Origin of the sequence: Lysinibacillus sp. ACHW1.5 (assembly GCF_022014815.1) — a bacterium.
Lineage (GTDB): Bacteria > Bacillota > Bacilli > Bacillales_A > Planococcaceae > Lysinibacillus > Lysinibacillus capsici.
Genome location: NZ_CP091777.1, coordinates 4,380,977 through 4,555,393 on the forward strand (window position 1 = coordinate 4,380,977; position 174,417 = coordinate 4,555,393).

General features: G+C 36.9%; 166 protein-coding genes, 2 pseudogenes, 1 riboswitch and 2 other annotated features (1 of these 171 running past the window's edge). Of the genes and pseudogenes, 38 read left to right on the top strand and 130 right to left on the bottom strand.

Annotated elements, in window-relative coordinates:
• The 39 genes from rplD to L6W14_RS22290 all read right to left on the bottom strand — a co-directional run.
• On the bottom strand, positions 1–302 hold the 5' end (the start) of the coding sequence (gene rplD, locus L6W14_RS22100) for a 50S ribosomal protein L4 (RefSeq protein WP_004233626.1). 322 nt of this gene lie to the left of the window's left edge; the window shows 302 of its 624 coding nt (coding positions 1–302); the start codon lies at positions 300–302; its stop codon lies beyond the left edge, outside the window.
• 26 nt (positions 303–328) lie between these two features.
• On the bottom strand, positions 329–958 hold the full coding sequence (gene rplC / locus L6W14_RS22105; RefSeq protein WP_004233625.1) for a 50S ribosomal protein L3: 630 nt from the start codon (positions 956–958) through the stop codon (positions 329–331).
• A gap of 45 nt (positions 959–1,003) precedes the next feature.
• Positions 1,004–1,312 carry a 30S ribosomal protein S10 gene (gene rpsJ, locus L6W14_RS22110; RefSeq protein ID WP_004233624.1) on the bottom strand — a complete coding sequence of 103 codons (309 nt, stop codon included), beginning with the start codon at positions 1,310–1,312 and terminating at the stop codon, positions 1,004–1,006.
• A gap of 353 nt (positions 1,313–1,665) precedes the next feature.
• Positions 1,666–2,976: a Na+/H+ antiporter family protein gene (locus tag L6W14_RS22115; protein WP_237898896.1), complete on the bottom strand. Its 1,311-nt coding sequence runs from the start codon at positions 2,974–2,976 to the stop codon at positions 1,666–1,668.
• 157 nt (positions 2,977–3,133) lie between these two features.
• Complete coding sequence (locus L6W14_RS22120) at positions 3,134–5,113, bottom strand: FtsX-like permease family protein (RefSeq protein ID WP_237898898.1); 1,980 nt, start codon at positions 5,111–5,113, stop codon at positions 3,134–3,136.
• Entirely contained in the window at positions 5,103–5,864 is a 762-nt protein-coding gene (locus tag L6W14_RS22125; protein ID WP_048395566.1) for an ABC transporter ATP-binding protein, read from the bottom strand. Before L6W14_RS22125 ends, L6W14_RS22120 begins: the two co-directional genes overlap by 11 nt.
• Positions 5,865–5,960: 96 nt before the next feature.
• Positions 5,961–6,977: a sensor histidine kinase gene (locus L6W14_RS22130; protein WP_237898899.1), complete on the bottom strand. Its 1,017-nt coding sequence runs from the start codon at positions 6,975–6,977 to the stop codon at positions 5,961–5,963.
• 15 nt (positions 6,978–6,992) lie between these two features.
• A complete protein-coding gene (locus L6W14_RS22135; protein WP_048395586.1) occupies positions 6,993–7,667 on the bottom strand; it encodes a response regulator transcription factor in 675 nt (224 codons plus the stop codon).
• 164 nt (positions 7,668–7,831) lie between these two features.
• Positions 7,832–9,019: an elongation factor Tu gene (gene tuf / locus L6W14_RS22140; RefSeq protein ID WP_004233614.1), complete on the bottom strand. Its 1,188-nt coding sequence runs from the start codon at positions 9,017–9,019 to the stop codon at positions 7,832–7,834.
• 136 nt (positions 9,020–9,155) lie between these two features.
• The gene (gene fusA, locus L6W14_RS22145; RefSeq protein ID WP_131521816.1) at positions 9,156–11,234 is read right to left on the bottom strand and encodes an elongation factor G; all 2,079 of its coding nucleotides are present in this window, start codon (positions 11,232–11,234) and stop codon (positions 9,156–9,158) included.
• Between the two features lie 42 nt (positions 11,235–11,276).
• On the bottom strand, positions 11,277–11,747 hold the full coding sequence (gene rpsG / locus L6W14_RS22150; RefSeq protein WP_004233610.1) for a 30S ribosomal protein S7: 471 nt from the start codon (positions 11,745–11,747) through the stop codon (positions 11,277–11,279).
• Positions 11,748–11,791: 44 nt separating this feature from the next.
• Positions 11,792–12,211 (bottom strand): 30S ribosomal protein S12, encoded by a 420-nt coding sequence (rpsL, locus tag L6W14_RS22155; RefSeq protein WP_004233609.1) that lies wholly within the window; start codon positions 12,209–12,211, stop codon positions 11,792–11,794.
• A gap of 99 nt (positions 12,212–12,310) precedes the next feature.
• Positions 12,311–12,559 (bottom strand): ribosomal L7Ae/L30e/S12e/Gadd45 family protein, encoded by a 249-nt coding sequence (locus L6W14_RS22160; protein WP_004233607.1) that lies wholly within the window; start codon positions 12,557–12,559, stop codon positions 12,311–12,313.
• A gap of 138 nt (positions 12,560–12,697) precedes the next feature.
• Positions 12,698–16,381, bottom strand: a complete 3,684-nt coding sequence (gene rpoC / locus L6W14_RS22165; RefSeq protein ID WP_131521815.1) for a DNA-directed RNA polymerase subunit beta' — start codon at positions 16,379–16,381, stop codon at positions 12,698–12,700.
• Positions 16,382–16,583: 202 nt separating this feature from the next.
• Positions 16,584–20,159, bottom strand: coding sequence for a DNA-directed RNA polymerase subunit beta (rpoB, locus tag L6W14_RS22170; RefSeq protein ID WP_176408505.1), 3,576 nt, complete (start codon positions 20,157–20,159; stop codon positions 16,584–16,586).
• Positions 20,160–20,401: 242 nt separating this feature from the next.
• A complete protein-coding gene (locus L6W14_RS22175; protein WP_131521814.1) occupies positions 20,402–21,004 on the bottom strand; it encodes a class I SAM-dependent methyltransferase in 603 nt (200 codons plus the stop codon).
• A 76-nt stretch (positions 21,005–21,080) separates the two neighbouring features.
• Positions 21,081–21,440: a 50S ribosomal protein L7/L12 gene (gene rplL / locus L6W14_RS22180; protein WP_004233598.1), complete on the bottom strand. Its 360-nt coding sequence runs from the start codon at positions 21,438–21,440 to the stop codon at positions 21,081–21,083.
• A gap of 73 nt (positions 21,441–21,513) precedes the next feature.
• The gene (gene rplJ / locus L6W14_RS22185; RefSeq protein WP_004233596.1) at positions 21,514–22,014 is read right to left on the bottom strand and encodes a 50S ribosomal protein L10; all 501 of its coding nucleotides are present in this window, start codon (positions 22,012–22,014) and stop codon (positions 21,514–21,516) included.
• A gap of 32 nt (positions 22,015–22,046) precedes the next feature.
• Positions 22,047–22,192: a sequence feature (ribosomal protein L10 leader region), on the bottom strand.
• Positions 22,193–22,245: 53 nt separating this feature from the next.
• The gene (gene rplA, locus L6W14_RS22190) at positions 22,246–22,944 is read right to left on the bottom strand and encodes a 50S ribosomal protein L1 (RefSeq protein WP_004233594.1); all 699 of its coding nucleotides are present in this window, start codon (positions 22,942–22,944) and stop codon (positions 22,246–22,248) included.
• Between the two features lie 116 nt (positions 22,945–23,060).
• Positions 23,061–23,486 (bottom strand): 50S ribosomal protein L11, encoded by a 426-nt coding sequence (gene rplK / locus L6W14_RS22195; protein ID WP_004233593.1) that lies wholly within the window; start codon positions 23,484–23,486, stop codon positions 23,061–23,063.
• A gap of 229 nt (positions 23,487–23,715) precedes the next feature.
• On the bottom strand, positions 23,716–24,249 hold the full coding sequence (gene nusG / locus L6W14_RS22200; RefSeq protein ID WP_004233590.1) for a transcription termination/antitermination protein NusG: 534 nt from the start codon (positions 24,247–24,249) through the stop codon (positions 23,716–23,718).
• A gap of 355 nt (positions 24,250–24,604) precedes the next feature.
• Positions 24,605–24,790, bottom strand: coding sequence for a preprotein translocase subunit SecE (secE, locus tag L6W14_RS22205; RefSeq protein WP_004233589.1), 186 nt, complete (start codon positions 24,788–24,790; stop codon positions 24,605–24,607).
• A gap of 48 nt (positions 24,791–24,838) precedes the next feature.
• Entirely contained in the window at positions 24,839–24,985 is a 147-nt protein-coding gene (gene rpmG, locus L6W14_RS22210) for a 50S ribosomal protein L33 (RefSeq protein ID WP_004233588.1), read from the bottom strand.
• A 77-nt stretch (positions 24,986–25,062) separates the two neighbouring features.
• Positions 25,063–25,710 (bottom strand): RNA polymerase sporulation sigma factor SigH, encoded by a 648-nt coding sequence (sigH, locus tag L6W14_RS22215; RefSeq protein ID WP_004233587.1) that lies wholly within the window; start codon positions 25,708–25,710, stop codon positions 25,063–25,065.
• Positions 25,711–25,778: 68 nt separating this feature from the next.
• Complete coding sequence (locus L6W14_RS22220; RefSeq protein ID WP_054548958.1) at positions 25,779–26,291, bottom strand: NYN domain-containing protein; 513 nt, start codon at positions 26,289–26,291, stop codon at positions 25,779–25,781.
• Positions 26,292–26,293: 2 nt separating this feature from the next.
• Positions 26,294–27,046 (bottom strand): 23S rRNA (guanosine(2251)-2'-O)-methyltransferase RlmB, encoded by a 753-nt coding sequence (rlmB, locus tag L6W14_RS22225; protein WP_131521813.1) that lies wholly within the window; start codon positions 27,044–27,046, stop codon positions 26,294–26,296.
• Complete coding sequence (locus L6W14_RS22230) at positions 27,046–27,486, bottom strand: Mini-ribonuclease 3 (RefSeq protein WP_175400791.1); 441 nt, start codon at positions 27,484–27,486, stop codon at positions 27,046–27,048. Before L6W14_RS22230 ends, rlmB begins: the two co-directional genes overlap by 1 nt.
• On the bottom strand, positions 27,471–28,871 hold the full coding sequence (cysS, locus tag L6W14_RS22235; protein ID WP_131521812.1) for a cysteine--tRNA ligase: 1,401 nt from the start codon (positions 28,869–28,871) through the stop codon (positions 27,471–27,473). The genes L6W14_RS22230 and cysS overlap by 16 nt, the downstream gene beginning before the upstream one ends.
• A 60-nt stretch (positions 28,872–28,931) precedes the next feature.
• Positions 28,932–29,150 (bottom strand) — a binding site (T-box leader).
• A 50-nt stretch (positions 29,151–29,200) separates the two neighbouring features.
• Complete coding sequence (gltX, locus tag L6W14_RS22240; protein ID WP_131521811.1) at positions 29,201–30,661, bottom strand: glutamate--tRNA ligase; 1,461 nt, start codon at positions 30,659–30,661, stop codon at positions 29,201–29,203.
• A gap of 90 nt (positions 30,662–30,751) precedes the next feature.
• The gene (gene ispF, locus L6W14_RS22245) at positions 30,752–31,228 is read right to left on the bottom strand and encodes a 2-C-methyl-D-erythritol 2,4-cyclodiphosphate synthase (protein WP_131521810.1); all 477 of its coding nucleotides are present in this window, start codon (positions 31,226–31,228) and stop codon (positions 30,752–30,754) included.
• A 141-nt stretch (positions 31,229–31,369) separates the two neighbouring features.
• On the bottom strand, positions 31,370–32,311 hold the full coding sequence (gene epsC / locus L6W14_RS22250; protein ID WP_131521809.1) for a serine O-acetyltransferase EpsC: 942 nt from the start codon (positions 32,309–32,311) through the stop codon (positions 31,370–31,372).
• 302 nt (positions 32,312–32,613) lie between these two features.
• Positions 32,614–33,309 carry a 2-C-methyl-D-erythritol 4-phosphate cytidylyltransferase gene (gene ispD, locus L6W14_RS22255; RefSeq protein WP_131521808.1) on the bottom strand — a complete coding sequence of 232 codons (696 nt, stop codon included), beginning with the start codon at positions 33,307–33,309 and terminating at the stop codon, positions 32,614–32,616.
• A gap of 11 nt (positions 33,310–33,320) precedes the next feature.
• Positions 33,321–34,406, bottom strand: a complete 1,086-nt coding sequence (locus L6W14_RS22260; protein ID WP_131521807.1) for a PIN/TRAM domain-containing protein — start codon at positions 34,404–34,406, stop codon at positions 33,321–33,323.
• A 282-nt stretch (positions 34,407–34,688) separates the two neighbouring features.
• Positions 34,689–36,065, bottom strand: coding sequence for a DNA repair protein RadA (gene radA / locus L6W14_RS22265; RefSeq protein ID WP_004233577.1), 1,377 nt, complete (start codon positions 36,063–36,065; stop codon positions 34,689–34,691).
• A gap of 91 nt (positions 36,066–36,156) precedes the next feature.
• Positions 36,157–38,601: an ATP-dependent Clp protease ATP-binding subunit gene (locus L6W14_RS22270; RefSeq protein WP_016992144.1), complete on the bottom strand. Its 2,445-nt coding sequence runs from the start codon at positions 38,599–38,601 to the stop codon at positions 36,157–36,159.
• The gene (locus L6W14_RS22275; RefSeq protein WP_237898900.1) at positions 38,591–39,700 is read right to left on the bottom strand and encodes a protein-arginine kinase McsB; all 1,110 of its coding nucleotides are present in this window, start codon (positions 39,698–39,700) and stop codon (positions 38,591–38,593) included. The genes L6W14_RS22270 and L6W14_RS22275 overlap by 11 nt, the downstream gene beginning before the upstream one ends.
• Positions 39,697–40,239 carry a UvrB/UvrC motif-containing protein gene (locus L6W14_RS22280; RefSeq protein WP_004233574.1) on the bottom strand — a complete coding sequence of 181 codons (543 nt, stop codon included), beginning with the start codon at positions 40,237–40,239 and terminating at the stop codon, positions 39,697–39,699. Before L6W14_RS22280 ends, L6W14_RS22275 begins: the two co-directional genes overlap by 4 nt.
• A gap of 13 nt (positions 40,240–40,252) precedes the next feature.
• Entirely contained in the window at positions 40,253–40,723 is a 471-nt protein-coding gene (locus tag L6W14_RS22285) for a CtsR family transcriptional regulator (protein WP_004233573.1), read from the bottom strand.
• 267 nt (positions 40,724–40,990) lie between these two features.
• The gene (locus L6W14_RS22290; protein WP_048395538.1) at positions 40,991–41,296 is read right to left on the bottom strand and encodes a DUF4870 domain-containing protein; all 306 of its coding nucleotides are present in this window, start codon (positions 41,294–41,296) and stop codon (positions 40,991–40,993) included.
• Between the two features lie 125 nt (positions 41,297–41,421).
• Here L6W14_RS22290 and L6W14_RS22295 point away from each other — a divergent pair, with 125 nt between their 5' ends.
• Together L6W14_RS22295 and corA are read left to right on the top strand one after the other, a co-directional pair.
• Complete coding sequence (locus tag L6W14_RS22295) at positions 41,422–42,105, top strand: class I SAM-dependent methyltransferase (RefSeq protein ID WP_237898901.1); 684 nt, start codon at positions 41,422–41,424, stop codon at positions 42,103–42,105.
• Positions 42,106–42,138: 33 nt separating this feature from the next.
• A complete protein-coding gene (gene corA, locus L6W14_RS22300) occupies positions 42,139–43,101 on the top strand; it encodes a magnesium/cobalt transporter CorA (RefSeq protein WP_048395530.1) in 963 nt (320 codons plus the stop codon).
• A 44-nt stretch (positions 43,102–43,145) separates the two neighbouring features.
• Here the strand turns inward: corA and L6W14_RS22305 are convergent, their stop codons facing one another.
• A complete protein-coding gene (locus tag L6W14_RS22305) occupies positions 43,146–43,355 on the bottom strand; it encodes a hypothetical protein (RefSeq protein WP_066038316.1) in 210 nt (69 codons plus the stop codon).
• 284 nt (positions 43,356–43,639) lie between these two features.
• Here L6W14_RS22305 and L6W14_RS23230 point away from each other — a divergent pair.
• Together L6W14_RS23230 and L6W14_RS23235 are read left to right on the top strand one after the other, a co-directional pair.
• Positions 43,640–44,185, top strand: a pseudogene (locus tag L6W14_RS23230) (protoglobin domain-containing protein); the annotation flags it as partial.
• A 120-nt stretch (positions 44,186–44,305) separates the two neighbouring features.
• A complete protein-coding gene (locus L6W14_RS23235; RefSeq protein WP_237901022.1) occupies positions 44,306–44,950 on the top strand; it encodes a methyl-accepting chemotaxis protein in 645 nt (214 codons plus the stop codon).
• Positions 44,951–44,987: 37 nt separating this feature from the next.
• Here the strand turns inward: L6W14_RS23235 and L6W14_RS22320 are convergent, their stop codons facing one another.
• The 5 genes from L6W14_RS22320 to adh form a co-directional block, all read right to left on the bottom strand.
• Complete coding sequence (locus tag L6W14_RS22320) at positions 44,988–45,467, bottom strand: acyl-CoA thioesterase (protein WP_004233566.1); 480 nt, start codon at positions 45,465–45,467, stop codon at positions 44,988–44,990.
• Positions 45,468–45,536: 69 nt separating this feature from the next.
• Positions 45,537–46,964 carry an aldehyde dehydrogenase family protein gene (locus L6W14_RS22325; protein ID WP_237898902.1) on the bottom strand — a complete coding sequence of 476 codons (1,428 nt, stop codon included), beginning with the start codon at positions 46,962–46,964 and terminating at the stop codon, positions 45,537–45,539.
• 43 nt (positions 46,965–47,007) lie between these two features.
• Positions 47,008–47,976, bottom strand: coding sequence for a DUF4003 family protein (locus tag L6W14_RS22330; RefSeq protein ID WP_131521801.1), 969 nt, complete (start codon positions 47,974–47,976; stop codon positions 47,008–47,010).
• Positions 47,977–48,413: 437 nt separating this feature from the next.
• Positions 48,414–48,773, bottom strand: a complete 360-nt coding sequence (locus tag L6W14_RS22335; protein WP_237898903.1) for a DUF779 domain-containing protein — start codon at positions 48,771–48,773, stop codon at positions 48,414–48,416.
• A 21-nt stretch (positions 48,774–48,794) separates the two neighbouring features.
• The gene (adh, locus tag L6W14_RS22340; protein ID WP_004233561.1) at positions 48,795–50,315 is read right to left on the bottom strand and encodes an aldehyde dehydrogenase; all 1,521 of its coding nucleotides are present in this window, start codon (positions 50,313–50,315) and stop codon (positions 48,795–48,797) included.
• 241 nt (positions 50,316–50,556) lie between these two features.
• On the opposite strand from adh, the gene rluF reads away from it, so the two are divergent.
• Complete coding sequence (gene rluF / locus L6W14_RS22345; protein ID WP_131521799.1) at positions 50,557–51,258, top strand: 23S rRNA pseudouridine(2604) synthase RluF; 702 nt, start codon at positions 50,557–50,559, stop codon at positions 51,256–51,258.
• 27 nt (positions 51,259–51,285) lie between these two features.
• Positions 51,286–52,005 carry a DUF6904 family protein gene (locus L6W14_RS22350; protein WP_237898904.1) on the top strand — a complete coding sequence of 240 codons (720 nt, stop codon included), beginning with the start codon at positions 51,286–51,288 and terminating at the stop codon, positions 52,003–52,005.
• A gap of 41 nt (positions 52,006–52,046) precedes the next feature.
• On the opposite strand, the gene L6W14_RS22355 is transcribed toward L6W14_RS22350, so the two are convergent.
• From L6W14_RS22355 to L6W14_RS22410, 12 genes are all read right to left on the bottom strand, one after another.
• A complete protein-coding gene (locus tag L6W14_RS22355) occupies positions 52,047–52,544 on the bottom strand; it encodes a cupin domain-containing protein (protein ID WP_131521797.1) in 498 nt (165 codons plus the stop codon).
• 115 nt (positions 52,545–52,659) lie between these two features.
• Positions 52,660–53,367, bottom strand: coding sequence for an ABC transporter ATP-binding protein (locus L6W14_RS22360; protein ID WP_048395515.1), 708 nt, complete (start codon positions 53,365–53,367; stop codon positions 52,660–52,662).
• Positions 53,367–54,146 (bottom strand): ABC transporter ATP-binding protein, encoded by a 780-nt coding sequence (locus tag L6W14_RS22365; RefSeq protein WP_131521796.1) that lies wholly within the window; start codon positions 54,144–54,146, stop codon positions 53,367–53,369. Before L6W14_RS22365 ends, L6W14_RS22360 begins: the two co-directional genes overlap by 1 nt.
• On the bottom strand, positions 54,146–55,081 hold the full coding sequence (locus L6W14_RS22370) for a branched-chain amino acid ABC transporter permease (RefSeq protein WP_016992163.1): 936 nt from the start codon (positions 55,079–55,081) through the stop codon (positions 54,146–54,148). Before L6W14_RS22370 ends, L6W14_RS22365 begins: the two co-directional genes overlap by 1 nt.
• 12 nt (positions 55,082–55,093) lie before the next feature.
• Entirely contained in the window at positions 55,094–55,969 is an 876-nt protein-coding gene (locus tag L6W14_RS22375; RefSeq protein WP_131521795.1) for a branched-chain amino acid ABC transporter permease, read from the bottom strand.
• 146 nt (positions 55,970–56,115) lie between these two features.
• Positions 56,116–57,336, bottom strand: coding sequence for an ABC transporter substrate-binding protein (locus L6W14_RS22380; RefSeq protein ID WP_016992165.1), 1,221 nt, complete (start codon positions 57,334–57,336; stop codon positions 56,116–56,118).
• A 403-nt stretch (positions 57,337–57,739) separates the two neighbouring features.
• A complete protein-coding gene (locus L6W14_RS22385; protein ID WP_237898905.1) occupies positions 57,740–58,342 on the bottom strand; it encodes a class I SAM-dependent methyltransferase in 603 nt (200 codons plus the stop codon).
• Positions 58,343–58,429: 87 nt separating this feature from the next.
• Positions 58,430–60,214, bottom strand: coding sequence for a CotH kinase family protein (locus L6W14_RS22390; protein WP_237898907.1), 1,785 nt, complete (start codon positions 60,212–60,214; stop codon positions 58,430–58,432).
• Between the two features lie 42 nt (positions 60,215–60,256).
• Positions 60,257–60,940: a DUF4956 domain-containing protein gene (locus L6W14_RS22395; RefSeq protein WP_131521792.1), complete on the bottom strand. Its 684-nt coding sequence runs from the start codon at positions 60,938–60,940 to the stop codon at positions 60,257–60,259.
• Positions 60,941–60,959: 19 nt separating this feature from the next.
• The gene (locus L6W14_RS22400) at positions 60,960–61,661 is read right to left on the bottom strand and encodes a polyphosphate polymerase domain-containing protein (protein WP_131521791.1); all 702 of its coding nucleotides are present in this window, start codon (positions 61,659–61,661) and stop codon (positions 60,960–60,962) included.
• Positions 61,662–61,870: 209 nt separating this feature from the next.
• On the bottom strand, positions 61,871–63,286 hold the full coding sequence (locus L6W14_RS22405) for a sensor histidine kinase (protein WP_237898909.1): 1,416 nt from the start codon (positions 63,284–63,286) through the stop codon (positions 61,871–61,873).
• Positions 63,270–63,956 (bottom strand): response regulator transcription factor, encoded by a 687-nt coding sequence (locus L6W14_RS22410; RefSeq protein WP_103119010.1) that lies wholly within the window; start codon positions 63,954–63,956, stop codon positions 63,270–63,272. Before L6W14_RS22410 ends, L6W14_RS22405 begins: the two co-directional genes overlap by 17 nt.
• 219 nt (positions 63,957–64,175) lie before the next feature.
• Here L6W14_RS22410 and L6W14_RS22415 point away from each other — a divergent pair, with 219 nt between their 5' ends.
• Positions 64,176–64,508 carry a heme oxygenase gene (locus tag L6W14_RS22415; RefSeq protein ID WP_048395499.1) on the top strand — a complete coding sequence of 111 codons (333 nt, stop codon included), beginning with the start codon at positions 64,176–64,178 and terminating at the stop codon, positions 64,506–64,508.
• 111 nt (positions 64,509–64,619) lie between these two features.
• Here L6W14_RS22415 and L6W14_RS22420 read toward each other — a convergent pair whose 3' ends face one another.
• A complete protein-coding gene (locus L6W14_RS22420) occupies positions 64,620–65,639 on the bottom strand; it encodes a YeiH family protein (RefSeq protein WP_131521789.1) in 1,020 nt (339 codons plus the stop codon).
• Positions 65,640–65,752: 113 nt separating this feature from the next.
• Between L6W14_RS22420 and L6W14_RS22425 the strand changes: the two genes are divergently transcribed.
• Positions 65,753–66,634, top strand: coding sequence for a LysR family transcriptional regulator (locus tag L6W14_RS22425; RefSeq protein WP_237898910.1), 882 nt, complete (start codon positions 65,753–65,755; stop codon positions 66,632–66,634).
• Between the two features lie 17 nt (positions 66,635–66,651).
• Here the strand turns inward: L6W14_RS22425 and L6W14_RS22430 are convergent, their stop codons facing one another.
• The gene (locus L6W14_RS22430) at positions 66,652–67,569 is read right to left on the bottom strand and encodes a LysR family transcriptional regulator (protein WP_048395493.1); all 918 of its coding nucleotides are present in this window, start codon (positions 67,567–67,569) and stop codon (positions 66,652–66,654) included.
• 122 nt (positions 67,570–67,691) lie between these two features.
• Here L6W14_RS22430 and L6W14_RS22435 point away from each other — a divergent pair, with 122 nt between their 5' ends.
• Complete coding sequence (locus L6W14_RS22435) at positions 67,692–68,882, top strand: coenzyme F420-0:L-glutamate ligase (protein ID WP_054548521.1); 1,191 nt, start codon at positions 67,692–67,694, stop codon at positions 68,880–68,882.
• A 186-nt stretch (positions 68,883–69,068) separates the two neighbouring features.
• Here the strand turns inward: L6W14_RS22435 and L6W14_RS22440 are convergent, their stop codons facing one another.
• Both L6W14_RS22440 and L6W14_RS22445 read right to left on the bottom strand, forming a co-directional pair.
• The gene (locus L6W14_RS22440) at positions 69,069–69,707 is read right to left on the bottom strand and encodes an RNA ligase family protein (RefSeq protein ID WP_237898911.1); all 639 of its coding nucleotides are present in this window, start codon (positions 69,705–69,707) and stop codon (positions 69,069–69,071) included.
• A gap of 24 nt (positions 69,708–69,731) precedes the next feature.
• Positions 69,732–70,688, bottom strand: a complete 957-nt coding sequence (locus L6W14_RS22445) for an AAA family ATPase (protein ID WP_131521787.1) — start codon at positions 70,686–70,688, stop codon at positions 69,732–69,734.
• A 435-nt stretch (positions 70,689–71,123) separates the two neighbouring features.
• Here L6W14_RS22445 and helD point away from each other — a divergent pair, with 435 nt between their 5' ends.
• Entirely contained in the window at positions 71,124–73,427 is a 2,304-nt protein-coding gene (helD, locus tag L6W14_RS22450) for an RNA polymerase recycling motor HelD (protein WP_237898912.1), read from the top strand.
• Positions 73,428–73,841: 414 nt separating this feature from the next.
• On the opposite strand, the gene L6W14_RS22455 is transcribed toward helD, so the two are convergent.
• The 5 genes from L6W14_RS22455 to L6W14_RS22475 form a co-directional block, all read right to left on the bottom strand.
• A complete protein-coding gene (locus L6W14_RS22455; protein WP_237898913.1) occupies positions 73,842–74,597 on the bottom strand; it encodes an amino acid ABC transporter ATP-binding protein in 756 nt (251 codons plus the stop codon).
• A gap of 13 nt (positions 74,598–74,610) precedes the next feature.
• Positions 74,611–75,312 carry an amino acid ABC transporter permease gene (locus tag L6W14_RS22460; RefSeq protein WP_131521784.1) on the bottom strand — a complete coding sequence of 234 codons (702 nt, stop codon included), beginning with the start codon at positions 75,310–75,312 and terminating at the stop codon, positions 74,611–74,613.
• A gap of 12 nt (positions 75,313–75,324) precedes the next feature.
• On the bottom strand, positions 75,325–76,032 hold the full coding sequence (locus tag L6W14_RS22465) for an amino acid ABC transporter permease (protein ID WP_131521783.1): 708 nt from the start codon (positions 76,030–76,032) through the stop codon (positions 75,325–75,327).
• Positions 76,033–76,114: 82 nt separating this feature from the next.
• Positions 76,115–76,978, bottom strand: a complete 864-nt coding sequence (locus L6W14_RS22470) for a transporter substrate-binding domain-containing protein (protein ID WP_004233511.1) — start codon at positions 76,976–76,978, stop codon at positions 76,115–76,117.
• 3 nt (positions 76,979–76,981) lie between these two features.
• Positions 76,982–78,181 carry an acyl-CoA dehydrogenase family protein gene (locus L6W14_RS22475; RefSeq protein WP_237898914.1) on the bottom strand — a complete coding sequence of 400 codons (1,200 nt, stop codon included), beginning with the start codon at positions 78,179–78,181 and terminating at the stop codon, positions 76,982–76,984.
• A gap of 282 nt (positions 78,182–78,463) precedes the next feature.
• Here L6W14_RS22475 and L6W14_RS22480 point away from each other — a divergent pair, with 282 nt between their 5' ends.
• A complete protein-coding gene (locus L6W14_RS22480) occupies positions 78,464–79,210 on the top strand; it encodes a hypothetical protein (RefSeq protein ID WP_131521780.1) in 747 nt (248 codons plus the stop codon).
• 86 nt (positions 79,211–79,296) lie between these two features.
• Here the strand turns inward: L6W14_RS22480 and L6W14_RS22485 are convergent, their stop codons facing one another.
• Entirely contained in the window at positions 79,297–79,677 is a 381-nt protein-coding gene (locus L6W14_RS22485) for a VOC family protein (protein ID WP_131521779.1), read from the bottom strand.
• A 225-nt stretch (positions 79,678–79,902) separates the two neighbouring features.
• On the opposite strand from L6W14_RS22485, the gene L6W14_RS22490 reads away from it, so the two are divergent.
• Positions 79,903–81,852, top strand: coding sequence for a methyl-accepting chemotaxis protein (locus tag L6W14_RS22490; protein WP_237898916.1), 1,950 nt, complete (start codon positions 79,903–79,905; stop codon positions 81,850–81,852).
• A gap of 279 nt (positions 81,853–82,131) precedes the next feature.
• On the top strand, positions 82,132–84,081 hold the full coding sequence (locus L6W14_RS22495; RefSeq protein ID WP_131521777.1) for a methyl-accepting chemotaxis protein: 1,950 nt from the start codon (positions 82,132–82,134) through the stop codon (positions 84,079–84,081).
• A 61-nt stretch (positions 84,082–84,142) separates the two neighbouring features.
• Here L6W14_RS22495 and L6W14_RS22500 read toward each other — a convergent pair whose 3' ends face one another.
• Positions 84,143–84,562: a VOC family protein gene (locus tag L6W14_RS22500; RefSeq protein ID WP_016992246.1), complete on the bottom strand. Its 420-nt coding sequence runs from the start codon at positions 84,560–84,562 to the stop codon at positions 84,143–84,145.
• Positions 84,563–84,797: 235 nt separating this feature from the next.
• Here L6W14_RS22500 and guaC point away from each other — a divergent pair, with 235 nt between their 5' ends.
• Complete coding sequence (gene guaC / locus L6W14_RS22505; protein WP_004233490.1) at positions 84,798–85,781, top strand: GMP reductase; 984 nt, start codon at positions 84,798–84,800, stop codon at positions 85,779–85,781.
• Between the two features lie 194 nt (positions 85,782–85,975).
• The gene (locus L6W14_RS22510) at positions 85,976–87,706 is read left to right on the top strand and encodes a methyl-accepting chemotaxis protein (RefSeq protein WP_237898917.1); all 1,731 of its coding nucleotides are present in this window, start codon (positions 85,976–85,978) and stop codon (positions 87,704–87,706) included.
• A gap of 55 nt (positions 87,707–87,761) precedes the next feature.
• Here the strand turns inward: L6W14_RS22510 and L6W14_RS22515 are convergent, their stop codons facing one another.
• Positions 87,762–87,986 (bottom strand): hypothetical protein, encoded by a 225-nt coding sequence (locus tag L6W14_RS22515; protein ID WP_004233486.1) that lies wholly within the window; start codon positions 87,984–87,986, stop codon positions 87,762–87,764.
• 207 nt (positions 87,987–88,193) lie between these two features.
• Here L6W14_RS22515 and psiE point away from each other — a divergent pair, with 207 nt between their 5' ends.
• Entirely contained in the window at positions 88,194–88,646 is a 453-nt protein-coding gene (psiE, locus tag L6W14_RS22520; protein WP_237898918.1) for a phosphate-starvation-inducible protein PsiE, read from the top strand.
• A gap of 17 nt (positions 88,647–88,663) precedes the next feature.
• Here psiE and eis read toward each other — a convergent pair whose 3' ends face one another.
• Entirely contained in the window at positions 88,664–89,920 is a 1,257-nt protein-coding gene (gene eis, locus L6W14_RS22525) for a GNAT family N-acetyltransferase (RefSeq protein WP_131521774.1), read from the bottom strand.
• 130 nt (positions 89,921–90,050) lie between these two features.
• Between eis and L6W14_RS22530 the strand changes: the two genes are divergently transcribed.
• Positions 90,051–91,058 carry an HAAS signaling domain-containing protein gene (locus tag L6W14_RS22530; RefSeq protein ID WP_237898919.1) on the top strand — a complete coding sequence of 336 codons (1,008 nt, stop codon included), beginning with the start codon at positions 90,051–90,053 and terminating at the stop codon, positions 91,056–91,058.
• A 151-nt stretch (positions 91,059–91,209) separates the two neighbouring features.
• On the top strand, positions 91,210–92,358 hold the full coding sequence (locus L6W14_RS22535; RefSeq protein WP_131521772.1) for a SpoIIE family protein phosphatase: 1,149 nt from the start codon (positions 91,210–91,212) through the stop codon (positions 92,356–92,358).
• Between the two features lie 39 nt (positions 92,359–92,397).
• Here L6W14_RS22535 and L6W14_RS22540 read toward each other — a convergent pair whose 3' ends face one another.
• Together L6W14_RS22540 and L6W14_RS22545 are read right to left on the bottom strand one after the other, a co-directional pair.
• Positions 92,398–93,252, bottom strand: coding sequence for a CheR family methyltransferase (locus tag L6W14_RS22540; RefSeq protein ID WP_237898922.1), 855 nt, complete (start codon positions 93,250–93,252; stop codon positions 92,398–92,400).
• Between the two features lie 5 nt (positions 93,253–93,257).
• On the bottom strand, positions 93,258–95,999 hold the full coding sequence (locus tag L6W14_RS22545) for an ATP-binding protein (RefSeq protein WP_237898926.1): 2,742 nt from the start codon (positions 95,997–95,999) through the stop codon (positions 93,258–93,260).
• A gap of 189 nt (positions 96,000–96,188) precedes the next feature.
• Here L6W14_RS22545 and L6W14_RS22550 point away from each other — a divergent pair, with 189 nt between their 5' ends.
• The 7 genes from L6W14_RS22550 (at position 96,189) to L6W14_RS22580 (ending at position 101,293) form a co-directional block, all read left to right on the top strand.
• A complete protein-coding gene (locus L6W14_RS22550; RefSeq protein WP_131521769.1) occupies positions 96,189–97,379 on the top strand; it encodes a M14 family metallopeptidase in 1,191 nt (396 codons plus the stop codon).
• A gap of 179 nt (positions 97,380–97,558) precedes the next feature.
• A complete protein-coding gene (locus tag L6W14_RS22555) occupies positions 97,559–97,888 on the top strand; it encodes a PadR family transcriptional regulator (protein WP_004233468.1) in 330 nt (109 codons plus the stop codon).
• Complete coding sequence (locus L6W14_RS22560; protein ID WP_048395459.1) at positions 97,885–98,292, top strand: permease prefix domain 1-containing protein; 408 nt, start codon at positions 97,885–97,887, stop codon at positions 98,290–98,292. The genes L6W14_RS22555 and L6W14_RS22560 overlap by 4 nt, the downstream gene beginning before the upstream one ends.
• A gap of 41 nt (positions 98,293–98,333) precedes the next feature.
• Positions 98,334–98,951 (top strand): hypothetical protein, encoded by a 618-nt coding sequence (locus tag L6W14_RS22565; RefSeq protein ID WP_227744974.1) that lies wholly within the window; start codon positions 98,334–98,336, stop codon positions 98,949–98,951.
• A gap of 12 nt (positions 98,952–98,963) precedes the next feature.
• Positions 98,964–99,995 carry an alpha/beta hydrolase gene (locus L6W14_RS22570; RefSeq protein WP_237898927.1) on the top strand — a complete coding sequence of 344 codons (1,032 nt, stop codon included), beginning with the start codon at positions 98,964–98,966 and terminating at the stop codon, positions 99,993–99,995.
• A gap of 87 nt (positions 99,996–100,082) precedes the next feature.
• Positions 100,083–100,490, top strand: coding sequence for a MarR family transcriptional regulator (locus L6W14_RS22575; RefSeq protein ID WP_054548503.1), 408 nt, complete (start codon positions 100,083–100,085; stop codon positions 100,488–100,490).
• 143 nt (positions 100,491–100,633) lie between these two features.
• Positions 100,634–101,293 carry a hypothetical protein gene (locus tag L6W14_RS22580; protein ID WP_237898929.1) on the top strand — a complete coding sequence of 220 codons (660 nt, stop codon included), beginning with the start codon at positions 100,634–100,636 and terminating at the stop codon, positions 101,291–101,293.
• Positions 101,294–101,670: 377 nt separating this feature from the next.
• Here the strand turns inward: L6W14_RS22580 and L6W14_RS22585 are convergent, their stop codons facing one another.
• From L6W14_RS22585 to L6W14_RS22610, 6 genes are all read right to left on the bottom strand, one after another.
• Positions 101,671–102,750, bottom strand: coding sequence for an ankyrin repeat domain-containing protein (locus tag L6W14_RS22585; RefSeq protein WP_237898930.1), 1,080 nt, complete (start codon positions 102,748–102,750; stop codon positions 101,671–101,673).
• Positions 102,751–102,997: 247 nt separating this feature from the next.
• Positions 102,998–104,479: a malate:quinone oxidoreductase gene (locus L6W14_RS22590; protein ID WP_004233452.1), complete on the bottom strand. Its 1,482-nt coding sequence runs from the start codon at positions 104,477–104,479 to the stop codon at positions 102,998–103,000.
• A 390-nt stretch (positions 104,480–104,869) separates the two neighbouring features.
• Positions 104,870–105,637 carry a nucleotidyltransferase domain-containing protein gene (locus L6W14_RS22595; protein WP_237898932.1) on the bottom strand — a complete coding sequence of 256 codons (768 nt, stop codon included), beginning with the start codon at positions 105,635–105,637 and terminating at the stop codon, positions 104,870–104,872.
• A 92-nt stretch (positions 105,638–105,729) separates the two neighbouring features.
• Positions 105,730–106,665, bottom strand: a complete 936-nt coding sequence (locus tag L6W14_RS22600) for a hypothetical protein (protein WP_131521762.1) — start codon at positions 106,663–106,665, stop codon at positions 105,730–105,732.
• A complete protein-coding gene (locus L6W14_RS22605) occupies positions 106,662–107,219 on the bottom strand; it encodes an RNA polymerase sigma factor (protein WP_237898934.1) in 558 nt (185 codons plus the stop codon). Before L6W14_RS22605 ends, L6W14_RS22600 begins: the two co-directional genes overlap by 4 nt.
• Positions 107,220–107,343: 124 nt before the next feature.
• On the bottom strand, positions 107,344–107,493 hold the full coding sequence (locus L6W14_RS22610; protein WP_227744973.1) for a hypothetical protein: 150 nt from the start codon (positions 107,491–107,493) through the stop codon (positions 107,344–107,346).
• Between the two features lie 155 nt (positions 107,494–107,648).
• Here L6W14_RS22610 and L6W14_RS22615 point away from each other — a divergent pair, with 155 nt between their 5' ends.
• Positions 107,649–108,140 carry a hypothetical protein gene (locus tag L6W14_RS22615; protein WP_131521759.1) on the top strand — a complete coding sequence of 164 codons (492 nt, stop codon included), beginning with the start codon at positions 107,649–107,651 and terminating at the stop codon, positions 108,138–108,140.
• Positions 108,141–108,208: 68 nt separating this feature from the next.
• Here the strand turns inward: L6W14_RS22615 and L6W14_RS22620 are convergent, their stop codons facing one another.
• Entirely contained in the window at positions 108,209–108,481 is a 273-nt protein-coding gene (locus L6W14_RS22620; protein ID WP_131521758.1) for a hypothetical protein, read from the bottom strand.
• A gap of 175 nt (positions 108,482–108,656) precedes the next feature.
• Positions 108,657–108,863: a hypothetical protein gene (locus tag L6W14_RS22625; RefSeq protein ID WP_131521757.1), complete on the bottom strand. Its 207-nt coding sequence runs from the start codon at positions 108,861–108,863 to the stop codon at positions 108,657–108,659.
• A 237-nt stretch (positions 108,864–109,100) separates the two neighbouring features.
• On the opposite strand from L6W14_RS22625, the gene L6W14_RS22630 reads away from it, so the two are divergent.
• Genes L6W14_RS22630 through gnd form a run of 4 tightly spaced genes read left to right on the top strand, consistent with a single transcriptional unit; the run spans position 109,101 to position 114,155 of the window.
• Positions 109,101–109,832, top strand: a complete 732-nt coding sequence (locus L6W14_RS22630; protein ID WP_131521756.1) for a GntR family transcriptional regulator — start codon at positions 109,101–109,103, stop codon at positions 109,830–109,832.
• The gene (gene gntK / locus L6W14_RS22635; RefSeq protein WP_131521755.1) at positions 109,825–111,366 is read left to right on the top strand and encodes a gluconokinase; all 1,542 of its coding nucleotides are present in this window, start codon (positions 109,825–109,827) and stop codon (positions 111,364–111,366) included. Before L6W14_RS22630 ends, gntK begins: the two co-directional genes overlap by 8 nt.
• A gap of 15 nt (positions 111,367–111,381) precedes the next feature.
• Complete coding sequence (locus L6W14_RS22640) at positions 111,382–112,728, top strand: GntP family permease (protein ID WP_131521754.1); 1,347 nt, start codon at positions 111,382–111,384, stop codon at positions 112,726–112,728.
• A 26-nt stretch (positions 112,729–112,754) separates the two neighbouring features.
• Positions 112,755–114,155, top strand: a complete 1,401-nt coding sequence (gene gnd, locus L6W14_RS22645) for a decarboxylating NADP(+)-dependent phosphogluconate dehydrogenase (protein WP_131521753.1) — start codon at positions 112,755–112,757, stop codon at positions 114,153–114,155.
• A 53-nt stretch (positions 114,156–114,208) separates the two neighbouring features.
• Here gnd and L6W14_RS22650 read toward each other — a convergent pair whose 3' ends face one another.
• Complete coding sequence (locus L6W14_RS22650) at positions 114,209–115,753, bottom strand: histidine kinase N-terminal 7TM domain-containing diguanylate cyclase (RefSeq protein WP_237898939.1); 1,545 nt, start codon at positions 115,751–115,753, stop codon at positions 114,209–114,211.
• 95 nt (positions 115,754–115,848) lie between these two features.
• Between L6W14_RS22650 and L6W14_RS22655 the strand changes: the two genes are divergently transcribed.
• Complete coding sequence (locus tag L6W14_RS22655) at positions 115,849–116,181, top strand: BRCT domain-containing protein (protein ID WP_131521751.1); 333 nt, start codon at positions 115,849–115,851, stop codon at positions 116,179–116,181.
• 49 nt (positions 116,182–116,230) lie between these two features.
• Here the strand turns inward: L6W14_RS22655 and L6W14_RS22660 are convergent, their stop codons facing one another.
• From L6W14_RS22660 to L6W14_RS22680, 5 genes are all read right to left on the bottom strand, one after another.
• A complete protein-coding gene (locus L6W14_RS22660) occupies positions 116,231–117,319 on the bottom strand; it encodes a DUF4179 domain-containing protein (RefSeq protein ID WP_131521750.1) in 1,089 nt (362 codons plus the stop codon).
• Complete coding sequence (locus L6W14_RS22665) at positions 117,316–117,870, bottom strand: sigma-70 family RNA polymerase sigma factor (RefSeq protein WP_131521749.1); 555 nt, start codon at positions 117,868–117,870, stop codon at positions 117,316–117,318. Before L6W14_RS22665 ends, L6W14_RS22660 begins: the two co-directional genes overlap by 4 nt.
• Before the next feature lie 192 nt (positions 117,871–118,062).
• Positions 118,063–118,737, bottom strand: a complete 675-nt coding sequence (locus L6W14_RS22670) for a peptidylprolyl isomerase (RefSeq protein ID WP_237898940.1) — start codon at positions 118,735–118,737, stop codon at positions 118,063–118,065.
• Between the two features lie 155 nt (positions 118,738–118,892).
• Positions 118,893–120,761 carry a leucine-rich repeat domain-containing protein gene (locus L6W14_RS22675; protein ID WP_237898941.1) on the bottom strand — a complete coding sequence of 623 codons (1,869 nt, stop codon included), beginning with the start codon at positions 120,759–120,761 and terminating at the stop codon, positions 118,893–118,895.
• 160 nt (positions 120,762–120,921) lie between these two features.
• Positions 120,922–121,932, bottom strand: coding sequence for a GNAT family N-acetyltransferase (locus L6W14_RS22680; protein WP_237898947.1), 1,011 nt, complete (start codon positions 121,930–121,932; stop codon positions 120,922–120,924).
• A gap of 224 nt (positions 121,933–122,156) precedes the next feature.
• Between L6W14_RS22680 and L6W14_RS22685 the strand changes: the two genes are divergently transcribed.
• On the top strand, positions 122,157–123,140 hold the full coding sequence (locus L6W14_RS22685) for a tRNA dihydrouridine synthase (protein WP_237898950.1): 984 nt from the start codon (positions 122,157–122,159) through the stop codon (positions 123,138–123,140).
• A gap of 201 nt (positions 123,141–123,341) precedes the next feature.
• Entirely contained in the window at positions 123,342–124,532 is a 1,191-nt protein-coding gene (locus tag L6W14_RS22690; protein ID WP_131521744.1) for an MFS transporter, read from the top strand.
• 105 nt (positions 124,533–124,637) lie between these two features.
• Here the strand turns inward: L6W14_RS22690 and L6W14_RS22695 are convergent, their stop codons facing one another.
• From L6W14_RS22695 to queF, 5 genes are all read right to left on the bottom strand, one after another.
• Positions 124,638–125,177, bottom strand: coding sequence for a VUT family protein (locus tag L6W14_RS22695; RefSeq protein WP_131521743.1), 540 nt, complete (start codon positions 125,175–125,177; stop codon positions 124,638–124,640).
• Positions 125,178–125,218: 41 nt separating this feature from the next.
• Positions 125,219–125,947 (bottom strand): 7-carboxy-7-deazaguanine synthase QueE, encoded by a 729-nt coding sequence (queE, locus tag L6W14_RS22700; protein WP_237898955.1) that lies wholly within the window; start codon positions 125,945–125,947, stop codon positions 125,219–125,221.
• The gene (queD, locus tag L6W14_RS22705; RefSeq protein WP_237898959.1) at positions 125,940–126,410 is read right to left on the bottom strand and encodes a 6-carboxytetrahydropterin synthase QueD; all 471 of its coding nucleotides are present in this window, start codon (positions 126,408–126,410) and stop codon (positions 125,940–125,942) included. The genes queE and queD overlap by 8 nt, the downstream gene beginning before the upstream one ends.
• 3 nt (positions 126,411–126,413) lie before the next feature.
• Positions 126,414–127,073 (bottom strand): 7-cyano-7-deazaguanine synthase QueC, encoded by a 660-nt coding sequence (gene queC, locus L6W14_RS22710; protein WP_054548829.1) that lies wholly within the window; start codon positions 127,071–127,073, stop codon positions 126,414–126,416.
• Positions 127,074–127,177: 104 nt separating this feature from the next.
• The gene (gene queF / locus L6W14_RS22715; protein ID WP_004233404.1) at positions 127,178–127,678 is read right to left on the bottom strand and encodes a preQ(1) synthase; all 501 of its coding nucleotides are present in this window, start codon (positions 127,676–127,678) and stop codon (positions 127,178–127,180) included.
• Positions 127,679–127,804: 126 nt separating this feature from the next.
• A riboswitch (PreQ1 riboswitch) is annotated at positions 127,805–127,851 on the bottom strand.
• Positions 127,852–128,160: 309 nt separating this feature from the next.
• On the opposite strand from queF, the gene L6W14_RS22720 reads away from it, so the two are divergent.
• Positions 128,161–131,940 (top strand): S8 family serine peptidase, encoded by a 3,780-nt coding sequence (locus L6W14_RS22720; protein ID WP_237898961.1) that lies wholly within the window; start codon positions 128,161–128,163, stop codon positions 131,938–131,940.
• A gap of 199 nt (positions 131,941–132,139) precedes the next feature.
• Here the strand turns inward: L6W14_RS22720 and L6W14_RS22725 are convergent, their stop codons facing one another.
• The 4 genes and pseudogenes from L6W14_RS22725 to L6W14_RS22740 form a co-directional block, all read right to left on the bottom strand.
• On the bottom strand, positions 132,140–132,868 hold the full coding sequence (locus tag L6W14_RS22725; protein ID WP_167444822.1) for an amino acid ABC transporter ATP-binding protein: 729 nt from the start codon (positions 132,866–132,868) through the stop codon (positions 132,140–132,142).
• 27 nt (positions 132,869–132,895) lie between these two features.
• A complete protein-coding gene (locus L6W14_RS22730) occupies positions 132,896–133,561 on the bottom strand; it encodes an amino acid ABC transporter permease (protein WP_036077909.1) in 666 nt (221 codons plus the stop codon).
• A gap of 31 nt (positions 133,562–133,592) precedes the next feature.
• The gene (locus L6W14_RS22735; protein WP_131521737.1) at positions 133,593–134,375 is read right to left on the bottom strand and encodes a transporter substrate-binding domain-containing protein; all 783 of its coding nucleotides are present in this window, start codon (positions 134,373–134,375) and stop codon (positions 133,593–133,595) included.
• A 333-nt stretch (positions 134,376–134,708) separates the two neighbouring features.
• Positions 134,709–135,052 (bottom strand): annotated as a pseudogene (locus L6W14_RS22740) (IS4 family transposase); the annotation flags it as partial.
• Positions 135,053–135,228: 176 nt separating this feature from the next.
• On the opposite strand from L6W14_RS22740, the gene L6W14_RS22745 reads away from it, so the two are divergent.
• On the top strand, positions 135,229–135,807 hold the full coding sequence (locus L6W14_RS22745; protein ID WP_237898965.1) for a TetR/AcrR family transcriptional regulator: 579 nt from the start codon (positions 135,229–135,231) through the stop codon (positions 135,805–135,807).
• 98 nt (positions 135,808–135,905) lie between these two features.
• On the opposite strand, the gene L6W14_RS22750 is transcribed toward L6W14_RS22745, so the two are convergent.
• The 10 genes from L6W14_RS22750 to L6W14_RS22795 form a co-directional block, all read right to left on the bottom strand.
• Positions 135,906–137,114 (bottom strand): acyltransferase family protein, encoded by a 1,209-nt coding sequence (locus tag L6W14_RS22750; protein ID WP_237898966.1) that lies wholly within the window; start codon positions 137,112–137,114, stop codon positions 135,906–135,908.
• Positions 137,115–137,693: 579 nt separating this feature from the next.
• The gene (gene rlmH, locus L6W14_RS22755) at positions 137,694–138,173 is read right to left on the bottom strand and encodes a 23S rRNA (pseudouridine(1915)-N(3))-methyltransferase RlmH (RefSeq protein WP_016992305.1); all 480 of its coding nucleotides are present in this window, start codon (positions 138,171–138,173) and stop codon (positions 137,694–137,696) included.
• Between the two features lie 90 nt (positions 138,174–138,263).
• The gene (locus L6W14_RS22760; protein ID WP_004233391.1) at positions 138,264–138,428 is read right to left on the bottom strand and encodes a CxxH/CxxC protein; all 165 of its coding nucleotides are present in this window, start codon (positions 138,426–138,428) and stop codon (positions 138,264–138,266) included.
• 244 nt (positions 138,429–138,672) lie between these two features.
• Positions 138,673–139,968, bottom strand: a complete 1,296-nt coding sequence (locus tag L6W14_RS22765) for a S1C family serine protease (RefSeq protein ID WP_131521735.1) — start codon at positions 139,966–139,968, stop codon at positions 138,673–138,675.
• A gap of 166 nt (positions 139,969–140,134) precedes the next feature.
• Complete coding sequence (locus tag L6W14_RS22770; protein WP_131521734.1) at positions 140,135–140,923, bottom strand: MBL fold metallo-hydrolase; 789 nt, start codon at positions 140,921–140,923, stop codon at positions 140,135–140,137.
• The gene (locus L6W14_RS22775; protein WP_004233387.1) at positions 140,923–141,747 is read right to left on the bottom strand and encodes a two-component system regulatory protein YycI; all 825 of its coding nucleotides are present in this window, start codon (positions 141,745–141,747) and stop codon (positions 140,923–140,925) included. Before L6W14_RS22775 ends, L6W14_RS22770 begins: the two co-directional genes overlap by 1 nt.
• Positions 141,734–143,059, bottom strand: coding sequence for a YycH family regulatory protein (locus L6W14_RS22780; RefSeq protein ID WP_131521733.1), 1,326 nt, complete (start codon positions 143,057–143,059; stop codon positions 141,734–141,736). Before L6W14_RS22780 ends, L6W14_RS22775 begins: the two co-directional genes overlap by 14 nt.
• Positions 143,056–144,921 carry a cell wall metabolism sensor histidine kinase WalK gene (gene walK, locus L6W14_RS22785; protein ID WP_131521732.1) on the bottom strand — a complete coding sequence of 622 codons (1,866 nt, stop codon included), beginning with the start codon at positions 144,919–144,921 and terminating at the stop codon, positions 143,056–143,058. The genes L6W14_RS22780 and walK overlap by 4 nt, the downstream gene beginning before the upstream one ends.
• A gap of 5 nt (positions 144,922–144,926) precedes the next feature.
• The gene (gene yycF, locus L6W14_RS22790; protein ID WP_131521731.1) at positions 144,927–145,640 is read right to left on the bottom strand and encodes a response regulator YycF; all 714 of its coding nucleotides are present in this window, start codon (positions 145,638–145,640) and stop codon (positions 144,927–144,929) included.
• 214 nt (positions 145,641–145,854) lie between these two features.
• Positions 145,855–147,315, bottom strand: a complete 1,461-nt coding sequence (locus L6W14_RS22795; protein WP_131521730.1) for a peptidoglycan DD-metalloendopeptidase family protein — start codon at positions 147,313–147,315, stop codon at positions 145,855–145,857.
• Between the two features lie 322 nt (positions 147,316–147,637).
• Between L6W14_RS22795 and L6W14_RS22800 the strand changes: the two genes are divergently transcribed.
• Positions 147,638–148,555, top strand: a complete 918-nt coding sequence (locus L6W14_RS22800; protein WP_048395239.1) for a YitT family protein — start codon at positions 147,638–147,640, stop codon at positions 148,553–148,555.
• 44 nt (positions 148,556–148,599) lie between these two features.
• Here the strand turns inward: L6W14_RS22800 and L6W14_RS22805 are convergent, their stop codons facing one another.
• The 10 genes from L6W14_RS22805 to rpsF all read right to left on the bottom strand — a co-directional run bounded on the left by L6W14_RS22805 (position 148,600) and on the right by rpsF (position 158,367).
• Positions 148,600–149,889, bottom strand: coding sequence for an adenylosuccinate synthase (locus tag L6W14_RS22805; protein ID WP_004233375.1), 1,290 nt, complete (start codon positions 149,887–149,889; stop codon positions 148,600–148,602).
• A gap of 244 nt (positions 149,890–150,133) precedes the next feature.
• On the bottom strand, positions 150,134–151,495 hold the full coding sequence (dnaB, locus tag L6W14_RS22810; RefSeq protein WP_004233370.1) for a replicative DNA helicase: 1,362 nt from the start codon (positions 151,493–151,495) through the stop codon (positions 150,134–150,136).
• 13 nt (positions 151,496–151,508) lie between these two features.
• The gene (rplI, locus tag L6W14_RS22815; RefSeq protein WP_004233368.1) at positions 151,509–151,955 is read right to left on the bottom strand and encodes a 50S ribosomal protein L9; all 447 of its coding nucleotides are present in this window, start codon (positions 151,953–151,955) and stop codon (positions 151,509–151,511) included.
• Complete coding sequence (locus tag L6W14_RS22820) at positions 151,955–153,925, bottom strand: DHH family phosphoesterase (protein ID WP_004233367.1); 1,971 nt, start codon at positions 153,923–153,925, stop codon at positions 151,955–151,957. Before L6W14_RS22820 ends, rplI begins: the two co-directional genes overlap by 1 nt.
• 13 nt (positions 153,926–153,938) lie before the next feature.
• Complete coding sequence (locus L6W14_RS22825; protein WP_066038355.1) at positions 153,939–154,880, bottom strand: YybS family protein; 942 nt, start codon at positions 154,878–154,880, stop codon at positions 153,939–153,941.
• Between the two features lie 463 nt (positions 154,881–155,343).
• Positions 155,344–156,078, bottom strand: a complete 735-nt coding sequence (locus tag L6W14_RS22830) for a hypothetical protein (protein ID WP_131521728.1) — start codon at positions 156,076–156,078, stop codon at positions 155,344–155,346.
• Positions 156,079–156,081: 3 nt separating this feature from the next.
• On the bottom strand, positions 156,082–156,561 hold the full coding sequence (locus L6W14_RS22835) for an RNA polymerase sigma factor (RefSeq protein ID WP_237898968.1): 480 nt from the start codon (positions 156,559–156,561) through the stop codon (positions 156,082–156,084).
• A gap of 631 nt (positions 156,562–157,192) precedes the next feature.
• Positions 157,193–157,429 carry a 30S ribosomal protein S18 gene (gene rpsR / locus L6W14_RS22840; RefSeq protein WP_012296211.1) on the bottom strand — a complete coding sequence of 79 codons (237 nt, stop codon included), beginning with the start codon at positions 157,427–157,429 and terminating at the stop codon, positions 157,193–157,195.
• Between the two features lie 40 nt (positions 157,430–157,469).
• Complete coding sequence (ssb, locus tag L6W14_RS22845) at positions 157,470–158,036, bottom strand: single-stranded DNA-binding protein (RefSeq protein WP_048395233.1); 567 nt, start codon at positions 158,034–158,036, stop codon at positions 157,470–157,472.
• A 43-nt stretch (positions 158,037–158,079) separates the two neighbouring features.
• Positions 158,080–158,367 carry a 30S ribosomal protein S6 gene (gene rpsF, locus L6W14_RS22850; protein WP_016992320.1) on the bottom strand — a complete coding sequence of 96 codons (288 nt, stop codon included), beginning with the start codon at positions 158,365–158,367 and terminating at the stop codon, positions 158,080–158,082.
• 176 nt (positions 158,368–158,543) lie between these two features.
• Here rpsF and L6W14_RS22855 point away from each other — a divergent pair, with 176 nt between their 5' ends.
• Positions 158,544–159,113, top strand: a complete 570-nt coding sequence (locus tag L6W14_RS22855) for a DUF3267 domain-containing protein (RefSeq protein ID WP_131521726.1) — start codon at positions 158,544–158,546, stop codon at positions 159,111–159,113.
• Between the two features lie 67 nt (positions 159,114–159,180).
• On the opposite strand, the gene L6W14_RS22860 is transcribed toward L6W14_RS22855, so the two are convergent.
• The 4 genes from L6W14_RS22860 to L6W14_RS22875 all read right to left on the bottom strand — a co-directional run bounded on the left by L6W14_RS22860 (position 159,181) and on the right by L6W14_RS22875 (position 162,579).
• On the bottom strand, positions 159,181–160,221 hold the full coding sequence (locus L6W14_RS22860) for an acyl-CoA dehydrogenase family protein (protein ID WP_131521725.1): 1,041 nt from the start codon (positions 160,219–160,221) through the stop codon (positions 159,181–159,183).
• Between the two features lie 85 nt (positions 160,222–160,306).
• On the bottom strand, positions 160,307–161,407 hold the full coding sequence (gene ychF, locus L6W14_RS22865) for a redox-regulated ATPase YchF (RefSeq protein WP_131521724.1): 1,101 nt from the start codon (positions 161,405–161,407) through the stop codon (positions 160,307–160,309).
• 97 nt (positions 161,408–161,504) lie between these two features.
• Positions 161,505–161,705: a DUF951 domain-containing protein gene (locus tag L6W14_RS22870; protein ID WP_048395226.1), complete on the bottom strand. Its 201-nt coding sequence runs from the start codon at positions 161,703–161,705 to the stop codon at positions 161,505–161,507.
• Position 161,706: 1 nt separating this feature from the next.
• Positions 161,707–162,579, bottom strand: a complete 873-nt coding sequence (locus tag L6W14_RS22875; RefSeq protein WP_131521723.1) for a mechanosensitive ion channel family protein — start codon at positions 162,577–162,579, stop codon at positions 161,707–161,709.
• Positions 162,580–162,670: 91 nt separating this feature from the next.
• Between L6W14_RS22875 and yyaC the strand changes: the two genes are divergently transcribed.
• Positions 162,671–163,303 carry a spore protease YyaC gene (gene yyaC, locus L6W14_RS22880; RefSeq protein WP_131521722.1) on the top strand — a complete coding sequence of 211 codons (633 nt, stop codon included), beginning with the start codon at positions 162,671–162,673 and terminating at the stop codon, positions 163,301–163,303.
• Here yyaC and L6W14_RS22885 read toward each other — a convergent pair.
• From L6W14_RS22885 to rpmH, 11 genes are all read right to left on the bottom strand, one after another.
• Positions 163,223–163,936 (bottom strand): DUF554 domain-containing protein, encoded by a 714-nt coding sequence (locus tag L6W14_RS22885; protein ID WP_131521721.1) that lies wholly within the window; start codon positions 163,934–163,936, stop codon positions 163,223–163,225. The two genes, yyaC and L6W14_RS22885, sit on opposite strands and share 81 nt — an antisense overlap.
• Positions 163,937–164,014: 78 nt before the next feature.
• Positions 164,015–164,863 carry a ParB/RepB/Spo0J family partition protein gene (locus tag L6W14_RS22890; protein WP_048395218.1) on the bottom strand — a complete coding sequence of 283 codons (849 nt, stop codon included), beginning with the start codon at positions 164,861–164,863 and terminating at the stop codon, positions 164,015–164,017.
• Entirely contained in the window at positions 164,856–165,617 is a 762-nt protein-coding gene (locus tag L6W14_RS22895) for a ParA family protein (RefSeq protein WP_048395216.1), read from the bottom strand. Before L6W14_RS22895 ends, L6W14_RS22890 begins: the two co-directional genes overlap by 8 nt.
• Positions 165,618–165,840: 223 nt before the next feature.
• On the bottom strand, positions 165,841–166,740 hold the full coding sequence (gene noc, locus L6W14_RS22900) for a nucleoid occlusion protein (RefSeq protein WP_131521720.1): 900 nt from the start codon (positions 166,738–166,740) through the stop codon (positions 165,841–165,843).
• 179 nt (positions 166,741–166,919) lie between these two features.
• Positions 166,920–167,636, bottom strand: a complete 717-nt coding sequence (rsmG, locus tag L6W14_RS22905) for a 16S rRNA (guanine(527)-N(7))-methyltransferase RsmG (RefSeq protein ID WP_066038358.1) — start codon at positions 167,634–167,636, stop codon at positions 166,920–166,922.
• 115 nt (positions 167,637–167,751) lie between these two features.
• Positions 167,752–169,644, bottom strand: coding sequence for a tRNA uridine-5-carboxymethylaminomethyl(34) synthesis enzyme MnmG (gene mnmG, locus L6W14_RS22910; RefSeq protein WP_237898970.1), 1,893 nt, complete (start codon positions 169,642–169,644; stop codon positions 167,752–167,754).
• A 27-nt stretch (positions 169,645–169,671) separates the two neighbouring features.
• Entirely contained in the window at positions 169,672–171,057 is a 1,386-nt protein-coding gene (gene mnmE, locus L6W14_RS22915) for a tRNA uridine-5-carboxymethylaminomethyl(34) synthesis GTPase MnmE (protein WP_131521717.1), read from the bottom strand.
• Positions 171,058–171,302: 245 nt separating this feature from the next.
• A complete protein-coding gene (gene jag, locus L6W14_RS22920) occupies positions 171,303–172,106 on the bottom strand; it encodes an RNA-binding cell elongation regulator Jag/EloR (RefSeq protein ID WP_237898971.1) in 804 nt (267 codons plus the stop codon).
• Positions 172,103–172,873 (bottom strand): membrane protein insertase YidC, encoded by a 771-nt coding sequence (gene yidC / locus L6W14_RS22925; protein ID WP_025115704.1) that lies wholly within the window; start codon positions 172,871–172,873, stop codon positions 172,103–172,105. Before yidC ends, jag begins: the two co-directional genes overlap by 4 nt.
• 373 nt (positions 172,874–173,246) lie before the next feature.
• On the bottom strand, positions 173,247–173,591 hold the full coding sequence (rnpA, locus tag L6W14_RS22930; RefSeq protein ID WP_048395204.1) for a ribonuclease P protein component: 345 nt from the start codon (positions 173,589–173,591) through the stop codon (positions 173,247–173,249).
• A 100-nt stretch (positions 173,592–173,691) separates the two neighbouring features.
• Entirely contained in the window at positions 173,692–173,826 is a 135-nt protein-coding gene (gene rpmH / locus L6W14_RS22935; RefSeq protein ID WP_004233310.1) for a 50S ribosomal protein L34, read from the bottom strand.
• Positions 173,827–174,417: the final 591 nt, after the last annotated feature.

The following is a 174,417-nucleotide window of genomic DNA, read 5'->3' on the forward strand; positions in this document are numbered from 1 at the left end:
AATTTATAAGAATAGCTACGTGGAGTAGGACCGAATACGATACCACCGCCGCGCCATTGTGGAGAACGGATAGAACCTTGACGAGCACGACCAGTTCCTTTTTGACGCCATGGTTTACGACCACCACCAGCAACTTCAGAACGGTTTTTAACCTTGTGATTACCTTGACGAAGAGAAGCGCGTTGAGCAACTACTGCGTCGAATAATACTGCTTCATTTGGCTCGATTCCGAAGATCGCATCGTTTAATTCGATTTCACCAACTGAAGCACCTGTTTGACTAAGTACAGATACTTTTGTCATTCCTGTTTCCTCCTTTCCTTAAGTGATTACTTAGCTTTAATTGCAGTTTTTACTGTAACTAGAGCTTTTTTAGAACCAGGAACATTACCTTTAACAAGTAGTAAGTTACGATCTGTGTCAACTTTCACGATTTCTAAGTTTTGGATTGTAACTACATTGCCACCCATTTGACCAGGTAATTTCTTTTGTTTGAATACGCGGTTCGGAGCAACTGGACCCATTGAACCAGGACGACGGTGGTAACGAGAACCGTGGGCCATAGGACCACGAGATTGTCCGTGGCGTTTGATAACACCTTGGAAACCTTTACCTTTAGTAACTCCTGTTACATCGATTACATCGCCTTCTGCGAAAATTTCTACTTTGACTTCTTGACCAACTTCGTATTCTTCCACGTTCACGTTGCGGAATTCACGAATGAAGCGCTTAGGAGCAGTGTTCGCTTTTGCTACGTGACCTTGTTCTGGTTTGTTAGAAAGCTTAACGCGCTTGTCTTCGAAACCAACTTGAATTGCTTCGTAGCCGTCTGTTTCAACAGTTTTCTTTTGAAGAACTACGTTTGGAGTAGCTTCGATAACTGTTACCGGGATTAAATCGCCGTTTTCAGCGAAAACTTGTGTCATACCAATTTTTCTACCTAAGATTCCTTTAGCCATTTGTCACACCTCCTGTAAGTTTTAAAAGTTATATTGTTTTTACCATTAAAGTTTGATTTCGATATCAACGCCAGATGGTAAATCAAGTTTCATTAACGCGTCAACAGTTTGTGGTGTTGGGTTAACGATATCGATCAGACGTTTATGCGTACGCATTTCGAATTGTTCACGAGAATCTTTGTACTTGTGAACCGCACGAAGAATTGTGTACACAGACTTCTCAGTTGGAAGTGGAATCGGACCTGATACACTTGCACCTGAACGTTTTGCAGTTTCCACAATTTTCTCAGCAGATTGATCTAAAATACGGTGATCATACGCTTTTAAACGAATACGAATCTTTTGTTTTGCCATTATTTTCCCTCCTTCTCGCCTATTTTCTAGACATTCTCCACGAAAATTTTCCCACACACCGCCATGGCAAAGCGGCCGGGTGTGTCGGCAACCTCTCGCTTCATCGCAGTCAAAGACCAACATTCAACATTATATACAATAAAAAAAGAATAAGCAAGTCTTTTCGCTAAATTCTTTTAAATGTTGCAGATATTCTTAGTACTACTATTTCTTCGCTTTATTAAGCCGTTTATTAGTATATAAAATTTCTATACATATTGCAACACTTAAGGTTGTCATATCAACATTTTCGCACATTTCAAATAACTCTAAAAGAAAAGTAGTTTCTATATTAAATAGAAACTACCTCCTTATTATAGAAAGAACACACAGGCAATCCAACCAAACAGGATTAGTGGTATGTTAATGAAAATAAACGTAGGAACACAGGTATCCCAAATATGATGATGCTGGCCGTCAACATTTAGGCCTGCTGTTGGTCCTAATGTAGAATCGGATGCTGGTGAACCTGCGTCTCCTAAAGCACCTGATGTACCGATTAAGCATAATATCGCTAAAGGACTCATATCTAAACCTTGTGCTAGCGGAACAAATAGTGTAGCGATAATAGGCACTGTTGCGAAGGACGAACCAATCCCCATCGTTACAACTAATCCTATGACTAACATGATGAAGACAGCAAGACTTCTATTTCCTTCTAATAAGGTGAGTGAATTAGTAATTAAGCTGTCCACATCACCTGTTGCATTGATTACCGCCGCAAAACCATTTGCCGCAATCATAACAAAGCCAATAAAGGCCATCATCTTCATTCCCTCAGAAAGAATATCATCGGCTTCTTTCCATTTAAGGGCACCTGTAAAATACATAATCATAATACCTGCAAACGACCCTACAATCATTGAATCCGTTAACACTTGAGCGCATAGTGATACTACTAATGCCAGAGCTGTAGAAAACATAATAAATTTGCTGACGTTTACATTTAAAGATTCCGTCTCTACTTCTCTATGCTTATAATGTCTTGGCTTGCGGTATACAGCAAAAGCAATTATCAATCCGATTAGCATTCCTAATACGGGCATACCCATTGCTACAGGGACATCACGAGAAGATACAGCCATTCCTGCCTCTGACACTTGTGTAGCAACGATATCTTGAAAGATTGCTCCAAAACCAGCAGGTACAAAACTATAAGTACCAATTAAGCCTACTGCAATCAACGTTGCGATTATACGTCGGTCGACTTCTAGCATATTTAAAATCTTTAAAATAGGAGGAATTAATAATGGAATGAAGGCAATATGAATAGGAATGACATTTTGAGATAAAATAGACATCACAAAAATAAGGAAGAAAATTAATACCTTCACAAGTCCTTTTCTATTACTTTCACCCTTTAATATTTTTAACACCCCCGCTATCATTAATTCGGGTATTCCTGTTTTGGCAATGGCGATTGCAAAACCACCAAGTAAGCCATAACTTAATGCAATGGTTGCTCCTGCCCCTAATCCTTCCGTAAATGATTGGACTGTTGACTCAATGCCCATCCCACTAGTTAGACCGCCTACAAATGCTCCTAAAACTAACGAGAGAACTACATTGATACGAAGCAAGCTTAATATTAACATAACGGCAACAGCCGCAATTACTGCATTCATTGTCACACTCTACTTTCATACACTAAATTACTAACATGTTAAACTTTATTATTCTGATAATTGAAAGTCAAGGTTTTTTGTAATTTCTATATTTTTGCACTAAAAAACAGTGTAATGATAACCACCACACTGTTTCCGAGTTTCTTCTTATTTAATTTTACAACGATTGACGTACAACCTTTTTATAATAGCCTACCGATAGAATGGCAAAAATCGTATATAAGGCTATATAACAGCACATTGCAATCCACAAGGGGGTTGTTAACTCTGTCCCAAATAAAAACCATCCTGACTTAACAGCAAAGTAGCTATGCAATAAACCAATAACTAATGGAACACCGAAATTAAAGGCCTGTTTCATATAAATACCCTTCATGATATCTTTTTCAGCAAAACCAATCTTTCGTAGGATTGTATAGGAATCACGTTCTTCCTCTGCCTCAGACATTTGTTTAAAGTATAGAATACTACCTGTGGTCATTAAGAACGCAAGCCCTAAAAATGCTGTTGTAAAGATGGTAAGACCCAATGATTCAATATTGTCTTTACGTTTTCCTTCATAGGATGATTGTGTATATTGCTTTGTCTCCCCTTTATCATCTACAGCCGTAATAATACCTGCATTTGATTGAATATATAATTTTTCTGCTGTTGCAATATCTTCTTTCGATTTTAAAGTTATTGTTGTTTGATGATGCCAAGGATAAAGAGCTGCCTGTGTAGTTAAACTTTTAAATATATCATCTGTCACAACAAAGATAGGTCCACCACCCCCAGCCGTTACAATACCACTTATCACACTTTTATCGTGGATATCAACGACATGAAAAGTTTCTTCAAGTTCTCCTGCAGATACTACTAAATCATGATCTTTCTCTAACGGGAACATTTCAGCCATATAACCACCATAGTTTGTTAAGATAACCTCATTTCCTGATAGCTTAGCCTCTGGAACACTCTGCTGATAATCTGAAAGCGGAATGGTATAAATTGTGCCTTCCATTGTATATAAAGGGTTATCCTGCTGTTTTTTAGACATCAATTGACCTACAGCAGCAGTTACTCCCTGAAGACGGTAGTCAATTTTATCATAAGCAATATTATTTTCCTCTAACTTCTCTAAAAACTCCTCCCCTTGCTCTTCAAGCAATATGAAATCACCTGGTACTTGGCTATATGCAGATGCTTCCGAGGAGTAGTAGGCGATATAGGAAAGCGTCGTCACGCCTAGAGAAACGCCTGTTAACACAGTGATTAGCGTTAATGACTTTGCATTGCTCTTCATGCGATGCATGATGGGCGTTAATGCTAATACATCCTTTATGGATAAATGCCCTTTTTTCTTTAGACGAATAGTATTCATAATAAACGCTACAGAGAAACGAAAAACAAGGAATGTTCCACCAATTGTAGTAGCTAAAATAATAATCATATTAATAAATAAATTACCAGCAGATTCGATATCGAACAGCTTTGTCGATGCATAGTAGCCATAAGCAATCAGTATAAGACCCAAAAAGCCAATAACCATCTGGAACGCACTAAAGCGTCTTACACGCTCATCTGCTTGTTTTGCTGCACTAAATAATGATAACAATGACACATGATGAATCATCCAAGCCATCTGTATAAGAACGATGATCAATAAGATAGTAAATACAATCATCGACTGCAGTAAAGCTTGTGTACTAAAAGTCATGGTTACGAGAGCTTCTTTTTCAAGCACACGAAGCAAAATCATTGCAAACACACGAGAGCTAAAGAAGCCTGCCAACATACCTATAATAACGGCTCCAACAAATAAGAGAATGTTTTCAATCGCTAATAAACGCACGATTAGCCCCTTAGTCATGCCAATCAGTTGGTACAAACCTATTTCCTTACTACGACGCTTCATAAATAAATGGTTTGCATACAGAACGAAGAACAAAACGATAAAATAAAGAATATAAGTTGCTGCCTTAAATCCTGCCGTAGCTGTTCCACTCATTTGAACAGCAGCCCACACCTCCGTATTATTTTGCAAGGTGACGAACGAAAAGTATAAGGTAACACTAAAAATAAGTGCAAAGAAATATAGATAGTAGTGCTTCATATTTTTCTTCATACTTCGAAGTACTAACTTACTAAGACTCATACCCGTCACCGCCTAGCACACTTTGTGTATGCATGATTTCTTTGAAAAAGGCCTGCCTTGTTTTATCGCCCTTATAAAGTTCACTATAGATAAGGCCATCCTTTAGAAATAACACACGTGTACAGAAACTTGCGGCTACAGCATCGTGTGTAACCATCATAATTGTCGCTTCTTTTGTTTCATTTATATTTTGTAGATTTTGAAGCAGGGCTGTAGCTGATTTAGAATCTAGTGCCCCAGTGGGCTCGTCTGCAAATACCAATGACGGATTGGTAATAAGTGCACGTGCAGCAGAGGTACGCTGTTTTTGTCCACCTGATATTTCGTTGGGATATTTATTTAAAATTTCCGTGATTCCCAACAAAGAAGTGAGTTCCTTCACTCGACTTTCGGCAACAGCTTTTGGTAACTTACTGATGGCTAACGGTAGAAGAATATTTTCTTTTACTGTCAAGGTATCTAATAAATTATAGTCTTGAAATATAAATCCTAGCTGCTCTCTTCGGAAGTTTGCTAAAGCCTTTTCTTTCATACCACGTAAACTATGACCGTTTATCTCAATAACACCTTCTGTCGCAAAGTCAATTGAGCATAAGACATTTAAAAGCGTTGTTTTACCAGAGCCAGAAGGTCCCATAATACCTACAAATTCTCCTCTATTCACTTCTACATCAATACCCTTTAATACTTCCTGAGCCGTTGATTTTTTTCCATACACTTTCTTTATTTTACGTCCTATTAAAACTGTCACTTCATAACGCCCCTTTCTATAGTTCAAGTGTACCCTGTCAAACCTAAACATTCGTGCGTTTTACATGACAATATAAAAAGGTAGGTGACATTTTCGTCATCTACCTGTTAGTTTCGCATATTCATTTTGTAAGGGGAAACGTAGTGTAAATAGCGAGCCTTCCCCTACTTTAGATTGAACATTAATACGAATACCAATTTTATGGGCTACATTAGATGCTAAATAGAGACCCATACCTGTTGATTGAGAGGATTCCCTTCCCGCTGTTCCTGTATAAGATTTTTGAAAAATTCTAGGTAAATCGTCTAAAGGTATACCCCTACCTATATCTTTAATATGTAGTAATGTAGCACCTGTAGAATCATATTCTGTAAAGATTGTTATCTCAGAATTTATTGGGCTATACTTGATGGCATTCGAAAGAATTTGTCGAATAATAAAAGCTAACCACTTGCCATCTGTCATAACAATCTCTGTCAGTTCACCAATTTCAAAGCCAATGCCTTTTTCAAGACACCAAGCTTGCATCGCTCTGATTTCTTTATAAACAATGGACTTCAGTTCAATCTCATTTAAATAATTATCTTTTTCAATAGCGTATAATCTTGTTTGATGCAGTTGTTGATCAACCAAAAGATGTAGTCTTAGCCATTCATTCTCTAATTTTCGACGTAGCTGTAAATCCTCAATATGTTCAAACATTAAATTAATGGCAGTTAAAGGTGCTTTTACTTCATGGACCCAAGCTAATAGCTCATCAGAATGCTCCTGTATTTGCACTTTGGCTTGATTTAACTCTAAATTCTTTTCAAAGAAGGCATCCTCCATTTTTTGAAAGTATACTTCTTGAAAAGGAGATAAAGCTAAACTATTTCTATGTGCATCATCAAGGTGGCTATCCATATTTCCCAGGAAATCTTTTAATTTCCCAACTTCGATGACATAGCGACACCAAAAAAAGAGTGTAAAACTTACAAGTAAACTAACGTTTACATACCCAATAGAAATTCCATTTAAACCAACATCTAAAGAAAATAGTACATTTAGAATTATTAGAGTAAAAATAAAAAATCCTATCCAAGCAAAGCGTTCTCTAATAAATAATAATAGCAACTTCCCTCACATCCCTCAGCTTACTGCCATATAACCAAGTCCTTTTTTCGTTAGTATTACCTCATGTAAACCAATATCCTCTAGCTTTGCACGTAACCGATTAACGTTTACAGACAAAGTATTATCGTTTACGAAACGTTCGTCATCCCATAGTTTTCTCATTAGCTCGTCTCTTGAAACGATATGATTAGCCTGCTCCACTAATATTCTTAAAATAAAAAGTTCATTTTTTGTTAAAGAAGCAATGGCACCATTATACATAATTTCACTTCTCGCATAATCAATTATGGCATCGTTAAAACGTGTAACATCCATTTTTTCTTCAACGTAATCATAGGTTCTACGTAAAATAGCCTGTGCTTTTGCGAGTAAAACTTCCATATGAAAAGGCTTTTGAATAAAATCATCAGCCCCCATTTGCATAGCCATCACCATATCCATCGGGTGATCTCGGGAAGAAAGAAAAAGGATTGGCACTTTGGATAAATGACGAATTTCACGACACCAATGAAAGCCATCATAGGCAGGCAATTGAATATCAATTAGCACGAGATGGGGCTTCTCCTCTATAAAGTCATCCATCACCTTCTGAAAATTTTTAGGTCCAACCACGTTTAGTGACCACTGCTCAAAACGTTCTTGAATCATGCTAAAAATAGAAGGATCATCTTCAATCAGCAAAATTTTCATGTCCATACTTAGTTCCCCTTTCCCTTTAATTATTTACGCTAGAGGACATGCTTGTTGTTATGTACACATACACTAATTAAAACTCTAATTTCCCTTTATTTTAACACAAAAAACCAATCTGTAGGCGTCCCTACAGATTGGTTAGAAATTAGCGAAAGCTAAAATTATTTTTGGATAGAAGCAACTACGCCAGCGCCTACAGTACGGCCACCCTCACGGATAGAGAATTTAGTACCTTCTTCAAGAGCGATTGGAGCGATAAGTTCAACTGTCATTTCGATGTTATCACCAGGCATTACCATTTCAACGCCTTCTGGTAAGTTACAGATACCTGTTACGTCAGTTGTACGGAAGTAGAACTGAGGACGGTAGTTAGAGAAGAATGGAGTATGACGGCCACCCTCTTCTTTTGATAAAACGTAAACTTCAGCTTTGAAGTTAGTGTGTGGAGTAATTGAACCTGGTTTAGCTAATACTTGACCACGTTGGATTTCTTCACGAGCAACACCACGTAGTAAAGCACCGATGTTGTCACCAGCTTCAGCATAGTCTAATAATTTACGGAACATTTCTACACCAGTTACAGTAGTAGATTTAGCTTCTTCAGCGATACCGATGATTTCAACTACGTCACCAACTTTAACTTGACCACGTTCAACACGGCCAGTTGCAACTGTACCACGACCAGTAATAGAGAATACGTCCTCTACTGGCATCATGAATGGTTTGTCAGTTTGACGTTCTGGAGTTGGGATGTAAGAATCTACAGCGTCCATTAATTCAACGATTTTTTCTTCCCATTCTGGTTCACCTTCAAGAGCTTTAAGAGCAGAACCTTTGATTACAGGAATATCGTCACCTGGGAAGTCATATTCAGATAGTAGGTCACGGATTTCCATTTCTACTAATTCTAATAATTCTTCGTCGTCAACCATATCACATTTGTTCATGAATACTACTAAGTATGGAACACCTACTTGACGAGATAAAAGAATGTGTTCACGAGTTTGTGGCATTGGGCCGTCAGCAGCAGATACTACTAAGATACCGCCGTCCATTTGAGCAGCACCAGTGATCATGTTTTTAACATAGTCAGCGTGTCCTGGGCAGTCAACGTGTGCATAGTGACGAGTTTCAGTTTCGTATTCTACGTGAGAAGTATTGATTGTGATACCACGTTCTTTTTCTTCTGGAGCGTTATCGATATCAGCGTAAGATTTAGCTGTACCACCCATTTTTTTAGAAAGAACTGTAGCGATTGCAGCAGTTAAAGTAGTTTTACCATGGTCAACGTGTCCGATTGTACCAATGTTAGCATGCGTTTTAGAACGGTCAAATTTTTCTTTAGCCATTAGAGATTGCCTCCTCAAAATTGTATGTTTTAGATTTAAAATTTATAGAATGAATGCTGATAGAGAACGGGCCCATCCCCTATCCTGCAATCATAGCTTACAAATTAGTTATACTTTATGCAAGATGAAATTTCAATTATTCACCTTTATTTTTTTTGATGATATCTTCAGAGATTGATTTTGGTACTTCTTCATAATGATCGAATACCATTGAGAATACACCACGACCTTGCGTTGCAGAACGTAAAGTTGTTGCATATCCAAACATTTCTGATAGTGGAACCATCGCACGAACAACTTGAGCGTTACCGCGAGCTTCCATACCTTCTACGCGACCACGGCGAGAAGTGATGTTACCCATGATATCACCAAGATATTCTTCTGGAATTACAACTTCAACTTTCATCATAGGCTCTAAAAGAACTGGACTACATTTTGATGCAGCAGCTTTAAGTGCCATAGATGCAGCGATTTTAAATGCCATTTCGTTTGAGTCAACATCATGGTAAGAACCATCGAATAATTTCGCTTTGATGTCGATTAATGGGTAACCAGCGATTACACCGCGGTCAAGCGAGTCACGAAGACCTGCTTCTACAGCTGGAATATATTCACGTGGTACTACACCACCAACGATAGCATTTTCGAATTCAAAGCCTTTACCCTCTTCATTTGGAGAGAACTCGATCCATACGTCACCGTATTGACCACGACCACCAGATTGACGAGTGAATTTACCTTGAACTTGAGCAGAGCCACGGAATGTTTCACGGTAAGATACCATTGGAGCACCTACGTTAGCTTCTACTTTAAATTCACGGCGCATACGATCAACTAAGATATCAAGGTGAAGCTCACCCATACCTGAGATAATTGTTTGACCAGTTTCTTGGTCTGTATGTGCACGGAATGTTGGATCTTCTTCTTGTAGTTTTTGTAAAGCTTGACCCATTTTATCTTGGTCAGCTTTTGATTTTGGTTCTACAGAAAGAGAGATAACTGGTTCTGGGAACTCCATAGACTCAAGGATAACAAGGTTTTTCTCTTCACAAAGAGTGTCACCAGTTGTTGTATCTTTAAGACCTACAGCAGCTGCGATATCACCAGCAAATACTTTTGAAATCTCTTCACGGCTGTTAGCGTGCATTTGTAGGATACGACCTACACGTTCACGTTTGCCTTTTGAAGAGTTTTGTACGTATGAACCTGATTCAAGAACACCAGAGTACACACGGAAGAACGTTAATTTACCTACGAATGGGTCAGTCATAACTTTAAATGCTAAAGCTGCGAATGGCGCTTCGTCTGATGATGGACGTTCAGTTTCATCACCATCTGGAGTTGTACCTTTAATAGCAGGTACATCAACTGGTGATGGTAAGTAGTCGATAACTGCGTCAAGCATTTTACGAACACCTTTGTGTTTGAATGCTGTACCACAGATTACTGGATAGAATTCTACAGCGATTGTCGCTTTACGGATAGCCGTTTTAAGCTCTTCTTTTGTAATTTCTTCACCAGCAAAGTATTTTTCCATGATTTCTTCGTTAACTTCAGCGATTGCTTCGATTAACTTCTCACGGTATTCTTCAGCTTGCGCTTGGAATTCTTCAGGAATTGGTTGACCTTCACGTAATGCTGTACCTTCTTCGTTATCGTAGTAAGTTACATCCATTTCAACTAGGTCAATAATTGCTTTGAACTCATCTTCCGCACCAATTGGTAATTGGATTGGATGAGCATTTGCTTGTAAACGCTCGTGTAAAGTACCTACAGAATATAGGAAATCTGCACCCATTTTATCCATTTTGTTAATGAATACGATACGTGGTACACCGTAAGTTGTAGCTTGACGCCATACAGTTTCTGTTTGAGGTTCAACACCAGATTGAGCATCAAGTACAGTTACTGCGCCGTCAAGTACACGTAAAGAACGTTCTACTTCTACAGTGAAGTCTACGTGTCCAGGAGTATCGATGATGTTTACGCGGTTGCCTTTCCATTGAGCTGTTGTCGCAGCAGAAGTGATTGTGATACCACGTTCTTGCTCTTGCTCCATCCAGTCCATTTGAGAAGCGCCTTCATGAGTTTCACCGATTTTGTGAATCTTACCTGTGTAATAAAGGATACGCTCAGTTGTTGTTGTTTTACCAGCATCAATGTGAGCCATGATCCCAATATTACGAGTATTCTCTAGTGAGAATTCGCGTTTCATTAGGTATTTCTCCTTCCATATTGGGCTTATGCTATGTTTAGATTACCAACGGTAGTGAGCGAATGCTTTGTTCGCTTCTGCCATTTTGTGCATATCTTCACGTTTCTTAACTGATGCACCAGTGTTGTTAGAAGCATCAAGGATTTCGTTAGCTAAACGCTCTTCCATAGTTTTTTCACCACGAAGACGAGAATAGTTAACTAGGTAACGAAGACCTAAAGTTGTACGACGTTCTGGGCGTACTTCAACTGGTACTTGGTAGTTAGAACCACCAACACGGCGAGCACGTACTTCAAGAACTGGCATTACGTTATTTAGAGCAGCTTCGAATACTTCGATTGGATCTTGACCAGAACGTTCTTTAACTAGTTCGAACGCACCGTATAAAATCTTTTGAGAAGTACCTCTTTTACCATCAATCATCATTTTATTGATTAAACGAGTTACTAGTTTTGAATTATAAATTGGATCTGGTAACACGTCACGTTTGGAAACAGGACCTTTACGAGGCATGTGTTTTCCTCCTTTCATTGAGTAAATATATTGTGGGATTTAAATTATTTTTTTTCTTTAGGGCGTTTTGTACCGTATAAAGAACGTGATTGCATACGACCGTTTACACCAGCAGTATCAAGAGCACCACGAACGATATGGTAACGAACACCCGGTAAGTCTTTTACACGACCGCCACGGATAAGAACAACACTGTGCTCTTGTAAGTTGTGGCCTTCACCAGGAATGTACGCTGTAACCTCGATTTGGTTAGTTAAACGTACACGAGCGTATTTACGTAACGCTGAGTTTGGTTTTTTAGGCGTCATTGTACCTACACGAGTACAAACACCACGTTTTTGTGGAGATTTAACATCAGTTAAAGATTTTTTAAATGAGTTATATCCTTTGTTTAACGCTGGTGAATTTGATTTCGTGATTTTAGATTTACGAGGCTTACGTACCAATTGGTTAATTGTAGGCATCGATTTTTCCTCCCTTCATTCCTTCTTTTTTTAATACCACACATCCAGGTGGTTCATTTTTTGGGTAAAAACAAAGTCTTTGTGCATTTTACACAAAAACTACTCTACAGTAATCGCAACTACCGCAGCTCCAACATGGATTCCACAGGCTTTGCCCAGTTCCTTTTTGGACTCAACAAGAATAACTGGTATACCGATTTCTCTCGCGAAAGATATGGCCGAATCGGTTACCCAATTGTCTGCATCAAGTGCCACAAAAAGTTCTTTCACTGAACCAGCTCGCATTGCTTTTACTGCTTGCTTTGTACCTATGATTGTTTGACTAGCCCTTACTTTATCATAAGACATTTACATATCCTCCGAAGTACAGACAGTTAACTATCAACCTTCAATATATTATCATTACTCATTTACACTGTCAACTAATATCTTGAAAAAGTCCGAAGAGATGATGAAAATATGCATCTCTTCGGCCTAATTTAATGTTTATTCAGCAGAAACGACTTCTGTGTCAAGCTCATCTTTTTCGATGCGGATTTGACGATAACGTTGCATACCAGTACCTGCAGGAACAAGTTTACCAATAATTACGTTCTCTTTTAATCCAAGAAGCTCGTCACGTTTACCCTTAATTGCTGCATCTGTTAACACACGTGTTGTTTCTTGGAACGATGCTGCAGATAAGAATGATTCTGTTTCAAGAGAAGCTTTTGTAATACCAAGGATAACAGGACGACAAGTTGCAGGGTTTTTGCCATTCATCACAGCGTCTACGTTTGCCTCTGTGAATTGGTGGATGTCTAATAATGAGCCAGGTAGTAATTCTGTATCTCCAGCTTCAATTACACGCACTTTACGAAGCATTTGGCGAACCATTACCTCGATGTGTTTATCCCCAATTTCTACACCTTGCATACGGTATACTTTTTGAACTTCTTTTAATAAATATTCTTGAACAGTTGAAACGTCTTTGACTTTTAGCAATTGTTTTGGATCGATAGAACCTTCTGTTAAAACTTGACCACGTTCTACATTATCACCTTCGATAACTTTCAAACGTGCGTTATAAGGTGCTTGATACTTACGAGTTTCTACGTCACCTTGAATTGTAATTTCTTTTAAGCCTTCACGAATTTCTGTGATATCTGAAACCGTACCAGCAATTTCTGAAATAACAGATTGACCTTTTGGATTACGTGCTTCAAAGATCTCTTGGATACGTGGAAGACCTTGTGTAATATCATCACCGGCAACCCCACCTGTATGGAATGTACGCATTGTTAACTGTGTACCTGGTTCACCGATTGATTGAGCCGCAATAATACCAACTGCTTCCCCAACTTCAACCTTCTCACCTGTCGCCAAGTTCATGCCGTAACATTTTTTACAAACGCCGTGTTTTGTATTACATGTAAATGCTGAACGGATTGTCACTTCTTCAATACCAGCCTCGATAATTGCACGAGCGATATCTTGGTCGATTAAACCGTCTTTTGCAAGAATTACTTCACCAGTTTCAGGGTGGAAGATAGTTTTCTTCGTATGACGACCAACAATACGTTCATCTAGAGCTTCAATTAACTCTGTGCCTTCCATTAATGCACCAATCGTTAAGCCACGGTCAGTACCACAGTCATCTTCACGAACGATAACATCTTGTGCAACGTCAACAAGACGACGCGTTAAGTAACCTGAATCGGCAGTTTTTAGGGCTGTATCGGCAAGACCTTTACGAGCACCGTGAGTTGAGATGAAGTACTCTAATACTGTTAAACCTTCACGGAATGAAGATTTGATTGGAAGTTCGATAATACGACCAGCCGGGTTGGCCATCAGACCACGCATACCAGCTAGCTGAGTAAAGTTAGATGCATTACCACGGGCACCTGAATCAGACATCATGAAAATTGGGTTTGTTTTCTCAAGTGACTTCATCAGCTTCGCTTGAATTTCATCTTTTGCAGCACTCCAGCTTGAAATAACGCGATCATAACGCTCATCCTCAGTAATGAAACCACGACGGAATTGCGCTTGAACTTTATCTACTTTCTCTTGAGCTTCTGCTAAAATTTCACCTTTATCAGGTAATACCACGATATCAGATACACCTACAGTAATACCTGCACGTGTTGAATATTTGAAACCTAGGTTTTTCATACGGTCAAGCATTTTAGATGTTTCCGTAATGTGGAAACGTTTAAATACTTCAGCAATGATATTTCCTAAGAATTTCTTACGGAATGGGTTTACAACAGGTACTGATGCAAAGTATTTACGCAATACAGCTGTACGTTGTGCATCAATTTTCCCTTTTTCATCTAAATTATTATAAGCACTATCTGATTCAAGCTCTTTAAGTGTTTCTTCATCAATTGTTAACTTAGCAAAGTATTTTTCTGGTGTTACTTGCTCTAAGTTGAAATCAGTTGGCTCATTAATATAAGGGAATGATTCTGGCAAGATTTCATTAAAGATTACTTTACCGACAGTTGTTAATAAGAACATATTATTTTGTTCTTCAGTGAATGTCGGATTATTTAATGAACTTGCTTTAATTGCGATACGTGTATGCAAGTGTACATGACCTGTATCATAGGCAATTAAAACTTCATTTGGACCATAGAAAACAGTACCTTCACCGCGTGCGCCTTCACGTTCAAGTGTTAAGTAGTAGTTTCCTAATACCATATCTTGAGAAGGTGTTACAACAGGTTTACCGTCTTTTGGATTCAAGATGTTTTGTGCAGCAAGCATTAGAAGACGAGCTTCAGCTTGAGCTTCAGCTGATAATGGTACGTGAACCGCCATTTGGTCACCATCAAAGTCAGCATTATAGGCTGTACATACTAATGGGTGAAGACGAATAGCACGACCTTCAACTAGTGTTGGTTCAAATGCTTGAATTCCAAGACGGTGAAGCGTTGGTGCACGGTTTAATAATACTGGATGCTCACGGATAACATCTTCTAAAACGTCCCATACGTCGTTATTTAAACGCTCGATTTTACGTTTAGCAGATTTAATGTTATGAGCAAGACCACGCTCTACTAATTCTTTCATAACGAATGGCTTGAATAATTCGATAGCCATTTCTTTTGGTAAGCCACATTGGTACATTTTTAAGTTTGGACCTACTACGATAACCGAACGACCAGAGTAGTCAACACGTTTACCAAGTAGATTTTGACGGAAACGACCTTGTTTACCTTTCAACATATGTGAAAGGGATTTTAATGGACGGTTACCAGGACCTGTTACAGGACGTCCACGACGACCATTATCGATTAATGCATCAACAGCTTCTTGTAACATACGTTTTTCATTTTGTACGATGATGCTTGGAGCACCTAAATCTAATAAACGTTTTAAACGGTTATTACGATTAATTACACGACGGTATAAATCGTTTAAATCTGAAGTCGCGAAACGACCACCATCTAATTGCACCATTGGACGAAGCTCTGGTGGAATAACAGGTAGTACATCTAGAATCATCCATTCAGGTGAGTTTCCTGAGTTACGGAAAGATTCAACAACTTCTAGACGTTTAATGGCACGAGTACGTCTTTGACCTTGAGCAGATTTTAACTCCTCTTTTAAAGATTGTGTTTCATCTTCTAGGTCGATTTTACCTAATAATTTTTTGATTGCTTCTGCACCCATTGATGCTTCGAATGTATTACCGAATTTTTCACGGTATGCACGATACTCTTTTTCAGAAAGTAATTGTTTACTTTCTAAATTAGTAGCACCTGCATCGATCACAACGTATGAAGCGAAATAGATAACTTCTTCAAGAGCACGAGGTGACATATCTAAAATTAGACCCATACGGCTAGGAATACCTTTGAAGTACCAGATATGAGAAACTGGTGCTGCTAATTCGATATGTCCCATACGTTCACGACGAACTTTAGCACGTGTTACTTCAACGCCACAGCGATCACAAACTACGCCTTTATAGCGTACACGTTTATATTTCCCACAGTGACACTCCCAGTCCTTAGTTGGACCAAAAATACGCTCACAGAATAAACCATCTTTTTCTGGTTTTAGTGTACGGTAGTTAATTGTTTCAGGTTTTTTAACCTCTCCATATGACCAAGAACGAATCTTGTCAGGTGATGCTAAACCAATTTTCATATATTCAAATTCATTAACGTCTATCAAGGAGCCTACCTCCCTCTAGTATAGGTCTTTATAAAGACTCTTTTACGCAGCTCGATAATCGTTTGCAAAGATTGCCTCTTTGGCAAAGGATTAGAAATAGAATGATTTATTAAAAGAAAAAGCCAGGCAGGGCGTTAAATCCTGCCCGGCTAATTTGAAAAATAAGTTTGACCAGATTCACATTTGTGAATTTGGTTTTCCATTATTCAAAAGACTCTACTGGCTCTTCTTCTGTATCTGGCTGTGGTGCAATGTTAAGTGCATCAGCTGGCTGAAGATCGTCTTCTTCGTCTAAATCGCGAAGCTCTACTTCTTCATCATTAACTGTTAACATCTTAACATCCATACCAAGAGATTGAAGTTCTTTAATCAATACTTTGAATGACTCAGGAACACCTGGCTCTGGTACACTTTCACCTTTAACGATGGCTTCATATGTTTTCACACGACCAACAACGTCATCAGATTTAACCGTTAAGATTTCTTGAAGTGTATACGCAGCACCATAAGCTTCAAGTGCCCATACCTCCATCTCACCAAAACGTTGTCCACCAAATTGCGCTTTACCACCAAGTGGTTGTTGCGTAACAAGTGAGTAAGGACCAGTTGAACGTGCATGAAGTTTATCATCAACCATGTGAGCTAGTTTGATCATATACATGATACCTACTGATACACGGTTATCGAATGGTTCACCAGAACGTCCATCATACAGGATTGTTTTACCGTCACGGTTCATGCCAGCCTCTTCCATTGTTTCCCAAACGTCTTCTTCATTAGCACCATCAAATACTGGTGTTGCCATGTGAACGCCTAGGTAACGAGAAGCCATACCTAAGTGTAACTCTAAAACTTGTCCGATATTCATACGGGAAGGTACACCAAGTGGATTTAACATGATATCAACAGGCGTGCCATCTGGCATGAATGGCATATCTTCTTCTGGTAAGATACGAGAGATAACCCCTTTGTTACCATGACGTCCGGCCATTTTGTCCCCAACACGAATTTTACGTTTTTGAACAATGTAAGCACGAACTAATTGGTTAACACCTGGTGGTAATTCATCGCCATCTTCACGGTTAAATACTTTAACATCAAGAATGATACCGCCAGCACCGTGTGGTACACGTAATGAAGTATCACGAACCTCACGAGCCTTTTCACCGAAGATTGCATGTAATAAACGCTCTTCAGCCGTTAATTCTGTAACCCCTTTAGGCGTTACTTTCCCTACAAGAATATCACCGTCACGTACTTCCGCACCGATACGGATAATACCACGTTCGTCTAGGTTACGAAGTGCATCTTCTCCGACGTTTGGAATATCACGAGTGATTTCTTCTGGTCCAAGCTTTGTATCACGAGATTCTGATTCATATTCTTCAATATGAACAGATGTATAGACATCGTCTTTTACAAGGCGCTCACTCATAATAACAGCATCCTCATAGTTAAAGCCGTTCCAAGTCATGAAGGCAACCAGTACGTTACGTCCAAGAGCTAGTTCGCCTTTTTCCATTGATGGACCATCTGCTAAAATGTCACGAGGTTTCACACGTTCGCCTACTTTTACAAGTGGGCGTTGGTTATATGAAGTACCTTGGTTAGAACGAATGAACTTCTGTAATTTATATTTTGTTAAATCGCCTTTAACCTCTTTGCCGTCTACAACTTCAATGCGGCGTACATGGATAGAGCGAGCTTCAACATGCTCAACAATACCATCATACTTCGCTACTACAGCTGCACCTGAATCACGCGCATCAACATGTTCCATACCAGTACCAACGAATGGTGCTTCTGGGTTAAGTAGTGGAACTGCTTGACGTTGCATGTTGGCACCCATAAGTGCACGGTTCGAGTCATCGTTTTCTAAGAACGGTATACATGCAGTCGCTGCAGAAACAACTTGTTTAGGAGATACATCCATGTAGTCCATTTGTGCTTTATTGAATACCGTGTTATCACCACGGAAACGACCTACTACTTCATCATTTGCAAAAGTACCATCTGGATTTAACGGTGAATTTGCTTGTGCTACATAGTAGTTATCTTCTTCATCAGCTGTTAAATAATCAATTTGCTCCGTTACTCGACCTGTTTCGTGGTCAATACGACGATAAGGTGTCTCAATGAAGCCAAATTTATTTACTTTGGCAAATGAAGATAATGAGTTAATTAACCCAATGTTTGGACCCTCTGGTGTCTCGATTGGACACATACGACCATAGTGAGAGTAGTGAACGTCACGTACTTCGAAGCCAGCGCGCTCACGCGTTAAACCACCAGGACCTAATGCAGATAGACGACGTTTATGCGTTAACTCTGCTAATGGATTTGTTTGGTCCATGAATTGTGATAATTGAGAGCTTCCGAAGAACTCTTTAATGGACGCAATCACTGGACGAATATTGATTAATTGTTGTGGTACGATCGCAGCTGTGTCATTAATTGACATACGCTCGCGTACTACACGTTCCATACGAGACAAACCGATACGGAATTGGTTTTGTAGTAACTCACCAACAGAACGTAGGCGACGGTTACCTAAATGGTCAATATCATCTGTTGCACCTACTTGATAAAGTAAGTTAAAGAAATAGCTTACTGAAGATAAAACATCAGCAGGTGTAATATTCTTCACTTCTTCATCAATGTACGCATTACCAATAATATTGATTTCTTTTTGCGCTTCATCCTTTGGAGCATAAATCTTAATAGATTGGATGGTTACATCATCTTCAAGTACTCCACCGACTTGTGATAAAGTGCGGTAACCAATACCTTTTGATGAATCTTCTAGGTAAGGTAGAATTTTATCTAAAGTACGACGATCTAGTACTGTACCTTTTTCTACTAAAATTTCGCCTGTTTCTGGATCTACAAGCGTTTCAGCAATCGTTTGGTTGAATAAACGATTTTTAATGTGAAGCTTTTTATTCATTTTGTAGCGACCAACATTCGCTAAATCATAGCGTTTAGCGTCGAAGAAACGAGAGTATAATAAACTCTTCGCACTTTCTACTGTTGGTGGCTCACCTGGACGTAAACGTTCGTAGATTTCTAAAAGCGCTTTTTCTGTACTTTCAGAGTTATCTTTTTCTAACGTATTACGTAGATACTCGTTATCACCGATAATATCGATAATTTCTTGATCTGAACCAAAACCTAATGCGCGTAGTAACACTGTTACTGGTAGCTTACGAGTACGATCAATTCGCACATAAACTACGTCTTTCGCATCAGTTTCATACTCTAACCAAGCACCACGGTTTGGAATAACTGTAGCTCCAAAGCCCTTTTTACCGTTTTTATCAGTTTTATCATGGAAATACACACTTGGTGAACGAACTAATTGTGAAACGATAACACGTTCAGCACCGTTGATAATGAACGTACCTGTTTCTGTCATTAACGGGAAATCACCCATGAAGACATCTTGTTCTTTCACTTCGTCTGTTTCTTTGTTGTAAAGACGTACTTTCACACGTAATGGAGCTGCGTAAGTAACATCTCGCTCTTTACACTCATCAACATCATATTTAGGCTCACCTAATGAATAATCGATGAATTCTAATGAAAGATTACCTGTAAAGTCCTCGATCGGCGAAATGTCACGGAACATTTCACGTAAACCTTCTTCAAGGAACCACTCGTAAGACGCCGTTTGAATCTCAATCAGATTTGGAAGCTCAAGCACCTCTTTAATACGCGCAAAGCTTCTACGCTGGCGGTGTTGTCCGTACTGAACTAGTTGACCTGTCAACTCATTCACCCCTCAATAAAGCGATATTAGGTCTTTGCAAAATCATACAAATAGTGTATGATTTCGAAAGACAAAAAGAAAACGAGTCTTCAAAAAGATCTCATTTTCGGTTAACTAAACTTATCTTGGCAAGTATACCCATATTAAAACAATTCTATACAAAAAGGGCATACGACCTCAAAATAATATTTTTGCATTGTATCATATTATCATAGCCGATTTGTCAAGTCAATAAATTATACATATTTCATTTATTTTTTTGCGCGTACTATCCAGTACCCTTTTTTCTTTTCTACTACATCGACTTCTGAAAACTTTTCTTCTAAGTAACTTACTGTCGATGGCGCTCCTTGTTTCTTCTGAATGACTACCCAGAGCTCACCCGAAGACACTAGCCGATCGTAAGCTCCATCGTAAAAGCGGAAAATCGTTTCCTTCCCCGCACGAATTGGTGGATTCGTTAAGATAGCTGCTGCATCTACATCTTTATCAACCATCGATAGGCCGTCACTCACAAATATTCGCACATTTTGAACACCGTTCACTTGCGCATTTTTTTGCGAAAGCGCAACTGCACGTTCATTAATATCCATCATAAAAACGGTACGGTCTGGATTAGCTTTGGCAATCGATAACCCTATCGGCCCGTATCCACAACCTACATCAAAAATCGCACCATCAATATCAGGCATTTGAAAAGCGTCTATTAAAACACGGGATCCAAAATCTACTTCGCTTTTACTAAATACACCAGCATCCGTTTCAAATGAAAACGTATGCCCTAGTAACTTGAATGTCCAGTGACGTGGTTTACTTTCAGTTTGAGGCTTACTTGTATAATAGTGATCTGACATTTTCACGCCTCCTCAGAATGAAGAAAAAAGCTCGCCAAAATGACGAGCTTTCCTTTTGTTAAAAAGTAACGCGAGATTACTTAACTTCTACAGATGCGCCAACTTCTTCAAGTTTAGCTTTGATTTCTTCAGCTTCATCTTTAGAAACGCCTTCTTTAAGAGCTTTAGGAGCGTTATCTACTACTTCTTTAGCTTCTTTAAGACCTAAACCAGTGATTTCACGAACCACTTTGATTACTTTGATTTTTTCTGCACCAGCAGATGCTAATACTACGTCAAATTCTGTTTTTTCTTCAGCTGCAGCAGCACCGCCAGCAACTACTGCTACTGGAGCAGCAGCTGTTACACCGAATTCTTCTTCGATAGCTTTTACTAAATCGTTTAATTCAAGAACTGTCATAGCTTTGATAGCTTCTAAGATTTGCTCTTTATTCATTATAATTTCCTCCTAATTGGATAATGTTTTATTTTTTTGCGATCAGGCCGCAGAAGTATTAGTGCGTACTAAATTACGCGCCTTGTTCTTCTTTTTGTTCTGCAACAGCTTTTGTTGCAAGTGCGAAGTTACGCACTGGAGCTTGAAGTACAGATAAAAGCATAGAAAGTAGACCTTCGCGTGATGGAAGTTCTGCAAGTGCTTTAACATCTTCAACAGAAGAGATAGTACCTTCAATAATACCAGCTTTAATTTCTAAAGCTTCGTTTTTCTTAGCGAACTCGTTGATGATTTTAGCAGGCGCTACAACATCTTCATTTGAGAACGCAATTGCGTTAGGACCAACTAATACGTCGTTGATTCCTTCAAGGCCAGCAGCTTCAGCAGCACGACGAGTTAAAGTGTTTTTGTAAACTTTGAACTCAACGCCAGCTTCACGAAGTTGTTTACGAAGCTCTGTTACTTGTGCAACATTAAGACCACGGTAATCCACAACTACTACAGAAGCAGCGCCTTGGAATTTTTCAGTAATCTCTTGAACTTGTACTTGTTTGTTTTCGATTGCTTTGCTCATGATGACACCTCCTATTAGAATGGGTCATTTATACCGACAAAAGAAAAGCCTCCGAGTCAAATAGACACAGAGGCTGAAAGTCATCATCTTTAAATAAGAATCTGAATTCCGATGTCCTCGGTAGGAACATTAAGTGACAAGTCACTCCTACTGTCTACGGTACAAATGGATAATTCACAACAGCAACTATAGTATCACGTATAGCCACTATCGTCAATACATATATATAAATTATTTTACTACTACGTTAGAAGCGTCAATTTTAACCGCTGGACCCATTGTAGTTGTAACATTTACAGATTTCATGTAAGTACCTTTAGCTGCAGCAGGTTTTGCTTTTTGTACTACATCAAAAACAGCTAAGAAGTTTTCTACTAATTTTTCTGCTGAGAAAGAAACTTTACCGATAGGAGCGTGGATAATACCAGCTTTATCAGCACGGTATTCTACTTTACCAGCTTTGATTTCTTCGATAGCTTTTGTTACATCGAAAGTAACTGTACCAGTTTTAGGGTTTGGCATTAAACCTTTAGGTCCTAATACACGACCAAGTTTACCAACTTCACCCATCATGTCAGGAGTTGCTACGATTACATCGAAGTCAAACCAACCTTGTTGGATTTTTTGGATGTATTCTGCATCGCCTACATAGTCAGCACCAGCTGCTTCAGCTTCTTTAAGTTTTTCACCTTTTGCAAATACTAATACACGTTGAGTTTTACCAGTACCGTTTGGTAGCACTACTGCACCACGGATTTGTTGGTCGTTTTTACGAGTATCAATACCTAAGCGGAAAGCAACTTCTACAGTAGCGTCGAAGTTTACTGTGCTAGTTTTTTGAGCAAGTTCGATTGCTTCTTGTGCAGTGTATAGTGCGTTACGATCAATTAATTTCGCTGCATCTTGCAGTTTTTTACCTTTTTTAGCCATTATATATTTCCTCCTTGATTGTGGTTATAGCGGATTTTACCTCCCACGAATAAAGGTTGCGTGTTCACAAAGAAACTTCGCAACCTTCCAAAAAACAAAACATCAAGTAAATGGGATTAGTCTTCGATAACAATACCCATGCTTCGTGCAGTACCTTCAACCATTAACATAGCAGCTTCTACTGAAGCAGCGTTAAGGTCTGGCATTTTAGTTTCAGCGATTTCGCGAACTTTATCACGTTTAACCGTTGCCACTTTTTTACGGTTTGGTTCACCAGATCCAGATTGGATACCAGCTGCTACTTTAAGTAGAACTGCTGCAGGTGGAGTTTTTGTAATGAAAGTGAAAGAACGATCCTCGAATACTGAAATTTCAACTGGGATAATAAGACCAGCTTGATCAGCAGTACGCGCATTAAATTCTTTACAGAATCCCATGATGTTCACACCCGCTTGACCTAATGCAGGACCAACCGGTGGAGCTGGGTTAGCTTTACCAGCAGGGATTTGAAGTTTAACAACTTTAATAACTTTTTTAGCCACGAGACACACCTCCTTAAGTCCGTGATGTGGTAATTGGGTTGCCCCTCCCACTCAATATCTGTCTGTCAGCTAAGTGCCGATAACATTAAAATTATCATTACAGACGTCAAACAAAAGTATGACAGTCTGACCTATGAAATGATACCACTTTTAATTTTTTTAAGCAAGTAGTAATTAACAAAATCTGCGAAACATCTACCAATTTGCATGTAAAGTTCTATTCTTAGAACTATAATTTTTGAACTTGTTCGAAATCTAGCTCCATAATCGTTTCGCGACCAAACATATCAACCGTCACTTTAATTTTACCTTTTTCTGTGTCAATTTCTTCAACACGCCCTTGGAAATGAGCAAACGGCCCTTCTAATACTTCTACTGCTTCACCAACAGTAATGTCCACTTCAACAACTTTATCAGTCATACCCATTTGTTGCAGTAAACGATCTGCTTCTTCAGGTAATAACGGTGTTGGTTTTGCTCCTCCACCTGATGAACCGATAAAGCCCGTAACACCAGGCGTATTTCGAACTACATACCAAGAGTCATCTGTCATGATTAACTCTACTAACACATAACCAGGGAAAACTTTACGCATCATTGTACGTTTTTTTCCATCTTTCATTTCTGTTTCTTCATGCTCAGGAACAATCACACGGAAGATTTTATCTTGCATTCCCATTGTTTCTACACGTTTCTCTAGGTTTGCTTTTACACGGTTTTCATACCCTGAATACGTATGAACAACATACCAATTTTTCTCCATAACTACTAGGACTCCTCGTCCGTCCCTCCCTTACAAATAAAAGTGAAAATGAATCGCGATACGCTCAATGCATTTTTACTCTTTTCACAAACATCTCATTAGAAAAATATAGCTTTCGCTAATTGCTTGCGAAAGCTCGATGATATATACCGAAACTAGCATAGTCATCTATCGCTACTATCATACTCTCCTAGTAGTATTTATCATAATGAGGAGATTTTACTGCTTTGCGCTTCACTTCACCCATCTCATCGATCCAATTTAGATGGAGTTTTCTGCTGAATGAAGATAAAACAAACGAAAAAACCCGTTATTGCAATGGACGGGCTATTTCAAAAATATGCTATTTACTAAATTATAAATCTAAGTACCAGCGGAATAATGATGAAATACCTAAGTCAACTAACACAAAAAATAAAGCCATAATGACAACAGTTGAAATTACAACGACTGTATACTTCGTCAGTTCTTTACTTTTCGGCCAGCTTGTTTTGCGCATTTCTGACATTACATCGCTGAAAAAGCTTTTGATCTTGCCCATTCTAGCTTAACCTCCGAATCAATCAAATCTGTCTATTTACATATCATTTTATAGCGTTTGTTTATGCATTGTATGTTCATTGCAGTGTGAGCAAAATTTCTTTAATTCGAGACGTACAGTTGAACCTTCTTTAGCTGGGAACGTGTAATTTCTCGAACCACATTTCTCACAATTTAGCACGACTTTTTTTGCCATATAATCACCTTTTTCGGCACTTTGTCTTTTTAAGACTAACACCTATATTTGTCAATGTCAATAAAGGCCTATATAGGCTAAGACATTTCCTCAAGGACTAAATGACGTTCTAATTTACGTTTAACCCGCTGCAATGCATTATCGATAGATTTCACATGACGATTTAATTTGGCGGAAATTTCATGATAAGACTGACCGTCTAGATATAAGGCTAAAACTTGTAGCTCTAATTCACTTAAAATCTCACTCATCTTTTCTTCTAAATATCCAAACTCTTCTCTATGAATCATCAATTCTTCTGGATCATCCATAATAGCACCCGTTAGTACATCCATAAGCGTTCGGTCTGACTCTTCGTCGAATATAGGCTTGTCCAAAGAGATATAGGAATTTAGAGGTATATGCTTTTGCCTAGTAGCTGTTTTAATAGCTGTGATAATCTGTCTTGTAATACATAACTCTGCAAAAGCCCTGAATGATGCAAGCTTATCTCCTTTAAAATCACGAATCGCTTTATATAAGCCTATCATGCCCTCTTGTACGATGTCTTCCTTATCTGCTCCGATTAAAAAATAGGATCTTGCCTTCGCTCTTACTAACAAACGGTATTTCGTAATTAAATAATCCAACGCATCTGTATTACCTTGATGCACCATTTCAATAAGCTCTTCATCATTGAATCGTTCAAAATCTTGTGTCACTTGTACAATGCTATTTTTAAACATGGTATCACCTCAGCCACAACAGATAATTAGAAACAGTATAACGGAATTGGAAAATATGCGTCAATCAATCATTTCAACCCTCGTCGCCATTTTTCAAAGGCGAGCGCAACATCTGGCTTTAATTCTATACGAGAAGGCGGCTTACTTTCTTGCTTCCGCTTCACATCATGGGTAATTTTATGTTGGATAATACTTGTATCAATTTCTAGCTCTCTTGCCGATTTCCTTAAGGCACCATTCCCAAATATAACACTTTGCTCTGCCATATCAGAAGTTGCTACATGAATTTGTACATTTCTTGCCTTTAATTCATGTGTCATTTTTTCAATACGTTCATCTGCTGTTTCATTTTTTCGTGTATAAATGACTTCTACATCATTTTCTATATAAGATTGCTCTACTCCTGGTACAAGATGTGCGTCAAAAACAATAATTACACGCCAACCCATTGCTGCTTTATATTCAGCCATGAGTTCTATCAACCTTCTTCGCGCATCCTCAAAATTCGTATCACGCAATGGTCGCAGCTCTTTCCAAGATCCAATCATATTATAGCCATCAACAAGCAAAATGTTTTTCATTGTTACTCAATCGCTTCTTGACGTTTACGATACACTTCGTACATTAATAAAGCCGCTGCTACTGATGCGTTCAGTGATGTGACATGCCCAACCATCGGTAAGTGATATAAAAAATCGCATTTTTCTTTTAATAAACGCCCCATCCCTTTGCCTTCACTACCGATAATGATAGCTAATGGTAATGTTGCATCCATTTTTCGATAATCTGCAGATCCCTTTGCATCCGTCCCTGCAATCCATATACCGCGTTCTTTTAATTCATCTATTGTTTGAGCAAGATTGTTTACACGTACAACTGGAACATGTTCAATCGCTCCTGTAGATGCCTTAGCCACTACCGCTGTTAAACTCACTGATCGGCGCTTAGGAATAATAATACCATGTGCTCCTATAGCATCAGCCGTTCTCATAATAGACCCTAGATTATGAGGATCCTCTAACTCATCTAAGATTAAGAAAAAAGGATCTTCCTGTTTATGAGCTGCTGCTGCAAATAAATCCTCAAGTTCAGCATACTTATAAGCGGCAACAGAAGCAACGATTCCTTGATGATTAGCACTTGTTAATTGATCAACTTTCTTTTTTGGAACAAATTGAACGATGACACCACGTTCGCGGGCTAGATCTAGCAGTTCATTGACGCCAGACTTTTTTACTCCTTCTGCAATCCATACTTTATTCATATCGCGGCCTGAACGAAGTGCTTCTAACACTGGGTTTTTACCGGCAATAATTTCACCATTCTGTTCTGCCATTATTTAGACACTCCTTTTGATTCCTCGATTATTTGAATAGCATATGCAATGATTTCGTAGACGCGTTCTAGTTCATTCAATAAATATAAACTACCAAGCACCGCCTCAAAGCCTGAGCTATTACGATAGGTTTGGACATCCGTATTTTTTGGTACAGAGCCGGATTTGGCATTGCGTCCACGACGGAACACAGCCAATTCCTCCTCTGTTAAATAATTTTCATCCATCATGCGATGAACGATCATCGATTGCGCTTTTGCTGAGACGTAGCGAGTTGCCTCTCGATGTAGTGTGTTAGGTTTAACACGACCAGAGCGTAGCAAGTATTCTCGGACCTTTTGTTCCAATACGGCATCACCCATATAGGCTAACGCCAGCGCTTTTAATTGTTTAACATCTTCATTGCGAAGTTTATCCAACTTAATTACCCTCGTTTCCATCTAGTTCCTTGTCGTGTATCTTCTAAAATGATACCTTGGGCTTGCAAATGGTCACGAATCTCATCAGATCGAGCAAAATCACGATTTTTACGTGCCTCGACGCGCTCTTGTAGTAATGCTTCAATTTCTTCGTCTAATAGTTCTTCTTCTTTTGCAAATTCAATACCTAAGACGTCACCTAATACTTCAAAGGTTTCAATAAAGGTTTCTAATACCTTTTTGCAAGTATTGGCTTCATTTAAGTAAATATTAGCAATACGAGCTACTTCAAATAATACAGAAATAGCGTTGGCTGTATTAAAATCATCATCCATTGCCTCTTCAAAATGCGCTTTTTGTTCCGCAATTTTGTTCAGCCATTCTTCTGAATGATCACCTAAGCTTACAGTAGTCGTAAGGCGATGCTTCGCATTGTTGTATGCTGTACGAATGCGCTCTAAACCTGACGCAGCAGCTTCTACTAGGTCCTTCGCAAAGTTAATTGGATGACGATAATGGACAGATAACATGAAGAAACGTAATATCTGCGGGTCAATTTGTTTACGGATATCATTCACAAGAATGAAATTCCCAAGAGATTTGGACATCTTTTCATTATCAATATTAATATACCCGTTATGCATCCAATAACGCGCAAATGTTTTATCATTGTGTGCCTCTGATTGAGCAATTTCATTTTCGTGGTGAGGGAAAGTTAAATCCTGCCCACCAGCATGAATATCAATAGTATCTCCTAAATGTTCACGAGCCATTACAGAACACTCAATATGCCACCCTGGACGACCATCTCCCCATGGGCTTTCCCAGAATATCTCACCTGGCTTAGCAGCTTTCCATAAAGCAAAATCTAGCGCATCATCTTTTTTCTCGCCCGCTTCAATACGAGCACCGATTTTTAAATCGTCAACTGATTGGTGTGATAATTTACCGTAGCCATCAAATTTACGAGTACGGTAATACACATCTCCAGCAGACTCATAAGCGTAGCCCTTTTCAATTAGCACTTGAATAAATTGAATGATATCGTTCATATGCTCTGTCACGCGTGGATGAACATCCGCTTTTTTGCATCCCAGTGCTGTAACATCTTCAAAATAGGCTGCAATAAAACGTTCAGTTAATTCATGCACTTCTTCACCTAGCTCGTTTGCTGCTTTAATAATTTTATCGTCTACATCCGTAAAATTGGAAACAAACTTTACATCATAGCCTTTATACTGAAAATAACGACGTACTGTATCATAAACAATTACAGGGCGTGAATTCCCAATATGGATATAGTTATAAACCGTAGGACCGCAGACATACATTTTTACCTTGCCCTCTTCTAGCGGTACAAAGGTTTCTTTTTGTCGTGTTAATGAGTTAAAAATTTGAATACCCATTGTATTTCACTCTCCTTTTCTGTTGAATAAAAAAGCGCCCCTATCACTCCTAAAAGGAATGACAGAGACGCTCGATTTGCGTGGTTCCACTCTGATTGAAGACAAAAAGCCTTCCACTTTGGACATCCATTAACGGGGATGACTCGATAAAGCCTACTCTCGTTCAGCTTTATGCTCAAAGGTGCATTTCAGTTTTGCCTAGGCTCAGACCACTTTCAGCCGATGATGGTCCTCTCTTAAGAGCATGCGCCACTTACTTCTCCTTATCAACGCTTTTTCAATGTAAATACATTTTACAACGAACGAATGAATTGTCAATAAATTTATCTTTATTGTGCAAATTTTTCTACACGGTCAATTGCTTTCTCTTTACCAATTAAACAAATGGCGTTCGGCAACTCTGGCCCATGTGTTTCACCTGTTGTTACAACACGGATTGGCATGAACAGATTTTTACCTTTATGACCAGTTGTCTTTTGTACAGCTTTAATCGCAGCTTTTACTGCATCTGGTGTAAACTCTTCTAGCTCTTCCAATTGTGCTTTAAATGCCGCCATTACTTCAGGTACTTGCTCTCCTGCTAAAACCTCTTTTGCTTCTTCATCATATTCAATATGGTCGTTAAAGAATAGGCTAGATAATTCGACAATTTCTGCACCAAAGCTCATTTGGTCGTGATAAAGCGCGATTAAATCCGTCGCCCAAGCATGTTGCTCTGCAGTAAGCTCTTCAGGTAATAAGCCTGCTTTTTGTAGGTGTGGTAAAGATAATGCTACCACTTCTTCCAAAGACAATTTTTTAATATATTGATTATTCATCCATGTTAGCTTTTGTTTATCAAACATAGATGGTGATTTTGAAAGACGTTTTTCATCAAACATTTTGATAAATTCTTCTTTTGAGAAAATCTCTTCTTCTCCCTCTGGAGACCAACCAAGTAGCGCAAAGAAGTTAAACATCGCTTCAGGAAGATAACCTAAATCTTTATATTGCGTAACAAATTGAATAATCGATTCATCACGCTTAGATAGTTTTTTACGGTTTTCGTTAATAATTAAGGTCATATGACCAAAGCGTGGATATTCCCAACCAAATGCATCAAAAATCATCATTTGCTTTGGTGTATTTGATAAATGCTCCTCACCGCGGAAAACGTGAGAGATTTCCATAAAGTGATCATCTAAAACAACTGCATAGTTATATGTTGGAATACCATTTGCTTTTACAAGTACCCAATCACCAATATCTTTAGACTCAAATGTAACTTGTCCACGAACTAAATCTTCAAATTCATATGTTACATTTTCAGGTACACGCATACGGATTGTGTATGGCTCACCTGCTGCTTCTTTAGCAGTGATTTCATCTGCTGATAAGTGGCGACATGTACCATCATAAGTAGGAGCAGCTACACCTCTTGCTTTTTGTTCTTCACGAGATGCTTCAAGCTTTTCAGAAGAACAGAAACACTTATAGGCTACACCTTGCTCTAATAGTTTTTCAGCGTGTTCTTTATAAATATCAAGACGTTCCATTTGACGATAAGGCGCATAAGGTCCACCAATATCAATGGACTCATCATATTCAATACCTAACCATTTTAGGTTATCTAGCTGAGATGCTTCTCCGCCCTCTACATTACGTTCAATATCCGTATCTTCAATACGTACAATGAATTTACCGTTATGATGTTTTGCATATAAATAATTGAATAATGCTGTACGCGCTCCACCGATATGTAAATAACCTGTTGGAGATGGCGCGTAACGAACGCGAACTTCTTTCGTCATAATTAAAAGCCTCCTAAATTTTCGATCAAAAATTGACTTTGTTCATTTTACCACTCTGTTACAGGAAATAAAAGCGGGGTTCATCCACATTTATTTCTTGATCAATAGAATTGTTGCCATTGCCGCAATACCTTCCTCGCGACCTGTAAAACCTAATCGTTCAGTTGTAGTTGCTTTAACATTTACCTGTGAAGGCTCTGCATGTAATAATTCAGCGATACGTTGTTGCATCTGTCCAATATAGGGGGCCATTTTAGGACGCTGTGCCATAATGGTACAATCGACATTCCCTAGAGAATAACCCTTATCCTCAACAATCTTCCAAATGTACGCTAATAATTTTGCTGAGTCTGCGTCCTTAAATGCAGGGTCTGTATCTGGAAAATGACGGCCAATATCTCCTTCTCCAATTGCTCCTAGAGCTGCATCTGTGACAGTGTGTAAGAGAACATCCGCATCTGAATGTCCTACTAGTCCTTTTTCATGCGGAATGGTAATGCCACCAATAATTAATGGACGACCTTCTTCAAATGCATGTACGTCAAAACCTTGTCCAATTCGAAACATATTCATCTTCCTTTAATTAATATTTAACATTATCATATCAAAATTTGTCCTAGGTTGTTTGAAAAGCGCTTTAATAATTATCCTCCTATAGCAGTAATGGGCAGTTTAGAAAGCTTCACTCTCTAGACTGCCCCACATTCTTTAAATATGATACTCTATATTTTTCATTTGACTGTTGCTAATATTCGGAGATGGCTGTGAATTATAGACACGTGAATAAGGGGGAACAGAGTGTGTTAGCCAAATATTACTCCCTAAGACGGAATCGTGCCCAATCGTCGTCTCGCCCCCTAAAATAGTAGCACCAGCATAAATGACAACATTGTCAGCAATATTTGGATGACGCTTAATGCCCTTAATTGGATTACCATTTTCATCTAATGGGAAGCTTAGTGCCCCTAATGTTACACCTTGATAAATTTTTACATTCTTACCGATAGTACAAGTTTCACCGATAACGACACCTGTTCCGTGGTCAATAAAGAATGATTCTCCTATTGTAGCCCCTGGATGAATATCGATACCCGTTAATCGGTGCGCATATTCTGACATAATTCGAGGCACAATTTGTACGCCCATTTCGTATAATTCATGTGCGATGCGATGAATATAAATAGCCACAATAGATGGATAGCTTAGCAAAATTTCCTCTGTGGAAAGAGCTGCTGGGTCACCATTATACGCCGCTTGAATATCTGTTTGTAGCACTTGGCGAATGGCAGGAAATCGATTAATCAAATTCATAACAATTTTGTCTGCTTGTTCACGGCAATACTTCTCGCAATTGGCAGGATCACTGTCCTCCATATTATAAAATAATACTTTTTCGATAATATCCCGCAAATCTAATGCTGTTTCACGCAGCTTATTACTGCAAACTACGTTCACCCTTGTTTCATCAATAGGTCTTTTCATATAAATGCCAGGAAACAGCACCTCATGGAAATTATCGATTATTTTTATAACCCGATCCCGTCCATCAAAGCCTATTGAGTTGTCAACGTCGATGTACTGTTTATTTATACTAGTTAATGAACCTGTAATTTCTGGAACCTTTTGATTTAACCAATCATTTAATGACACAATAAACACCCCTCACATCTTTTCATCTATTCTATTACCTTATTAATCATATATCCACTATTTCATTTTACACGTAAAACGATCACAAATGGATAAACCCACTTTATTGGAGCTATTCCAACTTTTTATTCTCTTCCTAAGCCTTCGCTTCTAATTCGACTAGCAAAATGTCATTAGTATCATACATATATGGATGAACAGATTTGGCATTGTGACCATACAATTTTCCCCAACCAAAACAAATAAAAAAGACTATCCATTCTCAAAAAACTACGAATGAATAGCCTCATAAATAATATTTCTTAATGATTGTATGAGCCACGCTTACGCAAGATTGCCTCACCAAATACTAAGTCTTCTTGTGTTGTCATTTTTACATTTTCATAACTACTTTCTACGATGTGTACCTGATGTCCGAGACGCTCCATTAGCATTGCCTCATCTGTCCCAAGAAAGCCTACTTTTTCAGCTACGTCCTCTGCTTCCATAATTAATTCAAAACGGAATGCTTGTGGAGTTTGCACCATCCAAAGGCTTTCTCGATCAACCGTTTCCTCTATAATGCCATTCATTGATACTTTTTTCATCGTATCTTTCGCACGAACCCCTGCAATTGCTGCACCGTGATGATGCGCGTTCTGTACAAGCTTTGCAATGATATCATGCGTAATAAACGGGCGAGCTGCGTCATGGACAAGCACAATATCTACCTGTTGCATCTCTTTCATGCACGAATGAACCGAATGCTGTCGCTCAGCACCCCCATCAGGTAAACCCTTCACTTTGGTAATTCTATAGTCTTCTAGCATTTTTTGAATAAATCCACGTTCTTCTGGTTTTACAGCGAGCCAAATACCTGTGCAAGCGGGATCATGTTGAAACACTTCTAGCGTGTGTACCAGAATAGGTTTCTCTAAAAGCTTTAAAAATAATTTATTTTGCCCTGCACCCATACGCTTCCCACTTCCGGCAGCAGGTAGAACCACTTCATATTGCATTTTCCCACATCCTAATCGTCCTTCGGCTTAGCAAATATCATACGACCTGCCGATGTTTGCAGCACACTAGTAACTGTAACTGTAATTGCCTGTCCGATATAACTACGACCACCTTCAACCACAATCATCGTACCATCATCTAAATAGGCAACTCCTTGGTTATGCTCTTTACCATCCTTTATAACCACAACCTGCATATCTTCACCTGGTATAACTACAGGTTTCACTGCATTCGCTAAATCATTGATATTTAACACTTTTACATGATGGAGCTCACAGACTTTATTCAGGTTAAAATCGTTCGTAACAATGCATGTATCATTGCCCATTTTTTTTGCAAGACGAACAAGCTTTAAATCTACCTCTTGTACATCTTCAAAATCCTCGTCCGTAATTTCAACTTTTGTCTTACGCTCATCTTGTAATTTTTTTAAAATATCTAAACCACGCCGACCTCTTGTGCGCTTTAAGGTATCGGAAGAATCAGCTATATGCTGAAGCTCTGTGAGCACAAATTGAGGTACAACTAATATACCTTCAATGAAGCCTGTTTCAGAAATATCAGCAATTCGACCATCGATAATTACACTTGTATCTAGCAGTTTGTAGCTTCCACGAACCTCCTGAGCTTCAGCACCTTCAGCAGCTTTTTTCTTCGTATTGGTACTACGTAATGTAAAAAGCTGTATGAGCTCATCTCTTTTTCTAAAACCTAGACGGAACCCTAAATAGCCTAATACAAATGACAGGATAATAGGGAGGACTTCCGTAATAACAGGGAATTTTACACTATCAATAGCAAAGCCTAAAAAGTAAGCGACAATCAACCCAATTATTAAACCAAACGTTCCAAATAATAAATCTCCGATAGGAACCTTAAACAGAACTTCTTCCATCCAGCTAATGAGCCTTACAAAGTAATCGGAAAATGCAAAAGATAGTGTAAACAGTAAAAGTGCGCCTAGAGCTACTGATACATAAGGATTATCTAGCCAAGGATTAGATGATAAATGAAGCAATTCGTATAATGGCGGTAAGAAAACAAGGCCCAATGCTCCTCCAATCAGTAAAAACGCAATTTGAACAAATTTTTTCACAAGCTGTCACCTCCTAATTGTTAGTTAAGATTATACATAGTTTACGGTAGAAAATCTTTCATGAGCTCAGTCAAAATCTCATTATTTTTGATGTTGTGAAACAAGGATAAGATAGTTAGACAAAATTTTACAAACTTCTATTTTGTTCGTACTAGATGAAATCCTTTATTCATTCATCAGCTATTATTTAGGACGTTTATTCTTTTATATGAGTTTCCGATATTAGCATTAAAAATGAAGGAAAATGCATGTCAGAATAATATCCAACATGCACAACCTCCTTTATAACTCTCTAAAGCATGCATTTAGTGCATCTTTAATCGTTTCTACACCAACAATTTCAATTCCCTGCGGAAATTCCCAACCACCAATATTCGAAGAAGGAATGAAAGCTCTTTTAAATCCAAGCTTCGCCGCTTCAATGACTCGCTGTTCTATACGTGATACCCGACGGACCTCACCTGTCAGTCCGACCTCACCAATAAAGCAATCCGTTGCACGCACTGCCTGATCCTTAAAACTAGATACAATGCTTGTCAACACCGCTAAATCTATTGCTGGCTCATCCAGCTTGACACCACCAGCAACTTTAATATATGCATCCTGAGCTTGTAGCATGAGACCCATACGCTTTTCTAGTACAGCCATTAGCAATTGTACTCGATTTTGATCGACACCTGTGGCCATACGTTTAGGATAGTTAAAGCTTGTAGGCGTAACTAAGGATTGAATTTCAACAAGAATTGGCCTTGTCCCCTCCATTGAGGCTACAATAGTTGACCCCGCCGCACCTTGTGACCGCTCCTGTAAAAATAACTCAGAAGGGTTTAGCACTTCCTTTAACCCACCTTGAAGCATTTCAAATATAGCAATTTCATTTGTAGATCCGAATCGGTTTTTTTGGCTTCTTAAAATACGATGATTATGGTGTCTCTCCCCTTCAAAGTACAGTACAGTATCCACCATATGCTCTAAAATACGTGGCCCTGCAATTTGTCCCTCTTTTGTGACATGTCCTACTAGAAAAATAGCAATGCCTTTTGTTTTAGCGATTCGCATCAGCTCAGCTGTACATTCACGAACCTGTGAGACACTACCTGGGGCGCTTGTTACTTCTGGATGAAAGACGGTTTGTATGGAATCGACAATGACAAATTTAGGTTGTACTTCATCAATAGTTTGGTTTAAAAACTCTAGGTTTGTTTCGGAGTATATGTAAAGCTCTTGAGAAATCACTCCTAAACGCTCTGCTCGTAATTTCGTTTGACGAATAGATTCCTCTCCAGATATATAAAGTACGCGATGCCCTTTATTCGAGAGTAATGCGGAGACCTGTAATAGTAATGTTGATTTCCCTATTCCAGGATCGCCCCCAATTAATACTAGAGAACCAGGTACAATGCCACCGCCTAATACGCGATTGAGTTCGCCCATTTCTGTTGCTACACGCGATTCTTCAGTAGCTTCCACTTGGATAATCGGGATTGCCTTTTGAGTAACTGTAGCAGAATGTTGAAAAGCTCCACGTGGACCTTTAGCAACCATTTCTACTTCTTCCACCATTTTATTCCATTCACCACACCCAGGGCATCTTCCCATCCATTTAGCAGATTCATAGCCACAGCCTGAACATACAAATTTCGTTTTTTTCTTTGCCAAATTGCTTTCACCTCGAATATTTGTTCTTATCCTTAATTGTACAGAAAAAAAGACAGCTTGGCACTTAAAGCCTTACTGTCTTTCCTTGAAATTATTTAGAGATGGATACTCCCTCTTTTTTCTTTACAACAAACTCATCGTTTACGTAATCAATGACAACCTGATTACCCTTTTCTACATTACCTTTTAGTAATTCTTCTGATAATCGATCCTCTACTTGTTTTTGTAATGCACGACGTAGTGGACGAGCACCATATTGAGGGTCATAGCCTTCTTCAGCAATTTTTTCAAGTGCTGCGTCAGTCAGCTCTAACGAAATGTCTTGCTCTTTCAAGCGTTTTGTTAAAGCATTGCCCATCATTGCAATGATTTCTTTTAAGTGCTCTTTTTCTAATGCGTGGAAGACAATCATTTCATCGATACGGTTTAAGAATTCTGGACGGAATGCTTTTTTCAATTCTTCTAACATCGTACCCTTCATGTCTTTATGTTTAGACTCTGCACCGCCTACATTAAAACCAAGGCTCTTTTGGTATTTTAATGCATCCGCACCAACGTTTGAAGTCATAATGACCACTGTATTGCGGAAGTCTACTACACGTCCCTTAGAGTCTGTTAAACGACCATCTTCAAGCACCTGCAATAGAATATTGAATACATCAGGGTGTGCCTTTTCAATTTCATCTAATAAAACGACTGAATATGGCTTACGGCGAACTTTCTCTGTCAGTTGGCCACCATCATCGAAGCCTACATAGCCTGGAGGTGAACCTACCAAACGAGAAGTCGAATGTTTCTCCATATACTCGGACATATCAACACGAATCATCGCATCTTCATCGCCAAACATTACTTCAGCAAGTGCTCTTGCAAGCTCTGTTTTACCAACGCCTGTAGGTCCTAAGAAGATAAATGAACCAATTGGTCGTTTTGGATCTTTTAAGCCTGCTCTTGCACGACGTATTGCACGAGAAATCGCTTCTACTGCTTCTCCTTGCCCTACTACACGTTTGTGTAACTCTTCTTCAAGCTGTAATAACTTCGAAGATTCTTCAGAAGCAATTTTAGCTACTGGGATTCCTGTCCACATTGAGACAACTGCTGCTACATCATCCACAGTCACTTTAGATTCGGCTTTACCTTGCTCTTCTTTCCAATTTTTTCGAGTAGCTTCAATTTCATCCTTCAGCTTTTGCTCTGTATCTCTTAGCGCTGCTGCCTTTTCAAATTCTTGACCTGATACGGCTGCATTTTTTTCAGAACGAACATTTTCAAGCTTATCCTCAAGCGCCTTTAAGTTTGGTGGTACTGCGAATGAGCGTAAGCGTACTTTAGAACCTGCTTCATCGATTAAGTCAATCGCTTTATCTGGTAAGAATCGATCAGAAATATATCTATCACTCATTTTTGCCGCTGCTTCAATCGCTTCATCTGTAATTTTCACACGGTGATGCGCTTCATAACGATCGCGTAAGCCTTGAATAATTAGAATAGCCTCTTCCACTGTCGGCTCATCCACTTGGATTGGTTGGAAACGACGCTCTAAGGCTGCATCCTTTTCAATGTACTTGCGGTACTCATCAAGTGTTGTGGCACCAATACATTGAAGCTCCCCACGTGCTAAAGATGGTTTTAAGATATTTGATGCATCAATCGCACCTTCAGCACCACCCGCACCAATTAATGTATGCAATTCGTCAATAAATAAAATGATGTTGCCTGCTTGGCGAATTTCATCCATCACTTTTTTCAAACGATCTTCAAATTCTCCACGATATTTTGTACCTGCCACAACTGTCCCCATATCTAGTGTCATTACACGTTTGTCACGAAGGATTTCTGGCACTTCGTTATTAATAATTTGCTGTGCCAATCCTTCAGCAATCGCTGTTTTACCAACACCTGGCTCACCAATCAATACAGGGTTATTTTTCGTACGACGCGATAAAACTTCAATAACTCGTGTAATTTCCTTGCTTCGACCAATAACAGGGTCTAATGTACCTTCACGTGCAATTTGGGTTAAATCACGTGCTAGGCTATCTAATGTAGGTGTATTGGCAGCTTGAGCTGCTTGTTGGCCAGATTGTGCATTATCATTATTACCTAATAGCAATAATACTTGCTGGCGAGCTTTATTTAAACCGACTCCCGCATTGTTTAAAACGCGAGCTGCCACGCCCTCACCCTCACGTATAAGCGCCAATAATAAATGCTCTGTGCCGATATAGGAGTGACCTAATTTACGTGACTCATCAACAGATAATTCAATTACCTTTTTAGCTCTTGGCGTATAATGAACGATTGGACCGACATCTTCTTTGCCCTTACCCACTAATTCTTCAATGCCAGCTTCAATCATTTGAGGACTAATATCAATGGCTTCTAACGCTTTCGCAGCAATACCGCCGCCTTCACGTATAAGCCCTAATAGAATATGCTCTGTACCGATAGATTCGTGCTTCCAACGAATAGCCTCTTCCTGAGCAAGCTGTAATACTTTTTGCGCGCGTTGTGTAAAACGATTAAACATCATATAAATCCTCTCCTTTTTCCCCATTTATAGGCTTATTCGCATGTTCTTGAGATAATGTCTCACGAAGCATCTCCGCTCGTACACGATCCCGTTCAGCAGGTGGTAATGCCTCACCTGCATAGTACTGTAAAAAACCTGGTTGCATACTAACAACACATTCATTTAAAGTCGTTGCTTGTATACCATCAATCAATTGTAAATCTACTCCTAAACGAACATTAGATAGGCAAGTAGCAGCTTCCTCACTTGTTAAAATTCTTGCATGTGTAAGGGTTCCTAAAGCTCGATATACGCGATCTTCTAGCGCAAGCTCTGCCTTTTCCATTAATTTACCTCTTGCATGCCGCTCTTTTTGAATAATCTTTTCGGCGACACTTTGTATATCTGCTAAAATATCTTCCTCTGTCTTCCCAAGTGTAATTTGGTTAGACACTTGATAAACATTCCCTAAATTTTCGCTTCCTTCACCATATATACCTCTTACAGTCATTCCTAAGCGTGTCATGGCATTTATAATTTGATTCATTTGCCCAGTTAATGTAAGGGCGGGTAAATGCATCATGACGGATGCTCGTAGACCCGTACCAATATTCGTTGGACAGCTTGTTAAATAACCAAAAGTATCTCGAAAAGCATACGGTAATACTTTCTCTAGGATACGATCAATCTTATTTGCTTGTTCATAGGCACTTTGAAGTTGAAAACTTGCTGTCATACATTGAATGCGTAAATGATCCTCTTCATTCACCATAATGCTAACGGATTCGTCTTCAGAGAGTAGTATAGAGCCCACTTGCTCTTTTTTAGCCAGTTGCGGGCTAATCAAATGCTTTTCTACAAGAATTTGACGCTGTAAAGGGGTTAAATCCTTTATAGCAAAATAAGCATAATCATTTTGAAGAGTTGGGCTATCGCTGATTGCATGTGTAACGGCCTGTTCCACTTGCAGTGCCTCATTTTCTGAAAACGCTAATGGAAAACGATAGCCATCTAAATTTCGTGCAAGGCGGATCCGTGTACTAATGACGATATCTGAGTAATCATCTTTGATATGCATCCAAGTTGGTGTCGCACGCTCTAAAAACGATTCAATCATCATGTCACATCACCACCTTCAAATTGTAGATGCTTCTCTAGCTCTTTGACTTCATCACGTAGCTTCGCCGCTTCTTCAAACTGTTCTTCATCTACGGCGGATTTCATACGCTTGCGGATATCTTCTATTTGCTTTTTAATAACATACACATTACTGCGAGCACCAGGCATTTTTCCAATGTGTTGTGGACCTGCCTGAATACGATTAAAAAGCTTTGGCAAATGATCTCCAAATGTGTCATAACAGCTTGGGCACCCGAATTTTCCTTCTTTTAAAAATTGCTTATACGAAAATCCACATTGTGGGCATGTTTGCTGTTGTGGTTGTACCTGTTGTTTTTCCCCCACCTTTTGCCATGTAGGAGAGCCAAACCAGTTAGACAATAACTGTTGAATAGATACTGGCTCTTGTTTAAACTCTGCATGAAATGGATGGAATTGTGAGGCGCAGACGTCACAATAATGATGCTCTACTTTTTGCCCACTTTGAACTTGTGTTACTGTAACTGTCGCATTACGTTGTTTACAATGTTCGCATATCATTTCCATCACCTCACTATTTTTGTTGTTCGTATTTTATTGTTGTCAGCATTGCTCGCAATATTTTTGATCGAATGACATCTCTTAATGGGAGATGCAAGTCGATCGTGGAGCGATCAATTGCTGCTAACATTAATTTCGCTTCTCGCTTGGAAATTACCTGCTCATCAATGAGTCGATAAACCAAATCTTCTGCCATTGTTTGTGATGCCCCACCTTCAATTTGCCTGAGAACATCGTCGATTAAATCAATCTGTGAATTCGCGCGGACACGTAAAATTCGAATGTATCCACCACCACCACGTTTGCTCTCAACAAGGTAACCCCGCTCGGCAGTAAATCTTGTATTAATAACATAATTTATTTGTGATGGTACACATTGAAATTTATCAGCGATTTCACTACGTTTAATTTCAATATGCCCTTCTCCACCTAATTCAAGTACTTGCTTTAAGTAACCCTCTATGATGTCTGATATATTACGCATTTTAGGAATACACCTCGCTTGCTTCACTGACTTTGACTATCTTTGACTTTCTTTGAGTATATTATACAAAACGCTTGAAAAAAATTGCAATGATTTCGCCCATAGAAAAGTGGAAAGTCTTGAAAAAGGCTTTTTAAGAGCCGAAAAGAGCCCTTTTTCGATTATTTGTTTACGGTTTAATAATTTCCTTATACACCTAATGTACCCTTATTCGTCATAGAAAAAACGCAAGCATATGCAACTAGCATATACTTGCGTCTATGAAAATTATACCCAGCGACCAACAATTGGATAACGCCAAGGTTCATCAGACAATGCTTTTACGATACCGATGATCGGTACCACAAATACCATAATGCCGAAAATGATTAAAAATGGTAAGCCAATAAGGACAAAGCTTAAACCAACAGAGATAGCAATTAAAACACCCATGACAATTTGGAATAGCAGTGCTTGAATAGAAATTGCCTTTACTTCCTCATCCGAACTAATTAAAAAGAAAATAATGGGCACTAACCATGGCGCAAAAAATGCACTTGCGTGTATGATTACTTTAGACCATTTAGTCTCCATCTATATCAACCCTTTCTTTGAACTTTATTCTATGTTTTATGTACTACTATTTACGGAACTATACCCGCAATAGTTTCACATTAAGAAAGATTTTTTAAAATTTTTTTGAAAGGCTGTGAGGAGCGTTGGAATTTAACAACACATTAGCAAATGAATATGAAAAGGGTATTCGCCGTACATTGCCTAGTTATGATGCCATGCTACGTTTAATACAAACTTTTTATCATTCTAGGCTATCAGAAAATGCTAACATGCTAGTCGTGGGAGCAGGAAGTGGCAATGAAATTATACAGCTTGCAGAAGGAAGACCTCACTGGTCATTCACTGGCATTGATCCATCAGAATCCATGCTTACTATAGCTAAAGAGCGTTTACTCACTCTTCCTAATGATATGTCATTCCATCAGGCTACAATACTTGATGCTTCGCTGCCTTCTACTCAGTATGATGCGGCAAGTTGTGTTCTCGTCTTGCATTTTATTCATGATTATAAAGAAAAGCTCGAAACAATAACAGAAATAGCAAGACATTTGAAACCTGGAGCACCATTTGTCCTTGTTTCAAAATATGGTCAGCTAGGCTCTTTAGAAACAGAACTACAATTTGATTTATGGCGTTCTTATTGGCTACAGCATACTAGACTTTCTTTATCCGATGTAGCAGAGATGGAAAAATCCATTCGTTCCCTTTCTTTTATGAGTGAAGAGGAAATTTTAACACTTTTACAAAGTGCGGGTTTTACTAAACCTTCTAGATTTTTTGCCACTACTTTGTTCGGTGGTTGGGTATGCTTTAAAGAGGAGAGCTAACAATTTTGTAGTAAATAATTTGAGGTGAAAACCGTGATAAGCACCATTGGCATTACAAAGCAACAACAATTGTTAAAGGATTTTCCATTAGAAGAGATACATCAGCAAGAATTTGAATGGTATTGGGTTGATTTTAATTGTCCTACAGCCGAGGAGGAATCATTGTTGGATACATTTTTCCACTTTCACCCTCTCGCTATTGAAGATTGCTTAATGAGGTTGCAGCGTCCTAAGCTCGATTTTTATGATGATTTTCATTTCTTTGTCATTCATCGGGTAAACGAAGAGACGTTAGCTGCGGAGGAGGTTAATATTTTTGCCTCCAATAAATTCATCATAACCTTCCATAAAAATCCTGTCCCTGAGATAGAGAAGGTGCAAAAGATGCTGGAAAACCAACCGAAGAATTGGGAGCGAGGTACTGTATACCTAACGTATCAAACTATCGATAAAATTGTTGACAGTTATTTTCCACTCGTTTACAAAATTGAAGATCATCTAAATGCTTTAGAAGGTGAACTTACATACCAAAGTAATGTAAATGCCATGAAAATTGTCTTCGAGTTCCGTAGTGACTTGCTTGACTTAAGACGTACTATTTTACCAATGCGTGATCTTTTATATCGCATTCTCAATTCTTACCGTTTCTCACTAAAAAAATCGGAGAGAGCTTATTTTGGAGATATCTACGACCATCTACTTAAGCTAACAGAGATGGTTGAATCTAATCGAGAGCTTACAGCAGACATGCGGGATAGTTATATGGCTATGAGTTCTAGCCGCATGAATGGCATTATGATGACTTTAACAATTGTATCTACTATCTTTATACCACTTACCTTCATTGCTGGTGTGTATGGGATGAATTTCGATAACATGCCTGAGCTACATGGGCAATACAGCTATTTTATTGTACTTGGGATTATGATAATTATCGTTATCTTTATGTTGGCTGTCTTTAAACATAAAGGCTGGTTTAAACTGTTTAAACCATAAAAAGACTGCTCGTTTTAATGAAAACGAGCAGTTTTTTTAATCTATTAATACGGTCCTCTGTCATCAATCTTATTATCACCCTGCTGTGGAAATAAAAAGTAGGCTAATACCCCTGATCCCAAAGCTGCACATATGGTAATTAATAATTGCTCAATATCTGGTACCTCAGCATGGTAGTTTCGTAGCATATAAACAGAACCAATGGCAACAATCACCATGACAGGAATAACAAATTTAAAACGTTTTTTCTCCATACCACCCCTCCTTCCATTTTTATTTTCGTACGATTTTTAGATTGCTAAACAGTTCGTATTTTACAGGTTTCCTATTTTAAATTCAAATTTACATCGCTTCACCATTTGGACTAACAATAAAGTAAAAAAATAAAGAAATATCCAATTTTTTAACCAAATATTCAGCAAATAATAGTAAAATAGATTTAATCCCATTTATTTATTAAATATACAAACCTAACAAATTTCAAAAGTGCTTATTTACTTACAATTTATTATGGATATTAAGAATGGAGCAAATAATAATGAGTTGGTTTTCAAAAAATAGTAGTTCTAGCTACGCAATTACATTAACACCTGAAAATTTTAAGAGCGGTGTACAGTTAGATGTATTGAACCACCCCAATCTTCAAAAACAATTACAACTTTTAAATTTAACACTTGAGGATTTAGCTATCATTAAGCAGCTACAGCCTTTAGCTAAAGACTTAATTCCTGAAATGGTGGAGAAATTTTATGCAGCCATTAGTTTGAGCCAAGATTTACTTGATATTATTAATAGAACATCACATATTGATCGTTTAAAAATCACGTTACATAAACATTTAAGTGACATTTTTGAAAGTCATATTAATGATGCCTACATTGCTGAACGAAAAGCCATTGCTGAGGCTCACGTTCGAATTGGCTTGCAGTCAAAGTGGTATATTGCCTCATTCCAGTCACTCACTACTACTTTTGCAAACTTTGTGAATGAGGTGGATATTTCTAAAACAGATGCTATTCGTGCTATAAACGCATTTTGTAAAATTATTAATTTTGAGCAACAACTCGTGATTGAGGCATATGAAAAAGAGGAAGAACGTATTCGCTCAGCAGCAGATGCAACAAAAAATTCCCTTGTAACGACGATCCAAAGTACTGCAGAGGAGCTTAATGCCATAAGTGAAGAAACAGCCGCATCATTATTAGTGATTTCCTCACAAACAGATGATATTGCTGTAGCGACCAAGCAAGGATTGAGCTTCGTAGCAGATACACAGGAAAAATCAAGACGGGGCCAACAGCAATTGAAAGAACAAAATGATTTAATCCAAGTTATTTTGCAAAGTGTCAATGGTCTTGAGGTAACGATGAACCAACTACGTACCTCTTCTCAAAAAATTTCTGAAATTGTTGGACTAGTTACAGGCATTGCTGATCAAACCAATTTATTAGCATTAAATGCTTCTATTGAGGCTGCACGAGCTGGCGAACATGGGAAAGGTTTTGCAGTAGTAGCTGAGGAAGTTCGTAAGCTTGCTGAGGAAACAAAAAATGCCGTCCAAAATGTTTCACATCTTATTAAGGAAACAGAAAGTAATATTACGACTATGGCTAATTCAGTTATTAATGTTGATCAAAAAATTCAACATAGTGTCAATACACAAGAAAGTTTATCCAAGTCATTTAATGATATTGCAGATGCAGTTTCTGGCATTCAGCAGCAATACGTAAATACATCTAGAGATATTTCTGCCATTTCCAATTTAATCACTGAATTATCACAGGGCGCTACGCTAGTCTCTTCTTCTTCCGACTCGCTCATTAATGTTGTCAATGAACTAAATATGTAAAATAAAAAAGGGAACTCATTTGGAGTTCCCTTTTTCCTTAATGTGGCAATGCACGTTTTTGTTTACGGTGCTCTCGTCTTGCTGGCCCAGTTTCAAATAAACGCTTCTCTTCATCTGTTTCAGGATAGATTGAGGGAACTGGTACGGGTTTCCCTTCCTCATTTACTGCAACCATCGTGACAAATGATTCTGTCGTTAATTTTTCCTCGCCAGTCTCAATATTGCGAGAAACAACGCGAACATAAACCTCCATTGAAGAACGTCCTGTAGACGAAACAATACTCTCGATTTCAAGAATATCTCCTACATGTGCAGCGGATAAAAAATCAACCGAATCAATAGAAGCTGTCACTACAAGGCCTTTCGCATGTTTCATTGCTGTAATAGCAGCAATTTCATCAATATAAGCTAACACTCTTCCACCGAAAATAGAATTGTGATTATTTGTGTCTGGGGGTAATACGAGACGCGATTGAACCGTACGTGATTGGCTCATGGGTACAGCGTTGTTTGGCATAATTCTTGCAACTTCCCTTCTCATGTTGTTCTTTCGTCATCGTATCGCAGAAAAAGAGCTGATGCAAATTTAGAACGATTTTTTCATCGAAATAAATTTCATATCAGTCATTTCTTCTATAGCCCACTTAATTCCTTCACGTCCATAACCACTCATCTTTACTCCACCATATGGCATGTTATCTACTCGGAATGTCGGAATATCATTAATAATGACAGCACCAGCCTGTAATTCATCTGCTGCATATAAAGCATCTGACAATATATTCGTGTAAATACCTGCATTTAGGCCAAGGTCCGACTCATTTACAAGTCGAATTGCGTCGTCTAATGTTTCATATGAAACAATTGAGACGATTGGTGCGAATGTTTCCTGACAAACAATTTTCATACCAGCTGACACATTCGTCATAACTGTTGGCGTTAAAGTACGTTCAGTAAATACGCCTCCAGTTGCAATCATAGCCCCCTGTTCTTGTGCCTCCTCAATCCATTCCCTAATACGTTCCACTTCATTTGGATTTATCATGGCACTAACATCTGTTGTCTTCTCTAATGGATCTCCTACTATAAGCTTTTCTGTTTCTGCAACAAATGCTTTAGTAAATTCATCAATAATGGAGGAATGCACATATATACGTTGTAACGAAATGCATACTTGTCCCGCAAAGTTAAAAGCACCGCTTACACAACGACTGATAATTTTATTTATCGGCGTAGATGGTTCGACAATTACTGCTGCATTAGAACCTAGCTCTAAAGTTACTTTACGTAAGCCTATTTTTTCTTTAATTTTCAAACCAACCTTACCACTACCTGTAAAGGTTACTTTTTTGACGTATGGATGTGTGACAAGCGTATCACTAAGCTCACCTCCACTTCCTGTCACAATTTGTAATGCCCCATCAGGTAATCCTGCCTCTCGGAAAATTTCAGCCATAACGATAGCACTTAGTGGCGTTTGTGTTGCTGGCTTTAATACAACTGTATTGCCTACTGCAAATGCTGGACCTAACTTGTGTGCCACTAAATTGAATGGAAAATTAAATGGCGTAATGGCAGATATTACACCTAAAGGTTCTCTTTTTGTCCAGCCTATTCGATCCCCTGCTCCAGGGGCTGCATCCATTGGAACCGTCTCACCTTTTGCCTGTTTAGCTCCCTCAGCCGCAAATTGATAGGTTGCGATTGTACGGTCAATTTCAGCTAAACCTGCAACAATAGGTTTTCCAGCCTCCAAGGCTAAAATCTCTGCAAGTTCTTCTTTTCTTTGTCGCATCATATCAACAACTTTATATAATATTTCGGCACGTTCGTAGGCTGTTGTCTTTTTAAACGATTGGAATGCCTGCTGCGCACCTTCGATAGCTTTCTCTACATCTTGAATAGATGCTTTAGCTACATGAGCAATAACCTCACCGCTATATGGAGAAGCTAGCTCATAGCTTTCCTCTGCATCATGCCACTGACCATTAATCCAAAGTTTTGTATCCTTCATCCTTCAAATGCACCTCCAAATAATCATGTTCTTCTTTATTCTATCACGAAGAACTTGAACTAGACGCAATGGCAGCTGCACTAACCGCTGCAATCATTGCTGCTTGCTGTGCTTGGATTAATAGCTCAATAGAAGACATAATGGTCATGGACAAAGACTTTTGTACCTTTGCCATATCATAAATAGCAAATTGTACAGCCATAAAGAGCACAAATTCACGATGCCATTTTAATAACTTCATGTCTTTTAATTCATGGTATAAATCAATCAACCCTTGAAGTTGTGCTTTATCCAGGTTAAGTATGGCTAAAAAGCCAAGTAAAGGATAATGCATAGCCTTGACTTTAACGTTTTGCTTTTTGAGCCCATCACGAAGGGTTACAACATCGGGTACTAGCTGACCATCAAATTTGGGTGATAAAAATGTTAATACCTGTGAAAGCCATTGTAGCTCATTGCCAGCATTAAAATTATATGTTCTTAGTTCTTTATAGTATCGATTCATGGTATCCGCGCGCAATTCAACATCATCAGATGGACTGCTTAATAATATGGCATAAGGAATGTCCTCATAGGAGGTTAAAAATGGATGATGTTTACGTATAGCATCAAATAAGGCTCTTGCCACCTGTGCATGCGTCTTTTTATCCTGTTCATCCTCCGTCAAGAATTGTGCTCCGATATAGCTAAAATTGCCGCTTCTGAATTTCGCTTCCTTTAAGATGCTCACATTTGTAAGTAAATTCTTCACTGCCTTTTCTGCATCATCTTGCTCCATGAGATTGGCAGCAATACTATATCCAACGGTTGTCCGTAAAGGAGAAAGCCATGAAGATTGCTTCTTCATCTCTTGTAAAACATTTTTATACTTCATTGCATCAAAAGTTTTTCCTGAGGCTACAAATGTACTAGCAATAGCTAACACAATTTTACGGTCCACCGTCCAGCCTGCAGCCTTTGATACCTCCTCTACTGTATTGGCAAATTCATTTTCAATCATCACATAATCCATATTTATCACACTCCTTTACCCGTTTTACGTAACATAATGTGAGAAAGATTCACCCTCTTTGTAACAATTAACATAAAAAGTAAACATAATTTAATGTATGTTACTTACTTTATTTGATTTAATAGAAAATATTAACAACCTATAAAGGAGATATGGCCGATGTTAGCAAAAACCACAAAGAAACTATTATTTACCATGACCTTAAAGGATCGATTAAATCTATTCCTTTTCCTAAAAAATTCATCCAATAATATCGCTTTACATACTCTTTTCCATAAAAATTAATATCAAAACACTTGAACGCCCAAAATCAATATTCATCATTCCTATAAGAAAAGAGTCATGTGTCCTAAAGCCTCCCTTTCCATACAATAACTTTTCTACTTCCAGATAAAAAAACAGCGGCAGAAAAACTTTGCCGCTGTACAGATAATCTGTTAAATTAATCCTAGCTCTTGCAGCTCTTCAGATTTGAAGGCTCTTGACCTTGTTAGGAAACGTTTTCCTTCTACGCCCTCGAGTGAAAACATGCCGCCTCTGCCGTCCACCACATCCAATATGATTTGTGTATGCTTCCAGTAATCATATTGATTTTTGTGCATATAGAAAGGAGCACCACCCACTACACCAAGGCACACATCCTGATCTCCTATTAGCAAATCCCCTTCTGGATAACACATTGGTGAGGAGCCATCACAGCATCCGCCTGATTGATGAAACATAACGGGCCCATGTTTCCCTTTTAATAGATCGATTAGTGCTAGCGCTTCTTCCGTAGCTAATACACGTTCAACCACGCTCATGCACCTCCCTACGAATTAGAAGAAACCAAGTTTGTTTTCGCTATAGCTTACTAATAAGTTTTTCGTTTGTTGGTAATGCGCTAACATCATTTTATGATTTTCACGACCAACACCCGACATTTTGTAGCCACCGAATGCAGCATGTGCAGGATATGCGTGGTAACAGTTTGTCCAAACACGACCAGCTTGAATTTCACGACCGAAGCGATATGCCGTATTAATATCTCTCGTCCAAACACCTGATCCTAAACCATATAATGTATCATTCGCAATTTCCAATGCTTCCTCTTTCGTTTTAAATGTCGTGACAGCAACTACTGGTCCAAAAATTTCTTCTTGGAATATACGCATTTTATTATGTCCTTTGAAAACAGTTGGTTTAATGTAGTAGCCATTTTCGAAGCCTTCACCCACATTATTTTTGTCTCCTCCAATTAGACATTCTGCACCTTCTTGCTTACCAATATCTAAATAAGAAAGAATTTTTTCCATTTGCTCACTAGATGCCTGTGCACCCATCATTGTGTTTGGATCAAGTGGGTTGCCAACTTTAATGGCTTCTACTCGCTGTAATACGCGCTCCATAAATTTATCGTAAATAGATTCCTGAATCAGTGCACGGGAAGGACAAGTACATACTTCCCCTTGATTTAGAGCGAATAGCACAAAGCCTTCAACAGCTTTATCTAAAAAGGCATCATCTTTATCCATAATATCTTCAAAGAAAATGTTTGGCGACTTACCACCCAGTTCTAATGTTACTGGAATAAGATTTTGAGAAGCGTATTGCATAATTAAACGCCCTGTTGTTGTCTCACCTGTAAAGGCAATCTTACCAATGCGTGGATTTGATGCAAGCGGTTTCCCTGCTTCTAAGCCAAATCCATTCACAACATTAATGACACCTGGTGGTAGTAAATCTTCTATTAATTCTAAAAGCACCATAATAGATGCTGGTGTTTGTTCTGCAGGTTTTAATACGACACAGTTTCCAGCTGCAAGTGCTGGTGCAAGCTTCCATACAGCCATTAATAACGGGAAGTTCCAAGGTATAATTTGGCCAACTACGCCAATTGGCTCGTGGAAATGATAAGCAACTGTATCGTTATCTATTTGGCTTACTGAGCCCTCTTGAGCACGTAATACCCCAGCAAAATAACGAAAATGATCAATTGCAAGAGGGATGTCTGCATTTAATGTTTCGCGTACCGCTTTACCGTTATCCCATGTTTCAGCAACGGCTAGCTTTTCTAAATTTTGCTCAATACGGTCCGCAATTTTAAGTAAAATGTTTGCGCGTTCTGTTGGTGATGTTTTGCCCCATGCATCCTTAGCAGCATGTGCCGCATCTAATGCATGTTCAATATCCTCAGCTGTGGAACGTGCTATTTGTGTAAAAACTTGTCCAGTAACAGGAGTAACGTTATCAAAGTATTGACCCTTCACTGGGGGTGTCCATTCGCCACCGATATAATTATCATATTTCTCTTTGAATTGAACTACCGATCCTTCAGTGTTTGGAAATGCATAAACCATTTTACTTCTCCCCTTTACACAATTTAATGAGAACTATCTACAAAAAACGTTATTTTATATCGGAATAACAATATTTTCATAGAAACCCTCTCACCTAATATATTGTCAGAAACATAAAATAATTTCAACTTTTTCAAAAACTTTTCCAACTAATTTATTTTTGCTAGAAAAGCTTCTAGCATTCACTGTAAGTGCAACGTTAAGGTATACTTAAAAATAATATAAAATATAGGAGAACAATATGCGTATTAATAAATATTTAAGTGAAACAGGCATCATATCTCGTCGTGGCGCTGATAAATGGATAGCAGAAGGAAAGGTAACAATTAACGGAGAAGTGGCAACAGTTGGTAGTCAAGTTGAAACAGGAGACATTGTTTGCGTGGATGGAAAAGAGGTAAAGAAAGAACAACAGCTTGTTTACATTGCTCTAAATAAACCTGTCGGCATTACAAGTACGACAGAGCGTCATATAAAAGGCAATGTTGTTGATTTTGTCAATCATCCTCTACGTATTTTTCATATCGGGCGTCTTGATAAGGAATCAGAGGGGCTATTGTTATTAACGAATGATGGTGATATCGTCAATAAAATTCTACGTGCTGAAAATCATCATGAAAAAGAATACATTGTTCAAGTTGATAAGCCTATAACTGCTCAATTCATCCAAAAAATGGGTGCAGGTGTCGATATTTTAGATACAACAACCCTACCATGCCATGTGGAAAAGATTTCAGATAAAGTATTTAAAATCATTTTAGAGCAAGGCTTAAACCGCCAAATTCGTCGAATGTGCTCAGCACTAGGGTATTCCGTTAAGCGTCTACAACGCATTCGTATTATGAATATTAAGCTTGGTAATTTAAAGGTAGGGCAATGGCGTGATTTAACGGAGAAGGAACGAACAGAACTATTCAAACTACTCAATTACACACCAAAATAGATACATCCAAGGGGAGGGACGAGGACTATGATATCCATTCAAAGCACAGAACAACTAACAGGGGTAAGAATTAGCGCGGATTATTGGGATTTAAATGAACTAATTAATGCTATTTATAAAGTAACTGGTGACGAAAATAAATACTATGATTATCAGGGTCCTCGACTACGTATTTTAAGCGTTTGCTATAAACTAAGACATGCTATGCTTGGTGAGCATCACCTAGAGTTTGTTAGTAATGGACTTAATAAGAGCGTTCTAACACAACATGAACTCATCTTTCCAAATAAGAATGTCTATTTTTCAACAGACATTCTTTGGCCAGAAATTATCTTTAGTGCAATCGCATTAAATGATTTTATTGAACTGCACCAAAAATTAAACAATGCTTCTATATGGAATCATGAGATAGCTATTATACGCAAATTTCAAGCGGCTATTGCTGAATGTTTAGAGCAGGAGATAAGTGACGAAGATTATGGTGTGTTTTTAAAAATGTTACATGCTAAAAATCCCTTAACTTTCCGTTTTGCAACTCAATACGTGGATATTCTAAATCTAGAATATATTGAATTAAGTAAAGAGGAACGTCAGGCACATTTAGCTGCATTTGCTGTGCGATTACTGGTAGAGGACCATGAATATGTAGCATTAAAATCCCATCTAATGGAAGCAGCTATTGCAACGAAACAAGCATTACATGATATTCAAATTCAACTTAATTATCCTGAAGAAATATTGTGGTGAACGAATCATGCCGTCTCAAAATAATCGAGACGGCTGTTATTCTATTCAATTGTTTTGTAGGCCATTTTATAAATAACTTCCTGGTGCTGAGGATAATCTGCTAAAAGCTCTTCCTGTGTGAACAATTCAAAGTCCTCAAAGTCAAAGCCTGGCGCCACCATACATCCGACTAAACTAAACGTTTCAGATTCCTCCACCGACGAGCCGAAAATTGTATGCTTTGGTACTGCAAGCTGAGGGACTTCACCCGCTTCTATATTCAAGCCAAGCTTCTTCGCTTCATATGTCCCATCTGGGAAAATCATATGAACGGTTAGAGGGCTTCCTGCGTGATAATACCATAGCTCGTCCGATTGTAGACGATGAAAATGTGAGATATCCTGTGAGCGCAGGAGGAAATATATACTAGTATAAATTGGTCTCTGTACATCTCTCACTGCTATATCGTCCGATGCACGAAACGATGAAATGTAATAGCCCCCTTCAGGATGTTCGGCTAACTTTAAATGTTCAATAAAATATTGTGCTGAATACTTCAAAAAGCATCACTCCTTTTTTCAACCTTACCAAAAAGTAAAGTGGAAATGCTACCTCTGATTTTCTTTCAACATACAAGCCAAAAAGGACATCTCAGCATGAGATGTCCTACCATTTTTATAATCCGCCTAAATAAGCTGCCTTTACTTGCTCGCTCTCTTGTAGCTCTTTTGCTGAACCAGATAAAACAATACGCCCTGTTTCCAGTACATATGCACGGTTAGCGACAGATAATGCCATATTAGCATTTTGCTCTACAAGTAATACGGTTGTTCCTTCTTTATTAACCTGCTCAATAATATTGAAGATATTTTTCACCATCAACGGTGCAAGACCCATCGAAGGTTCATCCATTAATAACAGTTTTGGTTTTGCCATTAAGGCGCGCCCCATCGCCAGCATCTGCTGTTCCCCACCAGACAATGTACCTGACTGCTGTTTTCGGCGCTCTAATAATCGTGGAAATAACTCGAAAACATGATCCATATCTTTCTTAATACCTGCTTTATCATTACGCAGATACGCACCAAGCTCTAAGTTTTCCTCAACTGACATATTGGCAAAAACACGGCGTCCTTCTGGAACGTGAGAAATCCCTGATTTAACAATAGTCTGTGCCGCTTTCCCAGCTATCGAAAAGCCTTCGTATTCAATAATGCCACCTTTTGGCTTTAATAAACCTGACAATGTCTTTAAGAGTGTGCTTTTTCCAGCACCGTTTGCACCGATTAACGTTACAATTTCACCCTCGTTTACTTCTAAAGAGAGGCCCTTTAATGCTTGGATGTTGCCATAAAAAACATCGATATTTTGTACTTTTAGCATTAGCCGATAACCTCCTCACCAAGGTACGCTTCTATTACCTTTGGATTGTTGCGAATTTCTTCTGGTGTTCCGTCAGCGATTAATTGTCCGTGATCAAGTACGTAAATGCGCTCACAAATACCCATAACTAAGCTCATATCATGCTCAATCAGCAATATTGTTAAGCCGAACTCTTTACGAATAAATGCAATTAGCTCCATTAAATCATGGGTTTCTTGTGGGTTCATCCCTGCTGCTGGTTCATCCAATAAAAGCAGTTTGGGATTTGCCGCTAACGCACGAGCAATCTCTAAACGACGTTGCATCCCGTATGGCAAATTCTTAGCTAGCTCGTCTTTATAGACATCTAAGCCAAAGATTTTTAAGAACTCAATGGACTGTTGCTCCATTTCGGCCTCACCTTTGAAATGCATAGGTAAACGAAAAATAGAAGCCCACATAGAATGCTTTGCAAGTGAATGATTGGCTACCTTTACATTGTCAAGAACAGATAGCTCTTTAAATAATCGAATATTTTGGAACGTACGGCTGATCCCTTTCTGTGTAACCTGATAGGGTGCAAGTCCATTCAATTTCAGACCATTAAAAGTAATTGTACCTTCCGTAGGTGTATATACCCCTGTTAACATATTAAAGCTAGTTGTTTTCCCAGCTCCGTTTGGCCCAATAAGTCCTACCAACTCGCCTTGGTTAAGGTACATATTAACACCCTGTACTGCCTTTAAACCACCAAATTGAATACCCATATTTTCAACATTGATAAGAAGGTTTCCAGTCATTATTTCGTACCTCCCTTTTTACCAAACTTAAATAATTGTGTTATCTCTTTCGTTCCCATTAAGCCTGTTGGACGATAAAGCATCACGATAATTAATACTAAACTGTAAATAATCATACGCGTTTCTGGGAAGTTTGCTAGATAAGTAGACACGACTGTTAGGAAAATCGCTGCAATCACTGAACCAGAAAGACTTCCTAAACCACCAAGTACAACGTAAATTAAAATATCAAATGATTTTAAGAAACCGAATGTTGTCGGTTGGATAATGTAAAAGTTATGTGCAAAAATGGCTCCCGCTAGACCTGCGAAGAAAGACCCAATAGCGAATGCAACAACTTTATAGTAAGTTGTGTTAATACCCATCGCATCTGCTGCTATTTCATCTTCTCGAATGGAAATACACGCACGCCCATGACGAGAATTTGTAAAGTTTGAGATCACTAGAATCGTTAACACTACGCCAAAGAATGCGTATGTCCAGTTCGATAAATATTTAACCTGCATCCCTGCGGCGCCACCAACATAATCCGTATTTAAAAAGATAATACGAATAATCTCTGCAAATCCAAGTGTAGCAATCGCTAAGTAATCCCCTTTTAAACGAAGCGTTGGAATCCCTACGATTAAACCAGCAACTGCTGCTGCTACAGCCCCTAATAGGATGGCCAATGGGAATGGTAACATTAACTTTGTTGTAATAATAGCTGATACATATGCTCCCACTGCAAGGAATCCAGCATGCCCAATTGAAAACTGTCCAGTAACACCAATAACAATATGCAAGCTGACAGCCAACATGATGTTAATACACATTGTGATCAACATATTTTTATAGTACAAATCAATTACTTCTGTTGTAATCAACAATTGTACAACTGCATAGATGACTAGCGCTATTACGGCATAGCCCCAGAAAACTTTAGACTTTTTCATAAAACCGCTCACCTACACTTTCTCACGGGCGTTTTTACCAAAGATACCCGATGGTCTGAAGATTAAGATTAAAATTAAAATAACGAATGCCGCTGCATCACGCCATAACGAGAAGCCAAGTGCACTTACTAAGGACTCTACAACACCTAGTAACATACCACCAACCATAGCGCCTGGGATGATACCAATACCACCAAGAACAGCTGCGATAAATGCTTTAACCCCAGGAATAACACCCATTAACGGGTCAATTTTTGTATAATAAACCCCAAAGATAACACCTGCTGCGCCAGCTAAAGCTGAACCAATCGCAAACGTTGCAGAGATTGTATTGTCAACGTTAATACCCATTAAGCGAGCTGCATCTGCATCGTGGGAAACAGCACGCATCGCTTTACCGATTTTCGTTTTATGTACGATGAATTGTAAAAGAATCATCAGTACAACTGCGACTGATAAAATTAAGATGGAAGTACTACTGATTTGAACGCCAAAAATATCGAATGATTTATTTTTGAAAACTTCAGGATATGCTGCTGGTTGAGCACCTCTGAAGAAAATCGTTGTATATTCAATTAATAGCGATACACCTATCGCTGTAATTAAAGCTGCAATACGTGTCGCATTTCGTAAACGTTTATAGGCAATACGTTCAATTAATACACCAAAAATTGCACAAACTAACATCGCCAATAATAATGCTGGGAAGAAACCAAGCTCCCATTTAGCAATAGCGTAAAAGCCAATAAATGACCCAATCATGAAGACATCACCATGAGCAAAGTTAATCAGCTTGATAATACCGTATACCATCGTATACCCTAACGCTATTAACGCGTAGATACTTCCAAGTGAAATACCGTTCACAAGTTGCTGTATCCATTCCATGCGCATTCACTCCTTTAAATTTTCTGAAAATTGAAAAATAAGTACATAGATCGATACTAAAAGTTATGTTTTGCTCTACGATTCTAGTTATCTAACACACAAAAAAGGAAGGCGTGTTTACCCGCCTCCCCCTTGCTTACAAAACATTAAGGATTAACTTTAGAGTTGAACACTTGTTTACCGTCTTTAAATTCAAGAACTGTTGCTGTTTTAATTGGGTTATGATTTTCGTCAACTGAGAAAGTACCTGTTACTAAAGAAAGATCTTTTGTTGCAGCTAATTCATTTTTAATTGCTTCCCCATCTGTAGAGCCTGCACGTTTAATTGCATCAGCAATGTAGTAAATTGTGTCATAACCAAGTGCGTTGAATGCATCAGGCGCTTTGTCACCATTTGCCGCTTTAAATGCCTTTACGAAATCTTGAATTTTTTGATCTGGGTCTTCAGCAGAATAGTGGTTTGTGATGAATGTGTTATTCAATGCATCCGCGCCAGCTAATTCAATTAAAGTTGGAGAATCCCAACCATCAGCACCCATCAGAGGTACATCAATGCCCATTTCGCGTGCTTGTTTAACAATCAAACCTACTTCTTCATAATATCCAGGGATAAAGATAAAGTCTGGATTTGCCGCTTTAATATTTGTTAATTGTGTACGGAAATCTGTATCCTTCGCTACATAAGCTTCTTCTTTTACAACTTTTCCGCCACTCTTCGTAATCGTTTCTTTAAAGGATTTTGCTAAGCCTTTTGCATAGTCTGATGCATTATCTGCAAAAATAGCTACATTTTTCGCATCTAGCTCACCTGAAGCAAAATTAGCTGCTACAATCCCCTGGAATGGGTCAATAAAGCATGTACGGAAAGCATATTCATTAACACTGCCATCCTCGTTTACCGTGATATTCGGTGCTGTACCAGAACCCGTAACAATAGGAATTTTATTATCATTTGCAATTTGAACAGTTGCTACTGTATTACCTGAAGTTGCAGGTGCTAGCATTGCTACTACTTTATCCTGCGTTGCTAGTTTAATAGCAGCTGAAGTTGCTTCAGAGTTCTCTGATTTATTATCTACTTTAATCAGTTCAATTTTCTTACCATCAATACCGCCAGCATCATTAATTTCTTTTACAGCCAGTTCTGCACCTAGCCCAATAGAGGAACCATAAGATGCTACATTCCCTGAAAGCTCTAAGTTGGCACCGATTTTAATTGTATCGCCATCAGATGAACCTCCGCCTGATGATGAGCCTCCGCCAGAACTTGAATCGTCTCCGTTACCGCAACCAGCAAGAACACCAGCAAGTAATGAAGATGCTACTAAAAGTGAACCGAACTTCTTAAGCTTTTTGCTCTCTCTCATAATTAAATTCCCCCTGAAAATTTCTCAAATATTAGATATTTCTGATAATTATAAACAATTAAATTCATTTACTCAATAGCCAAAATAATTATTTATAACTATCTAAAAACAAAAGAAAATATTATTCATATAAGCCTTTTTCATTGTAAAACATTCTTTATATTTAGTCTAGAGTGATTTTTCAGTATAATTAGTTATTTGTGAATTATCTTTTAATTCAAACTATATACTAGTACAAAACTATCAGATGAAATTGTTTTTTCAACATAAAGTCTGCATAATTTATAGAACCTCTTCCTCTATTACAATTATTTCCCTGAAAATAATCAAAAGAATACGAATAACTAATTGCTTATATCTGTACTGCTAACAGGAAAAAGCTTAGAGTGGGTTTCCCCTTACTCTAAGCTTTTTTTAATTCAAAGACACAAAGGCGCTCATTAATATTTGTTTCATTTTCTAACTGCACTTCATGAAGCAACTCAAATGGTGTTCCATGATGTAAAAATTGTAAATAATCGTAAGGCGGATAATATAAAATTATATGAATATCTCTCATTCGTTGCTCATAGGATTTCCAAATATTATGAATGACCGCGCGAAAAATATGGATGGAAAAGGGATTAAAAAAGAAAAACACATTATCACGGGACTTTATTTCATATGATTCGGCTATTGTATGAATAAACTTAATAGGGGCATGTGCTCTCATTTTTTGAAGATAACTACGTTTATTTTCTTCAGCCTCCGTATAAAACCCTGCATCCATTTCTATCCCAATGGTTGGTATATGGAACTTATGATGCACATAAATAGGAACTCGCCCTTTTCCGCACCCCATATCAATAAATACTGGATTGTCAGGCATCTGATACGCAGCGAATAATTGCTCCAATCCACTGTAGGGTGTAGGCTCATAACGATGATAGTGTGCAAGCTTAGGAAAGCCATATTGCTCTCCCACTGTGTTTATATGCAAATGTTTATCAAATTGCTGTTCATTCATATGAAAGGACTCCTCAGAAAAGAATGATTTATTTTAACACGATAAAAAGCAAAAACCATACCCAAAGATATTGGATATGGTTATTTTCTAACGACCTCTACGTTTAAATTTAACAACAAAGAGAAGTGCAAGAAGGAGTAGCACTAGGCATGTAATGGCTGTAAACATTGTATTTTTATCAATAACAGGCTCGAGATTCGCAGCTTCACTATTCGCCCCAGGCATTCCCATTGGGGCTCCATTTCCATCAGGAGGTTGCATTTGTTCTCCATTTTGTCCATTTCTCGGACCCTCGCCCTCTCTATTAAAAGGTGGGCTCTTTGATGGATCAAAGTCCTCTGGTAGCTGACTTGGATCAAAATCATCTGGCATCCAATCCATTTCACCATTTTCACTTGGTATTGGCATACCCATATTGCCCTGAGAAGACGTAGATGCTTCCACAACAAGCTCCCCAGACAGTTGCTTTAATATAGATTCTGAGCGCTGATTGGCAAATTCCGGCAAGCTATTTTCACCTTCAACTGCTTCTAAAAACTGCTCCGTAGTAGAGAATTTGGTTGGATCCGCCTCCACATAAGTAGTTAATAAGACAGCTAACTTTTTAGTAATGGATTGCACATACTCTTCTGTTAAATAAGTTGTCGCTAGTTCTTCTAAATAACCTTCATATTTGTCACGATATTCATCATTCGAAAGCAATGCCTTCAAGAGTGGCCGCTCCTCTAATGTTGTGCCAGAAACAGGCGTTGTCACACTAAAATTAATAGCACTATCATTTAATAGATTGCCCGACATGCCCATTCCCATGTCAACGCCGCCACCTCGTTGTTGCTGCATACCCCTATCACCAGTTTGATCGGGTTGTTCATTGTTTTGTGCCACTGGTTTTTCCATATTAGTAGTAGCGTCAGCTTGATTGTCACCGTTTCCTCCTGCTATTCTACCGCCTCCAGCCCCAAAGCCACCAAAGGACATGTTGTAATCCCAAGGAATAATAGAAAACACACCGTTCTGTTCATATAAATAATAGTTATGTTTCATATTCCCTTGATAACTATCTAAATTCACAAGTGCTGTGTTGACGGCAAAATAACGTAACATTTCATCCACATCGATATACTTTTCTATGTCTCCACCATTATTAATTGCGTCTAGCATTTCAACTAATTTGGATTGATTAATAGTACCTTCATTTGTTTTTAATCCGATACCTGTATAGTCTTCGATATCGTCGCTTATATATTTTAAATCGCTGCCTGTCCCATCTGGCTTAAATAAAAAACCATCATTAGAGCCGTAATTATTAGCCAGGAATGTCTCATCCACAGCTTCTACCCCTAAGAACAAACCCCGCTCCTCACCATTCACTGTGACATACATATAGGAGTGTGCTGGTGTTGGTAAACCCATTTGCTCCATCAGTTCATAGGAGATATACTCTCTCATTAATGTAGCGTCACTATAATTATTATTTAAATTTAATTTTTTTAAGCCATACAAGCTTTGTGTATCATCATAATAATCAAAATCGATTTTTAAGCTATAGCGATCTGAGTCACTATTGACAACCGATCGTAATGATAGATTGCCCTTTGTACGAATAGCAACATTCTCAATTTTCTTGCCGTTTACTGTAATATCTGCTTGTTTTAATTCTTCAGCAGAAGCATTTTCGAGCATGTCAGCCCAATCTTCCTCAGCAATTTCAATATCAACTCTTGTTACTTTATTTTTATTAAATACTATATTCTCATAGGAGAACTCAGAATTTTTCGTTTCAATGCCTACATTCGGAAGTACAGCATATATCACGACAAAGAGAAGGAGTAAAATCACCATGCATAGATAGACAATTCGTGTTTTAATCATAGCCGTCACCTCTCATCGTAGTTCTATTTGTTAATGAGGTCATTACGCTGTGAAATTCCCATCATAGCTCAGCATAATAGCTGATTTTACACCAGCTACCTTTGTTAGTTCATCCATCAATTTTGCATCATTTTGTTTTACACGAATTTCATAAGTTGTTTCGATTTCATTCTGTTGCATAATGGATTTCGATTTGAGAGCGAATTTTTTCGTTTGCGCAGCAATAATTCGCTCAATTTCAGCATTAGCCAATTCCTCTTCAAACTTTACAATCAGTAAATACGGATTTTCTACCGTTATTTTATTAACGAATATTAGCAATACAAGTCCGATTAAAACAGCACCAATAATCACTAATGGAATAAAGCCAGCACCACATAAAATACCTGAAACAATTGCCCAGAAAATATAGACTAAATCCATGGGATCCTTAATAGGTGTACGGAAACGTACAATAGATAAGGCACCAACCATACCAAGTGACAGCAGAACATTTGAACTGATTCCCATAATCACTAGTGCTGTTGCCATTGTCATTATAAGCAGTGAGATATTGAAGGAATGTGAGTAAATGACTCCATTAAAGGTCTTCTTATAAACAGCATAAATGAAAAGCCCAATAAAAAACGCGACTACTAAACCAATAATTGAATCGATTAATGAAAACGAGGTTGTTTTTTCTAAAAAGTTAGATTTAAAAATATCACTAAATTTAATTGTATCCATTGTTCATTCTCCTTTATTATTAGCCATACATACGACTAAGTTGATATTTTGAATAGGCCTCCGCACGAGTATCCACTGACTGTAGTAAATATTTGATGATGTCTGGTAGATATTCATCGTACTTTACCTCTAAAATTACAAGATTAGGCTCCAGCACATCGACCATAGGCAAGTTTTGATTAAACATATCCGTGTTGCGTAGACTCGATTGCACCTTACTATCAAATGTCACACGCACATTGCCAAACGGATAGATATAGGCTTCTCGCTCGTAATCCACTACCGTAGTAGGTCGCAACTGGTTGTAATTCATCTCATGATATAAATCTCGAATTAGCGCTCGGTCATCATTCTCCATCCATGCTATCTCGCCAATACGTAGTTTTTCATACTCAGCTTGAGATATTGAACATTTTGTTTTAAAGGTCACATTGTTACGCTTACTCTTCCGCTCAAGATTTATAACATCACTAGACTTGCCGTATATGCGTACTCGATATTTATCTCGATTAATAAAGCCTTCTTTTTTCTCATTTAACACTTTATTAGCAAAATTATCGAAGTACGTACTACGAATCAAATATTTACCGTCTAACCCAGCATGATGATCTCGCTGCATAACATGCTGAAGCCTGACTTTTAATAATGCATAATCTGGATAGGAGATCGCTTGTTTTATTTCTTGGCGACCATTTGGATTAAATGAAGTAACTATTGGCATTTCATCACTCTCCCTACTTGTATTAGTGTCAGACTGACGAACCTTTAATGCTGCTCGTCCCTTTGTTCATTTCCCGTCTCCATCGTTTACTATAAAGGGCTTTTGTGTCAGGCAGATGTCAGCTTTACAAATTCTTCAACTCTCTTTTACAAAACAAAGCAGATTTCTGGGAGACGGATTAAACCAACACTAAGAAGGCTACTACGCTCTTATAGCGTAGTAGCCTTTTGCAATACTAATTCAAAATGTGTTCCAGAGGGATTGCTTTCAATTAATCGCAAATCGCCCCCAAGAGATTGGGCCATCATTTTACTAAGTGGTAATCCTAAACCCAAGCCGCGAACAGTATATTTTTTATTTTCCCCTCTATAAAAGCGCTCAAAAATAAATGACTGATCCTCTAGAGGGATTCCTTGTCCTGTGTCCTTCACCATCACTGACAGAGCCTCGCCATGTTCTATCAACCTCAAGGTTATTGTTCCTTTGTCCATCGCCTGTTTAGCATTGGTTAATAGGTTTGTAATGATCTGTTGGATACGAACAATATCTATCTGTACAAGCACAGGTTTTTCTAACAAATGTAAACGGACTTTTACATGTTCATCTTCCTGCATGACTTCCCACTGTGCCACCGCCTCTCGTAGTAGCTGATTAACATCTACTGACTCTATCTGCACAGGAATAGCATCGACAGCAAAATGGTTAAAGGCAAGTAAGTCACCAACCATTGTTTTCATTTTTGTCGTTTCGACCATAGCCATTTCAATGAATTCTATAGCATCCTGTCCCGTTACAACACCATCTTTTACAGCCTGTAATAAACCACTTATAGAGGTGACAGGTGTTTTCAATTCATGGGTGACACCTGCTAGTAATTCCGTTCGAGTTTTCTCCAGCTGTTCTAATTTATTTGCCATATTTTTGAAGGAGGAAACAAGCTCATAGATCTCCTTTTCCTTACTATATTGAGGCAAATCAATTGCATAATTGCCTTCCTGTACATGCTTGGCAGCCTCAGCTACTTGTTTAATGGGATGGGCCAAACGCTTTGACAGAAAGTAAATAGCGATCCAGCCTAATAATGCTAGTGCTCCAATTAATATGGCAAGCTGTCCATATGCTTGGTTAACTCTTGTTAAATTCTCCTTCTTCTCCATCACCAGGGCCCAGCCCAATAACTCATGATTATTTTCTATCTTTCTTTTCACTATATATTCAGGTTCAAGTCCATCCTTTATTTCCTTAGTACCTTCTTTTCCATCTAACATTTCAGCTACATTTTTAGCACTACCAGGGGGTACAGGACGGTTGCTAGTCAGTATATTTCCCTCTGTATCTACAACATACAAAATCGGATCGATCTCTTTCATATTAAAACGCTGACGATCCCCTATGAAACCTGGAATACCATTTATAGGTCCATTATTAGGATTTGTTGTATCCGTTAAACGATAGACCGTCTCGTCTGCTAAAAACTCCATTAATTCTAATCGATTTTCAAATGTTGTATGTCGAATCCACGCTGCTGAGATTAAAGATATAATAGCTAAGCCTATAAAAAGTGTCAGTAAATATCGGCTCGTCCAATATTGAAGTAAGGATATTCGCTTATTTTTTTTGAACACTTAGCTGATACCCCAATCCACGTAGTGTCTTTATTTCTCCTTCCGCTTCATCCCATTCTTTTAAAGCCTTCCTAAGCCTCTTTATAGCTAAATCTACAGCACGATCACTACCCTCATACTCCCATCCCCAAACTTGATCTATAAGCTGATCCCGGGTAAACGTTTGATTGGGGTGGTCAGCTAAAAACATGAGCACTGATAAATCTCTTGGCGTTAATACAATCTCTTCTCCACCCAAAAGCACTTTATGCGCTTTACAATCAATCACTAGAGACCCATACTGCTTACTAGTAGCTGAATCAGAACTACCTACAGCACGTCTTAAAACAGCCCTCACTCTTGCAACAACTTCATCTGCGATAAAAGGCTTGGCAATATAATCATCTGCCCCATGATCAAACCCCTCTAGACGGTAATTAACCTCACCTAATGCTGTTAACATGATAACTGGGCAAGTACTTCGTTCTCTTATTTCTTTTAAAATGGACCAACCATTTTTTTCTGGTAACATAATATCTAGCAACACTAGATCTGGCTGTGTTTCACGAAACATGACCAAGGCTTGACCACCATTGAAACATTGTGTCACACTATAACCCACTTTTTGTAAATACACCTTTAAAACCTGGCTTATTGGATATTCGTCTTCTATTACTAGAATGTTTGCCAAAGTCAATCACCTCGCTACTAGTTCACTCTTATATTCATTATAGCACTGGATTATGTCAGTTAAATGTCAGCCTATCCATTACCCATAAACTACTAGCACAGATTATATAGAGGACATCTATTGACAATGTCTTCCTCAGCCACTTATCATTGAGTGCGAATGATAATCAATGATAATTCATTCAACAACCTAGTAAATGAAATTAAGGGGGGTAAAAGCATGATTATTGTAACGAATCGTATTCAAGTAAAACCCGGTTTTGCTGCGAGAATGGCACCAAATTTTACAAAGCCAGGGCCTCTGCAACAGTTTGAAGGCTTTCATAAAGTAGAGGTATTAATTTCAACTGATGATCCTACTTATGATGAAATGAGTGTTAATATGTATTGGGAATCTAAGGAGCATTTCCAAGCATGGCGTAATAGCGATGCATTCGCTGCAGCCCATCAACGCCCAAATTCGGGCTCTGAGGGAGAAAAGGCTGACAGTCCAATTATCGGCAGCAAAATAGTGGTGGCGGAATTAGCTTCTTCTATTGAAGCCTTAAATTAATAAACGACGATTAAATTACTTATACATTATCTTCTGATTCTATCTAAAAAGCCCTGCATGTTGAACGATCATGCAGGGTCTTTTTTTTTGATATAAGAAACATTGATTAAATCAATATAAAAGAATGACTAGTATATAGCCCAACACGGATAGACAGACCGAGCCAATTAAACCTGCAATAAATGCCTTTACACCTAGCTCCTTAAATGTTTTCATCTCAACATTTAGCCCTAGACCAGCCATTGCCATCGCAATTAAGATATAAGCAATATTTACAAATGCTTGCGATACATTTGTCGGTATAATCCCTAAAGAGTTGATAGCACTCATCGCTAAAAATCCTAAAATAAACCACGGTATGATGGATAAAGAAAATGCCTTTTTCTCTTCACTTTTGTCCATTCTTCGATAGAAAATACCAATAACAATTGCTACAGGTACAAGTAGGGCCACTCGTGTTAATTTCACGATGACGGCTATATCAATTGCTTCATTTCCACCAGCAGATGCAGCTGCAATTACATGCGCAATTTCATGTAATGTCCCCCCTGCGAAAATACCATACGCAGTAGGTGTTAAATCGATGATGGAATAAAGTACCGTATAAATAAGTGTAAAAATAGTCCCCAATAACGCAACTATCGCTGCCCCTACCGCCGTTTCCTTTTCATTTGCTTTAATTTGAGGTGCAATTGCCACTACTGCAGCAGCTCCGCAAATGGCAGTCCCGCAAGCCGTTAATATCCCTAGCTTTTGATCGACTTTAAATATTTTTGTTAGGCCGTACACAACCATTAAGGCAAATAGCAAATTAATGACTGCAATTAAAAAAACGTTAGCACCCGCATGATAAATATCTGCCAAATTTAAGCGCATACCCAATAAAATAATACCAAAGCGTAATAGCTTCTTGCTGGAAAATGAAATACCTACTTGCCAAGAATCTTGTACTTTAAATGTTGCTCGCCAGGTCATCCCTAATATAATGGCAATAACCAACTGTCCCAATATTGAAAAGAAAGGAAATGTGGCAATATATTTCGCTACTAAAGCAATAAGAAGCGTTAACAATATCCCCTTCAAGAAATTTGGATTAAGAGTAGATTTTAATTTATGCTGTCTATTAACCATGATGTTCACTTCTTTCTCCCTTGTTGATTATTACTTTAATAAAGAGTGCACTATTAGTAAAATACATATATATAATTATTATTATTAATATTTCTAATAATAGGGGTGAAGATATGCAATTGGATGCTTTAAAAACGTTTATCACACTGGTTGAGGTCAATAATTTTACAAAGACCTCTGAAATACTTCATATTTCACAACCAAGTGTTAGCTTACACATTAAGAATCTAGAGCAAGAATTACAAACAACCTTATTTATTCGCTCCCCAAAATCGGTGCAAATTACACCAACTGGTGAAATTCTTTATAAACGAGCAAAGCAAATCACGGCGATAGCTGAAGCTGCAAAAGAAGATATCGCTGCCTATCATCAAGAGGTACAAGGTACGCTAGTCATTGGGGCAAGCTTTACAATTGGCGAATATATATTACCTCCCATTATTGCAAGCTTACAGCAACAATTCCCACAACTTGAACTTCAAATTATTATTGGCAATACAAAAGAAATCATTCAATATACAAAATTACTGCAAGTCGATATAGGTCTAATTGAAGGACAGGCTCATGATAATGAACTAGTCATTAAGCCATTTATGCAAGATGAGTTATTTATTGTTAGCGACAGTAAACATCCTCTTACAAAGCAACAACCTCTGACTGCTGATAAACTCCAGCAGCAAAGCTGGGTTGCGCGTGAAGAAGGCTCTGGAACACGTTATTATCTGGATCATTTATTCAGAGCAAATGGTTTACAGATTCATTCGCTTTTGACTATTAGCAGTAATCAGGGCGTGAAGGAGAGTGTAATGCAGGGACTTGGTCTTTCTTTATTGTCTGCCTGTGTGATAGAACGTGAATTAAAAAATGGAGATATGACTATTCTGCGCCTTGAAGGACAGCACTTTATGCGAACATTTTCTTATCTTTGCTCACCTACCATGAAAAATAAGCGCAATGTCGACATACTGATTGATATCTTAATAAAAAAAGCATAGCGATTTTTTTCTCGTCGCTAAGCTCTTTTTATGGTTCTTCTCGTATTAAAATGTTTACTTTCAATGATTTCAACAAATTTCATTGCTGCTCTAGAAAGGGGTACTGACTTCAAATAACACATACCAATACTTCTCGTAGGAATACTTTCCCTTAAAGTTAATTCATAAAGAAGTCCACGTTGAAGATAGTCCTTTGAAAATTCCTTTGTTACACATGCAATGCCAAGGTTACTACGCGCAAATTCGAGTACCAAATCATGTGAGCCTAGCTCAAACTCTGGCTCTATGTGAACGCCTCTTGCAAAAAGATAATCTTCCACATACTTCCTTGAATTCGATTTTTTCTCTAGAAAGATAAGTGGAAATTTTAAAAGGTCCTCATAGCTTAAACTTTTAGATGAAAGTGTTTTATATTTTTCCCCACAGACAAAAATATCCTGAATATCTGTACATACCGTTAACTGTAATGTTGAATCTTCAATTGGAAAATTACAAAACCCTATATCTACTTCACCCGATTTAATAAAATTACAAATTTCAGAGGTTGTGCCATTTAGCATTTGCAATTTAATATTCGGATACATTGTATGGAATGCTTCTAAATAAGGCATTAAAAAGAAGCGTGAGATCGTATCACCTACACCTATTTTTAATTGCCCTGTTGTTAAATTTTTAAATTCAAGTAACTTTTCTTCACCAGCATCTAAAAGCCCTAAAGCAGAATTAGTATATTCAAAAAGTAGGCTACCCTCTGTTGTTAATGTCACACCTTTAGGCGTTCGATTAAAAAGACGTGTGCCAAGCTCATTTTCTAATTGCATCATTGCCTGACTTACAGCTGGCTGTGTCATATATAAATCTTTTGCCGCACTAGAAAAGCTATTATTTTTTGCTACAACACTAAAAACACGATATAAATCTAATTTCCCTATCATATAAGCACCTCTTATAGCTATTATATGAACTATTAATTTTACTTATATCATTAACGAGCCTTATAGTAAAATCATATGGTTTTTATATCACTTTACGCTAGATAGAATGAGGAGAGATTAAATTGGAACGTGTAATCGGTACAGTTGTAAGAGGTCTTCGTGGTCCTATTATTAATGAAGGCGATAATATTGAACAAATTGTTGTAGATACAGTGTTAAATGCTGCACATATTGAAGGATATACAATAGAGGATCGTGATATTGTGACAGTAACTGAATCTGTCGTGGCACGTGCACAAGGAAACTATGCTACGATTGATGATATTGCCATAGATGTAGCGGCTAAGTTTGGAGATGATACGGTAGGCGTTATTTTCCCCATCTTAAGTCGAAACCGCTTCGCCAATTGTTTACGAGGCATCGCTAAAGGTGTAAAAAAGGTAGTATTAATGTTAAGCTACCCATCTGATGAAGTGGGTAATCATCTTGTAGATATTGATGAGCTCGATGTAAAAGGCATTAACCCATGGACGGATACGCTCAATGAGGTTGAATTCCGCGAGCATTTTGGCTATAAAAAACACACATTTACTGGTGTAGATTATATTGAATACTATAAAGAGTTAATCGAAGCAGAAGGGGCTACGTGTGAGGTCATCTTCTCAAATAATCCAAAAACAATTTTAAATTACACAAAGAGTATCTTAACGTGTGATATTCATTCACGCTTCCGCACAAAACGTATTCTAACAGCGAACGGTGCAGAAAAAGTTTACAGCCTTGATAATATTTTAGCTGAATCAATTAATGGCTCTGGTTTCAATGCTGAGTATGGTCTACTTGGCTCGAACAAAGCAACAGAGGATAGTGTTAAATTATTCCCACATACTTGCCAACCCATTGTTGATGGAATCCAAGCAAAAATTAAAGAAGCTACAGGAAAAACAGTAGAAGTTATGATTTATGGTGACGGCGCATTCAAAGATCCTGTGGGTAAAATTTGGGAGCTTGCAGATCCTGTTGTATCCCCAGCATTCACCGCTGGATTACATGGAACACCGAACGAGGTTAAATTAAAATATTTAGCGGACAATGATTTTGCAGACCTTCGAGGCGAAGAACTAAAGGCTGCTATTTCTGAATACATCCAAAATAAAGATGAAGATTTAACAGGTCAAATGGCTGCACAAGGAACAACACCGCGTCGTTTAACAGACCTTATCGGTTCCTTATCTGACCTTACATCTGGTTCGGGTGACAAAGGAACACCAATGATTTACATTCAAGGCTACTTCGATAATTACACTAAATAAACAAACAAAAATGAACTCTCGTCCTAATGAAGAGAGTTCATTTTTTTTATGGCGAGGATAACAGGAATCGAACCCGTACTCCCATTGGAAAGGGATATGCACTCCTTGCACCTACCTCGTAATAGATGATTATTGAATGCTTGCTATAGTATTACATTGTGCTCAGTCCCTTCTCTTCTTAATTGGTTAGGATTTTAATTTATTTGGAATAATTTCTTCTTGTAGCCAATGCTCACTTGTTTGAACATGTTGCGGTCTCACAAATTTCCCTAAATTATAGCGGAAATCTTCGTAATGGAATGAGCTAGTATTTCTAATGACATACCCCTCTTGTTCCCCTTCAAAGAATGATTTTCCAGTGAATGTACGTTTTATCTGTTCTTCGTCAAAAATCCCTCGGTATAAAACGGGCACTGTTTCTATCCCTAACTCTGCTGCAATGGCCACGGTTTCATCCCAGCTCAAACAAATATTTTCTTCATTCCAAATGCTAAACAAATAGAAATAGCTTGTTAATCCTTGATAATAAATAGAATGCTTGGCATAAACATTTTCACCACATAAGCGCCAGTCCTTTGGAATCCGATACGCAAAATTCGCGTGAAATGTTTTTACCCAATGTCTAGAAGGATGGTTGGCTGAATGAATACTTCTAGCATGCATATAGTCTCTGTAAAGTGTTGTCCCTTCTCCATCTAACTTTTCAGTGACAACAACCTCCTTTCCAATAAAATGATTCACATTTCTAGCAACTTTATCATCATCGGAATAACCCCTGCTCCATGGTAAATGAAAACTTCTTGGGTATTTCATTAATTTCGTCATATTTTCACCTTCCTTTCCTAAAGTTTACTTGGCAAATTGATCTGCCTCACGGAAAAAGTAAAGCCTTGTTAATAAATCACCATCTAATAAATGATAAATTTGGCTTCCACCTCTATCTCCCCCATACTGAATTAACATATGAAATTGCACTAAATGAACAACCTTTAATACAAATTCCTTTTCAAAGCCCAACTCTAATAGAAAATGGCAAACCAGTTGAGCAGAGACATTTTCATGCCCAAAATAACCATAACGCTGTTGCAAAGGTTTATATTTTTTACAGGCTGGTTTACCGACATCATGAAACAATGCAGCTATTTGTAGAGCTAGTTTATCGCTTTCTAAATAGTACTCATTGATATACGCGTACACAAAATACGTATGCTGACACAGTAAAAATTGATGGAATGGGTTTTCTTGATCGAATTGATAAATTTCTTTGAAAAGTGGGACTGCTTGAAGTGTTTGAAAAAGCTCTTCATAGGTGGGGTGGCCTTGTATGAGTGAAACAAATTGTTGTCGAGAAAGATCATAGGGACTTGATTCATGAATAATATGCAATTCATTAAACCCTTCTCCTACTGTCGGGAACTCTAAATGCTTTCTCATTTTTTCCATCACGATTAATGGTACATGTCTTTTCCTTTGCTGGTTTCTGGCTACACAGATTGAATAAGGTGTATCAAAGTAATAACATACCTTCTGCACTGTACTTGGTATTTTACGAAGTGCAAACATCCTGCGCTCTCGTTCAATATTGGTTGCATCCACAATGACAGAAAACCCTTTTGCCACTAAGTCATTAAGACGTTCATATAATGTACGAAAGACTATACGTGATTTTTGCCTTGTTGAATCCCCAAATAACTCCTGACGTATAGCGTCGCTTGATAGGACAATTGCATTTTCATTTTTAGCTAACTGTTTCACAAATGTACTTTTCCCACTACCAGGCAACCCCACTGTAAAGATTACCTTCATTCTTTTCCCTCCCTTCAAGTTTCTTTATCGTATGGCATGCCACATTCTTTAGTGTCTCAATAGCATTTTATCCATTATTTTTAATAACAATTTATGATAATCAGTCATAATATGAAGCAATATTACATATAAAAAAGACGGCTCCACCTTTTTGTAGAGCTGTCTCTGTATATCAATATCTTATTACCTTATACATTTATTGTATCATAAATTTACAATAATTTCTAGACTATACTTCTTTCCGAAGTAGATGTATGATAAATTTCCTGCTTCAATCCGAACAGATCACCTGCATTGGATACCTTCACTATATTCAAATTTGTGGTTGGACAAACAGTTAAAAAAGCAGCACAATTACCCTCTTCTCACCATCTATTGAGGTGAGGGTTACTGTCAAAGGAAGCAAATAACTATGGAGAGGAATGTGAGTAAACGTTGGAAAATCAAAAAGAATGGCTAGAAGAAAAGCATCACCTTGAGGATTCTTTAAACATTATTGTTCATAAGATAAAAGAGTTAGAGCATAAAGAAAAAGGCTTCAAAGAAAATGCTGTTGCCTTAAAGAAATCCTTTTGGAACGATGTGAGAGTCAATCTAGATACCGCTGAGGATGTAGACGAAACCTTTTTTGCAATTAAGCAGCAGGCAGAGCTTTTATCTGACTCAGAGCTTGCACAGGAACGTGCAATTCGTAATGTAAAGGTATATGAACGTTTACAACAGTCACCCTATTTTGCTCGTATTGACTTTGTACAAGATGGTCAACAAGACCCTTTAAAAATTTATATCGGTGTAGCCACATTATTGGATAAACAGGATGAAAATATCGTCATTTTTGATTGGCGAGCGCCTATATCGAGTATGTATTATGATTACACACCTGGTGATGCATCCTACGAAACATTAGGTGAAGAAATTCATGGAGAAATGCTGTTAAAACGGCAATTTATTATTAAAAATGGTCAACTACAATCCATGTTTAATACAGGCCTTACAATTGGTGATGACCTATTGCTCGATATCCTTGCACAAAATGCAAATGAGCATATTCGTAGTATTGTTGCGACAATCCAAGCAGAGCAAAATAAAATTATTCGCCATGTAAATTCTCGCTATCTTATTGTTGAAGGCGTGGCAGGTAGTGGCAAAACAGCTGTAGCCTTACAGCGGGTAGCTTATCTACTTTATCGTTATCGTGATGAAATGACTGCCGATCAAATTCTGCTAATTACACCTAACCAACTTTTTAATCAATATGTTCATTCAGTCTTACCTGATTTGGGTGAAGATAACATGCAGCAGTTAACGTTTATAGAATATGCTGAAAAACGATTAGGTAAACAGTTTCAATTGGAATATCCTTATGAGCAGCTTGAAGATCTGTTGACAGAAAAGGATGATGATCAGTATCAAACAAAATTAAGCATCATTTCATTTAAAGCGGGCCTCACTTATAAAGATTTGATAGATCAGTATGTTCGTTACTTATCCGATAAAGGCTTGTTATTTAAAAATATCGTTTTTCGTGGTGAACGAATTATTACTGCACAGGAAATTACCGAATACTTCTATTCTTCCCCTTCTACTATATCGATACCAGATCGTCTACAATTAGTAAAAGAATGGCTTTTGCAACGACTAACGAAATTGGAAAAGGCTGAGCGTACAAAGGAGTGGGTAGAAGAAGCTACTGAGCTATTAGATAAAGAAGACTACTCCAAATCATATAGTGAGCTTTTATACGAGGGGCGCTATACTGAAAACTCTTTTGATGATTTTGATCAAGAACGCTATAAACTAGCGAGACAAATTGTCAAAAAACATTTTAAACCATTACGTAACTCCGTTAACCAGCTAAAGTTTGTCCATATGTTGGGTACATATCGACAGCTCTTTGATTTGAATAGTTCTATTAACAAGGATTTACAACACCTTATGCCAGACAATTGGGAGGACATTTGTCTACAAACACTCCCTAATTTAGCAAAGCGTTTGATTGCCTATGAGGATGCTGCACCATTTTTATATTTACAGGACAAAATTGAAGGACAACAGACCAATAGGATGATCCGTCATGTATTAATTGATGAAGCACAGGATTATTCGCCATTCCAACTTACTGTATTACAGCAGTTATTCCCAAAAGCACGTATGACCATTTTAGGCGATGGCCATCAAACGATTCATCCACATACCTTTAATAATCCTTCTCTACTCGACACTCAATTATATGGTGAGCAGGCAGAAAAAATGATATTAACAAAAAGCTATCGTTCGACAAAACAAATCATACAACTCACTTCCACAATTTTAAATGATGATAGTGAAGTAGAAGCTTTTAATCGAACTGGCCCCGAACCATCGATTACTATTGTGCCAAATGAATTGGAATTAATGGATCAAATTATTCAAAACATCAACCATTTATCTATTGAATTCGAAACAATTGCTATCATCTGTAAAACGGCAGCCGAGTGTTCTGCTGTTTACAAGCAATTAAACAATCGAGTAGATATTCAATTGATTAACCATCATACAAAGCAGTTTAAAAAGGGTATTTTATTACTTCCAGCTTATATGGCGAAAGGCATCGAATTTGATGCGGTAATCATCTATAATGCATCTGCTGCTAATTACTCAAGAGAAAGCGAACGGTACTATTTTTATACGGCGTGTACGAGAGCTATGCATGAACTGCACATTTATTCCATTAACAAATTAACGTATTTCCTTCAATAATAGGTAACAGGAGAATCTGTAAATTACAGATTCTCCTGTCTTAGTGTTAAAAAACAAAACAGTCAATTGAAGGGTAGAAATGGATTTTCGTTGCAGGCTATTGCTTTCCTGTGGGCGAGCATCAAGCCGCTTCCCCCGCTAGCGCTCCGTTTAGTGGCTCGCCTGTCTCGCTATCCATGGGGGTCAAGTAGCCTTCCACTCCAACCTACAAAAGTATTATCTTTTTAGCAAAGGTTTTCAAATAAAGTGAAGGTGTTCACTACTTGTCACTCATTACTGCTCTCCATTGAAAATAAGAGCTTATCCCCTCTATGAATACAGATAAAAAAAAGTAAAGCAACTTTGCAGAACAGAAATCAACCTCTACCCTGCAAAGTTGCTTTTTGTGCAATTGACCTCACCTTAGTTGCTGTTTTATATATAGAATGTATAGTCTTCTGGAATGACACGTTTTAAAAATTTCTTCGTTCGTTCCTCTTTTGGGCTGACGAAAATATCATGAGGGCTACCTTCCTCTACAACCACTCCTCCATCCATGAAAATTACGCGATTGGCAACATCTTTGGCAAAGCCCATTTCGTGTGTTACTACAAGCATTGTTGTACCCTCCGCCGCAATATTTTTCATGACCTGTAGAACCTCACCTACCAATTCAGGGTCAAGTGCGGACGTTGGTTCATCAAATAAAATAATATCAGGATTCAAAGCTACTGCTCGTGCAATACCAACACGTTGCTGTTGACCTCCTGACAACTGACTTGGATAGGCATTATATTTGTCTGATAAACCTACTTTATCAAGTGCCTTTTTACCAATTTCCACAGCCTGTGCTTTAGGAATTTTACGACCAATGATTAACCCTTCCGTTACATTTTCTAATGCTGTTTTATTAGTGAATAGATTATAGTTTTGAAAGACAAATGCGACACGCTGGCGAATTGCATGCACGTCTTTTTTCTTTACATGTTGAAAATCAACCTGAATATCACCAAATGTCGCATGGCCTTGATCAGCCTTCTCTAAAAAATTGATACAACGTAATAATGTTGTTTTTCCTGAACCACTGGGACCTAAAATAACAACAACGTCCCCTTTATCAATGGCTAAATCAACACCCTTCAAGATTTCATTGCCACCAAATGATTTATGAATATTTTTAATTTCTAACATGCTAATTCACCCCTTAGACATTTGCCATTTTGTATTTACTTAAATATTTCTCATAACGCTTAAACAAGTATTCAACCGTACTACATAAAATTAAGTACACAATAAAGATATCCATATAGGCCTCTACATAATTGTAGCCAACGTTTGCCGCTACTTTTGCCTTCAGTGTAATTTCAGGAAGCGACATTGCATAGCCTAGCGATGTCGCTTTAATGAGATTAACTGTAGCTGTGCAAATATTCGGCAATGCCACTACTAATGCCTGTGGAATGATGATGCGTGTATATGCTTGGAATGTTGATAAACCTACTGAGTGTGCAGCCTCTAGTTGCCCCTTTTCAATGGTACTTAATGCCGATCGAAAGACCTCAATTAAAATGGCTGTTGAGCTGAATGCAAATACAATAAACGCATACCAAATTGGATTGATTTTATAAATATCATACGCAATATGATATTTTTCAAAAATAATTTTCAACATTAAAGGTATACTGCTATAGATAATAAAAATTTGTATAATAATCGGCGTTCCTCGAACAAAAGAAACATAGATCTTCGCTAGATGATGGATAACTGGAATTTTATTGATCCTAGTTAGTGCTAATAAAAACCCCAGTGGCAAAGCTATCACCAAAGCAACAACTGTGACTAGGAGCGCGATAGGAACACCAGACAAAGCTACGAAAAATGTTTCAAGTAAAAATTGATAATTCACCTTCACGCCTCCTTAAGTTGTTTCTAGGGTCTTCTTACCCTTACCAAATATTTTTTCTAATATAGTAAATATTTTTTCTATAAAAATAGATAACACCCAATAAATAATAGCCAATGCAATATAAATTTCTAAGGCATGAGCATTGATGTTACTTGCAATAATTAGATTTGCCTTACCTACAATATCAATTAGACCAATAGTATAAGCGAGTGCACCTTCCTGTAATAAAGCAATCACGCCATTTCCAAAGTTTGGTAAAGCAACAACCAGTGCCTGCGGGAAAATAATTCGACGATAGGCTTGGAATGGTGTTAGCCCAACACTAACGGCTGCTTCAAACTGCCCTTTTGGGATGGCTAAGTAGGCAGACCGTATCACCTCTGACATGATTGCTGCGAATTGTAAGGTGAATGTTACGACAACAAATATGGCCGTTTCAATTGAATGGAGATTAAGACCAACATTTTCTGCTAATGCTGGGACGCCATAATAGACAAGAAATAACAAAACAATGGAGGGTGTACAACGCATAATCGTTGTATACAGATTGGCGAATTTAGTTAGCCACTTGACTGAAGATAGCTTAGCTGCCGCCAGCAATAAGCCGAATAGGGTACCTAAGATAATGGAGGACCCTGCAACTAAGAACGTAATTTTTAAAAATGGCAATAACACTGGGATTGCGTTCCAAATGTAGGTTGCGTCAAAATATTTATCCATTTCCTCACCAACTTTTGTTTTTATGAATAAAGACTGCTGAGCATTACTGACTCAACAGCCTTACTATTCGTTCCGATTTAAACTAACGATTTACGTTTTCCAGTACTTCAAATAAATCACGGCCATAGAATTTTGTACTTAATTCATTTGTTTTCTTTTGTTCTTTAACCTGAGCTATTGCTTTATCATAAGCGTCAGCAAATTCCTGCTCTTTTTTATTGAACAGTGGCCATGTTTTTATAACAGCAAATTCGTTATAGACAACGTCATCTTTTAGGTTATAATATGGACCATCTTCTGCAAGTACTTGTTGTTTAAATGGGCCTTCAATCATGACACCACCATCAACACGACCTTCATTTACCCACTGCACTACATCGACAGTAAAGGCGTCACCAGCCTCAAGTTTTACTTTATTATCTGGATTTGCCGTATTATATTCATCGATAATTGTATATTGAGCATTATTTGCAGCAATTGGTGCTAAAGAATAGCCCTTTTTGGCAAAATCCGCTAATGTTTTCACACCTTCATCTTCTTTACGCAAAACTAAACCTGCGCTACTTAAACCTAAGAATTCCTTCGGGAAAATAAATTTCTCTGTACGTTCCTGAGTAAAGAATGCGTTTTTAACCCCTACTTGATATTTCCCTTGCTCCACACCAATTAATAAATCATCACTTGTTGTACCTACATACTCAAATTGATAGTCAGGTAACAATTCATCTACTAATTTCATTACTTCTACATCATAACCAGTTGGATTTCCATTATCGTCAATGTAACTAATAGGCTTTGACGCTTGATCGTAGGCTACTTTTACTGTACGTACCTTTTCACCATCACCCGCATCTTTATCTGCAGACTCTCCTGAATTACAACCTGCTAATAATGCTATAGAGGCCAAACCAATTGCAGCAAATTGAAAAATCTTATTCTTCTTCATATGTCATTTCTCCTTATTTTTCACGTGATTTAATGCTTGATGTTCACATAATTTCTGCTGTTCAATAGCGGCAGTCGCTAATTTAATTATCGTCATATCATCCATCGGTGGATTATGAAGCCCTGCACGAACATTGCGGTAATAACGCTGTAATGGATTGGATAGTTGCAAGCTTTTTGCCCCCACTACACGCATCGCTTTATCGACTATATCTATTGCCATGTTTGTTATCGTGTGTTTAGCAATTGCCATTTCATTTGTTATTAGTCCACGTCTAGCAGGATCATCGTAAGCCTCAGCCACTCCGTATAAGACAAAACGAGCTTGATGGAGCTTTAATTCAATATCCCCTAAAAGCTGTTGTACGTTTGGCAACGTACAAATTGGCGCATTCAGGCTATTCGGTTGATGGTGATTAGCAAAATGAATAGCATAATCACGGGCTGCTTGTGCAATACCTAAGTAAGTTGCTGGGATATGGAGTATCCAGCCATTTATTTTGCCACCACTCGGATGACTTGGTAACTCTACTAAATGTTCAGTTGCAACAAGCACATCCTTTAATACAAGGTCGTGGCTGCTTGTGCCTCGCATTGCAGACATCTCCCAATTCTCCTCAATGGATAGACCTGCTGCATCCTTATGAATGAGGAAGAAGCCAACTTGCTGTTTTTCTTCAATCCAAGCGGAGGTAAGGAAATAATCGAGCACCGGAGACGCAGTCGTAAAAATCTTGCGCCCATTTATTAGCCAGCCTCCTTTAGTAGAAATGGCATTTGTCCCTGGCCGCCCTCCTCGCGTTGGACTACCTGTTGCCGCCTCACTAACCGCTCTATTAATCATGGCCCCTCTCTTTATTTCTTCAGCAAAAGCTATTAATAGATCATCAGTCCATAGTTTAGTTTCATAAATTTCACCGACAACACCTAATGTCCACCCAAGGGAAAGAGAGGCATTTTCGTCATAGCTTGCTAGCGTCTCTTGTACGAGGACCATATCATAGACAGATAACCCTTCTCCGCCATATTGTTTCGGTAAAGTAAGTTGAGGATAGCCAATTTGTAAAAGTAACCGATGTGCTTCGAACGGAAAACGAGATTGCTCATCTACCTCAACAGCCTCTGCCTTGATTGGCTCAGCTATAGCAGCTAGCTGATCTAGCCAATATCGTTGTCGCTCTGTTTTTACAAATAAATTCTTCAAATGAATCTCCTTCTTCCCAATATATATAAATCGTATAAATTTACTAAGGATTGATAATGAAAAAAAATCTCTTGCTACATGAATGTAGTGAGATACTATTTGGTACTGAATTTTCTGATTCGTTGACACTTATAATACTTTTCGCATTAGAAAATGTCAATGGGTGATATTCAAGTTTTTTTGTAAGTTTAATATGTATTACAAAGTTTCAACTTTTACCTTTGATTTATGCACCAAGCTTTTCTTACAACATATGCTAAGACTAATGAAAGAGGTGCATATATGACCAATAATTTAAATTCACCACTAAACGGTGGAATCATAACCCATTCTGCTCCACAAGTTATTCAAACTAAGTTTGGAGATATTAACGGGGATGGTTTTTTTGAAACCATTTTTTTAATGGGCACTAAACAGCCTGATAGTCCTTTCTGGAGAAATCTAACACTGTCTATTTTTGATGGTCAAACACGACAAATGGAGCAAATTCCATTGAAACAAAATATGGGCTATAATCCGACTATTTTCTTGGGCGATTTTACTGGTAATCATATTGAGGATATTCTGGTTGTGTCTGATACAGGAGGTAGCGGCGGAATTGTAAATGGTGAGATTTTTTCCTCCATCAACAATCAAGTTCGTTCCATCTTTGATGCAGAATCTTTTAATAATAAACTTAAATATAAGGTCAATTATGTAGATCATTATAAGGCTGTTGTTCAGAGTTTTAATCCTGCTATTAAATACACAATTGATTTACAGTATAAAGGAGCCGACTACTTAGCTGAAATTTATAATCCAGATGGCACCTTGAAGCAACCGATTGAAGGCTGGGTAGATCCTTTTGGAGGACTATATCCTGTTGATTACGACCGAGATGGAACGTATGAAATTTTAGGATATCAAGAAATTGCAGGTAGATATCATGCTGATGGATTAGGCTATGTAGAAAATATTTTAAAATGGAATGGCCATGAATTTGTAATAGATCGACAAACGGTTGGTATTTTTGGTGAAGATTTATCATAGACCACAAATCTAGCTATTAAATAAGCTAAAACAGGAATCTGCTCATTTTTACTTAACTCTAACAAAAAACAAGCAGATTCCGTTATTTACTTTTTCTTTTCAACCAAGGCAAAGTAGTTATTTTCAGGGTCAGCAAAATTAAAAACCCTACCCATTGGCATCATGACTAGATCTCCTACTTTAACGCCCTTTGCCTGAAAATCTTGATACATCTCTTCAATTTTATCAGCGTAAAACATAATAGAAGGTGTTCCTAAATTTAGATCAGGTTGCATTTTAGCAATAATTTCTTTGTTGTGAAGCACAAAGGATGTTTGAGCTTCCTTAGTTGGTGCAATTTCAATCCAGCGTATGCCTGCCTCTTCCTGTTCAGAAATGACAACAAACCCCACTTTTTCTGTCCAAAATTTCACAATTGCATCTTGATCATTAACATATAACATTACCTGTCCAATTTGATGAATCATGTCTTCATTCCCTCCTCTTTTGAGCATTAGTATACATCAAAAAGCGGCTTTATATAGCTTCTAATGCCATCAATTTAGGGAAATTTCGAAAAATTGATAATGATATACATTACTAAGAAATAATTAATTCAAAGTACTTAACTTTTCTTTTATTTCTGATAGAATGAGTATTATTTACCTTTAAGGGAAAAGTATAGAATAAAATATTATGTGAGGATAATACAATTGAAACAACTAAGTTTAAGAAAAAAGCTTATTTTTTCGTTTTTAGCCATGCTTCTCATTCCAACACTATTGATTGGAATAGTATCTTACCAAAGTGCTGAACAGCAAATTTCAGAGGAACAACGGGCAAGTGCGACTGAAAGTGTGCGCATTCTAAATTCCAATATTACAAACATGATTGAACCCAAATTGAAAGATGTACAATATTTTTCACAAAAATTTAGTGAAACTTACTTTCAAGACGAGAGCACTTTAGAACTAAAGTCATTATTAAGTGAATATGTAAACATGCACCCTGAAGTAGATCTGATATATATTGGAACTGCTGAAGGCAAACTATTTGATCAGCCTGTTCAAGAGTATCCTGATGGCTTCGATCCTCGGACAAGGCCTTGGTATAAGCAGGCTTTAGCTAATAATGGGAAGACCTCAATTACTGCACCATATGTTACACAATCTACAGGTGACATTGTCATTACAATTACTCAGGCATTACCAGATGGTTCCGGTGTATTAGGATTAGATCTAAATATTTCTACATTAAGTGACATTACGAATAATATACGTATTGGAGAAACGGGCTTCGCTTCTCTTTTAGATAACAATCAAATTTACATTGCTCAGCCAGATAAAGAAAGTGGTACAGAGGCAACGGAAAGCTACATTACAAAAATTTATGAGCAGGAAAGCGGTACGATTATTGAAAAAGACCGTCACTTACAATTTGTTACGAATGAGTTAACTGGGTGGAAGGTAATTGGTACGATGTTTACTGCGGAAGCTGCAAAAGCTGCGGCATCCACATTAAATATAAATTTAATTATCATTATTGTTTCCATTCTCGTTGGCGTTATTTTCATGCTCTTCATGATAAAGTCTATTGTTAACCCAATTAATCAATTGAAGCAAAGCGCATTAAAAATTAGCGACGGTAATTTAACGGAGTTTATTGAAATCCATTCTAAAGATGAAATTGGTCAGCTTGGAGAAGCCTTTATCTCTATGAAGGTGAGCTTAAAAAAATTAATTCGTAATGTTGATCAAAGCTCACAACATGTCCAAACAGCCGCTCAAAATTTATCTGCTAATGCAGAACAAAACATCGCTACCTCAGAGCAAGTTGCTGATGCCATGCACCAAATGGCAATTAGTACAGAAAAACAAACTACAGGTATTGATCAGAATGCCATTTCAGTTGAAGAAATTGCTAAAGGCGTTGTTGAAGTAGCAGACAGTTCCATGCAGGTTTCTGACCTATCTAGCCATGCTATCCAATTGGCAGAAGAAGGTGGACAATCTGTCAAACAAACTGTACAGCAAATGAATTCTATCCATAATTCTGTAACGCAATCAGATACAATGATTAAAGCACTATATGATCGCACGAAAGAAATCGGGTCCATTTTAGAAATGATTAGTGCTATATCAGATCAAACGAATTTATTAGCACTTAATGCAGCTATAGAAGCTGCTAGAGCAGGAGAACATGGCAAAGGCTTCGCGGTAGTGGCTGATGAAGTACGTAAATTAGCAGAGCAATCTCATCAATCAGCAGAGCAAATTTCTGCGCTCATTACTACTATTCAGCAAGATACAGCAAAATCTGTAGAGACAATGGTCAAAGCATCGACAGATGTTCAAGAGGGCTTACAATTGACAGAAGATACAAGTAGAAAATTCGCGAGTATTATCGAAAGTCTTCGAAACATCGCGCCGAAAATGGAGGATATTTCAGCATCTGCTCAAGAAATGTCTGCCGTTGTAGAAGAAGTATCAGCGACCGCTATTGAACTTTCCGATCACGCAAAATTAAATGCTGCTGCTACAGAAGAAGTTGCCGCTTCCACGGAACAAACTTTATCTTCTATGCAAGATATGGCTTCGTCTGCCAAAACCCTACTCGATATGGCGGATGAATTGCAGGGTTATGTCAATCGTTTTAAATATTAATTATTTAACTGCTAAATCTGAGTTCAAGATAGTATTGAACTCAGATTTTTTCTATTCCAAAAAGATAGAAAATTACAAAATAGGATATTTTTCTACAAATAATAGCGTTACATAACTTTATTTTACAGATTTTTCGGAAAATTGTATTGATTATTATTCATTTTCCTCTTAGAATCAGATTAAACATTTGAACGACTTAGGAGACTACTAATGTAATAAAACCAATCAAGTAGTTAGTTGTATTTCACTTCAATAATGTCGTTTAAGGAGGAATACTATATGAAACGAATTAGTTTAAGAAAGAAACTCATCTTTGCATTTTTAGTCATACTTCTCATTCCCGCACTTTTAATCGGGTATACCTCCTTTAAAAGTACCAAAAATCAAATACTCGCAGAGCAGCAAGCAAGCGCCAAGGAAAGTGTGCGTATGCTTAATAGTAATATTACTAATACAATTGCTCCTAGAGTTCATGATATCGAATATTTTGCCAAGAAAATAAATCAGTCTTATTTACAAGATGATAAAAAAGCTGAATTAAAAGGTCTTTTTCAGGAATATATAAATACACACCCAGAAGTCGAGCTAGTATACATAGGGACTGCTGATGGGCGAATCATTGATGAACCTGTCCATGACTATGCAAGTGATTATGATCCTCGTAAACGTCCTTGGTATATAGAAGCCATTGATAATAAAGGGCATGTATCCATCACTTCTCCATATATCTCAAAATCAACAAATAACATCGTTGTGACAATTATGCAAGCTCTTCCTGATGATTCTGGCGTAATTGCCTTAGATTTAAATATCTCTCTTCTAAGTGCACTGACAGATCAAACACGTATTGGAGAAACGGGCTTTGCCTCTCTGTTAGATAATAATAAGTTATATATTGCTCAAAAAGATAAGGAAAGCGGCACAGAGGCAACGGAAAATTATGTTTCAAAAATTTACGAAAAGCAGGAAGGTATTATTACTGAAGGTGACCGTCATTTACGCTTTGAAACAAATGAAATCACAGGCTGGAAGATAATTGGTACAATGTTCATTGCAGAGGCTACTAACGCTGCTACCTCAACCTTTACTATTACATTACTCATTATTGGTATTTCTATTATTGTTGGTATTATCTTTATGCTCTCAATGATTAAATCTATTGTTAACCCAATTAAACAATTACAGCAAAGTGCTCTTAAAATTAGTGAAGGTGATTTGACAGAGTATATTGATATTCATACGAAAGATGAAATAGGACAGCTTGCTGAAGCATTTGTCTCAATGAAAGTTAGCTTAAAAAGACTGATCCGCAATGTTGATCAAAGCTCACAACATGTTCAAACCTCGGCACAAGGTCTTTCAGCGAATGCTGAGCAAAATATCGCTGCATCTGAGCAAGTGACAGAGGCTATGCAACAGGTAGCGATTAGTACGGAAAAACAAACAACGGGAATCGATCAAAATGCTGTTTCTATTGAGGAGATTGCAAAGGGTGTTGTAGAGGTAGCAGATAGTGCTCTACAAGTTTCAGACCTATCCAGCCAGGCCATCCAATTAGCGGAGGAAGGTAGTCAATCTGTTGAGCACACTGTTAATCAAATGGTATCCATTCATGATTCTGTGGCTCAATCCGATACGATGATTAAATCCTTATTTGATCGTACAAAAGAAATTGGCTCCATTATAGAAATTATTAGCGCAATTTCAGACCAAACAAACCTTCTTGCTCTTAATGCTGCTATTGAAGCAGCACGAGCAGGTGAACACGGTAAAGGCTTTGCAGTTGTAGCAGATGAAGTACGTAAACTAGCGGAGCAATCTCATCAATCAGCAGAGCAAATTTCTACTCTAATTACAGGTATACAACAAGATACCGCTAAATCTGTACAAACGATGACGAAAGCTTCTGCAGACGTTCAAGAAGGTTTACAGCTATCCGAGGATACGAAAAAGAAATTTTCAAGTATCGTTGGAAGTCTTCGTGAAATTGCTCCTAAAATGGAGGATATATCAGCTTCAGCACAAGAAATGTCTGCCGTTGTAGAGGAGGTATCCGCAACTGCTATTGAACTGTCAGACCATGCCAAACTAAACGCAGCTGCATCTGAAGAGGTTGCCGCTTCAACGGAACAAACATTATCTTCCATGCAGGAAATCGCCTCTTCTGCTAAAACATTGCTTGATATGGCAGATGAATTACAAGGCTATGTAGACCGTTTTAACTACTAAATAATAAAGCACGATGATACTTGGTTTAGCCCCATCATCGTGCTTTTATCATGTTATTTCATTATTCATTTACCTCATGGCTAAATTGCCATTCAACGCCAAATTTATCTGTAAGTGAGCCGTAACATTTGCTCCAAAATGTTTCTTGAAGCTCCATTCTCACGTTACCACCTTCTTTAAGCTTATCAAATGCTTGACGCATTTGCTCTTCATCATCGGATACAACAGCTAATGTGACATTATTCCCTGTGGAAAATGGCATGCCTGGAAATGTATCTGAGAACATAATTCTACTACCGAATACAATAAGTCGTGTATGCATGACAAGATCTTTTGCTTCTTCTGGTAATGGATAGTCTGGATTTTGTGGTGTCTCTCCAAACGTCATAATTTCAGCCTTGTCCGTATTAAAAACGTCTTCGTAAAACGCAACTGCCTCTCGACAATTTCCATTAAAATTCAAATAAACCTCTACTGCCATTTTCAACACTCCTTTGTCATTTTTTGAAACAATTCTATTGTACATGGATTACAAAACATAACACAAATTATAACTAGAATATTTCATCTTCAAAGTAAGTTTGCTCCTTTCTTTTTAAATTTTTTATTTATTTTCACAAAAGCTTTGACATTTACTCAAAAATCATGTAAATTACCAAATGGCGAACAATTTAAATTAAATCTTGAAAAATATTCGTATTTTAGGAGTGTATATAATGGATAACGTATTTGACTATGAGGATATTCAACTTATTCCCGCAAAATGTATTGTAGAAAGTCGTTCAGAATGTGATACTTCTGTTACTTTAGGTGGTCACACTTTTAAACTGCCAGTAGTACCTGCAAATATGCAAACAATTATCGATGAAAATCTTGCTAAGAAACTTGCTGAAAACGGTTACTTTTACATCATGCACCGTTTCCAACCAGAAACTCGTCGAAACTTTATTCTAGAAATGCAAGGAAATGGCTTAATTGCTTCTATTAGCGTTGGTGTAAAAGAAGAGGAATATACATTTATCGAAGAATTAGCAGCTGCTAATTTAGTACCTGATTTTATTACAATTGATATTGCACACGGTCATTCAAATGCTGTTATTCGTATGATTCAGCATATTAAAAAGCATTTACCAAAAAGCTTTGTCATTGCAGGTAATGTAGGGACACCTGAAGCGGTGCGTGAGCTTGAAAATGCTGGTGCAGATGCAACAAAAGTTGGGATTGGACCAGGTAAAGTATGTATTACTAAAATCAAAACAGGTTTTGGTACTGGCGGCTGGCAACTAGCTGCACTACGTTGGTGTGCAAAGGCTGCTACAAAGCCAATTATTGCTGATGGTGGCATTCGTACACATGGAGATATCGCTAAATCTGTACGGTTTGGTGCTTCAATGGTAATGATCGGTTCATTATTCGCTGGTCATGAAGAGTCACCTGGTGAAACAATCGAAATCGAAGGTAGAACAGTGAAGGAATACTTCGGCTCTGCTTCTGAATTCCAAAAAGGCGAACGTAAAAACGTCGAAGGTAAGAAAATGTACGTTGAACATAAAGGTAGCATCAAAGATACATTAATCGAGATGCAACAAGATTTACAGTCATCTATTTCATATGCTGGTGGCACAAAGCTAGAGGCTATTCGCAATGTTGATTATGTGATCGTGAAGAATTCTATTTTCAATGGAGACAAAGTATACTAATCGATGTAAATCCGCTATTTTAAGCTTCAACATCACCCCAATTAAGAGCTGCTTTTTACTCTTTGTTGTGGTTATTTTTTTGGGACTCTTCACTTAAAAGACAATATTTATTTTCAGAATTTTCTATTTTATTAAAAAATTATATATTATAATAGAACTATATTGAAGGAATGAAGGAACGGGGGTTGTATCTTATGAAATCAGTACGTAATAAACTTGTTAGTCTCGCTATTATCGTTATTCTACTATCAACAGGCCTAGTTGGAACCGTCAATTATATGGTCGTGAAAGGAGAACTCGATCAGGTAGGTAGAGATAGTCTTAAAAACGGCACACTTGGCATACTTGAACTTATTGCACAGTTAGATACTCAAGTTCAAAATGGGAAATTAACGCTAGAGGAAGCTCAGGAAAGTGCTAGAACACAGATCGTTGGTCATAAAAATGAAGATAACAAAAGATCCATTGATAATCCCGTTAAATATGGAGATAATTTTTATTTCTATGCTTTCCAAGATAGTGGTATGGTTGAAACCCACCCCTCTCTAGAAGGACAAAATATCTCAGATTTACAAACAGAGGATGGGCGCTATTTTGTACGAGAAATGATTGAAGCAGCAAATGCTGGAGGAGGATATGTACGTTATGATTGGGCCCTTCCCTCAAATCCTGAAATTGTTGCGCCTAAGATTACTTATGTAGAAAAGGACAAGCATTGGGGCTGGATTATAGCAGCTGGTACATACGAAATGGACTTTAATGCGGGTACAAAAAATGTTTTATATTACACACTAGGCATGACCTTCCTTGCAACGATTATTGGTGTATCACTCTTCTGGTTCTTCTCTGGACGAATGACAACCTATATACGAAAAATTATGGTCATTACATCTGATATTGCTAAAGGCAAGCTAACTGGTGATGACATACCTGTTACTACAGAAGATGAACTCGGTATACTAGCTAGTAACGTGAATAATATGAAACGTAGCTTATACGAAATGGTCAACAATACAAAGGATAGCGCGTCCCAAATGCGCGTTTCTTCAGAAATGCTGAGTGCCATTACTGAGGAGACGACTGCCTCTGCTGATGAAATTCATCAAGCCATCAATGATATATCTAAGGGAGCTGTAGTACAAGCTGAGGAAGCAGAAATGGCCATTAGTAAAGTAGAAACATTGTCCTCACTTATCTCAAATGCTACAGATAAATATAGTGAGATTACAGAAAATATGAATATCATTAATCAATCTCAAGAAAACGGTAGACAAAAAGTAGATGTATTACTTCAAAATTCAAGTGAGTTTACGCAAGTGATTGAGGAATTGAGAACAACTTTTTCAAGTTTGACGAGCCAAATGAAAGAAATTCATCAAGTCGTACAAACAATTACATCCATTTCTGAACAAACAAATCTATTAGCACTAAATGCAAGTATTGAAGCAGCCCGTGCAGGTGAACATGGCAAAGGGTTTGCTGTCGTAGCTGAGGAAGTCCGTCATTTATCTGAGGATACGAATGAAGCCACGAATCGGGTTAGAAATCTATTACAGCGTATTGAGGTCGATACCGCTAATTCAGATTCAAAAATGATACACACGCTCCAACTGTCACAAAATCAGGCAATGTCGATTACGGAAGTAAAGGGAGCCTTTACTTTCCTAGCAGACTCCATTCATGACATTACAAAGCACCTTGTTTCTTTAGACAAAGGAATGAATGACATGGCGGAAAATCGAATAGTCGTGATGAACGCCATCAATGAAATAGCAAGTGTCGCTACACAATCTGCCGCAGCTACTGAACAAATTAATGCTTCTATTGACGAACAAAAGTCAGCGGTGACATCTATCATGCACTCCTCTATGGAGCTTCATACAGAGGCAGAGCGTATGTACGACTTGGTAGAACGCTTTACATGATAAAATACTATATAAAAAAGAATGCTACGCATATCCGTAGCATTCCTCTTTTACATTATAGTTTGTTAATTACTGCGTGGATTGTTTCCTTAAGCTCTGCATCGTGATCTGCTAGATCTACAAGGTTTCCTAGACGTTCACGTAATACAGGACGCTCAATTACTAGCTTTTCATCAAGTACTTGTACCAGTAGCTCGATAATAAGTCGATCACGAACATTTAACGCTTCTTCTAAACGTTCTGGTGTAATTTTCGCATCAGTTTTTGCAGCTTTTGCCATTTTAAAAACCCCTTTTATATTTTATATTCATGCACATCTATTTTAGCATACCACTAAATTATTTTGAAAACTTTCTTTCATTAAAATATACCAAAACTTTACAAAATCATAAGAAAAGATTTACGACAAATTGTTATATTTATATCATAATACACAGCTACTCGACCATATGATGATGTATTTACAAAACTCGATTGGAGGAATGGGATGAAGCAAAAAAATACGACTTATTTACAGCTCATTAAAGTTGTGCCAAAATCTCTACAGCTCTTTCTCAATGTTTGCCTTGTACTATTAGCACTCATTCTCTGTTTTTTGTTATTTAAGGAGCTAATTGAATTTCTTAAAATATTACTATTCGCTAAGGAAGATGGTGATTATAAACTATTCCTTGCCAATATTCTTATTTTCTTTTTATATTTCGAATTCATCACAATGATCATTAAATATTTTAAGGAGGATTACCATTTTCCACTTCGATATTTTATCTATATAGGTATCACAGCGATGATTCGATTAATTATTGTGGAGCATGATCATCCTCTAAATACGTTAATTTATTCATTAATTATCCTCATACTAATCATAAGCTACTTTATTATCAATATAACGCCACTTGAAAGGCCAACACGTTCTTCCATTCTCATCAAAAAAGATTAAAAGCCCTCACGCCCATTCTAAAATGCCGATATACATGTGGGCTTTTCAAACACATAGAAGAATTGCTGTAAAGCCTGTAAATACTGATTATCGCTAATCTGTATTCGACTCAGCATAAATAGCTCTTGGACCGTTACGACGCCCATTACTAGTGATGAAAGCTCAGCTACATCTATCGTTACTTCAACATCATAGCTATCACTTTCTAGCAATTTAATTGTACCGTTAACAGCCTCAACAATAAGTTGCTGATTATTTTTTGCCAGTAACGAATCCATAACATTCAATTTAAATGTCAAAGTGACACCGTTAAAATTGCGTGTTAGGAGCTCATCAAAAAAGCCCTTCACATTTATGATACGGTACATTAGACCAACTCCTGACACGGCACTTGCGTGATATACACTTGGAATTAAATGATTTGTACCATTTCTTACATCCTCTAAAAAGAAATGGACATTTTCTTCTTGTGTATTCCATTCGATTCGGGTTACTTGATCCGCTTGACTGTTTAAAAATGTACTAAGCTCTAGCAAAGCCTCAGGAGTTTCATAGATCCACTCTTTAATGACCAAATTATTGAGCATAAAATTACTATCGCTTTGTTTATTAAAAGAAAAGGCAATATAGCCCTGAACTGTACCTTCCTGTTCCATTGCAATCACATAGTTATCTGGATTATTAAAAATAAAAGATAGTTCCGATTGTGTTTTAAGAAACATCCCATGTTTTTTTGCTACTACCCTGTTGTAGCAATCTACTAGCTGTTGTTGATCTTCAACTGTCAAATATTTAAGGTGCTTTTTGGTTGGTCCTTTAGGGAAGCTCGAAGGCTCTACCAAGTATTGATAGATTTTCGGTCCATAGCCAAAACCCATTTTCTTATAAAAATCTGGTCTAAACGGATACAAAGCCACAAAATGAATATTTTTTTCTAAAAAGATGTTAAAGAAATGTTGGATTAATTCTTTTGCAGCCTTCTCTTTTTTATGTAATAAATCAACTGCAACAAGTCCTACCCCACCAATTGGTAACATTTTAGAGAATAGATTCATTTGAAAGTCATGTAGTCGCATACCACCAATGAGTTTGTCCTTTTCCCAAAGTCCATAATAATGAAGAGATTCATCGTTGCTCTGATTTTGCATAAAATGCTTTTTCAGCTCTTCTTTTGTTGTATGTGTTCCATTCAATCTTCCTGGATATGCACCTACAACGATATTTACAAAGGCTACAAAATCTTGCTCTTTTAATAATTTCTCTACGACCCTCATTATGTCCCCTCCATTTTCAAATTGTTGCATGTTGTTCACGAATTTTTCATATTAATTTTTATACCCCATAATAACATATATTACCACGACCAATTAATGAGTACTGAAAATGATTAAAGGAGGAAAATGTATGACTTTAATTGATTCATATATTCACGAAGTGACTAAAAGGCTACATAAAAATAAACGTGAGATAATCAAGGTTGAACTAAAGGCTACTATTGAGGATATGTTGCCAGAGCAATATACAGAATCTGAGGTGAAGGAAGTACTTAGGAAGCTTGGAAGCCCTTCAGAAGTTGCTGCGAGCTATCAGGTTACTCCCCACTTTTTAATTGGTCCAAAGAATTTTGAACAATATACAAGAACCATCAAGCTAATTATTCCTTGGGCAATTCTTATTACGATCATTGTTCAAATAATAGAGAAGATGGTTCTCTATTCTGGAGAAGAAGCACTTCTCACAACCATTATTACAGCATTTGTAGGGATTATTGTTGCAATTATTGCTGTGTTATTTCACGTTTTGTTTTGGCTTACGGTTATTTTTATTATTAAGGACCGTTCTGGGGCTGAAAAGTTTTCGATCCCTTTTCTGAGAGATACCAAGCCATGGTCACCTGATGATTTAATACAAATTAAAAAGATTCCCAAAGATAAAATCATTCCTATAAGTGATACGATTTTTAGCCTTTTAGGAATACTTATTTTTTCTTTTGTTTACTGGAATGCCTATCGTCTTTTAGGTATTTATACAACGAATGACAACGGCAGCTTGAAATTTGTTATGCCTATCTTTAATCAAAATATTTTACAAGCGTTTGTTCCCATGGTCTTACTATGTATTATCCTAAGTCTAACTTTAACCTTATTAAAATGGCGTGCAGGACAGTGGACAATGCCTATCGCCATCACTAATGCACTACTTCAAAGTGTAGGAACAATTGTGTTTATTTTAATAGCGATACACCAAGATTTTATTCACAGCGCCTCTATTCCTTATATTGCGGCTATAACAGAAACAACCTCAGCTAAAGTTGCCTTCACTATTGATAAAATCCTACTTGTCAGTATAATTATTGCTGTTTTAGCAAATGCATTTGATATCTACCAAGGATTTAAAAAGGCGAAAATATAAATTCCTTTTAATTCATGTATTTAGTAAATCACACATTCAAATCGCCAAAATACCTTTATTCTTTGATGTTTTGTATAATGATAAAGTTGAAAGTATTTTATATACATGAAAAATAATCTGCACAATTCAATCAGAGTAAGGGGAAAGTACTATGACCATTCTTCTAGTTGATGACAATCAAGTCAATTTATTTGTCATTGAGAAAATACTAAAAAATGCAGGTTATGAAAACTGTGTTTCTCTTTCATCTGCTTATGAGCTATTTGATTATTTACAATTAGATGCACCCAATCCGACAGGAAATTCAGTAGATTTAATTTTGTTAGATATTATGATGCCGGAAGTAGATGGTATTGAGGCCTGCAAACGCATTAAGCAAAATGAGAGATTAAAAGATATTCAAATCATTTTTGTTACAGCACTTGAGGATAAAAACAAACTGGCAGAAGCCCTAGACATTGGTGGTGTAGATTATATTACTAAACCAATTAATAAAACAGAGTTGCTTGCCAGAATGCGTGTTGCCTTACGTTTAAAGGCGGAATTAGACTGGCACACACAGCATGAAAAGAAAATACAATATGAACTAGATTTAGCAACCCATGTACAAAGGAGTCTTCTTAGCCCACCGTTAAATGAGAAGGACATCCGTATTGAAGTTTCTTATTTACCATCCTCTAATTTGGCAGGAGATATGTATTATTGGTACAAAATAGACGATCATCGTTATGCCATTATATTATTGGATATGATGGGTCACGGTATATCGGCAGCGTTGGTTTGTATGTTCATCTCCTCTGTTCTAAGAGAGGCGGTTAAGCAATTGGTGGAACCTGAACTTGTCATCCAAGAACTGAATCGTTATATGACGCTATTACAAGATGGGAAAGAGAATAATCTTTATTATTTTACAGCGATTTATTTAATCATTGATACAGAGCAAAAAACAGTCGAGTACATAAATGCTGGCCATCCTCCTGGATATGCACTAATCGATGAAAAATCATGTATTCCATTAGATCAGGGTAGCTGTGCAGTCGGTTTCTTCGATGAAATAAAAGTAAAAAAGCAATCTATTCAATATGAGCATGACATTCAAATCGTGTTATTTACAGACGGTGTATTAGAGGCAATGGGACCCTGTGAATTAGAATCAGAAAAGCATTTGCAAACGCTAACATCCTCCAAGTGGGATTATTCACAATGCCTAATCGATAACCTTTTGCCTAAGGATAAACAAGAGAATCAGCCTGATGACATGTGTGTTTTAATGATTCAAGCTAGCACTAAAACTATATAAAAAAGCAGAGGCTATCCGTTAAAGATAGCCTCTTACTCATTAATACATTTTTTGATAAATTCTTTCGTTTCCAGAAATCTCCTTATACTTTGAAATAACCTCTTCAAATCGCAATGTTTCTTTATCCCCTAAGCATAAAAAACCTTTGTCACTTAGACTTTCATAAAATAATTGATGTACCTGGCTCTGCAGCTTAGGTGAAAAATAAATAAGAACATTTCTGCACAGAACAACATGAAATTCATTAAATGAATGATCTGTTACTAAATTATGTTGAGCAAAAATAATATTTTTCAATAATGTTGGATGAAAGTAAGCATATTGATAATCTGTTTGATAGTATTCTGAAAAAGCATGGGCACCTCCAGCAAGCATATAGTTTTTTGTATATGCCTGCATTTTATGAATTGGAAAGGCCCCCTTCTTAGCTTTTTCCAATACTTGCTCGTTCATATCTGTTGCATAAATTACAGATCTCTCTATTAGCCCCTCTTCTTGAAGCAAGATAGCCATAGAATATACTTCTTCACCTGTTGCACAACCTGCATGCCAAATACGGATTTCTGGATATTCTCGTAAAACGGGGATGACCGTTTCACGAAAGGCCTTAAAAAAGGTTGGGTTGCGGAACATCTCTGTTACATTTATCGAAAAATCGTTTAATATCTGCTCTAAAAATTCTTTATCATGAATGACCTTTTCTTGTACACGTGAAATCGTTGGGATGTTATTTATCCCCATCCTATTGTAGATTCTGCGCGAAATGGATGAACGATTATATTGACGAAAATCATAGCCCGATAAACGATAAATAGCCTCTAGTAACAAATCAATTTCTAAATTTGTATGCTTATTTAATTGTATATTTTGCTCCAAAGGCTGAAATTGTTCCATGTTCATTAACTCCCCTTAGAAACTAACCATACTCTTAAAACTGATATTAATTGATCTAAATTTAATGGCTTACTAATATAATCAGATGCACCTGCCTGCAATGATTTATCACGGTCATTTTTCATCGCTTTAGCAGTCAATGCAATGATTGGCAAATCGATACGTTTCATTTGCTGACGAATAATAGTCATCGCTTCATAGCCATCCATATTAGGCATCATTATATCCATCAGAACAAGATCGATATCTGGATTAGCCTGCAAGACCTCTAAACATTCTAGCCCATCTTTGGCAACTAGAATGTGCATGCCTCTTTTTTCTAATGCCGTTTTTAACGCATAAATATTACGGTTATCATCATCAACTATTAAAATATTTTTCCCTTGAAACACCTCAACCTCAAGTTGAAGGGCTTCTTCCATTGCTACTGGCTGCTCTTTGATTTGTTCCTCTTCCACCGTCGTAACAGCCACTTCGTTCATGGCAAGCTTTTGGCAGTGCTCCTCTTCAATTCCATTTGGTAGGCTCGGAAGCGTTAACGTAAAGCTACTACCTTGCCCTTCAGTACTTTGTAAAGTAATCCAGCCACCAAGTAATTTGGCAAATTCCTTACAAATAGAAAGACCAAGACCCGTTCCACCATATTTTCGGACCGTAGCTCCATCTGCTTGCTGGAATGATTCAAAAATCAGCTGGTGTTTGTCTTTTGGAATACCTATTCCTGTATCTGAAACTGTAATTTCTAACCAATCAGTACTTATATCCTGCATATTGTTTGTTAGTTGTTCTGGTGTAAGCTGGTTAATGTCTAATGTGACAGAACCCTGCTCAGTAAATTTAAAGGCATTCGATAATAAATTCTTTAAGATTTGCTGGAATCTCTTCTCATCCGTATAGAATACATCCACTACATGATCTGCCTTTGAAATATGGAATGCTAAGTTTTTCTTCCTCGCAACTGGTGAGAAGGTATGTTCAATTTGTACAGGTACTTCGCTCATATTCACTTCGTTAAAAATAATATCAAGCTTCCCTGCCTCGACTTTAGATAAATCTAATATGTCATTGATTAAAGCAAGTAAGTCCTCTCCTGAAGAATGAATAACTTTAGCAAACTCTGCTTCCTCGTCTGTTAGATTGTGTTGGCTATTTTCTGCTAGCATTTCCGATAATATTAATATGCTGTTTAAAGGTGTTCTTAATTCATGTGACATATTCGCTAAAAATTCGGATTTGTAATTGGAATTAAGGATAAGCTGCTCTGCACTTTCTTCTAATTCCTTCTTCGCTTTCTCTAGCTCTCTTGATTTGGACTCTGCCTCTTTCGTGCGTTCCTCAAGCTGTTCATTAATCATTGTCAGCTCTTCCGTCTGCATTTGTAATTCCTCAGATTGTGTCTGAAGCTCCTCTGATTGAACCTGTAATTCCTCAGTCATTGCTCTTGATTCATTCAATAGACGAACAATTTCCATACGCCCTAAAACGCTATTCACTGTTAGCCCAAAGGTTTCAGTGACCTGTCTCACGAGTTCTTGCTGTAACTTACTGAACTTAGCCATTGTTGCTATTTCAACAACCGCTATAACTTCATTTTCAAAAATGACAGGAATCAATAAAATATTTTGTGGTCTAATCTCACCTAATCCCGTTTTGATTAAACGATAGTCTCTCGGAATATTATCATAGAATAGTACTCTTTTTTCTAATGCACATTGACCGATTAACCCTTGTCCTATTTTGAAACTCTCCATACCAACACCATCATCCGTGTCAGCAAAAGCAGCCTTTTTCACAAACTGTACTTGGTTCTCTGTAACTTCCCGAACATAAAATGCGCCAAGGGATGCTTGGGTTTTTTGTGCTACTTCTGATAGGAAAGTCTCCGCTAATTTTGTAATTGCTGAAATACCTTGATAATTTGTCACGATTTCAGCTACATTGCTTTGTAGCCACTCTCTTTTTTCAACTGACTCTAAAAGTGTATTCGTTGCATTAGCAAGTTCATTCACTTCATCATTTGTATTCACATGAATTCTTCTTGTGAAATCACCTTTTGTAGCTGCTATTTCTTGAATTGTTTGTGTTACTTCTGTTATCGTTTTTACAATTGAACGGGAAATGCCACTAGCGATGGCAATGGCTATTGTAGAAACTAAAATTAAGATCCCAAATAAAGCACTAGTTAATTTACTATTTCGCTTGTCTAACTGACTAGCCTTCGCCTGTGTATAAGCATTTTCAGTGGCACGGAATGAATCGAATAATTTGCGCATTTTTTCCATATCCTGACGACCATTATCCACTTTAAAAAAATCATTTACTGCTTCTACATCATTATCCTTTTTATATTGAATAGTTGGTTCCCCTGACGTTGCAATCCAATGTTCAATTGTTTCCTCTATCTCTTTAAGTTTGTCCTGCTGAGCTGGTTTATCTTTCATTTGTTGATAGAGTTCATTAAAATCTATTTTCCAATTTTCAGCTGCATTATCGTAGGGTTCCAAATAACTTTGCTTACCCGTAATGATGAAAGCTCGCTGACTTGATTCCATATCCAATATATATTTTTCAATTTCATTCGTTAAAGTTAGAACATTGGAATCGTACTTAATAATAAAATTTCTTTCCTTCTGCAAAGATGTAATTTGATTATTTAATATGACAACCGTCGCAAGTAGGCAAAGAATGATTACGATATAACCTAATGAAATCTTTGAGCGTATACCCAATTTTAATCTATTTAACATTTGGTTTTCCTACCTTTACCTTTCTTTTACTTTAGTATGATTACTAGTATACATGTAAAAATAACTAATTATCTCCTATTTTAGATTCTTAATAAAGTAATTTTGCTGAATTTGTATCAATAAGTCTATGCATTTATCATATACATTTTATATTGAACCATTTCTAATTTAATTAAGGAGAGAAAACATGTGGATATTATCGTAAGACCAGGAGATTCACTTTGGCATTTCAGTGAGGTATTTAAAATTCCTCTTCAACTCATTTTAGATTCTAATGAAAATATAAATCCCCAATTTTTAAGAGTTGGACAACGGGTTCGTATTCCTGGTTTTGTGACCAACAACTATCAAATTAAACAAGGAGACTCTTTTTGGCAGATTGCCCAGAGCCGAAACCTTCCCCTAGTCGCCCTCTTGCTTGTTAATCCTGAGTTCAGTCCAAATCGATTACAAATCGGTCAAATGATTCGCATACCTCAACGTATCACATGGCGTTTAGTTGAAGGTAAGCAAAATTACACGTATACCCATATGATGAACGATCTCAAAAAGCTCCTTGACGCATATCCTTTTCTTCATAGCTCAAACATTGGCAGCTCCGTTTTAGGGAAAGAGCTACCTGAGCTGTCAATTGGCCATGGTGCAAAACGTGTACACTATAATGGCTCATTCCATGCAAACGAATGGATTACTACACCTATTATTCTAACATTTTTAAATGACTATTTGCTTGCCCTCACCAATCAAAGTAGTATTCGCGGAATTTCTCCATTTTCTCTTTATCAGCAAACATTCCTTTCTATCGTTCCAATGGTAAATCCTGATGGCGTAGATTTAGTAATACAAGGTCCACCAAATGATGAAGCATTAAGAAATCAACTAATTGCATGGAATAATGATAACGCTGATTTTTCTGGCTGGAAAGCAAATATTCATGGAATTGATTTGAATGACCAATTCCCTGCCAAATGGGAGCTGGAAAGTGCCCGTAATCCAAAAACACCAGGGCCAAGAGATTATGGTGGTGAAAGACCACTATCTGAACCTGAAGCCATTGCAATGGCTGATTTGACCAAGCAACGTGATTTTTCAAGAGTATTAGCCTTTCATACACAGGGACGTGTCATATATTGGGGCTTTGAAAATCTAGAGCCCCCAGAATCAGAGGTGCTTGTAAATGAATTTAGTAGAGTAAGTGGCTATGAGCCCGTTCAATCTGCTGGAAGCTATGCTGGTTATAAGGATTGGTTTATTCAAGATTGGCGTAGACCAGGCTTCACTGTTGAATTAGGAAGTGGTACAAATCCTTTACCAATCAGCCAGTTTGATGACATTTACGAGGAGTCTTTAGGGATTTTCCTTGCTGCATTGTATATGTAAAAAGAGTACTCGAACTCCATTCGCTATGAAATAGTCCTTTTGGGCTTTTCAGCGAATGGGTTTTTTATTGAAAATCTCATCATCATTGTAAAAAAAAGGGAATAAATTACTTTGACAGACAGAGTAATGTTTGCTACTATTACTCTGACAGATAGAGCAATAAAAAAAGTAGGTGACTTATGGTTCGCAGTGATATTATCCGAGGACATTTGGATTCGATTATTTTACGGTTAATTTCAGAAAAAGACCGTTATGGCTACGAAATTTCTCAGGAAATAAGTCTCCGTACAAACAATCGGTTTCAAATCAAGGAAGCAACTTTGTATGCAGTTTTTCAACGTCTCGAAAAAAAAGAAATTATTGAAGCCTATTATGGAGATGTCTCACATGGAGGCAAAAGAAAGTATTACCGTATTACATCATTAGGTAAGGCCTATTTAAATGAGCTAGTGAAAGAATGGTCGGAAGTAAAGGAAATAATCGATTTATTTATGGAGGGCTTAGAATGAAAAGAATAAAAAACCATATTGATGAGCTTTTTAAAGACATTCCTCGAACTAACGAAACGGAAATGGTTAAACAGGAAATCATTGAAAATCTTGAAGAAAAAGTATTTTATTTGATGGACCAAGGTAAAGAACAAGAGGATGCCATTAATAAAGCCATTGTAGAATTTGGAGATATCGAAGACTTAAAGCAAGAGTTAGGTGTTAAAGAACCAGCAAAGAAAAACATGGCCAAATTAAACTTAGAATTTTCAATTTGGGGTAGTGGCTTAATCATTGCATTTTTTATTTTTATTAATCTTTATTACACACCACATACTATTTGGGCAATCTATCCGATTTTCGCCATTCTTTGGTGGCCTTTATCGATGTACTTTGTGTGGTCTCGTAAGAAATGGGGTGAATAAACATGAGGAATTTTATTAACTTTTCTATAGTGGGGAGCTTGATGACAATGATTTTTTTAGGGGCTGTTAATTATACGACATCTCCTCAAACAATGTGGTTTGTATATCCATGCTTATTGCTACTGCTTTGGCCTATTACGTTATTCTTTATGGCTAAAAAATTGTATAAACAATACTCAATTGTTTGTAGTGCCTTAATTATTACATTTCTAATAGTTGAAAATTATATTTACGCACCAGATCATTTATGGTTTGTCTATGCGATTTATCCTATTATCTGGTGGCCAATCCTCATGTACTTAGATGAAAAGGCAAAAACGTTAAAAACAGCCCTAATTGGATGTGCTTCTACCATCATCTATTACTCTATATTGAATATAATTGTATCTCCTCAATACCCTTGGGCAATTTATCCTGCTTTTTTAGTGATATGGTGGCCTCTAGCTTTATATCACGCGCAACGAAAAACCTTTGTAGCATTCTCCGTTACAGCTACGATACTAATTAGTATCTTTTTCATTACAGTAAATGTTGTTTCTTCACCAAGCGTTATATGGGCGATCTACCCTATTTTTGTGACACTTTGGTGGCCTCTGAGTATGTATTTTTATGTGTATAAAAGAAAAATGTATCATGCTAGCTTTATGAAACGCATGTAAAGTAGGGATTGTATGAAAAGGATTAAAAAGTTCATTAAATATCTTGTCTTGATTATGACCTCCTTACTATTATTAGCACTTGTATTTCCAACATGGACATCATCTATAGAAGACATGAACAGCATCAGTACGCTAGAACAGGTAGAAATTAACGGCAGTGATCATGAAATCATGATACGGGGCAATAACAAAAATAATCCTGTCATCATCTTTGTCCATGGCGGACCAGGTTGCTCTGAAATACCCTACGCTAAAAAATATCAAGATTTATTGGAAACCGAATTTACAGTGGTAAATTATGATCAAAGGGCTAGTGGGAAGTCTTATCATTTTTTTGAGGACTACTCAAATCTTTCATCTGATTTGCTTGTGGAGGATTTACTAGCACTGACTGACTATATTGCTAATCATCTAGATAAAGAAAAAATTATCTTAATTGGTCATTCCTACGGTACCTATATTGCCACACAAGCAGCTGCTAAAGCTCCTGATAAATATGAGGCCTATGTAGGGATTGGTCAAATGAGTAATACCGTTGAAAGTGAGATGGACAGTTTACACTTTACGATCAAACAGGCTCAGCTTAAGAGTAACACAGAGGATGTTGCACATTTACAGAGGTTAATGGAGGAAATTAGTAGTGGTAAAACATTTACGCCTCGTCATTTAGTGAGCAAATACGGTGGAGCTACAAGACTTATTACTAACCCTGATGGAAATATGTTAAGGATGCTTTTTAGTACCGAATATAATTTGTTAGATATTATTCGATATAGCAAGGGGATTTCCCTATCCCAAGAAGTTTTAGTAAACGAAGTCCTACAGTCCCCACTTCCTGCGAAAGTCAATTCACTGACTCTTCCTTTCTATTTTGTAATGGGGGATTATGATTATCAAACATCATCGAATAGCGCTAAAAAGTACTTCGACCAAATTATCGCGAAGAAAAAAGAATTCATAGCATATGAACAATCTGCTCACTACCCCCAGTTCGAAGAAAAAGAGAGATTTTTCGAATGGATGCGTATGACTTTTAAAAAATAAATATTTCTTAAAGTAATTCTACACTTGGTAGCATTTATTTAATTGCTATATAATTTAATTATTAAATATTTTAGCGGACGTGATTATATGCCAGAAAATCTAAACAATGTAGAAATTATTATGAAAGAAATGCTGGAAATACAGCAGAAGTCGAAAATGTTTGTAGATCTTTTATCTGAAGGAGAAGCGTTATCACAAAACCAATTAATATTACTCCTACAGCTAAAAATAAATAATGGGATGAAGGCAACAGAAATTGCTGAATTCTTTAGTGTAACACCCGGAGCTGTAACTTCCATGTGCGATAAACTGGAAAAACTCGAACTCATACAAAGAATTAGAGAAAATAATGATCGACGTGTGGTCAAAATGGCTTTAACCAATATTGGTGACATGAAGGTTCAAGAAATCTTTTTAAAGTTTTCTCAGGATAAACTCATAGACATGGCCAATATCTTACGCGAAGTAAACCAATTAATGAATAAAATTTTTTAGGATTTCAACAAATTGAAATCCTTTTTTATTGTTTAATTTAAGCAGTGCTTTTGTTCTTGACAAATGGAAGTAGCATATAATTTAATTAATATATATTTTAATTATTAAAATATATATTAATTAAATTATAATGAGGTGACTTTATGTTTCAAAAACTCCGTACCCTTACACAAACGAATGGCACAGTTAAACATTTGGATGCTAATTATGAACAATTAAACATTCGAGGAGCTGTATCGTTACAACAAGAAGTACACTTAATAAAAGTGTCCACTCATGGTCATAGCTCCTTCTATTATCCAGTTACAGCGCAGATATTTAATAGCTCTGGCTCGTGTAAGTTAAAGGATTTTTGTCAAATCGGAGAACTCACAAATGCTGGGAATATTAAAATACGTAATGGTTTTATCCAAAAAATCAATAGTTCTGGAAAGCTAATGGTTGAAGAGAAATTACAGAGCGAGCAATTTGATGCCATTGGAATAGTCAAGGCTGAGGAAATAGTCGCTAATCACTTTCATTTGAAGTTATCGGGAGAAAGCGGAATTGACAGGTTAAGGGCTGAAAATGTGGTAATAGAAAAGGATAGGATAACTCTTCTTCCGTTATTTAAAAAAATATTACGTTGTCACACAATTAGTGGAAAACACCTACAATTATCTAATACAAATGCAGAGTTTGTGGAAGGGGAAGTCGTCCATGTTGGGGAAAATAGTGTGATTGGGACACTTTACTATACGGTTGATTATTCGATAGCTTCGAATTCAAAGGTGCACCACATTATACGGAGGGAAAAAGAATGATACTTCTAAAAATGCTAAAGACTTTTTTTTGCTCATTAGCTTTAGTGGTATTATCTGTACTTTATGTTGGATTACTTTTAAGCGCTGGCTTATCCATACTCGCTGGTTTTTTACGAACATTCGGAGTCAATCAAATTAAAATGGGCCTTTGGTATGGCGTAGAACTTCCTGTTATGTTCAGCATCCCCTTCGCCCTATTAATAGCTCTTCTATTGTTCTTTTGTACCACATATATTAAACGTTCTATTGTTTTTTGTTTGTCAAATCTTCGAATATAAAGCAATAAAAAAGTAAGCATATTTTTTAAATAGAATATGCTTACTCTCAACGACTTTAAATAAGTTGCTTCACAATTTTATCAGCAGTTTTAAGCATTGCTAAAGCTCTCCTTCAAGAAAACGGATAAGGTATACTTCAGGTCTACCAATAAATTCTTTAAAACTACATAAGTTAGCATACTCCTCATGCTCCACATCATAGCACCCTATTTGGCCTTCTCCTTTTGGATTCCAGACTATTTGCAAATCAGAGTAATTGTCGATATTTGCGGAAAGAAGGAGGAGCTTTCGATGACCTAGCTTCATCTCAATTGTATCAGTTAGTTTGAAAAAATCGATAAAGTGAATGTCATAATCATTTGGTGCAAGCTCAAGATGCAGTCGATCTCCTGTCAGAAAATTAATCAATTCATCTGGTAACTTGTATTTTTTCAATGTCTCTTTTTTGTTTTCAATAGTATGGAGTTCTATTGGTTCTAGAGCCTTTAAGTAATTTGCTAGTTCCATATTTTTCATACGTACAGCAATTGTATAAGCTCTCTCACCATCTTTCTCCGCTAAAGTGACGTTTGCACCTCGTTCAATCAAATAGTTCACCATAGCTATATTTCCCATTCTTGTTGCAACTGTTAATGGTGTTGCTTCATAGGGATAGACCATATCAGGCATTTGATAATTAATATCTACTCCTTGATCAAGTAAATAAGTGACTGTTTTTTTATCAAAATTCGACACAGCCTGACGCAATACAGGACCTCCATGCTGCTTTATATCAAGCCCAAGTTCATGAATAAGAGGGATATTTCTTTTATTGCCATAGTAGGCCTGAGAATAGGCTCCAGAGCCCACTTGGTTATAGCCATCTAATTTTGCTCCTTGTTCAACAAGGTAACGTACTATATTTTCTTTACAATATCGAACAGCTCTTAAAAAAGAAGGATTTTTTTCCACATTTAAATTAACCCCATATCCAACTAATAATTTTACTACATCCAATCTTTGTGCAATCAACGCTAAATCCAATGGGCTTAATGATGTATGCTGACTTAAACATATCTCTTCTTCAATATTCCAGCCTTTATCCCTCGCAACTCGCAAAGCTGTAATATTGCCAGTATAGATATACATTGCAAGCTCTGGTAGTGCTGAAAATGTTCCAATATCTTGTAGCTTAATCATCTATAGATTGGCTCCCTTCTTATTGTATATACAAAGTATAGAAAACTACCATCTTTATCACAATGGGACATAAAGCTATAGTGTTATAAAATAAAGGGCAAGATTTATAGCAAATTTGATGGTTCTTTTATTAAAAAGAAGGCAATTGAATTTAAAATTTCCCAGGAAAGAATTTATTCAAATTAAAAAGAGCTCTCAATCAGAATAGATTGAGAGCTCTTTCTTAAACGCTTACCATGACTTATTTTTATTTTAAGCCAAGTGCTTTATCTGTTGTTGCATTTATTTCTTTTAGAAGCTCAGGGTTTTCTGCTAATGATAGACCATAAGATGGAATCATTTCTTTAATTTTTGGTTCCCACTCCTTGATATGTTGAGGGAAACATTTATTAAGAACCTCAAGCATAACATGTACAGCCGTAGATGCACCTGGTGAAGCTCCTAGTAAAGCTGCAATCGAGCCATCAGAAGCACTTACAACTTCTGTACCGAATTGAAGTGTTCCTTTACCGCCAGCTTCTGTATCTTTAATTACTTGTACACGTTGTCCAGCTACGATAATATCCCAATCATCACTTTTTGCATTTGGAATGAACTCACGTAACTCTTCCATACGTTGTTCTTTTGAAAGCATAAGCTGTTGGATTAAATACTTTGTTAAGCCCATCTCTTTCACGCCCGCAGCTAATAAAGTTGTGATATTATGCGGTTTTACAGAAGCAAATAAATCCATATTTGAACCTGTTTTTAAGAACTTAGGAGAGAAACCTGCGAACGGTCCAAATAGTAATGATTTCTTGTTATCAATATAACGTGTGTCAAGATGCGGAACCGACATTGGTGGAGCACCAACTTTTGCTTTTCCGTATACTTTTGCATGATGTTGTTCAGCTATTTCTGGATTATTACATGCTAAGAATAAACCGCTAATTGGGAATCCACCAATATGTTTCCCTTCAGGAATACCTGATTTTTGTAGTAATTCTAAGCTTCCTCCACCAGCTCCAAGGAAGACAAATTTTGCTGAATGATATTCCATTTTACAGCCATCTAAATCGTGCACACGTACTTCCCATGTACCATCACTAGCTTGTTTTAAACTTTCAACACTATGATTATAGTTAACATCTACATCTTTCGCTTTTAAGTGATCAATTAACATACGTGTTAAAGCACCAAAGTTAACATCTGTACCAGTGTCAATTTTCGTTGCAGCAATGTCTTCACCAGCAGGACGATTTTCCATAATAAGTGGAATCCATTTTTTTAGTGTTTCAGGGTCATTAGAAAATTCCATTCCTTCAAATAAAGGATTTTTTGTCATCGTTTCATGGCGTTTCTTTAGAAACTCAACATTTTCTTTCCCTTGTACTAAACTCATATGTGGTAAAGGCATAATGAAGTCTTGTGGATTATTGATCAGCTTATTGTTTACAAGATACGACCAAAACTGTCTTGAAACATGGAACTGTTCATTAACATTAATCGCTTTTTTGATATCGATTGATCCGTCTTTTTTCTCTGATGTGTAGTTCAGCTCACATAATGCAGCATGTCCAGTTCCCGCATTGTTTAATTCGTGAGAACTTTCCTCGCCTGCTTTTTCAAGCTTTTCAAACACTGTAATTTTCCAATCTGGTGCTAATTCTTTGAGTAATGTTCCCAAAGTTGCACTCATGATTCCGGCACCAATTAAGATAACATCTGATTTAATTTGTCTGTTACTCATTTTTACCTTCCTTATATGTTAAGATTTGCAGAAAGGATGTAAGCACTCCCACTTTAGAAGTACTGTAGCCATGGAGCAACCTCGGAGCACACCATTTCTGTATCAATTATTACCTTATTGCAGTTTATCACAATTAGTTCAAGAATAAAATATCAACTATTTATATGAGAGTTATCAGCTTTTTTCGAGCCTTTCCAATCATAATTCAAGCAAAAAAATCACTTTTTGTTCTAGATAAAAATTGAATTATTTAAGCTTATTTGGAATAATCGGCCTAAAAATGGTTGACATTTTCATAAAAAATAGGTTCTTTTTATTATTATATCTGTATAATAACATATAAATATGAAGCTCGTCTTGTATCTGAACTAACTTTTCTTACCCCAAAGATTAACTTTCGATTGGGCTTTTTATATGCCAGCCATCTATTTGAAAACCGCCCATTTGTATGAACACATACCTTACTACTGCTTCATATGACGCCATCATCTTTTCAGCATTGTCCTCATGCATTGCTCTCATAAAAATTTCTCTAAAGTCCTCATCTGGAAATGCTGACTTACTATATTTTTGCAGGTAAATTGGATCTTCAAGATAGGCATAGATTTGATAAAAGGGTATCGTTTCATGGTTTAAAAACTGACTGTACACCAAAAATAAATTGGCTAATGAGTTATGGTAGGTAAAGGAAAAGTCCATTCTATCCTGCTCATAACAATCCTTTAAATTATCTAGTGTATCCCACAATTCATATTTTTTTATTTCTAAGACCGTTTTATTCATTGTTTTATACTTTTCTTTGAGCCATTCCTCTGCTTCAAATTTTAAATCTTTTATTATTCCAGTATAATCAAATAAAATTCTACCTGTTTTAAATTGGACCATCGACATGGTTCTTCTTTTTTTAAAATCATCTTGAAAATACCCACGAATTTGACTTGGTGGATTCGCAAAGTATTCAATTAAAAAACCATCAATAACACGATTCCCTCTTTCCCTCCATCCCACATTATCTGCCAAAATAATATGGACATCGATATCAGAGCGCTTAGAAGGATTTCCAGTAATATAGCTCCCACATACGAGCGCTCCTACAACTTCCTCTTTATCTTGCCATGCTTTCAGGAACGTTTCTAAGGCTATTTTCCATTTTGCCATTGATCATTCACTCCCTTTTTAATTGATTTATTTCTATAATACTATTGAAAAAACAGAAAACCTCTAATACGTTTTCTGTTTTTATCTACTTCTTATTTAATTTCTTTAACAGTTAATTTCTTTTGGCTAACTTCATAAGTGACTACCACGTTTTTAATAATCGCCGTATCATCATAGGAGAGACTAGCTTCAAATTCTATGGTAGCATCTCCCTTCCATCTAAGATGATCCACATAGCTATAGTTTTCATGATCTGTTCGAATCCAAGTATCTAACCCTTGCTCAGCACCATATTTAACCCTTGAAGATTCTACTAACTCTGGGCTTACCATTCGCTCTTCCACATTGATGACTTCAACAAATTCACTTTTATTAGAGTTCGTGACAATAGTAATTAATTTCTGATCAGGTGAAGGAATTATCTCTTTAATATACATTGATGGACTGGAGAAGCTAGAATATGCCTCTAGCACATCATCTTTTATACGCCAAAGAACATTTTGGCTTCCGTAATCTGAATAATTATTGAATAAAGTAAAGAAGACGCTCCCATCTGCTAATTTATATACCTGCTGACTTTTAAAGCTTCCCGATAAAATATCGACAGCAAAAATAGCCGAATTTGCAATTTTTTTGTTATCACTTTGTATAAATGGCTGAATAGCCTTTAACGCCTTATTTCTCAACTTTTCATCATTATAGCTCTCTACTAGTCTATTTATTGCAATATAGATATACTCCTCTTTGTCACTATCTAGAGCTTTTAGAAATTTATCTGCATCATATTTTGTAGCTGGCATTAGTTCCATATCCTCTGCTGATAAATAACGAATATAAAGCTCATTATTTTGGTGTTTATAGTAAGCTGCTGCTATTGTGGCAGTAGAAACTGAGCTTACGATCATCATACTTATTACCACAGCGAGCCATTTTTTAGAAAAACTTTTCTTCTTTACTTCATAGTTGGCGGCTTCAATTAATTCTTCCTCTATAAATCCAATTTCACGATATAACTCCTCTTTTTTCATATATATAATCCCTCGCTTTCCAAATAAAATCTTAGTTTATTACGTGTCCTAAATAAGTTGGACTTAACTTTACTACTACTCATTTGAAAGTGTAAGGAAATATCTTTTATAGAATAGGAGTACCAATATCGTTGAATAAATATATTTCTAGATTGTTCATCTAAGGTATATAAAAATCGGCTAATGTATTGAGCAAGTTCACCCGCTTCATAGGATGTTTCTACCGTACGAGAAGAAGCTAGACATTCTTCCAGCTCTGTGAGAATGACCTCAAACTCATTGTTTCTCTTTTTGGCTGTATTATAGCTATGCTTATCAAGTGCAATATTACGTATGATTCTCCCTAAAAAAATAGATAGTTTTCTTGGTATCTGTGGAGGGATTGTGTTCCATGCAGCTAGGTAGGCATCATTCTCACATTCTTCAACATCCCTCAAATTTGCCAAGATTCTTCTTGCTATTACTCTACAATATGCTCCATATTTTTTCCTTGTTTCCAAAATAGCCTGCTGTGAGCGTTGTATGTATAAAGCAACTATTTTTTCATCGTCCATTTGCATTTTCTCCTTTTATGTACTCTTACTTATAAAGTAGATAATCCAAACAATTGGTTGCATGTTGTGACAAAAAATCTGCTAATGAAAAAACCGCACTCTTTTAGGTACGGTTCTCCACATTTCAAAATAAATTAGATAAAAATATTTGTATTGATGTAGGTAATAGCTGAAAGAATAATCCCTCATATTTAATATCCAGTATACCAGCGACGACAATAACAACAAAAATTAACAATAGAAAGATTTTCTTATTTTTAGAAATCCAATTCAATAGATGCCACTCCTCTAATCTAATCGTTAGCATGTTAAGTATAAGTCGATTGCTATCAAATAGCATCCTATTAATTGTCTGTCACCTAATTTTACAATGCTACATAAATTAAAATGATACGCTAAAAACGAGAAATATGTAAGAAGGGAATGGGTATGGTCAATTTTAAATCTTTTCGAGGTGTTATCACTCAAATCAATGATTTTCCTGTTGGACAAAACGGAGATAAGAACGGTTGTTATAAAATAATGACCTTAGAAGATGGTGCTGGTGGGGTCGTCAATTTTATTATTTCTCCCTCCACCTATTTTGTTAATCGTGAAATTGTAACAACCGGTGAATGGGTAACAGGATATTATGATGGAGATGCACCTGTACCGATGATTTACCCGCCACAATATCGTGCTTTAATTATTGTTAAAGAAAGCAATTATCATAATGTAAAGGTAGATTTCTTTAATCAACAATTACTGAGTAGTGATGGACAATTACAATTAAACCTTTCTCCTACTACGATTATTTCACTTAAAAATGGGCAACCTTTTACCAATAGTCCTGCCAATCGAAACCTCATTGTTGTTTATGGCCCTACCACTAGGAGTATTCCTGCTCAAACCACTCCCTACGAAATCATTGTTTGGTGTTAATTTAATCACATTTAAACAACGGCTTAAACCTCACTACGTGAATTTAAGCCGTTGTTGACTGTTATTCATTATTCATTATCATTTTTCATTTCATGTAATTGTTGTTTAATCTGCTCTAGATATTCTTTATTTTGCTGAACCGTATCCAAATGCTCACCATATTGTTCTGCATTGAAACGTGCATTTTCAGCATGCTTAATTTGATTAAATGCATGTTCTATTGCTATTTCCTCTGGATGTGATTTTGCATGCTTTAATAGACGATCCGCCTTTTGCACGGAGTTACTAAACAATGTGCTAGGATGATCCTGCTTCCAACTTGTATCGGAGTGCTTAGCCAATGTATATATCTTCCCTTCTTAAAAATGTTTTCATTGTTCTAGATGTAGTATTATGAAATGCTCTGATAATATGTATGGAAGAAAATAAACACAATATTTTCCAGGCTATAATCAAAGAACTAAGGCATATGCCTTAGTCCTTCTCTCAATGTCATGAATAGTTGTCAAATATAAATTAGTGCCATGCAGTCCTCTCACTGACTGGTTGCTTGATACCCGTTTTTCCTTTGGTTTCAGCAAAGTTATTGATTTGTGCTGAAGCTGAATCAAGCTCAAATTCAGCACCAAACTCCTCACGATGAAGTGTCTGACGCTGTTGATTTGTTTTATTTGCACTTTTCGTACCATTTGATCTGTTACGATTTGTATCCATATTTGACATAACCATCCTTCATCGATTATTTGAAAAGCTATAAAACCTTGTATAAGCTTTACGAACTTTTCATTCTAAAGTTTGTCCAAGGAGGAAAAAAGAATGTGCATTAATTATTATTTTTAGCTAAGTATAGAGTTGAGGAATTTTCAATTTTTGATTGTTAGTAAGTCGCTTGCAATCTTATTTTCTTTCTGACTATAATACTTGTATACAAGTATACTCAAAATCAAAAAGGGTGATATTATGAGCGAATATAATGATTATTTATATCCACAAAAATGGCTTTCTAAGGCTTCTACAGGTGATCGCGTAGCCTATGAACTTAGAATGCGTATTATTTCAGGTTTAATTGAAAGCGGTACCATTCTTTCAGAAAACAAACTGGCAGCTGATTTTGAAGTAAGCCGTTCACCCATTCGTGAAGCCTTAAGAATATTAGCTTCTGAAAATATCATTCGATTAGAGAAAATGGGTGCTGTTGTCATTGGTTTATCTGAAAAAGAGATTGAAGAAATTTATGATGTTCGATTGCTGATTGAAACATTTGTGTTTGAACGTCTCATAAAAATGGATACAACTAGCTTAGCACTAGAACTTAGCAAAACATTAGAAATGATGAAAGTTGCCATTAAGTATAACGATGCAGACGAATTTTCTTATCAGGATGTTATGTTCCATGAGACAATTATTCGTTCCATCGGACATTCCTATATCACCATGATTTGGAATAATTTAAAGCCAGTAATGGAAGGCTTGATTTTACTATCTATGCGCATGCGCTTTAAAGAGAAATATGAGGATTTTACTCGTATTGTGAAAAATCATGAGCTCTATATTGACGCTATTAGAGCCAAAGATCGAGAGCTTATGATTCAATCCTTACATGAAAATTTTGATGATGTTCAAGGCAAAGTAGAAGATTTATGGCGGTCACAGCAAATGCTATCTAAAGGGGTTGAGCCACAAAATGACTAACTATATGTTAGGTGTTGATATAGGGACTACTAGCACTAAGGCCGTATTATTTAGTCAACATGGGAAGGTTATTCAACAAGAAAATATTGGGTATCCATTATATACACCGGATATTTCGACAGCAGAACAAAATCCAGAAGAAATCTTTCAAGCTGTACTACAAGCCATTACCAACATTATGAAAGTCCATTCAGATAAACCATTACTATTTGTTTCCTTTAGTAGTGCTATGCATAGTGTGATCGCTATGGACGAAAATGATCAACCGTTAACACCTGTCATCACTTGGGCGGATAATCGTAGTGAAGCATGGGCACATAAAATTAAAACTGACTGGAATGGCCATGAAATTTATAAAAGAACAGGTACACCTATTCATCCAATGTCACCACTAAGCAAAATTACTTGGCTTGTGCATGAACATCCTGAAATTGCGCGCAAAACGAAGAAATATATCGGTATTAAAGAATACATTTTTAAAAAGTTTTTTGATCAATATGTCGTCGATTATTCATTAGCTTCGTGTATGGGTATGATGAATCTCCATACATTAGATTGGGACGAAGAAGCTTTAGCTGTTGCAGGTATTGCGAAAGCACAATTATCCACACTCGTACCAACAACTCAACTATTTTTAAATTGCAATGACCTTTTAGCTAAGCAAATGGGTATTGACCCACAAACACCTTTTGTCATTGGTGCAAGTGATGGCGTGCTCTCTAATCTAGGTGTGAACGCCATTCGAGAAGGCGAAATTGCTGTCACTATTGGGACAAGCGGTGCTATCCGTACCATAATTGATAGGCCCAAAACAGATGTAAAGGGTAGAATTTTTTGCTATGCACTAACAGAAAACCATTGGGTCATTGGTGGACCCGTAAACAATGGTGGTATGGTATTACGCTGGATTCGCGATGAGTTTGCCTCTTCTGAGATTGAAACAGCTAAAAGACTAGGTATTGATCCATATGAAGTGTTAACGAAAATTGCTGAACGTGTTAGACCTGGTGCTGATGGGCTGCTATTCCATCCCTATCTATCAGGTGAACGTGCGCCTTTATGGAATCCAGATGTCCGCGGTTCATTTTTTGGTTTAACCATGTCTCATAAAAAAGAACATATGATACGAGCTGCCCTCGAAGGGGTTATCTACAATTTATATACTGTCTATTTAGCATTACTGGAGTGTATGGAAAGCCCTGTCACTCGTATTCAAGCAACAGGCGGGTTTTCACGCTCTGAGATTTGGAGACAAATGATGGCGGATATTTTTGAATCCGAAGTGGTAGTACCTGAAAGCTATGAAAGCTCCTGTCTAGGCGCTTGTATTTTAGGCTTATATGCTACAGGAAAAATTGATTCCTTTGACGTTGTCGCTGATATGGTTGGTGACACTTATAAACATACGCCAATCGAAGAAGCAGCCAAAGAATATAGACAGCTACTCCCAATTTTCATTCGTTTATCTAGAGTTTTAGCAGATGACTATACGTCAATTGCTCAGTATCAAAGGAGCTTAATTAAGCCCGACTAAAGAGGAGGAGAATACATGCCATTAGTTATTGTAGGTATTGGTATTATTGCGCTGTTAATTTTAATAATGGGCTTTAAATTAAATACGTTTATTTCATTAATCATTGTTTCATTCGGTGTTGCTTTAGCTCTTGGGATGCCTTTAGATATTATCGTAAAAACGATTGAAGCAGGGTTAGGCGGAACATTAGGTCACTTGGCCTTAATATTTGGTCTTGGAGCGATGCTAGGAAAATTAATTGCCGATTCTGGGGGTGCACAGCGTATTGCCATGACCCTTGTGAATAAATTTGGAGAAAAGAACATTCAATGGGCAGTCGTAGCAGCATCCTTTATTATCGGTATCGCACTTTTCTTTGAAGTAGGTCTTGTGCTATTAATCCCAATTGTCTTCGCTATTTCAAGACAATTAAAGGTTTCTATTTTATATTTAGGAATTCCAATGACCGCAGCCTTATCTGTCACACATGGATTTTTACCACCACATCCTGGACCAACTGTTATTGCTGGCGAATTTGGGGCAAATATTGGTGAGGTGTTGCTTTATGGCTTTATCATCGCCATTCCGACTGTTATTTTAGCAGGACCATTATTTACAAAATTAGCGAAAAGGTTAGTGCCTGAATCATTCAACAAAACTGGAAATATTGCTTCTCTCGGTGAACAAAAAACATTTGAACTAGAGGACACACCGAGTTTTGGAATAAGTGTTTTTACTGCACTATTACCCGTTATTTTAATGTCCATTGCTACTATTATTACACTGTTACAAAAAACAATTGGCTTTGAAGACAATGGCTTCTTAGCAGGTATCCGCTTCATCGGTGAAGCTGGTACATCCATGTTAATTTCCTTATTAGTTGCCATCTATACAATGGGTATCGCAAGGAAAATTCCTATTAAGCAAGTAATGGAGTCATGTACAACAGCAATATCCCATATCGGTATGATGCTCTTAATTATTGGGGGCGGTGGTGCCTTCAAACAAGTTTTAATTGATGGTGGTGTCGGTGATTATGTAGCTGAACTCTTCCATGGAACTACCTTATCGCCAATTTTACTAGCATGGATTATTGCGGCTATTTTACGCATTTCATTAGGGTCAGCTACGGTTGCTGCTTTAACAACAGCTGGGTTAGTCATTCCAATGTTAGGTCAAAGTGATGTAAACCTTGCCTTGGTCGTGTTGGCAACAGGTGCAGGAAGCTTAATTGCTTCACATGTTAATGATGCAGGTTTCTGGATGTTTAAAGAATATTTTGGATTGAGCATGAAGGAAACATTCGCTACTTGGACCTTGCTAGAAACAATTGTATCTGTGGCTGGTTTAGGGTTTATTTTATTACTTAGTTTATTTGTTTAAAAAATGTTTAAAAAGGAGCAAGTACAATGTTAAATACAATTGGCGTTATTGGATTAGGTGTTATGGGCAGTAATATCGCTTTAAACATGGCTAATAAGGGCGAGCAAGTAGCCGTTTATAATTACACACGAGATTTAACCGACAAACTTCTACAAAAGGTTGAAGGACAAGCGCTTACTCCTTACTATGAAATAGAAGAGTTTGTACAAGCTTTAGAAAAACCAAGAAAGATTTTTTTGATGGTGACAGCTGGAAATGCTATTGATTCAGTTATTCAATCAGTAGTGCCTTTCCTTGAAAAGGGCGATGTCATTATGGATGGCGGCAACTCTCATTATAAAGATACAGAGCGTAGATACGATGAACTTAAAGCTTTAGGAATTGGGTATTTAGGGATTGGTATTTCTGGTGGTGAAGAAGGAGCTTTGACAGGACCATCTATTATGCCTGGTGGTGATCAAGAGGTCTATAACAAAGTAGCACCTATACTGACAAAGATTGCAGCACAAGTGAATGATACACCATGCTGTACGTATATTGGTCCCAAGGGCGCAGGACACTTCGTCAAAATGGTACACAATGGAATCGAGTATGCAGATATGCAACTCATTGCGGAGGCTTATACGTTTTTAAGAAAAAATATAGGATTATCCGTTGAGGAAATTGCTACTATCTTTGAAACATGGAATCAGGGCGAATTGAAAAGCTATTTAATCGAAATAACAGCTGAAATCTTAAGGAAAAAAGATGAGATAACAGGATTACCACTCATTGATATGATACTTGATAAAGCTGGTCAAAAAGGTACTGGGAAATGGACAAGCCTGCAATCTATAGACAATGGTATTCCTACATCAATTATTACGGAGGCCTTATTCGCTCGCTATATTTCATCATTAAAAGAGGAACGAATTCAAGCAGAGGCAATACTATCTGGACCAAATTATAAACAGCAAAATTTAGATAGAGATGTCTGGATTGAATACGTCCGCCAAGCGCTATATATGGGGAAAATATGTGCTTATGCGCAAGGATTTACACAATATAAAATGACATCAGAGCTTTATGAATGGCGTTTACCATTAAAAGAAATTGCATTAATTTTCCGTAGTGGTTGTATTATTCGAGCAGAATTTTTAAATGTTATTAGTGAAGCCTATCAAAAGCAACCTTCGCTAAATAATTTATTAATTGACCCATACTTTGCAGAAAAGACGATGGACTATCAAAATGGATTAAGAAAAATAGTTTGTGAAGGCATCCAAGCAGGAAACGCGTTCCCTTGCTTAAGTGCTTCTCTCACATATTACGATAGTTATCGAACAGGTTCATCTAATGCTAATATGTTACAGGCACAACGTGATTATTTCGGTGCGCATACGTATGAACGAATTGATGCACAAGGTGTTTTCCATACAAATTGGTAAGTAAAAAGCTAACATATACATCATTGCCTCAATGATTGTATATGTTAGCTTTTTTATTCTAGAAAAACATGTACTCGGTTACGTCCTGCTTGTTTTGCCGCATACAGTGCTTTGTCCGCATTGTTTAATAGCTGATACAGTGTCTCTTGTCCCTTTGTACCTTCTGCTACACCACAGCTAATAGTAGTACGAATTGCTCCCTCAGTAGTCATAAGTGGCTGGGATTCTACGCTATTACAGAGCAAATTAGCTAATGCTTGCCCCTCTAATAATGTAGAGTCCTTGAGTGCAAGAACAAATTCCTCACCGCCATACCGTGCAAACAGTTCTCCTTTTTTCAACACACTCTGACAAACCTTTACGACATGAACTAGTAATTGATCACCGATAGCATGCCCATACGTATCATTGACGTTTTTAAAATGATCGATGTCCATTAAAATGACAGTAAAAGCTGAGGATGATTCTCTTGCCTCGCTGTAAGCCTGATTACATTGTTGAAAAAAAGCTCGACGATTATAAATTTGTGTAAGTTCATCGTAAAAAGCGAGTTGCTCTAACTGTCTTTGTAGCTCCTTCAACTCTGTTATATCAGTGAAAATAAGTAATAACCCCTTACCATGATTAACATGTTGCAGCTCTGTAACACGCACTTGATAAGTATGATCAGAAAGCACCATCTCGATGTCTTGCGTATTCACCACTGCCTCCAATGTAAATGGCATCAATTGTCCAGTTACTTCAATCCATGTTTCCCCAATATCCCTACCAATCATGAATCTAGTTAGCTGAGGAAATACCTTGCTGCAGGCTTGATTAAACTCTATTAATCGAGCAGATTCATCTAACACAATAACCCCATCATTGATACTATGAAATATTGCATCCTTGGCAACAGGCATCACCCTAAATAATCGTGAGGAATTAATAGACCATAAATATAAAAATGAAGAAGCCCATAATACCATAGGAACAGGATCAACTCCTTGAGGTGTTAAGCCCAATAAATAGATGAATGCTGTTATCATAGGAATAAGTTGACCACACATTAAGGCAATTAATTGTTGCCGGTAGGCCTTAGTAGTCTCTTTCCAATGGATTAATACTAATAAGAAGGATACGAACATACAGCCAAAAGTAAATATGCCATGAATGATATACCATATACCAATTTCCTGATGAACATAAGGTGCCCCTAATATAGGATCTATTTCAAATACTCTATAATGAAAATGGTGTATATCATTTGTAGCAACCATGATTAAGCTAATAAATGGAATGGCAAGAAGAGCCATTATCTTTTTCCTTGTCAGATGAAAGCCTAGGTATTGCATGATAAACAATAATCCGAGAGGCGTTGAAAAAGCCATACCTACATATTGGATGGCCGTCCAAACCTTTATGGCACTCAATGTTGTAGCGATTAAACCAAAAGCAGAGGCAAAACAATATACCGCAATTAATGCGGTATAACTAATAAACAATTGAGCAATTTTTGTATAATTGTAGCGTTTTAGAAATACGTATAAACATAAATACAAATTTAGTACACCTGATGTACAGCTAAGAGTAATGAAAGCAGTCAATTGCGAATTCATGTCTATGTACCTCTTTATATTTTTAATTTTAATGTAGCATACATATAAAATTTTGTGGATTTATTTATCGATTAATTTTTTAAGGAGTAACGAATATGATCAATAAGAATAACTCAGAAATCATTTTCTTTTCTGATCCAGTTGAAAATCTAACCCACCCCTTTTATAACAAACAAATTGTATTCACAGGCGCCCTTTCTACCATGACACGATCCGAAGCCGCCAAACAAGTAAAAGCCTATGGAGGGTATTTACAGGGAGCTGTTACACAACATACTGATTTCGTTGTTCTTGGTAATAAACGTAGGGGTATAAGCGCCAAGCAGCATAAAGCTGAGCAGCTAATTCATCAGGGGCAAGACATTCAAATATTAATAGAAGATGATTTTTTATGGCTTATTTCGATCCCAAAGAAAGATGATAAGTAAAAAGAGTATGTAAGGTTGTTCTTCTTACATACTCTTTAAATTTTTTACTTTATCGGAACGGTACAGCAATAGGCTTTAATGTATATGGCTCTTTTATCGGTTCTAATGCCCCTGTACTATCCTTAATTTTGTATAGACCTACTACAGGGGTAATCATAATCGAGGTAGCTTGTTCATCAAATTTGTTTACAACAATACGTGGAAAATTTTCACGCCCTTTGAAATCTGTAGTATGACTAGTTCCTCTAAAATGAATGACATTATAATCATTCCCTAAATCATCTGTCACAATATAGTCAATGAAAACTCCTCGCCAAGCTTCATTTTCTTTTCCCACCAAGACTTCTTCGGAAAGATAAAATGTTGTAGCGATAGGTGTTTTCGTTATTTTAAAAGCTTCAATTTTTATACCTTCCCCTTCTGTTTTCATACTATCCTTTTCCACCCTTATTGTTTTACTTTCAAGCTTCTCTAAAGTAAATTCAAATGCCCAGTCCCCTGCTACTGAATTATTTACATTATTTAAATCAACAATTTGATTTCCTTGAAAATTAATGTGAACTTCCTCGGGCTTAGAGCCTCTAATGAGTTCAAAAATATACAATACTGCATACTCATTGCTGTTTATCTTTTGAACCATATAATTTGTTGAAGAGCCTCCATATCGATACCTATTTCCAAATTCCTTAGCAGTTAGTTCACGATTGTCACCATATAAAACTGGCCTTTCTCCTAAATCCTTTTCACTTTTAATAGTGTAAGCAATAGTAATATTTTCGCCATCATATACAGCATCTGTGACAGTGACTTCAACTTCATTACTTTCTTGGCTCACTCCGACACTTGTAGAATACTGATCATAATTGTTAAATACATACCTTTCATCATCAATAAACAATTCGAATATACTTCCGATAAACGGTAAATTTGCAGCAAATGTAGGAAACGTATAACCAAGTGTCATGCTGGATGCAATAAAAAAAGTAGCTGCAACAATAAAATTTTTAATGAAATGCCTTTTCTTTTTGACCCTCATGACATTTCTTTTCACTCTCTCTTTTTCAAGCGAGCTCACTTCCATCGGCTCTATATTTATATCAAGATTTAAATCATTAAATTGTTTATACAGCTTTTTCATGTCATACTTCCCCCCAAACGAATTTGCTGTAATCGTTTTTTCCCACGATATAATCGATTATCAATAGCGGCTTTTGTTAAACCACAATGAGTAGCAATTTCTTCGTTTTTCATATTTAAAAAGTATTTCATCGTAAAAATATCACGGTCTAATTGCTCTAATTGCGTCATCATGATGAGCACTTCCTCCGTTGTTGTCTTGATTAAGTATTCCTCTTCAGCCGATATTGCGACTTCACCTGTTTCATTTAGCTCATAAAAATATGGCGTTTTAGACAACCTTCTTTGTTTCGAAATGGCTTTAAACTTTGCTATCGTGCAAATCCATCTTCTAAAATCCTCTTTATCGCCTCTAAATTGTTTAGCATTTTCATAAGCCCCTAGAAATGTATCACTAATACATTCCTCTATTATTTGAGGATCATTATAGGATTTTAGAGCATTATAAATAATCGCTTTGATAATCCCCATATATTCATCAATGACATATTGAAGTGCTTCTTCTCGTTTTTTCTTAAGATGTTTTATAAAATTTTCATCTGTTACCCTCATGCAAACACCCTTTCTTCCACAAACATAAAGGATCCTTTATATAAAACATCGCTCAATCTTAAATTTCTTCTCATATTACTCAAAAATATTTATAATTTCAATTTTTTAACAAATATAAAAGGCTAAATCTCATTGATTTAGCCTTTTTAATGTTTATAGTATAGATTTTAACCAATAGCATTGGGACGAAAACTATTTGTTTACCTTAGGTGCTGGATAATCAAAGCCCTTTGTTTCCACCTCTACCTTTTTCATCTGCTGATCTTCTAGTGGTTTATTTGTAGCATCTCGCTCTGCTCCAACAATGGCATCAACTGTTTCCATACCTGCAATCACCTTGCCAAAAGCAGCATATTTCCCATCAAGATGTGATGCTTCCTTTACCATAATGAAAAATTGTGAGCCTGCTGAGTTTGGATCATCTGAACGAGCCATCGAAATAACACCACGTTCATGCTTCATATTATTTTCAAATCCATTTGAGGTAAACTCACCATCAATCGAATAATCAGGTCCTCCAGTACCATTCCCTTTAGGATCTCCACCCTGAATCATAAAATCAGGAATAACTCGATGGAAAATAAGACCATCATAGAATCCATCTTTTACTAAAGCAATAAAGTTAGCCACTGTATTTGGTGCTACAGTAGGCTCCAATTCAATAACAATTTTTTCATCATTGCTCATCGTAATCGTCACAATTGGATTTTCCCTCACTTTTGACGCATAATCCACTGCTTCTTGTGTTTCTTTAGCTGTGTTTCCCTCAGTTTTCTCACTATCCTTAGCTGTACCACAGCCTGTCAAAACAACAATAATGGCTAGCAGAGATAGCATAAAATACAAACCTTTATTACGTACGAACATATCCTTTCAACTCCTCTTGTTAAGCATCCATTCATTATAAAACTATCCAAACTGTAGGACAAATCCAAGAGAGACAATGACAGAATATTCCTACCATTGTCTCTTTTTATTTCTACTATATTAATTTCGTAGGTTGCTATTAATTCACATTATTTTTAATAAATCATAATACCCTTGTCTAATACAGATTGATTTTGTACCTGATTCCCTAAAATATATAGCTTTTTTAAGTTAGGCAAATTCACTAAAGGTTCTACATTCGAAATAGCATTATTTTCTAAATGAAGCACCTCTATTTGTTGCCAATTTCCCAAGAAATTTAACGATTGTAGTGAATTATCTTGTAAAGTGAATGAACGTAAATTTGTAAAGCCAGCAAAGTAAGGCATGATCTTATCTACTTCTTGCACCCATTCCCCATTACCAATTTGAATGGAAACATCATTTAAAGTTAAATGCTCCAGCACGTTGTTCGTAAATGGCTTGCTATTCACCTGAAAATTACATTCATGACAGTTTAGCATTTTTACATGCTGTAAATTGAATAAGTCATTGGTTTCATAAAAGAGAGTCTCATTTAAATTGATTGCTTGCAAATGAGGTAGGTCATTTAATGAACGAATACCATTAAGAGTTCCATACTCCATGACTGTAAGCTGTTCTAGCTGTGGATATTTCAGTAGCTCTGCACCATTCAATTGCGAATCCGATCCACTTATAGAAACCGTCAAATCTCTTAAAGCGGGTGCCTCTAGCTTTGGTAAAAATGAACTCTTCAGCTCTGCCTTTTTCAAATGGGGCGCTACAATCGATGAAATATCACCATGATAGCCAGTTAACGATAACTCCGTCAATGACGTTAGACTGTTAACCATATCCAACAATTCCACTTGACCAGGAGAAGCTAAACGTAGCTTTGTTAAAGATGACATATTTCTAAGTCTATCTAAATTGATGATATTCATGTTTTCAAGATCTAAAGATTGTAGTTTAGGCATGTTTTGTATAAAATCAAGCGTTTTTAAATTTCTTACTGACGTAAGCTTCAATTCTTGTAATTGAGTCAATGAGTAAAGTGGGCTAAAATCCGTAGCTTCACTAATGTCTATTGCTAACGATTCTAGATTAGTTAGTGTAGACAGCCACTTTAAATCATTAATTGATTTTAAGGAAAGTGATTTCAGCGATAATTTATTTAGAATCTGAAAATCTGTCACCTCTTCAGCCACATAAGATAGTTCTAGCGATTGAAGATTGGGGAACTCTAATAATAAAGCAAGTTCATCATTACTTCTAATTTGGATAGAGAACTCTTTAACATTTGACTTATCACTAAAATATCCTGCGATTTTACTAAATGATTCATTAAAACTACCTGTATAACTTTTTAAGTTTTCAAGATGTTGGAAGCTTACTTTTTCACTTTGTGATATTTCATAATCATTCATGAGCTTTAAAACCGTTAATCCAGTAAAGGCCTCAAAGTCCTTTTGTTCAATTTTTTGCGTATTTAATAATTTATCCATAATGATATAAGTAGAAATTTTAGCTTCCTTATTTGTAAAAGGATCTTCTAGACTATAATCAAAATGCCATTGATCATCAGAATAGTAGGCAGCCAAATATCGAATACTTGCAATCTCTTCTTTTGCTGGCATCGTCTCACCTTTATCAAAAATATCTTTTAAAAAGAACAGAAGAACTTCACTTTCAGGCATTGTTCGAACGGATAGTTCTTCACGGTTTCCATCCTCTGTTTGATTACTACTTAAAAGGAAATACCCAAGGAATACACACATCATGACAATTGGTATCATAAAGAGCAGTTTTAAATTTGTTTTTGGACGGGATGTTGTATTCGGAGAAGCTGTTCCATAATAATTATTAATCGTTTGATCAACATAATAAATTTTATTCTCTTTCAACATGATTTCCGTGTCACAAAAAGGACATTTGAATGTTTGCTCTTCTTTATATTCAATTTTCCCATTACAATTTGGACAATTTAATTTAATAAATTCCACTGGCAGCCCCCCAGCACTATTTTTCCATTAAGCTTAGTTGTCTAAAAAATAAATGTCAATATTTACGAAATATAGGCAAGCAATCTAAAACTAAATTTTAAGTGCCTAGTCAGCTTTTTGAATTCTCCATAACAGCAGAATTGGAAACATCTAACTAAATTTACAATAACCCTATACTTGGATTATTAAAGTTTGCCCAGGCTATATCACTGTTAATGTACCTAACCATTCTATAGGCTACTGGCTTAAAACCGCACTTAGGCCAAAATGTCGATGCAGCAAGATTAGTTATTCTCCAATCTGTAATGATATTCTCATAGCCCGCCTCTTTCATCCTTCTATAGCCTTCATTCATCAGCTTTTTTCCCACGCCTCTTCCCATTTGAGAAGAGTAAGTACCTGCAATCGTTAGCTCTATTGCATGCTCAGGTGTCATCAAATCTGAATGTATAGGATAATATTTTTGAAATCCTAATTCCTGCCCATCCTTTACTGCAACGAAACATGTATCATCATTCTCCTCTACTATATTTTTATATGAGTCTTTTATGCTCATGACAACCTCAGGGAATACAGGCTCAAATGTAGGTGCGGAATTTTGATACGATTGAATGATCTTAGACATTTTCCCCAGCATTTCACTATCCATTTTATTTGCAACCCTAATCTCTGCATTACATATATTCTCAAATGGTTTATAATCCCCAATGTTCATGACCCCATGTACTTGTTGTATAGAAAAGCTTAATCGTTGGTAGGCATCATAGTAAGCCTGATTTCCAAGAGGGATGATCGTGTAATGCATAAAGCAACCTTGCTCTAGCCATACCACTGAAATCTCTGCATATAATTTTCTAATAAGCTCAGCGGATTGATCCTTTCTGATTGCCAATCCTTCATAGGGTACCCATACATGTCTGCCTCTTAGAGAGTCATTCTTGATGACTCCGATTAAATATCCTACTAGGTCATCTTTAATAAATGCTCCAATCCCCTTAATAGTATGATGAGCAAATAAGTTTTCAAGCATATTTGTTATATGTTCAGCATGAAGACAGCTGTTGTTTAGAAATGGATATACTTCACCCTCAAGGCTCTGTCTATTTTCGAGTAATTCAGCCATTGTGGGTACATCATTCACATCGATTGTTTTATATTTATATTTTCCCACTTCAACTCTCCCCCTAAATTTCTACATTATATTACATATTATATCATTATAGATAATACAGGATTTTGTTGGATATTTTTAATTACTTTCTAATCTATGAGAGCCAAAGTCTAATTACAATGATGAATTTCTATCCTTAAGCTAAGCCAATTAACTATGTAGAAATAAAATAAATATGATATCTTTTTGCAAGGTAGTATTTTGGAAAGAGAGGATTTTTAGCAATGAATCAAAAAAATTTCTGGCTTGATTTACCACGGCCATTCTTCATTTTAGCTCCAATGGAGGATGTGACAGATGTTGTATTTCGTCATGTCATTCAAGAAGCAGGGAGACCCGATGTATATTTTACGGAATTCACCAATACGACGAGCTATTGTCATCCAGAAGGGTTAGATAATGTGCGTAACCGCTTAGCTTTTACAGAAGATGAACAGCCTATTGTTGCACATATTTGGGGGGACAACCCTGAACATTTTCGTCAAATGAGTATTGGTATGAAGGAACTAGGCTTTAAGGGAATTGATATTAATATGGGCTGCCCAGTTGATAATGTAGCAGAAAGAGGTAAAGGAGCTGGATTAATTCTTTATCCTGAACGAGCCGCAGATATTATTCAAGCAGCCAAAGCAGGGGGCTTACCCGTTAGTGTCAAAACAAGACTTGGCTTTACAGATGTAGCAGAATGGCGTGAGTGGCTTACACATATTTTAAAACAGGATATCGCCAATCTTTCTATTCATCTCCGTACACGGGAAGAGATGAGCAAGGTCGCTGCACATTGGGAATTAATTGGAGATATCAAAAAACTACGTGATGAAGTTGCTCCCAACACATTACTGACGATCAACGGTGATATTCCTGATCGTTTAACAGGTCTAAAACTAGTTGAGCAATACGGTATCGATGGTGTAATGATTGGGCGCGGGGTGTTTTCAAACCCATTTGCCTTTGAAAAGGAACCTAAAGAGCATAGTGCCAAAGAATACCTTAATTTACTATACTTACACCTTAATCTTCATGACCACTATTCCAAGGAATTCGAAACACGTTCATTTAAAGCATTACAACGTTTCTTTAAAATATATGTACGTGGCTTCAAAGGGGCTAGTCAATTGAGAGTTCAATTACTGGGTGCACATTCTACGGATGAAGTCCGTGAATTACTAGCTACGTATATTGCCCACGAACTAAAGGAGAAAAAATAAGAGGAGATTGGCTATCGCCACTCTCCTTTTTATTTGCTTTTACTTGTAATCAAATCCTTCTTTAGAGGAGAATTGTCTAAAACAAACACTAGCATATAGGGAAAACTAATCTAATTTCTCATAAAAACATTTTATGATATGATGTTTAAATTGTGTGTCTACTAAGTAACACCGTTATATTCATCAAAGAAAGAGGTATTTATGCATCATACACAGTTATCCAAACAACATTGGTTACTTATCTTAACACTTGCATTATTAACATTTGTTCTCGGGACAAGCGAATTTGTTATTGTTGGGATCTTAACTGAAATTTCTTCAAGCCTTCATATGACAAATGCAAAAGCAGGCACACTCGTTTCTGCGTTCGCCATCACATTTGCCATCGCTACACCACTCGTGATGTCAGCAACAAGCCATTTTCCAAAGCGTAAATGGATGTTGTTTTTGATAGGTTCCTTCATTGCCTTAAATGCTCTGTGTGTAATTTCAACGAGCTATATTATGCTCCTTATACTTCGAGTTATGACCGCGATTGTAACAGGTGTATTGATCTCTCTAGCCATGATTGTTGCAAGCGAAACCATGCCGATTAATAAACGCGGCCTTGCTATATCATTTGTTTTCGGTGGTTTTACACTGGCCAATGTAGTTGGAGTACCCATTGGAATTGTAATCGCTGAATGGTACGGCTGGAATGCCACTTTTATGTTAACCACTCTTCTCGGAGGGTTGGCGTTTGCGGCATCTTTTTTTGTCTTACCTACTCGACTCAGCCAAGTACGAAGCTCAATACGGGATCAATTTTCTTTAATGATTCAGCCTCGAATTTTAATTGCCTTTTTCATTCCTGCTCTCGGGTTTGGTGCAACCTATGCAGTCTTTACGTACCTTGTTCCTATTTTAAAGGGAATGGGTGCACCAAATAATTCTATAAGTTTAATCTTATTCGGCTACGGCTTTCTTTCGATTTTCAGCAACATTCTTGCCGGTAAAATTGCCACTCACAATGCCATCGGCCGACTTCGGTTTGTCTTTCTCGCACAAGCTATTGTATTGACAAGCTTATTTTGGACAACAAACCATTTTATTTTAGGATTAGCGAACATCGGACTAATGTCACTAATGGCCATCCTCTTAACAACATCTACTCAACTTTATTTAATAGATTTGGCCGAAATTTATAAACCAGATGCTAAAGGACTCGCTGCTTCTCTTATGCCCGTGGCAAGTAACGTAGGCATCGCTTTTGGGTCTGCATTAGGCGGCATTGTATATCATCAAGGAAATTTGATGAATGTCACATGGGTCGGTGGTATAGTTGCCGTCAGTGCAAGTCTACTAACTTTCTTTAGTTATCATTTAGACCTTAAACAAAAGAAAACAGCATAAAAAATGCAAGAGGTACCTTAGAAAGAATATAAATCAAACAGACCCATTCGAATAAAGCGAATGGGTCTGCTTACATGTAATCCGTATCTTCATAATAAGGAATAATTATTCTGAAATAATATATTCCCCTTTCATTGGACCAATTTTATTTAAAATAATTGCACCAATCATTTGTATAATTGTCTTCACAATAATTTGCCCCAAAATGGCGGCAGGTACCGCTTCCCATGGCAATATATTGGCACCAAGTGGACTTAAGCCGATTACTACGAAAATTGCAGAATCTAGAAATCCTCCAACAATACCACTGTAGAACACACGCCAAGCCATTGGTAATTTTAATCGAGTATAAATTTCAGTATCAGCCGTTTCAGCGACAACAAATGATAGTGCTGAGGCTACTACAATTAAAAGTGTATCACCTAGTAGGAATGACACCACAGCTGATAAAATTAAAGCTGTAATAATAAATAAATACGTCTTTTTTCTACCATATTTATTTTGTACTAGATCCCGAAAAATAAAGGTTGCCCCAATTAAAAGCGTTCCCATTGGGACAATAAACATACCAAAATGGAATGGTGCAAATGCTGCCGTTACCACATTAGCAATAACAATAGATAATAAATAAAATAATATTCTCAAACTATTACTCCTCAAGTAAATTTAATTTTTGTAAGAGTACCCTACACGCCTCTTTTATTTCCCCAAACAAGGGCATGTAACTGTGGCAGTACCTTAACATCTCTTAAATCCTCATCCTTCATTACTCTATCAATTAGTGCACGATATTTATCCAATAAATGCATTATTAATAGTGAATCATCAGTTGTCGTGAGATTATCATTACCGACTTGAAGATAAAAGGGAATCATGGGATATCGATGGTGAATTTGTTTAGCATAATCGTAATCCTCTTGATTAAAAACGACTATTTTAAGGGATACATGGTGATTATTGTTTCGATATTCAAGTTTTTCGAAGATATAAGAAAGCACCGAGTAATCTGTGGTCATCCCAGAGCTAGGTGGTTTTGGTGAAATTGTCAGTTCATCAACCTCATACATCCATTTTTGCCACCTACTCCCCTGTGTTTCCACCCCAATTTGTATATCATTTTCTTTTAAAATGGCAATAAGCTCTGCTAGATTCGGATTGAGTGCAGGATTACCCCCTGAAATCGTAACAAATGAAAAACCATTGCCTCCAAGCCGCTTCAGCTCAGACCAAATCTCTTCCGCTGTCATTTGGACAATAAGGTGCTTTCCACTGCCATCCCACGTAAACGATGAATCACACCAAGAACAGGAATAATCGCAGCCCGCAGTTCTTACAAACATTGTCTTCTGGCCAACGATCATACCCTCTCCTTGAATCGTTGGCCCAAAAATCTCGATAACAGGTACTTTACTCAACTTCCATCCACTCCCTTCTAGCTTCTGCATAGCTTGTTGGAGTCTCGTAAAGCCTGATAAACTCTACACGTACACCGTTATATCCTTCATCACGCAAGGCCTCAGTCAACTTTTCGTAAATCCAAACAACAATATTCTCTGCCGTCGTATTCATGAGTGGAAGCGTTTCATTTAAATAACGGTGATCCAAATGAATCTCTATTTTTTGTTTCCATATTTCTTTTATATCGCCGAAATCGATCATCAAACCACGTTCATCAGTGTAGCCACTCAGTCCTAATATGACTCGATAGGTATGCCCGTGTAGATTTTTACATTTCCCTTCATAATGATGTAGATGATGGGCAGCATCGAAGGTAAATTCTTTGCTTATGAGAACACGCTTTGCATGATATTTCAATTGATTTCTTTGAATATCCACATCAATTCTCTGGAGTCTCTCAACGATTTTAAAATCTGACATGCCTTAAGACTCCTTCCTATAACTTAAATACTCATCAAGCCCTTTATTTCGTAATTTACATGCTGGGCATTCACCACATCCATCTGCTATAACACCGTTATAGCAAGTCAACGTTCTTTGTCGTACAAACTCAAGTGCCCCAAGCTGATCAGCTAATTCCCATGTTTGTGCCTTATTCAGCCACATCAAGGGTGTATCAATCACAAAGGAATCATCCATCGATAAATTTAACGTTACATTTAAGGATTTAATAAAGACATCTCGGCAATCCGGATAGCCACTAAAATCAGTTTCACAAACACCTGTTACAATATGCTTTGCCCCTACTTGGCTCGCTAAAACGCCCGCAAATGAAAGAAAAAGGAGATTGCGGCCAGGCACAAAAGTCGATGGGAGCTCACCATTTTCTCCGTCCTTCACCTTTATGTCTTGTCGTGTCAATGCATTCGGAGCAAGTTGATTCAGGAGAGACATATCAAGTATGTGATGCTTGATACCAAGCTCCTCTGTTATCACCTTCGCACAGTCAATTTCAAGACGGTGCCTTTGACCATAATCGAAAGTTACTGCCTCAATCTCTTCAAAGCGTTCTTTTGCCCAGAACAAACAAGTTGTGCTGTCCTGACCTCCACTAAATACTACAATTGCTTTTTCCTTTTTCATCTATAAAAACTCCCTTATATCGAAAAAACAGCACTCTAAGAAAAAGTGCTGCTTTCTTCTTAGTTTTTTTAAGAGGGTAGCTAAAAACCTCTGTCTTGCTTCATTTATCGATTATCAATTTTTTCTGGGTTAAGATCGTGGTTCATTAAACGATAATTGGCGATTTCTTCGTATTTAGTTCCTGGCTTCCCATAGTTACACCATGGATCAATCGAGATACCCCCACGTGGAGTAAATTTCCCCCAAACCTCTATATATCTTGGATCAAGTAATGCAATTAAATCATTCATAATGATATTCACGCAATCTTCATGGAAATCGCCGTGATTTCTAAAACTGAATAAATACAACTTTAGAGATTTACTTTCAACAATTTTTTTATCTGGGATATATGAAATGTACATCGTAGCAAAATCCGGCTGATTTGTAAGCGGACATAAACTAGTAAACTCTGGGCAATTAAACTTAACAAAATAATCTCGATTAGCATGAAGATTATCCACTGCCTCTAATACCTCAGGTGCATAATCATAGGAATACTTTGTACCTTGATTACCTAATAGGGTCAAATCCTTTAATCCTTCTTCATGACTTCTGCCAGACATAAAAAAACCTCCTTGTAAAATGTTTCCCAACACTTTTCAAGAGAGGCATCACCAATCATTCTATTTAAAACATAAGTAAACAGATAAAAAAAAGCCACGTCCGATATGGACATGGCATATTGTCATGTTTCCATAGTTTTTTATAGAGGGTATCAGCTATGAACCTCTCCCGTTCTAGTCCGGGCATTCTTTTCTTCAATATCGTACAAAAAATAATACAGGACGTCAAATAGATTTTTTATAAAACTCTTAAATGATAAAAAGTACGAATTACTGTAAGTCTATACTCATTTGAAAGTTCTACTTTTTTATTAAATTACTAGGAAAATAGAATTAATCCATTTTTGACAAAGTAATACTAATTATCAATATTTTGAGATTTTTCAATATTCCGATATTCGAATTATCTCACCTGTGATAAATTGGAAATATCACATTAAACTGAAAAGTGTGATAATTAAGAGCGGAGGGAGAAATGAGATTTGAAAAAGTTTAAGTTTACGAAGTTTTTAAGTAGTATGATAGCTTTCGTTATGGTGCTTTTTCTATTGGTTCCATTATCGAGTGCTAATGCTGAAGATTCGAAGCCATTCAAGCAGGATAGCCAAAGTGAAAGTATATTTCAATTAAAGGCGGCTATCGCTGAACAGCTAAGCTTGTCTAAAGATGGTCCAACTCTTCACGAAAGCTTACAAAATGTATCAGGCAATCAAGAAGTTGCAGTCATCGTACATTTATCTGAAAAGCCTGTGGCACTAGAGCAAGGAATGAGCCAATTGAAAGGCCAAAAGTTCTCTAATGCGCGAGCAAATGAAGTTCGATCAAATGTAAAATCTCAACAAGCACAAGTTAAGAAAGAATTAGCTACTAAAAATGTTCAAATGACTCAAGGCTACACATTTGATACTGTTTTAAACGGTTTTGCAGCAACTGTGAAAGCAAATGATCTCCCAAAGCTGCTTTCAATAGAAGGAATAACATTAATTGAACCTGATGCAATTGTTTACGCATCTGAAGATAATACAATGAAATCATCAGAACTGATTAAGGAAGATCAATTAGAGGCTCAAATGAATACAAGTATTTCTTTCCTCGGCATCGAACAGCTTTGGAATGAAGGAATTGAAGGACAAGGTATAAAGGTAGCAGTATTAGATACTGGTATTGACACAGATCACCCTGAGTTCGCCGGAATTTACAAGGGTGGGAAAAACTTCATTCCAAATTCATCAACTTACACAAAGCCTCGGGCAGATGACGATGCATCGGAAACCTTGCCTTCTGAGCGTCCTGCTGGAACACCTGAATTTAATGAAAAGGGAAGCTCGTTCTATACTTCTCACGGTACTCATGTTGCTGGAACTATTGCAGCAATTGGAGCTAACAATTTCGGCATTAAAGGAATTGCTCCAAAAGTAGACCTTTATGCTTACCGTGTTCTTGGTGCATATGGAAGTGGGGCTACATCTGGTATTGTTAAAGCAATTGAAACGGCTGTCACAGAAAAAATGGACATAATCAACCTTTCTCTTGGTGGGGGGGCTAACTCTGAAACGGACGCTGGTTCATTTGCTATTAATAATGCAATGATGGCTGGAACAATCGGAGTAATTGCAACAGGGAACTCCGGCCCAAATCGAGGAACAATGGGCACGCCTGCAACCGCTCGTTTAGGAATTGCTGTGGGTAACACAACAAATCCAGAAACAATGTATAACGGTGAAGTGAATGTTACAGTTGGTGACTACAACTTAACAAAACAGCTCCCATTAATGGGAACAACTTTTGGAAGGGATTTAGCAACACAGCTTCAAGGAGAATTTGACCTAGTTGCTATTCCTGGAAACGGAGAAGTAAAAGACTATGAGGGAATCGATGTAGAAGGTAAAGTGGCATTAATCTCTCGTGGCAGTATCGCATTTGTTGATAAAATTGCGAATGCAAAGGCAAATGGAGCAGTCGCCACAATTATTCATAACTTTGCTGGTGGAACAAATGCACCTAATATTTCAGGTACATTCCTGGGTGATTCTTTTGCTTTTCTACCAACATTTGATATGTCCCAAACGGATGGCAATGCAATTCGTGCTGCATTAGCCGGTGGAACTGGAAAAGTTAGCTTTAGTCAATTTACTTCTACAAAGACACTGGGAGATGAAGTAAACGATTCAAGTTCCCGTGGCCCATCTACGCCAAACTTTGATATTAAACCAGATGTAAGTGCACCTGGAACAAACATTATGTCAACGATTCCAATGTATAAAAAGGATTTCCCTGATGCTGATTACGCAGAGGCATATGATCGTAAAACAGGAACTTCTATGGCAACACCGCATATTACAGGTATTGTTGCATTACTTAAACAAGCAAATCCTGATTGGAATGCGTTCGACATAAAAGTGGCGCTTTCTAATACAGCAAAGGTTTTAGATAAAACAAAATACGATGTGTTCTCTCAAGGTGCAGGTCGTGTAAATGCTTATGCTGCAGCACATCCAGAAATTCTTGCCTATGCATTGGATAGTGCAATTTTAGATGGAACAGGAGCTGTTTCAGAAAACTTAAAAGGGACAGTTACTTTTGGTCCACAATCACTTAAAGACCAGGATATTTCCGTAACAAAACAAGTTTTAGTAAAAGATATAAAGGGGAACGGCGGTAATTATAATGTATCAATTGATGTGACAAAATCATTTGGTGATGCAACTGTTACAGTCGACCAGCCAACATTTAATCTAGTTGGTGAGCAAGTGTTAAATCTTACATTAACGGCTTCACAAGCTACAGCTCCAAACGGCTCGGAAATACTGGGGTATATTCACATCAGCGGTGGTGCTACAGAAATTTCATTGCCATTCGCAGCTGACTTTGGAAGCGAGGCAGTAACTGAAATTAAAGATTTAAAGATTACAGAAACAGATCTATCCTTTAATGGAGATGGCGTGAAGGATTCAGCTGTACTTTCATTTACATTAACTGGCGATGTAACAACTAACTATATCGAGCTATGGGATATTATGAATCCTCAAGGTGGAGAATATGGTGATGGCTACATCGGTTATCTACATGCAGGTACTGCGCTAGGAAAAGGCTCTTATACGCTGAATATCGCTGGGCAATACAAACCATGGGGAACAGAACCTGCCACAACAATTCCAGATGGTCTCTATACTATTGACTTTACTGGTCTTGCGGCATCAGGGGTAGTTTCCGATTATGTTGGACCAATTATCGTGAAAACAACTAAACCAGAAATTACTGGTTCAGTAGCTGAAGGTGTCGCTACAGGAAAGGTAACAGATAAGTATATCGACTACAATGAAGAGTTATATTTATATGGTTTAAACTACAATTTAAATGATAAATTAAAAGCTTCCTATATTGCGACTGTGAATGGCGAAATACAAGCGCCAGTTCCTTTTGAATTAAATCAAGACGGTAGCTTCACATTCCCAGTAACAACAGAAACTAATGCTGTATCAGTAAAAATTCAAGACGCTGCAGGGAATGTTGGTGAAGCATTAATATTTGAAAAAGATGTAGTTGAACCAAAAGTAACACTTTCTGTCAATCCAACTGAGCTAGACCTAACAGCTGGGGAATCTGCACAACTTACAGTAACAGAGACAACTACTCCTCCAGAAGGTGAAGCAACAGAGGAAGATGTAACTTCAAAAGCTACTTATGTTGTGGGAGATGAAAATGTTGCAACAATAGCAAATGGATTAGTAACTGCTATAGGTGAGGGCACGACTACGATTACTATTTCATATGGTGATCATGAAGTTACGGTAAATGTTACAGTAAAAGCACCTGTTGTAGAAACACCAATCGTAACACTAGAAATTGACCAAGCTCAGGTTGAAACTAGAATAGGTAAAGAGGTTATGGTTAAGATTACTGAAGTAACTACTTTTGAGGGTAGAACAACAGAAAAAGATGTTACTACGCTTGCAACCTACGAAGTAGCAAATGATAAAATAGCTACTGTAAAAGCAGGGGCTGTAAAAGGTAAAGGTCAAGGTACTACGACAATTACAGCAACGTATGGTGACCACACATTAACATTTGATGTATTAGTTGAAAAGCCGGGCAATGGTAACGGCAATGGCAATGGCAATGGCAATGGCAATGGCAACGGCAATGGCAACGGCAATGGCAATGGCAACGGCAACGGCAATGGCAATGGCAATGGCAATGGCAATGGCAACGGCAATGGCAATGGTAATGGTAATAATGAAGTTACCGAAGTTGAGTTATAATTAAACAAGTACCGTTCCAGCAAAAAGAGAAATTGCGCTTTGCAATTTCTCCTTTTGCTATTTAAATTTCACTTACTCATGATAAGGTTGGCTGTAACGAGTCTATGTGCAGTTTTTCTGTACAAGCTTTATCTAGTAATCATATATTTAATGCAAACCCATAAGAGATCCAAACCTTACCATTCAGAACCTTTTAGTTTTATTTAAGCATTGTCGCAGTTAAAAATTCTCGTGTTCTCTCCTCTTTTGGATGATTGAAAAATTGTTCAGGTGTGCCGCGTTCAATAATTCTCCCATCATGCATATAGACAATCCAATCAGCTACCTCTTTTGCGAATCCCATTTCATGGGTTACAACAACCATAGTCATTCCTTCTTCAGCCAAATCTTTCATGGTTGTTAAAACCTCTCCCACAAGCTCAGGATCGAGTGCCGATGTTGGCTCATCAAAAAGCATAATGTCTGGTTCCATCGCAAGTGCTCTAGCAATCGCCACCCGTTGCTTTTGCCCCCCTGATAGTTTACTAGGATAGACATCCGACTTATCCTCCAAACCTACTTTTTTCAGTAATTGTTTTGCTTTGATGATAGCTTTTTCTTTGTCTACACCCTTTACCATAACAGGTGCTTCAATAATATTTTCTAAAACCGTTTTATGTGGGAATAAGTTGAAATTTTGAAACACCATCCCAACCTTTTCTCTAATCTTGTTAAGATCATCTGTCCGTGGATTGACTTCATTTCCCTCAATTATAATATTGCCATTATCTTTTCTTTCTAAAAAGTTCAAGCAGCGAAGGAGGGTGCTTTTTCCTGACCCACTCGATCCTATTAGACAAACAACATCGCTCTCGTAGACTGTCATGTCGATATTTTTCAATACATGTAAGTCTCCAAACGATTTATTCAATTGACTTATTTTAATCATTTCCTTAGTGTCCAATTTTTTCAGCTCCTATCTGTCGCTTACTGCTAATTTTAGTTCAGTTCGGTTCACTACAAATGTCATCAACGCTACCAGCAATAAATAGTAGACTGCTACAATGAGTAAGTAGGTCATTTCATCGAAATTATTCGACCCAAGTGTTGTCGCCACATTAAACAGCTCATTCATGGAGATAAATGCGGCTAACGATGAATCTTTTAAACTGATGATAAATTGATTGCCTAAAGGCGGCAACGCTCTACGGAATGCCTGTGGGAGAATAATCCTTCTTAATGTCAGTGTCTTTGTCATTCCCAACGAGCGTCCTGCTTCAAATTGGCCATTATCGACTGACTGAATTGCTCCACGAAGGATTTCAGAAATATAAGCTCCATTATGTAGCGCTAGAGCAAGTGAAGCAGCCCAAAAATCAGGAAGAAGGAAAATCCCGCTAATTCCGAAGTAGAGGATAAATATTTGAACAATCAGTGGTGTTCCTCGAACCAAATAGACATATATATCTGAAATAAGTTCTAAAATTTTTATATTAGAAATTTTTAATAAGGCAAAGACTAGTCCGATGATGATTCCCAGTAAGATAGAAACCACCGTCAGCTCTAATGTTAAAAGCATAGCTTTAAAGAATACACCTTTTGTTTCGATTAGTATTTGAAAAAAATGCGAAAAACTTGGCAAAGTACTACTTCCTTTCTTTTATAGCATTGGTTTATTCTGATTTTTTGGTAATGTCCTCACCAAAATATTTGATACTGATTTGAGTCAATGTTCCATTTTCCCGAAGTTGTTCCAAAGATTCATTAACTCGCTTCACTAGCTTTGGATTATCCTGAGGCAACACAATCGCTTGTTCACTGCGATTAATTAATTGCTGTCCCTTAATCTTAAAACCTTCCTTTTCAGCAGTTTTTCCTGTAACAAAATCTGTGATTACTGCATCATGACGCCCACTACTCAACGCCTTTAATGCCGTAATATCGCTGTCATATGTTTTGATGTTGTCTGTATACTTGGAAGCTGTATCGGCATATGTTGATCCTTTTGCAACAGCTACTTCCTTTCCCTCTAAATCTTCAACAGTCCTAATTTTACTATCCGGTCTGGTGAAAATTTTCGGTCCTGAATAATAATAGGGGGTAGAGAAAGAAACATGTTTACTCCGCTGCGGGTTAATCGTGTGACTTGCAACGGCTGCATCCGCTCTTCCTGTTTTCACCCCTTCCACAATCCCTTTGAACTTGATTCGTTTCTGAACCGGCTCAAGGCCCATTTCCTTTGCAATCGCTTCTCCAACCTCAATATCAAAGCCCGACATTGTAAGATCGTCATTTATATAACTAAATGGCTTAAATTCACCAGAAGTAGCAAAAACAAATTGATTTTTATTGATCAGTTCAGATCCATCTTCAAGCTTCTGCTTCTCTCCACAACCAGATAACAAGCAGACTACGATTGTGCTAAAGACCAATAGTAACTTTTTACTCAACAACATGTTGCTATAACTCCTTTCTCTTTCGTTTATTCCTACAATACCTCTTGCTATATAACTTGCTTATGCTAGTTAATACCCAATCCACTCCCAATAAAACAAAAAAGTATCAGGCACTTTTAATAGTGCCTGGTACTTTTTCTACAAAGTTCGCATTTCAGTGTGGTCGTTTTTACTCTCCAAGCCGGAAATAAAAAATGGGAAATTACGTTAAAATATATGCGTAAGTAGTTAAACAAAGGTAGTAATCAACCACTTTTTACTATATCCTGTGGCTTGTGCAACAACGATGATTAATTCTTTATAAAACGCTCTCTCCTTGAATTTTACGTAGATCCCTTTTGAATCGAGGACTTTAATTAAGAAAAGTACATTTTCAGACCGATTTTGTGTCGTCTCAATTACGACCACTTCATCGGATAAAATAGATGGATTTTCGGGTAACGCAAACGAGTAACAGAAAAATACCCTTCCTCTGTCATTGGATTAAACCGTTCGTAATCTAAGTAGCCACGGCCAAAGATGGACATGCATTCTTTGTCATCAATGAATACTTCTAAATGATGGTGGTTATTTTCGATGGCATTTGTCAGTACGGCTTAATCCGGATAACAATACCCTTTTTCCATATAGGCAAGGCGTAAATGAAGCTTCACACCAGATTTCGTTTTACGAAATTTTCGCCTACGGATAATTCGTTAAATTTAAATGTAATGATAAGATGAATTTTTTTATCTATCTACCTAATTGGGAGCATATCAAGAATAGCTGTCTGTTTTTCATAATAATACTTTTTAAACAGTTATTTATAGTAGAATTAATAATAACGTTATTGCAAGAAATGGAGTGAATAAAATTGGGAAGGGAAGAAAAGAAACGACAAACTAAATTAGCTATAACAAACGCTGCCTTCAAATTATTTTCGGAAAACGGATATGAGTCGACAAGGGTTGAAGATATTGTGAAATTAGCTGGAGTTTCTAAGGGTACTTTTTTTAATTATTTTCCGACAAAAGAGGCAGTCATAGAAGATTTTGAAAGATTTTCAATCTATTCGGAAGCTGAAAAATTAATGAATATCACAAGTCCAGTAGTACCTAAACTACTCTCTTCGTTAATTAATATCGTACATAATTTAAACTATACAAGGTCATTAAGAAGAGCAACTTTAATGGCAACTCTCTCAAGTGCTAATAATTTAAATAATCACATAGATAATATGAATAATCTTCGTGCTTTATTGATTCCGATTTTTAAGTACGGACAGGAAACAGGGGAATTTACACAAAAATTATCCCCTGAAACACTGGCAGACTTAACTATTCAAATGTTTATTGGTGTATTAACCCACTGGTGTCTTGGTGGTGGCGAAGATGATCTTATTACACAACTTATGATGAGTTTTGATGTTTTCTTTAAAGGAATATCATCATAAAGATCCTGTTGATTTCCAAAGTAATCCTGCGAGAATAGCCTGTGTTATAAAAACTCGCAGGGATGTTGTCAAAGAGAGAATTGGAGACAAGCAGAGAACTAATATATACTCTTCTTATTAAATTTATTCACTAAACCTTGAGAACGTCTATGATTTGTCCCAGAGAATAGTAGACTAATAACCGGTAATTTTTGAATAATAAAATACGATATTAAATGGCTAAATACGATCCCCAATAGTGATGCTAATACGAATTTTATATAGCCTGAAACAGGTACACTAATTAAAATATATTGAATTCCAATTAAAACCGGAATATGAATAATATAAACACAAAAGGAATTTTTAGATAAAGCCTCAATCCATTTTGATTTTCTATTTAATTTACGTTGAAATAATTCAATTAAACCAATTGAAAGTCCTGTACATAAAAAGGTCTCATAGATTGTATAAATAAGTGAACTATTATCCCATCCACCCCTTGAATGTGGTACAAACCCAATTACATTTAAAGCAATTAATAAAACTCCTATAAATAACCATAAATTACCAACATTTTTAGGGATATGATAAATCCAGTTATTATTAGCAGCTGTTATTCCCAAAACTACAAATGCTAAATATTGAGGAAAGTGTGCATACTCCATTTGGATAAAACCTAGAACACCAATCCATTCATCAATCGAATAACTTGTTCGAACTAAAAAAGTGATTAACGATATGATAATAACAAATATAAAAATATGTTTATGTGTTGGGGAAATTAAAATTTTTGGTAAATTAATTTTTTTAAAAAGATTCATTAATACTAGATATATCAGTGAATAAATAAGAAGATGTTCAATAAACCAAAGATGGCCAAAATTTAAGTCTGGCCAAGATGGTCCTGCCCAATTCAATGGCTTTTCACTAAATCCTAGATAAATATTTTTATAGTATTCATATAACGATAGGTGAGGGTAACCACGAAATTCATTATAATAAAAGTACATTATTAAAGGAATTATTACTATAAATCCAAATAATAAAGGTATACCAATTCTCTTCAATCGATCTTTCAAAAAACCTATACTCCCTTTGTGTTTATACGCAAGAGGTATAAAATAAGCAGAAAGAAAAAAATAAAGACTCATATTAAAGGCCGAATTTATCCCAAAAAAAACGCCCAAGTCAGAATCGACACCCAAATCTCGTACATACCAAAAACCATTTGCCCCGCCATAAGGTTGACCTGCATGGTGGACAATTACAGTGCAAGAAAGAAACACTTTTAAAAAATCCATAAAATGTATACGTGTATTAGACAACTCACATTTCCCCTTTTTGGAAATAACTTCTAAACTATTTATAATACTTTTTATACTCGCGGTCAATATTTATTTTATTATATTATTGATTAAATTTTAGAATATTTATTTTATGATTATTAATTATGACTACAGGTCAATTTATATATGGTTGATTACGTGGAATTTCACATTAATATAAAATGTTTAGGGAAAAATAAAAAAGGAGCAGATTGTAAGTGGAAATTCTAGTAGTTATAGGTCCTTTAAAACGTAAAAAAATATCATTGTCCGTACCCTTCTAATTGGAAAAAAAGTCGATTAAGAGGAATGGAAAGGATACTTACAATAATACAAGTTCATCTTATCAAATTTTTGTATTAGGAGAAGGGTTATTCGTTACGGAAAATAGCAAATGAAACGGGACCTGATTTTAAAACCGTACAAAATACGTGGAGCAACAGGATTTTTAATCTGAAACTAGGGAAGCGTAAAACCGTGTCAAAAAGATAGATGTATATACAGCTTTCTCTATTAATTATGAAGCAAAATAAATGACTAATCATATTGATAATGATTAGTCGTTTATTCAAAAAGCCCTTATTTATGATAAGGTTCCCCCTTCATAATCCTAAAACTACGGTAAATCTGCTCGACTAGCACAAGCTTCATGAGCTGGTGAGGAAGTGTCATCTTACCAAAAGATTGTTGCTCATCTGCACGCTTTAACACATCATCATGCAGACCGAGGGAGCCGCCGATGACGAAGGCAATTTTGCTTTTGCCGTAGGTCATGAGGGATTCGATGTCGGCAGCCATTTGTTCGGAGGTTTTCATTTTGCCGTTGATGGCTAGGGCGATTACGTAAGCATCTGGGCTAATTTTCGCCAGGATGCGTTCGCCCTCTTTTTTCTTGACGATATCCATTTCAGCTTCACTTAGTTGTTCAGGTGCCTTTTCGTCTGGCACTTCAACCAAATCCATTTTTGCATAGCCGCCAAGACGTTTTACGTACTCATCGATCCCCATTTTTAAGTACTTTTCTTTTAGCTTGCCGACTGATACAATCGTTATATTCACACGTTATCCACCTTTACAATTCATTTACAAACAAATTATCCACAAAAGTTATCAACATATCCACATGTCATTTCTATATATTGTGTAAAGTTATTTACTTGATACAATATATTCTGCTGCCTGTTCACAGTAGCTACACTTTGTGGATAACTTTTTATCCTCTTCGATTTTATCCATAATTGGGAACACTTTTTGTTCTGCTACAAACATGTCTAAAGCGTGATCTATATGGCTTTCACAGCTGTACTTTTCCATTTTTTGATGTCTCCTTATTTTCCGAAATTTCCACAAACTTATTCACAAATCAGTCTATGTTATCCACAATCTATTGTAACAAAGTAATAGCAGGTATGGAAGAAGTGCCTTTTACTCCCGATTTGCTGTGCGGAAATAGTATTCACAATTTTCTAGTTATCCACAATATTTCATAAAAGTATTTTCTCCATCCTCATAAAAAAGCGATGAAGACCGATTAGATCTCCATCGCTTTTCATATTCTTTACAATGTATTACCGTTTGTTAATGTTAGTGATAGCTCGACTAATTTACCTTGACGGTACACTTTTAATGTTAGCTTATCACCAATTTTTTTGTCATTATATAAATGCTTGCGTAAATCAATGGTTGTTTCAATTTTTTGACCATCCATCTCTACAATAACATCGTATTGTTGAACCCCTGCTTTTAAGGCTGGTGAGTTATTCATGACATCTGTTACAACAACACCTGTTGTCACTTCTGCAGGTAATTTTAATGTTTGTTGTTGATAGAATGATGGCACATCTGTTAAATCTGCAAGTGAAACTCCCATTGTTGGACGTTTCATTTCTCCATTTTTCTCTAGCTCCTCGATAATTGGAATAGCTGAATTAATTGGAATAGAGAACCCTAAACCTTCAACTGAGGATTCAGCGATTTTCATGGAGTTAATTCCTACTAATTCTCCAGCTAAGTTTACAAGTGCTCCACCACTATTCCCTGGGTTAATCGCAGCATCTGTTTGCAAGACTTCTTGTTGCCAATCTTCTGTGCCATCACCATTTAAGTCTACTGGTACAGAACGGTCTTTACCTGAAACAACACCAGTTGTCACAGAACCATAGAAGTCTAAACCAAGTGGGTTACCAATGGCAATCACTGTTTCACCTTGTTTTAATACATCCGAATTCCCGAATGTCGCAACTGTTTTAACATTTTTAGAGTTAATAGAAATAACTGCAAGGTCCGTCCAAACATCGTGACCCACTAATTGTGCAGGTTCTTTTGTTCCGTCTGGCATTGTGACCTCTAACTGCTTTGCCCCTTCAATAACATGGTTATTTGTGATGATAAAGGCTTTGTCACCTTCAATTTTATAAACAACACCTGAACCGCTTCCTGCTTCTTTTGTTGTCGTTGATGGTGGGCTCCAAAAACCTCCGCTTGTGACTTCTTGAATATTTGTGATACCGACAACTGCTTGTGAGGCTTTATCAACTGCAGTTGTCACATCTGTTGTTACTTCTGTAGCTACCTGATTAATTGTTGTGTTATTTTTTCCTGTATTACTTGTTGTTGTTCCAGGCATTTGATTGACAAGTCCTGGTAGCATAAGCCACACAAGTAAAGCACCTATAATGACACCGACCAGACCACTAAAGAAATAGCCGCCTTTACCTCCTCCACCTTTCTTTTTCATGCGCTTAGTCTGCATTTCTTGCTCCTCGCGCTCTAGTCTTTCTTGAAGAGGTGATTTCGGTACTTCATCCTTTTTAAGGAAATCACTGTTTTTATCATCATCTTGGAAATAGCTCATGTTCGTCATCCTTTCCTTTGAGTGCTATCTAATTAGTTGTTACCCTAATCTTACGATTCAAACATTAAAATCAGATGAAAAACAAATAAAATAGGCATAAAAAAAGCTGCTCAATGCATTTTTTTATGCGTTGAACAGCTTCAAATTTTATCTAAATAGCCTATGATTAAACCGTCACCAATTTTGTTGGTTCTTCTGCATCCGTATCAAATAGATGAACATGCTCACCAACAAGGATGCCACAAGATTGTAAGGTTTGTGCGACACTCATACGTGCTAGCTCTTTCATATTATTATCTTTACTTAAATGTGAAAGATAAATATTGGTCGTCTTATCAAATACAACCTCACTCATTGCAATTGCTGCATCCTCATTAGACACATGTCCTACATCACTTAAAATACGACGTTTAATAGACCAAGGATAGCGTCCCATTTGTAGCATATTGACATCATGATTACTTTCAAAGACAAAAGAATCAGCGCCTCGAATAATTCCTTTCATACGATCACTGACATAGCCTGTATCTGTAATAATAACAAGCTTGCGATCATTTTCATGAAAAGTATAGAACATTGGATCTGCTGCATCGTGTGAAACAGCAAAGGATTCAACAGCTAAAGAACCAAAATGCTTCACTGTATCCATTTCAAATTCAAAACGTTGCTCTACTGGAATGTCCCCAATAAGCCCATCCATTGCCTGCCACGTTTTGGCATTTGCATAAATTGGTACATTATATTTCCGTGATAGTACACCAATTCCTTTAATATGATCACTATGCTCATGTGTAACAAAGATACCACTGAGCTGCTTCATATTACGGTCGATTTTTGTAAATAACTGCTCCATCTTTTTCCCACTAAGACCCGCATCAACGATAAAAGCATGATCGTCATTCTCTACATAAATCGAATTCCCTGTACTGCCACTTGCTAAAACACTAAATCGCATTATTCAACTCCCCAGTCTTCTTCTTCGCTCTCTTGCTTGTCCTCCTGGATTTCGATGACTTTACCTTCTACTGCATTCACAAAGTACTCCTCTTTTGTTCCATCAGATAATTTCACTTGAACTTCCCATGTTGGCACCAATACCTGAGTTCGTGTCAATTTAACAAGCGTTGAGTAACCTAGTTTCATTTGTGTAATGCGAGAATCTGGCTTGAGCGGTCCCTTTGCATACAAAGTTTGAATTATTTGAAGTGGTGGAATAACTGTTTCCTGCTGTTCCATTTCTTCAATATTATCAATCATTGTTTGTTCATACATTGTTACTTCGTTATTAGCATTCCATTTTATTTTTAATGAACCACTATAATAGAACATTCGATTGTTTGTCTTTTGGAAAAAAATCGCGACTCGTTCTTCGCGGTCTACTTTCCATAAAGCATAAGATGCACCTTCAATGATGTTTGCCAGGGCAAAATCTGTAAAGCTTGCATCATCACTTACATTACGTAATTTAACAGGCCTCATAAAAATAACACGAGCCTTTGTATTATTATCATCCTTAAATTTAACTTGCTGGTTACTATTACTAAATTCGTCTGGTGTGAATTTATGCACTTGAGCTGTCATATACGAAGCAGATTCAATATTATTTGGTAATGTACCATACGTAATATTATCATCCTTTAAACGGGCTTCTATTGTTCTTTCACCTGGTACCTCAATATCTTTCGCTTCATTATAGCGATTGACATAAAGTGAATACAAGAAGATGTTCAGTATTAAAAAAACGAATATAAAAATAGATTTTGTTCTATTCCAATCCATTTTTAACACCTCCTAATACTTCAGGAGTCAGTTTAGTCCATGTACCATTACGAATAACAAACCAACAAGGTTCAAATATAAATATATTCTGTTCTTGATTTTGTGTTAAATAATAGCCTAAGACGATTTCGTCGATATCAGACAGAGGAATACTGTTAGCGCTTTTTAATCTCTCTGCGATCTCCGCACCTGATGCTAATTCTTTGATTTCTTTCTCCAATGATATATCCATATCCAATGAGAAGTATGGACGCTTATAATGGAAAATTCGACTATCTCCCCAAATCGTTGTCATTCGTGTAATAACATGATTGCTATAGACAGGGAAACCTTGCAAATACATTTGATAGTCTATTTGATTTTTATTGGTATTGGATGCAGCATAGCGGAAATCTGCCGTAAATCCTCCATGCTCATTAATAAATTCAAAGCTATCCTTTAAAAGCTTGGATGGCTCGACTCTAATACTACTTTCTGCAGCAGGATAAACATAGTTTAATGATTTAAGATTTGTTTCTAAGGTCATTAACGACATACCATCTGTATATTTTTCAGAGGATGCACTTTCCACATTCCGCTGCACAATATTTGGATCTGGGAATAATACATTTTTAAATAGTTCTGGCGTAATATCCTCAATAAAATACGTATATTTTACAGATTCAATATTACTGTTCGCCAAATAAAGAGATGTATAGCCTTCTCTTTCTACTTCTTTAAAAACCTCATATTTTTTGGCAGGCTCTATGACTTCCTGTATAAATTGATTCATGTTTGGCACACTGACATGTGAGCGGAATAATGATTGGTTATTACCACTAATGTAATACAACATCAATTCTTTACTATTGTAATTACTCCAATCTATAATCATACGATTGAACGTTGTTTCTGGTAATTCCTTATCAGTGAACTGAAAGGTTGTGTTAAAAGCTGAAAAAGGAATCTCTCCTGTAAAAAATATTGTCATTCGATGATCTGCGCCAATAATTTGATTCACATAGTTTGCAGAAAGATTATTGTTTACAGACACCAAATCTAAAACATTCCAGCCTTTAAATACTTTCATCATGTCTTTCATAGCTGCATTAGAAACTGTGCCTGTAAACTCTTCTTCAGATCGGAAAATAGCCTTGTATGGTCGAATAATATCCTCCATATCCTTTTGCGGCTTAATTAAAATTTCCTCGCCCTCTGTTTTTTCAATATATTTATAATCAGGTGTATAGGTCCAAATTAAAAAAGTTAAAATCACACTCAGCATAACAAGTAGAAATAATACAACAGATTTAACTGGCTCTATATATTTCATTCCCACTCACCTGCCTCACCAAATTCATCTGCATCATATGGTAATGTGAAGAAAATTGTTGTACCCTGTCCTTCTTCACTTTCAGCCCAAATCTTACCGCCGTGTGCTTCAATCATTTCCCGCGCAATAGCTAATCCCAAGCCTGTTCCTCCCATAGAACGAGCACGGGCACGATCCACACGATAGAAGCGATCAAAAATACGGCCAACATTTTCTTTAGGAATACCCATGCCATCATCTGAAATCATGACTTTCAACATGTCATCCTGTCCCGTAAAGCCAAAGCGAATATTGCCACCATCTGGAGAATATTTAATAGCATTGGAAATGATATTATCAATAACCTGTGTGATTTTATCCGTATCAATTTCTACATAAAAGGAGGTTTCAGGGAATAATCGTTCAAAATGTACCTTGTCAGACTTAGACATTTCAAATCTGTCTATAATGCGGTTAAAGAATGAATTAAATAAGACAATATCTTTATTCAACTCGTAATCTGAACTATCCATTCTTGATAACTGCAGTAAATCATTTACTAGACGAATCATACGCTCTGTTTCGGTTTGTGTCACATTTAAAAACGTAGGAGCAATATTTTCATCTTTCCATGCACCATCTGCAAGTGCCTCTAAATAACTGCGCATTGTTGTTAATGGCGTTCTTAACTCATGTGATACATTCGATACGAATTCCCGACGATCCATTTCAATCTTTTCTTGCTCTGTTATATCGTGCAAAACAGTAATCAGACCATTAATAAAGCCTGTTTCTTTTTGAATAACAGAGAAATTAGCACGAAGTATATAGGGAGCATCCGCTGTACTGAAGTTTAAATTCACGGCATCATTCATATGAATTAAGTCTTCAAAACTATATTCCTGATCAATCCCCAATACAGAGGCGATAGGACGCCCTAATGTAATATCTCTTGAAATATGCAGTAATTCCAATGCAGGGTCATTAATGAGAATAATACGTCCCTTACGATCTGTTGCAATTACACCATCTGTCATATTACTTAGAACTGAATCGAGCTTTCGACGTTCAGCTTCTGTGGTCGATTGTGCTTCCTGCAAACGATTGGTTAGATGATTAAAGGTGATGGCTAGCTGGCCGATTTCATCTGTACCATATACACGTACCTTTCGAGAGTAGTTCCCCTTCGCCATTGCCTGAGCCTGCTTTCGCATATCAGCAATAGGCTGTGTAATCGTTCTTGCCACAAGAATACCTAAGAAGATGGTAATGACCAAGGACATTGCCGTACCACCAAGGAAAATCTGATTAATATCATTCATTTGTTCAAAAACTGATTCAATATTGGCTTCAATATAGAGTACACCAATGATTTCATCGTCTGGTCCTGCACCCGCACGAATGGGATTCGCTAATACCCACACACGATTTCTCGTCTTATTGTCCAGCTTAATAATATCAAACAATGTTTCGGCAGATATCGCTCGACGTACAAGGTCAGTATTAGAGCGCTGACCTATTAAATTTTGGTTTTCAAGCTCAGATGTTGCAAGTATTCTTTGTCTATTGTCAATGACACGAATTTCTAAAATATCACCATTTGAAACATCCCTTAAACCAGTAGAAAACTCCATAACAATTGACTTTAGGCTCTCCTCTAGTTTAGGCATGCTTTCATCGCGTTCCTTTAAAATTTCCTCACGAAGACTATATTGCATCAAGTCAACTCGCTGAAAAATGGAATCTTGGAAGTTGCTCTTCAAATTTCTTTCTAATTCACGAGCGAAATAGATACCGATAATTTGTAAAGCAAGCAATATTAATAAAATATAAATCAGCACTAGTTTGACATGAATGGATTTAAAGAAGCTCACTTTCTGCATTCCTATTACTCCTGTTCAGGATTTCGTAAATAATAACCTACACCACGTCGTGTGACAATCCAAGCGGGATGACTAGGATTATCCTCAATTTTTTCACGTAAACGGCGAATTGTTACATCAACAGTTCGTACATCACCAAAGTAATCATAGCCCCATACTGTTTGTAGGAGATGCTCCCGTGTCATTACTTGTCCAATATGTTTCCCTAAATAATGAAGTAACTCAAATTCTCGATGTGTCAATTCAATTGCTTCATCACGCTTCATTACTAAATAAGCATCTGGTTGAATAACAAGTGAACCTACGACAATCTCATTCGACTCTTCCTCAGCCTCTTCTGCTGTTGGAGCGACTACTTGTAAACGGCGCATATTGGCCTTTACACGTGCAATCAGCTCTCTTGTACTAAATGGCTTTGTAACATAATCATCTGCACCCATCTCTAATCCTAATACTTTATCAATCTCAGAGCCTTTAGCTGTTAGCATAATAATCGGAAAATCGTATTTTTTACGTACTTCTCTACAAACTTCCATTCCATCACGCTTTGGCAGCATAATATCTAAAAGCATTAAATCTGGTTGCTCTTCCTCTACTTTCTTTAATGCCTCATCACCATCATAAGCACAAATAACTTTATAGCCTTCTTTTATTAAATTAAATTGCAAAATATCTGCGATTGGTTTCTCATCATCAACAACTAAAATTGTTTTATTCATACATACTCTCCCTTTCGCTTCTTATCTATTCTTAAACAATGTGTATTTGTAAATTCACTACTCTTAACTCTATCATGCTTTCGGATTCTATGCATTAATCGATATTCAATCCCTCTAATACTGTGACAAAAAGCGATGTAATTCAACAATTATTTCTCGGGAAATAATAGAAAAAGACAGTCCATTATTCGGACTGCCTTCTATTCAACATGTTTTATCGGCCTACATAAGATAACGGATTTTCTAATGAACCGTTCTTTTCAACTTCAAAGTGCAAATGTGTACCTGTCGAATTTCCAGTGGAACCCATAATACCAATCACAGAACCTTTTTCCACTACTTGTCCGACTTCAACATTAATTGAAGATAAATGTCCATAAAGTGTTGTAAAACCATTATTGTGATTAATAACAATACGATTACCATAGGTGCCAGAAGTGCCAGCAGCAACAACTACACCATTATCAGCAGCTAAAATATTATAGTTACTTGGTCGAGCGATATCGATACCACGATGGAAGGCTCCCCAACGTTCACCCATACCACTTGAAATATAACCCCCGACTGCTGGCCATGCAAATTCTCCAGTTCCACGTGAAGAAATAACCTTTGTACCAACTACTTCAATTTCATCTACTGGTTGTTGAAGTATTTTTTCCTCTAAGGCAACTTTTGATGTCTGTGTACCATTTTCAGATGTTAATGCATAAGTTGTTTCTTTTTTTCCATTAACACCTTCTTGCTTGATGACCTTTTCACCTTTATACATTGTAGGATCTTCTTCAATTACTTTTTTAAACGGAATGACTTCCGCAACTTTCTTTTCCTTTTTTACTTCAAGTGTTACAAATGGCTTTGCCACAGTAACATTTATTTCTTGTCCAATTTGTAAAACTGTATCTACAGTAATACCAGGATTTAGAGCTAGTAGTTCACTTGTTGTTAAATTATGTTTTTTAGCAACTGACCCTAACACGTCTCCTGATTCAATTTTATATGTTTCTTGCTCAAGATAGCCTGTCATTAAAAACTTCACGGCTTGCTCAGGTGATAATATATCAGTTGGTGTCACTTTTTGTGATAACCCTGAAACGCCTTGTTTAAAGGAAACATTTAGAAGTCTAGCCTCACCATCTTTTAATTCTGGTAGATTATTGCTAGCTTGGCGTTTTGATAAGTTATCTAATTCTTGCTGAGAAACATATTGTAGCTTTAACATTTGAACAGTTTTCTCATAAGCTTCCGTATTCTTTAGTGATACTACTGGTTTATGATTTACTAATAATGTAAAGGCATCTGATTTGGCCACTAAAGATTGCTTAAGTTTTGATAATGTTTCTGCATCTTTTGTTTCATTTGTAAATACTTGTTCTGGGATTATTTTAACAGCTGAGCTAGCATCAATGGATAAACCTTTGAATTGCTGACTTGCCATTTTCTCTTTTGATGCAATTATTTCTTGAATTGCTTTCTCATCAGATACTGCACCAATATATTCATTCCCCACATAGACGTGGTAAATTTTATTTAAGTTTTCTTTGTTATATTCCTTAGCAAATCCCATGTTAATTGTTAGGCTTGTCATTAAAACTACAACGATTGAAGCCTTTTTAAAAGAAGAAAAATTGTAGGTGAATCTATTGTTTTCTTCTTTTCTCTTCCAAAACGAATTCATCAATAAAGCCCCTTCCAACTTTACCCTACTGTAGGATGATTTACCCACAAGGATTTTTTGCACCCCTATAATGTACCATAAAGAAAATGACGTTTGAACGATTTCACTCTTTTGTAATGTAAATGTATTATTTATCTACTTATTGTTACATAGAATATATTTTATATAGTTTATAAATACTGTAATTTTATTCATATATTGGTTCTCAAAATTAATTTAACTATCATCTGTATACTATTCTCAAATTTTTTCAAGTGAATTTTGACTTAATACTTTTTACTTTTTTAATATTCCGATAAAATATATATAGAAGGTACACTATTTGATTGGAGCGATTAAATTGAGTGATTCACAAACCTCTGAGATCACAACAAAAGTGTTGAGACCTCAGAAAAATAGCATGCGTAAAGTTTTTGCAAGAATTATTATGGTTTCGCTAGGCGCGATTATAATGGCATTGGGCTTGGAACTGTTTTTAGTACCCAACCACATTATGGATGGTGGTATCGTGGGTGTTTCCATTATCACATCTCATTTATTAAAATTACCCCTTGGTATTTTCATCTTCATTTTAAACTTACCTTTTATTTTTTTAGGCTATAAACAAATTGGTAAAACCTTTGCATTGTCCACAGGTCTAGGTATTACCGTACTTTCATTTTCAACACTTGCCTTACATAATATCCATCCATTTACGGAAGACACATTATTGGCAACAGTTTTTGGAGGAATGATTTTAGGAGTTGGTGTCGGAATTGTCATTCGTTATGGAGGTTCTTTGGATGGAACTGAAATATTAGCTATTTTAGCTAATAGCAAAACACCTTTTTCAGTTGGAGAAATCATCATGTTCTTCAATATCATTATTTTTACGGTGGCAGGATTTATTTTTAATTGGGAGCAAGCCATGTACTCCATCATTGCATACTATATTGCCTATAAAATGATTGATATTGTTATTCAAGGATTAGAAGAATCTAAATCGGTTTATATCATAAGTGATGACATTGATGAAATTGGACAAACGATTATGGATCGACTTGGTCGTGGCGTTACTTTCCTTCACGGAGAGGGAGCTTATACGGGGAATGACAAGAAAGTCATATTTACCGTTATTACTCGTTTAGAAGAATCTAAATTGAAAACAATCGTCGCTGAAATAGATGACAATGCTTTTCTAGCCATCGGTAATATCGCCGAGGTAAAAGGTGGTCGCTTTAAGAAGAAAGATATTCACTAAAAAAGGGCATGCCGCATTTGGCACGCCCTTTTCATTTTATTTCATTATGCTTCCCAAACGTCCACTAACACGTTTGTTTGCTCACGTGCAGGTCCAACAGAGAAAGTAGCAATTTGAATGCCCGTTAGTTCGCTGATACGCTCCACATAGCGGCGTGCATTTTCAGGTAGCTCTTCTAAAGTTCTGCAGCTTGTTACATCCTCTGACCAGCCTGGAAGCTCTTCATAAATCGGCTCACATTGTTCAATAATATGAAGATTTGCTGGATACTCTGTGATTGTTTCACCTTTATAGTTATAGGCTGTACAAATTTTTACTGTTTCTAAGCCCGATAAAACATCGATAGAGTTAAGAGCAAGATGAGTAATGCCACTTACACGGCGTGAGTGACGAACAACGACTGTGTCGAACCAGCCTACACGACGTGGACGACCTGTTGTTGTACCATATTCGCGACCAACCTCACGAATTTGTTGACCTACTTCATCGAACAACTCCGTTGGGAATGGTCCATCTCCTACTCGAGATGTATAGGCCTTAGATACACCAATAACGCTTGTTACGCGTGATGGCCCAACACCTGCACCAATCGCTACTCCCCCAGCAACAGGATTTGAAGATGTTACATATGGATACGTACCTTGATCGACATCAAGTAAAATTCCTTGTGCACCTTCGAATAGCACTTTACCGCCCTCATCAAGGACATCGTTCAAAATTTTAGACGTGTCCGTAACATACTTAGCAATTTCTTGTCCGTAACCATAGTATTCCTCGAAAATTTCTTCGAATGTTACGCCTTCAACTTCATAGAATTTCTCAAATAACTTATTTTTAATGGCTAAATTATGACGTAGTTTTTCCTCAAAGATTTCCTTATCAAGTAAGTCAGCCATACGGATCCCAATACGTGCTACTTTATCTTGATAACAAGGTCCAATACCTTTACAAGTTGTGCCGATTTTATTGTCTCCACGACTTTCTTCATCCGCAATATCTTGTTTAATATGATAAGGCAAAATCACATGTGCACGATTAGAAATACGTAGATTATCTGTATTAATACCACGCTCTTGTAAACCTTTAAGCTCTGTTACTAATGATTTTGGATTCACAACTAATCCATTACCAATTACTGAAGTTTTATCTTTATAGAAGATCCCTGATGGAATTAAATGTAATTTATAAGTTTCACCATCAATTTTAATGGTATGTCCTGCATTATCTCCACCGGCAAAACGAGCGATGGCATCGGCTTTGTGCGAAAGGAAATCTGTAATTTTACCTTTTCCTTCGTCTCCCCACTGTGTTCCTACAACTACTACTGATGTCATAATCAGCACCTCCGTTAGATACCTTTGTATCTCAATTTTCAAGCCTCAATTATTGTAACAATGATAGAAACAACTCGTCAATAAAAAATAGCGAAAAAACACGAACATAAAATCAAAAAATCTGATTCAACGTTCGTGTTTAATAACAGAATGGTATGAATATTATCGAACATTCAGATTAATTTATTCTAAGGGTAATATTTCATTACTAATAGGCAACTTATCTGAATGACGAGTAACTTGACTAATCACGTGGCGGTGGCGGTGGCATTTGTGACCAATCCACATTAATGAATTTATTGAATTCTTTTTTAAAGGCCAATGTAACGGTTCCTGTTGGACCATTACGTTGTTTCGCAATGATAATTTCGATCATATTTTTATTCTCAGATTCTTTATCGTAATAATCATCACGGTATAAAAACGCAACAATATCAGCATCTTGCTCAATACTTCCCGATTCACGTAAGTCACTCATCATTGGCCGTTTATCCTGTCGTTGCTCAACACCACGAGACAACTGTGATAACGCAATAACAGGTACCTTTAATTCACGGGCTAATCCCTTTAAGGAACGAGAAATCTCTGATACCTCTTGCTGACGGTTTTCTCCTGGCTTGCCGCTCCCCTGAATCAACTGTAAATAATCAATTAAGATCATTCCTAGTCCATTCTCCTGAGCTAAACGACGACATTTTGCACGGATTTCATTGATACGTACACCTGGAGTATCATCAATAAAAATCCCTGAATTCGATAAACTACCCATTGCCATAGTTAGTTTACCCCAATCTTCTGTAGTTAAAGCACCTGTACGTAAAACTTGTGCATCTATATTTCCTTCTGCACAAAGCATACGCATGACCAGTTGCTCTGCACCCATCTCTAAAGAAAAGATTGCAACATTTTCACGAGCTTGTACAGCAACACTTTGCGCGACATTCAATGCAAAGGCTGTTTTCCCTACAGATGGACGAGCAGCAACAATGATTAAATCGTTGCGTTGAAAGCCTGCAGTAATGTTATCTAAATCACGGAAGCCAGTTGGGATACCCGTTACTTCTCCCTTTTGTGATTGCAGTTGCTCAATATTATCGAAAGTTTCCACTAGCACATCTTTAACATGCTTAAAGTCACCTGCATTCTTTCGATTGGCAACCTCCATCATTTTCTTCTCTGCCTCGCCTAATAATGCCTCTACTTCGTCTTCACGCGTATAGCCGTCCTCGACAATTTTCGTTGCCACTCGAATCAATCGACGTAAGAGGGCCTTTTCCTCAACGATTTTGGCATAATGAGCGACATTGGCAGCTGTAGGGACAGCATTGGCGAGCTCTAGTAAATAAGAAAGCCCGCCAACGTCCTCAATCTCTTTTTTAGCTGATAATTCTTCTGTAACTGTTACAACATCTATCGCTTTTCCTTGATCACTCAAGCGCAACATCGTTTCGAAAATTTTCTTATGGGCATTTAAATAAAAATCATCTGCCAATAAAATTTCTGATGCTGTTATTAATGCCTGTGGCTCAAGGAAGATAGCACCGATAACCGATTGCTCCGCCTCCCGGTTATGCGGTGGAACGCGGTCCATCATCGGTTCACTCATGGATTGTCGCTCCTTATTCTTCCGTTACATGTACTTTTAACGTTGCTGATACTTCATGATGTAGTTTTACAGGAACATTTGTAAAGCCAAGTGAACGAATCCCATCAGGTAAAGTCATTTTACGTTTGTCAATTTTAATGCCGTGCACTTTTTGTAATGCATCAGCAATTTGCTTTGTAGATACTGAGCCAAATAAGCGGCCACCATCACCTGATTTTGCTTTTAGCTCAACTGTTAGTGCTTCTACTTTTTCCTTTAATGCTTGTGCTTCAGCTAATTCGGCAGCAGCATTTTTGGCCTCTAATTTCTTTTGCCCCTCTATTTGGCTTAAAGCTTGCGCATTTGCTTCCGCTGCATAGCCATTCTTGATTAGGAAATTTTGTGCATAGCCATCAGCTACGTTTTTAATTTCACCTTTTTTTCCTTTTCCTTTAACGTCTTTTAAAAATACTACTTTCATTAGTCAGAACTCCCTTCAAAGACCTCATTTATGGCCTCTTCTAAATGTTTTTTCACACCATCGATGGATTTAGCATCTATTTGGCAGGCAGCATTCGTTAAATGTCCACCACCGCCAAGCCTCTCCATAATTAGCTGTACATTGACCTCGCCAAGTGAGCGTGCACTTATACCAATTTTGCCATCTGCCCGATGTGCAATGACAAAGGATGCACTAACATCCTTCATCGTTAGTAAAATATCTGCTGTTTGCGCAATTAAGACAGAGTCATACACTTTTGATTCCTCACCTACAGCAACAGCTACTCCTGGTTTTACGAACTTAACTGTTTGCACAATTTTGGAGCGCTCTATATATGTGTCCACGTCCTCCTTCAAGAGACGTTGGACCAATACTGTATCGGCACCATTTGTTCGTAAGTAAGAAGCTGCTTCAAATGTACGTGCTCCTGTTCGAAGTGTAAAGCTTTTGGTATCAACGATAATACCCGCTAGTAATGCAGTAGCTTCTAGCATATTAATTTTTGCACGCTTCGGCTGATATTCTAGTAACTCTGTCACTAGCTCTGCTGTGGACGACGCATATGGCTCCATATAAACGAGTGTAGGATTTTCGATAAAGTCCTCACTTCGACGATGATGGTCGATTACAACCACCTTTTCAGCTAATTTCAATAGGTGTGCATCAATTACTAAATTCGGCTTATGTGTATCAACAATAACGAGCAACGATTTCTCAGTCATTTTACCAGCGGCTTCCTCTGGTGTAAGGAAATTTTCATAGAAATCTGATTTACTCTCTATTTCATTCATTAATCGTGTAACGCTACCATTTAATTCATCAAAATTGATAATGACATAGCCCTTTACATCATTCATTTGTGCCATTTTCCGTACACCTACAGAAGCACCAATGGAGTCCATGTCAGGATTTTTATGTCCCATAACAAACACTTGGTCACTGTCTTGAATTAAATCGCGTAATGCATGTGAAATAACGCGCGCTCTAACACGTGTACGTTTTTCGACTGGATTTGTTTTTCCACCATAGAATTTAAGTTTTCCAGTAGGTTGCTTTATCGCCACTTGGTCTCCACCACGTCCTAATACAAGATCAAGACTTGATTGTGCCAACTCACCAAGCTCCACTAATGAGGATGAACCAGCTCCTACCCCAATACTTAATGTTAATGATAAATTCTTTTGAGCTGTTTTTTCTCGAATGGTATCTAATATAGCAAATTTTTTCTTTTCTAGCTCCGTTAAAATGGATTCATTTAATACTGCTAAGAAGCGATCAGATGATATTCGTTTGACAAACACACCATGCTCTGCAGCCCATTCATTGACAATTGAAGTAACCATTGTGTTGGTTAAACTACGTGGTTGATCGTCCATGGCTTGCGTAATTTCATCGTAATTATCGACAAACAATATAGCGATTACTGTACGGTCTGCATAGTATTGCTTTTCAATGGCAATCTGTTCAGTTATATCAAAGAAATACAGTAGTCGTTCCTCTTTTTTATAATAAACACGATATTTCCGATCACGTAGTGTAATCGTCGCCTCATTAGTCTCCTCGGTCTTCATTAATACATAGATGTCATCCGATATATTTACAATACCTTCTCCAACTAATGATTCCATATTTAAAATGCCTTGCATATATGGATTAGACCATTCGATTTCATACTGCTCATTAACCAGCAGTATCCCAATTGGCATTTCAAGCAGTGCCTCTTCCCCTACTTTTTTCATACGGAAGGAGATAGATTCAATGTGCTTTTCTGTTTCCTCAAAAGCTATCTTCTCTACTTTCCATGTGTAGGCCATCAGTAAAACAAAACCTACACCATAACCGATGCCTATCCCGATATTCCAAATACATAGAAGCACGAACGTCACAGTTCCAAATATGGAAAGAACAAAAAGCGGATAGCGAATTGGTCGTTTTCTAAATGTCCCCATTACAATCAGCCCCTTATTCTTTAGTCTTCCCCTTTACAAGTGAACGTACGTCAAAACCTAAATCAACAATACCGAGTAAGATCATAAAGGATGATAATGGAATTGCTAATAAAGTGGCTACCCATTTAACTCCATTTGGCATCCCCTTTTTAGAGATAAAATAATGGATAAAAGATATTCCTTGTAAAATCAGTAACAACCATAAAATATAAGAAACATTTAATACAATAATATCTAGTGTAGAGCCAGCCTCAGGACGCATGAATAAATTAATACATAAAACAATCATGTAATACCATAAAATAGAGCGTGGTAATCTCATATTTTGGAATGGAGCAAATTTTGGAACATCTACCCCTAGTCGTTTTAGAGCTGGTAAATTGACTGTAATGATAATAAATGCAGCAAAAAATGCTGAGATTGTTATCGTTGCAGGCATAGTCAGTTCAATTGTTTTAAACATTGCCTCAAGCTGCTCTGGATTAATGGCTACTTGGCCTGTGACATTCTTCGCAAATTCATTAGATTGCTCATAATTTTTACGTGCCATCTCTAAACTCATGCTGATGAAGTCAATCCCTGAAAGCTTTACATAAGCAACATAAACAATTGCCATTGAAAGGAGATTAGCAATCCCCGTTGACATAAATAAATAAAGCTTACTCTTCTTCAAATAAATGGCGTTACCCATAACGACACCTACTAACCCTAAAATAAAGGCAAATGGCAGCATGGATATTCCACTCGTTATAGTGGTTAGGATACAGCCTACTATTGCTACGAGTATGGATGTGGAACGCTTGTAATTTGCGCTATACCAAGCAATCGGTAGTGGAGCGAATAATAAAGCTACTATAAAGATGAATGGTACATATGCAGAAATTAACATTAAGATTGTAAAAAGTGCAACCATCATTGAGCCTTGTACAAGCGCTTTTGTTTGATTATTCGGCATTGAAAACCTTCCTTTTTTTCAGTCAAACTTACTACCCTTTATTGTACCATTTTTTCATAGTATTGAACAAAAATCACTTAGATCACTATGTACATTGTCATTATTTTTTCAATTTTAATTCGAACTTTTACCTAAGTAGCTGATAATTTTCTTTTTAACCATAACAAAAAATCAGCATACCCGATACGAATATCGTAATATGCTGGTAGTTAAAATTGATGTAAGATCAGTTACCTTAATGTCATCAATCTTATTTATCTTCTGCTACGAATGGAAGTAATCCCATGATACTAACTAATTTAACTAAATTCAACATAAATTCCGTACCCAACAATACTACCAAGAGTAATAAGTATCCTCGTCAATGTTTGGTTTCTAATCTATCCTATAGATTTTTCTACTAGTTTTTCTTTTCTCTAGTTAACTTGGTTCTTTGTACAGTAGTATTATCATCTCGATTATTTTAATTAAGCTTTAATGAAATAGAATTTGATTCTTGAGTTACAACAATATCTTGTTGTTCAGAGCTTCCATCTGTATATTTTACAATTACTTTGATTATTATGTCGTCATCTATTACCAAATTGCCATCATGAGGAATTGCAAGTGAATATTTATATTTATCCTGTTCATTATACTTAACCGTATAGGTATTTCCAATTTCCTTTGTACCATTGTATATATCTGAACCAGGCGAACTTCCAATCATAAATATCTTTTCTGATAATAACCAGTCTTTGTCTGTATATTCTTTAGCTGTAAGTGTAACATCCTCTATAAACTTGCCTTTGCTAATGGTATAAGTGATTGAGTCGATATGTTCGCCACTTATATTTAGCATAAGCTTTGTAAAGATTAAATTACCTACATCTCCAGTTATATCAGTTGTACTACCTCTAGCTTCAGTTGATAATTCAAAAGTAGCTTTATCTGATGAAAGTTTGGTATTAGGCTGATTCGCATTATCACTCAATGCATAAGCTGTGATTGTAAAATTTGCGACTCGAAAGTTTTCGTTATTATCTAAAAATGGAATACCTATCATAATTAACAATAGGAATCCAAATGCACAAGCTACAGAAATCCGCCCTTTAAAATTTTTCTTTTCTATAATATTGCAATTCTTTTTCACACGATTTTTCATAGTTTTTGACATTTCAATAGAATTAACAGCTTCTTTAATCTTATCAAAGTTCATATTTCATTCTCCTTTCGATATCATAAGCTCTCTTCCACGTTGTAATCGCTTTTTAACTGCTGAAGTAGTAATGGCAAGTATTTTTGCTATTTCATCTACTTTATAGCCCTCTACATAATAAAGTAACAATACAATCTTATGTTTATTTGGCAATCTCATAAGATGTTCGATTAAACCATAGTTTTCATCATCCTTACAATATAGTTGCAAATCATTGATATCCATATGTTTACGAATAATATTGTACCTTCTCATATTCTTGCAACGATTTGTAGCAATAGTAATCAACCATGCTTTCTCATGTTCTGAATCGTTAAATGGTGTAGATTTAGTTAGATAGGTAATAAAAGTGTCTTGTACGACATCCTCTGCGTCATTCTCATTGCATAGAATAACAAGACACATTCTAAAAAGCATATTTCCATATTTATCAACAATTCGTTCTATATCTAGTTCGTTCGACCAAACTAATTGTTGCAACATCCATCAACTCCTTTCACTTATAACACACATGAAATTACCATTTGGTGACATTTTATATAAAATAATTTTAGAAAATAATCTTACCTAAAAACTGCTCGATGCATAAAAATTGGAAAAATATTTTCCAATAGTCTTCTATCCGAATCTAATCTTATTATATTGTGTAATTAAGAATGTCATTTTAGGTACCTATCGTTGATCCTTTGCCATATCTATCGTTCCTTAAATAAAACAAGCCCACCGAATAGGTGAGCTTGAAATAATTTTACATTTGATAATTTATTCAACCCAAGCAGAAACTGTTCCCCTGTAATGTCCTCTCCAAGTGCCATTTGTAAGCTTTTCCGTTTTGTAAAGATTTATCCAATTTTTATACCATTAACATATATTCTAGGGGGTAAATATATGTTAATGATTAGATGAAAATCATTGAGTTGCGTATGCAGCTCTTTTTTTCTTATTGAACTAACCTGGTGCTTTAAGTTCAATAACGATCTTCAACAATCGTGCACGATTGTTGAATAATCCTAACTTTCCTTTATAGCAACAATATTTGAGAAAACAGTATAAATAAAAAAAAGCACCACAAAGGTTATGAAAACCTTGTTGTGCTTTTATTAATAAATAAATTTTATTTATCTTCTGCTACGAATGGAAGTAATCCCATGATACGAGATACTTTGATAGCTGAAGTTAATTTACGTTGGTACTTAGCGCTAGTGCCAGTTACGCGACGTGGTAAAATTTTACCGCGCTCAGAGATGAATTTTTTTAATAAATCTACATCTTTATAGTCGATATGCGTAATGTTATTAGCAGTGAAGTAGCAAACTTTACGGCGTTTGCGGCCTCCGCGACGTGGTGCCATAGTGTGTCTCCTCCTTATCTTTTTTTATCATTTAGAAGCATTAGAATGGAAGATCATCCTCAGATACTTCTATTGGCCCTTTGCTATTCGCAAATGGATCCTCATCTACACGTGTATAATTCGGCTGATTCATAGGTGGTTGATTTTGCTGATACGAATCGCCGCCATAGGAACCCTGCCCTGGCATAGCGCCACCAAACTGTTGTTGTGGTTGACCACCGCCATATGACGGTTGGTTATTACCGTAAGTTTGTCCACCATATTGAGGAGCAGGAGCACCGCTACCATTACGGGGTTCTAAAAACTGTACGCTATCCGCCACGACATCTGTTGTGTATACGCGCTTACCATCTTGTCCTTCATAACTGCCTGTCTGGATACGACCTTCTACCCCAATTAAACTTCCTTTTCGCATGAAGTTCGCTAGGTTTTCAGCCTGTTTACGCCAAGCAACACAGCTAATGAAATCAGCTTCGCGTTCACCTTGTTGATTTGAGAATGCACGGTTTACAGCTACTGTAAATCTTGTAGACGCAACTCCATTCGGTGTATAACGTAGCTCAGGATCTTTTGTTAGTCTTCCAACTAATACGACACGGTTAATCATCAGAATACAACCTCCTTTTCAGCGTTTTGTAAAAAATTAATTATTAAGCTTCTTCGCGAACTGCAATGTGGCGAATGATGTCTTCGCTGATGTTAGCAAGACGTGTATACTCGTTGATTGCATCTGAAGTAGCGTTTACTTTTACGATTTGGTAGTAACCTTCGCGGAAGTCTTGAATTTCATAAGCTAAGCGGCGTTTGCCCCACTCTTTTGATTCGATGACTTCTGCACCGTTAGAAGTTAACATTTCGTTGAAACGTTCAACTAAAGCTTTCTTCGCTTCGTCTTCAATGTTCGGACGTACGATGTACATTAATTCGTATTTTCTCATCTGTTTACACCTCCTTATGGACTTAGGCTCTCCTAATTAAGGGAGCAAGGAGCAAGTAATTAATTATTACTCACATCAATGAATTGTAACATATAGGTACATGTCTTTCAAGTCACAAACTAATAATTCGTTATATAATGGCAGTATATTTCATTATCTATGAAAGGAGTGCCTTCATGTTAACCAACGATAAGGAGCCTATCGTTATCGAATTAGATTTAAAGAAGTTAATGATTGACAATCTTGTGATGACAAGTGGTCTTGTCATATTATTTATTGCCATCCAATATATTTGCTTTAAAGATTTCCATTTTTCTTTTTGGAAGATGATTGGTGGCACAGCACTATTTGTTGTGCTGTATATAATTTTTATTATCCTACACGAGGCTTTTCATTTAATTGGCTTTATGATTTTTGGCAAAGTTCCCTTTAAAGCTTTGAAATATGGCGTAAATTTAGAGCAAGGTATTGCCTATGCAACTACTGAGCAACCTCTCCCCAACCATGCTATGAAAAAAGCTTTATTACTGCCATTCTGGATGACTGGAGTACTCCCAACCATTGTTGGGTTTTATCTTAATAGTACTGTTTTAATATTGATAGGGGCGGTGTTAATAGCTGGAGCTGTAGGCGATTTTGCCATGTATAAAGAGCTACGCAAATATCCACGTAATGCTATCGTACAGGATGATCCTAAATTACCAAAGCTGTATGTTTATCTATTGCAGGAAAAGGATCATCATTAAAGTAAGACTACATAATTAAATAGAATCTGTAGATTAGAAATGAACAACTACAGATTCTATTTATACTTTAAGGAGTTAAAAATCCATGCTGGGCTGCTGTATATAAGTTTCTCCAAATACGGTTAATCGTAGATGTTTCTGTAATGGCATCCATACCGAGACTGCGTATTAAATTATTCGCTATCTCTAAGCATGCAGTAGCTATATCCTTAGCCAATTGAGTAAATTGTGATAATTCCTCTTCCGTTAATTGTTCACCTTTTTGATGCTGTTGCCAAAAGACAGATAATGTTGCATAAAACTGTTCCTCGCATTGCTTGAAACGTTTATGCTGCTGCATCCATAAAAATTGGAAGGCTCCAATTCGTTCAGTTCTGCTTCCATCATGATTTCGTTGCTTCATTAAAGCAAAAGCTTCTTCTAAAAAATTCTCTGTCATCCCAAGACAAACGCCTAAAAAAGAAGCCTCTGCAAAAGTGGTAAATGGAAAGCTATGTACTGAATTGCTATAATCATTTCTGATGACCCCTAATTGAAAAGTAGCTTCCTGTGGTACCCAAACATTGTTTACACGGATTGTATGACTAGCTGTTGCCTTTAAACCCATTGCAGACCAATCATTCAAAATTTCTACATCATGTGGATTTACTGAGCAGCTAATAATTTTTTCGGTTTTGATACCATCTTCTTCAATTAAACAATTCATCGTAAATGTTGATGCATAATTAGAGCCACTACAATACTTCCATTGCCCTGTTACATAATAGCCTCCAATTGTTTTTACAGCTATCCCTGTTGGATATCCACTACCTGCTATAACTGCTTCTTTAGGAGAATAGATTTTTTCACAAATTTCCTTACTGAATGTTGGAATAAATGCGTTTCCACCTGTACCAATAGTAATGAGCCATCCAAAATTGCCATCAAGTGCAGACATCTGTTGAAATATCTTTACACCTTCTACTAAATTTAAATCCATACCACCTAATTCTCTTGGCGTGAACAATTTGAATAATCGTTGTTCATAAATATAATCTAAGACATCTTGTGGTAGCATCCCCAGTTGCTCAAACTCTAAACCACGTTCCTTAATTTGCACAGGATTCATTCATAAGTCGCCTCCATACATTAAAAATTCTGATAACGATGCAATCGAAAAAGGGCAACCATTTTAGATTGCCCTTGTAAGTTTTTTATACATTAAAGCGGAATAACATAATATCGCCATCTTGTACTTCATATTCTTTACCTTCAAGACGTACTTTACCAGCTTCCTTAGCCGCTGCTTGAGAACCTGCCTCAAGAAGATCATCATATGCCACTGTTTCTGCACGAATAAAGCCGCGCTCAAAGTCAGTATGAATAATACCTGCACATTGAGGTGCCTTCATTCCTTTACGGAACGTCCAGGCACGTACCTCCTGTACACCTGCAGTGAAGTAAGTAGCTAGACCTAATAAGTCATAAGAAGTACGAATTAGTTGATCTAAACCAGATTCTTTAATTCCTAATTCTTCTAAGAACATAGCTTTTTCTTCATCATCTAACTCAGAAATTTCTTCTTCAATTTTTGCACAAATAGTAATGACCTGTGCACCTTCAGCGGATGCATACTCACGTACTTTTTTCACATACTCGTTGTTGTCTGCATCTGCTACTTCATCTTCTGAAACGTTTGCTACATAAAGCATTGGTTTAATTGTTAGCAGATGAAGACCTTTAATTACCTTCAATTCATCATCTGATAACTCAGCTGCTCTAGCTGGTTTACCGTTTTCTAGTTGCTCTTTAATTTTTAGAAGCACTGGCTCCTCTAGCATAGCCTCTTTATCTTTTTGTTTCGCCATTTTGCTAACTCGTTGTAAACGTTTATCCACAGATTCTAAGTCAGCTAGTGCAAGCTCTAGATTAATAACTTCAATATCGTCAATTGGATCTACTGCACCAGAAACGTGAGTAATGTTTTCGTCTACAAAACAACGTACTACCTGACAAATTGCGTCTACTTCACGAATATGAGCTAGGAACTTATTTCCTAATCCTTCACCCTTGGAGGCACCTTTAACAATTCCAGCGATATCTGTAAATTCAAATGCAGTTGGCACAGTTTTTTTCGGTACCACTAATTCTGTTAATTTATCTAAACGTGCATCAGGTACTTCAACTATACCAACGTTTGGATCGATCGTTGCGAATGGATAGTTTGCAGCCAATGCGCCCGCTTTTGTTATTGCGTTAAATAATGTTGATTTTCCAACGTTAGGTAAACCAACGATTCCAGCTGTTAATGCCATGGATGGACACAACCTTTCTATACTCAGTTCAAATTTTCTCTCATATAACCTTATCTATTATATTGATTCACCCAGAAAAAGTCTAATATGCCTGATGTTACGACTCTTCCGCAGAAAATAAAACCTTTTTCATTTTTTTCTCAAATTCACGACGTGGAATCATGACACTATGCTGACATCCTTCGCATTTGATACGTACATCCGCCCCCATACGAATAATTTTCCATTTGTTGGTACCGCATGGATGTTGTTTTTTCATTTCAACAATATCATTTAAACCAAATTTTTTTGCCTCCATCTTACACACTTCTCCCCTCATCTTTGCCATAGAACATCATTTTTGGATAGACCATTGGTATATTATTTTCTTCAAAGAGTTTCGTAATATCGCGGCGTATGGTACGTGCTACTCCATATTGTTGCTGCGGTAATGTTTCAGCAACTATACGAATGGTTACTTCTGTCCCTTTAACATTTTGCACACCTAGAAATACTGGAGCTGCAATTAATTCTTTATGCATCTTAGGCAATGTCTCTAAATACTTATTAATAATCCCTTCTGCTTTCTCAAAGTCAGCATCCGTGGCCATTTGTAAATCTATAAAAATTTTGGAGTTGTTAACAGAATAATTGACGACTTCGCCTATGGCACCATTGGGAATGATGAACTGTTCACCAGTAGCACCATTAATTTTTGTTGTACGTAAGCCAATTTCTACAACTGTACCTTCTGCAGCATTTATTTTTATATAATCGCCTACACCAAACTGGTCTTCAAAAATAATAAAGAATCCAGTAATAACATCCTTTACTAAGCTTTGAGCTCCAAAACCTATTGCTAAACCAACAATTCCTGCACCCGCTAATAAACCTGCTACCTTTATATTTAAGGAAGAAAGTATACCAATGATTGCAGAGAAATAAACGACATAGGAAATCACGCTTTGTAATAATCTTGAAATTGTTCGTTGGCGTCGGTCTGAGTGGCTCAATGGTGAACGCATACGGATTAAAAACACTTTTTTAATAAATTTTTTACCTAATTTTACAGCGATCCACGATACTAATAGAATGAGCAAAATTTCTATAGATGCATCAATAACCTTTTCCCAAAGATCCTCAGATGTGAGCTTGTCCCAGTATTTCTCCATTAACTTTTTATTCTTTTCCATCATTACCACCTCTTGAATAACTTGCTAAAAATTTGCGTATACTGCATAAAAATTGAGCACTTCTAAAAATAAAAAGAAAGTGAGTTTTTTTATGAATACTATACCAAATTTGTTACTACCTTATTCCCTTCATCATGAGAGTAAAAATGCTGTTTGGCAATTAAGTACATTATTTTTAGAACATATACCGTTTCATCATGAAAGACTAATTTTTTGTTGTATTGGCAGTGACCGATGTACGGGTGATACACTTGGTCCATTAACTGGTAGCTTTTTAAAAAAATCTGTTAGCTTTCCTTATGAAATTGTAGGTTCCTTAGAAGATCCTTTACATGCTCTAAACCTAGATTCTACAATGCAACAGCTACACAATCATACTACAAAACCATTCATTATTGCGATTGATGCCTGTCTCGGCAGTGAGCAAAATGTTGGTCATATTTCAGTTCAAAGTGGACCCATTTTTCCTGGAAAAGCTGTAAAAAAAGAATTACCCCCAATTGGAGACATTTCCGTGAAAGGAATCGTCAATATTGGAGGCTTTATGGAAATGCTTGTTTTACAAAATACCAGACTTCATATTTCTTATGCAATGGCTGAAAAGCTTTCAAGAGCATTATTACTAGCTGCTCATCGTTATTCACTAAAAAATGTAAAAGATAGCCACCATAATACCAACAATGACGATACCTGGCAGCAAGTTAGCAGCTTTGATCTTAGCTAAACCTGCAATGTTTAACCCTATTGCCATAATCATAACCCCGCCAACAGCCGTCATTTCTGTAATGAACATTTGTAGTGCGGCATCAGGGATAAAGGAACTTATAACACCTGCAAAAAGAGCAATTAATCCTTGATAAACAAAGACAGGTATAGCGGATAGCATTACACCTATACCTAATGTCGATGCTAGAATAATGGATGTAAATCCATCTATTAATCCTTTAGTAATGAGTACATTATGATCATTACGAAGACCACTATCAAGAGCACCTATAACAGCCATTGATCCTACAACAAAAATTAGTGAGGCAGTGACAAAGCCCTCTGCTATGCTAATTTGATTTTGGTCATCCCTTTTTGTACGAAATAAACTCTCTACCCATTTACCAAGACGATTCATTTGTTTATCTAAATCTAACCACTCACCTACTACTGTACCTACCACTAAACTTACTACCAATATAATAAAATTATCACTTTCAAAGCCCATTTTTATCCCTAATAATGTGACGGCTAAACCAATAATAGAAAGAACCGTAGATTTCATAGATTCAGGGATATTTTTAAAAATGCGCCCTACTAATGCTCCTACTATAATTAACACAGCATTTATCAATGCCCCTAGTAATACCACACTTAAGCCTTCTTTCTCTCTAAAAAATAGAGAGCGCCTATTTGCTTGGCGCTCTGATTAAGTTATAGAAATATTATTTTATTCTTCCTGTATGTTTAATATTTCCAATATTCGCTCTAAATCATCTTCAGAATAAAATTCAATTTCTATTTTCCCTTTATTGCTTGTTTTCTTTATTTGAACATTTGTTCCAAAGTAGTCTCGTAATTGAGACTCCTTTGCAGTTACAAAGATATCTTTTTTCTTAGGAGGGATTGTTTCACGTGAAACTTCTTCATTTAAGTTTTGCACTAATAATTCAACTTGACGTACATTCAATCCTAGATTTATTACCTTATTAGCCACTTCTGATATTCTTCTTTTATTTTTTAAGCCGAGTAATGCCCGTCCCTGCCCCATCGATAAAGTTCCATCATTCATCAATTTACGTACATCTTCTGGTAATGCCAGTAGCCGAACGTGATTGGCAATATGTGGTCTACTTTTTCCTAATCGCTTCGATAACTCCTCCTGAGTTAAATGTAAGTTTTCCATTAAACTCTGATAGGCTTCTGCTTCTTCAATAACAGTTAAATCCTCACGTTGGAGGTTTTCTAAAATAGCAAGCTCCATCATTTGTGCATCTGATAGCTCTTTTATAATGACAGGAATAACCTCGAGGCCAGCTAATAGACAAGCTCTGTAACGACGCTCTCCCGCAACAATTTCAAACTTGCGTGCTTTTTTACGTACAGCAATTGGCTGCAAAATTCCATGTTCTTTAATAGAATCAGCTAATTCTTGTAAACTTTCTTCATCAAAAATTTTACGTGGCTGAAATGGGTTCGCAACAATTAAATCTAATTGGATTTCTTCCACTTGACCACTGTGTTCTAAAGACTCTCCTGGAAATAATGCCCCAATACCCTTTCCTAGACCTTTAGCCATTTTTAATCACTTCCCTCGCCATCTCTAAATAAACTTCTGCACCTCTAGATTTTGCATCATAAGTGATGATTGGTTGACCATGACTTGGTGCCTCACTTAATCGCACATTACGGGGGATTATTGTTTTATATACTTTATCTTGGAAATATTTTTTCACTTCCTCAATAACTTGTAAGCCTAAGTTTGTGCGTGCATCTAGCATTGTTAATAAAACGCCATCGATGTAAAGCTGTTGATTCAAATGCTTTTGAACGAGGCGAACTGTTGATAGTAATTGACTTAACCCTTCCAATGCATAATATTCACATTGTACAGGAATAATAAGCGCATCTGAAGCTGTTAACGCATTGATTGTTAAAAGCCCTAAAGATGGTGGACAGTCAATAATTATATAATCGAAATCCTCTTTCACATTTTGTAAGGCATGTTTTAAACGTACTTCTCGGGAAATAGTCGAAACCAATTCAATTTCTGCACCTGCAAGTGAGATTGTTGCTGGCACGATAGATAAATTTTCTACATTTGTTTTTTGAATGACATTTTGAACATCTTCATCATCAATGAGCACATCATAAATGCAACCCTGTATTTCCCCTTTATTAATACCAAGTCCACTTGTTGTATTCCCCTGCGGATCAGTATCAATTAAAAGCACTTTCTTACCTAAGTATGCTAGGCAAGCGCTCAAATTGACCGAAGTTGTTGTTTTACCTACGCCACCCTTTTGATTGGCGATTGCTATAATTCTACCCATTTAAAAGCACCTGCTTTCATCTATCAAAGTTTACTTTGACAAATCATTTGTAAAATCACTATTTAATCCGCTATCTAACTTTCATTCTATCAAAAAATTTGAAGAGAGTTGTATAAAATATTAAGAATAAATACAAAAAAGGAGATATCTCTATAAACCTTCTGAGATATCTCCCTTGTACAGTGATAAATTTGATCATAAATTATTTTTCCAAAATAATTTATTACACTTTTTTCTTTTTAGGAATCTTCACTGTAATTTGATAGTATTCTTCTGTATCTTCTTCTTCTGTTTTCACCGTAATCCCACTTTTCGTTACCATCGTTAACGACTGTTTGATGGTATTCAAAGCAATACGCACATCTTTACTTATAGCTTTACGTTTCGGCCTAGCTTTCTTTGGAATGGATTCTTCCTGCTCATCAGCTACAGGATGTAATATAGCTTGGATTTGCTCCTCTAACTGTCGCACATTCCAATCATTTTCAATTGCTAGCTGTAAAATTTCTAGTTGCAATGGTTGATCTTTAATAGCAATTAACGCACGTGCATGTCGTTCAGATATTTTCCGCTTCAAAATAGCTTGCTGTACTTCATCTGGCAGCCTTAATAAACGTAATTTGTTGGCTACAGTGGATTGTCCTTTTCCAAGTCTTTGGGCAAGTGCTTCCTGTGTTAGCTCATGAAGCTCTAATAATTTTTGATAGGCTACCGCTTCTTCAATTGCAGTTAACTCTTCACGCTGCAAGTTCTCTATTAACGCAATAGATGCTGTTTCCTTATCAGTTAAATTACGTACAATAGCAGGGACCTCTGTCCATTGTAGCTTTTTCATCGCTCGATAACGACGCTCACCAGCAATAATTTCATATTGATTGTCTGATGTTTTACGTACAACAATTGGCTGAATCACACCATGTGTATGAATGGTTCTTGATAATTCTTCAATTTTTTCATCATCAAAAATAGTACGTGGCTGAAAACGGTTAGGTACAATTTGATCAATAGGCAACTTTATGACTTCTTCCGCTGCATGAACCGCCTCTGCTTGTTCTACTTCATTTTTCACAATAGGCTCTGTTTTACTTCCGCCTCCAAAAAAACGTGAAAAAGGACTTTTCATCCAAGTGGCACCACCTTTAAGTAACTATCTTGCTCTGTGTCATTCTATTATTATTTATTATATTTCTTTAAATGTATATAGTTCATAGATGTCTTTTGCGTGAACCATCCATAACTAGTATGTATGCTCAAAATAGAAAAAATATTTTCCACTTTGAGAAGTTTCACATGAAACACTAATTATTGAATCGGTGTTTTATTTGGTACACCTGGCTTACGCGGATATTTTTTCGGTGTTCCTTTTATTTTATCAAATATATATAAAATGCGTTCACTTTCTTCAACAGGTAGCTTGAAAGAAAATTCCTCTCTCAGTTTAACACCTAATGTTGTTAAAGCTTTTTTAGCATCCTTTAGTTCTTCTGCCCCAGCTGCGGCTTTTAAAGCAACAAAATATCCATCTTGTTTTGCTAAAGGTACACATAACTCTGCTAGAACTGATAAACGAGCTACAGCACGTGCTGTTACTACATCAAATTGTTCACGGTATTTTAAATTTTGGCCAAACTCTTCCGCTCGAGCATGTACAAAATGCATATTCTCTAATTGTAACTCATCACTTAAATGATTTAAAAAGGTAATTCTTTTATTTAAAGAGTCGACAATTGTAACTTGTAAATGTGGGAAACAGATTTTAATTGGGATACTTGGGAAACCAGCTCCTGCCCCAACATCACAAACAGTTATGACTTTTGAAAAATCAAAGTAAAATGAAGGACTAATCGAATCGAAGAAATGCTTTAAATACACGCCTTCTAAATCTGTAATGGCAGTTAAATTCATCTTTTCATTCCACTCAACAAGTAATTCAAAATACTTTTTAAATTGAGCAATCTGTATATCAGAAAGTTCGATACCTTTCTCTTTCAGAGCCTCAATAAATTGTTGTTCGTTCATGTAAAGTCTCCTTTGTTGATCTAGCTATACAACTCCAACTAATAGTATAGCCTTAAAAATAGGAAGCGGGCACAATGGTATGCCCGCCTCTTATTCACTTTACTGTTGTTGATGATCAGCTGCTTACTTTCGCAATTTTACCTTGTTCAATATAAACAAGCAGAATTGAAATATCAGCTGGATTAACACCAGAAATACGAGAGGCTTGCGCAATAGACAGTGGTGTAACTTGTTTTAATTTTTGACGCGCTTCTGTTGCTAAACCTGAAATAGCATCGTAATCAATATTCTCAGGAATTTTTTTGTTTTCCATTTTGTGTAGTTTCTCTACCTGTTGCAATGCTTTTTCGATATAGCCTTCATATTTAAGCTGAATTTCAATTTGTTCTTTCACTTCATCCGCTAATTCGATTTCTGCCGGAATTAAAGAAGCAATTAACTCATAATGCATTTCAGGGCGTTTTAATAGATCTGCACCACGAATACCGTCTTTTAATTCACTACCACCAACAGAGCGAATAACAGATTGTGTCGCTTCATTTGGCTTAATAATGACTTCACGAAGACGTGCAATTTCATTTTCAATCAGCTCTTTTTTCTCATTGAAACTAGCATATCTTTCTTGTGGAATCATCCCCATATGATAAGCTAACTCTACTAATCGTAGATCTGCATTATCGTGACGTAATAGTAAACGATACTCTGCACGAGATGTTAATAAACGATATGGCTCATTTGTTCCTTTAGTCACTAGGTCATCGATCAAAACGCCAATATAAGCATCCGAACGGCTTAAAATTAATTCGTCTTTACCTAGTACATTAGCAGCAGCATTCATGCCCGCCATTAAGCCTTGTGCGGCAGCTTCTTCATAGCCAGATGTACCGTTAATTTGACCTGCTGTATATAAGCCTTTAATACGTTTGGTTTCTAAAGTTGGCCATAATTGTGTTGGCACAATTGAATCGTACTCAATAGCATAACCAGCACGCATCATTTCCGCATTCTCTAAGCCAGGTATAGATTTTAGTAAACGTGTTTGAACATGCTCTGGTAGGCTTGTTGACAAACCTTGAACATAAACCTCACGTGTATTGCGGCCTTCTGGCTCTAAGAAGATTTGGTGTCTTGGCTTATCATTAAAACGTACAACTTTATCTTCAATAGATGGGCAATAACGTGGACCTGTCCCTTTAATCATCCCTGAATACATCGGTGAAAGATGTAAATTTGCTTCAATAATTTCATGAGTTTCAGGGCTTGTGTATGTTAACCAGCAAGGTAGCTGATCCATGATGAATTCAGTCGTTTCAAAACTAAATGCACGTGGAACATCATCTCCTGGTTGAATCTCTGTTTTGTCATAATTTATTGTACGATTATTCACACGTGGTGGTGTACCTGTTTTAAATCGAACTAGATCAAAACCTAGCTCTTTTAAATTATCAGCTAAGCGAATTGACGGTTGTTGGTTATTAGGTCCACTTGAATATTTAATATCACCAATAATGATTTCACCACGTAGGAAAGTACCTGTTGTCACGACAACTGTTTTAGTACGATAAACGGCACCAATTTGTGTAATGACCCCTTTTACTTCCCCATCCTCAATAATTAACTCTTCAACCATTCCTTGATGGATTGTTAAGTTTGGTGTTTCCTCTAATACTCGTTTCATTTCTTGTTGATACAAAACTTTGTCCGCTTGAGCGCGCAATGCACGTACAGCTGGGCCTTTCCCTGTATTCAACATTCGCATTTGAATATGCGTTTTATCTATCACTTTCCCCATGACGCCTCCTAAAGCGTCAATCTCACGTACGACAATTCCTTTGGCAGGACCACCAATAGATGGATTACATGGCATAAATGCAATCATATCTAAATTGATTGTTAGCATTAATGTGTTAGCACCCATTTTAGCTGCGGCATGTGCAGCTTCTGAACCTGCATGACCAGCACCAATCACAATCACATCAAACGTGCCTGCCTCATATTTTGTTGGCATGCTCGTACCTTCCTTTCTTTCTGAAAATTATTTTCCTAAACAGAACTGAGAAAATAGTTGATTGATGAGGCTTTCTTGAACAGTATCACCAATGATTTCGCCAAGTATTTCCCATGTTCTTGTTACATCAATTTGTACCATATCAACTGGTACACCGTTCTGTGCAGCTGCTATTGCATCTTCTACCGTTGCTTGTGCTTGGTGTAGAAGGGCAATGTGTCTTGCGTTTGAAACATATGTTAAATCGCCCGCTTCGATTTGTCCCTCAAAGAACAATGCAGCAATGGCTTCTTCTAGCTCTGTAATACCTTCCTCTTGTAGCAGAGAAGTTGTTACAATGCGATGCTCACCAGCTAATTCTTTGACACGAGCCAAATCAATTTTTTGCGGTAAATCTGTTTTATTGACAATAACGATGTAATCCATCGCTTCAATTGTTTCGAATAGACGCTCATCCTCAGCAGTTAATTCATCTGCATAGTTTAATACAAACAGAATTAAATCAGCTCCACGAAGAGCTTCCCGTGAGCGTTCTACTCCAATTCGTTCAACAATATCTTCTGTTTCCCGAATACCCGCTGTATCCACTAAACGAAGTGGAACACCTCGGACATTGACGTACTCCTCTATAATATCACGAGTAGTCCCTGCAATATCTGTCACTATGGCCTTATTTTCTTGTACTAAGCTATTTAATAGTGAAGATTTTCCTACATTCGGACGTCCTAAAATAACTGTTGATAATCCCTCACGTAAAATTTTTCCTTGAGAAGATGTTTGCAAAAGTTTTATAATTTCATTTTTTACCCATGTACATTTCTCTACTAATACAGGTACAGTCATTTCTTCTACATCATCATACTCTGGATAATCTATATTAACCTCTACTTGGGCTAATGTCTCTAGTAAAGCTTGGCGCAAATCACCAATAAGTCTCGATAATTTTCCATCCATTTGACCCAGCGCCACATTCATCGCACGATCTGTTTTAGCTCTTATCAAATCCATTACTGCTTCAGCCTGTGATAAATCAATACGTCCATTTAAAAAGGCACGTTTTGTGAATTCACCTGGCTCAGCTAATCTTGCTCCATTTGTTAAAGCAAGTTGCAACACGCGTTTGACTGAAACTAATCCACCATGACAGTTTATTTCAACTACATCCTCACGTGTGAATGTTTTTGGCCCACGCATCAGTGATAGCATTACTTCCTCTACTACCTCATTAGACTTAGGATCGACTAAATGTCCATAATGAATAGTGTGCGAATCTTTCGTTGTTAAACTTTTACCCCCGGGTGATTTGAATATTTTGTCTGCAATCGTCACAGCCTCGTCTCCGCTTAAACGAACGATGGCTATGGCACCTTCACCCATCGGTGTGGATATCGCAGCAATTGTATCGAACTCCATTTAATGACCTCCTCAACGTTATCCACATGTGGATAATCAAAACCGACCAATACTTACTAACACCTTAGACTAACATATTTTCAGCAAAATCTAAAGTAAGGATCATTTCCAAATGTGGATAAAATCAATTTTTCGCTAATCCTATTTTCGACAAAATTTGCTATGTTTCATTAAAAAAGGTCATTTTATCTAAAAGATAAAATGACCTTTCAAAATATATTGTCTGTATGATTATGTGAAACCGTCTAATTATTTTTTACTGGTTCTATTACTAAATAACGATTAGGCTCCGTACCTTCTGAATACGTTTCAAGATCTAGACGATTTGCTAATTGATTATGAATTATCTTCCGTTCGTAAGACGGCATTGGTTCAAATGCCACACGTTGATTTAAGCGTAATGCTTTATCCGCCATTCGATCCGCAAGTAATTCTAAAGCTACTTGTCGACGCTCGCGATAGTTTTCTACATCTAGTTTCACCATTAAGAACTGCTTTGCGCTTTTATTTAATACGAGTTGCGTTAATTGCTGTAAGGAATTTAATGTTTGACCTCGTTTCCCTATAAGCAGGGCAGCTTTCTCGCTTTTTAGTTGAAATAATACATATTTCCCTTCGCGTGTCGTAGCAATTTCAAGATCATGAATAGCCAATTGTTCAGCGATACTACTTAAATAAGCCTTTGCCTCTTCAATTGGATTTGCGGAGTCTCCATCCTCAGCTTGTTCTTTAACGACTTGTTGAACTTCTTCCATTTCACTTGGTTGTTCAGAAACTTGTGAACTTAGTGTTTCAACATCATCTACTTCTATTGGTTCATATAATTGAGTTACTACCTGCAATTGCGCATTGTCGCTTTCAATTGTCGGAACCTGAACTTCTTTTACTGTTACACGTACCTCTGCAGAACGTGCCCCAAAACCTAAAAATCCTTTTTTACCTTCTTGTAAAACTTCAACATCTACTTGTTCACGGGTTTTGCCAAGTTTCTGTAACGCCAATGAGATCGCTTCTTGTGTTGTTGCGCCTATTTGCGTAAGTTGTTTCACTTTTTAGCCCCTCCATTTTGAGCAGGTTGTGTTTTATCTTTATTCCAAGGTTTATAAATGTACAAGTTTTGGAAAATCGAAATAATGTTTCCGATTACCCAGTATAATGATAATGCAGCTGGTAAGGCCATACCAAAACCAATAATCATGAATGGCATAATATACATCATAATTTTCATTTGAGGATTATCCATGGCTGGTCCTGTACGTAATACGATAAATTGCATTAAGCCAGCTGTAATAGCTAATGCAGGTGCAGGATCTGCTAGCGGGAAGATAAAGAAATTCCCTAAATCAAATGTTGATGTTGCATTCATACGGCTAATTGCATGATAGAAACCAATTAAGATTGGCATTTGAATGATTACTGGTAAGCATCCTGCAAGAGGATTTACTCCAGATTCACTCATTAACTTCATCATTTCTTGCTGATATTGTTGTTGTGTCTGAGCATCCTTAGAAGCATACTTCTTTTGCAGTTCCTTCAATTTTGGTTGAATTTCTTGCATCTTTTTAGAACTCTTTGTTTGTTTGATCATCAATGGCAAAATTGCTAAACGAATAATAATCGTTACGGCAATGATCCCCCATGCATACGTACCTAGTAGATCAGCAAAGTATTTTATTGCTGATACCAACGGCCAAACAATGAATTCATTCCAGAAGCCTGTGCTATCTTTGGAAATTGGTTCATTGAATTCTGTACAACCAGAAAGTAGTAAGGCTACCGATACTAGTGACAAAATTACCCAATGTTGTTTTTTCAACCTTCTTCCCCCTACAATTACTATTCACTTTTTCTTATTCTATATGCTTCTTTTTGTACCGACAGTTTCCTATCACATAATCGGTTAAATGTCAGTAGCCTTATCTTTATTTCAGTCCACTTTTGAGAGTCCAAGATGAAGATAAAGTTATCAGTTATTTTATCATGCCAATAACATTCACTCTACTAAATATTCTAACTGCACACACTTATTCCTAAGATAAGTTGTGAATTTTACATATTTTTAAGCGAAAACTCCCGCCTTAAATACCCCCATGTGTATAATTCCCTTATATATAATTTTATGCAAAATTATATATTATCTACTCTATTGCTAACAGTACAGGCGTAATTTCACCACTTGGTTGCATACATTACACTTTTTTCATTACCTTTGCGATTCGTAGTACATGCTGCAAACTTTGTTTCACTTCATGAAAATCCATAGTGGCCGCCGGATGTCTGGCGATAATAACATAATCCATATTCGGCTTTAGCTCATCTTTTAATTCATGAATACTTTGTCGAATATAGCGTTTTACTTGGTTGCGTGTTACCGCATTCCCAAGCTTCTTACTAACTGATAAACCTACACGAAATTCCGTTTGTCCCTCTTTTACTAAAAAATAAACAACAAACTGACGATTAGCGAAAGATTTACCTTTTTTAAACACCTTTTGAAAATCATCATTCTTCTTCACTCGTTGGCGTTTTTTCATTTCTTTCACCTGCTATTAGATAATATCTTTTGATCCTCATTTCTAGGTTTACCAAAAATAAAGAAAAAAAAGACCACTGATGTGGCTCAGTGGACTTATTTTATGCTGATAAAACTTTTCTTCCTTTACGACGACGAGCAGCAAGAACTTTGCGACCGTTTTTCGTGCTCATACGTGCGCGGAAACCGTGTACTTTGCTGTGCTTACGTTTTTTTGGTTGGTAAGTACGTTTCATTTATATAGACACCTCCTGATATGAGTTGAATTTTTCAACATACAGACTCGAATATTATATAAAGTATCTAGTTATTTTGTCAATGAATTTCACAAATTTCTTTTAATCCGTCGAACTATCTATATATTCTTTCTCAATTTCCTAGTGTTCGGATCTCTACTAGAAATAATTTTTCTACATAAACATAAAAAATATTTATCCACAGAGTACTTGTTTTTTTCACACAGAGTTGTGTATAGTATTTTTTGCATTATTTTTTATCCACAACATTTATCTACAGGTTTCTCACATAAGCAGTGCTTGTGGACAACTATAAAGTGCATAACTGCAAGCTATGTGGATAAGTTTCACAAACTATTGAAATAGCTTTGTTTTTCTGATACGATTACTGTGCTTCACTTTGTTGAAAACTAAAACGAACATTTTAATTATCCACAACTGTTAATATGCTGTGGATAATTTTCATCACAGCCTTTGGTTAACTTTTATCCACAACTTGTGATTATGTGGACGAGTTATAAAATGAACGTATTTACAATTCTATAAATGCGATTTTTTTTTGTATTGAACACTGTAAAGGAGATTAGCAGC

What these genes read in the sequence shown, in the direction of transcription:
- rplC (WP_004233625.1), bottom strand. Translation starts at nt 958, where the DNA reads ATGGCTAAAGGAATCTTAGGTAGAAAAATTGGTATGACACAAGTTTTC.
- rpsJ (WP_004233624.1), bottom strand. Translation starts at nt 1,312, where the DNA reads ATGGCAAAACAAAAGATTCGTATTCGTTTAAAAGCGTATGATCACCGT.
- L6W14_RS22115 (WP_237898896.1), bottom strand. Translation starts at nt 2,976, where the DNA reads ATGAATGCAGTAATTGCGGCTGTTGCCGTTATGTTAATATTAAGCTTG.
- L6W14_RS22120 (WP_237898898.1), bottom strand. Translation starts at nt 5,113, where the DNA reads ATGAGTCTTAGTAAGTTAGTACTTCGAAGTATGAAGAAAAATATGAAG.
- L6W14_RS22135 (WP_048395586.1), bottom strand. Translation starts at nt 7,667, where the DNA reads ATGAAAATTTTGCTGATTGAAGATGATCCTTCTATTTTTAGCATGATT.
- tuf (WP_004233614.1), bottom strand. Translation starts at nt 9,019, where the DNA reads ATGGCTAAAGAAAAATTTGACCGTTCTAAAACGCATGCTAACATTGGT.
- fusA (WP_131521816.1), bottom strand. Translation starts at nt 11,234, where the DNA reads ATGAAACGCGAATTCTCACTAGAGAATACTCGTAATATTGGGATCATG.
- rpsG (WP_004233610.1), bottom strand. Translation starts at nt 11,747, where the DNA reads ATGCCTCGTAAAGGTCCTGTTTCCAAACGTGACGTGTTACCAGATCCA.
- rpsL (WP_004233609.1), bottom strand. Translation starts at nt 12,211, where the DNA reads ATGCCTACAATTAACCAATTGGTACGTAAGCCTCGTAAATCTAAAATC.
- L6W14_RS22160 (WP_004233607.1), bottom strand. Translation starts at nt 12,559, where the DNA reads ATGTCTTATGATAAAGTAAGGGCTAGTCAAACAATCATAGGTACAAAG.
- L6W14_RS22175 (WP_131521814.1), bottom strand. Translation starts at nt 21,004, where the DNA reads ATGTCAGATCACTATTATACAAGTAAGCCTCAAACTGAAAGTAAACCA.
- rplL (WP_004233598.1), bottom strand. Translation starts at nt 21,440, where the DNA reads ATGAATAAAGAGCAAATCTTAGAAGCTATCAAAGCTATGACAGTTCTT.
- rplJ (WP_004233596.1), bottom strand. Translation starts at nt 22,014, where the DNA reads ATGAGCAAAGCAATCGAAAACAAACAAGTACAAGTTCAAGAGATTACT.
- rplA (WP_004233594.1), bottom strand. Translation starts at nt 22,944, where the DNA reads ATGGCTAAAAAAGGTAAAAAACTGCAAGATGCAGCGAAATTAATTGAT.
- nusG (WP_004233590.1), bottom strand. Translation starts at nt 24,249, where the DNA reads ATGGAGAAAAATTGGTATGTTGTTCATACGTATTCAGGGTATGAAAAC.
- secE (WP_004233589.1), bottom strand. Translation starts at nt 24,790, where the DNA reads ATGGGCAAGATCAAAAGCTTTTTCAGCGATGTAATGTCAGAAATGCGC.
- rpmG (WP_004233588.1), bottom strand. Translation starts at nt 24,985, where the DNA reads ATGGCAAAAAAAGTCGTGCTAAATTGTGAGAAATGTGGTTCGAGAAAT.
- sigH (WP_004233587.1), bottom strand. Translation starts at nt 25,710, where the DNA reads ATGTTTAAAAATAGCATTGTACAAGTGACACAAGATTTTGAACGATTC.
- L6W14_RS22220 (WP_054548958.1), bottom strand. Translation starts at nt 26,291, where the DNA reads ATGAAAAACATTTTGCTTGTTGATGGCTATAATATGATTGGATCTTGG.
- rlmB (WP_131521813.1), bottom strand. Translation starts at nt 27,046, where the DNA reads ATGGCAGAACAGAATGGTGAAATTATTGCCGGTAAAAACCCAGTGTTA.
- L6W14_RS22230 (WP_175400791.1), bottom strand. Translation starts at nt 27,486, where the DNA reads ATGGAAACGAGGGTAATTAAGTTGGATAAACTTCGCAATGAAGATGTT.
- cysS (WP_131521812.1), bottom strand. Translation starts at nt 28,871, where the DNA reads ATGGGTATTCAAATTTTTAACTCATTAACACGACAAAAAGAAACCTTT.
- gltX (WP_131521811.1), bottom strand. Translation starts at nt 30,661, where the DNA reads ATGACGAAAGAAGTTCGCGTTCGTTACGCGCCATCTCCAACAGGTTAT.
- ispF (WP_131521810.1), bottom strand. Translation starts at nt 31,228, where the DNA reads ATGTTTCGAATTGGACAAGGTTTTGACGTACATGCATTTGAAGAAGGT.
- ispD (WP_131521808.1), bottom strand. Translation starts at nt 33,309, where the DNA reads ATGCAATATGAAGTGGTTCTACCTGCTGCCGGAAGTGGGAAGCGTATG.
- L6W14_RS22270 (WP_016992144.1), bottom strand. Translation starts at nt 38,601, where the DNA reads ATGATGTTTAATCGTTTTACACAACGCGCGCAAAAAGTATTACAGCTT.
- L6W14_RS22275 (WP_237898900.1), bottom strand. Translation starts at nt 39,700, where the DNA reads ATGATGATTGAATCGTTTTTAGAGCGTGCGACACCAACTTGGATGCAT.
- L6W14_RS22280 (WP_004233574.1), bottom strand. Translation starts at nt 40,239, where the DNA reads ATGATATGCGAACATTGTAAACAACGTAATGCGACAGTTACAGTAACA.
- L6W14_RS22285 (WP_004233573.1), bottom strand. Translation starts at nt 40,723, where the DNA reads ATGCGTAATATATCAGACATCATAGAGGGTTACTTAAAGCAAGTACTT.
- L6W14_RS22290 (WP_048395538.1), bottom strand. Translation starts at nt 41,296, where the DNA reads ATGGAGACTAAATGGTCTAAAGTAATCATACACGCAAGTGCATTTTTT.
- L6W14_RS22305 (WP_066038316.1), bottom strand. Translation starts at nt 43,355, where the DNA reads ATGGAGAAAAAACGTTTTAAATTTGTTATTCCTGTCATGGTGATTGTT.
- L6W14_RS22320 (WP_004233566.1), bottom strand. Translation starts at nt 45,467, where the DNA reads ATGCCAAACAACGCTGTACCCATGAGCCAATCACGTACGGTTCAATCG.
- L6W14_RS22325 (WP_237898902.1), bottom strand. Translation starts at nt 46,964, where the DNA reads ATGAAGGATACAAAACTTTGGATTAATGGTCAGTGGCATGATGCAGAG.
- L6W14_RS22330 (WP_131521801.1), bottom strand. Translation starts at nt 47,976, where the DNA reads ATGGATTATGTGATGATTGAAAATGAATTTGCCAATACAGTAGAGGAG.
- adh (WP_004233561.1), bottom strand. Translation starts at nt 50,315, where the DNA reads ATGGTTTATGCATTTCCAAACACTGAAGGATCGGTAGTTCAATTCAAA.
- rluF (WP_131521799.1), top strand. Translation starts at nt 50,557, where the DNA reads ATGCGTATTAATAAATATTTAAGTGAAACAGGCATCATATCTCGTCGT.
- L6W14_RS22350 (WP_237898904.1), top strand. Translation starts at nt 51,286, where the DNA reads ATGATATCCATTCAAAGCACAGAACAACTAACAGGGGTAAGAATTAGC.
- L6W14_RS22360 (WP_048395515.1), bottom strand. Translation starts at nt 53,367, where the DNA reads ATGCTAAAAGTACAAAATATCGATGTTTTTTATGGCAACATCCAAGCA.
- L6W14_RS22365 (WP_131521796.1), bottom strand. Translation starts at nt 54,146, where the DNA reads ATGACTGGAAACCTTCTTATCAATGTTGAAAATATGGGTATTCAATTT.
- L6W14_RS22370 (WP_016992163.1), bottom strand. Translation starts at nt 55,081, where the DNA reads ATGAAAAAGTCTAAAGTTTTCTGGGGCTATGCCGTAATAGCGCTAGTC.
- L6W14_RS22375 (WP_131521795.1), bottom strand. Translation starts at nt 55,969, where the DNA reads ATGGAATGGATACAGCAACTTGTGAACGGTATTTCACTTGGAAGTATC.
- L6W14_RS22380 (WP_016992165.1), bottom strand. Translation starts at nt 57,336, where the DNA reads ATGAGAGAGAGCAAAAAGCTTAAGAAGTTCGGTTCACTTTTAGTAGCA.
- L6W14_RS22385 (WP_237898905.1), bottom strand. Translation starts at nt 58,342, where the DNA reads ATGAATGAACAGCAATTTGATAAACATTTGCATATAAACACAGTGGGA.
- L6W14_RS22390 (WP_237898907.1), bottom strand. Translation starts at nt 60,214, where the DNA reads ATGATTAAAACACGAATTGTCTATCTATGCATGGTGATTTTACTCCTT.
- L6W14_RS22395 (WP_131521792.1), bottom strand. Translation starts at nt 60,940, where the DNA reads ATGGATACAATTAAATTTAGTGATATTTTTAAATCTAACTTTTTAGAA.
- L6W14_RS22400 (WP_131521791.1), bottom strand. Translation starts at nt 61,661, where the DNA reads ATGCCAATAGTTACTTCATTTAATCCAAATGGTCGCCAAGAAATAAAA.
- L6W14_RS22415 (WP_048395499.1), top strand. Translation starts at nt 64,176, where the DNA reads ATGATTATTGTAACGAATCGTATTCAAGTAAAACCCGGTTTTGCTGCG.
- L6W14_RS22420 (WP_131521789.1), bottom strand. Translation starts at nt 65,639, where the DNA reads ATGGTTAATAGACAGCATAAATTAAAATCTACTCTTAATCCAAATTTC.
- L6W14_RS22425 (WP_237898910.1), top strand. Translation starts at nt 65,753, where the DNA reads ATGCAATTGGATGCTTTAAAAACGTTTATCACACTGGTTGAGGTCAAT.
- L6W14_RS22430 (WP_048395493.1), bottom strand. Translation starts at nt 67,569, where the DNA reads ATGATAGGGAAATTAGATTTATATCGTGTTTTTAGTGTTGTAGCAAAA.
- L6W14_RS22440 (WP_237898911.1), bottom strand. Translation starts at nt 69,707, where the DNA reads ATGACGAAATTAATGAAATACCCAAGAAGTTTTCATTTACCATGGAGC.
- L6W14_RS22445 (WP_131521787.1), bottom strand. Translation starts at nt 70,688, where the DNA reads ATGAAGGTAATCTTTACAGTGGGGTTGCCTGGTAGTGGGAAAAGTACA.
- L6W14_RS22455 (WP_237898913.1), bottom strand. Translation starts at nt 74,597, where the DNA reads ATGTTAGAAATTAAAAATATTCATAAATCATTTGGTGGCAATGAAATC.
- L6W14_RS22465 (WP_131521783.1), bottom strand. Translation starts at nt 76,032, where the DNA reads ATGGATAAATATTTTGACGCAACCTACATTTGGAACGCAATCCCAGTG.
- L6W14_RS22470 (WP_004233511.1), bottom strand. Translation starts at nt 76,978, where the DNA reads ATGAAGAAGAATAAGATTTTTCAATTTGCTGCAATTGGTTTGGCCTCT.
- L6W14_RS22480 (WP_131521780.1), top strand. Translation starts at nt 78,464, where the DNA reads ATGACCAATAATTTAAATTCACCACTAAACGGTGGAATCATAACCCAT.
- L6W14_RS22485 (WP_131521779.1), bottom strand. Translation starts at nt 79,677, where the DNA reads ATGATTCATCAAATTGGACAGGTAATGTTATATGTTAATGATCAAGAT.
- L6W14_RS22495 (WP_131521777.1), top strand. Translation starts at nt 82,132, where the DNA reads ATGAAACGAATTAGTTTAAGAAAGAAACTCATCTTTGCATTTTTAGTC.
- L6W14_RS22500 (WP_016992246.1), bottom strand. Translation starts at nt 84,562, where the DNA reads ATGGCAGTAGAGGTTTATTTGAATTTTAATGGAAATTGTCGAGAGGCA.
- guaC (WP_004233490.1), top strand. Translation starts at nt 84,798, where the DNA reads ATGGATAACGTATTTGACTATGAGGATATTCAACTTATTCCCGCAAAA.
- L6W14_RS22510 (WP_237898917.1), top strand. Translation starts at nt 85,976, where the DNA reads ATGAAATCAGTACGTAATAAACTTGTTAGTCTCGCTATTATCGTTATT.
- L6W14_RS22515 (WP_004233486.1), bottom strand. Translation starts at nt 87,986, where the DNA reads ATGGCAAAAGCTGCAAAAACTGATGCGAAAATTACACCAGAACGTTTA.
- psiE (WP_237898918.1), top strand. Translation starts at nt 88,194, where the DNA reads ATGAAGCAAAAAAATACGACTTATTTACAGCTCATTAAAGTTGTGCCA.
- eis (WP_131521774.1), bottom strand. Translation starts at nt 89,920, where the DNA reads ATGAGGGTCGTAGAGAAATTATTAAAAGAGCAAGATTTTGTAGCCTTT.
- L6W14_RS22530 (WP_237898919.1), top strand. Translation starts at nt 90,051, where the DNA reads ATGACTTTAATTGATTCATATATTCACGAAGTGACTAAAAGGCTACAT.
- L6W14_RS22535 (WP_131521772.1), top strand. Translation starts at nt 91,210, where the DNA reads ATGACCATTCTTCTAGTTGATGACAATCAAGTCAATTTATTTGTCATT.
- L6W14_RS22540 (WP_237898922.1), bottom strand. Translation starts at nt 93,252, where the DNA reads ATGGAACAATTTCAGCCTTTGGAGCAAAATATACAATTAAATAAGCAT.
- L6W14_RS22545 (WP_237898926.1), bottom strand. Translation starts at nt 95,999, where the DNA reads ATGTTAAATAGATTAAAATTGGGTATACGCTCAAAGATTTCATTAGGT.
- L6W14_RS22555 (WP_004233468.1), top strand. Translation starts at nt 97,559, where the DNA reads ATGGTTCGCAGTGATATTATCCGAGGACATTTGGATTCGATTATTTTA.
- L6W14_RS22560 (WP_048395459.1), top strand. Translation starts at nt 97,885, where the DNA reads ATGAAAAGAATAAAAAACCATATTGATGAGCTTTTTAAAGACATTCCT.
- L6W14_RS22565 (WP_227744974.1), top strand. Translation starts at nt 98,334, where the DNA reads ATGACAATGATTTTTTTAGGGGCTGTTAATTATACGACATCTCCTCAA.
- L6W14_RS22570 (WP_237898927.1), top strand. Translation starts at nt 98,964, where the DNA reads ATGAAAAGGATTAAAAAGTTCATTAAATATCTTGTCTTGATTATGACC.
- L6W14_RS22575 (WP_054548503.1), top strand. Translation starts at nt 100,083, where the DNA reads ATGCCAGAAAATCTAAACAATGTAGAAATTATTATGAAAGAAATGCTG.
- L6W14_RS22580 (WP_237898929.1), top strand. Translation starts at nt 100,634, where the DNA reads ATGTTTCAAAAACTCCGTACCCTTACACAAACGAATGGCACAGTTAAA.
- L6W14_RS22585 (WP_237898930.1), bottom strand. Translation starts at nt 102,750, where the DNA reads ATGATTAAGCTACAAGATATTGGAACATTTTCAGCACTACCAGAGCTT.
- L6W14_RS22590 (WP_004233452.1), bottom strand. Translation starts at nt 104,479, where the DNA reads ATGAGTAACAGACAAATTAAATCAGATGTTATCTTAATTGGTGCCGGA.
- L6W14_RS22595 (WP_237898932.1), bottom strand. Translation starts at nt 105,637, where the DNA reads ATGGCAAAATGGAAAATAGCCTTAGAAACGTTCCTGAAAGCATGGCAA.
- L6W14_RS22600 (WP_131521762.1), bottom strand. Translation starts at nt 106,665, where the DNA reads ATGAAAAAAGAGGAGTTATATCGTGAAATTGGATTTATAGAGGAAGAA.
- L6W14_RS22605 (WP_237898934.1), bottom strand. Translation starts at nt 107,219, where the DNA reads ATGGACGATGAAAAAATAGTTGCTTTATACATACAACGCTCACAGCAG.
- L6W14_RS22615 (WP_131521759.1), top strand. Translation starts at nt 107,649, where the DNA reads ATGGTCAATTTTAAATCTTTTCGAGGTGTTATCACTCAAATCAATGAT.
- L6W14_RS22625 (WP_131521757.1), bottom strand. Translation starts at nt 108,863, where the DNA reads ATGTCAAATATGGATACAAATCGTAACAGATCAAATGGTACGAAAAGT.
- L6W14_RS22630 (WP_131521756.1), top strand. Translation starts at nt 109,101, where the DNA reads ATGAGCGAATATAATGATTATTTATATCCACAAAAATGGCTTTCTAAG.
- gntK (WP_131521755.1), top strand. Translation starts at nt 109,825, where the DNA reads ATGACTAACTATATGTTAGGTGTTGATATAGGGACTACTAGCACTAAG.
- L6W14_RS22640 (WP_131521754.1), top strand. Translation starts at nt 111,382, where the DNA reads ATGCCATTAGTTATTGTAGGTATTGGTATTATTGCGCTGTTAATTTTA.
- gnd (WP_131521753.1), top strand. Translation starts at nt 112,755, where the DNA reads ATGTTAAATACAATTGGCGTTATTGGATTAGGTGTTATGGGCAGTAAT.
- L6W14_RS22650 (WP_237898939.1), bottom strand. Translation starts at nt 115,753, where the DNA reads ATGAATTCGCAATTGACTGCTTTCATTACTCTTAGCTGTACATCAGGT.
- L6W14_RS22655 (WP_131521751.1), top strand. Translation starts at nt 115,849, where the DNA reads ATGATCAATAAGAATAACTCAGAAATCATTTTCTTTTCTGATCCAGTT.
- L6W14_RS22660 (WP_131521750.1), bottom strand. Translation starts at nt 117,319, where the DNA reads ATGAAAAAGCTGTATAAACAATTTAATGATTTAAATCTTGATATAAAT.
- L6W14_RS22665 (WP_131521749.1), bottom strand. Translation starts at nt 117,870, where the DNA reads ATGAGGGTAACAGATGAAAATTTTATAAAACATCTTAAGAAAAAACGA.
- L6W14_RS22670 (WP_237898940.1), bottom strand. Translation starts at nt 118,737, where the DNA reads ATGTTCGTACGTAATAAAGGTTTGTATTTTATGCTATCTCTGCTAGCC.
- L6W14_RS22685 (WP_237898950.1), top strand. Translation starts at nt 122,157, where the DNA reads ATGAATCAAAAAAATTTCTGGCTTGATTTACCACGGCCATTCTTCATT.
- L6W14_RS22690 (WP_131521744.1), top strand. Translation starts at nt 123,342, where the DNA reads ATGCATCATACACAGTTATCCAAACAACATTGGTTACTTATCTTAACA.
- queD (WP_237898959.1), bottom strand. Translation starts at nt 126,410, where the DNA reads ATGTCAGATTTTAAAATCGTTGAGAGACTCCAGAGAATTGATGTGGAT.
- queC (WP_054548829.1), bottom strand. Translation starts at nt 127,073, where the DNA reads ATGAAAAAGGAAAAAGCAATTGTAGTATTTAGTGGAGGTCAGGACAGC.
- queF (WP_004233404.1), bottom strand. Translation starts at nt 127,678, where the DNA reads ATGTCTGGCAGAAGTCATGAAGAAGGATTAAAGGATTTGACCCTATTA.
- L6W14_RS22725 (WP_167444822.1), bottom strand. Translation starts at nt 132,868, where the DNA reads ATGATTAAAATAAGTCAATTGAATAAATCGTTTGGAGACTTACATGTA.
- L6W14_RS22735 (WP_131521737.1), bottom strand. Translation starts at nt 134,375, where the DNA reads ATGTTGTTGAGTAAAAAGTTACTATTGGTCTTTAGCACAATCGTAGTC.
- L6W14_RS22760 (WP_004233391.1), bottom strand. Translation starts at nt 138,428, where the DNA reads ATGGAAAAGTACAGCTGTGAAAGCCATATAGATCACGCTTTAGACATG.
- L6W14_RS22765 (WP_131521735.1), bottom strand. Translation starts at nt 139,968, where the DNA reads ATGAGCTATTTCCAAGATGATGATAAAAACAGTGATTTCCTTAAAAAG.
- L6W14_RS22770 (WP_131521734.1), bottom strand. Translation starts at nt 140,923, where the DNA reads ATGCGATTTAGTGTTTTAGCAAGTGGCAGTACAGGGAATTCGATTTAT.
- L6W14_RS22775 (WP_004233387.1), bottom strand. Translation starts at nt 141,747, where the DNA reads ATGGATTGGAATAGAACAAAATCTATTTTTATATTCGTTTTTTTAATA.
- L6W14_RS22780 (WP_131521733.1), bottom strand. Translation starts at nt 143,059, where the DNA reads ATGAAATATATAGAGCCAGTTAAATCTGTTGTATTATTTCTACTTGTT.
- walK (WP_131521732.1), bottom strand. Translation starts at nt 144,921, where the DNA reads ATGCAGAAAGTGAGCTTCTTTAAATCCATTCATGTCAAACTAGTGCTG.
- yycF (WP_131521731.1), bottom strand. Translation starts at nt 145,640, where the DNA reads ATGAATAAAACAATTTTAGTTGTTGATGATGAGAAACCAATCGCAGAT.
- L6W14_RS22795 (WP_131521730.1), bottom strand. Translation starts at nt 147,315, where the DNA reads ATGAATTCGTTTTGGAAGAGAAAAGAAGAAAACAATAGATTCACCTAC.
- L6W14_RS22805 (WP_004233375.1), bottom strand. Translation starts at nt 149,889, where the DNA reads ATGACATCAGTAGTAGTTGTAGGAACACAGTGGGGAGACGAAGGAAAA.
- dnaB (WP_004233370.1), bottom strand. Translation starts at nt 151,495, where the DNA reads ATGAGTGAACCGATGATGGACCGCGTTCCACCGCATAACCGGGAGGCG.
- rplI (WP_004233368.1), bottom strand. Translation starts at nt 151,955, where the DNA reads ATGAAAGTAGTATTTTTAAAAGACGTTAAAGGAAAAGGAAAAAAAGGT.
- L6W14_RS22820 (WP_004233367.1), bottom strand. Translation starts at nt 153,925, where the DNA reads ATGGGGACATTTAGAAAACGACCAATTCGCTATCCGCTTTTTGTTCTT.
- L6W14_RS22825 (WP_066038355.1), bottom strand. Translation starts at nt 154,880, where the DNA reads ATGCCGAATAATCAAACAAAAGCGCTTGTACAAGGCTCAATGATGGTT.
- L6W14_RS22830 (WP_131521728.1), bottom strand. Translation starts at nt 156,078, where the DNA reads ATGAACTTTGATAAGATTAAAGAAGCTGTTAATTCTATTGAAATGTCA.
- L6W14_RS22835 (WP_237898968.1), bottom strand. Translation starts at nt 156,561, where the DNA reads ATGTTGCAACAATTAGTTTGGTCGAACGAACTAGATATAGAACGAATT.
- rpsR (WP_012296211.1), bottom strand. Translation starts at nt 157,429, where the DNA reads ATGGCACCACGTCGCGGAGGCCGCAAACGCCGTAAAGTTTGCTACTTC.
- ssb (WP_048395233.1), bottom strand. Translation starts at nt 158,036, where the DNA reads ATGATTAACCGTGTCGTATTAGTTGGAAGACTAACAAAAGATCCTGAG.
- rpsF (WP_016992320.1), bottom strand. Translation starts at nt 158,367, where the DNA reads ATGAGAAAATACGAATTAATGTACATCGTACGTCCGAACATTGAAGAC.
- L6W14_RS22855 (WP_131521726.1), top strand. Translation starts at nt 158,544, where the DNA reads ATGTTAACCAACGATAAGGAGCCTATCGTTATCGAATTAGATTTAAAG.
- L6W14_RS22860 (WP_131521725.1), bottom strand. Translation starts at nt 160,221, where the DNA reads ATGAATCCTGTGCAAATTAAGGAACGTGGTTTAGAGTTTGAGCAACTG.
- ychF (WP_131521724.1), bottom strand. Translation starts at nt 161,407, where the DNA reads ATGGCATTAACAGCTGGAATCGTTGGTTTACCTAACGTTGGAAAATCA.
- L6W14_RS22870 (WP_048395226.1), bottom strand. Translation starts at nt 161,705, where the DNA reads ATGGAGGCAAAAAAATTTGGTTTAAATGATATTGTTGAAATGAAAAAA.
- L6W14_RS22875 (WP_131521723.1), bottom strand. Translation starts at nt 162,579, where the DNA reads ATGGAAAAGAATAAAAAGTTAATGGAGAAATACTGGGACAAGCTCACA.
- yyaC (WP_131521722.1), top strand. Translation starts at nt 162,671, where the DNA reads ATGAATACTATACCAAATTTGTTACTACCTTATTCCCTTCATCATGAG.
- L6W14_RS22890 (WP_048395218.1), bottom strand. Translation starts at nt 164,863, where the DNA reads ATGGCTAAAGGTCTAGGAAAGGGTATTGGGGCATTATTTCCAGGAGAG.
- L6W14_RS22895 (WP_048395216.1), bottom strand. Translation starts at nt 165,617, where the DNA reads ATGGGTAGAATTATAGCAATCGCCAATCAAAAGGGTGGCGTAGGTAAA.
- noc (WP_131521720.1), bottom strand. Translation starts at nt 166,740, where the DNA reads ATGAAAAGTCCTTTTTCACGTTTTTTTGGAGGCGGAAGTAAAACAGAG.
- rsmG (WP_066038358.1), bottom strand. Translation starts at nt 167,636, where the DNA reads ATGAACGAACAACAATTTATTGAGGCTCTGAAAGAGAAAGGTATCGAA.
- mnmG (WP_237898970.1), bottom strand. Translation starts at nt 169,644, where the DNA reads ATGCCAACAAAATATGAGGCAGGCACGTTTGATGTGATTGTGATTGGT.
- mnmE (WP_131521717.1), bottom strand. Translation starts at nt 171,057, where the DNA reads ATGGAGTTCGATACAATTGCTGCGATATCCACACCGATGGGTGAAGGT.
- rnpA (WP_048395204.1), bottom strand. Translation starts at nt 173,591, where the DNA reads ATGAAAAAACGCCAACGAGTGAAGAAGAATGATGATTTTCAAAAGGTG.
- rpmH (WP_004233310.1), bottom strand. Translation starts at nt 173,826, where the DNA reads ATGAAACGTACTTACCAACCAAAAAAACGTAAGCACAGCAAAGTACAC.